Source organism: Rhodococcus sp. 15-2388-1-1a, assembly GCF_002259145.1.
Lineage (GTDB): Bacteria > Actinomycetota > Actinomycetes > Mycobacteriales > Mycobacteriaceae > Rhodococcoides.
Window position 1 is genome coordinate 1 of the sequence record NZ_NPFP01000001.1, and the last position, 212200, is coordinate 212200.

General features: G+C 64.9%; 211 protein-coding genes, 3 tRNA genes, 1 other RNA gene and 2 pseudogenes. 137 read left to right on the top strand and 80 right to left on the bottom strand.

The window, feature by feature from the left end:
- Positions 1-411: 411 nt before the first annotated feature.
- The 3 genes from CH302_RS29850 to CH302_RS00020 are packed head-to-tail and all read right to left on the bottom strand — an operon-like array spanning position 412 to position 2836.
- Complete coding sequence (locus CH302_RS29850; protein WP_155292876.1) at positions 412-879, bottom strand: hypothetical protein; 468 nt, start codon at positions 877-879, stop codon at positions 412-414.
- Between the two features lie 35 nt (positions 880-914).
- Positions 915-1829: an alpha/beta hydrolase family protein gene (locus CH302_RS00015; RefSeq protein ID WP_037188839.1), complete on the bottom strand. Its 915-nt coding sequence runs from the start codon at positions 1827-1829 to the stop codon at positions 915-917.
- Entirely contained in the window at positions 1826-2836 is a 1011-nt protein-coding gene (locus CH302_RS00020; protein WP_037188842.1) for a PHP domain-containing protein, read from the bottom strand. The genes CH302_RS00015 and CH302_RS00020 overlap by 4 nt, the downstream gene beginning before the upstream one ends.
- 120 nt (positions 2837-2956) lie before the next feature.
- Here CH302_RS00020 and CH302_RS00025 point away from each other — a divergent pair, with 120 nt between their 5' ends.
- Positions 2957-3646 carry a YceI family protein gene (locus CH302_RS00025; RefSeq protein WP_037187657.1) on the top strand — a complete coding sequence of 230 codons (690 nt, stop codon included), beginning with the start codon at positions 2957-2959 and terminating at the stop codon, positions 3644-3646.
- On the opposite strand, the gene CH302_RS00030 is transcribed toward CH302_RS00025, so the two are convergent.
- Positions 3627-4532, bottom strand: coding sequence for a sterol desaturase family protein (locus CH302_RS00030; protein ID WP_037187658.1), 906 nt, complete (start codon positions 4530-4532; stop codon positions 3627-3629). The genes CH302_RS00025 and CH302_RS00030 overlap by 20 nt on opposite strands.
- Positions 4533-4640: 108 nt before the next feature.
- Here CH302_RS00030 and CH302_RS00035 point away from each other — a divergent pair, with 108 nt between their 5' ends.
- From CH302_RS00035 to tgt, 7 genes are all read left to right on the top strand, one after another.
- Positions 4641-5276, top strand: coding sequence for an SOUL family heme-binding protein (locus tag CH302_RS00035; protein ID WP_037187660.1), 636 nt, complete (start codon positions 4641-4643; stop codon positions 5274-5276).
- A gap of 60 nt (positions 5277-5336) precedes the next feature.
- A complete protein-coding gene (locus tag CH302_RS00040) occupies positions 5337-5795 on the top strand; it encodes an RrF2 family transcriptional regulator (RefSeq protein WP_037187662.1) in 459 nt (152 codons plus the stop codon).
- 86 nt (positions 5796-5881) lie between these two features.
- Entirely contained in the window at positions 5882-6559 is a 678-nt protein-coding gene (locus CH302_RS00045; RefSeq protein ID WP_037187664.1) for an acyl-CoA-like ligand-binding transcription factor, read from the top strand.
- A 2-nt stretch (positions 6560-6561) separates the two neighbouring features.
- Positions 6562-8850 carry an MMPL family transporter gene (locus CH302_RS00050; protein WP_037187666.1) on the top strand — a complete coding sequence of 763 codons (2289 nt, stop codon included), beginning with the start codon at positions 6562-6564 and terminating at the stop codon, positions 8848-8850.
- A 92-nt stretch (positions 8851-8942) separates the two neighbouring features.
- Complete coding sequence (locus CH302_RS00055) at positions 8943-10673, top strand: ABC transporter ATP-binding protein (RefSeq protein WP_037187667.1); 1731 nt, start codon at positions 8943-8945, stop codon at positions 10671-10673.
- Between the two features lie 8 nt (positions 10674-10681).
- Positions 10682-12616: an ABC transporter ATP-binding protein gene (locus tag CH302_RS00060; RefSeq protein WP_052047421.1), complete on the top strand. Its 1935-nt coding sequence runs from the start codon at positions 10682-10684 to the stop codon at positions 12614-12616.
- Positions 12617-12703: 87 nt separating this feature from the next.
- Positions 12704-13942: a tRNA guanosine(34) transglycosylase Tgt gene (gene tgt, locus CH302_RS00065; RefSeq protein WP_037187671.1), complete on the top strand. Its 1239-nt coding sequence runs from the start codon at positions 12704-12706 to the stop codon at positions 13940-13942.
- Here the strand turns inward: tgt and CH302_RS00070 are convergent.
- A complete protein-coding gene (locus CH302_RS00070) occupies positions 13896-14552 on the bottom strand; it encodes a pyridoxamine 5'-phosphate oxidase family protein (protein WP_371828420.1) in 657 nt (218 codons plus the stop codon). The two genes, tgt and CH302_RS00070, sit on opposite strands and share 47 nt — an antisense overlap.
- A gap of 189 nt (positions 14553-14741) precedes the next feature.
- Here CH302_RS00070 and CH302_RS00075 point away from each other — a divergent pair, with 189 nt between their 5' ends.
- The 3 genes from CH302_RS00075 to CH302_RS00085 are packed head-to-tail and all read left to right on the top strand — an operon-like array spanning position 14742 to position 20351.
- Positions 14742-19112, top strand: coding sequence for a non-ribosomal peptide synthetase (locus CH302_RS00075; protein WP_230596148.1), 4371 nt, complete (start codon positions 14742-14744; stop codon positions 19110-19112).
- A gap of 50 nt (positions 19113-19162) precedes the next feature.
- Positions 19163-19639 carry a DUF2231 domain-containing protein gene (locus tag CH302_RS00080; protein ID WP_037187676.1) on the top strand — a complete coding sequence of 159 codons (477 nt, stop codon included), beginning with the start codon at positions 19163-19165 and terminating at the stop codon, positions 19637-19639.
- The gene (locus CH302_RS00085) at positions 19632-20351 is read left to right on the top strand and encodes a VIT1/CCC1 transporter family protein (RefSeq protein WP_037187678.1); all 720 of its coding nucleotides are present in this window, start codon (positions 19632-19634) and stop codon (positions 20349-20351) included. The genes CH302_RS00080 and CH302_RS00085 overlap by 8 nt, the downstream gene beginning before the upstream one ends.
- Before the next feature lie 6 nt (positions 20352-20357).
- Here the strand turns inward: CH302_RS00085 and CH302_RS00090 are convergent, their stop codons facing one another.
- The gene (locus CH302_RS00090) at positions 20358-21239 is read right to left on the bottom strand and encodes a M56 family metallopeptidase (RefSeq protein ID WP_037187680.1); all 882 of its coding nucleotides are present in this window, start codon (positions 21237-21239) and stop codon (positions 20358-20360) included.
- A complete protein-coding gene (locus tag CH302_RS00095) occupies positions 21236-21613 on the bottom strand; it encodes a BlaI/MecI/CopY family transcriptional regulator (protein WP_037187682.1) in 378 nt (125 codons plus the stop codon). Before CH302_RS00095 ends, CH302_RS00090 begins: the two co-directional genes overlap by 4 nt.
- Positions 21614-21753: 140 nt before the next feature.
- On the opposite strand from CH302_RS00095, the gene CH302_RS00100 reads away from it, so the two are divergent.
- The 3 genes from CH302_RS00100 to CH302_RS00110 are packed head-to-tail and all read left to right on the top strand — an operon-like array spanning position 21754 to position 24633.
- Entirely contained in the window at positions 21754-22608 is an 855-nt protein-coding gene (locus CH302_RS00100; RefSeq protein ID WP_037187684.1) for a tryptophan 2,3-dioxygenase, read from the top strand.
- A complete protein-coding gene (kynU, locus tag CH302_RS00105) occupies positions 22608-23816 on the top strand; it encodes a kynureninase (protein ID WP_037187686.1) in 1209 nt (402 codons plus the stop codon). Before CH302_RS00100 ends, kynU begins: the two co-directional genes overlap by 1 nt.
- Positions 23797-24633 carry a PaaX family transcriptional regulator gene (locus CH302_RS00110; protein ID WP_037187688.1) on the top strand — a complete coding sequence of 279 codons (837 nt, stop codon included), beginning with the start codon at positions 23797-23799 and terminating at the stop codon, positions 24631-24633. Before kynU ends, CH302_RS00110 begins: the two co-directional genes overlap by 20 nt.
- On the opposite strand, the gene CH302_RS00115 is transcribed toward CH302_RS00110, so the two are convergent.
- From CH302_RS00115 to CH302_RS00130, 4 genes are all read right to left on the bottom strand, one after another.
- Positions 24630-25373 carry a queuosine precursor transporter gene (locus CH302_RS00115; protein ID WP_037187689.1) on the bottom strand — a complete coding sequence of 248 codons (744 nt, stop codon included), beginning with the start codon at positions 25371-25373 and terminating at the stop codon, positions 24630-24632. The two genes, CH302_RS00110 and CH302_RS00115, sit on opposite strands and share 4 nt — an antisense overlap.
- A 78-nt stretch (positions 25374-25451) precedes the next feature.
- Positions 25452-26318, bottom strand: coding sequence for a hypothetical protein (locus tag CH302_RS00120; protein ID WP_082323474.1), 867 nt, complete (start codon positions 26316-26318; stop codon positions 25452-25454).
- A gap of 103 nt (positions 26319-26421) precedes the next feature.
- Positions 26422-27282, bottom strand: a complete 861-nt coding sequence (gluQRS, locus tag CH302_RS00125; protein ID WP_037187693.1) for a tRNA glutamyl-Q(34) synthetase GluQRS — start codon at positions 27280-27282, stop codon at positions 26422-26424.
- A gap of 61 nt (positions 27283-27343) precedes the next feature.
- Positions 27344-28324 carry an NAD(P)H-quinone oxidoreductase gene (locus tag CH302_RS00130; protein WP_176460615.1) on the bottom strand — a complete coding sequence of 327 codons (981 nt, stop codon included), beginning with the start codon at positions 28322-28324 and terminating at the stop codon, positions 27344-27346.
- 10 nt (positions 28325-28334) lie between these two features.
- Here CH302_RS00130 and CH302_RS29515 point away from each other — a divergent pair, with 10 nt between their 5' ends.
- The 5 genes from CH302_RS29515 (at position 28335) to CH302_RS00150 (ending at position 32890) form a co-directional block, all read left to right on the top strand.
- The gene (locus CH302_RS29515; RefSeq protein ID WP_141216556.1) at positions 28335-28601 is read left to right on the top strand and encodes a hypothetical protein; all 267 of its coding nucleotides are present in this window, start codon (positions 28335-28337) and stop codon (positions 28599-28601) included.
- A 79-nt stretch (positions 28602-28680) separates the two neighbouring features.
- Positions 28681-29709, top strand: a complete 1029-nt coding sequence (locus CH302_RS00135) for a hypothetical protein (RefSeq protein ID WP_037187697.1) — start codon at positions 28681-28683, stop codon at positions 29707-29709.
- Between the two features lie 79 nt (positions 29710-29788).
- The gene (locus CH302_RS00140) at positions 29789-30919 is read left to right on the top strand and encodes a hypothetical protein (RefSeq protein ID WP_141216557.1); all 1131 of its coding nucleotides are present in this window, start codon (positions 29789-29791) and stop codon (positions 30917-30919) included.
- Between the two features lie 292 nt (positions 30920-31211).
- On the top strand, positions 31212-31430 hold the full coding sequence (locus CH302_RS00145; RefSeq protein ID WP_141216558.1) for an iron-containing alcohol dehydrogenase: 219 nt from the start codon (positions 31212-31214) through the stop codon (positions 31428-31430).
- A gap of 95 nt (positions 31431-31525) precedes the next feature.
- Positions 31526-32890: a hypothetical protein gene (locus CH302_RS00150; protein ID WP_052047326.1), complete on the top strand. Its 1365-nt coding sequence runs from the start codon at positions 31526-31528 to the stop codon at positions 32888-32890.
- Between the two features lie 31 nt (positions 32891-32921).
- On the opposite strand, the gene CH302_RS00155 is transcribed toward CH302_RS00150, so the two are convergent.
- Together CH302_RS00155 and CH302_RS00160 are read right to left on the bottom strand one after the other, a co-directional pair.
- Positions 32922-33821, bottom strand: a complete 900-nt coding sequence (locus CH302_RS00155) for a hypothetical protein (protein ID WP_037187703.1) — start codon at positions 33819-33821, stop codon at positions 32922-32924.
- A complete protein-coding gene (locus CH302_RS00160; RefSeq protein ID WP_082323475.1) occupies positions 33818-34573 on the bottom strand; it encodes a DUF2510 domain-containing protein in 756 nt (251 codons plus the stop codon). The genes CH302_RS00155 and CH302_RS00160 overlap by 4 nt, the downstream gene beginning before the upstream one ends.
- A 455-nt stretch (positions 34574-35028) precedes the next feature.
- Here CH302_RS00160 and CH302_RS00165 point away from each other — a divergent pair, with 455 nt between their 5' ends.
- The 3 genes from CH302_RS00165 (at position 35029) to CH302_RS29855 (ending at position 36845) form a co-directional block, all read left to right on the top strand.
- Positions 35029-35799, top strand: a complete 771-nt coding sequence (locus CH302_RS00165; protein WP_141216559.1) for a hypothetical protein — start codon at positions 35029-35031, stop codon at positions 35797-35799.
- A gap of 209 nt (positions 35800-36008) precedes the next feature.
- On the top strand, positions 36009-36620 hold the full coding sequence (locus CH302_RS00170; RefSeq protein ID WP_141216560.1) for a hypothetical protein: 612 nt from the start codon (positions 36009-36011) through the stop codon (positions 36618-36620).
- Positions 36621-36683: 63 nt separating this feature from the next.
- Complete coding sequence (locus CH302_RS29855) at positions 36684-36845, top strand: hypothetical protein (protein WP_155292877.1); 162 nt, start codon at positions 36684-36686, stop codon at positions 36843-36845.
- A 772-nt stretch (positions 36846-37617) separates the two neighbouring features.
- Here CH302_RS29855 and CH302_RS00180 read toward each other — a convergent pair.
- The 4 genes from CH302_RS00180 to CH302_RS00195 are packed head-to-tail and all read right to left on the bottom strand — an operon-like array spanning position 37618 to position 41463.
- On the bottom strand, positions 37618-38649 hold the full coding sequence (locus CH302_RS00180) for an ABC transporter ATP-binding protein (protein WP_052047328.1): 1032 nt from the start codon (positions 38647-38649) through the stop codon (positions 37618-37620).
- On the bottom strand, positions 38646-39419 hold the full coding sequence (locus tag CH302_RS00185) for an ABC transporter permease (protein ID WP_037187711.1): 774 nt from the start codon (positions 39417-39419) through the stop codon (positions 38646-38648). The genes CH302_RS00180 and CH302_RS00185 overlap by 4 nt, the downstream gene beginning before the upstream one ends.
- On the bottom strand, positions 39416-40255 hold the full coding sequence (locus CH302_RS00190) for an ABC transporter permease (protein ID WP_082323476.1): 840 nt from the start codon (positions 40253-40255) through the stop codon (positions 39416-39418). The genes CH302_RS00185 and CH302_RS00190 overlap by 4 nt, the downstream gene beginning before the upstream one ends.
- Positions 40252-41463 carry an ABC transporter substrate-binding protein gene (locus tag CH302_RS00195; protein WP_037187713.1) on the bottom strand — a complete coding sequence of 404 codons (1212 nt, stop codon included), beginning with the start codon at positions 41461-41463 and terminating at the stop codon, positions 40252-40254. The genes CH302_RS00190 and CH302_RS00195 overlap by 4 nt, the downstream gene beginning before the upstream one ends.
- 168 nt (positions 41464-41631) lie before the next feature.
- Between CH302_RS00195 and CH302_RS00200 the strand changes: the two genes are divergently transcribed.
- Together CH302_RS00200 and CH302_RS00205 are read left to right on the top strand one after the other, a co-directional pair.
- A complete protein-coding gene (locus tag CH302_RS00200; RefSeq protein WP_230596149.1) occupies positions 41632-42300 on the top strand; it encodes a TVP38/TMEM64 family protein in 669 nt (222 codons plus the stop codon).
- A complete protein-coding gene (locus CH302_RS00205) occupies positions 42297-42908 on the top strand; it encodes a CDP-alcohol phosphatidyltransferase family protein (RefSeq protein WP_037187717.1) in 612 nt (203 codons plus the stop codon). Before CH302_RS00200 ends, CH302_RS00205 begins: the two co-directional genes overlap by 4 nt.
- On the opposite strand, the gene CH302_RS00210 is transcribed toward CH302_RS00205, so the two are convergent.
- Positions 42880-44316, bottom strand: coding sequence for a dihydrolipoyl dehydrogenase family protein (locus CH302_RS00210; RefSeq protein WP_037187718.1), 1437 nt, complete (start codon positions 44314-44316; stop codon positions 42880-42882). The two genes, CH302_RS00205 and CH302_RS00210, sit on opposite strands and share 29 nt — an antisense overlap.
- Before the next feature lie 63 nt (positions 44317-44379).
- On the opposite strand from CH302_RS00210, the gene CH302_RS00215 reads away from it, so the two are divergent.
- From CH302_RS00215 to CH302_RS00225, 3 genes and pseudogenes are all read left to right on the top strand, one after another.
- On the top strand, positions 44380-45030 hold the full coding sequence (locus CH302_RS00215; RefSeq protein ID WP_037188857.1) for a class I SAM-dependent methyltransferase: 651 nt from the start codon (positions 44380-44382) through the stop codon (positions 45028-45030).
- A 73-nt stretch (positions 45031-45103) separates the two neighbouring features.
- The gene (locus tag CH302_RS00220) at positions 45104-45970 is read left to right on the top strand and encodes an alpha/beta fold hydrolase (RefSeq protein WP_037187719.1); all 867 of its coding nucleotides are present in this window, start codon (positions 45104-45106) and stop codon (positions 45968-45970) included.
- 17 nt (positions 45971-45987) lie between these two features.
- Positions 45988-46371: pseudogene (locus CH302_RS00225) on the top strand (dihydrofolate reductase family protein); the annotation flags it as partial.
- A 14-nt stretch (positions 46372-46385) separates the two neighbouring features.
- Here the strand turns inward: CH302_RS00225 and CH302_RS00230 are convergent.
- Positions 46386-47108 carry a mycothiol-dependent nitroreductase Rv2466c family protein gene (locus tag CH302_RS00230; protein ID WP_037187721.1) on the bottom strand — a complete coding sequence of 241 codons (723 nt, stop codon included), beginning with the start codon at positions 47106-47108 and terminating at the stop codon, positions 46386-46388.
- 64 nt (positions 47109-47172) lie between these two features.
- Complete coding sequence (locus tag CH302_RS00235; RefSeq protein ID WP_037187723.1) at positions 47173-47853, bottom strand: hypothetical protein; 681 nt, start codon at positions 47851-47853, stop codon at positions 47173-47175.
- Between the two features lie 234 nt (positions 47854-48087).
- On the opposite strand from CH302_RS00235, the gene CH302_RS00240 reads away from it, so the two are divergent.
- On the top strand, positions 48088-49308 hold the full coding sequence (locus CH302_RS00240; protein WP_141216561.1) for a diaminopimelate decarboxylase: 1221 nt from the start codon (positions 48088-48090) through the stop codon (positions 49306-49308).
- Here the strand turns inward: CH302_RS00240 and CH302_RS00245 are convergent.
- From CH302_RS00245 to CH302_RS00275, 7 genes are all read right to left on the bottom strand, one after another.
- Positions 49271-49969 carry a response regulator gene (locus CH302_RS00245; protein ID WP_037187725.1) on the bottom strand — a complete coding sequence of 233 codons (699 nt, stop codon included), beginning with the start codon at positions 49967-49969 and terminating at the stop codon, positions 49271-49273. The genes CH302_RS00240 and CH302_RS00245 overlap by 38 nt on opposite strands.
- Complete coding sequence (locus CH302_RS00250) at positions 49962-52508, bottom strand: sensor histidine kinase (protein ID WP_094649859.1); 2547 nt, start codon at positions 52506-52508, stop codon at positions 49962-49964. Before CH302_RS00250 ends, CH302_RS00245 begins: the two co-directional genes overlap by 8 nt.
- A gap of 32 nt (positions 52509-52540) precedes the next feature.
- Entirely contained in the window at positions 52541-53179 is a 639-nt protein-coding gene (locus tag CH302_RS00255; protein WP_037187727.1) for a potassium-transporting ATPase subunit C, read from the bottom strand.
- 1 nt (position 53180) lies between these two features.
- Positions 53181-55277 carry a potassium-transporting ATPase subunit KdpB gene (gene kdpB, locus CH302_RS00260; RefSeq protein WP_037187729.1) on the bottom strand — a complete coding sequence of 699 codons (2097 nt, stop codon included), beginning with the start codon at positions 55275-55277 and terminating at the stop codon, positions 53181-53183.
- Positions 55274-57046 carry a potassium-transporting ATPase subunit KdpA gene (gene kdpA / locus CH302_RS00265; RefSeq protein ID WP_037187731.1) on the bottom strand — a complete coding sequence of 591 codons (1773 nt, stop codon included), beginning with the start codon at positions 57044-57046 and terminating at the stop codon, positions 55274-55276. The genes kdpB and kdpA overlap by 4 nt, the downstream gene beginning before the upstream one ends.
- A 4-nt stretch (positions 57047-57050) precedes the next feature.
- Positions 57051-57149, bottom strand: a complete 99-nt coding sequence (gene kdpF / locus CH302_RS00270; RefSeq protein WP_080734555.1) for a K(+)-transporting ATPase subunit F — start codon at positions 57147-57149, stop codon at positions 57051-57053.
- A gap of 307 nt (positions 57150-57456) precedes the next feature.
- The gene (locus CH302_RS00275) at positions 57457-58365 is read right to left on the bottom strand and encodes a LysR family transcriptional regulator (RefSeq protein WP_176460616.1); all 909 of its coding nucleotides are present in this window, start codon (positions 58363-58365) and stop codon (positions 57457-57459) included.
- A gap of 137 nt (positions 58366-58502) precedes the next feature.
- Here CH302_RS00275 and CH302_RS00280 point away from each other — a divergent pair, with 137 nt between their 5' ends.
- Entirely contained in the window at positions 58503-59900 is a 1398-nt protein-coding gene (locus tag CH302_RS00280) for an MFS transporter (protein ID WP_037187735.1), read from the top strand.
- Complete coding sequence (locus CH302_RS00285) at positions 59897-60643, top strand: 3-hydroxybutyrate dehydrogenase (RefSeq protein WP_037187737.1); 747 nt, start codon at positions 59897-59899, stop codon at positions 60641-60643. Before CH302_RS00280 ends, CH302_RS00285 begins: the two co-directional genes overlap by 4 nt.
- A gap of 246 nt (positions 60644-60889) precedes the next feature.
- Here CH302_RS00285 and CH302_RS00290 read toward each other — a convergent pair.
- Positions 60890-60977 (bottom strand) — tRNA-Ser (locus tag CH302_RS00290).
- A gap of 95 nt (positions 60978-61072) precedes the next feature.
- On the opposite strand from CH302_RS00290, the gene ffs reads away from it, so the two are divergent.
- Both ffs and CH302_RS00300 read left to right on the top strand, forming a co-directional pair.
- Positions 61073-61167: signal recognition particle sRNA small type (gene ffs / locus CH302_RS00295), an RNA gene on the top strand.
- Between the two features lie 53 nt (positions 61168-61220).
- Positions 61221-62507 carry an aminotransferase class I/II-fold pyridoxal phosphate-dependent enzyme gene (locus CH302_RS00300; RefSeq protein ID WP_037187739.1) on the top strand — a complete coding sequence of 429 codons (1287 nt, stop codon included), beginning with the start codon at positions 61221-61223 and terminating at the stop codon, positions 62505-62507.
- Between the two features lie 60 nt (positions 62508-62567).
- On the opposite strand, the gene CH302_RS00305 is transcribed toward CH302_RS00300, so the two are convergent.
- Positions 62568-64085, bottom strand: a complete 1518-nt coding sequence (locus CH302_RS00305) for an MFS transporter (RefSeq protein ID WP_037187742.1) — start codon at positions 64083-64085, stop codon at positions 62568-62570.
- A 105-nt stretch (positions 64086-64190) separates the two neighbouring features.
- On the opposite strand from CH302_RS00305, the gene CH302_RS00310 reads away from it, so the two are divergent.
- Positions 64191-64862 carry a TetR/AcrR family transcriptional regulator gene (locus CH302_RS00310; protein ID WP_037187745.1) on the top strand — a complete coding sequence of 224 codons (672 nt, stop codon included), beginning with the start codon at positions 64191-64193 and terminating at the stop codon, positions 64860-64862.
- Positions 64863-64985: 123 nt separating this feature from the next.
- Positions 64986-66281, top strand: coding sequence for a lipase family protein (locus tag CH302_RS00315; RefSeq protein ID WP_037187747.1), 1296 nt, complete (start codon positions 64986-64988; stop codon positions 66279-66281).
- A gap of 25 nt (positions 66282-66306) precedes the next feature.
- Here the strand turns inward: CH302_RS00315 and CH302_RS00320 are convergent, their stop codons facing one another.
- Positions 66307-66636 (bottom strand): YnfA family protein, encoded by a 330-nt coding sequence (locus tag CH302_RS00320; protein ID WP_037187749.1) that lies wholly within the window; start codon positions 66634-66636, stop codon positions 66307-66309.
- A gap of 105 nt (positions 66637-66741) precedes the next feature.
- Here CH302_RS00320 and phoU point away from each other — a divergent pair, with 105 nt between their 5' ends.
- The 5 genes from phoU to CH302_RS00345 are packed head-to-tail and all read left to right on the top strand — an operon-like array spanning position 66742 to position 73669.
- The gene (gene phoU, locus CH302_RS00325; RefSeq protein WP_037187751.1) at positions 66742-67395 is read left to right on the top strand and encodes a phosphate signaling complex protein PhoU; all 654 of its coding nucleotides are present in this window, start codon (positions 66742-66744) and stop codon (positions 67393-67395) included.
- Between the two features lie 37 nt (positions 67396-67432).
- Positions 67433-68236, top strand: coding sequence for a transglutaminase-like domain-containing protein (locus tag CH302_RS00330; protein WP_052047332.1), 804 nt, complete (start codon positions 67433-67435; stop codon positions 68234-68236).
- Between the two features lie 55 nt (positions 68237-68291).
- Positions 68292-68867 (top strand): HhH-GPD-type base excision DNA repair protein, encoded by a 576-nt coding sequence (locus CH302_RS00335; RefSeq protein ID WP_037187755.1) that lies wholly within the window; start codon positions 68292-68294, stop codon positions 68865-68867.
- A 51-nt stretch (positions 68868-68918) separates the two neighbouring features.
- Entirely contained in the window at positions 68919-71312 is a 2394-nt protein-coding gene (locus tag CH302_RS00340) for a helicase-associated domain-containing protein (protein ID WP_037187757.1), read from the top strand.
- Positions 71313-71356: 44 nt separating this feature from the next.
- The gene (locus CH302_RS00345; protein ID WP_037188864.1) at positions 71357-73669 is read left to right on the top strand and encodes a DNA polymerase III subunit gamma and tau; all 2313 of its coding nucleotides are present in this window, start codon (positions 71357-71359) and stop codon (positions 73667-73669) included.
- A 12-nt stretch (positions 73670-73681) separates the two neighbouring features.
- On the opposite strand, the gene CH302_RS00350 is transcribed toward CH302_RS00345, so the two are convergent.
- Positions 73682-73918, bottom strand: a complete 237-nt coding sequence (locus CH302_RS00350) for a hypothetical protein (RefSeq protein WP_037187758.1) — start codon at positions 73916-73918, stop codon at positions 73682-73684.
- 232 nt (positions 73919-74150) lie between these two features.
- On the opposite strand from CH302_RS00350, the gene CH302_RS00355 reads away from it, so the two are divergent.
- Positions 74151-75362 (top strand): acetyl-CoA C-acetyltransferase, encoded by a 1212-nt coding sequence (locus CH302_RS00355; protein ID WP_037187760.1) that lies wholly within the window; start codon positions 74151-74153, stop codon positions 75360-75362.
- Positions 75363-75371: 9 nt separating this feature from the next.
- A complete protein-coding gene (locus tag CH302_RS00360; RefSeq protein ID WP_037187762.1) occupies positions 75372-77507 on the top strand; it encodes a 3-hydroxyacyl-CoA dehydrogenase NAD-binding domain-containing protein in 2136 nt (711 codons plus the stop codon).
- A gap of 18 nt (positions 77508-77525) precedes the next feature.
- On the opposite strand, the gene CH302_RS00365 is transcribed toward CH302_RS00360, so the two are convergent.
- The 15 genes from CH302_RS00365 to CH302_RS00435 all read right to left on the bottom strand — a co-directional run bounded on the left by CH302_RS00365 (position 77526) and on the right by CH302_RS00435 (position 91542).
- Positions 77526-78188, bottom strand: coding sequence for a GntR family transcriptional regulator (locus tag CH302_RS00365; protein ID WP_052047333.1), 663 nt, complete (start codon positions 78186-78188; stop codon positions 77526-77528).
- 12 nt (positions 78189-78200) lie between these two features.
- A complete protein-coding gene (locus CH302_RS00370; RefSeq protein WP_037187764.1) occupies positions 78201-79373 on the bottom strand; it encodes a cation:proton antiporter in 1173 nt (390 codons plus the stop codon).
- Positions 79374-79392: 19 nt separating this feature from the next.
- A complete protein-coding gene (locus tag CH302_RS00375; RefSeq protein ID WP_037187765.1) occupies positions 79393-79875 on the bottom strand; it encodes a cation:proton antiporter regulatory subunit in 483 nt (160 codons plus the stop codon).
- Positions 79876-79943: 68 nt separating this feature from the next.
- Complete coding sequence (gene mihF / locus CH302_RS00380; RefSeq protein WP_008712632.1) at positions 79944-80258, bottom strand: integration host factor, actinobacterial type; 315 nt, start codon at positions 80256-80258, stop codon at positions 79944-79946.
- Between the two features lie 221 nt (positions 80259-80479).
- Positions 80480-80950 carry a hypothetical protein gene (locus CH302_RS00385; protein WP_037187767.1) on the bottom strand — a complete coding sequence of 157 codons (471 nt, stop codon included), beginning with the start codon at positions 80948-80950 and terminating at the stop codon, positions 80480-80482.
- On the bottom strand, positions 80947-82158 hold the full coding sequence (locus CH302_RS00390) for an MlaD family protein (protein ID WP_037187769.1): 1212 nt from the start codon (positions 82156-82158) through the stop codon (positions 80947-80949). The genes CH302_RS00385 and CH302_RS00390 overlap by 4 nt, the downstream gene beginning before the upstream one ends.
- Positions 82155-83189, bottom strand: coding sequence for an MCE family protein (locus CH302_RS00395; RefSeq protein WP_037187771.1), 1035 nt, complete (start codon positions 83187-83189; stop codon positions 82155-82157). The genes CH302_RS00390 and CH302_RS00395 overlap by 4 nt, the downstream gene beginning before the upstream one ends.
- Positions 83186-84250, bottom strand: a complete 1065-nt coding sequence (locus CH302_RS00400) for an MCE family protein (RefSeq protein ID WP_230596150.1) — start codon at positions 84248-84250, stop codon at positions 83186-83188. The genes CH302_RS00395 and CH302_RS00400 overlap by 4 nt, the downstream gene beginning before the upstream one ends.
- Positions 84247-85221, bottom strand: coding sequence for an MCE family protein (locus tag CH302_RS00405; RefSeq protein ID WP_037187775.1), 975 nt, complete (start codon positions 85219-85221; stop codon positions 84247-84249). The genes CH302_RS00400 and CH302_RS00405 overlap by 4 nt, the downstream gene beginning before the upstream one ends.
- On the bottom strand, positions 85218-86228 hold the full coding sequence (locus CH302_RS00410; RefSeq protein WP_037187777.1) for an MCE family protein: 1011 nt from the start codon (positions 86226-86228) through the stop codon (positions 85218-85220). The genes CH302_RS00405 and CH302_RS00410 overlap by 4 nt, the downstream gene beginning before the upstream one ends.
- Positions 86225-87385, bottom strand: coding sequence for an MCE family protein (locus tag CH302_RS00415; RefSeq protein WP_230596151.1), 1161 nt, complete (start codon positions 87383-87385; stop codon positions 86225-86227). Before CH302_RS00415 ends, CH302_RS00410 begins: the two co-directional genes overlap by 4 nt.
- A complete protein-coding gene (locus CH302_RS00420; RefSeq protein WP_037187779.1) occupies positions 87382-88230 on the bottom strand; it encodes an MlaE family ABC transporter permease in 849 nt (282 codons plus the stop codon). Before CH302_RS00420 ends, CH302_RS00415 begins: the two co-directional genes overlap by 4 nt.
- On the bottom strand, positions 88230-89039 hold the full coding sequence (locus CH302_RS00425) for an MlaE family ABC transporter permease (RefSeq protein ID WP_037187781.1): 810 nt from the start codon (positions 89037-89039) through the stop codon (positions 88230-88232). Before CH302_RS00425 ends, CH302_RS00420 begins: the two co-directional genes overlap by 1 nt.
- Before the next feature lie 3 nt (positions 89040-89042).
- Entirely contained in the window at positions 89043-90626 is a 1584-nt protein-coding gene (fadD5, locus tag CH302_RS00430) for a fatty-acid--CoA ligase FadD5 (protein ID WP_052047334.1), read from the bottom strand.
- A gap of 118 nt (positions 90627-90744) precedes the next feature.
- Positions 90745-91542: an enoyl-CoA hydratase-related protein gene (locus CH302_RS00435; RefSeq protein ID WP_255137063.1), complete on the bottom strand. Its 798-nt coding sequence runs from the start codon at positions 91540-91542 to the stop codon at positions 90745-90747.
- A 178-nt stretch (positions 91543-91720) separates the two neighbouring features.
- Between CH302_RS00435 and CH302_RS00440 the strand changes: the two genes are divergently transcribed.
- The 3 genes from CH302_RS00440 to CH302_RS00450 are packed head-to-tail and all read left to right on the top strand — an operon-like array spanning position 91721 to position 94505.
- Positions 91721-92908, top strand: coding sequence for a TetR/AcrR family transcriptional regulator (locus CH302_RS00440; RefSeq protein WP_037187783.1), 1188 nt, complete (start codon positions 91721-91723; stop codon positions 92906-92908).
- A 29-nt stretch (positions 92909-92937) separates the two neighbouring features.
- Positions 92938-93414, top strand: coding sequence for a DUF4334 domain-containing protein (locus CH302_RS00445; RefSeq protein WP_037187785.1), 477 nt, complete (start codon positions 92938-92940; stop codon positions 93412-93414).
- Positions 93414-94505: an NAD(P)-dependent alcohol dehydrogenase gene (locus tag CH302_RS00450; RefSeq protein ID WP_094649865.1), complete on the top strand. Its 1092-nt coding sequence runs from the start codon at positions 93414-93416 to the stop codon at positions 94503-94505. Before CH302_RS00445 ends, CH302_RS00450 begins: the two co-directional genes overlap by 1 nt.
- On the opposite strand, the gene CH302_RS00455 is transcribed toward CH302_RS00450, so the two are convergent.
- Positions 94480-95400 (bottom strand): oxygenase MpaB family protein, encoded by a 921-nt coding sequence (locus tag CH302_RS00455; protein ID WP_037187789.1) that lies wholly within the window; start codon positions 95398-95400, stop codon positions 94480-94482. The two genes, CH302_RS00450 and CH302_RS00455, sit on opposite strands and share 26 nt — an antisense overlap.
- Before the next feature lie 2 nt (positions 95401-95402).
- Complete coding sequence (locus CH302_RS00460; protein ID WP_037187791.1) at positions 95403-96899, bottom strand: aldehyde dehydrogenase family protein; 1497 nt, start codon at positions 96897-96899, stop codon at positions 95403-95405.
- Positions 96900-97023: 124 nt separating this feature from the next.
- Between CH302_RS00460 and CH302_RS00465 the strand changes: the two genes are divergently transcribed.
- Positions 97024-98166 (top strand): acyl-CoA dehydrogenase family protein, encoded by a 1143-nt coding sequence (locus tag CH302_RS00465; RefSeq protein ID WP_037187793.1) that lies wholly within the window; start codon positions 97024-97026, stop codon positions 98164-98166.
- Positions 98167-98172: 6 nt separating this feature from the next.
- Complete coding sequence (locus CH302_RS00470) at positions 98173-98811, top strand: GntR family transcriptional regulator (RefSeq protein WP_037187795.1); 639 nt, start codon at positions 98173-98175, stop codon at positions 98809-98811.
- On the opposite strand, the gene CH302_RS00475 is transcribed toward CH302_RS00470, so the two are convergent.
- Positions 98802-99425 carry a TetR/AcrR family transcriptional regulator gene (locus CH302_RS00475; RefSeq protein WP_037187797.1) on the bottom strand — a complete coding sequence of 208 codons (624 nt, stop codon included), beginning with the start codon at positions 99423-99425 and terminating at the stop codon, positions 98802-98804. The two genes, CH302_RS00470 and CH302_RS00475, sit on opposite strands and share 10 nt — an antisense overlap.
- A 92-nt stretch (positions 99426-99517) precedes the next feature.
- On the opposite strand from CH302_RS00475, the gene CH302_RS00480 reads away from it, so the two are divergent.
- On the top strand, positions 99518-100336 hold the full coding sequence (locus tag CH302_RS00480) for an oxygenase MpaB family protein (protein WP_037187799.1): 819 nt from the start codon (positions 99518-99520) through the stop codon (positions 100334-100336).
- Between the two features lie 8 nt (positions 100337-100344).
- On the opposite strand, the gene CH302_RS00485 is transcribed toward CH302_RS00480, so the two are convergent.
- The 3 genes from CH302_RS00485 to CH302_RS00495 are packed head-to-tail and all read right to left on the bottom strand — an operon-like array spanning position 100345 to position 103620.
- The gene (locus CH302_RS00485; RefSeq protein ID WP_037187805.1) at positions 100345-102711 is read right to left on the bottom strand and encodes an FdhF/YdeP family oxidoreductase; all 2367 of its coding nucleotides are present in this window, start codon (positions 102709-102711) and stop codon (positions 100345-100347) included.
- Positions 102712-102759: 48 nt separating this feature from the next.
- On the bottom strand, positions 102760-103020 hold the full coding sequence (locus CH302_RS00490) for an acyl-CoA-binding protein (RefSeq protein ID WP_032379982.1): 261 nt from the start codon (positions 103018-103020) through the stop codon (positions 102760-102762).
- Between the two features lie 27 nt (positions 103021-103047).
- Positions 103048-103620, bottom strand: coding sequence for a TetR/AcrR family transcriptional regulator (locus CH302_RS00495; protein ID WP_037187806.1), 573 nt, complete (start codon positions 103618-103620; stop codon positions 103048-103050).
- A gap of 23 nt (positions 103621-103643) precedes the next feature.
- Here CH302_RS00495 and CH302_RS00500 point away from each other — a divergent pair, with 23 nt between their 5' ends.
- Both CH302_RS00500 and CH302_RS00505 read left to right on the top strand, forming a co-directional pair.
- Positions 103644-104576, top strand: coding sequence for an oxygenase MpaB family protein (locus tag CH302_RS00500; protein WP_037187807.1), 933 nt, complete (start codon positions 103644-103646; stop codon positions 104574-104576).
- Between the two features lie 28 nt (positions 104577-104604).
- Positions 104605-105387 carry an alpha/beta fold hydrolase gene (locus CH302_RS00505; protein ID WP_037187808.1) on the top strand — a complete coding sequence of 261 codons (783 nt, stop codon included), beginning with the start codon at positions 104605-104607 and terminating at the stop codon, positions 105385-105387.
- 12 nt (positions 105388-105399) lie between these two features.
- On the opposite strand, the gene CH302_RS00510 is transcribed toward CH302_RS00505, so the two are convergent.
- Both CH302_RS00510 and CH302_RS00515 read right to left on the bottom strand, forming a co-directional pair.
- Positions 105400-106716 carry a class I SAM-dependent methyltransferase gene (locus CH302_RS00510; RefSeq protein WP_037187809.1) on the bottom strand — a complete coding sequence of 439 codons (1317 nt, stop codon included), beginning with the start codon at positions 106714-106716 and terminating at the stop codon, positions 105400-105402.
- Positions 106713-108158 (bottom strand): FAD-binding oxidoreductase, encoded by a 1446-nt coding sequence (locus tag CH302_RS00515; protein ID WP_052047336.1) that lies wholly within the window; start codon positions 108156-108158, stop codon positions 106713-106715. The genes CH302_RS00510 and CH302_RS00515 overlap by 4 nt, the downstream gene beginning before the upstream one ends.
- Before the next feature lie 257 nt (positions 108159-108415).
- On the opposite strand from CH302_RS00515, the gene CH302_RS00520 reads away from it, so the two are divergent.
- Positions 108416-108850 (top strand): SRPBCC family protein, encoded by a 435-nt coding sequence (locus CH302_RS00520; RefSeq protein ID WP_037188877.1) that lies wholly within the window; start codon positions 108416-108418, stop codon positions 108848-108850.
- Between the two features lie 29 nt (positions 108851-108879).
- Here the strand turns inward: CH302_RS00520 and CH302_RS00525 are convergent, their stop codons facing one another.
- Positions 108880-109539, bottom strand: coding sequence for a hypothetical protein (locus tag CH302_RS00525; protein WP_141216562.1), 660 nt, complete (start codon positions 109537-109539; stop codon positions 108880-108882).
- Between the two features lie 470 nt (positions 109540-110009).
- On the opposite strand from CH302_RS00525, the gene CH302_RS00535 reads away from it, so the two are divergent.
- Positions 110010-110345, top strand: coding sequence for a YbaB/EbfC family nucleoid-associated protein (locus CH302_RS00535; RefSeq protein ID WP_032404980.1), 336 nt, complete (start codon positions 110010-110012; stop codon positions 110343-110345).
- Between the two features lie 3 nt (positions 110346-110348).
- The gene (recR, locus tag CH302_RS00540; RefSeq protein ID WP_032379989.1) at positions 110349-110957 is read left to right on the top strand and encodes a recombination mediator RecR; all 609 of its coding nucleotides are present in this window, start codon (positions 110349-110351) and stop codon (positions 110955-110957) included.
- Positions 110958-111022: 65 nt separating this feature from the next.
- Here recR and CH302_RS00545 read toward each other — a convergent pair whose 3' ends face one another.
- The 3 genes from CH302_RS00545 to CH302_RS00555 form a co-directional block, all read right to left on the bottom strand.
- A complete protein-coding gene (locus CH302_RS00545) occupies positions 111023-111727 on the bottom strand; it encodes a type 1 glutamine amidotransferase (RefSeq protein ID WP_037187811.1) in 705 nt (234 codons plus the stop codon).
- Positions 111720-112982, bottom strand: coding sequence for a Mur ligase family protein (locus CH302_RS00550; RefSeq protein WP_037187813.1), 1263 nt, complete (start codon positions 112980-112982; stop codon positions 111720-111722). The genes CH302_RS00545 and CH302_RS00550 overlap by 8 nt, the downstream gene beginning before the upstream one ends.
- 119 nt (positions 112983-113101) lie before the next feature.
- Positions 113102-113998, bottom strand: a complete 897-nt coding sequence (locus CH302_RS00555; RefSeq protein ID WP_037187815.1) for an EamA family transporter — start codon at positions 113996-113998, stop codon at positions 113102-113104.
- Between the two features lie 72 nt (positions 113999-114070).
- Between CH302_RS00555 and CH302_RS00560 the strand changes: the two genes are divergently transcribed.
- Entirely contained in the window at positions 114071-114982 is a 912-nt protein-coding gene (locus CH302_RS00560; RefSeq protein WP_094649860.1) for a LysR family transcriptional regulator, read from the top strand.
- On the opposite strand, the gene CH302_RS00565 is transcribed toward CH302_RS00560, so the two are convergent.
- The 3 genes from CH302_RS00565 to CH302_RS00575 all read right to left on the bottom strand — a co-directional run bounded on the left by CH302_RS00565 (position 114951) and on the right by CH302_RS00575 (position 119101).
- Positions 114951-115328: an SHOCT domain-containing protein gene (locus CH302_RS00565; protein ID WP_037188881.1), complete on the bottom strand. Its 378-nt coding sequence runs from the start codon at positions 115326-115328 to the stop codon at positions 114951-114953. The two genes, CH302_RS00560 and CH302_RS00565, sit on opposite strands and share 32 nt — an antisense overlap.
- A gap of 133 nt (positions 115329-115461) precedes the next feature.
- On the bottom strand, positions 115462-117273 hold the full coding sequence (gene leuA, locus CH302_RS00570) for a 2-isopropylmalate synthase (protein WP_037187819.1): 1812 nt from the start codon (positions 117271-117273) through the stop codon (positions 115462-115464).
- Between the two features lie 151 nt (positions 117274-117424).
- Positions 117425-119101 (bottom strand): FUSC family protein, encoded by a 1677-nt coding sequence (locus CH302_RS00575; protein ID WP_037187821.1) that lies wholly within the window; start codon positions 119099-119101, stop codon positions 117425-117427.
- A 149-nt stretch (positions 119102-119250) separates the two neighbouring features.
- On the opposite strand from CH302_RS00575, the gene CH302_RS00580 reads away from it, so the two are divergent.
- Both CH302_RS00580 and CH302_RS00585 read left to right on the top strand, forming a co-directional pair.
- Positions 119251-120516 (top strand): aspartate kinase, encoded by a 1266-nt coding sequence (locus CH302_RS00580; protein ID WP_037187823.1) that lies wholly within the window; start codon positions 119251-119253, stop codon positions 120514-120516.
- 3 nt (positions 120517-120519) lie between these two features.
- Complete coding sequence (locus CH302_RS00585; RefSeq protein ID WP_037187825.1) at positions 120520-121542, top strand: aspartate-semialdehyde dehydrogenase; 1023 nt, start codon at positions 120520-120522, stop codon at positions 121540-121542.
- A gap of 50 nt (positions 121543-121592) precedes the next feature.
- Here CH302_RS00585 and CH302_RS00590 read toward each other — a convergent pair whose 3' ends face one another.
- Positions 121593-122663 (bottom strand): ABC transporter ATP-binding protein, encoded by a 1071-nt coding sequence (locus tag CH302_RS00590; RefSeq protein WP_037187826.1) that lies wholly within the window; start codon positions 122661-122663, stop codon positions 121593-121595.
- 117 nt (positions 122664-122780) lie between these two features.
- Between CH302_RS00590 and CH302_RS00595 the strand changes: the two genes are divergently transcribed.
- From CH302_RS00595 to CH302_RS30480, 4 genes are all read left to right on the top strand, one after another.
- Complete coding sequence (locus tag CH302_RS00595; protein ID WP_037187828.1) at positions 122781-124589, top strand: multicopper oxidase family protein; 1809 nt, start codon at positions 122781-122783, stop codon at positions 124587-124589.
- Between the two features lie 148 nt (positions 124590-124737).
- Entirely contained in the window at positions 124738-125139 is a 402-nt protein-coding gene (locus CH302_RS00600; RefSeq protein WP_037187830.1) for a DUF6855 family protein, read from the top strand.
- 47 nt (positions 125140-125186) lie between these two features.
- Positions 125187-126788, top strand: coding sequence for a DUF222 domain-containing protein (locus tag CH302_RS30475; RefSeq protein ID WP_255137096.1), 1602 nt, complete (start codon positions 125187-125189; stop codon positions 126786-126788).
- Complete coding sequence (locus CH302_RS30480; protein ID WP_255137098.1) at positions 126700-126903, top strand: HNH endonuclease; 204 nt, start codon at positions 126700-126702, stop codon at positions 126901-126903. The genes CH302_RS30475 and CH302_RS30480 overlap by 89 nt, the downstream gene beginning before the upstream one ends.
- Before the next feature lie 244 nt (positions 126904-127147).
- Here the strand turns inward: CH302_RS30480 and CH302_RS00615 are convergent, their stop codons facing one another.
- Positions 127148-128062 carry a polysaccharide deacetylase family protein gene (locus CH302_RS00615; protein ID WP_037187840.1) on the bottom strand — a complete coding sequence of 305 codons (915 nt, stop codon included), beginning with the start codon at positions 128060-128062 and terminating at the stop codon, positions 127148-127150.
- A gap of 188 nt (positions 128063-128250) precedes the next feature.
- Between CH302_RS00615 and CH302_RS00620 the strand changes: the two genes are divergently transcribed.
- From CH302_RS00620 to CH302_RS00670, 11 genes are all read left to right on the top strand, one after another.
- On the top strand, positions 128251-128856 hold the full coding sequence (locus CH302_RS00620; RefSeq protein ID WP_371828412.1) for a TetR/AcrR family transcriptional regulator: 606 nt from the start codon (positions 128251-128253) through the stop codon (positions 128854-128856).
- Complete coding sequence (locus tag CH302_RS00625) at positions 128853-130382, top strand: flavin-containing monooxygenase (RefSeq protein ID WP_230596152.1); 1530 nt, start codon at positions 128853-128855, stop codon at positions 130380-130382. The genes CH302_RS00620 and CH302_RS00625 overlap by 4 nt, the downstream gene beginning before the upstream one ends.
- On the top strand, positions 130379-132070 hold the full coding sequence (locus CH302_RS00630; RefSeq protein WP_037187842.1) for a GMC oxidoreductase: 1692 nt from the start codon (positions 130379-130381) through the stop codon (positions 132068-132070). The genes CH302_RS00625 and CH302_RS00630 overlap by 4 nt, the downstream gene beginning before the upstream one ends.
- Complete coding sequence (locus CH302_RS00635) at positions 132070-132705, top strand: acetoacetate decarboxylase family protein (protein WP_094632300.1); 636 nt, start codon at positions 132070-132072, stop codon at positions 132703-132705. The genes CH302_RS00630 and CH302_RS00635 overlap by 1 nt, the downstream gene beginning before the upstream one ends.
- Positions 132706-132756: 51 nt before the next feature.
- Positions 132757-133191 (top strand): Fur family transcriptional regulator, encoded by a 435-nt coding sequence (locus tag CH302_RS00640; RefSeq protein WP_037187844.1) that lies wholly within the window; start codon positions 132757-132759, stop codon positions 133189-133191.
- A 91-nt stretch (positions 133192-133282) separates the two neighbouring features.
- Positions 133283-134815 carry a catalase gene (locus CH302_RS00645; RefSeq protein ID WP_371828413.1) on the top strand — a complete coding sequence of 511 codons (1533 nt, stop codon included), beginning with the start codon at positions 133283-133285 and terminating at the stop codon, positions 134813-134815.
- Between the two features lie 144 nt (positions 134816-134959).
- A complete protein-coding gene (locus CH302_RS00650) occupies positions 134960-135433 on the top strand; it encodes a Dps family protein (protein ID WP_037188889.1) in 474 nt (157 codons plus the stop codon).
- 75 nt (positions 135434-135508) lie between these two features.
- Positions 135509-136204, top strand: a complete 696-nt coding sequence (locus CH302_RS00655) for an HAD family hydrolase (RefSeq protein WP_371828414.1) — start codon at positions 135509-135511, stop codon at positions 136202-136204.
- The gene (locus CH302_RS00660) at positions 136201-138000 is read left to right on the top strand and encodes a glycoside hydrolase family 15 protein (RefSeq protein ID WP_037187846.1); all 1800 of its coding nucleotides are present in this window, start codon (positions 136201-136203) and stop codon (positions 137998-138000) included. The genes CH302_RS00655 and CH302_RS00660 overlap by 4 nt, the downstream gene beginning before the upstream one ends.
- Before the next feature lie 29 nt (positions 138001-138029).
- Positions 138030-138830 (top strand): SDR family NAD(P)-dependent oxidoreductase, encoded by an 801-nt coding sequence (locus CH302_RS00665; RefSeq protein ID WP_037187847.1) that lies wholly within the window; start codon positions 138030-138032, stop codon positions 138828-138830.
- 9 nt (positions 138831-138839) lie between these two features.
- Positions 138840-139811, top strand: a complete 972-nt coding sequence (locus CH302_RS00670) for an LLM class F420-dependent oxidoreductase (protein WP_027494506.1) — start codon at positions 138840-138842, stop codon at positions 139809-139811.
- Between the two features lie 63 nt (positions 139812-139874).
- Here CH302_RS00670 and CH302_RS00675 read toward each other — a convergent pair whose 3' ends face one another.
- From CH302_RS00675 to CH302_RS00685, 3 genes are all read right to left on the bottom strand, one after another.
- Positions 139875-140300, bottom strand: coding sequence for an SRPBCC family protein (locus CH302_RS00675; protein WP_037188891.1), 426 nt, complete (start codon positions 140298-140300; stop codon positions 139875-139877).
- A gap of 116 nt (positions 140301-140416) precedes the next feature.
- Positions 140417-140490, bottom strand: a tRNA-Pro gene (locus CH302_RS00680).
- Between the two features lie 17 nt (positions 140491-140507).
- On the bottom strand, positions 140508-141446 hold the full coding sequence (locus tag CH302_RS00685) for a metallophosphoesterase (RefSeq protein WP_037188893.1): 939 nt from the start codon (positions 141444-141446) through the stop codon (positions 140508-140510).
- 206 nt (positions 141447-141652) lie between these two features.
- Here CH302_RS00685 and CH302_RS00690 point away from each other — a divergent pair, with 206 nt between their 5' ends.
- A complete protein-coding gene (locus CH302_RS00690) occupies positions 141653-142117 on the top strand; it encodes a GatB/YqeY domain-containing protein (RefSeq protein WP_037187848.1) in 465 nt (154 codons plus the stop codon).
- A gap of 66 nt (positions 142118-142183) precedes the next feature.
- On the opposite strand, the gene CH302_RS00695 is transcribed toward CH302_RS00690, so the two are convergent.
- Positions 142184-144532, bottom strand: a complete 2349-nt coding sequence (locus tag CH302_RS00695; RefSeq protein WP_037187849.1) for a penicillin-binding protein — start codon at positions 144530-144532, stop codon at positions 142184-142186.
- Positions 144533-144825: 293 nt separating this feature from the next.
- Between CH302_RS00695 and CH302_RS00700 the strand changes: the two genes are divergently transcribed.
- Positions 144826-145149, top strand: coding sequence for a WhiB family transcriptional regulator (locus CH302_RS00700; RefSeq protein ID WP_008712729.1), 324 nt, complete (start codon positions 144826-144828; stop codon positions 145147-145149).
- Positions 145150-145171: 22 nt separating this feature from the next.
- Here the strand turns inward: CH302_RS00700 and CH302_RS00705 are convergent, their stop codons facing one another.
- Genes CH302_RS00705 through CH302_RS00715 form a run of 3 tightly spaced genes read right to left on the bottom strand, consistent with a single transcriptional unit; the run spans position 145172 to position 148716 of the window.
- Positions 145172-146302: an ArsA family ATPase gene (locus tag CH302_RS00705; RefSeq protein ID WP_037187851.1), complete on the bottom strand. Its 1131-nt coding sequence runs from the start codon at positions 146300-146302 to the stop codon at positions 145172-145174.
- Positions 146299-147306, bottom strand: coding sequence for an ArsA family ATPase (locus tag CH302_RS00710; protein ID WP_037187853.1), 1008 nt, complete (start codon positions 147304-147306; stop codon positions 146299-146301). Before CH302_RS00710 ends, CH302_RS00705 begins: the two co-directional genes overlap by 4 nt.
- A 45-nt stretch (positions 147307-147351) precedes the next feature.
- Positions 147352-148716: a wax ester/triacylglycerol synthase domain-containing protein gene (locus CH302_RS00715; protein WP_052047338.1), complete on the bottom strand. Its 1365-nt coding sequence runs from the start codon at positions 148714-148716 to the stop codon at positions 147352-147354.
- A 57-nt stretch (positions 148717-148773) separates the two neighbouring features.
- Here CH302_RS00715 and CH302_RS00720 point away from each other — a divergent pair, with 57 nt between their 5' ends.
- Together CH302_RS00720 and CH302_RS00725 are read left to right on the top strand one after the other, a co-directional pair.
- On the top strand, positions 148774-148941 hold the full coding sequence (locus tag CH302_RS00720) for a DUF4177 domain-containing protein (RefSeq protein ID WP_094609297.1): 168 nt from the start codon (positions 148774-148776) through the stop codon (positions 148939-148941).
- A 6-nt stretch (positions 148942-148947) separates the two neighbouring features.
- On the top strand, positions 148948-149406 hold the full coding sequence (locus CH302_RS00725) for a RidA family protein (protein WP_037187854.1): 459 nt from the start codon (positions 148948-148950) through the stop codon (positions 149404-149406).
- A gap of 39 nt (positions 149407-149445) precedes the next feature.
- Here CH302_RS00725 and CH302_RS00730 read toward each other — a convergent pair whose 3' ends face one another.
- The gene (locus CH302_RS00730; RefSeq protein WP_037187858.1) at positions 149446-150300 is read right to left on the bottom strand and encodes a Gfo/Idh/MocA family protein; all 855 of its coding nucleotides are present in this window, start codon (positions 150298-150300) and stop codon (positions 149446-149448) included.
- A gap of 58 nt (positions 150301-150358) precedes the next feature.
- Here CH302_RS00730 and CH302_RS00735 point away from each other — a divergent pair, with 58 nt between their 5' ends.
- On the top strand, positions 150359-151150 hold the full coding sequence (locus CH302_RS00735) for an MBL fold metallo-hydrolase (protein WP_037188897.1): 792 nt from the start codon (positions 150359-150361) through the stop codon (positions 151148-151150).
- Here the strand turns inward: CH302_RS00735 and CH302_RS00740 are convergent.
- Both CH302_RS00740 and CH302_RS00745 read right to left on the bottom strand, forming a co-directional pair.
- Positions 151147-151821 (bottom strand): Crp/Fnr family transcriptional regulator, encoded by a 675-nt coding sequence (locus CH302_RS00740; protein WP_027494494.1) that lies wholly within the window; start codon positions 151819-151821, stop codon positions 151147-151149. The genes CH302_RS00735 and CH302_RS00740 overlap by 4 nt on opposite strands.
- 267 nt (positions 151822-152088) lie before the next feature.
- Positions 152089-152358 carry a hypothetical protein gene (locus tag CH302_RS00745; protein ID WP_032395258.1) on the bottom strand — a complete coding sequence of 90 codons (270 nt, stop codon included), beginning with the start codon at positions 152356-152358 and terminating at the stop codon, positions 152089-152091.
- A gap of 173 nt (positions 152359-152531) precedes the next feature.
- Here CH302_RS00745 and nth point away from each other — a divergent pair, with 173 nt between their 5' ends.
- The 4 genes from nth to marP are packed head-to-tail and all read left to right on the top strand — an operon-like array spanning position 152532 to position 155774.
- Positions 152532-153218: an endonuclease III gene (gene nth / locus CH302_RS00750; RefSeq protein ID WP_230596184.1), complete on the top strand. Its 687-nt coding sequence runs from the start codon at positions 152532-152534 to the stop codon at positions 153216-153218.
- A gap of 50 nt (positions 153219-153268) precedes the next feature.
- Complete coding sequence (locus CH302_RS00755; protein ID WP_052047423.1) at positions 153269-153877, top strand: TlpA family protein disulfide reductase; 609 nt, start codon at positions 153269-153271, stop codon at positions 153875-153877.
- Positions 153878-153900: 23 nt separating this feature from the next.
- Positions 153901-154587, top strand: a complete 687-nt coding sequence (locus CH302_RS00760; protein ID WP_037188898.1) for an NUDIX hydrolase — start codon at positions 153901-153903, stop codon at positions 154585-154587.
- The gene (gene marP / locus CH302_RS00765; protein WP_037187864.1) at positions 154584-155774 is read left to right on the top strand and encodes an acid resistance serine protease MarP; all 1191 of its coding nucleotides are present in this window, start codon (positions 154584-154586) and stop codon (positions 155772-155774) included. Before CH302_RS00760 ends, marP begins: the two co-directional genes overlap by 4 nt.
- Here marP and CH302_RS00770 read toward each other — a convergent pair.
- Both CH302_RS00770 and CH302_RS00775 read right to left on the bottom strand, forming a co-directional pair.
- Positions 155771-156703, bottom strand: coding sequence for an alpha/beta fold hydrolase (locus CH302_RS00770; protein ID WP_037187866.1), 933 nt, complete (start codon positions 156701-156703; stop codon positions 155771-155773). The two genes, marP and CH302_RS00770, sit on opposite strands and share 4 nt — an antisense overlap.
- A gap of 21 nt (positions 156704-156724) precedes the next feature.
- Positions 156725-157219: a phage holin family protein gene (locus CH302_RS00775; protein WP_032395253.1), complete on the bottom strand. Its 495-nt coding sequence runs from the start codon at positions 157217-157219 to the stop codon at positions 156725-156727.
- A gap of 248 nt (positions 157220-157467) precedes the next feature.
- Here CH302_RS00775 and CH302_RS00780 point away from each other — a divergent pair, with 248 nt between their 5' ends.
- On the top strand, positions 157468-158838 hold the full coding sequence (locus CH302_RS00780; RefSeq protein ID WP_052047339.1) for an MFS transporter: 1371 nt from the start codon (positions 157468-157470) through the stop codon (positions 158836-158838).
- Positions 158839-159054: 216 nt separating this feature from the next.
- Complete coding sequence (locus CH302_RS00785) at positions 159055-160869, top strand: glycosyltransferase family 39 protein (protein ID WP_037187867.1); 1815 nt, start codon at positions 159055-159057, stop codon at positions 160867-160869.
- Between the two features lie 52 nt (positions 160870-160921).
- Here the strand turns inward: CH302_RS00785 and acs are convergent, their stop codons facing one another.
- Positions 160922-162865 (bottom strand): acetate--CoA ligase, encoded by a 1944-nt coding sequence (gene acs / locus CH302_RS00790; RefSeq protein ID WP_037188902.1) that lies wholly within the window; start codon positions 162863-162865, stop codon positions 160922-160924.
- A gap of 445 nt (positions 162866-163310) precedes the next feature.
- On the opposite strand from acs, the gene CH302_RS00795 reads away from it, so the two are divergent.
- From CH302_RS00795 to CH302_RS00815, 5 genes are all read left to right on the top strand, one after another.
- Positions 163311-164933, top strand: a complete 1623-nt coding sequence (locus CH302_RS00795; protein ID WP_037188904.1) for a peptide ABC transporter substrate-binding protein — start codon at positions 163311-163313, stop codon at positions 164931-164933.
- Positions 164934-165073: 140 nt separating this feature from the next.
- The gene (locus CH302_RS00800; protein ID WP_037187869.1) at positions 165074-165997 is read left to right on the top strand and encodes an ABC transporter permease; all 924 of its coding nucleotides are present in this window, start codon (positions 165074-165076) and stop codon (positions 165995-165997) included.
- The gene (locus tag CH302_RS00805; protein WP_094632320.1) at positions 165990-166928 is read left to right on the top strand and encodes an ABC transporter permease; all 939 of its coding nucleotides are present in this window, start codon (positions 165990-165992) and stop codon (positions 166926-166928) included. Before CH302_RS00800 ends, CH302_RS00805 begins: the two co-directional genes overlap by 8 nt.
- A gap of 1 nt (position 166929) precedes the next feature.
- Positions 166930-168603 (top strand): ABC transporter ATP-binding protein, encoded by a 1674-nt coding sequence (locus CH302_RS00810; RefSeq protein ID WP_037187870.1) that lies wholly within the window; start codon positions 166930-166932, stop codon positions 168601-168603.
- Between the two features lie 31 nt (positions 168604-168634).
- Complete coding sequence (locus CH302_RS00815) at positions 168635-169381, top strand: hypothetical protein (protein WP_037187871.1); 747 nt, start codon at positions 168635-168637, stop codon at positions 169379-169381.
- 361 nt (positions 169382-169742) lie between these two features.
- Here the strand turns inward: CH302_RS00815 and CH302_RS00820 are convergent, their stop codons facing one another.
- Complete coding sequence (locus CH302_RS00820; protein ID WP_230596153.1) at positions 169743-170588, bottom strand: HAD-IB family hydrolase; 846 nt, start codon at positions 170586-170588, stop codon at positions 169743-169745.
- Positions 170589-170922: 334 nt separating this feature from the next.
- On the opposite strand from CH302_RS00820, the gene ssd reads away from it, so the two are divergent.
- The 7 genes from ssd (at position 170923) to CH302_RS00855 (ending at position 175528) form a co-directional block, all read left to right on the top strand.
- A complete protein-coding gene (ssd, locus tag CH302_RS00825) occupies positions 170923-172038 on the top strand; it encodes a septum site-determining protein Ssd (protein WP_082323481.1) in 1116 nt (371 codons plus the stop codon).
- Positions 172035-173219: a TadA family conjugal transfer-associated ATPase gene (locus tag CH302_RS00830; protein WP_094649867.1), complete on the top strand. Its 1185-nt coding sequence runs from the start codon at positions 172035-172037 to the stop codon at positions 173217-173219. Before ssd ends, CH302_RS00830 begins: the two co-directional genes overlap by 4 nt.
- Entirely contained in the window at positions 173216-173995 is a 780-nt protein-coding gene (locus CH302_RS00835; protein WP_037187873.1) for a type II secretion system F family protein, read from the top strand. Before CH302_RS00830 ends, CH302_RS00835 begins: the two co-directional genes overlap by 4 nt.
- Positions 173992-174564: a type II secretion system F family protein gene (locus CH302_RS00840; RefSeq protein ID WP_082323482.1), complete on the top strand. Its 573-nt coding sequence runs from the start codon at positions 173992-173994 to the stop codon at positions 174562-174564. The genes CH302_RS00835 and CH302_RS00840 overlap by 4 nt, the downstream gene beginning before the upstream one ends.
- Before the next feature lie 63 nt (positions 174565-174627).
- Positions 174628-174831 (top strand): DUF4244 domain-containing protein, encoded by a 204-nt coding sequence (locus CH302_RS00845; protein ID WP_037187877.1) that lies wholly within the window; start codon positions 174628-174630, stop codon positions 174829-174831.
- A gap of 2 nt (positions 174832-174833) precedes the next feature.
- On the top strand, positions 174834-175166 hold the full coding sequence (locus CH302_RS00850; protein ID WP_230596154.1) for a TadE family type IV pilus minor pilin: 333 nt from the start codon (positions 174834-174836) through the stop codon (positions 175164-175166).
- Positions 175163-175528 (top strand): Rv3654c family TadE-like protein, encoded by a 366-nt coding sequence (locus CH302_RS00855; protein ID WP_037187878.1) that lies wholly within the window; start codon positions 175163-175165, stop codon positions 175526-175528. Before CH302_RS00850 ends, CH302_RS00855 begins: the two co-directional genes overlap by 4 nt.
- A gap of 222 nt (positions 175529-175750) precedes the next feature.
- Here the strand turns inward: CH302_RS00855 and CH302_RS00865 are convergent, their stop codons facing one another.
- Positions 175751-177013 (bottom strand): alpha-hydroxy acid oxidase, encoded by a 1263-nt coding sequence (locus tag CH302_RS00865; RefSeq protein ID WP_037187882.1) that lies wholly within the window; start codon positions 177011-177013, stop codon positions 175751-175753.
- Positions 177014-177236: 223 nt separating this feature from the next.
- On the opposite strand from CH302_RS00865, the gene CH302_RS00870 reads away from it, so the two are divergent.
- Positions 177237-178031: a CPBP family intramembrane glutamic endopeptidase gene (locus CH302_RS00870; RefSeq protein ID WP_037187883.1), complete on the top strand. Its 795-nt coding sequence runs from the start codon at positions 177237-177239 to the stop codon at positions 178029-178031.
- An 8-nt stretch (positions 178032-178039) separates the two neighbouring features.
- Here the strand turns inward: CH302_RS00870 and CH302_RS00875 are convergent, their stop codons facing one another.
- A complete protein-coding gene (locus tag CH302_RS00875; protein WP_052047340.1) occupies positions 178040-180409 on the bottom strand; it encodes a DEAD/DEAH box helicase in 2370 nt (789 codons plus the stop codon).
- A 399-nt stretch (positions 180410-180808) separates the two neighbouring features.
- On the opposite strand from CH302_RS00875, the gene CH302_RS00880 reads away from it, so the two are divergent.
- From CH302_RS00880 to CH302_RS00895, 5 genes and pseudogenes are all read left to right on the top strand, one after another.
- Entirely contained in the window at positions 180809-181012 is a 204-nt protein-coding gene (locus CH302_RS00880; RefSeq protein ID WP_005248460.1) for a cold-shock protein, read from the top strand.
- A 148-nt stretch (positions 181013-181160) separates the two neighbouring features.
- Positions 181161-181748 carry a hypothetical protein gene (locus CH302_RS00885; RefSeq protein WP_037187885.1) on the top strand — a complete coding sequence of 196 codons (588 nt, stop codon included), beginning with the start codon at positions 181161-181163 and terminating at the stop codon, positions 181746-181748.
- Between the two features lie 109 nt (positions 181749-181857).
- Positions 181858-184845: a type I DNA topoisomerase gene (gene topA / locus CH302_RS00890; protein WP_037187887.1), complete on the top strand. Its 2988-nt coding sequence runs from the start codon at positions 181858-181860 to the stop codon at positions 184843-184845.
- Between the two features lie 147 nt (positions 184846-184992).
- Positions 184993-185031, top strand: a pseudogene (locus tag CH302_RS30950) (hypothetical protein).
- Positions 185028-186164 carry a DNA polymerase III subunit delta' gene (locus tag CH302_RS00895; protein WP_371828421.1) on the top strand — a complete coding sequence of 379 codons (1137 nt, stop codon included), beginning with the start codon at positions 185028-185030 and terminating at the stop codon, positions 186162-186164. Before CH302_RS30950 ends, CH302_RS00895 begins: the two are co-directional and overlap by 4 nt.
- On the opposite strand, the gene CH302_RS00900 is transcribed toward CH302_RS00895, so the two are convergent.
- Positions 186161-186679, bottom strand: a complete 519-nt coding sequence (locus tag CH302_RS00900) for a CGNR zinc finger domain-containing protein (protein ID WP_037187889.1) — start codon at positions 186677-186679, stop codon at positions 186161-186163. The genes CH302_RS00895 and CH302_RS00900 overlap by 4 nt on opposite strands.
- An 88-nt stretch (positions 186680-186767) precedes the next feature.
- On the opposite strand from CH302_RS00900, the gene CH302_RS00905 reads away from it, so the two are divergent.
- The 38 genes from CH302_RS00905 to CH302_RS01095 all read left to right on the top strand — a co-directional run.
- Complete coding sequence (locus tag CH302_RS00905) at positions 186768-187463, top strand: SDR family oxidoreductase (protein WP_037187890.1); 696 nt, start codon at positions 186768-186770, stop codon at positions 187461-187463.
- Positions 187464-187529: 66 nt separating this feature from the next.
- Positions 187530-187602, top strand: a tRNA-Thr gene (locus CH302_RS00910).
- 430 nt (positions 187603-188032) lie between these two features.
- Positions 188033-188272: a helix-turn-helix domain-containing protein gene (locus tag CH302_RS00920; protein WP_037187892.1), complete on the top strand. Its 240-nt coding sequence runs from the start codon at positions 188033-188035 to the stop codon at positions 188270-188272.
- Between the two features lie 304 nt (positions 188273-188576).
- Positions 188577-189011 (top strand): hypothetical protein, encoded by a 435-nt coding sequence (locus tag CH302_RS00925; protein ID WP_141216563.1) that lies wholly within the window; start codon positions 188577-188579, stop codon positions 189009-189011.
- 91 nt (positions 189012-189102) lie between these two features.
- Positions 189103-189399 carry a hypothetical protein gene (locus tag CH302_RS00930; protein WP_037187896.1) on the top strand — a complete coding sequence of 99 codons (297 nt, stop codon included), beginning with the start codon at positions 189103-189105 and terminating at the stop codon, positions 189397-189399.
- On the top strand, positions 189396-189851 hold the full coding sequence (locus CH302_RS00935) for a hypothetical protein (RefSeq protein WP_037187899.1): 456 nt from the start codon (positions 189396-189398) through the stop codon (positions 189849-189851). Before CH302_RS00930 ends, CH302_RS00935 begins: the two co-directional genes overlap by 4 nt.
- Positions 189833-190258 (top strand): hypothetical protein, encoded by a 426-nt coding sequence (locus CH302_RS00940; RefSeq protein WP_141216564.1) that lies wholly within the window; start codon positions 189833-189835, stop codon positions 190256-190258. The genes CH302_RS00935 and CH302_RS00940 overlap by 19 nt, the downstream gene beginning before the upstream one ends.
- Positions 190255-191112: a PD-(D/E)XK nuclease-like domain-containing protein gene (locus tag CH302_RS00945; RefSeq protein ID WP_037187902.1), complete on the top strand. Its 858-nt coding sequence runs from the start codon at positions 190255-190257 to the stop codon at positions 191110-191112. Before CH302_RS00940 ends, CH302_RS00945 begins: the two co-directional genes overlap by 4 nt.
- Positions 191109-192233, top strand: a complete 1125-nt coding sequence (locus CH302_RS29860; RefSeq protein WP_052047341.1) for a hypothetical protein — start codon at positions 191109-191111, stop codon at positions 192231-192233. The genes CH302_RS00945 and CH302_RS29860 overlap by 4 nt, the downstream gene beginning before the upstream one ends.
- A 6-nt stretch (positions 192234-192239) precedes the next feature.
- Entirely contained in the window at positions 192240-192416 is a 177-nt protein-coding gene (locus tag CH302_RS29865) for a hypothetical protein (RefSeq protein ID WP_155292878.1), read from the top strand.
- Positions 192417-192452: 36 nt separating this feature from the next.
- Positions 192453-192824: a hypothetical protein gene (locus CH302_RS00955; protein ID WP_141216565.1), complete on the top strand. Its 372-nt coding sequence runs from the start codon at positions 192453-192455 to the stop codon at positions 192822-192824.
- 80 nt (positions 192825-192904) lie between these two features.
- Positions 192905-193459, top strand: a complete 555-nt coding sequence (locus CH302_RS00960; RefSeq protein WP_052047342.1) for an exonuclease domain-containing protein — start codon at positions 192905-192907, stop codon at positions 193457-193459.
- Entirely contained in the window at positions 193459-194223 is a 765-nt protein-coding gene (locus CH302_RS00965) for a hypothetical protein (protein WP_037187904.1), read from the top strand. The genes CH302_RS00960 and CH302_RS00965 overlap by 1 nt, the downstream gene beginning before the upstream one ends.
- The gene (locus CH302_RS00970) at positions 194220-195188 is read left to right on the top strand and encodes a DNA cytosine methyltransferase (protein WP_037187905.1); all 969 of its coding nucleotides are present in this window, start codon (positions 194220-194222) and stop codon (positions 195186-195188) included. The genes CH302_RS00965 and CH302_RS00970 overlap by 4 nt, the downstream gene beginning before the upstream one ends.
- The gene (locus CH302_RS00975) at positions 195178-196230 is read left to right on the top strand and encodes a hypothetical protein (RefSeq protein ID WP_052047343.1); all 1053 of its coding nucleotides are present in this window, start codon (positions 195178-195180) and stop codon (positions 196228-196230) included. The genes CH302_RS00970 and CH302_RS00975 overlap by 11 nt, the downstream gene beginning before the upstream one ends.
- A complete protein-coding gene (locus CH302_RS29870) occupies positions 196223-196681 on the top strand; it encodes a zinc finger domain-containing protein (RefSeq protein ID WP_037187906.1) in 459 nt (152 codons plus the stop codon). Before CH302_RS00975 ends, CH302_RS29870 begins: the two co-directional genes overlap by 8 nt.
- Positions 196678-197247 (top strand): crossover junction endodeoxyribonuclease RuvC, encoded by a 570-nt coding sequence (locus CH302_RS00985; RefSeq protein ID WP_052047344.1) that lies wholly within the window; start codon positions 196678-196680, stop codon positions 197245-197247. The genes CH302_RS29870 and CH302_RS00985 overlap by 4 nt, the downstream gene beginning before the upstream one ends.
- A gap of 259 nt (positions 197248-197506) precedes the next feature.
- A complete protein-coding gene (locus CH302_RS00995) occupies positions 197507-198631 on the top strand; it encodes a hypothetical protein (RefSeq protein WP_037187910.1) in 1125 nt (374 codons plus the stop codon).
- A complete protein-coding gene (locus tag CH302_RS01000; protein ID WP_037187913.1) occupies positions 198628-199557 on the top strand; it encodes a hypothetical protein in 930 nt (309 codons plus the stop codon). Before CH302_RS00995 ends, CH302_RS01000 begins: the two co-directional genes overlap by 4 nt.
- 316 nt (positions 199558-199873) lie before the next feature.
- A complete protein-coding gene (locus tag CH302_RS01005; RefSeq protein WP_037187916.1) occupies positions 199874-200083 on the top strand; it encodes a hypothetical protein in 210 nt (69 codons plus the stop codon).
- Positions 200080-200331: a hypothetical protein gene (locus tag CH302_RS01010; RefSeq protein ID WP_037187918.1), complete on the top strand. Its 252-nt coding sequence runs from the start codon at positions 200080-200082 to the stop codon at positions 200329-200331. Before CH302_RS01005 ends, CH302_RS01010 begins: the two co-directional genes overlap by 4 nt.
- 3 nt (positions 200332-200334) lie before the next feature.
- Positions 200335-200688, top strand: a complete 354-nt coding sequence (locus tag CH302_RS01015; RefSeq protein WP_037187920.1) for an HNH endonuclease — start codon at positions 200335-200337, stop codon at positions 200686-200688.
- A 338-nt stretch (positions 200689-201026) separates the two neighbouring features.
- Positions 201027-201296, top strand: coding sequence for a hypothetical protein (locus tag CH302_RS01020; RefSeq protein WP_141216567.1), 270 nt, complete (start codon positions 201027-201029; stop codon positions 201294-201296).
- 66 nt (positions 201297-201362) lie between these two features.
- Positions 201363-201815 (top strand): phage terminase small subunit, encoded by a 453-nt coding sequence (locus CH302_RS01025; RefSeq protein WP_141216568.1) that lies wholly within the window; start codon positions 201363-201365, stop codon positions 201813-201815.
- On the top strand, positions 201802-203580 hold the full coding sequence (locus CH302_RS01030; RefSeq protein WP_230596155.1) for a terminase: 1779 nt from the start codon (positions 201802-201804) through the stop codon (positions 203578-203580). Before CH302_RS01025 ends, CH302_RS01030 begins: the two co-directional genes overlap by 14 nt.
- Positions 203577-205022: a phage portal protein gene (locus tag CH302_RS01035; protein WP_052047345.1), complete on the top strand. Its 1446-nt coding sequence runs from the start codon at positions 203577-203579 to the stop codon at positions 205020-205022. The genes CH302_RS01030 and CH302_RS01035 overlap by 4 nt, the downstream gene beginning before the upstream one ends.
- The gene (locus CH302_RS01040; protein WP_052047346.1) at positions 205006-206949 is read left to right on the top strand and encodes a VG15 protein; all 1944 of its coding nucleotides are present in this window, start codon (positions 205006-205008) and stop codon (positions 206947-206949) included. The genes CH302_RS01035 and CH302_RS01040 overlap by 17 nt, the downstream gene beginning before the upstream one ends.
- Positions 206946-207221 carry a hypothetical protein gene (locus CH302_RS01045; protein ID WP_037187926.1) on the top strand — a complete coding sequence of 92 codons (276 nt, stop codon included), beginning with the start codon at positions 206946-206948 and terminating at the stop codon, positions 207219-207221. The genes CH302_RS01040 and CH302_RS01045 overlap by 4 nt, the downstream gene beginning before the upstream one ends.
- Before the next feature lie 131 nt (positions 207222-207352).
- Entirely contained in the window at positions 207353-208135 is a 783-nt protein-coding gene (locus CH302_RS01050) for a hypothetical protein (protein WP_037187928.1), read from the top strand.
- Positions 208136-208183: 48 nt separating this feature from the next.
- Positions 208184-209170 (top strand): SU10 major capsid protein, encoded by a 987-nt coding sequence (locus CH302_RS01055; protein WP_037187930.1) that lies wholly within the window; start codon positions 208184-208186, stop codon positions 209168-209170.
- Entirely contained in the window at positions 209170-209574 is a 405-nt protein-coding gene (locus CH302_RS01060; protein WP_037187932.1) for a hypothetical protein, read from the top strand. Before CH302_RS01055 ends, CH302_RS01060 begins: the two co-directional genes overlap by 1 nt.
- Positions 209575-209590: 16 nt before the next feature.
- The gene (locus CH302_RS01065) at positions 209591-209986 is read left to right on the top strand and encodes a hypothetical protein (protein ID WP_037187934.1); all 396 of its coding nucleotides are present in this window, start codon (positions 209591-209593) and stop codon (positions 209984-209986) included.
- Positions 209983-210333, top strand: a complete 351-nt coding sequence (locus tag CH302_RS01070) for a hypothetical protein (RefSeq protein WP_037187936.1) — start codon at positions 209983-209985, stop codon at positions 210331-210333. The genes CH302_RS01065 and CH302_RS01070 overlap by 4 nt, the downstream gene beginning before the upstream one ends.
- Entirely contained in the window at positions 210330-210593 is a 264-nt protein-coding gene (locus CH302_RS01075) for a hypothetical protein (protein ID WP_037187938.1), read from the top strand. The genes CH302_RS01070 and CH302_RS01075 overlap by 4 nt, the downstream gene beginning before the upstream one ends.
- Before the next feature lie 10 nt (positions 210594-210603).
- Positions 210604-210798, top strand: a complete 195-nt coding sequence (locus CH302_RS01080) for a hypothetical protein (RefSeq protein ID WP_037187940.1) — start codon at positions 210604-210606, stop codon at positions 210796-210798.
- Positions 210795-211196: a hypothetical protein gene (locus tag CH302_RS01085; protein ID WP_037187943.1), complete on the top strand. Its 402-nt coding sequence runs from the start codon at positions 210795-210797 to the stop codon at positions 211194-211196. Before CH302_RS01080 ends, CH302_RS01085 begins: the two co-directional genes overlap by 4 nt.
- Before the next feature lie 54 nt (positions 211197-211250).
- Positions 211251-211850 (top strand): hypothetical protein, encoded by a 600-nt coding sequence (locus CH302_RS01090; RefSeq protein WP_037187944.1) that lies wholly within the window; start codon positions 211251-211253, stop codon positions 211848-211850.
- 116 nt (positions 211851-211966) lie between these two features.
- Positions 211967-212200: hypothetical protein (locus tag CH302_RS01095; protein WP_141216569.1), on the top strand; the 234-nt coding region annotated here is incomplete at its 3' end.

Sequence of the window (212200 nt, forward strand, 5' to 3'; positions counted from 1 at the left end):
GAGGGGTGAAGGGGGTGAGCGAGGGCGATGGTGCGGCTCTGTCGGCTGGTTTTGTCGCAAATGCGCGCGCATTCGTCGTACGCGCGCATTTGCCAGGAGCGCGCAAAATAGACCCCGAATCGCTAGCGAATCCGCGCGCGTACGACGAATGCGCGCGCGTTTGCGGGATTACGGGGCGGACGTGGGCGCACTCAGGAGTGCACGGGTGCTGGTTCGCGGGTGCTGGGGGTCGGCCCTCTGCGGCTGAGTCTGTCGCAAACGCGCGCGCATTCGTCGTACGCGTTCGGATTCGCTAGCGATTCGGGGTCGATTTTGCGCGCACCTGGCAAATGCGCGCGCGTTTGCGGGGAGTGAGCCGGGGGTGGGGTGCGGGGATGGTGGCAGGGCGAGACCACGCAGCGACTCAGAGGCTCAGCACTGTCCCGCACCCGCGGCGTCGAGTCCCCGCAGAATTTCGTTCTGATCGCTGGGTGGGACGTCGTTCCAGCTGGGTGCGGTGGTCATTTCGTTGCGCAGACCCTCGACCGACGTGGCGCGATCGGAGATTCCGGTCTGCTCCAGTGCATCGATCGACGTCATGAACTGCGTGCAGGTCTGCTGGTAGAGCGCTTCACCGGTGACGCCGGAGGTCGCGTCGCTCGGAGCCGCGGGCTCGGCGGCGGGCGGTGCCTCCGGTGCTTCGGCAGCAGGAGCAGGGGCAGGAGCCGGAGCCGGCGAATCGACCGTGGTGCTGGCGGGCACAGTCGTGGAAGCCGCAGACGTCGTCGTGGCTGCGGCGGAAGTGGTCGACGCTTCCTCGGTCGACGGGTCGCTGCTACATCCGGCAATCGAGACGGCCACGATCAGCCCGAGCAATCCGGTCGCGATTTTTCCGTTCATCGCCACTGTGTACCACCCCGGCGAAATCACCGACGTCAGAGCAGTGTCTGCGCACGTCCGGTGATGGTGCTCAGAGCCGTCGACCAGGCGCGGTTCTTCGGGTCGAGGAACGCGCCGTGACCGGCTCCCGGCAGTACGACCAGTTCGGTGTCGGTGCTGCCTGCCTTGGTCGCGGCATCGACGTAGACGCGGCTCTGGTTCACCGAGACGGTTTGGTCGGCATCACCGTGCAGCGCGGTCAGTGGGACGTCGAGCGGGAGGTATTCGATGGGGGAGGCGATCTTGTAGCGTCCGGGCACTTCGTTGGGCATGCCGCCGAGGAAGGCAGGCACGAACTTGTCGCCGCCGATGTCGGCCGCTCGTTTCATGTCGAAGACGCCCGCCATGATGGTGGCGCTGCGGGGCTTGATCTTCGGTTCCGCTCCGGGCGCATCGACCGGCATCAGGTGTCGAGCGGCAACCCATGCGGCCAGCTGTCCACCGGCGGAATGTCCGGCGACGTGGACGCGATCGAGGTCGAGTCGCCCGTCCGCCGCACCCTGCACGACGGTTGCCAGTGCCTCGGTGGCGTCGTCGACGTCGGAGAGGGTGTTGGCCCAGTTGTTCGGCCCACGCCGGTACTCGACGTTCCACACGGCGATGCCTTGATCTGCGATGGCCTTCGACATCTGTTGGAAGTACGACAGGTCGAGGTCTTCCTGCCACCCACCGCCGTGAATCATCACCACCACCGGGAGCGAACTGGCGGTGTTCTCGGGTAGGTACAGATCGCCGATGTTGTCCGAGTCGTATCCGTACTTCAGTCTGATGGGATCCCCGGCTGGGGCCGATACCGGTTGCAGCGCAGCCGAATACGTCTCGGCGGTACTCGGTGAGGAGTCGGTGTCGGCGGAGCTGCAGCCGACCAGCGTCACAGCGAGCAGGCCGGAGAGGAAATGACGACGATTCACGCGCGCTGCGCCGTCCACTCGAGCAGTTCGGCGAGCGGCCAGGTGTTGATCACACGCTCGGTGGGGACGCCACGCGCTTCGGCGCGGATGCAGCCATAGCCCTGCCAGTCGAGCTGCCCGGGTGCATGCGCGTCGGTGTCGATGGAGAACAGGCAGTCGCGTTCGAGGGCGATGTCGATCAGTCGCTCGGGGGGATCCTGGCGCTCGGGCCTGGCGTTGATCTCCACTGCGGTGTCGAATTGGCGGCAGCCCTCGAACACCACGGGAGCGTCGAACGTCGATTCGGGCCTGGTGCCGCGGCCGCCTTCGACGAGCCGTCCGGTGCAGTGACCGAGGACGTCGACGTGCGGGTTGGCGATGGCGGTGACCATGCGCTTGGTCATGGTCTTGGAGTCGGCGCGCAGATTGGAGTGCACGCTCGCCACCACCACGTCCAGCTCGGCGAGCAGACCTTCGTCCTGGTCGAGTGATCCGTCGTCGAGAATGTCGACTTCGATTCCGGTGAGGATGCGGAACGGTGCGAGCCGCTCGTTGAGCTCGGCGATGACGTCGAGCTGTGCTCGCAGGCGCTCGGCAGTGAGGCCGTTGGCGACCTTGAGGCGAGGGGAATGATCGGTGAGAGCGCAGTATTCGTGGCCGAGCCGCGCGGCGGTGCGCATCATCTCCTCGATGGGGCTGCCGCCGTCGGACCAGTTGGAATGGGTGTGCAGATCGCCCTTCAGTGCGCCGCGAAGTTCGTTGTCGCCGATGGGTTCTGCCGCGTCACGTTGCTCGAGGAGATAGTCCGGGACGTCCTGGGTCAGAGCCTGGCGAATGATCAGCGAGGTCTTGGCTCCGATGCCGGCCAGCGAGGACCAGCTGTCTGCCTTCTCGTGCTCGGATCGTTGTGCGGGAGTGAGGGATTCGACGACATCGGCGGCCCGACGATAGGCCTTGACTCGATGGGTGTCCGAGCGTGAGCGTTCGAGCCAATACCCGATCTCTCGAAGTGCGTCCACCGGATCCATGGGTTCCATTGTGCCTGGCGATACCGACACGTGTTCACGGGGTAAACGGACAAAACTCTCAGGGAGTTACCAGGTCGCTCACTACCCATAGGCTTGAAGCTGCAACTATCATCGGCAGTCATGACCAAGAAATGGTGGATCGTAGGAGTAGTTGTCGTCGTCGTGGCGGCGCTCGGGCTGTACTTCGGCCCCAAGATCTATGCATCGCTGCAAGGAGACGACGCACCGGCAGCATCGGTGTCCACCTCGGGCGCGCAGGCCGCCAGTACCGAGAGCATCGACGGGCGGTGGATCGTCACCGCAGGTGACGCTGCCAACGCGACCGCTGCGGGCTACACCGTCGACGAGGTGCTCAACGGATCCGATGTCACGGTCGTCGGTTCGACGACCGAGGTCGCGGGCAACGTCGTCATCGCCGACGACACCCTCACCGAGGGCCAGGTGGTCGTCATGACCAACTCGATCAGCACCGACAGTGATCGTCGTGACAGCCAGTTCCGCGGCAACATCTTCGACACCGCCACGTACCCGACGGCGACGTTCAACATCGACTCGCCGATCGACCTGTCCTCGCTGCCCAAGGACGGCACCACCGAAACCGTCACCGCCGAGGGCACATTGACGCTCAAGGATCAGACGCGTCCGGTCTCGGTGCAGATGGAGGTACTGCAGTCCGGTGACACGCTCATCGCGTCGGGCGCAATTCCGACCACGTGGGCCGATTACGGAATCGAACCGCCGTCGCTCGGCTTCGTCACCGTCGAGGGCTCGGGAACCGTCGACTTCCTGATCAATCTGAGTCAGCAGTAGCGCGTTCTCTCGCGGCCCCGGGCGTCCATCCCGGCGGTCCGACGAGATATCCGACGCGTTCCTTCCATGACCGCGATGCCGCAACATCCCGCGCGATGTTGCGGTATTCGTGTGTTTGGAGGGTCCAGATGTTGAACGTGTCGACGGGCTTGGTGAGGCCGTAGTTCGGGCGCTCGACCTCCTCGGCGTAGGTGCCGAACAAGCGGTCCCAGATGATGAGGATGCCGCCGTAGTTCTTGTCGAGATACTGCGGATCGCGACCGTGATGGACGCGATGATGCGAGGGCGTGTTGAAAACGAACTCGAACGGACGCGGCAACCGGTCGATGCGCTCGGTGTGCACCCAGAATTGGTAGACGAGGTTGATCGAGAAGCCGACGAACACCATCCACGGCGGCATGCCCAGCAGGGGAAGCGGTAGCCACATGATGACCTCGCCGCTGTTGTTCCACTTCTGTCGTAGCGCCGCCGCGAAGTTGAAGTACTCGCTCGAATGATGGGCCTGATGCGTCGCCCAGATCAGTCGGGTTCGATGCGCGATGCGGTGATAGCCGTAGAACAGCAGGTCGACGCCCAGGATCAGGATCACCCACGTGTACCAGGCGTCGGCCGGGAGATGCCACGGCGCGACGTAGACATAGATGGCTGTGTAGCCGACGAGGGCCAGCGCCTTCCACGCCGTGGTGGTCGCGATGGACACCAGGCCCATGCTCAGGCTGGAGCGCGCATCTCTGGCGGAGTAACCACCGCGTTCACCGTCTTCGAGCTTCGCGGCCGCAATCCACTCGATTGCCAGCAGCAGCGCGAACGCGGGGATGGCCAACGCCACGGGATCGCGCAGCGGTTCGGGTAGAGCGTTCCACGCCGAACCGATCCAGTCGCTCATCGAACCTCCCGCGTGACAGTGAGAGACCAAGTGTAACGCTGCCTGGCCGGCTTTCCTACGGCTCGTACCGTGGAGGACGCACTATCGACCAAGTGATCGGAGTCGGACTTGTTGCAGAAGATCGCGTCCACGGCTGGAGAGGTGGGCTCGTCAGTGTTGGGTGTCGTCGGGATTCGTGTCGGTACCGAGGAACCGCAGCACACGAGCCGGCGACTGACCGATGCGGTGGAGATCCGTCGGTACGAACCGCGTATCGCGGCGCAGACCACGGTCGACGCCGACGAGGAAGAGGCGCGCCAGGAGGGTTTCCGTCGCCTGGCCGGATACATCTTCGGTGGGAACGGGGGCAAGCAGAAGGTCGCGATGACCGCTCCCGTCAGTCAGTCGTCCGCAGGCTCGCAGAAGATTGCGATGACTGCCCCGGTGTCGAGCACCCCCGGCAGCGACGGCTGGGTCGTCCGGTTCTTCATGCCGGCCGAGTGGACGATGGACACGCTGCCCACGCCCGACGACGACCGTGTGACGTTGACGGAGGTTCCCGCGGAGACGGTGGCCGTGCTGCGTTTCAGCGGTGGCCGCGGCCGGGGCGACGTCGAACCGCAGATGGCAGCGCTGACCGAAGCGCTGCGCGCACACGGCATCGAGATGCTGGGTGAGCCGATGACCTGGTTCTACGATCCTCCGTGGACCTTGGCGCCGTTCCGACGCAACGAGGTGGTCGTGGCGGTACCGGAAGGGTCCTGACGCGTCGGGGTATTCCGGCAACTGCTCGCTAATTTCCTACCGAAATGATAGGAATTTAGCGTGCACATCACGGCCAAGGCGGACTATGCGGTTCGGACGCTCGTCGAACTCGCTGCGGTCGGTGGGCAGCAGCCCGCGAAAGCCGAGGCGCTGGCCACCGCGCAGGGCATACCGCACAAGTTCCTCGAATCGGTGCTCTCGGATCTGCGTCGTGCAGATCTGGTGTGCAGTAGAAGGGGGCCCGACGGCGGCTACTGGCTGGCGCGGGAGGCGTCGGACATTTCTGTTGCCGACGTGATGAGGGCCGTGGAGGGCCCGCTGGCGTCGGTGCGCGGTCAGCGGCCCGAGGATGCGGAGTATTCCGGTCCGGCCGAGCCGCTCACCAGAGTGTGGCTCGCGGTACGCGCCAATCTGCGTGCGGTACTCGAATCGGTGTCGCTTGCGGACATTGTCGAGGACGACTTGCCGGACTTCGTCGGGGAGCTGATCAGCGAGCCGACCGCATGGGCGCGTCGATGACGTGAGTCACATCTGCTGGTCGGTGTGGCGCGATCGTCAAAATTGCACATCACTGCAAACTTGCAGGATCGTGCAAGTTCCGTAGGTTGGTATGCGTGACCTCTCCGACGGGCCTTCGCGATCTGAAGAAGGCCGCCACCCGCGACGCCCTCGGCATGGCCGCCGTGCGTCTGGGTAAGGAACACGGCTTCGACGCGGTCACCGCCGACGCCATCGCGCACGAAGCGGGAGTCTCCACCCGCACGTTCCACAACTACTTCTCCAACAAGGAAGAAGCAGTTCTTCATCACATCGAAGTGTCTGCCCTCGAATGGTTCGAGCTCCTGCGCGCCAGGCCGTCTACCGAGCCCATCTGGGACTCGTTGCGGCACATCGCAATCAACCTCGTCGCGGACCCCGGTCGGGATCTGGACGACACCTTCGCGGCGGCGCGGCTGATCGAAGCCAACCCCGCCCTGATGGCCCGCAAGCTCGAAATGCACCAATCGCTGACCCGCAAACTCGGCGAAGCCATCGCCGAGCGAACCGGCACCGATATCGACACCGACCTCTACCCCAACCTGCTCCAGATGGCCGTCGGTGGTGCCGTCACGGCAGCACTGAACATCTGGGTCACCGACTCCGCAGGCGCATCGACACCGAGAGCCCTCATCGAGGACGCCTTCGATCAACTCCGAGCCGGGTTGCCCGAGCCCAAGGGTCGTTCCGCAGGCTCCACTCCCGAACCCAACACCCCCACGTCCGAACCCAACCGAGGAGCTTGACAGTGGCCACCTATCTCTACCGAATCGGAAGATTCGCGTACCGACGCAAGGGCATCGTCCTCGGACTGTGGCTGGCGATTCTGGTTCTCGCCGGGGTGGGCGCTGCGACGCTGTCCGGCCCGACGGTCAACTCGTTCTCCATCCCGGGCACGCCCGCGCAGGCCGCACTGGACCTGCAGTCCGAGCGCTTCGGCTCCGCAGAGGATCCGCTGACCGCAGTCAGCGCGGAATACGTGTTCCAGGCACCCGACGGGCAGACGCTGGACACCCCGCAGTACACCTCGGCCATCGATGCCAGCATTGCCGAGATCCAGAAGATCGACGCAGCCAAGCCTGCGGAAGGCGCTCCGGCACTGGCCAACCCGGTCGCGGCCAACCAGTCGATCGTCGAGCGGTACACCGAAGCGGCAACGGAGGCGGGCACTCCGGCCGACCAGGTAGCCGCCGACGCCGCTGCCACGTCACCGCTGAGCCCCAACGGCAACGTCGGCACGGTCACCGTGCCGATCAACGTCGAACTCGCCGACGTCACCGACCAGATCCGCACCGAGCTCGACGAGGCCGCGCAGCCCGCCCGTGACGCAGGCCTGACCGTCCTGCTCGGCGGTACCGTCGCGCAGGAGAACGTCTCGCCCGGCGGAACCTCGGAGCTCGTCGGTCTGGCCGTCGCCGCCGTCGTGCTGCTCATCATGTTCGGCTCCGCAGCAGCCGCGAGCCTGCCGCTCATCACCGCCATCGTCGGCATCGGTATCTCGAGTCTGGCGATCACCACGGCAACCGGCTTCGCCGACCTGTCGTCGTTCACGCCGGTTCTCGCCATCATGATCGGCCTGGCCGTCGCCATCGACTACTCGCTGTTCATCCTCGCCCGCTATCGACACGAGTTGACGCTCACCGACGACCGCGAGGAGGCCGTCGGGCGGTCCGTGGGAACCGCAGGCTCGGCCGTCGTGTTCGCCGGCGCGACCGTGCTCATCGCCCTCGTCGCACTGCGCGTCGTCGGCATCCCGTTCCTGTCCCAGATGGGTGCGGCAGCCGGATTCGCGGTGTTCATCGCGGTCCTCATCGCACTGACGTTCCTGCCCGCCATGCTCGGCCTCTACAAGGGCAAGGCCTTCGCAGGCAAGATCAAGGGCGTCAACACCACCGACCCGGAAGACCCGAACGCCAAGCCCACCAACGGACTCCGGTGGGCCCGCTTCCTGGTCAAGAAGCCCGCTCTCGGACTCATCGGCGGCATCGTTCTCCTCGGCGTCATCGCAGGCCCGACCACAGGACTGTCGTTGGCACTGCCGTCCACCGCCACCGCCGACCCGTCGACGCCCGCGCGTCAGGCTTACGACATCGTCGACGACGGCTTCGGACCGGGACGCAACGGACCGCTGCTGGTCATCGCCGACGCGTCGAACGTGGCCGAGGCCGATCGGACTGCCTCTTTCGGCAAGGTCGTCGAGGCCATCACCGGGCAGTCGGACGTCACGAACGCGCAGATCATCGCCGTCAACCCGGCCGGTGACACCGCACAGATCCTCGTCACCCCGTCGTCCTCGCCGAACAGTGAGCAGACCAAGAACCTGGTGGCGAACCTGCGTGACGCCGAACCGGGCGTGGTGGCCAGCGACGGCGTCTCCTATGGCGTCACCGGCCAGACGGCGCTCGAGCTGGACGTCTCCGAGCGACTGCAGGATGCGTTGATTCCGTACCTGGCAGTGGTCGTCGGCCTGGCATTCGTGCTGCTGATGCTGGTGTTCCGTTCCATCCTGGTGCCGCTGACCGCAACACTCGGCTTCCTGCTCAGCGTGCTGGCCACGTTCGGTGCCACGGTGTTCATCTTCCAAGAGGGTGGACTCGGCCTGATCTCCAACCCGCAGCCGATCGTCAGCTTCATGCCGATCTTCCTGATCGGTGTCGTGTTCGGCCTGGCGATGGACTACCAGGTGTTCCTCGTCTCGCGAATGCGTGAGGAGTTCGTCCACGGAGCCGCCGCCAAGGATGCCGTCGTCAACGGCTTCAAGTACGGCGCACGCGTGGTCACCTCGGCAGCGATCATCATGATCTCGGTGTTCGCCGCATTCATCGCCGAGCCGGACTCGTTCATCAAGTCCATCGGATTCGCGCTCGCCGCCGCCGTGTTCTTCGACGCGTTCGTCGTGCGCATGGTGCTGATTCCGTCCGTGATGGCGCTGCTCGGCGACAAGGCCTGGTGGCTGCCGAAGTGGCTGGACAAGGTTCTGCCGGACGTCGACATCGAAGGTGCCAAACTGAAGACTGCACCGGAGAAGTCCGCGTAGTTCTCGACTGCAGCCGGTCGGCCGAAGATTGCCCGCAACACTCGAAAAACGGAGAGACTGTTATCCATGTGTACGAGTAATCTTCGGCCATCATGCTGATCCCCCTGCTGCGCACGTATCTGGCTCCGTACAAGATGCCGATCGTCGCGCTGATTCTGCTCCAACTGGTCGCCACGCTGGCGGCACTGTTCCTGCCCAGTCTCAACGCCGACATCATCGACAAGGGCGTCACCACCGGCGACACGGGCTACATCCTCTCCGCAGGCGGAGTGATGTTGCTGGTGTCTGCAGTGCAGATCATCAGCTCGGTGTCGGCGGTGTTCATCGGTGCGCGCGCGGCCATGGGTGTCGGACGCGACCTGCGTGGGGCCATCCTGCATCGCGTCGGCACGTTCTCCGCCCGTGAGGTCGGCCAGTTCGGCGCGCCGTCGCTGATCACCCGGAACACCAACGACGTTCAGCAGGTGCAGTTGGTGATCGTCATGGGGTTCACCATCGTGGTGATGGCCCCGATCATGTGCGTCGGCGGCATCGTGATGTCGCTGCGCGAGGATCTCGGGTTGTCCTGGATCCTGATGATCGCGGTGCCGGGGCTCGCGATCTCCATGGGCCTGATCATCATCAAGATGGTGCCGGCGTTCCGCTCGATGCAGAAGCGGATCGACGCCGTCAATCGTGTTCTGCGTGAGCAGATCACCGGAATTCGCGTGGTGCGAGCGTTCGTTCGCGAGGATTTCGAGATCGACCGTTTCGGATCGGCCAACGCCGCGCTCACCGGTACCGCCCTGCGCGTCGGACGGCTCATGGCCCTGATGTTCCCGACGGTCATGCTCATCAGCAACGTCACCAGCGTCGCCGTCATCTGGTTCGGTGGCCATGCGATCGACGAGGGCACGATGCAGATCGGCTCGCTCACAGCACTTCTGAGCTACATCATGCTCATCCTCATGTCGGTGATGATGGCCTCGTTCATCGCGATGATGGTTCCCCGCGCGTCGGTGTGCGCCGATCGCATCAGCGAGGTACTCGCCACCGAATCCTCGGTCGTGTTGCCCCGCGAGCCCAAGACGTTCGCGTCGTCGCCGGGAACCGTCGAGCTCGTGAACGCCGAATTCTCTTTCCCCGGAGCCGAATATCCGGTGCTGTGCGGGGTGAACCTCACAGCCGAGGCAGGCAAGATCACCGCCATCATCGGCGGCACCGGCTCGGGAAAGTCCACTCTCGTCAACCTGATTCCGCGACTCATCGACGTCACCGGCGGTGAGGTACGCGTCGGCGGAGTCGATATCCGCGAACTGGATCTGGACCTGCTGCGTTCCGAGATCGGCCTGATCCCGCAGAAGCCGTACCTGTTCTCGGGCACCATCGCGAGCAACCTGCGCTACGGCAAATCCGATGCCACCGACGACGAACTGTGGGAGGCACTCGAGATCGCCCAGGGAGCCGACTTCGTTCGCGCCATGCCCGAGGGATTGGAGACGCCCGTCGCGCAGGGTGGTACGACGGTCTCCGGCGGTCAGCGGCAACGCCTCGCCATCGCTCGCGCGCTGGTGCGCAAACCCAGCATCTATCTGTTCGACGACTCGTTCTCCGCACTCGACCTCACCACCGACGCCAATCTGCGCGCGGCTCTGAAGGCAGTGACGCGAGATGCGTGCATGATCGTTGTCGCCCAGCGCGTTTCGACGATCATCGACGCCGATCAGATACTCGTACTCGACGACGGAAAGCCGGTAGGTGTGGGTACCCACGACCAATTGATGGCCGATTGCCCCACCTACGCGGAGATCGTCGACTCGCAGCACGCAGTGGGTGCACTGTGACCGCGCAGGTGGAGAAGGCGGAAGAGGAGGACATCGCCCCCGTCTCCAAGACTGTGAAGCCGGGAACCAAGGCCCGCAACTTCAAGGGTTCGTTCAAGCGTCTGGTGGGCCTGCTCGCTCCCGAGCGAATGCTCCTGTCGGTGATGCTGGCATTCGGTATCGCCAGCACCGTGCTGACCGTCGCAGCACCCAGCGTCCTCGGACACGCGACGGACCTCATCTTCAACGGCGTCGTCGGCCGCGAGCTCGATCCGGGTCAGACCAGAGATCAGGCCATCGACCAACTCCGGGCGGAGGGGAACGACTCCATCGCAGATCTGGTGTCCGGGACGAACCTGACCCCCGGAGCCGGAATCGACTTCGGTGCAGTGGGAACCGTGCTGTTGTGGGTGCTGGTTCTGTATGTGCTCTCTGCGGTGCTGGCCTGGGCGCAGGGATACATCCTCAACATCGCGCTGCAGCGTCGAATCCTGTTGCTGCGCGGCAGCGTCGAAGCGAAGGTGCATCGCCTGCCGCTCAAGTACTTCGACAATCATGCTCGCGGCGAGACACTGAGCCGCGTCACCAACGACATCGACAACGTCTCCACGAGCCTGCAGCAGACGCTCAGCCAGTTGATCACCGGCATTCTCACCGTGCTGGGCATCCTCGGCGTCATGATCTGGATCTCGCCGTTGCTGGCTCTCGTTGCGGTGCTGACCATTCCGGCGTCGTTCGCGGTGACCGCCGTCATCGCCAAGCGTTCACAGCCGCACTTCGTTGCGCAGTGGAAGCACACCGGCAAGCTCAACGCGCAGATCGAAGAGACGTACACGGGCCACGAGATCGTCAAGGCCTTCGGCCGTCAGGCAGAGGTGGAACGCGAATTCGGCGAGCGCAACGAGAAGCTGTTCCAGTCGAGCTTCCGGGCGCAGTTCATCTCGGGCATGATCATGCCCGTCATCATGTTCCTCGGGAACATCAACTACGTGGTCATCGCCGTGGTCGGCGGGCTGCGGGTCGCGTCGGGCACACTCACGCTGGGTGAAGTGCAGGCGTTCATCCAGTACTCGCGTCAGTTCACGCAGCCGCTCACCCAGGTGGGTTCGATGGTGAACCTGGTGCAGTCGGGTGTCGCGTCGGCCGAGCGCATCTTCGAGGTCCTCGACGCCGAGGAAGAGGACGCCGACCCGGCCGATGCGGTGCGGCCCACCGAGCGCCGAGGACGCGTCGAATTCGAGGACGTCTCGTTCGGCTACTCTCCCGACCGCCCGCTGATCGAGAACCTCTCGTTGGTTGCCGATCCCGGGCATCTGGTCGCGATCGTCGGACCCACCGGCGCGGGCAAGACCACCCTGGTGAACCTCATCATGCGGTTCTACGAGATCGATTCCGGCCGAATCACCCTCGACGGCGTCGACACCAGGAAGATGACCCGCGAGGAACTACGCGCTCGCACCGGAATGGTGCTGCAGGACACCTGGCTGTTCGGCGGAACCATTCGCGACAACATCGCCTACGGCGACCCGAGTGCCAGCGAGGAAGAAATCCTCGAGGCCGCGCGCGTCAGTTACGTCGACCGCTTCGTGCACTCGTTGCCCGACGGCTACGACACGATCATCGACGAGGAGGGCAACAACGTCAGCGCCGGTGAGAAGCAGCTCATCACCATCGCCCGTGCCTTCCTGGCCAAGCCGCTGATCCTCATCCTCGACGAGGCCACGAGCTCGGTCGACACCCGAACCGAGCTACTGGTGCAGAAGGCCACCGCGAAGCTGCGCACCGATCGCACCAGCTTCGTTATCGCGCACAGGCTTTCGACCATCCGCGACGCGGACACCATCGTGGTGATGGAGAACGGCAGCATCGTCGAGCAGGGCAATCACGAGGAACTGCTCGCGGCCAGGGGTGCGTACTTCCGCTTGAATGCGGCTGGAGCGGCTCCGCCGCAGGTGCACGGCTGAGTCACCGGTCGTTCCGCAGGCTCCACTCCTGCCTCGTAGTGGGCTACGAATTTCCACTCACAAGCAGCGAAGCCGCATACTGACGCGGTGAGTTCCTCCAGTTTCGGCTTCGATATCGGCACCCGGCTCGACGGTGAGCTGGGCCGCACCGGCACCATCCACACCCCACACGGTGACATCGCCACCCCCGCGTTCATCGCGGTGGGAACCAAGGCGACCGTCAAAGCGGTGCTGCCCGAGGCGATGAAGGAGCTCGGCGCGCAGGCTGTGCTCGCCAACGCGTACCACCTGTATCTGCAGCCGGGCTCGGACATCGTCGACGAGGCAGGTGGGCTGGGCAAGTTCATGAACTGGGACGGGCCGACGTTCACCGACAGCGGCGGATTCCAGGTGATGTCGCTCGGTGTGGGGTTCAAGAAGGTCATCTCGATGGACGCCACGCGCGTGCAGTCCGACGACGTCATCGCCGAGGGCAAGGAACGGCTGGCTCACGTCGACGACGACGGGGTGACGTTCAAGTCCCATCTCGACGGCTCCAAGCATCGGTTCACTCCCGAGGTGTCGATGCAGATTCAGCATCGCCTCGGAGCAGACATCATGTTCGCATTCGACGAGCTGACCACGCTGATGAATACCCGCGGCTACCAGGAGAAGTCGGTCGATCGGACGCAGGCGTGGGCGAAGCGGTGCGTCCTCGAGCACGAACGACTCACGATCGAACGCGCCGACAAGCCGTATCAAGCGCTGTTCGGGGTGGTACAGGGCGCGCAGTACGAGGATCTCCGACGCAAGGCCGCACACGATCTCGAGACCATCACCGGAGAGACGGGTCGAGGGTTCGACGGCTACGGCATCGGCGGCGCACTCGAGAAGCAGAACCTGGGCACCATCACCCGGTGGGTGAACGAGGAACTGCCCGAACACAAGCCGCGGCACATGCTCGGCATCAGCGAACCGGACGACTTCTTCACCGCCATCGAGAACGGTGCCGACACGTTCGACTGCGTCAATCCCTCACGCGTGGCACGCAATGCGGCGATCTACGTGCCGACTGGACGCTTCAACATCAACACCGCCAAGCATCGACGCGACTTCACCCCGATCGACGAGAACTGCGACTGCTACACCTGCGCGCACTACACCCGCGCGTACATCCATCACCTGTTCAAGGCCAAGGAAATGCTCGCCTCGACATTGTGCACCATCCACAACGAGCGCTTCACCGTCAAACTCGTCGACGACATTCGCGCCGCCATCGATCAGGGACGCTTCGCGGAATTCAAGACGGAGTTCCTGGGTCGTTTCTATGCGTCGAAGACTGCGTGAGCTGTTCTTCGAGCTCCGAAATGCGCTGTAGCAGTTCCTGTTCGCGCTCGGCGGCCTTGCGCTGGTAGACCTCGGACAGCTCCGCGAGGTAGGCCGCGTCGTAGCGGGGGATGATGCTGCGAGTGCAGTTCCAGTCGAATGCCTCGACGTCGATGACGACGCTGCGTTCGCACGTGGCCGCGACGGTCATGTCGCCAATCTTCCTCAGTCGGTCCAGCAGTTCGGGGTCGTCGGCCTTCTCGACGGTGCGTGCCCGCCCGTAGAGCTTGAGTCTTTGGCGCAGAGGGTAATTCACCAGAAGCAGCGCGACGCGATCGTTCTGATCAAGATTGGCTGCCGTCACGTACTGGTGGTTTCCGGCGAAGTCGGCGAAGCCCACCGTGCGATCGTCGAGAACCTGCAGGAAGCCTTTCGGTCCACTTCGATACTGGATGTAGGGCCAACCGGTCTCGGCGACAGTGGCGATCTGGAACTGGTCCAGCGCGCGAATCATGGCCTTCTCGCGAGTGTCGAGAGGCGTCGGACCGTCGTCGGGTCGTTCGGTCTGTGAGCCGTAGGCGGTGTAACTGCCGTCGACCTTCTGCCGCGCAATCGCAGCAGGACCGAACATCAAATGGTGATAGTGGTTGCTCTGCGGCACGGGTGTCACCATAGGTCAATCCGCGCGTTTCCCGGCCCCACGGCGGTGGATCACGTTCGCGACGGCGCCTCACCGAACCGGCGAGGTAGCCTGTTACTACCGGTTGTGTAGTAATAGAATCGCCCTGGGGGGACCAGTATGTTCGACGACGCCTTACCTGTGAGTTCGTCCCAGGCCGACATCTGGATTGCCCAACAGTTCATGCCCGACGTGCCCTTCACCATTGCCTACTACGTCGACATCGTCGGTGCCGTCGACGTCTACGCGTTGGCCCGCTGTGGCGGCAGGGCACATCGAGAGTTCTCGTCGTCGACGATGCGCATCATCGAGGTCGACGGCAGTCCGATGCAGCGGTTCGAGCCTCGGGAGACCGAGCGGGTCGAGATCCTCGATTTCCGCGGACACGACCGTCCGGCCGATGCCGCCAGGAGGTGGATGGACGACGATTGCCGCACGCCCTTCTCGATGGACGGACAGCTGGTGCGCTTGCGCGTCCTCCGCGTCGGGGACGATCGCGTTTTCTGGTACACCCGAGCCCACCACATCGCGCTCGACGGCTATGCCTCGATGAAGGTGCTCGAACGGGCGGCGGCTCTGTATGCGGCCGAGTCTTGTGGCGTCGAGCCCGAGCCGATGACGCCCACTTCACCGGCTGCCCTCCTTGCCGAGGACGAGCGCTACCGCGCATCCGCCCGCGCGCGACGCGATCGCGAACATTGGGAATCCGCGGATCTGGGCCATGCCGCGCCCTGGGGCCGAAGTGCTCAGCCTGCGTCGGTGCCGATCGTCGTTGGGGAGGATCGATCGATCTCCCTCGCCGGTCCCGGTCATGCGACCTCGACAGTGGTGATCGCAGCGTTCGCCGCGTACCTGGCGCGCATGAACGACACCGACGACGTGGATCTGTCGTTGCCGGTCTCTGCGCGGCCCACAGCACTGCTGCGCCGGGCCGGATCGTCGTTGTCGCATGTGGTGCCGTTGCGGTTGCCGGGCGTCGGATCGGCGACGGTGAACAGCGTGGTCAAGTCGGCCGAGGTGGCGATCGGGGCCGTGCTGCGGCATCAGCGCAGCAGACCGCAGGCGGCCGAGAGTGGACATGCCCTGCGCGATGGGCGTTTCGGGCCGACAATCAACGTGATGATGTTCGCGAACACCGTGGCCATCGGCGACTTCGACGGTGAGATCGACATTCTGACCACGGGCCCGGTGTCGGACCTCGCCGTCAACATCTACCCCGGTCGAGGTGGAGAGCGGCCGCGCATCGACTTCGAGGCCAACCCCGCCGCGTACACGCCGAGCGACCTCGCTCGCCACCACCGACGGTTCCTGCACTTTCTCGACCGTTTTGCCGAGTCCGGCTGCGGGGACACCGCGGTAGCAGACCTCGACCTGTTCTTGCCGCAGGAACCGCGTACGAACCCCGCGTCGGTGGGCGTGGCCGTGACGGAGCAGGGATCACTGAACGATGTGTTCTCGACGGCAATCACGCAGCACGGCAATCGAATTGCAATCCAGGACGCCGAAGTCTCCATCACCTACGGAGAATTGGGCTCGAGAGTCGCAGCACTCGCATCCATCTTGATCGCCCGAGGAATCGGTGCAGAGGACCGGGTCGCCGTTCGCGTCGGCCGATCCGTCGAGGGGGTCGTCGCGTTCTGGGCGATAGCACGAGTGGGCGCGGTGTACGTTCCGGTCGACCCGAATCACCCCCGCGAGCGGGCGCAGTTCGTACTGCGCGACAGCGGGGCGGTGTTGGGCCTGTGCACGGGCGGCGGCGAGTTCGGTGAGGTCGAAGGGTTGGACCTCGATACCGTTATCGCAGAGGGAGACTCGGGCAACGTTGCCGCGACGACAGCACCGCACCAGGCGGCGTACGTCATCTACACCTCCGGTTCCACCGGCACACCCAAGGGTGTCGTCGTGACCCACGATGGCATCGCCGCTCTGGTGCAACAGATTCGGAGCAGCTACGACCTGAACGTCGAGTCCCGAGTCTGTTACCTCGCCTCACCCGGATTCGACACGGCCATCGTCGAAGTGTTGGCCGCAGCGACAGCAGGTGCGGCAGTGGTCATCGCGCCGCCGGACAGCTACGGCGGCGCAGAACTGTCGGAACTGATTGCTCAGCAGACGATTACACATCTGCTGATCACACCCTCGGCTCTGGCCACGTTGGATCCCGCAGCGCTGGCGGGCGTCGGGACGATCATCATCGGCGGCGAAGCGGCCCCTCAGGATACGGTCGACCGCTGGTCGATGGGTCGACGACTGCTCAACGCCTACGGCCCCACCGAGACGACCTGCAGTGTCACGATGACCGCGCCACTGCACCCGGGCAGCGCGTTCGGAATCGGGCGAGCCATGGTCGGGGCAGTGATTCACCTCCTCGATCACACGCTGCGGCCTGTTCCGTCGGGTGCGGTCGGCGAGATCTACATCGAGACGCCCGGCGTTGCGCGCGGATATCTCGGCCGCACCCAGGACACAGCGGGGCGCTTCGTCGCGAACCCGTTCGGCAGCGTCGGGAGTCGGATGTTCCGCAGCGGAGACCGGGCGCGTCTGCGCGGCGACGCCACGCTGGAGTTCCTCGGCCGCACCGACGATCAGATCAAGATCCGGGGAAATCGCGTCGAACTGGGTGAGATCGACGCAGCGTTGCGGGCGCTCCCGGAGGTTGCCGCGGCGTCATCGGCATTGCGTCGCAGCCACACTGGCGACATGCGTATCGACGGCTACGTCGTGGCCGCGCACACCGAACACGTGCTCGACACCGAGCGCATGCGCAGGGATCTCACCGGGCAATTGCCTGCCCACATGGTGCCGGCGACCATCTCGATTCTCGACGAGATTCCGCTGACGATCAATCGGAAGGTCGATCGCGGCACACTTCCTGCGCCGGACCGCACCACGTCGACGACCGGTGCTCCAACCGAGCCGTCCGGTGCCACCGAGGAGATGGTGGCGGCAGCGTTCGTACGCGTCCTCGGCAGGGACGGTATCGATTGCGCTGCGTCGTTCTTCGATCTCGGAGGTGACTCGCTGGCGGCGACCAGAGTCGTGTCGGCGGTGCGGGCCGGGGCATCGGTGGACATCGGCGTGCGAGACCTCGTCGAGGCCCCGTCCGTGCAGGCCTTGGCGGCGCGGATCGATACACGTCGATGTGATGGGCTGCAGCAGAATTCGCGGCCCGAACGAGGTATGTCGCAGGGTGTGGCGGCGATCCCGCTGGCTCCGCAGCAACGTCACATCGATCGGAGTGCTCGGCTACCGCTGTACAACCTGCCGTTCACGGTCACGATGTCCGGGGAGTTCCACGCAGCGGCAGCCTCGCAGGCCTTGACCGATCTGATCGATCGGCACAGCACGCTGCGTACGCGCTATCCGGATGTCGATGGGGCTCCGGCTCAGGTCGTCGAGCCGGATTCTGCTGCGGTGGCACCGAATCTCGACGTTGTCGACTTCGATGACGCCGCAGTGACGTACACCCTCGAGAGAGCCTTCGATGTGCGGACCGAGTTCCCCATCCGGGCTCGCCTGTTCGCGGTAGCGCCCGATCGCCATGTGCTCGCGTGCGCTGTTCACCACAGTGCAGCGGACGGTTGGTCGCTGGGGCTGTTGGCGTCGGACTTCGTAGTGGCGTATCACGCCAGGATCGCCGGTACCGCACCGTCGTGGCCCGAACTACCCCTGCAGTACGCCGATTACAGCGTCTGGGCCGCTGACCGCGACGTGTCGGCCGACATCGAGTTCTGGCGCGCGGAACTGGCGGGTGTCCCCAGCCGCGCCGAGTTGCCTTTGGACCGCCCGCGGGCACGGAAGTGGGACTTCTCCGGCGCACGTACGTCGGTTCGTTTCGATGCACACGCGACGGAGAGGATGTCCGATTTGGCGCAGCGTTGTGGGACAGGACGATTCACCGTGCTTCGTGCGGCGCTGTTGATTCTGCTCGTAGAGGCCACGGAATGCACCGACCTCGTTATCGGAACCCCGGTTGCCGGACGCGCCGATCCGAGGCTCGAGCAGGTGGTCGGTACCTTCACCAACACCGTCGCGATCCGGACGGACATCGCAGCCGCAACGACCGTCGACGACGTCGTGCAGGCCTCTCGGTTCAGCGAATTACGGGCCTTCGACCATGCGTCGGTGCCGTTCGAGGACGTCGTCGCCGATCTCGCTGCCGAGTCGGCAGAGGCGCGGCACCCGATCTTTCAGGTCGCACTGTCGTGGGACGTCTTCAGCGCCGCGACCGTGGACGTCGGGAATGTTCGCTTCGAGATCACGCCGCGGCCGATCGACATCGCCAAGTGCGACCTTCATTTTCACGTCACCGAACGTCGGGACAGCGAAGGTAAGCCGATCGAGACTGCGGTCGATATCGTCTATCCCACAGCATTGTTCGACGCGAATGCCGTTGTCGCACTGGGGGAGCGTCTCGAGCAGATCGTGCATGAGATGGTCGCACAACCCGACTCGACGTGGCGATCCCTGGCAGCACTCGAACCGTCGGCGCAACTACTACATGGTGTGTAGCATGTGCGGTGCGTGAGGTGCACGCGACTTCGAAGCCAGCGGGAGAACGCATGTCCACCTTCAACGGCCTACCGGCCCACATTCTGCTCGTTCACTTCATCGTGGTGCTGGCACCGTTGACCGCGCTGCTCGCCATCGCGGCGAGTATCTGGTCCGGGGTGCGCAGCAGGCTCGTGTGGCTCATTGCAGCCCTGGCGGTGTTCACGTTGGTGTTGACGCCGTTGACGACCGAGGCAGGCGAGTGGCTCGAGAAGCGCGTCCCCGAGACCGCTGCGGTCGAACAGCACGCCGAAATCGGCGACTGGATGATTTTCTTTTCCGTCGGTCTTGTCGTCGTCGCCGCGGCGCTCGTGTTCCTGCATCTGCGTGAGCGTCGGGGCAGCGCGCCCGTGCGGTGGCAGTCGATCGCGGTGGTGGTCTTGGCAGTGGTGATCGGAGCGACCACAATCGTCCAGGTGTACAGAATCGGAGAGTCCGGCGCGCGCGCCGCGTGGGACGACGTATCGGTGACGGCCGGCGATGAGTGAGCCCGAGCCGAGCCTGCACGAGCACGAACCGCACGGAGATCTGTCCGGTCGGCTGAACTGGTTGCGGGCCGGGGTGCTCGGTGCGAACGACGGCATCGTGTCCACCGCCGGTCTGGTCGTCGGTGTTGCTGCCGCCACCACCGACCGTGGGTCGCTTCTGACCGCAGGCGTTGCGGGGCTTGTCGCGGGAGCGGTATCCATGGCACTCGGTGAGTACGTCTCGGTGAGCACACAACGTGACGCCGAGCGTTCGCTGTTGATCAAGGAACGTCGAGAACTCGACGAGCAGCCCGAGCAGGAATTGGCCGAGCTCGCGGCACTCTACGAAGCCAAGGGGCTGTCGGCCGACACCGCGCAGACCGTTGCTCGCGAACTCACCGAACACGATCCGTTTGCCGCACACGTGGACATCGAGTTGGGGATCGACCCCGATGCGCTGACCAATCCGTGGCAAGCAGCCGCGTCGTCGGCGGTGTCGTTCATCAGTGGTGCGCTCTTGCCGTTGCTCTCGATCCTGCTTCTGCCTGCGTCGCAACGTATTCCGGTCACCTTTGTCGTCGTGTTGCTCGCTCTGGCGTTGACCGGAACCATCAGCGCGCGCCTCGGTGGAGCGCCGAGTCGCCCGGCGGTGACTCGAATCGTGATCGGTGGCGCGATCGCGATGGCGGTCACCTACGCGATCGGCCAACTGGCGGGCGTCGCGGGCATCTGACCGAGATCAGCGAAAGATCGAGGTGGCGACTTCTCCGGTTTCGGGGGCCACCACATCTTGGACGACATCGAACAACGCCACCGAGATCACGGTGAACGCGAGGACGAGGACCAGTCCGGCCGCAAGGATTCCGCGATCCTGACGGTGCCGTGGTGGTTCGCTGAGGGCCTGCACGCGGCGAACGACGTCGCCGCCGGTACTGGCGAGAGTGCGGGTTCCATGGTCGAGGTGTTTGCGCAGCAAGGCGGTTCTGGCGATGGCGGACAACGTATCTCGACGGCCGAGTGTCGCTGCGCTCTCGTCGGCCTGGCGCTCCGCGGCGTGCCGGACCTTCGAGGGCACCGGCCGAAGAATCGGATCCAGCCGAGCCGCGATTTCACACATCTGAATCCACACGCTGTGGCGATGCCGTAGGTGCGCGCGCTCGTGTTCGACGACGGCGCGTAATTCGTTGTCCGACAGAGCCTCCGCGAGGCCGGTGGTGATCACGACGGCACCTCCGCCGGAGGGGACGGCGAAAGCGTCGGGAACGTCGGAGTCGACCACCACGATGCCGCCGGTTGCTCGCGCCTCGTCGCCGAATTCGGATGCGATGGACGTACTCACCACAACGCGTCGAACATGGCGGGCGACCTCGACCGAGCGCCAGAACATCAACGCGCAGATGACGATCCCCAGCGATACCCACACAACCTGAGCCGACGACAGAAAGACCGCGGCAACCGCGGCCAGGGATGCGGCCACCGCAAACGCGGTGACCATCGAGAGGATGGGCAACAGGACGACGGCAGTCGACGGGTTGAGTCGACGGTCGAGTTGTTCGGCTCCGAATCCCAGCAGCAGCGACAGCACCCACGGCAGCACTGCGACGACCAGGAGCAGGGTCATGGGTGTTGCTCGGCTGCGTCCGACTTGGCCAGCAGCTCTCGCAGCGTTGCCTCGTCCTCGGGGTCGAGTGCGGCCACGAAGCTGGCCAGCACATCGGCGCGTTCGGCTCGGGCGCCGAGTTCGGTCCGCATCCGCATCGCGGCCCGAAGTGCGGGGATCTCGTCGACCGGGGCGTTGAGGGTGTAGACGAAGGATCGCCCGCGCCGTTCGCGATCGACCAGGCCTTTGCCGTGCAGGCGCACCAGAGCGGTCATGACCGTCGTGTGTGCGAGATCCGAGCCGAGATGCTCGCGGGCCTGGGCCACCGAGAGTTCCGTGTGCTCGCCGAGCAACTCGAGGATCGACTCCTCCAACTGTCCGGACGCTCTACGCACTGCGATTCCTCACTCGGGTCGGTTACTTCGAGGATAGGCGACGGGTGGCTTTCACGATACCGATGTATGTCGTATTACTGGCGGACGGCACAATGCTGTAATACGCTGTCGGTATCAGCCCATCACCTCGAGGACCAGCCATGAGCGTCGAAGCGAATACTCGCGCGATAGAGAAGACCGTCGTCACCGACTTCAGTGACCGGATGAGCTACGGCGCATACCTGGACCTCGACACGTTGCTCAGCGCCCAGAAGCCGGTGAGCACCCCCGAGCATCACGACGAGCTGCTGTTCATCATTCAGCACCAGACCACCGAACTGTGGCTCAAGCTGGTACTGCACGAGACCCTGGCCGCGCGCGCAGCTCTCGATGCCGACGACATCGGTACCGCGCTGAAATGTGTTGCCCGGGTCAAGCACATTCAGAAGACGCTGACCGAGCAGTGGTCCGTCCTGGCCACGCTCACCCCGACGGAGTACTCACAGTTCCGTGGGTTTCTCGGCAACTCCTCGGGTTTCCAGTCGCATCAGTACCGGGCCGTGGAGTTCGTGCTCGGCAACAAGAATGCGGGCATGTTGACGGTCTTCGAGTCCGATCCGGCTGCGCACCAGTTACTTTCGACGTTGCTGCACGAGCCGAGCCTGTACGACGCCTTCTGGCAGTCGCTGGCGCGTCAGGGGTACGACGTACCGGCATCGGCGCTCGATCGCGATGTCACCGCGGCATACACGTTCAACGAGGATCTGATGCCGCTGATCAAGTTCGTCTACGAGAATCACACCGAACATTGGGCGGTGTACGAAGCCTTCGAGGAGTTCGTCGATCTCGAGGAGAACTTCCAGCTGTGGCGCTTCCGGCACATGCGGACGGTGCTCCGTACCATCGGAATGAAGAGCGGGACCGGAGGCTCGAGTGGTGTCGGATTTCTGCAGAAGGCACTCGAACTCACCTTCTTTCCCGAATTGCTCGCTGTGAGAACGGAAATCGGCCGATGATGGAACGTGCACTCGAACTCGACAACAAGGACCCGCTCCATAGCTATCGCGACAAATTCCTCGGCAGTGACGACCCGTCGATCACCGCGTATCTGGACGGCAACTCGCTGGGTCGGCCCACCAAGGCAAGCGTCGAACGGGTCAACACCTTCATGACGCAGGCCTGGGGTGGACGTTTGATCCGCGGTTGGGACGAGCAGTGGTTCGATCTCCCCGTCACCATCGGCGACGCCCTGGCCGACGCCACCCTCGGGGCAGCGTCCGGTCAGACCACCATCGGCGATTCGACGACGGTACTGCTGTACAAACTGGCACGGGCGGCGATCGCCATGCGGCCGGGTCGCACCGAGATCGTCATCGACCGCGACAACTTCCCGACCGACCGATACTTGCTCGAAGGCATTGCAGCAGAGCTGAATATGACCCTGCGATGGATCGAGACGGACCGCCGCGGTGGTATCGAGGCCGAACAACTCGCCGAGGTGGTGGGGGAGAACACTGCCTTGGTGGTGATCACCCACGTCGCCTACCGGTCGGGCTTCCTCGTCGACGTGGCCGAGACGACGCGCATCACGCACGCAGCCGGAGCGCTGATGCTGCTGGATGTGTGCCACTCCGTCGGGTCGGTACCGCTCGAACTCGATTCCTGGGGAGTGGATCTGGCCGTCGGATGCACGTACAAGTACCTCAACGGAGGACCCGGATCACCGGCCTTCGCGTACGTGCGCAGTGATCTGCAGGGCGATTTCGTCCAACCTATCTGGGGCTGGATGGGTCGCGCCGATCCATTCGAGATGGCGCAGGGTTACGTTCCGGCGCAGGGCATTCGACGCGTCATCAGCGGCACGCCGTCGGTGTTCGGGATGATCGCGATGCAGGACACCATCGAGATGATCGCCGAGGTGGGAATGGACGCGATACGCGCGAAGTCCGTTGCGTTGACCGAATACGCGCTCGAGCTCGTTCGCGAGATGCTGGTTCCGCTCGGGGTGGAGATCGCCTCACCCGAGGACTCGAATCGACGCGGCGGTCATATCACCATCGACCATCCCGAGTTCAAGGCGATCACCGCTCGCCTGTGGGATAAGGGCGTCATCCCGGATTACCGCGCGCCGCAGGGTATTCGCCTGGGATTGAGCCCACTGAGTACCTCGTACCGAGAGGTGTATCTGGGAATCGTGGCGATCCGTGACGAACTCCGCGCCTAGCACTGCCGGGGCCATCCTCGACGACTTCGACTCTCGCCCGGGAAGCGCCACCTCCTTGGTGCGTACCGTGCTCGGGGCTTACGTTCGCCCTCTGGGAGGGTGGTTCGCCATCGCCGATTTCGTCGTCTGGATGGACGCACTCGGGGTGCCACCGGAGAGCACGCGCATCGCGGTGGCCAGGTTGAAGAAGAAGGGCGTCGTCGAATCGAGTAATCGAGACGGCCGCACCGGCTATCGCATCACCGAGCAGGCCGACGCGATGTTCGCGCGCGGCGACGGTCGGATCTTCGGGTTCCGGCGGATGTCCGATGGCGATCCGTTTCGGCTCATCTCGTTCACCATCCCCGAGACCCAACGCGCCGCGCGCCACCAACTGAGGCGTCGACTCACCGGAATAGGATGCGGCACAGTCTCACCCGGTCTGTGGATCGCACCCGAATATCTCGCGGACGAGGCCGGTGCCATCGTCGACGCGTTGGAGCTCTCGCCCTACGTGACGACGTTCGTCGCGTCCGAGGTCGCGCCGCCGACCACGCTGCGTGAGAGCGCCGCGCAGTGGTGGGATCTGGCCGGCATCGCCGACCGGCATCGGGCATTCTTGGCCACCTACGACTCCGAAGTTCCGGCCGGGGATCCCCGCGACGCGTTCGTCACGTTCGTGCCGTTGCTCGACGAATGGCGCGTCATTCCCTACGTCGACCCGGGCCTTCCGCCGTCCATGACGCCGAAGGACTGGCCGGGAACCCGGGCCGTCGCGACCTTCGAGGCAGCGCGAGAGCGCTACCTCGAGGTCAGTCGAGAATGGGTCGCGACCTAACTGCTCTGATACGACGGTTCGCGCTTCTTGATGTACGAGATGACGCGGTACGTGATCGGCATGACGATGACCTCGGCCAGTGTCTTCCACAGGAATCCGACGATGACGTAGTTGATGAAGTCGGTCCAGGTGGTGATGCCGATGACTCCGGCGGCGATGGAGCAGAAGATCAGGGTGTCGAAGAATTCGCCGACGATGGTCGAGCCGATCAGTCGCGCCCACAGGTGCTTTTCCTTGGTGCGTTCCTTGATCTTGACCAGGACGACGGAGTTGAGCAGCTGCCCGACGGTATAGCCGGCGAGACCGGCGAGGACGAGTCGGGGGACGACACCGACGACGGTTTCGAGGGCCTCTTGGTTCTCGTAGAACGAGGCGGCGGGAAGTTCGATGGCGATCCAGAAGCACACCGAGGTGAGCAGCAACGATCCGAAGCCGAGGTAGATCGCGCGGCGTGCGGCCTTGAAGCCGTAGACCTCGCTGAGGACGTCGCCGAGGATGTAGGCGAGGGGGAACAGGAAGAATGCCCCGTCGGTATTGATCGGCAGGATTTGGAAGGGTCCGAGCATGACGTCGGACGAGGCGAAGAAGGCGACACCTTTGCTGGCGGCCACGTTCGAGATCAGCAGCGTCGCGACGAAAAGCGCGACGATGGTGGGGTAGTAGCCCCGGCTGATGTGAGCGAACGTGGCCTGCCCAGACTCGGTGCCGCCGTTGGCGGCGGTGTGTTCGGTAGTGGTCACTGCTCGATCCAAGCACCGAGACGACGATGGGCGCGAATCCCGGGTGAGGGATACGCGCCCATCGGGGCAGATCTCAGGTCAGGCGACGCGTCCGCGCACCGTGACGCGGTAGGCGTAGGTTCCGGCGATGATCGTGATCGGGATGGAGACCAGCAGACCGATGCCGATGAGGACGGCACCGACGATGTTGATGCCGACCAGGGCGAGGGCCAGCACAAAGAGGGTCCCACCGTTGGACGCGATCGCCTGGGCGCTGGCCTTGATGGCGGGAATCGGCTCGTCACCGCGGTCGATGACGAACTGGAAGGTCCACCACGTGAAGAACGTGATGACGATGCCGGGGATGACCAGCAGGACGAAGCCGATGCTGGTGGCTATGCCGACGAGGATGCCGGCGATGATGACGGCGGCAACATTGCCGAACTGGAAGAAGGACCCGAACCCGGGCTTGATCCCGTCCACCTCGTGCAGAGCTCCGCGGACGAGTGCCGCCTGAATGAGGAGCGCGACGACTCCGACGACGACACTGAAGATCAAGCTGAGGACGACGTTGTCGGAGCTCAACACGAAGTTCAGGACGCCCTGGATGATCGCGGCGACGAGGACGATGCCGACCCAGACGAGGGCGTTCTCCTTGAACTTGTCGAAGCCATATCCGATTGCCGTTCCCACGGACAGCTGCGTCGGCATCGGCGACTCACCGAAGGCCGGAGGCGGCGGGTAGTTGCCCTGCGGGGGCGGTGGGTAGCCACCGGGTGGTGGGTAGCCGCCTTGCTGGGGGTAATCGCCGGGAGGAGGCGGGTAGTTCCCGGGTGGCGGGTAGCTGCCCTGCGGAGGTGGTGGGTAGTTGCCCTGGGGAGGTGGCGGGTAACCGCCCTGCGGGGGCGGGGGATAGCCGCCGGGGTTCTGTGGATCCTTGTCGGGGTCGTAACCGCCTGAGGTCATCGTGTCCTTCTCCCTCGGGAAGAGTTGTCGCGGTCACTGTACGTCCGATTCGTGCGCAGTTGGGTCCTGTCGCGTTGCAACGTGATCTCGATCGGTCGGTAGGTCAGGTATTCGAGGGGGCGAACACCCACGGCTCGCGCGGTACCCGCGTCGGCTTCCACTGTGCGAGCAGTTCCTCGGCGTTCTTCGCATGCGGCATGCCGAGGGAAGCGGTGATGAGCGACCACGCGTCGGGCCGCTCACGCAGTGTCACCGCGCCGTCCCGCTTGGCCAGGCGCTTGCCCTCGACATTGAGTGCGAGGGGCACATGGACGTAGGTGGCGGGGGTGAGGCCGAGAAGTTGCGCCAGATACCCCTGCCGCGGGGCAGAGGTGAGCAGGTCGTCGCCGCGCACGATCTGGTCGACGCCCTGCGCGCCATCGTCGACGACGACGGCGAGGTTGTAGGCGGGGACGCCGTCGGATCGGCGAAGGACGAAGTCGTCCACCTGGCCTCGGAACAGACCGTGCAGCTGGTCGACGACGGTGAATTCGGTTGTCTGCGAACGCAATCGGATGGCGGGTGGGCGGTCCTTGGCTGCTTTCTGATCAGCGGTCAGGTTTCTGCAGGTTCCTGGGTATGCGCCGTCGGGTGCGTGCGGGGCCGACGCGGCCTGCAGGATTTCCCGACGCGTGCAGAAACATTCGTACGTCAGCCCGGCGGCGGTGAGCGTGCGAATCGTGGCGTCGTAGATTTCCCGACGCTCGGATTGCCGCATGATGGGCCCGTCCCAGTCGAGTCCGATGGCGGCGAGGTCGTCGAGTTGACGTTGTTCGGAGCCGGGCTTCACACGATCGAGGTCCTCGACGCGCATCACGAAACGTCGTTCAGTGGAGCGGGCGAAGAGCCATGCCAGCAATGCGGTTCGTAGATTGCCGAGATGCAAGTCGCCGGAGGGACTGGGAGCGAAACGTCCGACGGGCATGGTGACAACTCTAGGTCGTGTGCCTGGCTCTCTGCACCGACGCAGACCCGAACATCGATGGTCAGCGTCGGCAATCGAGAAGGATTTTCCCGATGTGTTCGTGGCTGTCGAAATAGCGGTGTGCGGCAGCGACCTGGGAGAGGGGGAAGACGCGGTCGATGGTGGGACGGATCGATCCTGAAGCGAGCAAAGGCCATACCAGGCGTTGTGTTTCGGACATGATGGCTGTCTTCTGTGCCGAGGAACGGTCTCGCAGCAGCGTTCCGATGATGGTGGCTTTCTTTTTCATCAGCATCGCGAAGTCGAGGTCGCCTGTGCTGCCGCCTTGCATCCCAACGGTGACGATGCGTCCGAATGGGTTCAAGGCGTGGAGGTTACGGCCGAGGTATGGCCCGGCGACCGTGTCGAGGACGATATCGGCACCGCCGGCGGCGCTCATTTTCTCGGCGAAGTCGTCGGTGGTGTAGTTGATGAGGATGTCGGCTCCGAGCTCTCTCGCATGGGCAAGCTTCACGTCCGTGGAGGCGGTCACGGCGACGCGCCCTCCGAGGGCTTTGACGAGCTGGATTCCGAAGGACCCGATCCCGCCGCTGGCACCGTGGATGAGCACCGTCTCGCCGGATTCGAACCTGCCGGTCATACAGATGTTCGAGACGAGGGTTGCCGCGACTTCGGGGACGCCTGCCGCCTCGAGCACTGTCATGCTCTGTGGTGCGGCCAGGACATGCCCTTCGTCGACGGCGACCTTCTCGGCGTATCCCCCGGACGCCAACAGCGCGACGACAGGCTCACCGACATTGAACCGGGTACTGGCGGAGCCGAGCGCACCGACCGTCCCGGAGACCTCGAGGCCGAAGATGTCGGAGGCACTGGCCGGCAGGTTGTACCGCCCGCGACGCTGGAGGGCGTCAGCTCGGTTGAGTCCGGCTCCGGCGAACTTGGGGGGATTTACCAACTCTATACCCCGATCCCCGCCATGGTGATCTCCCGCAGCGATTGCCGCCGCAGAGAACCGGTATTCCTCCGCGCTTGCAGTGCTCAAGGACCCGAGTTTGATCAACACGGAGCCTTCGACGAAGCAGCGTCACCGAAGCGAAGGGCCCGAACAATCGATCACCCTCAAGATCAGCACCTACGACAGCGAGATGCTCAGCGCGTTCTGTCTGCTCGACGAGACTCCGCTTGCCGACCAACTGCGTAAGGCGGTCAGCGTGTACGTCGAGAATCGCAAGACCGACAAGACGCTGTCGGCGAAGATCGAGGAGGCCAATGCCGAGCGGGAACGCACACTGTCTGCTCTGGCGCAGACGGGTACCTAACTATCTGACGGCGACCGCCCCACCCCTCAGGTGAGCGTTTTCTTACGAGATCGAACGAACTGCGCGGTAGTTTGTCGAGATGTCGGACGGAGAAGCGGCCGCATGGCTATCGGCGGGGTTGGAGCCGGTAGCCATGCGCTTGGCGAGGGTGGATGGGGCCGCGTACGAGATAGGTCTGTTGTCACTGGCTTGGTCGCGCGAGGCGTTCGAGATCAGCGAGATCGCGCAACAGGCAGGGGGGCTCGATCTGGTGGTCACCGGCATCAGGCCGATACCTCCGGTGCTGGTGATGCTGTTCAGTGAAGCTATTCATCACCTGCGGGCCGCGTTCGAGAACACTCTGTTCCACCTTGTGGAAGCCGAACGCGGACAGCCTCTTTCGGCCAAGCATGCCAAGCACGTGAAGATGCCGGTGCATGAAACGCGAACCGCTTTCGATAACTGGCAGAGCCGGGCCGTCAATGATGGGGTAGTCGAACTCGGCCCACAGACAAAGCTGGGCAGGCGAATAGAATCCCTGCAACCGTTCGCGGACACGACATCATCGGTGCCGGCGCTGCCGCCGAGGCTGGCGGCACTGATGGGTGGATCTGTCTCGACGGCTCACCCGATGGTGCTGTTGCAGAAGTACTCGAACATCGACAAACACCGATCGATCCGAATGGCTGGCGCTCACACGACCGTCATCCGCGAAGACGAGGGTTTCGCAGATGCCGACCGCTCTATGCGCCCGGTATCGGTCGGCGACGTTCTGGCCACGACCCGACGCGACAGCGGAGGTGTAGTCGTGGAACTCCAGCCCGCTATCACCGTCGAACGGCCCCAAACAGGAGTATGGGTATCTCCCGGTGCAGAGCTGTCACGGTTGTGGCTACACGTCTCGCAGATCGTCGTCCCCACACTCGTGAACGGGGTCGCGCTGACACGAGCGGTACCGCCCCAGATCGATCTCGGCGACACCGGAACAGCATGGACTCAGCGGATCGCGCACGGCGGGTGGTCGACCGCCAAGGATCGGATGGATGCAGTGGCAGCGGCTGCCCTCGACGAAGCCAACGCTGCCCCGGTGAGACATCCTCGAACCGGGATGCCGTCCGCAGATACCTAGTCGCTCGTCACGTTCGACGTGTACGAGGTTCGAGCTGAACACAGCGAACAACCGGACGTTGCCGCATAGAATCTCAAACATGTCCGAATCGACGTCGAATCAGAACCACCCTCACGGATTCGATTTCGACTACGACTTCTGGTTCGAATGCGACTGCTCCGCAAGAACACAGGTGTCGGCTTCTATTTATGAACAGCAGTGCAACGGCGAGCGGCCGCATCCACACTGCGCTTCGTGTGACACGACAATCGACATCGCAAGAGCCAATCCCGCCGTTCGCGACCCGTCGGATATCGACCACCAGGACGAGGCCGTTGATCGCCACTACTGGTATCACTCCACCTATCTCGAAGACTGGCCATCCGAGGATTCGTACCGCCAGGACGTCACCGAGATGATCGAAAAGTCGATGCTCCCGCACTGGCAACATCAAGGAATGATCGACGGAAAACTCTCCATTGCATTGCATTTGGGAACTTACGGCGCAGCCGTAGAGAATATCCTCCGCCGAAGATGCAACCAGGACTTCGACGGTCGCTCTTACTGGCTTCATCAGGTCGAGATCCGGCTCGAAGCGGCTGACCTCTACCCGGCGGTACGCCGCGAGCTCGACGGGGTAATCGGCGATGTGCCGCTGAGTGAGCTAGTCAAGCATGAGAACTCTCAGGCAGTGCGCTACGTAAACACCCACGAGTCAGCTGGGTCCATCTCTCTGGCTGTCGCCCGAACCGTCATTGCCCGAGTACGAACGATCGCGCTCCCGCCACCGTCGACAGTCCTGTCAGCGTCTGCTCGAGCCCAGAAAGCTGTAGAAGCTGCCTCCGCTCAACTTGCCGATGCGCAGAGGCTTCGGCCCGACACAACCGGGATTCCCGACAACAAAATTCCACGGTCTGTGCATGCAGTAAAGCTCGCGGAGCGGCGCGGCATTATCGATCCGCGTCTGATGGAAGTTGCAAAGAAGACGGAGAACTACGAAAACCGGCATCAAGAAATATGGACGGAGTTGAAGAATGGCCTGCTCGACGAGTACCTAGTTGGGGTGAACGCGCAGGTGCGTTCGTTGTTCGATGGCGCATGCCAAACGGTCGGCAACCCGCACGAATTTCACGAGCAAGTCAAGGGATTGGCAGTGCTCGTCTGCGAGCCTGACTCTGTTGTACGTGCGTTCGAGGACGCAAAGTGGCGAAAGATCGGGCACGTGCCTTAACCGAAACCGTGTGTTGAAGCCCTGAGCGCGCGGCGGTAGTGCCGGATGAGTTGTCCACACGCCGCACCGCGCGAGCCGGACGAGTGCCTGACTCGCTGAATGGCCCCGCCGTGTTGAGTGGAAGATGTCTTGGATAACGATGGGCGAGCAGCACTACTGTCGGTGCAGCGCATCGAGATTCCGTTGCTGTCTACTGGATGATTCCTGCTGGGTCGAGTCCGCGGTGCGGGAGCTCGAGAGAGTCGCGGCGAAGCCGTCGACGCCCACTAGCTCCGGCAGGTTCAGGCCGGATGTGATGTCCCCCGGGTACGAGAAGGCCAGGGCGTTGGTGTCCCTGCTCGCGGAGCGGCTTCCGGTGAATCTGCGCGGTCAGTTTGCGACGGCTACTGCGTACGCGGACGGCTCGAACCTCGAGGACTGGGCACGTTACTCGGTAGGGCTGGCGAGCATGATCCTTCTGTCTGGGCAGGTTCTCGCTGCACTCGACGGGGCGTCCGTTCGCCACTTGTGAGGGAAGTGACCGCTGGTTCAGGTGGGCAAGCCGGGTCCGGATTCGTCTGGGGCCGAGTTCACTTCGATCGGGTTCGCGTACGAGAGAATCCAGAGATGAACGATTTGGACGTCGAGACCTTGCGGCCGCTGCTGTTCGATCTTCTCGTCGCTGGCACCCACAAGGACATCACCGCCCGGTTCGAGAAGATGGAGCTGGTGGGGCCCAGTGAGGAGGTTGCGACGAAAGCCGAGCGTGTGCGGAGCCTGGTGGAGACGTTGACCCCTAGCGCGTTGGAGGACGCCGCTGCATGGATCCTGGCCCGTATGCAGCCGTCCGCGGCGCAACGAAACGGGCTACAGGACGTTCTCTGGAGGAACACCGGTCCCGCGATCGAAGAACGCGCTCGACGAGAGGTCGCAGCGGCGGTGCCCATCGAAGACCTTCTAAACGACCAGGATCGTTTCGAAGCGCTGCTCGACCGATGGTGGGTGCTCGGAGGTGACGACGTGTTCGGAGACTTCTTCGGTGGTCCGCCCCCACTGCGCAAACAGATCCAGCAGCACGTCTTCCAGAATCCGGGGGACTGGTCGTGGGAGATGCTGCTCGACCGGTTGGGCGCGTTCGAGGCCGTCGACAAGCGGTTCGTCGGCTTCTTGGAAGGGGTTGTCTCCCACGCCGTTCTTCCGACACAGGAGAGTCAGGAACACGTGGTATCGCTGGTCAACCCTGTGCTCAGGAAGGTGAGCCTGGAGCTGCGCGAAGTCGACAGATCCGGCGGTTATCCCGTCTATCGCCTGGCATCCACCCTGACGCCGTCGTCGCGGCCGAAGACCGTCATCTTCGCGTCCTCGAGCAAACCCGATCTGCGTGTCAGTGATGCGGTGGCTGGTGAGATCGAGATCGTGGATGCGCACGATGCACTGGTGTACGACGCACCGATCGGGACAGACGGGCTGCGCTTCGACGCGCTGCGTACATGGTGGAGCTCGCAGACCCCGGGAATCGACGACGAGGCGGACCCGCGGTCCCTATATGAGCGGCTCGCTGCGTCCATTCCGAAATCTTCGCCTCCGCAAAGCTATCTGTTCTGGATCTACCACAAGCTCTATTGGGACCGGATCGGCTCTGCGCCCGCACTTTTGCCCGAAGTGTGGATGCACTGGGACCCTAAAACCATTCGAGAGCGGGGCGCTCAAGCCTTGCTCGGACAGCGAATGGATTTCCTGATCCTCGGCCCGAACAATCAGCGCATCATCCTCGAGGTCGATGGCAACAGCCACTACACCGACGAGGCAGGTCAGCCATCGCCCGCTCGCTACGCCCGAAACACCCAGTACGACCGCGACATGCAACTACGTAACTACACCGTGTATCGCTTCGGGGGTTACGAGCTGCCGGACCGAGAACGAGCGACACCTATGCTCGCCGACTTCTTCGATCGAATGTTCACAAGACACCACATCACAATCGACCCGTGATAGTTCTCGACGTCCGGCTGGTTCAATCGCCCTAAGAGCCCTGATCGTCGGATGTCTTCGGCATCTTGTCGAAGATTTCCGGTCCCACTGCACCGATCATCTTTTCATCATGGCCACAGAGTTTCAGCCATCGCATTGTTCCCCGCAGCAAAGCACGAACCGCAGCGTCGACGGTATCTGTGATGTAGATGGGGTCCGGAATCGAGGTTGTCCGAAAATGACCTGGCTCGTACTCCGCGGTGGGGACCAGATCGAAACCTTCGAGACCGAACCAGTTTTGACCGTGTCCGGCCCCACTGGCTGCGTTCCACAGGTACGCCCACTCGTTCGGGTCGCTGCCTGTGGACTCCGCAGCACCACGCACCAGATCTTCATAGCCGGGTGGTTTGCGCGCTGGTGTGGTCTCGAACGTGAGATCCGCTGCGCGGGATATGAGATCGGTGATCCGTTGCTCGATTCGGCTCGGATCACTCTTCCTGGCTACCAGTGCTTTCTTGTGCATTTTGAAGTCGTGATGCATGAGCCGGACATGTCGTTGTACGCACTCCTCGAAAGATGTGAGATCGAGGATCCAGAGGGCGTGAGCGGCCGCTTCGAGTCCTGACCGCGCGAGCAGCAGATACGGCCGCGTTCGCACTCTGTTCACGGCACCGGGGACGAATTCATAGGGTGCCACCAGATCGGCCCACAGTGACAGGTTCTCGGCCGCGGAGAGCAGGTAACTGCGCGTCCAGCCCGAAACCTTCTCCCAGTGATAGATGGCGTCGACCCGATCAAGGGCGCTGTTCGGTACGGGGTCAACCGTGCGGGTCAGGACGAGCTCGCAGGCTCGAACAAGGTAGGCGTTCCGCGTCCACACCTGGCTCTGGTCCGGAGGCAGTTGCAGAATGCTCTCGTCCGGCCCTGGAGCGTGTCCTGAGGGTGGCGTCACCGGGTGAGGTCCACGACGCAGGCGTCGACGGCCTGGACGTCGGGGTCGCCGGGGGAGATGTCCAACTCGGAGCTGGCTCGTTGCCAGCTCGTGGTGTTCCGCGCTCCTCCGGTCGAGGAGTAGACGGTGCCGTTGGCGATGACCCAGACATCGGATCGGTTCTCGACCCCGCCGGTGGCGTCGAGGGTGGTTCCGCCGATGTAGGTGTAGTCGCCGGAGTCGATGACGGTGCCGTTGGTCAGGGTCAGCCCGGATTCAGAGAAGCCGGAGGAGACCAGATCCACGAGTGACTGATTCGCTGGGGCGCATCGGGGATCGGATGTGTACGTCGCGGGAGCTGGGGGAGCGACGGCCACAGCTGACGTGGTGGTCGTGGTTGGCGGCACGGTGGTGGCCGGCGGTGTGGTTGTTGACGGGGCGGGCGTCGACGTTTCTTGTGCCGCTGCGCTCGACGTCGTGGACTGGGTAGCGGCCTGAGAGTCGTCGGCTGACTCGTCGTCGCCGAACACGGCACCGAGCACGCCGATCACGACGAACGCGACGACGATGCCGCCGATGATCTTGACCGCGTGGGGCACGCCTGCCTGGGTGGGCTGGCTAGGTTCATCGGCACCCGTGGGAGCTGGTTGCTCTGCTGTCGGTCCGGTGACGGGTTGTGTGTGCTCGGTCCATTGGGTTCCGTCCCAGTACCTGATCAGTCCTGGTTCGCTCGGGTCTGGGTGCCATCCGGGCGCGGGTGTGGGGCCGGTCATCGGGGTGTCCGTTCGTCGTTTTCGGTGGTGCTGTCGTGGGGTGGATTCGTCGGAATCGCTTCGCCTTTGTACAGGAGAAACCTGCGCTCCTGGGGTTCATAGGCTTCAGAGTGGTCCCTGTACTCCGCTAATATCACACCTGCGGGAAGTGTAAATATCTACTGCACCAGAGTGTTGTGACTACCGCACCAAGGAATATGTCTCAACCGTGCAAGCGTGTTCTTACTCCTTCGCAAAGGTGGTAGTTGGAGGCTTGCCTTTCACGCTTGTTCGCGACAGAGTGGGCAGTAACACCGGCTTGACCAGTTGAAACAGTGGTTGGGTCCCGATCGGGCACAAGAAAAACACTTGTGAATGAAAAGGGCCCCTGACGCATAAGCGCCAGGGGCTACCTTCAATGTTTTGCGAGGTCTCAAGCCCTCGCTTCTACAACAAGATTAGCAAGGAGTTGCCCCGTGGTTCAACCGCCCGCTCTCGCCTGCGTCACCTCTCACCTCTCTCCCGCGCGTTTGAGTACGTACCTTCACCACGCCAAAAACCATCACGGGCACGCGTTGCAGCTGTATCTGTGGAACACCGAGATGAGCGGTGCTCTCCAAGAAGCCTTGAGCGTTGCGGAGGTCTTTCTTCGTAACACCATTGATGCCCAACTACGAGTCTGGAACGCCGCACAACCGCCTCGAGGTGCGCAGACGTACGACGGGCAATGGGTGAAGACCCCGGCGAAACCGTTATACGGAATCCTCAACTTCCGCGACAGAAACAAGGTGATGCACTCGACCTACGAGAGCGCCCGAGGACGAGCCGCGAGCGATATGAACCTGCGCCAACCCGGTCATCTCCGGCACGGTATGCCGGTTGATCACGACGACCTCGTTGCGCACATGACCTTCGGGGACTGGAAGAAGCTCATTCCCAGGAAGGACGTGCGGCATGCGTCCGGAATCGGCCCGGGCCAGCAACGGGACATGTGGAACCTGTCGATAGCCAAAGCATTCCCGAATCACCCGAACCCGCAGGTTATCTGGTTCTGGGTTGATCGACTGCACGCGATTCGGAACAGAGTCGCGCATCTCGAACCTCTCTGCGACCTCACCGACGTCGAAATCATGGGCTACCACCGCACGGTTGCACGTCTACTGCGCGCAATCGATCCCCCTCTCGCTGAGTGGTATGGCGGCCACAGTCGAGTGCCCGAGGTCTGCAAACGGCGACCTGTCTTCTGAACCGGCCACCACGGTCGACGAATCCGACGCAGGAGCATGCGATGAGTACCACCCGGCCTGAACCCACCACCGAGTCGCGCATCAACATGGAACAGCTGACATCGGCGTCCAAACGGAAAACGGGACTGCAACTCCCGCACTCGTTCTTGCGGAGCGAGGACGGAATTCCTCCGCTCCTGAGTTTGCTCCGCGGCGGTAGGAGTGGCGAAGTGCGTCTGAAGCTATACCTCACCGCCAGCCTCATTGCCGCAGCCCGGCCTCACGAATACCGCCGCAACACTCCCGCCCGCGCATGGGCGGAGCTGCTGAATCTGCCGGAACCGGCAACAGCCGGCGCACGCCGCGTCTCGGATGCTTTCGAATGGCTCAACGATCACGACTACCTGCGCGTGGACAGACGCCGCGGGGTCCCGCCGAAGTTCACGCTCCTGAGCATGGATCTCGACGGCAAGGAATATGCGAAGCCGACCACCGAGTACGTGGCGATTCCGCTTGGGCTGTGGACCCGGCATTGGATTAACGCGTTGAGTGGAACCGAGTTGGCCATTTTCCTGGCCATCCTCGATCTACCAGGGAACGACGATCCCCACAGCAGGCAGCCACGGTTTGCCACGGGTGAGCAGAAGGACAGGTACGGATTCTCGGATGACTCGTGGACGCAGGCAACGAAACAGCTGGTTCACCTCGGTGTGCTCGAAGTGACTAGGAAGGTCGCCAACGGTGGAATGAGTCAACGCCGCAATCGGAACATCTATCGGCTGATTGACCCACATCTGGATGCTGAGCCGGGCTGGCCCGTCACCTGCTGGGACGGCGTTTGAAGAGTGACCCCGGGGCGGTTCAAAGAGTGCGATTAGCATCACCTGGATTTGATGAGTGCGCGCATGCGCGTCGTCGAAGTCATCGCGCGCAGTCAGCGGCTCGTACTCGTCCGGAACTCCCAACGCCACCATCCGAAGTTGTTCGATGGCCATCAGAACTCGACTGCCGTGCTCGAATATTTCCACGAATCCGAAGTCTTCTTGGAACAGCGGCTCGGCCTCTAACAGCTCAGGCCCCCTGCCCGCTATCGGCGGACGGCTAGGGGTGACGTGTAGGGCTTCTACTGTGCGCTCTATGATCAACCGGTTCAAAGTCGTCGTTTGCGTAGGGCTTAATACCGCTTTCCTGCAACCCTTTTCGTACTTTCACTGGCATGTACGTGCGCCGCCTCAGAGAATCGTCGGCGGTCAGCCACTCATCCGCAAGCCTTTCAGTCGACGCGAAATCCAGCAACAAGCATTCGATCTCCATTACATCCCGCATGGCGTCCGCTGCGACCCCTTGGTGACCCGAGAGTGTGGCTTCGAGCGCAGTTCAATAGTCCGCTTTTAACCGTTCGACCAGGAATGCGATGCCGGCCAGGGCAGGCAACTCTGCGTAGGCCTTGTTGGCGGCATGAAGGTAAGTGAATAACTGCTCCAACCCACGCAGCCGCGCCCCCGAGACGAGACTCGTGAGCCGGGTAGTTCGTCGTTGCTCCGCTAGAACTAATGCCTCTGCAAGCAACGGTCTCGAATCCCGCAGAGTCAGTAGTTGGTCCGAATACCTAAGGGTCATGAGTCGACTTAGCTTGCTTTCGACGCCATACGCGTGAGCTCGGCAGCGTCCAGGGTTGCACGAAACATCGGTGTAAGCGCGCGTAGACGTCAACTTTTCTTGACGGTGCGGAAACTGTAGTTTGCGTACCGTTTTGGGATTCACCATGCGTTTACGTCGCGTGATCTCATCCAACCTGAATGATTGCTGGATTGTGTCCCACACGGAGATGGCAACACTTCAACTTGGGACGACGAATCTCGCCTCAACAGAAACGTCCAACGCAACAACGTCTCCGACCGTCACATCGGACCCGGCCGCCAACTCCACCTTCACAACCGTCGAACCCACGGCCACGTCTGCGATGCTTCGAAATCCGGTAGGCCTCGAGTCTGAAACAACCCCACGAATCCCGTTGTCATTCAGCGTGATCAGCTCATGGCGCAACAACAACACAGCAGGGCCGGATGGCAGATTTACACCGTCCACGTCCAACTCACCGAGCTCGGAGCGGTGCACCCCAACCCCATCCCACTGACCCTCGATTTCGTTCATCCCACCCATCAGGCGAGACACCGCCAACGTGCTCGGACGCGTGTAGGCGGTCGCGATATCGGAGTGATGCTCCAGCCTTCCGTCGATGAGCACCGCCACGGACTCGGCCAGCACCGCCGCTTCCTGCTGATCGTGGGTGACGAGCAACAGAGTCTGATCCAACGACGAACGCAATTCGCGAACCAGATCGTGCATCTCGGTGCGCAACACCGGGTCCAGCGCACTGAAGGGCTCGTCCAACAACAACACTCGCGGCGAACCGGCGAGCGAACGCGCCAACGCCACCCGTTGCGCTTGCCCACCCGATACCTCGGACACCGCACGATCTCCGATGTCGCCGAGATGCACCAGGTCGAGGTACTTCCGGGCCTGCTCGCGCGACCGCTTGCGGCTCTCCCCGGCAGCGCGGTAGGCGAAGCCGATGTTGTCGAGTACCGACATGTGCGGGAACAACATCGGACGCTGGAATACCATCCCCACCCCGCGGTTCTCGGCCGCAACGCCGTTCACCTCGCGGCCGTCGATGCGCACCGTGCCGGCGGTGGGTGAATCGAGGCCGGCAATCAGCCGCAGTGCAGTGCTCTTGCCCGAGCCCGACGGCCCGAGAATCGCCGTGCACGACCCTGGCGGCACGGTGAGATCCAACGAATCCAGAGCCGCAACCGATTGACCGGCATGGACTTTCGTGAGTCCGTGGACGGACAATTCGACGCTCATCGTGCACTCCTACGGCGCAACCGGGCCAGCATGAGCACCAGCAACAACGGCGGCACGACGGCAGCGACCGACAGCGCAGCCACCACCGAATCGTTGCCGGTGCCGGCAGCAAACGAGGCAACGAGTATGGGCACGGTGACCAGTCTGCCTCCACCGATCAGCAGGGTGATCACGTAGTCGCTCCACGCCACGAGGAAGGCGAGCAACGCCGCCCCCGCCAGTGCCGGAGCCAGCAGCGGAATGCGAATACGCCGCAGCACCATGGCACTCGACGCACCGAGAGTGCGAGCCTCCTCCTCATAGCCGATGTCGTACGCGCCGAATGCCACTCGCATCAGATACGTCGTATATGGAATGGCCGCAACGGTCAGCAGCGCGATCACCGCCACCGTGCTCGGAATGCGCGAGCGCAGCACCAGAACATCGAGTCCCAATGCCACGGCAAACGGGGGCAGGGCCAGCGGCGCGAAGAGGATCCCGGCCACGAGAGCGGGAAAGCGCACCGTTCCGTTCACCAGTGCGCGAGCGGCCAACGTGCCCAATGGTGTTGCGATGGCGGCGACGGCGAGAGCGAGCAGGGTCGAGCGCACGAACGCATCGACGCCCCCGGCGTCGAGAGCGCTGCGAACGCCGTCGAATCCCCATTCCTGCGGAACCGATCCGGGAAACGACCATCGATTGCTGATGGCCCACAAGACAACCGGAATCAGCGGCAGCAGGAACCACAGGACCAGAACGGACCTGCCGACAGCGGGAAGAATCCTGTTCATTTCCACACCGCCGATCTGCGCAGATAGTGCAGTGCCACCGCGGCCACGATCACCGTCAGCGCGGTGGCGATCGTTGCGGCAGCGGCTGCCTGCGGACGCGTCTGAAGATCGATCGAGGTGAACAGGCGAATTGCCATCACCGACAGCGGCTCCGGATACGGGCGACCCAGAATACGGGCCACCTCGTACGATCCGACCGTGTACGCGAACGCGATGGCCGCCGATGCGAGCAGTGCGGGCCGAGCCAACGGCAGCGTGACCAGTCGCAGCCGAGCCCACCGGCCTGCGCCCAAGGTTGCGGCCGTCTCGTCGAATGCAGCTACTCGGGTAGCAAGAGTCCCGGCCACGACGACGGCCACGAAAGCCGATTCCTTCCAGGCGTATTCGGCGACAACGGCAATCCACCACCGCCCGCCGACCAACTCCGGCCAGCCGCCGTCGGTCATGCCGAGAATGCGGGGCAGCATGCCCGAATCCGCCAGCAACAACGCCATCGCCGCCGCGCCGATCAGGTGCGGCACCGTGACCGTCAATCCGGCGGCGACCAACGCGGCGCGTCCACCCGACAACGCCGTCAGCGCAGCCGCGAGCCCGATCACCGTGGCCAAGGCGGTCGACACGACGGCGATCGACAGCGTCAGCGCGACCGAGCGCCACAGGTCACCGCCCAGCGCGGAGTACGCGTCGACCGATAGTTCGGGGGTTCCGACCAACGGCATCAGACCCAGGCTCTGCAGCACGACGGTTCCGAGACCGCCGCCGACGACGAGAACGACCAGCACGACGGCAGGCAGCACCGCCGCCGTGCCGCGAAAGCTCTTCGTGGACGTGCTCACTGACCGGCGAGCACGCTTCGACGCCATCCCTCGTCGAGCGGGGTGACCCAGTCCGCGGACAGCTCCGGGTGCGCGTTCTCCGAGAGCTCCTCGTAGGAGGGCAGAACCGTCGAACTCGGCAACGCCTCGAACCGGGCGCGGGCGTCATCGGGCAATCGGTCGATATCGAGCACAGTGAACTGCCCCCACACGTCCGGCGTCGCCTTTGCAAGCTGTTGCTCGGGCGACAGCGCGAGATTGGCAACCACCTGCGCCGCGGCCGACTTCCCCGACGTCGACGGAATGGCAAGGAAACTCGCATTCCCGACGGTTCCCTCGTCGAGCGTCAGGACGCGGGTCTCCGGTGGGAAGGTGCCGTCGGCGACGAGTTTCGGAAGGGTCGCGGGGCCGTACGTCATCGTCATGTCGACCTGGCCACCGGCGTAGAGGGCGTCGAGCTCGGAGGAGGACTGCGGATACGTCGTTCCTTCGCGCCACAGTGACGGGGCGAGTTCGTTCAACTGATCGAACAATGCCGGTGCCAGGCGGTCGTAGGAGTCCTGATCGAACTGCGCGGGAACCTCGTCGACACCGCCGGAGGCATTGATCAACGCCTCACGCACGAACACCGAGCCGGTGAAGTCCGGGGGAGCGGGATAGGTGAAGCGGCCCGGGTTCGCGCGGGCCCAGTCGAGCACGCCGTCGAATGTCGTCGGCGGATCGGGGATAGCTGCTGCGTTGTAGACCAATGTGAATTGAGCTTTGTGCCAGGGTGATTCGCAGTTCTCGACCGGAGTGCCGAAGTCGTCGAGCAGCAGCGGATCCTCGGGATCGGTCAGTTCCATGTTCGGCAGATTCTGCGTCCAGCCGCACAGCCACGCCCCGGCCTGCTTACCGGTGCCGAAGTTCGCGCCATTGACCCACACCAGATCGACTTCGCCGTCGGTGACCCCGGCCTGCCGCTCGGACAGGATGCGGTTGACGGCATCGGTCGTCGATTCCACCGGCACGCGCCGCAGTGTGACGCCCTCTTCGGCGGCCGCGGGCGTGAGCACGTCGTCGACGTAGGCATTGCCCTGCTCGTCGCCGCCGTACATCCATAGCGAGACGGTCTGCCCCTGCGCCTGCTCTTCGATCTCGCTCCACGACTGCGCCTCGGCAATCGGCGCTTCCGAATCCGGCGCAGCACAGGAGGTCAGCAGCAGCCCTGCGCTCGCCGCAATCGTCACTGCGCACCGTACTGAACGAATCACCGTGGGCCCTCCAGATCAACCGAAGCAGCCGTCGTCGACGCTGCCCTCACCACCGTAATCGGTCGAATGAGACAACCGCTGAACACGCGGGCACACCGGTCGTGTGCACAATGGATCCTGACCGCCGGACGAGAGGCACACACCGTGACGCAGGACCGCCCGACGCGTAGTCGCCGCGGCACGACCCTGAAATTGCTCGCGGCTGCCGTGGTCGTCGTCGCTCTGGTGATCGTGCTCGGCACCGTCGACCTGCCCGATCCGTCGTTCATCCGTGACCGAGTGGCGTCGGCCGGGCCCTGGGGCATCGCGCTGTTCGTCGTGCTCTATGCCGTCCTGTCGGCCACTCCGTTCCCCGCCAGCACGTTGACCATCGCGTCGGGACTGCTGTTCGGATTGGCAGTGGGCGCAACCGTCGTGGTGTTCGCCGCCACGATGGGGGCGTATCTCGGGTACTGGGGAGCGCGGGCGCTGGGACGCGGCCAGGTGGCCCGCACCGAATGGGACAGGCTCCGCCGGCTCGACGCCATGCTCGGACGCCGCGGATTGCTGTCGGTACTGCTCGTGCGACTGGTGCCGCTGCCGTTCTCCTTGGTGAACTACGCGGCCGGAGTCAGTGCCGTGGGGCAACGTGACTACGTGGTGGGCACCATGATCGGCATCGTGCCCGCGACCGTCGCCTACACCGCACTCGGTGCGTACGGGACCTCGCCGCTGTCGTGGCCGTTCGCCATCGCATTGCTCGCGGTACTGGCGATCGCGGCCGGTTCGGCCCTGTTGGCACGCCGCCTGGGACTCACCGGTGCAGCCGAATGATCGACAGCTTTCTGCGCCGCCACCTCGAAGGTCCGCTCGATCGCTGTGCCCGCGCCCTCGACCGCCCCGCGATCACACCCGACCGCATCACCGCCGCGGGACTGGTGCTGGGCCTCGGTAGTGCACTGGCAGCGGGCCTGCAGTTCTGGGTGCTCGCTTTGTTCTTGTGGATCGTCTCCCGGATCGCCGACGGCCTGGATGGGCCGTTGGCGCGCAGGCGGGCGACAACAGCTGGTGCCGGCGGATTCTTCGACATCACCGCCGATTTTGTGGTCTACGGCACGACGGTGGTGGGCGTCGCGGTGGGTGCCTCGGCCGCATACGACGCCCCCTGGTGGCCGTTCCTGCTGGTGCTGTTGGCGTACTACATCAACGGCACCGCGTTTCTTGCGTTCTCCTCGATTGCCGAGCGCACCGGTCGCACCATCGACGACGGCCGCTCGCTGTCGTTCCTCGGAGGGTTGGCCGAGGGAGCCGAAACCATTGCAGTACACAGTCTGTGGCTACTGTTACCGGGTATCTCGTGGCAGATCGCGGTGGTCTGGGCGGCGGTGGTCGCGGTGAGCTCCGGTCAGCGAATCATCGCCGGGTATCGCGCGCTCTCCTGATCCACGCACTGCGCACCTTCGCCAGCGCGGCCGTTGATCGGGAAATCACCGGAGAACCCAACTGCGCCTTCACGTCCGCTATCGCCGCGTTCCACGGCCCGTCGTTGTACGTCGGATACGGATGCGTTGCCCCGGCGAGATCGCGGGTACGCAGCCCCTGCTCGATGGCGATGATCAGCTCCCCGATCGTCTCGCCCGCTCGCGGTCCCACCACACAGGCCCCGACGATGCGACGCTTGGCGTCGAGCACGAGCGTCGTCGATCCGTTCGTTGCATTCTCGGTGACGGCACGGTCGACGTGATGGTGGTCGAGAGTCTGCAGCCGCAATCCACGCTGCCGCGCGGTCCGCACATCGATTCCCGCCGAGGCGATCTCAGGATCGGTGAACGTCACCCGCGGAGTTCCCGTCGTGCTCACTGTTCGGTTCAGGCCGAGTGCCGCGTTGCTCGCGGCCAGACTGCCGTGCACCCCTGCGGTGTGCGTGAACTGAGGATGACCGGTGAGATCTCCCGCTGCCCAGATACGGGGATTGGTGGTCCGCAGATTCGCGTCGACGCGCACGAATCCGTTGTTGTCCAACGACACACCGGCCGCATCCAAGCCGAGTGATGCGGTACGCGGAGTCCGTCCGGTGGCGACGAGCACTCGATCGAAGTCGATGTCGACGCCCGTGTCGGTGGTGGCCGAGCCGTCGTCGATGCGTACGACGGTGGTGGAGGTCAGGACGCGCACACCCTCGCCGGTCAACGCCTGCGTCAGGATCGACGAGGCCTCAGGGTGCTCCCGAGGCAGGATCGTCGCCGACCGTCCGACCAGAGTCACGTCCGATCCGAGACGCGAGAATGCTTGCGCCATTTCGCAACCCACCGAACCGGCGCCGACGATCAGCAGTCGCTGCGGTAAGTCCATCAGTTCCCACAGGGTGTCGCTGGTCAGGTAGTCCACGTGCTCGATGCCGTCGATCGCCGGCACGGTGGGTTGCGCGCCGGTGGTCACGATCGCCTGACCGAAATGCAGTATCCGCGTACCGACGGAAACGGTGTTCGGACCGGTGAAGACTGCGTCGCCGTGGATCACATGTACTCCGGCCTCAGTAAGGGCCTCCGGTGAATCGATCGGCGCGATCTCGGCGATCGACCCGTGCACGTGCTGCATCACGCGCCCGAAATCGACGCTCGGCGGCTGGGTGACGATGCCGAAGCGGGACGCGGATCGTACCGTCTGTGCCACCGAGGCCGCCGCGAGCAATGCTTTGGACGGCACGCATCCGGTCCACAGGCAGTCGCCTCCGGTGCGTTCGCGCTCGATCAATACGACGCGAACGCCGAAGCCGGCTGCGGTCTTCGCCGCCACGATGCCGGCGGTGCCGCCGCCCACCACGACCACGTCGGCGCGGCTGTCGGGCACACTCGAAGACGAACGACGGATTCCCATACCTCCCACTATGCCCGCGCCTTGGAGAGACCCGAGATGAGACGACCGACCAAGTACACGACGTCGGCGCGCCTGTACGACGTGATCTCCTTCGAATGGCCGGTGTATCGCGCCGGACGGGAGGCGGCGTTCGGGCTGCTGAATCTGCCTGCCGGAAGCCATGTTCTGGATCTCGGCTGCGGGACGGGCCTGAACTTCGCCGGGTTGCAGCGGATGATCGGACCGACCGGCTCGATTACCGGAGTCGACGCCAGTCCGCAGATGCTCGAACAGGCCCGACTGCGAGCCGACCGGGCCGGTTGGGACAACGTCACGCTCGTCGCTGCCGACGCCACCGCCCTCACTCACGCGGATCTGGGCAAGCGCGCCCCGTTCGACGCGTCGATCAGCACCTACGCACTCTCGCTGATGACGCCGTGGCAGGCGGCTCTCGACTCGATGATCGCGCACACTCGCGAGGGCGGAGTGGTGGCCGTCGTCGACATGCAGCGGCCCGTCGGACGGTCGGCGGTGTGGACCCCGCTGGCGAAACTTGCGTGCAGACTCGGAGGGGCGGACATCGAGGCTCATCCGTGGACGGCGATGACGCCACTGCTGCACGATCTGTCGACTCGCGCTGTCCGCGGCGGCCACATCCAGGTCCGCGTCGGGACTGTCGTCTCTCGCCCAGCAGCGCCGAGTTCGTAACCGACGCGCGCCTCCGTGACGACCGGACGAGTCCTACCGGTGAGTTTTCGCTCGGGCCGAGGTCCAACCGATCATGACGACACAGACAGTTTCCGTTCCCGGTGCGACCCTGACCTACGACGTGATCGGCGAGCTCGAGCCCGGGTTCACCCCCTTGGTGCTCATCGGCTCACCGATGGATGCCACTGGGTTCGGTACGTTGGCGTCGCACTTCCGCGACCGGGTGGTCGTCACGTACGACCCGAGAAATGTCGGACGTAGTCGACGAGACGACGCGACTGCCGCAGTCACCTTTGGCGAACATGCCGACGACCTGCATGCAGTGCTCACCGCCGTCGGTCATGGACCGGTGGATGTGTTCGCCTCGAGCGGGGGTGCGGTCAATGCGCTGGTGCTCGTCAGCAAGTACCCGTCCGACGTCCGGATGTTGGTGGCCCACGAACCACCCGCCGGAGGCACGCTTCCTGACCGCGAGAACATCGCGACGGTGTGCGCACACATGGTGGCCACATACGACGCTCACGGACGCGGCCCTGCCATGGCCGAATTCATGTCGCTGCTGATGCATGCAGGCCCCATCGACGACGCGTTCTTCGCTCGCCCGGCACCGGACCCCGCGCAGTTCGGCCTTCCGACCGAGGACGACGGAACCCGCGACGATGCCCTGATGTCCAACATGCGCGGGGGAGGCGTCGATTTCGCGCCGGATGTCGATGCATTGCGTGCTGCTCCCACCACAGTGGTGATCGGAGTAGGGGAAGAATCCGGCGGCCCCGAGGACGGTCACATCGCGGCTCGCGCAGCGTATTCGACTGCGGCGCTCCTCGGATCGGAGCCGATCGTCTTTCCCGGCGGCCACTCGGGATTCCTCGGCGGCGAATTCGGTCAGACCGGAAAGCCGACCGAATTTGCCGAGAGTCTGCGAAAAGTCCTGGGCTGAAAGAGGTTTGTCCCGAAGCAACGCTGTTCAACGCCATACCGAAATACGTGGCCTCGCGCGGCACACCCGATCTTCGGTGGGACGGTTCGACCCAACTCGGACCGGACCTGGTCGGCGCGGTGCGTGAGATCCGAGATCGACACGACCATATCAAAGTGGTCGGAAGCCTCGACCTGGTGCAGACTCTATTGCGCGAGAAGCTCTTCGATCGACTCGATCTGTGGGTGCATCCCATCCTTCTCGGAGTGGGAAAGAGAGTGTTCGCCGACGGCACGGTACCCAGCAACCTGACGTTGCTCGAGCCACCGGCCGTCGGTGACAGAGGCGCCGTCTACCTGCGTTACGGCCTCGATGCCGGAACCCCGGGAACCGGCAGCATGGACGACGTGCAGGGCGGCTGATTCGGCCGAGACGATCACTTCTTCTGGCGTCGACTCCCGGCATGCCAGTCCTGTTGCACGCCCGCCTCGTCCTCCTGAACGCCCAGCGCCTTCAGCTGGGGGAGCTCACGCAGACTGCGCTTCATCTCGGCGAAGCCGGGGAAGCGAGCGAGGCCGATCACGTTGTCCCACAGCGCTACTGCCTCCTCGTCGCTGGGGAGTCGGCTGATAACGGGGCCGAAGAACGCGACACCGTCCGGTGGCTCGAAGGCGATGATGGGCGTGCCGACGTCTTTTCCGGTGAGCGAGAGAGCGTGATCGGTTTCGGCCCGTATCTCGTCGTCGAGAGACGAATCATCCAGTGCTGCAGTGTGATGGGTGGGCAACCCGAGTCCTTCCAGGATCGGCCCCAGGAATTCTGCGGTGCCGCGATGTCCGTGGCTCGCTGCGTCGTCGGGCACCACCTCGGTGTCGAAGATGTGCGTTCCGAGAGCCTCGTACAGTGGCCCGACCGCGGCCGACCCATGCTCACGACGAACAGAGGCAGCAGCCCGCAACAGTCGTAGGCCCGCGGTGTGGCCGGCCTCGTACTCGGGTGGAAAGTGCGTGTCGTAGTCGATGTGGGAATTGAGCAGGCGCAGCGAGATGAATCGCCAGTCGACGGTGTAGTCGCGCTGGGCCTGGACCTTGCGGACCCACTTGCTGGTCATCCAGGCGAACGGGCACACCGGATCGAAATAGAAATCGATATCGGCCATCGAGTGGACGCTCCTTCTCTGGACGGAAGTTCTGTCCACTCGACGGTATACGCTTCCGCCAGAGTCAGCGGGCCACCTGCGCCGGTATCACCGAGACGGCAGGCCGCGGCAGGTTCCATCGGTTGCACCCGTCACGCAGTGCAGCGTCCACAGAGCGCACGACGGACGTCAGGTACGGGACGGAGTAGTTCATCCACTCCTCGGTCGATCCGCCGCTCAGAATGATGCGGTGTACCGGCGACCCGCACGTCGTGGACACGGATGTGCGGCGCAGCGCTTCCTCGGCGGCCGAAGCCCATTCGGCCGGGTCGCCGGAGTTGCTGACGTCGCTGTGGAGGCCGACCACCTGCACTCGGTGACCGCAGAGTGCTGCCGGCGCATCGCTGTCGAGGTAGACGTATTTGGTTCGTTGCGCGCACTGTGTCAATCGAGCGATCTGCGAATCCGAACCGACGACAAAACGGAACACCCCGCGGTGCACGGCACTGCGGATGCCGTCGGTGCCGGCTCCGCATCGAAACACTATGTGGTTCGGCCGAATCCCACTGAGCTGTACACGATCGAGCTCGTCGTCATCGTTCGCGAGGACGGTGACACCGGAGTTCCGTACCCAGGTGGCGAGACCGTGATCGCCGAGCGCGTTCGCGCGGACACCGAAACCGACCCCTGGAATGACCCGACGCATGAGGTGAATCGAATTGTGCAGTTGTGTCGAGTGATCGGGCGCTTCGAGCGAGAGTGTCATGCACTCAGATATACGCTCGCGCGAACCGCTCGGGCAGTTCGTTGACGGAGTTTTGACGCGACGTACCGAGATTCTTACGGGGTGCAGATGGTCGAGGCGCTTCTGTTACCGCGGTGTCAAGGTCATCGTCCCCCGCGTCAATTTCCCGTCAAGGCAGGGCTGTTCGCCTCCGATCGGGACGATGATCGACTGGAGGACCGCACTCGGTCCGGTATCGACGAGGAGATGTGTTCGATGACTCTGTTGGATTATCTGCCGTCGCTCAGAGGTGCACTGTCGTCGCGGTTGGATCATGCCGTGTGGCCGAGTACGACGCACTATCGACACGGTCGAGTGACGGTGGCAGGAATGTTTCTCGACGACATTGCCGATCGTTACTCGACGCCGGTGTGCGTGATCGACGAAACCAGCCTGCGCGGTAGGTGCAATCGCATCGCGCTCGGGTCGTTCACAGCCGAAATGCTCTACAGGCCAGGCAGTGTGCTGGCACCGGTTGTCGCGCGCTGGATAGGGGAGCAGCACTTGACGCTTGTCGTCGAGTCGATGGCAGCGTTGTCGTCGGCCCGGCAGCTCGGTGTCGATCCCTCGCACATCGTCGGCCGAGCGCACAGCGCACAGGCTGCAGATCTGCTTCTGTCACTTCCGGTGGGTGAGCGAGTGGGCCGAATCGTCGTCGCCGCAGGTCTTCACCGGATTTCGGATGCGGACCGTGCCGTAGCCGTCGCACAGTCGACTCTGGTCAGCACCGACGGCAATCGTGACTACGCGGAGAACGTCATCGCTCAGGTTGTCGATTGCCCTGCAACGGTATTCGACGGTGTCGAATGCAGCGCATCCACCCTCGACGGCGTGTTCGCACGGATCGTCGAGTCTCTCGGGGTGATGGCTCAGGCCTACCGAGATCACGGCGTGCTCGGCAATCGCCTGCATCTACGGATCGATTCTCCGACGGGACTCGATGCTGCGCTCCTGTCCGACGTCGTCGAAGACGCCATCGACGAAGGCTGCATTCGGCATCGCTTTCCGCGTCCGCAGCTTGCCGTCGAGACCGGGGAGTCGATCACCGACGCGTCCGTGGTGACGGTGTGCCGCGTCCGGTCGATCGACCGGACAGATTCACACAGAGTCGTCGTGGTGGTGGACGGTGGAACCGGTTGCGCCCCTGCCGGTCCGGCCGCGGCGGTCATCGCCAACCGTCACAGCCTGGGCGGCGAGGAAGTGTTCGTACTCGCCGATGGCAGTGATCCTCTGCGTCGGTGCGTCATCGACTCGGCAGTGTCGCTCCCGGCAGATGTTCGGGTCGGTGACGTCCTCGCGATCGCCGACGGTCCCGGCGACTGCCCGAGCGTCCTGACACTGTCCGACGGGCAGGCCCACCATCTGGATCTGCTCCCCGAGATGCCAGCTCCGGTCCGGTTCATTCCACGAGTCGATACCCCATTCCCGTCTCGGTGATGAGATGTCGGGGCTTGCCCGGATCGATTTCGAGCTTGCGTCGAAGTTGAGACATGTAGATCCTCAGATAGTTGGAGCCGTGATCGTGCCCGGGACCCCAGACAGTTCGGAGTAGTTCTTTCTGCCCCACCAGCTTGCCTGCATTGCGGGCCAGCATCTCGAGGACTCCCCATTCTGTACGCGTGAGATGCACGATCTCGCCGTCCCTGGTCACCCTCTTGGAGGCCAGATCGACGGTGAAGGACGAGGTGGTCACCAGCGGGTCCGTAGGGGACGTCGTGATGGCTCGTCTGCGGACAGCGACGCGTAGCCGGGCCAGGAATTCGTCCATCCCGAACGGTTTGGTGATGTAGTCGTCGGCACCGGCGTCGAGAGCGTCGATCTTGTCACCGCTGTCGGTGCGCGCGGACAGCACGATCACCGGAATCTCGCTCCATCCTCGCACACCGGCGAGCACGTCCAGGCCGCCGATGTCGGGCAGTCCGAGGTCGAGAATGACGACATCGGGGTGCTCGGACGCAATGGCGCGTAGCGCGCCGGTCCCGGTGGCCGCGGTGACGACGTTGTAACCGCGGGCGGCGAGGTTGATGCGCAGTGCGCGCACGATCTGCGGCTCGTCGTCGACAACCAGAACCTTGATCGCGGAACGGGATTCACCCATGGGTCTGCTCGGAGAGGTCGCTTCTGGCAGTCGATTCCGCTCGGGCCAATTCGACGGTCATGGTCGCCCCGCCACCGGCGGTATCGGACACCGTCACCGAGCCTCCCATGGCCTCGACGAAGCCGCGCACCACGGAGAGTCCGAGTCCGACGCCCGTGGTGTTGTCGCGGTCGCCCGATCGTTGGAAGGACTCGAACACAGCCTCTTCGCTTCCGGGAGCGATCCCAGGGCCGCTGTCGGCAACGGTGATCACCGCTCGGTCGCCGATGTAGGCGGCCCCGACCCGCACCGGCGATCCGGGTGCGTGTCGCAGCGCATTGTCGATCAGATTCGCCAGCACGCGCTCGAGCAGACCTGCGTCTGCGGAGACTGCGACGTCGTCGACATCGACGACGACGAGCTCGCGACCCGTGTGCGTTCCGACGAGCGCTGCGTCCACGGCGTCCTCGACGTACACGATGGACCGGCTCGGCTTGATGACCCCCGCGGCCAATCGCGATGAATCGAGCAGGTTGCCCACCAGACCCGTCAGCTGGTCGGTCGATTCCTCGATGGTCGCCAAGAGTTCAGCGGTGTCTTCGACCGAGAATTCCACATCGGTCGCGCGCAGACTCGACACCGCAGCCTTGACCGCGGCGAGCGGTGTTCGTAGGTCGTGGCTGACCGCGGACAGCAGCGCCCGCCGAAGACGGTCGACTTCCTTCAGGCCTGCGGCGGTGCTGGCCTCCTGAGCGAGTTCGGTCTGCCTGATCAGACCCATTGCCTGGTTGGCCACTGCGCTGAGCACACGTCGATCGTGAGCACCGGTTTTGGTACCGGCCAGGAGCAACGTGAAGGAACCGTCGGGGGTGTCGATCGCGGTGTCGGCGTCGTCGGGCACGGAGGGTGGAGAGTCACCGACGGATTCGACGATGACACCAGCACCTCTGATGATCGAGACCGCGCGCTGAGAGTACGTCTCGCGGACTCGTTCCAACAGCGTTCGAATGTCGCCGCCGCGCAACACAGTTCCGGCGAACAGTGTCAGGAGCTCGGCTTCCTGTGACGCTCGCCGTGCTTCGCGGGTGCGTCGGGCGGCCGCGTCGACGAGAAATGCCACCGCCACTGCCATGATGAGCAGCACAACGGTGGTGACGAAATTGTCGGGTTCGGCGATGGTGAAGCTGTACCGCGGATCGGCGAAGAAGTAGTTGAGCAACAATCCTGCGATCAACGCCGACAGTGCCGCGGGCGCAACGCCGCCCAGGAGCGCAACGGCGAGTACGACCATGAAGAACAGGGCACTCTCGCCGCCGAGATCGAGATATGGATCCACCAACAGCATCGCCAGGGCCGAGACGACGGGTACGACCACTGCGGCAACCCAGGACAGAATTCGTCGGTGCTTCGGGTTGGGCGGGATCAGCCGCCCGAGCCGAAAACCTCGACTGATCTGGTTGTGGGTGACCATGTGCACGTCGATCTTGCCCGAGTTCTGAATGACCGCATCGCCGATGCCCTCGTCCAGTATCCGGGCCCAGCGAGACCGCCGCGAGGTTCCGATGACGAGCTGGGTTGCGTTGGCCCCCCGTGCGAAGTCGAGCAGCGTGGTCGGCACGTCGTCACCGACGACACTGTGCATACTCGCGCCGAGGCTCGCTGCGAGTACGCGGACTTTCCCCATCTGCGGTGCCGAGACACCGGTAAGGCCATCGCCGCGGATGACGTGCAGCACCATCAGTTCTGCGCTGGACCGCGAGGCAATCCGGCTCGCACGACGCAGCAGGGTCTCGGACTCCGGTCCACCGGTCACCGAGACGACAACACGCTCGCGTGCCTCCCACGTGTCGGTGATGTCATGTGTACTACGGTATTTCGCCAACGCAGCGTCGACCTGATCGGCGATCCACAGCAACGACAGTTCGCGCAGGGCAGTCAGATTGCCCTGCCGGAAATAGTTGCTCAGCGCTGCGTCGACCTTCTCGGCTGCGTAGATATTGCCGTGGGAGAGTCTGCGGCGCAGCGCTTCTGGAGCCACGTCGACCAATTCGATCTGTTCCGCTGCCCGTACCACCGAATCCGGGACTGTTTCTCGTTGCGGCACACCGGTGATCTGCTCGACGACATCGTTGAGACTCTCCAGATGCTGCACATTCAGGGTCGAGACCACATCGATTCCCGCTGCCAGCAATTCCTCGACGTCCTGCCAGCGCTTCTCATGGGCGCTACCCGGGGTGTTGGTGTGGGCGAGTTCGTCGACGAGCACGAGGGAAGGCTCGCGTTCGATGATCGCTGCGACATCGAGTTCCTGAGCGATCGATCCGCGGTAGTGGACTATCCGCGGAGGAACCAGTTCGATGCCGTCCAGTAGTGCGGCGGTGCGGGCGCGGCCGTGGGTTTCCACCACGCCCGCGACCACGTCGCACCCACGTTCTTGCCTGCGGTGCGCTTCACCGAGCATCGCGAAGGTCTTACCGACCCCCGGCGCGGCCCCGAGATAGATGCGCAGCTCACCGCGATCGAGTCCGCCGGACCCCCGCTTGCCTGTCTTTTTTCCCATGTCGTCTACCCGCTGCCCTGGACCGTCGAGGCTCAGCTCGTTCCGCACCCCGGTGCCGTCAGTCCCAGAGCGACATTGAGCTCCGGCACGTTCACCGTCTCGTTGCCGAGAAACCCGAGCTGCCTGCCGTTGGTGTGTTCGGCCACCAGAGCCGTCACCGCGTCGACGCTCATATCGTTGACCTGCGCGACGCGTGGGATCTGGATCGCGGCGTAGGCGGGGCTGATATCGGGATCGATACCCGAGCCGGATCCGGTGACCGCGTCCACCGGCACAGCGGCCGGGTCGACGCCTTCACGCTCGGCGATGACGGCACGACGTTCCTCGATGAATGCCGCCAGTGCTTCGCTACTGGGGCCCTGGTTGGTCGGCAACGACGCGGCCGGGTCGCTCACGGCAAAGGCATCCTCGTCGGAGATGGATCCGGTCACTCGGTTGTGGAAGAACGGATCCGGCGCTCCCTCTTCGACCTGCGGGTCGACCCCGATCAGGCTGCTACCGACGATGCACCCGTTCGCGTCACGCAGCGGCGACCCCTCGGCAGAGCTGGATCCGATGCGGCTCACCGCCCATACCGCCGCTGGATACCCGATACCGACGATGACCGTCAGTGCCAGCAGCACCGACAGTCCTGCCACGATCTGACCGAGAAATCTCTGTACGAAACGCATGTCAGCCTATCCCTGGGATGAAACGAACGACGAGGTCGATGAGCCAGATCCCGATGAACGGGGTGATGACGCCGCCCACTCCGTAGAGCAGCAGATTGCGGCGCAGCAGTGTCGAAGCGCTCGACGGGACGTAACGAACACCCTTGAGCGCCAGCGGAATCAGCCCGATGATCACCAGAGCGTTGAAGATGACCGCGGACAGGATCGCCGATTCGGGGGTGGCGAGCCGCATGATGTTGAGGCCGTCGAGTTGTGGGTAGACGACGCTGAACATCGCCGGCAGAATCGCGAAGTACTTCGCGAGGTCGTTGGCGAGGGAGAACGTCGTCAATGCTCCGCGGGTGATCAGCAACTGCTTACCGATCTCGACGACCTCGATCAACTTGGTCGGATCGGAATCGAGATCCACCATGTTGCCGGCCTCTTTTGCGGCCGACGTTCCGGTGTTCATCGCGACGCCGACATCGGCCTGTGCCAGAGCGGGGGCGTCGTTGGTGCCGTCGCCCGTCATCGCGACCAGCCGGCCGCCTTCCTGCTCCTTGCGGATCAACGCAAGCTTGTCCTCGGGTGTGGCCTCGGCGAGGAAGTCGTCGACACCTGCCTCGGCTGCAATGGCTTTCGCAGTCCTCGGATTGTCACCGGTGACCATGACGGTCCTGATGCCCATGGCCCGCAACTGAGCGAATCGTTCCGCGATGTGGGGTTTGACGACATCGGAGAGTTCGATGACACCCAGTGCGCGGGCAGGACCGCCCTGGGGTGCAGTGGCGACCACCAGGGGTGTCCCGCCCATCTCGGCGATGCTGTTCGAGATGTCGTCTATCTCGACGGCGATCGAGGGACCGCCGTTGCTGCGCACCCATGCCAGCACCGAATCGGATGCACCCTTGCGGACCTGGGTGCCGTCGAGATCGATTCCGCTCATGCGGGTTTGGGCGGTGAAGGCGACGAACTCGCCGGTCTTCTCGGTGTCCGTGGCGTGCAGCGGCAACGAGTATTCCAGTCCGCACAGATCGACGATGCTGCGACCTTCGGGTGTGCCGTCGGCGAGTGAGGACAACCGTGCTGCTGCCGCGAGTTCGCCTGCCGTCGTGCCGGGTGCGGGATGAAGTCCGGTGGCGCGACGGTTGCCGAAGGTGATCGTGCCGGTCTTGTCCATCAAGAGCGTGTCGATGTCGCCCGCTGCCTCGACGGCGCGGCCGGACATCGCCAGGACGTTGCGCTGAACCAGTCGGTCCATACCGGCAATTCCGATGGCGGACAACAACGCTCCGATGGTGGTCGGAATCAGGCACACCAGTAGCGCGATCAGCTTGATCGGGTCTTGCTGCTCGCCGCCGTACGCGCCCATCGGTCCGATCGCGACGACGGCCAGCATGAAGATGATCGTCAGCGAAGCCAGCAGGATGTTCAGCGCGATCTCGTTCGGGGTCTTCTGGCGCGATGCACCCTCGACGAGGGCAATCATGCGGTCGACGAAAGTCTGGCCCTGGGCCGCGGTGATCCGTACGACGATCTCGTCGGAGAGCACTCCGGTGCCGCCGGTCACTGCGGAACGGTCACCGCCCGATTCGCGGACGACCGGCGCAGATTCGCCGGTGATGGCCGACTCGTCCACGCTCGCAATGCCTTCGATGACATCGCCGTCTCCCGGAATGATCTCGCCGGCCGAGACGACGACCTCGTCACCGACCTTCAATTCGGTGCCGGGAACCTCTTCGATGGTCCCGTTCGATGTCCGACGGCGCGCGACCGTGTCTCGCTTGACGGCACGCAGGCTCGCGGCCTGGGCCTTGCCTCGGCCCTCGGCCACGGACTCGGCAAGGTTGGCGAACAACAGCGTGAACCACAGCCACGCCGCTACGAGCCAGGAGAAAACGGAAGGATTGAGGACCGCCAGCACGGTGGTGACGACGGAGCCGATGAGTACGACGAACATGACCGGGTTGCGGGCAAGATGCCGAGGGTCGAGTTTGGCGAACGCGGACGGCAGTGACGTCCACATCTGCCGGGGGCTGAAGTAACCGGATCGAACCGGGGTGGGGGAGTCGTCGACGTCGGACTCGTCGTCGATGAGCCTGGATGAGGTGACGGTCATTGCAGTGCCTCTGCGATCGGGCCCAAAGCCAGGGCCGGGAAGAAGGTCAGTGCCGCAACAAGAACGGCGGTTCCGAGTACCAGTCCGGTGAACAGCGGTCCGGTCGTGGGAAGAGTTCCCGGGTTCGGAGCGGTGCGTTTGGACGTGGCGAGCGAACCGGCCAGTGCCAGCACGAAGATGATCGGCAGGAAGCGTCCGAGCAGCATCGCGATGCCCAGGGAGGTCTGGAACCAGTCGCTGGTGACGGTCAACCCGCCGAACGCGCTGCCGTTGTTGTTCGAGGCGGAGGCGTAGGCGTAGAGGACCTCGGTGAATCCGTGGATCGATCCCGGCGTGCCCGGGTCACCCGAATTGCCCTGGAAGCCGGTCGTCGAGGACAGGATCACGGTGATCGACGTGCCGATCAGAACCAATGCGGGCATCACGAGTACCGACAGTGCGGCGAGAGTGATCTGGCGCTGCCCGATCTTCTTGCCGAGATACTCGGGCGTACGGCCGACGAGGAGTCCACCCACGAACACCGCGATGATCGCCAGCACGAGCAGTCCGTACAGTCCGGTTCCGACACCACCCGGGGCGATTTCGCCGAAGAGCATGTTGAGCAGGACTGCTCCTCCGCCGAGCGGGGACATGCTGTCGTGTGCGGAATTGACTGCGCCGGTGGAGGTTCCCGTCGTTGCGACGGCGAAAAGTGTGGATCCGGGGATGCCGAACCGAACTTCCTTGCCCTCCATCATCGAACCTGCGGCCTGTGCTGCGACGCCGCGCGCACCGGACTCCGCGACGGCAGCGACGGTGAGGAGAGCTGCGAACAGCGTCGCCATGACTGCCAGCAGGGTCAGACCTTGACGACGGTCGCCGACCATCGTGCCGAAGGTGCGGGTCAGTGCCACCGGGATGAGCAGGATCGAGATGATCTCGACGACGTTGGACAACGGGGTCGGGTTCTCGAACGGGTGCGCGGAGTTCGCGCCGAGGATCCCGCCACCGTTGGTGCCCAGTTCCTTGATCGCTTCCTGTGACGCGACGGGAGCCAATGCATTGGAGACGGACGACCCGTCGAGCCCCGTCGAGGCGAAACCTGTGCTGAAGGACTGAATTACGCCTTGCGTCAGCAGAATCAGCGCGATGACGAACGACAGAGGTAGAAGGATACGTAGGATTCCTCGAACGAGATCGACCCAGAAGTTTCCGATCTCGCCGCCGGTCCGCACGCGCACGAAGCCTCGGATGACGGCGATGGCGACAGCGAGGCCGACTGCGGCAGAAACGAAGTTCTGCACTGCCAAGCCCAGGGGCTGTGTCAGGTTCGACATCGTCGTCTCGGGTGTGTACGACTGCCAGTTGGTGTTGGAGACGAAGGAGATCGCGGTGTTGAATGCGACCGACGGGCTCACTCCCGACAGTCCTCCGTTCAGTGGAAGTACACCCTGAATTCGTTGCAGCACATAGAGAAAGAGGACGCTCGCAGCAGAGAAGCCGAGTAGCGAGAGTGCGTATCCGACCCAGGTCTGCTGGGACCGTGGGTCGATCCGGCAGAGGCGGTAGATCAGCCTTTCGATACGAAGATCTGCCCACACGGTCGTGCCGCCGCGGGTGCGCTGCAGGGTGGCTGTACTCCCCGCGGCACCGAGGCTTCCTGCGTCTGTATCGACATCATGTTCGGTGGCAAAGACTTTCGCCATGTAGTCGCCGAGGGGCACGTACGCGATCGCCAGAACGACGACGACCACGAGGATCTGGAGCGATGCTGCCAGAGCTGCAGTCATGTTCTCAGAACCTCTCCGGGTCGAGCAGAGCGACGAACAGATAGATGACCACTGCGGCGGCGATCACCACGAGTACGACGTTGATGGTTCCGTCGAGCGTCATTTCGCCTTCGCCTTCGTAGTGGCAGTGGTCGCCAACGCCCGCAGGATCAGTGCACACACACCGAATCCCGCGGCCGTGACGAGGAGATAACCCAAATCAGCCATGAACGTTCGAGCCTCTTCGACATAGTGCGGTCCAACGCATCTTCAGCGCTGGCGGTCCAACGCATCATCAGCGCTGGCCGGAGGGCTTATGGCCCTCCGGTCACCGATATGTTTACGCCGTCGAAATTGGCCTGAAGACGATCCTTACGGATCCTTTACGCCTGGGAATTCAGTCATGACACAAATATGACGCGGCCTTTTAGTCAGCTCTCTCCCAGCAGAGCCGAGCGCTGCTCGGTGACGACCGCGCGGATCGCGTCGACCACTGCTGAGACCTCCGGTCGTCGCAAGGTTTCGGTGCGGGTGACGAGCCAGTAGGTCAGTTTCACCGCGATGGCGTCGGGCAGGATTCGTCGTAGGTCGGGGTGGCGGTCGGCCATGAAGCACGGCAGCAGTCCGATGCCCGCCGAGGCGCGAGTGGCCTCGACGTGGACGAAGACGTTGGTGGAGGTGACCGATTCGCGCATCGTCGGGGTGAAGTTGGGGGCCAGATCCAGATCGTCGACGTGCAACATGGAATCGATGAAATAGATGAACGGGTGTGCGGAGAGGTCGGCCGGCACCTGCGGCGTTCCGTGGTCCTCCAGATAGGCCTCGGATGCATAGAGGCCGAGTAGGTAGTCCCCGAGTCGGATGGCCTCGGCGCGATGCACCTGCGGTTGGCCGACGACGATCTCGATGTCCAGGCCAGATCGTTGCTGCGACGCCCGCCGGGTGACCGCGACGATCTCCACGGACACCCGCGGATGAGCACGTTGCACCCGCGCGGCGGCCGGAGCCGCGATGTAGGCGCTGAATCCATCGGTCGCAGAAATACGTACGACGCCCTCCAATGCACCTGCGTCGGTCGAGACGAGGGTCCGCAGTGCATCCTCGACGGCCTCGGCAGCGGCCAGCGCGCCGCGGCCCAGCTGTGTCAGTTCCCAGCCACCGGCACCTCGGGTCAGGACGCGGCCGCCGAGCGTGTCCTCGAGTGCGGCGATGCGTCGGGAAATGGTCGTGTGGTTGATCCCCAGGTCGTCGGCCGCGGAGCTGTAACGACCGGTTCGACTGACAGCGAGCAGCACCAGCAGGTCGTCTGCACTGGGGATCTTCGCGCCACCGAGCGTCATGTGTGCAGTTTTGCAGATCCGACCTGCGTTCATGGCTCTTGCGCCCACAAACATCTGCACCAATACTCAGAGCAACCCGCAGTTGTGTGGTCCATCACATGCATGAACGTGACGTGCTGAGTAACACAGGAGAAAACATGAGCGTCGATCAGCCGCTGACAGAACGACCCGAACCGGATCCCGATGCCACCCCCACAGGCCTCAAGAAGGTCGTCGGAGCATCGATGGCAGGCACCATCGTCGAGTGGTACGAGTTCTTCCTCTACGGCACCGCCGCAACACTGGTGTTCAGCAAGATCTTCTTCGCTGCCGGAACCAGTGAGCTCGACGCGATCCTCGCGGCCTTCGTCACCTACGCCGTCGGCTTCGTCGCCAGGCCGTTGGGCGGCATCGTCTTCGGCCACTACGGCGACAAGTACGGCCGAAAGAAGTTGCTGCAGTTCAGCCTCGTCCTCGTCGGCGGAGCCACATTCCTCATGGGCTGCCTACCGACCTTCGAGGCGATCGGCTACTGGGCCCCGGCCCTGCTGGTGACGCTGCGATTCATCCAGGGCTTCGCCGTCGGCGGCGAATGGGGCGGCGCGGTTCTCCTCGTCGCAGAACACAGCCCCAACAAGTCTCGCGGATTCTGGGCCAGCTGGCCGCAGGCAGGCGTCCCCGCAGGCAACCTGCTCGCCACCGTCGCGCTGCTCGTTCTGACCACCACCCTGTCCGACGAGGCCTTCCTCAGCTGGGGCTGGCGCGTCGCGTTCTGGCTCTCCGCCGTCATCGTCTTCGTCGGCTACTACATCCGCACCAAGGTCTCCGACGCCCCGATCTTCCTCGAGGCCCACAAGCAGGCCGAGGTCATCAAGGCCGCGTCGTACGGCGTCTTCGAGGTCGTCAAGCGTTACCCGCGTGGCGTCTTCACCGCGATGGGACTGCGCTTCGGTGAGAACGTCATGTACTACCTCGTCGTCACCTTCTCCATCACGTACCTCTCGGTCGAGGTGGGTACCGATACCTCCACGATCCTGTGGTGGATGCTGATCGCCCACGCGATCCACTTCTGCACGATTCCGTTGGTGGGCAAGCTCGCCGACCGCGTCGGTCGTCGCCCGGTCTACTTCGCCGGTGCCGTCACCGCGGCCACGTGGGGCTTCTTCGCCTTCCCGATGATGAACAGCGGCCACAACGTCGTCATCATGCTGGCCATCATCATCGGCCTGATGTTCCACGCCTTCATGTACGCCACACAGCCGGCCATCATGGCCGAGATGTTCCCGACGCGGATGCGGTACTCCGGTGTGTCCCTCGGCTACCAGGTCACCTCGATCGTCGCCGGTTCGCTGGCCCCGATCATCGCCGTGAAGTTGCTCGACGTCTACGGATCGTCCGTCCCGATCGCGGTGTACCTCGCCGTGGCCTGCGCCATCACCGTCGTGGCGGTCGTCGTCGCTCGGGAGACCAAGGGACTGGCGCTCGAGAGCATCGACATCGCCGACGCCAAGAACCTGGCCACCGAGGCCGAGCTGGCGAAGGCCGGTCTCAAGTGACCGACCTGAACGGACGCTCCGCCCTCGTCACCGGGGGAGCGTCCGGCATCGGGGCCGCCTGCGCTCGCGAGCTGGCCGGCCGGGGTGCACACGTCACCGTCGCCGATGTGAACGACGTTGCGGCAAAAGAATTGGCGTCGGAGATCGGCGGTGACGTCTGGTCGGTGGATCTGCTCGACACCACCGCGCTGGACGACCTCCGCTTGGACGTCGACATCCTGGTCAACAATGCGGGCATCCAGACCGTCGCACCGATCGTCGACTTCGACCCCGGCGCGTTCCGCAGAATTCAGACGCTGATGGTCGAGGCTCCGTTCCTGCTCGTTCGAGCTGCGTTGCCGCACATGTACTCTCGCGGCTTCGGTCGAGTGATCAACCTGTCGTCGGTGCACGGACTGCGGGCCTCGGAATTCAAGGTCGCCTACGTCACCGCCAAGCACGCACTGGAAGGACTGTCGAAAGTGACGGCCCTCGAAGGTGCCGCCCACGGAGTGACGAGCAACTGCGTCAACCCGGGATACGTCCGAACGCCGCTGGTGGAAAAACAGATCGCCGACCAGGCCAAGGCACACGACATCCCCGAGAACGAGGTACTCGAGAAAGTCCTGCTGACCGAGGCCGCCATCAAGCGACTCGTCGAACCGGACGAAGTCGCCTCACTGGTTGGCTGGTTGACCTCCGAGAACGCGGGCATGGTCACCGGCGCGTCGTACACCATGGACGGTGGTTGGTCGGCTCGCTAGATTCGGTGTCGCCCGCTCGGCGTCAATGGACCACTGCATACGTCTGGACGCAGCAATGTGCCATTGACGCAGAGCGCGCCGCCGCGTGAATGGACCACTGCATACGTCTGACCGGTGCAATGGTCCATTGACGCGAACGGGGTAGACGCGAACGGGGTGGGCGCGCGGCCCCGGTTGACGCGGGCAGGCGAATGGCAACACCCTAGAACAGCAAGAAGCCCCCGTGACGTGTCACGGGGGCTTCTCTGGCGGAGGATAGGGGATTTGAACCCCTGAGGGCGTTAACCCAACCCGCGTTCCAGGCGAGCGCCATAGGCCACTAGGCGAATCCTCCGTGGGGGAGCTTACCCGGTTACCCCCACCATCTCCCAAATCGGGAGGCGTGAAGGGTGGTGATGCGTTGCCCGACGGGAGGCGGCTACACTTTCTAACGGATCCCGCGCGGCGCGCATCCTGTGAACTCCCCCAGGGCCGGAAGGCAGCAAGGGTCAATGGGCTCTGCCGGGTGCGCGGGGTCCCCTTTATTTCAGTGACATCAACACTGTCCGGGGAACCAGTCACCGAGAGGCCGCTCCGCATGTCAGCGCAAACCCAGTTGGGTCTGATGAACCATGAGGAGCTCGCCTCCGAGCACGAGCGGCAGAGCGCGAAGTACACGCAGCTCAAGACCGAGAAACTCGCACTCGACCTCACCCGTGGCAAGCCGTCACCCGAGCAGCTCGATCTCGCAGCCGACCTGCTGACGCTCCCGGGCGCGGATTTCAAGGACGGCAACGGCACCGATTGCCGCAACTACGGCGGCCTTGCCGGCCTGCCGGAACTGCGGGCCATCTTCGGTGAACTCCTCGGCATCCCGGTGAAGAATCTGCTGGCCGGCAACAACGCCAGCCTCGAGATCATGCAGGACCTCGTCGTCTGGGCGCTGCTGCACGGTTTGCCCGACTCGCCGCGAGCCTGGTCGGCCGAGCCGAACGTGCGCTTCCTGTGCCCGTCCCCCGGCTACGACCGGCACTTCGCGATCACCGAGAGCTTCGGCATCGAGATGATCCCCGTTCCCGTGGGACCCGACGGCCCGGACGTGCACGAGATCGCCAACCTGGTGGCGTCGGATCCGCAGATCAAGGGCATGTGGGTGGTCCCGAACTACTCGAACCCCACCGGTGCCGTGTACTCGGAGGACGTGGTTCGCGCGCTGGCCACCATGCCCACTGCTGCACCCGACTTCCGTCTGTTCTGGGACAACGCCTACGCGGTGCATCCGCTGACCGAGGAATTCGCGCCGTCCTACGACGTCATCGGCATGGCCGCCGAGGCCGGTTTCCCCAATCGTGCGTTCGTGTTCGCCTCGACGTCGAAAGTCACGTTCGCCGGTGCGGGCGTCAGCTTCTTCGGCAGCTCCGAGGAGAACCTCGCCTGGTATCAGAAGCACCTCGGCAAGAAGAGCATCGGCCCGGACAAGCTGAACCAGCTGCGGCACCTGCGTTTCTTCGGTGATGCCGAAGGTGTGCGGGCCCACATGGCCAAGCATCGAGAGATCCTGGCTCCCAAGTTCGCACTGGTGCAGCAGATTCTCGAGGACCGGCTCGGTGCGTCGAAGATCGCATCGTGGACCGAACCCAAGGGCGGTTACTTCATCAGCCTCGACGTGCTCGAGGGCACGGCCGCGCGGTCGATCGCGCTGGCCAAGGACGCCGGAATCGCTCTGACCGCCGCCGGTTCGGCCTTCCCGTACGGAAAAGATCCGGAAGACAAGAACATTCGCCTCGCCCCGAGCTTCCCCTCACTCGGTGAGCTGGAGAAGTCGATGGACGGCGTCGCGACCTGCGTATTGCTGGCCGCGACCGAAAAGTTGCTCGAAGGCTGACGCACGTGAGCGGAACCTCGTAGCCTGCTACGAGGTTCCGCTCACATGCGGCGAAGCCGCTCAGTGCCCGACGACTACCGCACCTTCGGGAGCCGAAGGCAACGGTCCGTTCTTCAGAAGCGTGGCCGAGAGCACCGCGCCGAGCAGGAAGATTCCCGACGCCCACCAGAACGTGGTGGTGTAGCTGGCGATCTCCGCGTTGGCCTGCAGCAGTGCCGCATCGGTTGCCGTCGCCATGTTCGAGCTGACGTAGCTGGTCGCCGCATTGGCGGCCACGGTGCTCAGCAGCGCGGTGCCGATCGAACCACCGACCTGCTGCATCGTGTTCACCGTTGCCGATGCGACGCCGGAGTCGTCCGGATCGACGCCCGAGATCGCGCCCTGCATGGCCGGGGCCATGGTGGCACCGAGGCCGAGGCCCATGATGACCAGGCCGGGCAGGATGTGCGTGACGTAGCTGCTGTCGACGTCGATCTGCGTCAGCAGTGCCATGCCGATGGACGCCACGACCAGGCCGGTCGTCATCAGGATGCGGGGTCCGAAGCGGGGGAGAACCAGCGCGGTCGACAGTGTCGCGGTGAGGATCAGCGACGCGATCATCGGCATGAACGCGAACCCGGTGGTGATGGGTGTGTACTTCAGCGTGTTCTGCAGGTAGTAGGTCAGGAACAGGAACACTGCGAACATGCCCGCGCCGGTGACGAATACGGCGAGGAACGACCCTGCACGAGTCCGGTTCAGGACGATCCGCAACGGCAGCAACGGATGCTCGACGCGCATCTGGATGGTCACGAACACCGCGAGCAGCACCACACCTGCGGCCAGGAATCCGAGGGTGACCGCGTTGCCCCAGCCGTCGGACTCGGCGTGAGCGAAGCCGTAGACGATGGAGAACAGTGCGGCCGAGACGGCGAGGGTGCCGGGGATGTCGAGCTTGGGCCGGACATCGACCTTGTGCTTGGCCAGGAACAGGAACCCACCGACGAAGGCGAGCGCGGCGAAGATCAGGTTGACGTACAGGCTCCAGCGCCAGTTGGCCCATTCGGTGAGCATGCCGCCGAGCAGCAGGCCGAGAGCGCCGCCGCCGCCGGCGATGGCACCGAAGATGCCGAATGCCTTGGCGCGTTCCTTGGTGTCGGTGAAGGTGGTGGCCAACAGGGACAGGGCCGCGGGGGCGAGCAGAGCGCCGAAGAGACCCTGACCGGCGCGAGCCGCGACGAGCATGCCGAAGTTGACGGCCGCGCCGCCCACTGCCGACATCAGCGCGAAGCCGACGAGCCCGATGAGGAAGGTGTTGCGTCGTCCGAAGAGGTCGCTCAGTCGTCCACCGAGCAGCAGCAGGCTGCCGAACGCGAGTGCGTACGAGGTGACGACCCAGGAGCGGTCGGCGTTGTCGAAGCCCAGGTCGAGCTGGGCGGCAGGGAGTGCGATGTTCACGATGGTCGCGTCGAGCACGACCATGAGCTGAGCCAGTCCGAGCGTCGCGAGAATCAGCCAACGATTCCGATGCGAACGTTCGTCGACCGGCGAGGTGGTCGACGTGGCGTCGCCCACGTTCTCCGATGAAAGGGTGGTCATAGTGTCCTCGGTTCGACTATGCGGAGGTGTACCCTCCGGTTGTAGAGCTAAGGTAGCAGCTAAGCGGAGGAATGTCCTCCGCTTATCGGGTGAAACGGACATCGAATGAGTGTGAGAGCGGACACAGCGGCATCGAAGCCGCTACGGGCAGATGCCGAGCGAAATCGACGACGCATCGTCGACGCGGCCCGTGAGCTGTTCGCCTCGCACGGCATCGACATCACGCTCGACGACGTCGCAGCGCACGCCAAGGTGGGCGTCGGCACCGTCTATCGACGCTTTTCGTGTAAGGAAGAACTGATCGACGGCGTGTTCGAGCAGCGTCTCGAAGACATGCTCGCCACCGCACAGCGCGCGCTCGAGGCCCAGGATCCATGGGAGGGGCTGGTGCAGTTCCTGACCGATGTGTGTGAGGGAATGTCGGCGGACCGCGGTCTCGGTGACGTCGTCCTCGGGTCCGACGAGGGCTGCCGCGGTATTGCTCAGGTTCGCTCGCGCATCGATCCGTTCTTCGAGAAGATCGTCGATCGAGCACTGGCCTCCGGGCAGCTACGGCCGGACGTGGCGGTCAACGACTTCTATCCCGTGCTCGGCATGATCGGCTCGTGCGTCGAATTCTCCAGCGCCGTCGACGCCGCCAACTGGCGTCGCTACTTCACTGTGTTGCTCGACGGCTTGCGGGGTGACGGCATCCCCCGATCGGCTCTGCCGGGGCGTCCGTTCACCAGCGACGAGGTCGACACGGCCAAGACGGCAATGCATCGCCGACGTCGCTGATCGTGAGGAGCCCGAACCAGCCCCTATGCGTTGTGTGGTGCATCACGTAAGGTGCGTCACGATAAGTGCTACACGGGGTAGCGCTCACTTGAAGACAAGTGATCGACGTTGGGGGTTTCCAGGGTGCGGTACAAGCGCGTGTTCGGTTCGGCCGTCGCAGTGGCGGCAGTGTTCATCGGGGTGACGGCACCGGCCGTGTCGGCTGCTCCGTCCACGGGTTCGACCGTCGAATCCGACTTCTACGTTCCACCGAGTCCGCTGCCCGCAGGCTCGCCGGGTGACGTGATTCGGTCGGAGCCGTCGAATCTGGCTCTGTCGGTCCCCGGAATCGGCGGTCCGCTGCCCGGCGCGGCAACGCGAATCATGTACCGCAGCACCGATTCCAACGATGCAGCCAATGCCGTCACGGGAACCTACATCGATCCTGCCGCGGAGTGGACCGGGCCCGGCCCGCGTCCGCTCGTCGTCCTCGCCCCGGGAACCCAGGGTCAGGGTGATCAGTGTGCGCCGTCGAAGATGCTCAACAACGTCATCACCTACACCCCGCCGCTCGGCTTCATGGTCGAGTACGAGGTGCTCGCGGCGTACTCGCTGCTCTCGCAGGGATACGGCGTGGTCATCACCGATTACGAGGGTCTCGGTACACCGGGTGCGCACACCTACGTCAACCGCGCCTCGGAAGCTCACGCTGTGCTCGACGCGGCCCGCGCGGCGCAGAACCTGCAGGGCACGAAGATCTCCGCTGACGGCCCGGTGGCCGCGTACGGCTACTCCCAGGGTGGTGGCGCAGCCGCTGCCGCAGCGGAACTCGCCGATGAGTACGCACCCGAGATGAATCTCGTCGGCACCTACGCAGGCGCACCTCCCGCGGATCTGAAGGCGACCCTCGAGCAGGTCGACGGCACCATCTTGACCGGCGTCATCGGATACACCCTCAACGGTCTGCTCAACTCCGACCCCGGCCTGCGGCCCATCATCGACGAGAACATCAACGACGCAGGCAAGGCCATGCTGAATCTGGTCGCGAATCAGTGTGTCGGAGAAACGATTCTGAACGTCGGGCTGCACCGCACCAACGAGTACACCAAGACCGGTGAGCCGTTGTCGGTGGTGCTGGACAGGCTGCCCGTCGCTCAGGAGGTCCTGGCCAAGAACAAGATCGGCGAGCGGACGCCGAATGCTCCGGTGCTGATTCAGTCCGGTACGTCCGACGACATCGTTCCCCACGGACAGGCCGTCGGACTGGCCGGTGACTGGTGCGGCAAGGGTGCCACCGTGCAGCTGAGCGCCGCGCAGGTTCCGGCCATCGTGCCGGGTTCCGGTGCAGGACACCTCATTCCGGACCTCCTCGGCCTCGGCGAGGCGCAGAACTGGATCAAGGACCGGTTCTACGGAGTGCCCGCGCCGTCCAACTGCTGATCTGTCGAAGTACGGCCCGTGCGAATCAGCGCGGGCCGTACATGATCACCGCGACACCGATCAGTGCGATCGACGCACCGGTGATGTCCCAGCGGTCGGGTCGAAAGCCGTCGAGCACCATCGCCCACACCAGAGATCCAGCGACGAACACTCCGCCGTACGCGGCGAGGATGCGACCGAAGTTCGCGTCGGGCTGGAGGGTGGCGACGAAGCCGTAGGCGCCGAGGGCGATCACGCCCGCTCCCGCCCAGAGCCACCCGCGATGCTCGCGGATTCCCTGCCACACCAGCCATGCCCCACCGATCTCGAACACGGCTGCCACCGCGAACAGCATGACCGACCTCACAATGTTCATGCGACAAAGGCTCCCACAGCAGCGACTCGGTGTAGAAGGATGCGTTTGGGGGTACAGGCCTACAGGCCCCGCGTCGAGGGCCGATTCGGTAGGGGTGAGTGGTACATGCGGGACAGTTACACGGAGGCGCTGGACTCACTGGCGTCGAACCTGTCCGAAATGTCGAGAATTGCCGAAAAGGCGATGGTCGACGCCACCAGTGCGCTGCTGACCGCCGATATCGTGCTGGCCGAGCAGACCATCGAATACCGCGAGGAGATCGACGCACTCGCGGCCGACTGGGAACACGGAGCCTTCGGCTTCCTGGCCCTGCAGGCACCCGTTGCCCACGATCTACGACGCGTCGTCTCCGGAATCAACATCGTCGCCGATCTGCAGCGGATGGGCGGCCTCGCCGTCCACGTCGCAGAACTGGTCCGTCGTCGCCATCCCGCGCACGTACTGCCGCCCGAGGTCGAGGGTGTGTTCGAGCAGATGGGTCGAGTTGCCGTCGCGCAGGCGGAGGCAACGCAGCGCGTCCTGGAAACCCGAGACGCCGAACTCGCCGCCGACCTGCGAATCCAGGATCAGGAAATGGACGCGCTGCACCGCAGCCTGTTCATGCTGACCTCCGCACCCGACTGGCCGCACGGCGTCCCGGCCGCAGTGGACATCACGCTGCTCGGACGCTTCTACGAGCGATACTCCGACCACACCGTCGAGGTCGCCAAACGAGTCATCTTCCTGGTGACCGGCGATCGCCTCACCGACGAGTCATAGTCTGCGCGAACGGCCCGAAGATGGCAGGATCGGCACGATGAAACGTGACGTCTCTGCGTACCTCGATGTCGACGTGACCGAGGCCAGCACCCTCGAGTTCCAGATCGCAATCGCTCCGCATCCAGGAACCGATGTGTGGGAAGCACTCTCGTTCACACTCGACGGTCAGCCGATCGAAGCGCAGGAGATCAGCGGTGCACACGGCACCCGCATCCACAAGATCCACGCCGGAGTCGGCAAGCTCGAGGCGTCGTACTCGGCAACGATCTACGGCAACACCGAGCCTGCTCCGGTCTCCGATTACGACCTCTCGCTGTACCTGCGGCCCAGCCGATACTCCGAGGCAGACAAGTTCTTCGGCTTCGCGGCAACGGAATTCGGGTCCTACCCGCCGTCGGAGAAGCTGCTCGCCGAGGTCTCGTCCTGGGTCGGAGCGCGGCTGAGCTACGTACCGGGCAGCAGCGACCCCATCGACGGCGCGGTCGACACCCTCCTCGCCGGTGCCGGAGTGTGCCGCGACTACACCCACCTCGTGGTGGCACTGCTGCGCGCAGTCAACGTCCCCGCTCGCCTGGTCGCGGTGTACGCACCGGGCTGCGACCCGATGGACTTCCACGCTGTCGCCGAAGCATTCGTCGAAGGACAGTGGCGAGTGGTGGACGCGACGTGCCTCGCACCGCGATCGACCCTGGTGCGCATCGCCACCGGACGCGACGCAGCCGACACCGCCTTCCTCGACAACCACGGCGGATCGATCATCCTCAACAGCGCCGTCGTCGGTGCCGTCGTCGACGGCCCGCTGCCCTTCGACGACATCACCCAGTTGGTCTCGATCACCTGACCTGCACGCTCTGCTCCTGGCGCCCGCCATCGCAGGGCATGGCAGGATCGATCTCATGTCTCGCACACTGCACCTCGTCGGCGATCCTGAGGCCGATGCACTGCTCGCCGAGGATCCGTTCGCACTGCTGATCGGCATGCTGCTCGATCAGCAGGTACCGATGGAATCGGCGTTCGCAGGACCGAAGAAGCTCGTCGATCGTCTCGGTGACCTGAAAGTCGACACCGTCGCCGACGCCGATCCAGAGGAATTCGCGGCCCTGTGCGCGCAGACCCCGGCCGTACATCGGTTCCCGGGTTCGATGGCCAAGCGCATCCAGGGGCTCGCGGCGTTCCTGGTCGAGAACTACGACGGGAAGCCGCAGGAGATCTGGACCCGCGACGATCCCGACGGTGCCGAAGTGCTCAAGCGTCTCAAAGCGCTCCCCGGCTACGGCGATCAGAAGGCCCGCATCTTCCTCGCACTGCTCGGCAAGCAGATGGGTGTCACGCCCGACGGGTGGCGCAAGGCCGCCGGAGCGTACGGCGACGACGGTGCGCGTCGATCCATCGCCGACGTGGTGGACGAGAAATCGCTGCTCGAGGTACGCGAGTTCAAGAAGGCAGCGAAAGCCGCAGCCAAGAACAAGTAAGTCTGTCGGCGCCCGTCGATACAGTGACCAGAACTTTCACCGGGGGGCGAGATGACCGAGAGTATCGGGACCTACGAGGGCTGGCTGGCGTCTCTCGACGAGGACGCACTGACCGATCTGCTGCACCGTCGGCCGGACGTGGCCACCGACCCGCCACCGCGCTCGTTCGGCTTGCTCGCGCAGTTGCTCGGTGCACCGTCTCGGGTGTCGATGCTGCCGCGTCGACTCGACAGCGGCGCGCTCGCTCTCCTCGAATTGTTCGCGCTCATGGGCGATCTGAGCCGCGCCGAGATCGGGCACTGGGCCAGTGAGGGCCCGATCAACGAGACACCGCACATCGATGCCGCTCTCGCCACACTGACGGCCTACGGGTTGATCTGGCCGCACTCCTCACCCGGCGCAGGCACCGTCGAGTATTCGGCCATCGATCTGTCCGGGGTGTTCTCGCATCCGTTCGGACTTGCCCGCAGGCAGCGAAAGCTGTTCCTGCACTGCGCCGTCGAGCAGGACCGGCTGGCTGTGCTGTCGATCCTCGGTATCGACCCGACGCTCGAGCGAGGGGCGCGCGCCGACTCCGTTGCAACTGCGATGACGCCCGAGCGTATCCGCGCACTGTTCGACGGCGGGCCGGAGGAGATGCGAGAGATGTTGTCTCGCTTCGTCGATGGTAAGCCGGTGTCACTGATCTTCGATGTTCCTCCGACTGCGGGCGCAGCCGCGTTCGAGCGGGGATTGTTGTATCGACTCGACGGGCACCGTGTCGAGATGCCGCTGGAGGTGAGCATCGCCCTGCGAGGGGTCGGGTGGCGTCTGCCCATCGAACTCACGCCGCCGACCTTCGACACCCGAGTGCTCTCGCACGACGACGTGCGGCGCACTCGTTCCATTGCGCTGCTGCAGTTCTGCGAACACACGCAGGCATTGCTGACGACCGTCGACGCCGACGGCCTGACGACGATGAAGACCGGTGGCATCAGTGCCAAGGAGCTCCGGTCTCTGACGAGCAGGCTGGGATTCGCCGACGAACACGACACCGCGTTGATGCTGATGCTGGCACACGAAGCCGGGCTGCTGGCCGAACGCGGAAAGACCGGCGTCGCGTTGACTGCGGCCTACGAGACGTGGTCGACGAGCACCCGAGCCGAACAGGCGGCCACGCTGGTGACCGCGTGGTGGAGTTCGCCTTTCACTCCCACTCACCGAGTGCCCCGTGCGTCGCAGAAGACGGTTCCGGTGCTCAAGAAGATGCTCGACGACCCCGCGGCAGCGGACCTGCGCGCGACGGCGCTGACAGCTCTGCTCCGATACGAGGACGCCGACTCACCGGTGACGGTTCTGCGCGATTCCGAGGACTTCGACCGGTACCTGGACTGGCACATCCCGGTCGTCTCGACGAGCGCCGGGCCCGGTCACGTGCACGCGCTGTGGCTGGAGGCCGGTCGACTCGGGATACTGGCCGACGGTGCGCCGACCGATCTGTGCCGCACGCTCACCGAGTTTTCTGCGGGTCGAGACGGTGACCCTCGCGAAATTCGTGCGGCTCTGGCCGCACAGTTGCAGGACATGGCCGAGTGGGTTCCGTTCTCCGTACGGCTGCTGCCCGATTCCACGGCGGTGGTGACCGGGCCACCCAGTACCGAAGTGGCGTCGATACTCGGCGCGGCCGCGCAGCCCGAGTCGAGGGACGTCGCATCGGTCTGGCGGTTCACCCCGGCGACCATCCGGGGTTTCTTCGGCACCGGCGGCACCGGCGAGGCGTTGATCGATGCCTTGACCGCGATGGCCGACACCGACCTGCCTCAGGCTCTGAGCTACACGATCCGGGACTGCTGGCGCACCTACGGCGCACTGGCCGTACGCAGGATTCCCTGCGCCATCGTCTCCGAGGACGTCGTTCTACTGACGAACATCGAGACCGACGAGTCCCTGGCCGTGCTGCAGTTCCAGCGCCTCGCGCCCACCGTCCTCGTCAGTTCGGCCACGCCGATCGACACCATCGCCGTGCTCCGCAGGAACGGATACTCCCCGGTGCGGCACTCCGACACCGGGCAACTCCAACTCGACAGCGCACCTCGGGTCCGCGCGGGAGACAACCGGCCGACGCATCGTGCCGTCCATCCGGCGCAGCATCGACGCGAACCACGAGAACTCGCGCGGCTCCTGCTGGCCGGTGGCAGCGGCACCGTCGACGAGGCACGAGTGAGGTCTGCACTGGACTCCCACAGCCGGCTGCTGCCCCGTGAGCTCGATCTGTTGACCGACGCCGCAGCGCGCGGCACACCCGTCTCCATCGACTACCAGAACTCCAGGGGAGCCATCGTGCGGCACGCGATCTCGGATGCGCTGCAGGACGGCCACTGGCTGTACGCGCTCTCGGAATCGACCGGCGGCCGCGAGAGCTTCGCCATCATGAACATCAGAGCGGTATCCACCGGCCCACAATGACCGGCGATGCAACCGTGTCCGTGGTCGCCGGTACCCTTTCGGGCGTGGCCCTCTACCGGAAGTACCGTCCTGCGACGTTCGCCGAGGTCGTCGGTCAGGAGCACGTCACCGAGCCGATCAGCGTGGCGTTGGACAGCAACAGAATCAACCACGCCTACCTCTTCTCCGGGCCGCGCGGCTGCGGAAAGACCTCCTCGGCGCGCATCCTCGCCCGATCGCTGAACTGCGCCGAAGGTCCGACGTCGACGCCCTGCGGCGTGTGCAACTCCTGCGTCGCCCTCGCGCCGGGCGGACCGGGCAACTTCGACGTCGTCGAGATGGACGCGGCCAGCCACGGTGGCGTCGACGATGCCCGTGATCTGCGAGACAAGGCCGTGTACGCCCCGGCCGAATCGCGCTACGTCATCTTCATCATCGACGAGGCACACATGGTGACCCCGGCAGGCTTCAACGCGCTGCTCAAGGTCGTCGAAGAACCACCCGAGCACCTCGTCTTCATCTTCGCGACCACCGAGCCCGAGAAGGTGCTCCCCACCATCCGCTCGCGTACCCACCACTACCCGTTCCGGCTGCTCGCGCCGTCGACGATGCGCGTTCTGCTGGAGAAGATCTGTGGCCAGGAACAGGTCCCGGTCGAGGATGCGGTCTACCCGTTGGTCATCCGCGCAGGCGGCGGTTCGCCCCGTGACTCGCTCAGCGTCATGGATCAGCTCCTGGCCGGAGCCGGGCCCGAGGGCGTCACGTACCCGCGGGCACTGTCACTCCTTGGCGTCACCGACGTCGCACTGATCGACGAGGCCGTCGACGCATTGGCCGCCGGCGACGGCGGCGCACTGTTCGGCACCGTCGACAAGGTGATGGACGCGGGCCACGACCCGCGTCGCTTCGCCATCGACCTCCTCGATCGCATGCGAGACCTGATCCTGATGAAGGCCGTGCCCGACGCCGGAGAACGCGGTCTGGTCGACGTGCCGGGCGACGTACTCGAGCGACTGCGTGACGAGGCCGATCTGTTGGGTTCGGCGACGCTGACTCGCTACGCCGAGATCGTGCACTCCGGACTCGGCGAGATGCGCGGTGCCACGGCCCCGCGTCTGCTGCTCGAAGTGATGTGCGCCCGCATGCTGCTGCCCTCGGCCTCCGATGCGGAGTCCGCGGTGCTGCAACGACTCGAACGCGTCGAACGTCGCTTGGACGTCACCCTTCCGGCGGGGGAGCAAGCAGCCGTCGCGCAGGCAGCCGCGGATCCGACGCGACCGCAGTTGCAACCCACCGAGGAACCCGCACCCTCGGGTCCGGCACCGGTGAGCAAGTTCCAGCGACCGTCGCAGCGCCCGCCGGCAGCGCCCGCTCCCGTGGTGCCCGCACCGGCGCCAGCTCCCGTAGCGCCCGCACCCGCTGCCTCTATTCCGGCACCGGCACCGGCGCCCGCTCCGGAACCCGAGCCGGCCCCGACACCCGAACCGGCCCCGGAACCCGAGCCGACTCCGACCCCGGAACCTGAGCCGACTCCGACCCCGGAACCCGAGCCCGTCCCGACACCCGAGCCGACCCCAGAACCTGAACCGGCACCCGAGCCGACTCCGGAATCTGTTTCTGCACAACAGGACTCGGTTCCCGCCGCCTCGGTGCCGCACGAGGATTTTCCGCCGGAGCCCGAGGACGATTACGGCCCCGAACCGGATCCCGTGTTCGAGCCGGAACCGGAACCCGTGGCGGCCCCTGCAGCCGCGTCGAGCGAGCCCGATGCAGCTGCGGTTCGCGCGGTGTGGTCCGAGGTGCGCACGAAGGTACGAGACCGCAGCCGGACCGTCGAGGTGATGCTCTCCGGTGCCTCGGTGCGCACCGTCGAGAACGGCACCATCACGCTCGGCCACGACTCGGCACCGTTGGCCAAGCGGCTGGAGGAACCCCGCAACGCCGACGTCATTCGCGACGCTCTGCGTGACGTCTTCGGCGTCGAATGGTCGGTGGTGTGTCTGGTCGGTGCCGCGGCACCACCGGAACAGTCATCAGCAAAAAAAGATGAACCGGCAGCGAAACCCGCGTCGCTGCCGAAGTTCTCGAGGCCGAGCCAGGCAGGGGCTCCCCGTCCCACGTCGGACGGGTTCGGATCAGCGGGCGACGGATCCTCGGCGGGCATCGGGGCGGACGATATTCCGATGCCGGAAGCGCCGGACTACCCCGACGAGCCCGAGCCGATAGGCCCACCGCCACCGGAGACCCCGGAGGACGAGGAAGAGCTGCTCAAGGCCGCGGCCGAGCCTGCCGATCCGACGGTGCGCCGAGACCCGGAAACCGTCGCGATGGAGCTGCTGGTCAGCGAGCTGGGAGCGGTTCCGCTCAAAGAGATCTGATCGACGGGCGCGTCAGCCGACGGTGAGATCCTCGTTGTCGGCGAACACCAAGCGGCCACTGTCGAGTGCCACGGCCCAACGCCGTGCCACCGCCCAGTCCCGTGAGGTGGTGTCGGGTGTCTGAACACCGAAGTCCTCGACGATGGCTCCGGTTTCGTAGGCGTCCTGACCGGCCTCGTCGTCGGTGCCGGTGGAGTGAATGCGTACTTTGACGCGAGCGCCCACGGTCAGTTCGTCGTCGGTTTCCATGGAGGTCTTCTTCCGCGCTCGGTAGATCTGATCTATCGGGGTGTCCCGAGCCGACTTCGTTCAAACCTCAACAGTCGGATCGGTCATGGAGGACGCTCGTTTCGGTCCTTATATCGGATCCACCCGCGGCCCTACTGTGGCATGAGCTGAGGTCTGTCATGGCCTCGCACCGATGCGGCCGGCCGCGACGGCGACCGCGAGAAGATCGAGTATCTGGAAGGAACTGCGCGCTGTGACTACAGAGGCATTCATTTATGAAGCCATCAGGACTCCCCGAGGCAAGGGAAAGAACGGCTCCCTGCACTCGGTGAAGCCGATTTCCCTGGTGACCGGCCTGATCGACGAGCTTCGTCGACGTTTCCCCGACATGGACGAGAACCGAATCTCCGATCTCATCCTCGGAGTCGTCTCACCCGTCGGAGATCAGGGTGCCGATATCGCGCGCACGGCAGTGCTCGCAGCGAAGATGCCCGACACCGTCGGCGGATTCCAGCTCAACCGCTTCTGCGCGTCCGGTCTCGAAGCCGTCAACCTGGCTGCGCAGAAGGTGCGCTCGGGTTGGGACGAGCTCGTCGTCGCCGGTGGCGTCGAGTCGATGTCGCGCGTGCCGATGGGCAGTGACGGCGGCGCCTGGGCCATGGACCCCGTCACCAACTACGACACCTACTTCGCCCCGCAGGGCATCGGTGCCGATCTCATCGCGACGATCGAGGGGTTCAGCCGCGAAGACGTCGACGCCTACGCCGTGCAGTCCCAGGAGCGCGCCGCAGCGGCGTGGTCCGGTGGCTACTTCGCCAAGTCCGTCGTTCCGGTGACGGATCAGAACGGCCTCCTCATCCTCGATCAGGACGAGCACATGCGTCCGGGCAGCACCGTCGAATCGCTCGGCAAGCTGAACCCGGCTTTCACCGGCATCGCCGCCATGGGCGGGTTCGACGACGTCGCGCTGCAGAAGTACCACTGGGTCGAGAAGATCGAACACGTGCACACCGGCGGCAACAGCTCCGGCATCGTCGACGGCGCAGCACTCGTCCTCGTCGGCAGCGAGCAGGCCGGCAAGGACCTGAACATGGTGCCGAGGGCGCGCATCGTCGCGACGGCCACCAGTGGTGCCGATACGACCATCATGCTGACCGGGCCCACCCCGGCGTCGAAGAAGGTTCTCGCGACCGCGGGCCTGACCGTCGACGACATCGATCTCTTCGAGCTCAACGAGGCATTCGCCTCCGTCGTGCTGCGTTTCCAGAAGGATCTGAACATCCCGAACGAGAAGCTCAACGTCAACGGTGGTGCCATCGCCATGGGCCACCCGTTGGGAGCAACCGGAGCGATGATCACCGGCACCGTGCTCGACGAGCTCGAGCGCCGCGGCGGTCGATACGCGTTGATCACCCTGTGCATCGGCGGCGGCATGGGCGTCGCCACCATCATCGAGCGAGTCTGAGGTATTACGATGTCTGACAACATGATTCAGTGGGACCAGGACGCCGACGGTATCGTCGTTCTGACGATGGACGACCCCAACCAGGGCGCCAACACGATGAACCAGCTGTACAAGGATTCGATGGGAGCGACCGTCGACCGCCTCGAGGCGGAGGTCGACTCCATCACCGGCGTCGTGCTCACCTCCGCCAAGAAGACGTTCTTCGCAGGCGGCGATCTGCACACCCTCATTGCAGCTCAGCCCGAGGACGCCCAGCGGGTGTTCGACGAGGTCCAGGAAGTCAAGAGCCAGCTGCGTCGCATCGAGAAGCTCGGCAAGCCCGTCGTGTCCGCCATCAACGGCGCTGCACTCGGCGGCGGACTCGAGATCGCCCTCGCGACGCATCACCGCATCGCGGCCGACGTTCCCGGTGTCCAGATCGGTCTGCCCGAGGTCTCGCTGGGACTGCTGCCCGGTGGCGGTGGCGTTGCCCGCATCACGCGACTTCTCGGCATCCAGACCGGCTTCATGACCGTCCTCGCCCAGGGCACCCGGTTCCGTCCGGCGAAGGCTCTCGAGATCGGTCTCATTCACGAATTGGTCGGCAGCATCGACGAATTGGTGCCCACCGCCAAGGCCTGGATCAAGGCCAACCCCGAGGGTGGCGTCGCACCGTGGGACGTCAAGGGCTACAAGATCCCCGGCGGCACGCCGTCGAATCCGAAGCTCGCACAGATCCTGCCTGCATTCCCGTCCAACCTGCGCAAGCAGATCAAGGGCGCACCGATGCCGGCTCCGCGTGCGATTCTCGCCGCCGCCGTCGAAGGTGCGCAGGTCGATTTCGACAACGCGTGCACCATCGAGTCGCGTTACTTCACCGAGTTGGTCACCGGTCTGGTGTCCAAGAACATGATTCAGGCGTTCTTCTTCGACCTGCAGGCGATCAACGCCGGCAAGTCCCGTCCCGACGGCATCGAGAAGACCACCTTCACCAAGGTCGCGGTTCTCGGCGCAGGCATGATGGGCGCAGGCATCGCGTACGTGTGCGCCAAGGCCGGAATCGACGTGGTGCTCAAGGACGTTGCCCTCGAGTCGGCGCAGAAGGGCAAGGCCTACTCCGAGGCCATCGAGGCCAAGGCACTCTCGCGTGGCAAGACCACCCAGGAGAAGTCCGACGCTCTGCTCGCGCGTATCCACCCGACGGCCGATGCCAAGGACGTCGAGGGCGCCGACCTCGTCATCGAGGCCGTGTTCGAGTCGGAAGAGTTGAAGCAGAAGGTGTTCCAGGAGATCGAGGACCTCGTCGATCCGACGGCGCTGCTCGGTTCCAACACCTCGACGCTGCCCATCACGAGCCTCGCTCAGGGCATCAAGCGTCAGGAAGACTTCATCGGAATCCACTTCTTCTCCCCCGTGGACAAGATGCCGCTGGTGGAGATCATTCGTGGCGAGAAGACGTCGGATGCAGCCTTGGCCAAGGCATTCGACCTGGTGCAGCTCATCAAGAAGACCCCGATCGTCGTCAACGACAGTCGCGGCTTCTTCACCTCGCGTGTCATCGGCACGTTCATCAACGAGGCCATCGCGATGCTGGGCGAGGGCGTCGAGCCGTCGACCATCGAGCAGGCAGGTCTGCAGGCCGGCTACCCGGCTGCGCCGCTGCAGCTCTCGGACGAGCTCACGCTCAACCTGATGCAGAAGATCCGCAAGGAGACCTACGACGCGCTCATCGCCGCGGGTCAGACTCCTCCCGAGGATCCGGCCGGTGCAGTCATCGACAAGATGGTCGACGAGTTCGAGCGTCCGTCGAAGGCCAAGGGTGCGGGCTTCTACGAGTACGAGGACGGCAAGCGCACCGGACTGTGGCCCGGACTGCGTGATGCGTTCAAGTCGGGTTCGGCGGACATCCCGTTCGAGGACCTCAAGGAACGCATGCTGTTCATCGAGGCCATCGAGACGCAGAAGTGCTTCGACGAGGGTGTGCTGAACACCACCGCCGACGCCAACATCGGCTCGATCTTCGGCATCGGCTTCCCCGCCTGGACCGGAGGCGTGCACCAGTACGTCGTCGGCTACCCGGGAGGTCAGGCCGGATTCGTCACTCGTGCAGACGAATTGGCGAAGAAGTACGGGGATCGCTTCCAGGTTCCCGCCTCACTGCGCTAGCACCACTGCCGAAGGCATCTACCCGCGGTGCGCGATCAACCTCTCGGCGCCGTCTGTGAATTGTTGCTTCATCAATTCGCAGGCGGCGTCGATGTCGTTTCGAACGAGTGCCTCGATGAGTTCCTCGTGGTTTCGCACTGCCGCTCGGCCCCATTCCCGGTCGGTGGCATAGAGGCGGGTGGGTGTGTAGCGGGTGGCATTGTTGAGAAACCACGCCAGTTTCGCGGATTCGGCGAGTCGGTTGAGGACTCGGTGGAACTCGAATTCGCAGTTCTCGACGTCCTCCGGCCTACCGTTCTCGACCGCGATCGACAGTGCGGCGGTGAGTTCGGCGAGTCGGTCGAGCTCGGTCTCGGTGATCTTCGGCGCGGCGCGGCGAACCAGCTCGACGGCGATGCGCCCCTGCAGCCAGAAGATGTCGACGATGTCGTTCGGAGTCAGTGGCGAGACCTTGTATCCGCGATGCGGGACGAGTTCGACGATGCCCTCACCCCGCAGCGTCAGCAGTGCCTCGCGTACCGGAGTGACGCTCACCCCGAGTTCGGCGGCGGTCTCGTCGAGTCGGATGAAGTCGCCCGGGCTCACTTCGCCGGACATGACGAGGTGCCGGACATGGTTGGCCACCTCCTCCGACAGCTGCGGCCGTCGGCGCAGAACCGATGCTCGACGCTTGTCCACCATGGGGAAAGCCAATCACACCGTGGGCTTGGTTCGTAGCACGACCTTCGCGACGGGTTCGACGACGCGGGCGGCGATCGGTCCGAGGATGGCCATCAACAGCACGTATGCCGTCGCCAGAGCGGTCAGCTCGCCCTCGACGGCTCCGGCGGCCACGGCCAGCCCGGCGATGACGATGGAGAACTCACCGCGCGCCACCAGCGCGGCACCGGCACGCAGCCGTCCCGGACGACCGATTCCCTGACGGCCCGCCGCCCACCAGCCCGTCGCGATCTTCGTGGCCGCGGTGGTCACCGCGAGTACAACGGCCCAGCCCAGAACGGGTGGGATCGTCGCGGGATCGGTGGCGAGCCCGAACACCACGAAGAACATGGCTGCGAACAGGTCGCGCAGTGGTTCGAGGACGCGCGTGGCGTTGTCGGCCGTCGACCCGGAGATCGCGATGCCGAGCAGGAACGCGCCGACGGCGGCCGAGACCTGCAGTTCCGACGCGATGCCGGCCACCAGCAGGGCCGACCCGAGGACTTTGAGCAGCACGACCTCGCGGTCGGGGCTGTCGACGATCGCGGAGACCAATCGGCCGTACCGGAGCGCGACGACGAGCACGAACGTGATGACCAGCAGTGAGATTCCCAGGGCCTCGAGTCCGCCGAGGAAGCTCACTCCGCTCAGTACCGCGGTGAGGATGGGCAGATAGACGGCCATCGCGAGGTCCTCGAACACCAGGATGGACAGCACGACTGGCGTTTCACGGTTGCCGAGTCGGCCCAGATCGGTGAGGACCTTGGCGATGATCCCCGAGGACGAGATGTAGGTGACACCGCCCATCACCAGGGCTCCGATTCCACCCCAGCCGAGCAGCAGTGCGACGGCAGCGCCAGGAGCGAAGTTCAGGACGATGTCGACCAGTCCGGCCATCCACGATCGACGCAGTCCGGTGACGAGTTCGGTGGCGGTGTATTCGAGTCCGAGGAGAAGCAGCAGCAGGATGACGCCGATCTCGCTGGCTATTTCGCTGAACTCGTCGATGCCACCGAGGGTGACGATGCCGCCGTTGCCGAAGGCGAGGCCACCGAGCAGATAGAACGGGATGGGGGAGACGCCGATTCGACCGGCGAGCCGAGCGAGCAGACCGAGAACGAAGAACACTGCGCCCAGCTCGGTGAGGGCGAGCGCGCTCTCGGCCATCGCTCAGCCCCGACTGGTCTCAGGCATGGCCGAGCAACTTGGCCGCTGCGTCGAGTCCCTCTGCGGTGCCGACGGCGACCAGCAGGTCACCTGCGGCGAGCGTGAAATCGGGGGTGGGTGACGGTTGTACCTGACCGGCGCGCATGACAGCGACGATCGATACTCCGGTCTTGGTGCGCATCGCGGTGTCGCCGAGTGTGCGGCTGACGAACCGGGAATTGGCGCGAATGGGGAGTTGGCGGGTGTTGATTCCGGGGAGGTCGCGATGCTCTTCCCCGAGCTGAGCGATGAGTTGCGGCGACCCGAGCAGATTGCCCAGGGCCGCCGCTTCCTCATTGCTCAGCGTGATCGATGCCTGCGTGGCATCGGGGTCGTCCTTGCGCGAGACGATCAGCTCGTTCGCGCCGTCCTTGCGGGTGATGACGCCTATGCGGCGCCCGGAAGCGAGGGCGAAATCCTTCCGCACCCCGATCCCGGGCAGCAGGGTCACTTCGACGTTCATGGCCGAAATGCTAGCCCTGCAGGCAGCGCATTATCGCAGGATCGGGCGTGGAGCCCGACCCATCTCGATCAGGATGCGACGGCAGCCAGGAGGGCTTCGCGCTGGTTTGCACCGAGGCCACCGATACGGCGGGTATCGGCGATGGACAGCTGCTCGAGCAGCTGTGCGGCGCGCACGGAACCAACACCCGGCAGGGCCTTGATCAGGGCGGACACCTTGGTCTTCTTGACGATCTCGTCGTTCTCCGCCTTGGCGAGAACGTCAGCGACGCTGAGTTCGCCGGACTTGACGGATGCGAGCAGCTTCGACCGCGCAGTGCGTGCCTCGGCCGCCTTGGCCAGCGCCGCGGTGCGCTGTTCCGGTGTCAATACTGGTAAAGCCATGGCCTGTTCTCCTCGATTGTGGTGACCCGTCGCTCGTTGACAGGTCTCGACCCTCTTGCATCGTGCCTGGTGGCTCTTCCAATCTAACCGAACAACACGGGTGTCATTCACGGTCGAACCACCGAACCTTCCCAGCCAGGCTACGTCCTATCCGATTCGTGGTGTGCCCCGACCAGCACATCGGCCCTCCGAGGCCTGATGTATCGGGTCCGTTCGACGGCTCATGCCGGGTCCGCCGATGCCAGCAACCAACGGTCGCCCGAGCGTTCGAGTCCGATCAACATCCGGGAGGAATCGGTCCGCCCATCGGGCACCGCGAGATTGGACACCTCCTGATCGAGGAACACCGCAACGACGGCGTGTTCACCGTCGATCTCGACGATTCCGGCCGTGACTGCGTGACCGGTCGCTCGGCCCTGACCCTGGGTCAACAAGTCGGTCAGGCTCGTCGACACGTCCCGATAGTCGGTGGCGAAATCGTCGGTGGACGATGCGATCACACGGTCGAGATTCGTTGTCGGTGTGGCGTAGTCGTAGGTGGAGAGCTCCTCGGTGTACTGCCGTGCCGAGTCCAGCGCCTCGGTTCGGAGGCCGTCCATCGTCCGGCTGCCCTGATACAGGTAGCCGAGCACGGCGACGCCTGCGACGAGAGCGACGAACAGCAGTAGGGCGATACCTCGGCGGATGGTCATTGCTGTACTCCTTCGAGCAGTTTCTTCCAGTAGTCGAGCGCCTCGAGTCCGGTGGGAATCAGCACCGGATCGTCGGCGATCGGTGGTCCGGTCACGTTGCCGGGACGGGTCGAATCGGTCAGGCCCAGGTCGTTGGGACGGGGTGCGTTCTGTGACCCGCGTTGGGCCAGGTTCTCGCCGGGCGGGCAGTACAGCGTCAGATTCGGATCGCGCGGAGATTCGTCGCCGACGGCGCGGCGGGGGGTGTCGTACCAGCAGACCGGGCCCTGGGTTGCGACCAGCGTGAAGTCTCCGCGGTCTCCGTGTACGACGGAGGTGAGTTTGCCGAGCGTGTCGGGCAGTGCGGTGAGCAGCGCCGACAGTGCGGGGGTTCGGTCGCCCAGAACTCCGGTCACCGACACCAGATTGGTGAGAAGCGCCCCTGCTGTTCCTCGGGTGTCGTCGAGAAGGTGCTGGGTTCTGGTGAGCATCGCGGGGGACCGGTCGAGCAGGTAGACCAGTGACGGTTCGTTTCCCACGAGTTGTCCGGTCACATCACGTGTCACAGCCGCGGTGGCCGGGAGCGAGTTCGATGCAGGCGCGAGTGCGTCGAGCATCGGGAGCCCGGTATCGAGGATGTCGGCCAACGCCGGTGCCTGCGCGTCGAGCATTCGGGTGAGGGTGTCGACGTCGTCGATCACTCGGCCCAGCGCAGGCCCGGTCCCGTCGAGGGCCGTTCCCATGGTCTGCGTGAGGGAACTCACCGTGGCGGGATCGATCGAGTCGACCAGTGTCGAGATGCTGGTGATGACCTCGTCGAGTCGGCGAGGCCGATCGGCGTCGTCGACGGTCAAGGTGTCCCCGTCGACGAGATACGGGCCCTCGGCGGTGGTCGGCACGATGTCGAGTGTCTGAATGCCGAGTGCGTTGCTGTCGGTCACCCGAGCCGGTGAGCCGACGGGAACGGAGGCGTCGGGGTCCAACGAGACTGCGATGTCGGCGCCGAGCCCGTCGGCGGACAGCGCGACGTCGGTGACTCGACCGATCTCGATTCCGCGATAGGTGACGCCCGCGCCCACTCCCAGGTTCGCGGCATCGGTCGTCGTGGCGGTCACCGTGATCGAACCCTGCAGTGCCGAGGGGCCGAGCGCGTAGACGGTCCCTGCGACGAGTGCCACCACGGACGTGATGGCGAAGAGAATCAGCTGAACGGTGACGGGCCGCCTCATCTCGGGCCCCGCAACACCGGTGCCAACAGCTGCCCGAGTGCCGAGGGCACGTCGGCGATGCGCCCACCGGTGGTCAATTCGCCCACTGTCTCGGGCAGGTCGAGTGCGCCGTCGAAGGCGAGGTAGTCGCCCCGCACGGCTCCGCTGAAGCCTGCGATGAAGTTGTTCATCTCGTTCAGTGTCGGGGTGATCGAATCGTTCCATCCTTGAACCGAACTCAGTACGCGGGCGATGTCGTCGACACCGTTCTCGAGTTGCTTCCCGTTGTCCGACAGGATGTCTCGAGCCGTTGTGGCCAGCGAGGAGGTGTTGTCGAGCAGGGACGCCAGTCGGTCGCGTTGCTGGACGAGCAACTCGATCGTCGGCGCGGACACGGCAAGTCCGTCGTCGATGACGGTGCGATTGTCGGCCAGCGCGGCGGAAACGTCGCGTGCGGCCTGTAGTACGCGATCGAATTCGCCGCGCTGCGCGTCGGCTGCGGCGAGGATGGTGTCGGTGCTGCGCAGCAGCTCCCCGACCTGCGGCCCACGGCCGGAGAATGCCGTGTCGAGCTCGGTGACGATGGTGTCGAGCTGGCCGATTCCGCTGCCGTTCAGTACCAGACCGAGTGCGGCGAGCGATGATTCGAGTTCGGGCCCGATGTCGGTGTCGGTGATGACGGCACCGTCGGACAGCCGATCTCCCGACGGCGTCTGCGGTGGATCGAGTCGGATGTACGGATCCCCGAGCGCCGACGCCACCTCGATCGATGCGGTGACATCTGCCGGAACCGCTACGGCTCGGGACAGGCTCAGCCCGACCCGAGCCAGACCTCCGTCCGTCGACAGGTCGTGGACCCGGCCGACCAGTTGCTGCCCGCTCCGCACCTCGGCACCGAGCCTGATGCGGTCGGCTCGCGAGAACTCAGCGGTCACACGGTAATCGGACCCGTCCGCAGACCGGCCGAGTGGAAGTTCGCCCAGACCGAGACCACATCCGGTGAGTGTGCCGACGAGGACGGCCGACACCGCCAGGGCCGCGGGGCCTCTCATCGGCCCTGCGCCAACAGTTGGATGAGGCCCAGTGGATCGGATGCTCCGATGGGCACCGGTATCGGGTTGGTGAATCCGGCCCCGGTGCAGATGGGCAGAGCCAGGTCACGGCACAGCGGAACCGTCGAGGCGAACTGGTCGAGATCGGTGGAGACGTTCAAACGGATGCGTCCTCGCTGGTCGTCGCCGATGGTTCTGCCGATGTTCTGCATCGCCAACGGCAAGATGTCCATCAGTTCGGCGAATTGTGCTTCGTGCGTGGCCAATCGACCGGTCAGGTCGGCGGCGTTGTCGAGTGCGGCGCGTAGGTCGTCGCCCCGGCCGGCGAGCAGACGGTCGAGTTCGTCGAACATGGACGTCAGTTGGGCGATCGGAGTGCCCACATCGAGGTCCTGAGTGCGGAACTCCTGCCCGAGACGATCGAGCGAGTCCACCACCGATTCCACTGCACCGTCCCGTCGGTCGACGGCGGTGATCAGCTGGTTCACGGTCTCGACGAGTGCGCCGATGTTCTCGCTGTTTCCGCCGATCACGGCGGTTGCCTGCGCGATGTTGCGGATGGCCTCGTTGACCGCCGGTCCTGTCCCGTCGGTGGTCTCGGCGAGCTCGGCCGCTGCGGCCCCGACGTCGGCTCCCTCGGGACCGACTGCAGTGGCGATCACGTCCACACTGTCGAGGAGCTGGTCGAAGTTGATGGGCGAGTGGCTGCGCTCGACCGGAATGACGCTGTCACCGAGCTCTTCTCCGCCCTGATACACCGGTCCGATCTCGACGAATCGGTCGCTGATGACCGACGGATTCATGACGTACGCCTCGGCGTCGGCCGCAATGGCGTCGTCCGAGGTGATGGACATGACGACGCGCACCGCATTGCCCCGAGGCGTGATGTCGGTGACGGTGCCCACCGGAACTCCGAGAATCCGGACCGGGCTTCCGGGGTGGACGCCGTTGATGTAGGCGAAATCTGCTGTGACGGTGGTCGAGTGCTCGGAACCGTGGAGAACGAACCAGCCGCCGACCAGAGCAGCCACCGCGATCAGCGCTGTCGGTATTTTCTTCATCGGCATCCCGTCTGAATGCCAAGGGTGCACAGGAGATTGTCGGCGATGGGGCCGGCCGGGGCCGAGACGTCGACCCAATTTCCGTTGCCGGTGGCGTCGGTGACTGCGCGCAAGGCGGCGGGCAGGGTCGTCATGAGTGTGTCGATGTTCTGCCCGTTTCGGTCGAGGGTGTCGGTGACCCCGCGCAGGTTGCCGATCAGACGATCGAGCTCCTCGGAGTTGTCGTCGAGGAACGTCGACGCGGTGGCGGTGACGGTTCGGAGGTCGTTCACCAACTGGCTCAGTGCAGTTCGTCGATCGGCCAGGACCGACAGCACGAACTCGGCGTTGCTCACCAGAGACGACAGCGATGCACTCTCCGCGGCGAGCGACGTGGTCAGGGATCGGGATGCATCGAGCAATCCGGAGATCTGCTCGTCGTTCTCGGCCAACAGTGCCGATGCCGAACCGATGCCGGTGATGGCGTCACGGACCGTCGAACTGCTCTCCGGCAACGACTCTCTCAGGGTCCGAACCATCTCCTCGAGTCCGGGTACGTCCACCTCTGCGGCGGTGGTGTTCGCGGCGGCGGAGATCTGGTCGAGTGAATACGGAACCGACGTTCGCTCGAGGGGGATGGTGTTGTCCGTTCCGAGGGAACCGCTGCCGTCGGGGACGATCTCGAGGTAGCGCTTTCCGAGGATGGTCCGCAGCTGGATCGACGCATGCGTTCGGTCGCCGAGCGTGTGGTCGCGGTCGAGCCGGAACGAGACCTGGACGTGCGTACCGACGATGTCGACGCTGTCGACCCGGCCCTCGGGTACTCCGGCGACGTAGACGGGATCGGACTCGGTGAGCCCGCCGGCATTCTCGAATTGTGCTGTGTAGGAACGAGTGCGGACCAGGTACCAGGCCTGCGGTATCGCCAGGGCGCACACCAGTGCCACGACGATCATCACGATCCCGCCCACACCGAGTTTGGTGGTCGTCATCGGCAGATCTCCGAGTGAGTCGTGCCGAAGATGTTCGCTTCTGAGCTGCCTGCCAGCAGCGTGAAGTTGCACGTGTAGAGGTTGAGCCAACCGCCGTAGTCGCCGATGCGATTGATGGACCGGGCGAGCTCGGGAAGCAACGTCATGGTTCGGTCGAACGGTTCTGTGTTGGCCGTCCATGCATCGGTCGTCGCAGTGCTGTCGGCTACGACGGCATCGAGCGGAGCGGCCGCATGCGTCAACAGTTCGGCCAACGAGCGCATCGAGTCCGATCCGTCCTCGAGTGCTGATACGAGCTGATCTCCGTGTCGGACCGCCACATCGCCGAGCTCGGCAAGCCCGTCGATCAGGCGCGTGATGTCGGCAGAACGCGAGTCGAGATCGCTCGTCACCGATCCGAGGTTCGCGATCAGTTCGTCGAGAATCTGCTCGTTGTCGGTCAGCCCGCGGGTCATCGACGCCACTCGCACCAACAGCGATTCGATCGCGGAGGACCGACCCGAGAAGGCGTCGACGATCGAGCGCGCCAACGAGTTGATCTGGTTCGGGTCGATCGCGTCGAACAGCGGCTCGAAGCCGTTGACCAACGCGGTCAGGTCGACGGGAGGAGAGGTTCGCGACAGCGGTATCACCTCGTCCGTCGCCAGGGTGCCGGACGGGTCGGCGGGGGTTTCGAGCGCCAGATACCGTGCACCGAGCATGTCGCCGTAGCGAATTGCGGCGGTGATGTTCCCGGGCAGGTGTACGTCGGACCGGACGGAGAACGACACCGCGGCGATGCTGGTGGGTCCGTCGGTGGTCGACCGAACGTCGGCGACCTTGCCGACCCGGACTCCTGCGAGGGTCACGTCGTTGCCGTCCCGCAGGCCCTCGACGCCGACGAACTCGGCGCTGTATCGGGTCGTGGCACCGCCGACCGGGACATCGAGCGTCTGGATGACGACCACGGCCGACAGAGCACCTGCGGCGACGAAGGCGGCAAGCGAGATCAGGGGTCGGATACTCATCGGACGGTCACCTCGGTGCCACGGAGCAGCGGAGCCAGCAGCAACGAGCTGGCGGGATTCAACGGGAGCGATGTGCCGGTTGCGGTGTCCTGTAGCTCGGCCAGCGCGCAGTTGGGACCGGCGAGACCGGGATACTGCGGGCAGTCGGCGGCGGTGTATGGGAGCGGTTCGGAGAAGTCGGGTACCGCGGTGACGTCGAACTTGCCCGAGGCGAAGATCCGCGCACCGGCCTCCCCGAACGGCCCCAACCGATCGAGCGTCGCCGTGAGGCCGTCGGAATCCTGTGCGAGCGCACCGAGTGCGGCGCCGCCGCTGTGAACGACAGTGATTGCTGCACTGCGGTTCTCGGCCGCGACGGCCCGAGTGGACTCCACTGTCCCTGCCGCAGCGGTCAGTAGTGCCCGCACGCCGTCGGATCGATCGAGCAGCGTCTGCGACACCCTGGTCGCGGCAGCGACCGAGGCGAGTACGTCCGGTGTTGCGGCAGCGATGTTCTCGGTCAACTCGCGCAGCTGCGGCATACCGCTCAGGGCGGCCTCGATACCGGGTTCGAGTCGCTCGGTGACCGAGGCGAGTCGGTCGATACTCTCGCCGATGCTCTGACCTCTGCCACGTAGTGCGGTGCCGAGCGCGGTCAGAGCCAGCTGCGCCTGATCCGGTTCGAGGCCGTCGAGGAGGTCGGTCACCCTGCGGAACAGATCGCTCGCCTGGACTGCGTCGGCAGACGCGTCCGGTTGCAGCGCCATCCCGTCCGCCAGTGCCGAGGAGGACGATCGATCGACCGCAACGAGCTGAATGTAGATGTCTCCGAACAGAGTCCGCGGCACCACCCGAACACGCGCGGAGGCAGGCACCGTACCGATTCGGTCGGCATCGATACGCATCGTCACTCGAGATCGATCGACACCCGGCTCGATGTCTACGACCTCACCCACACGAACGCCGAGGTACTGCACGCCGATCTCCCCGGTCAGCAATCCCGCTGTCGCGGGAAGCACGACCGATACTTCCGGTGCGGAGTCGAAGGTGCCCGAGCTGTAGGCAACCGATGCCACCGCCGCGACCACCGCGGTGCAGGACGCGACGATTCCGCGGAACACGAGCATGCTTCGGCCGGGTCCGAGACGACGGGGAGCCGGTTGGTTCGGGCCGGTCACGAGGCACCGAGCCCGGGCACCGTCGGCACGATTCCCCACAGCGCGAACGTCAGGAACACGTCGGTGATCCCGATCGCCAGAATCGAGGTACGCAGCGCGCGGCCGGCGGCGCGGCCGACCCCTTCCGGTCCGCCCGATGCGTGAAAACCGTACGAGCAGTGGACGAGCGCGACGATGATCGCGAACACGACCGCTTTGACGACCGAATACAGCAGATCGCTCGGGGCCAAAGCGAGGTGGAAGTAGTAGTCGTACGTGCCGGCCGAGCTGCCGCCGAACGTGACGACGACCAACCGTGTGGCGACGTAGGCGGCGATGAGGCCGACCATGTAGATCGGCACGATGCACAGCACTGCCGCGATCAGCCTGGTGGTGGCCAGGAACGGAATCGGCCGCACCGCCATCGAATCGAGTGCGTCGATCTCCTCGGAGATCCGCATGGCACCGAGTTGGGCGGTGAATCCGGTCCCGACCTTGGCGGCCAGGGCGATACTGGCGATGACCGGTGCCAGCTCCCGGGTGTTCGCCAGTGCCGAGAGCAGCCCGGACAGGGAGGTCAAACCGATCAGGTCGAGACCGCGGTAGGTTTCGACGCCGACCATCATTGCCGCGACGGCCGACATCGCGAACACGATGCCGATGGTGCCGCCGCCGGCGAGCAGCGACGCGTATCCGAAGCTCACCTCGCCGATGTGGCGCAGAACGTGTTTCGAGTACCGGCGCATCGTGTACGGGATGGCCGCGATGGTCTCGAACCAGAAGGTGACGTGCCGGCCGACGTCCACCATGGCCGAGGTTGCAGCCCGGGTTCTGCGCTGGAGTCGAACGCGGGTGTCGAAGACCATCAGTACGTACCGACCGCGGGAACGACGACTGCATAGAGTTGCGACAGAACGGTATTGACGACGAAGACCATGACGAATGCCAGTACGACGGCCTCGTTCACCGCGTCGGCGACGCCACTCGGTCCGCCTTCGGCGTGCAGACCCCGGTACGACGCGATGAGCGTGGACGTCACCGCGAAACAGGCCGATTTGATCATGGCCATGACAAAATCGGAGACGCGGCCGTATTCGGTGAAGGTGGCCAGAAACGCGCCTGCGGACTGATCGGCAACGAGTACCTGGTAGAACAGGCACGCCGACACACCGACGAGGGTGACCATGGCGCAGATGACAACGGCGACGACAACCGAGGCGACGAGCCGGGGAACCACCAGTCGGGCGACGACGTCGACGCCCATCACTTCCATGGCGGCGATCTCCTCGCGGATCGTTCTCGATCCGAGATCGGCACAGATCGCAGATCCGGCAACGCCGGCAAGCATCAGTGCGCACACCAACGCCGCAGCCTGACCGACCACCACGAACGCCACGACTGCGCCGGAATATGCTCCGGCACCGAGCCTTCCCGCCAACGACCCGACCGACACCGCGATCAGTACGCCGATGGGGAGCATCAACAGCAGAGCGGGAACCGTGCACACACGCGCGACGAACAGAGCCTGGTTGACGGTCTCGGCGACCGGTAGCCGGCCTCGAACGATGTCGGTCACGGCGCGCGCGCAGGCGGTCGTCGAGAACGCCGACAGGCCACCGATCTGATCGACGAGATCGCGAACCGGACCTCGCGCGACCGGTGGCTCGAATCTCATCGGTCAGGCCGGCGTCGGCGAATAGGTTTTCCTGAGCGAGACTTTCAGAACCTTGCCGCTGGCGTTGCGGGGCAACGCATCGACGATCACCAGATCCTTGGGGTGCTTGAACCTGGCCAGGTGATCACCGAGCCACACCGTCAACTCGTCGAGCGTGAGATCGGGCGCGTTCTGGGAATCGTGAAGTGCGACAACGGCGACGGGTACCTCGCCCCACTTGTCGTCGAGGCGCCCGATCACGGCGGCCTCGAGAATTCTCGGGTGCGAGAACAGCACGTTCTCGACCTCCGCGCAGTAGATGTTCTCGCCGCCCGAGATGATCATGTCCTTCTTCCGGTCGACGACGAAGACGAAGCCTTCCTCGTCCTGCCTCACCAGATCGCCGGAGTGGAACCAGCCGCCATGGAAGGCATCGGCCGTGGCATCGGGGTTCTCCCAGTAGCCGCGCATCAATGTCGGCCCCCGGTAGACGATTTCGCCGATCTCACCCTGAGCTACATCGTTCATCTCGTCGTCCACCACTCGGGCCGCGATGGTCGGGATCACGCGTCCGACGGATCCGATCTTGCGCAGTGCATCCGAGCCGTCGAGGACACAGGTGATGGGCGACATCTCGGTCTGGCCGAACACGGCGACGTTCAGCGCATCGGGGAACGTTGCCGACATGGCCTTCAGCACGGTGTCCGACGCAGGTGCCGCGCCCCAGGAAATCACCCGCAGCGCAAGCTTTCTGGGGCTGCGGGACTGCTCGGCACACATAGCCTGCCATTGCACCGGTACGAGAAACAGGTTGGTGACGCGTTCTGCGGCCAGGACATCGAGCAGGGTGCCGGGGTCGAAAGCGCCCACCGGGTAGATCACGGTGGTGATGCCGAGCAGCAGGCTCGGGGCGAGGCTGCCCAGTGCCGCGATGTGGAACATCGGGGAGGCGCAGAATCCGACCTCGTCGGTCTCGCTCATCTGCAGTGCGCGAATGCAGGTGAACGCCTGGGCCTGCATGTTCGCGTGGGTGAGAACGGCACCCTTGGGTCGTCCGGTGGTGCCCGAGGTGTACATGATCAATGCGGACGCGTCGTCGGGCACGTCGACTGCCGCTGCGGGTTCGCTTTCGGCGAGCAGGCGCTCGTAGGATTCGCCGACGGTGATGACGATCGGTGGTGAATCGGTCTGTCCCACAACCGCGTCGACGAGTGGTGTGAGAGTCTCGTCGGTGATCACGATGGTGGATCCGCTGTTCAGGGCGAGAAACGCGACTTCGGGTGGAGTCATTCGGAAATTGACCGGGACGGCCAGAGCGCCCAGTGCGTTGATGGCCAGGACCGCTTCGAGGTACTCGGGTCGATTGAGCATCACGATCAGTACTCGGTCGCCGAAGCCGACCCCGCGTTCCTTCAGCGCCCCCGCGAACCTCGACACTCGATCGTCCAGTTCGCGCCAGGTGATCGATCGCCCCTGAAACCGCAGGGCCACGTTCGTCGGCTGCATCGTTGCGTGCCGTCGAACATGGTTGTTCCAGTTGCTTCGGTTGGAGAGCTGGGGTTCGTCGGTGTGAATCGTGCGTGCAGTCGAGTCCGTGTGAGCGGCCATCGCCGGTTCCTCTCTGAGCCGTGAGGCGGGGGTTCGAGTGTGGTGCAGCTTACCTGGGGAGCGGTGGTTTGTCTGTGGTTTGTGGAGTGCATTTCTGCAGGTCATTTGGTCAGTAAGTTCATGAAGATTCGCGTCGGGAACGAGGCTGTCGGTGGTTCAGCACGGCGTCGAGTCCCTGGACGAATTCCGGTGCCGTCAGCAGTTCGACCTGCCCGGCGGTCTCCCTCTCGAGTGCGTCGTCGAGCAGTGCCAGCGTCGATGCCGTCAGAGCCCGCTTGGTCAACTCCAGTGCGCGACGCGGACCGCGGGAGAGCGTGCGTGCGATCGTGCGAACATGCTCGTCGAGGTCCTGGGGAGCAACTGCCGCGGTGATGAGCCCGCAACGGGCGGCATCCGCCGCGCTCATCGGCTCACCGAGCAGAGCCATCGCGCCTGCGCGTGCGCGTCCGATCGCGGCCGGGACCAGCAGGGTGCTACCACCGTCGGGCATCAGGCCGAGCGACGTGAACGGCAGGAGGAATTGGGCGTCCTCGGCCGCGTAGACGAGATCCGCGGCCAGCGCGATCGACACCCCGATCCCCGCTGCGATGCCGTTGACCTGTGCTATCACAGGCGTCGGCACGTCGAGCACCGCACGTACCAGGGCCGCGGCTACCCGCATCGTCTCCTCGGCGTCGGCCTGTGCGTCGGAAGACGGCTCGACAGCAGCCATTTCGGCGATGTCGGCACCGGTGCTGAAGGCGGAACCGGTGCCCGTCACGATCACCACTCGCACCGCAGGGTCGGACGCGGCCGTGGTCAGTGCGTCGATCAGGGCCTCGGCGGTGGGGCCGTCGAGAGCGTTCATCCGGTGGGGCCGGTCGATGCGCAGCGAGAGGATTCCAGCGGCCGACGTGCAGTGCAGGCCGTTCGTCACGATGAACTCCTGTCGGCCGTCGGTGCTACCCAGTTGCGAATTGCGGCTAACTTAGCGCATCAAATCGACTGATTGTCAGTGTTTCAGAGAAATCCGTCGAACGGATCGTTCGTGTTCGAGCTACCGCTACGATGGGGAACGAACGTCGGGTTCGGTCCCGTCGGTACGAGGACAGGTCATGACTGACACAGGTGCAGCGACGCAACGCCGTCGACCACGAAATCGCAAAGCGCAGATTCTGACAGCGGCGGCAGAGGCGTTCAGTGAACGCGGCTACCACCCTGTCGGCATAGAGGAGATAGCGGCCACGGTCGGGATCTCGGGTCCCGCGCTGTACCGGCATTTTCCGACCAAGTACGCACTGTTCGCCAGTGCAGTCCTGCGATTGGCCGATTCGTTGCTCGCGGCAACCGATCCCGCGGTCATCACACGAGAGGATCCGGAGGACCGGCTCGACGCGGTCATCGGTGCCGTCATCCGAACCACCATCGACAACCGTCGAACCGGTGGACTGTATCGGTGGGAAGGCCGCTACTTGGTGGGGGACGATCGGCGCGCCCTGCGCCGGTCGATGGCAACACTGCACGAGCGCGTGACGAATCCGCTGCGACAGCTTCGCCCCGATCTGTCCGAGGCCGACGCAGCCATGCTGGCCACCGCGTCGATCAGTGCGGTCGCCAGCATCACCGCGCATCGATCGGCGTTGTCGGCCAAACAGATCGAGGAGTCGATGCTCGCTGCCGCACGGTCGATACTGCGGACCGATCTTCCGCAGCAGGGCAGTGAATCTCCCCACCACGAATCCGTGCTGGAGCATGCATCGAAACGCGAAGAGCTGCTGCACCATTCGATTCGGCTGTTCTATCTGCACGGCTACCACGAGGTGGGCCTGGACGACATCGGCGCAGCAGCGTCGATCACCGCCTCCAGTGTCTACCGCTACTTCCCCAGCAAGGCCGAGCTGCTCGAGGCTGCGTTGCACCGTGCCAACGTCCAGCTCACCGACACCCTCGCCGGTGCGCTCGAGCACTCGGATTCCCCGGTCGACGCGGTGCGGACCTTCGCCAGGCTGTACACCGAATTGACCTTCCGTCAGGGCGAACTGGTGGCCGTGTACTTCGCCGAGATCGGGAACATTCCGGCCGATCGGCGGACCGCACTGCGCCGGATCCAGCGCCACAACATCGACGGCTGGGCGCAGTTACTGCGTGAGGCACGGCCGAACACGAGCGTGGTGGTCTCAAAATTTCTGATCCACGCCGCTCTCGGGTTGGTCTTCGATGTCGGTCGCACGGTGCGGTTCGAGCGCTCCGACCGAACCATGGCCAGGGTGCAACAGACGATGACAGCGGTACTTCTGGGATGAATCCACTCGATGTGAAACGGAGAACAGCTATGACCGATCGTGAAACGATCACGCGTACAGACGAATTGCTGGCACGGACCTCAGGTGTCTCGGCAGCGGAACTCGACGAACTCTGGTCGCAGCTCGCCCCCGTACGCGCCGAGGACATCCTCGGAAGCTGGACCGGTGCGGCCTTCCAGACCGGCCACGGACTGTGCCGGGCACTGCCCGCCAGCAAGTGGCACGGAAAGAACTTCATCTCCGTCACCGAGGCGCAACCGTTGATCTGCCGCGCCGACGACGACTCGCTGTTCTCCAACGTCGAGATGGGGTCGGGGGAGGCATCGCTGTGGAACATCGAGTTCCGGGGCGAGGTCACCGCCACGATGGTGTACGACGGCAAAGCCGTCTTCGATCACTTCAAGCAGATCGACGACCGCAGGCTGATGGGCATCATGAACGGCAAACCGGAGCTCGTGCTCTCTCGCGGCGAGCACTTCTACTTCGTGTTGGAGCGCGACCGATGATCGCTGCGCGGGCGCTGCTCTCGCGTGATCCAGCCGAGTCCTTCACCGTCGAGAACATCGACATCGACGAACCCCACGACGACGAGATCCTGGTCCGGATGAAGGCGACTGGAATCTGTCACACCGATCTCGTTGCGCGACGGGCAGGTTCGGCCGAGAGGCCGGTACTGCTCGGGCACGAGGGTGCAGGCGTGGTCGAGTCGGTGGGCCGGTCGGTCCGCGGGATCGATCCGGGCGACCATGTGGTGCTGACGTTCCGGCACTGCGGTGTGTGCGGCAATTGTCGGCAGGGACGGCCGGCCTACTGCGTGGACGGCCACGCGCTGAACCAGTTCGGTGCACGAGCGGACGGCACGTCCCGCGTCGTCACGAGTACCGGCGCTCCGGTGCTGGACGGATTCTTCGGGCAGTCGAGCTTCTCCGAGTTCGCGCTGACCCGCCAGGACAACACCGTCGTCGTCGATCGGGATATCGACCTCGCTGTTGCCGCTCCGCTGGGGTGCAGCGTGCAGACCGGTGCCGGGGCGGTGCTGAACGTCCTGAAGCCTCGGTCGGGGGACACCGTGGTGGTGCACGGAGCAGGTGGGGTGGGGATGGCGGCCGTGCTCGCGGCGATCACCACCGGTGCCCGCGTGATCGCGGTGGAGAGATCCAGCGCCAGAAGAGAATTGGCGTCGAGTCTCGGTGCACACGTGGTGATCGATCCGGCGTCGGAGGATGCGCGCGCCGAGTTGTCGGACGCGACCGACGGAGGCGCAACGCACGCACTCGACACCACCGGCAACGCAGAGGTGATCGGTGACGCGATGGCCGCTCTCGGCAAGGGCGGCACGCTGGCGATCGTGGCTCTCGGCCGCGGTGTGTTGCAGCTGGATTTGCTGGATACGGTGTTGAGCGGCAGGGGTATTCGCGGATGCCTCGAGGGGGACGCCGTACCGCAGCAGTTCATCCCGGCACTTGCCGAGATGTACTCCGCGGGGGCGCTCCCCGTCGATCGGCTGATCACCCGCTATCCGTACGACCGGATCGACTCCGCTCTCGGCGACCACCGCCGCGGAGACACCGTCAAGCCGGTGCTGGAGTGGCCCTGACCGGTGCTGCCGAATCAGCGGTGTACGGGCAGGTGGTCGCTCCCAGATCCCGAGGGCGGTAGCCGACGGGGTAGCCGGGGTAGGTCTTGTTCGACGCGTCGGCGGTGGCCCGCGAGTGCGTCCGCTTCGGTAGGAACCGCTCCACGCGGGCCCTGGCGCGAAGACCCCGCACGGCGGCCCGCTCGACCGTCGCCGAGCCCGACGGGAAGCCGAAGGCACCGGCCATCCGGTCGTCCAGCAGCGCGAAGACTGCCTGCTTCACTGCAGGGGTCAGCGCAGCGGGGTACCAGGAGCAGTACAGATCGAGGGTGTACGTGCCGATCCGTCGATTGTCCTCGGTGAAGCGGAACGTGCGCTCCTCGTAGTCGAGCTTGAACTGCGCGAGCTCGGTGTACGACTCGGGGATGTTCTTGATGCCCATTCGTTTTCCCACTTCGCAGTAGAAGTGGAACGTGGCGAGTCGTTCCTTGGGGTGCAGGCGACGCCATCCGTAGGTGTCGATCCACTCGATCGGCTCGTAGATGAACGTCGTCAACACGTAGAGCATGTCGTCGTTCGAGATGTCGTACTTTCCGTGCATTCGGTTGACCATCCGAAGTGACTCGCGCCCCCGCTCGGAGTCGTATCCGTGCTCGAGCAGTTCGGCCATCAACAGCGAGGTGTCGTCGTAGCGCTTCTGCGGTCGTTTCTCGAATTCGCCGGTCTCGGCCAACAGCGCCGAGATGGTCGGCACGCAGTAGGTACGGAACAACGCGAATTCGAGTGCACGCTGGTAGTCCCAGGGGAACTCGTAGCCAGCGGTGATGCGGTGGATCGTGTGGCAGTCCCGCACCGGGTCGAGTTCCTCGATACGCCGGAGCCAGCCGAAGCGCCCCTTCTTCGGCGTGATGTCCATGGTCAGCTCCGTCCGTGCCGAAGCTTGAGCACCAGCGCCGAGATCTTCATGTCCCGTGCCTTCCGCTTCATCGTCAGCAGATTGAGCGGAGATGCGAAGCTCTGCACCGCAAGCGATTTGACGGTGCTGAACTCTCGCAGGCCGTCGGCGCCGTGGATGCGGCCGAACCCCGAGTCACCGGTGCCGCCGAAGGGCAGTGCCGGGATGCCGGCGAAGCCGAGGACCGAATTGACCGTCACCACACCGCAATCGAGCTTCTCGGCGGCGCGTCGACCCACCGCGGTGTCCTTGGTGAACACCGACGCACCGAGTCCGTAGGCGGAGGCGTTGGCCCGCTCGATGCCCTCCTCGAGATCGCGAACCTTGTTGACCACCACCGTCGGACCGAAGGTCTCCTCGGTGATCGCCGTGGAATCCTCCGGCACGTCGGTGAGGATGACGGGGTCGATGTAGGGGCCGTGGAGCGAGTCGAGTCCGCCGAGCACGGCCTTGCCGCCCTTGGCCAACGCGTCCTCGATCTGGCCGCGCACGATGTCGCTCTGTTTGGCCATCGTCATCGGGCCGTACGACGAGGTTCCCACGCCGCCGGGCTTCAATGCCCGTACCGCGGAGGTGAACTCGGTGACGAACCGGTCGTACGCAGGCTCGGCGACGTAGATGCGTTCCACACCGGCGCACGTCTGCCCGGCGTTGCCCATCGCGCCGAACGTCGCGAACTCCACTGCGGCAGCGATGTCGGCGTCGGCATCGACGAGCATGGCGTCCTTGCCGCCACACTCGGCGACCAGGGGAGTCAACGTCTTCGCGCACGCGGCCATGACCTTCTTGGCCGTGGCGGTCGAACCGGTGAAGGCAATCTTGTCGACGGTGGATTCGCACAGCGCCGAGCCGGTGGAGCCGTCGCCGGTCACCGTCTGGAACACCGGGTGCGGGGCGGCGAGCGACGCCCATTTCTCGGCCAACCACACACCGACCCCCGGCGTGAGTTCGCTGGGCTTGAAGACCACGGTGTTTCCGGCGGCCAGTGCGTAGGCGATGGAGCCCATCGGGGTGTACAGCGGGTAGTTCCAGGGACCGATCACCCCGACGACGCCGAACGGGCGGTAGCCGACGTACGCCTTCTGGTTCACCGAGATGAGCCCGGAGCCGACCTTGCGCTGCCGGAGGATCTTCTCGGCATTGCGGGCCGCCCAATCGATGTGTTCGACGCCCATCATCACTTCGAGTATCGAGTCCTCGTCGGGCTTGCCGGTTTCGGCGGCGATGACGGCAGCGAGACTCGCGGCGTCCCTGGCGATGGCGGACTTGAATTCGAGCAGCCACCGTTTGCGTCCGACGAAGCCCTGCACATCCCACCAACGCGCGGCCGACCGGGCGCGAGCGACGGCGGCGTCGACCTCTGCGGGGCCCGCGATCGGATACGCGGCGAGTGCGACACCTGTTCTGGGGTCGAGGCTTTCGAAGGTGCTCTCGTTCGTTCGTTCGATCTGGTCCGTCACGGGCTCTATCCTCCAGCAGATCGCATCACATATATTTGATGTGATTCAATGTTGTCCAGGACACACTATGCGTCGCTTCCGGTTGCTACAACCCCCCGTTGCCCCGATGTGCAGGAGCCGATCCATGAGTATCGATCTCACCCAGGAACAGACTGCGTTCGCGCAGGCCGTCGCGTCATTCTGTGCCAAAGAGGCGGGCACCAGGTCCCAACGGGATGCCCTCACCGAACACGGCAAGCACACCCACAACCAAGCGCTCTACGACAAGATGGCCGACCTGGGCTGGTTGGGAGCGATCATCTCGGAGGACCACGGTGGGGCAGGCGGCAGCACCGTCGACCTGTGCATCCTCCTCGAAGAATCAGCCAAGGCCATGGCACCCATCGGCGGTATCGGACCCACCTTGATCACCGGCGCGGCGTACGAGAAGTTCGGCACGCCCGCGCAGAAGGACACTGTTCTCGGCGGCATCGTCGCCGGGCGCAGCTACTCGATCTCGATGTCCGAGCCCGAGGCCGGCTCGGATGTGGGAAATCTGACCTGCCGTGCCGAGAAGACCGACTCCGGTTGGCTGATCAACGGCCAGAAGACCTGGTGCTCGAATGCGCATTTCGCCGATCGGATCCTGCTCGTCGCACGTACGGGCAGAGAAGGTGGCAAGCACGAGGGTCTGACGATGTTCGACGTCCCGGCCGATATCGAGGGCCTGAACATCGTCGGCATCGACACGATGGGCGGAAAGGAAGTCAACGACCTGTACTTCACCGACTGCGTGCTTCCCGAGGACGCGGTGGTCGGGGTGGAAGGGCAAGGATGGTCGCAGCTGATGACCGGTCTGAACATCGAGCGCCTGATTCTCGCGGCGATGATGCTCGGTACCGCGCAACGAGCGTTCGACGACACACTCGACTTCATCACCCAGCGAAAGCAATTCGGCAGGCCGGTCGGGACGTTCCAAGCACTGCGGCATCGAATTGCCGATCTGGCCACCGAGATCGAGTGCGGACGGCTGCTGGTCTACCACGTGGCTCGGTTGGTCGACGAGAACCCGACGAAGCTGTTCCCCCGCGAGGCCTCGATGGCCAAGCTCAAGCTCACCGAGACCGCGAAGAAGGTGGCACTCGAAGGCATGCAGATGATGGGCGGTTACGGTTACGCCACCGAGTTCGACATGGAAAAGCACGTTCGAACGACTCTGGTCTCTTCGATCTACGGCGGTACCAACGAGATTCAGCGTGACATCATCGGCAAGACGTACGGACTCTAGGTCATCGTGTTGCGTCGTCGCCCGCAGCTCTCGGAGGATGTCGCCGCAAGTATTCGCCAGCAGATCGTCACGGGTGCGCTCGAGCCGGGTGCATTCGTGCGAATCGACGAAACGGCCACCGAGCTGGGTGTGAGCGCGACACCGGTGCGTGAAGCGCTGGTGTCTCTCCGCGGTGAAGGACTGGTGGAGCTGGTACCTCGGCGCGGCTACCGCGTCAGCGAACTGACGCAGCAGGACATCGACGACATCTTCTGGTTGCAGGGCACGATTGCGGGCACACTTGCCCGCCGCGCGGCCCACGTCATCACCGACGAACAGATCGACGCGGTGCGCGCGCTGAACGACCGGCTACGTGATGCGGTGTTCCGACGCGACCTCGACGGCATCGAATCCTGTGAGTTCGAATTCCACAGGTACATCAACAAAGTCGCCGGTGGAGCCAAGCTGGCATGGTTTCTGTTGGGTGCCGTCAGATACACGCCGGCCCGAATGTACGCGTCGAACCGGCAGTGGTGCGAGCATGCGCTCAGCAGCCACGAGGAACTGATCGAGGCATTTCGTCGACGGGACGCCGACGGTGTCGCAGACCTGATGTGCACGCAGTTCCTCGTCGGTGCGACATTGGTTCACGGGCTTCACGGGTGAGGTGGTTTCACCGGTGAGGTGGCCAACAACAGTTCGGTGCACCGGTCGACAACGGCGTCCTCGCTCAGTTCCAGTTCTCCGCCGAGCCACGCGGTGAGGACCTGAGCGAATCCGCCGACGACGAAATGGGTTGTCAGGTCGAGATCGTGATCCCTTGTCGTGCCGTAGAACTCGGTGGCCTGAGTGGCCAGCAGATGGGCGAACATCTTCGTCGACTCGGCTCGTTTGGCCACCAGGATGTCGCCGACCGTCGTGGCGGAGAAGAGGAGGAACCCGCGGCGTGGGTCTTCGGCGACAGCGCGCACGATCGCACGGATCCCGGCGTGTACCCGTTCGCGGTCGTCCTTCGGTGCTGCGGCGACCGCGTCGAGCGCGATGGCCGCGACATCGTCGACGACATGGTCGTACACCGCCACCATCAGCGCGTCCCGGTCTGCGAAGCTCTCGTAGAAGTAGCGGCTGACGACGCCGGCCCGGCGGCATACCCCGCGAACGGTCAAGTCGGGCTTCGCTGTTCCGAGCAGATCGAGGCCGGTCTCGATGAGGATGCGCCGACGCTCGGCGACTCGCGCCGAACCGTCGACGCCGCCGTAGGTGCGGGGTGAATCGGGCATGGATACATCTTGACATCCCTCGGCATCCACGCCTAGCTTGATCTGAACACAGACGTACTCAGATTGCTGACAGTGAAGGAATCGATTGCATCATGACTGTCGACACCGACTTTCTGCGCAAGTCCATGACCGGGTTCGGCCTGCTCGCGGGGTCGGCGAACGTCATCATGCAACTCGGGCACCCCGCCGTCGGGTACGGAGTGTTCGAGAGCCGCGTGGAATCCGGACAGATCAACCGGCACCCGATCAAACGCACCCGAACCACGTTGTCCTACCTCGCCGTCGCGGGTATGGGCGACGACAAGACCAAGGCCGCATACCGCAAGGCGACCAACAGATCCCATGCGGCCGTGCGGTCGACGGCCGACAGTCCGGTGAAGTACAACGCCTTCGATCCCAACCTGCAGCTGTGGGTGGCGGCGTGCCTCTACCGCGGTTTCGAGGATGTGTACGTTGCGCTGTACGGGCCACCCGATCCGGCCGTTGCAGACGAGATGTATCAGGCGTGCCACGTACTCGGCTCGACCCTGCAGATGCCGCCCGAGATCTGGCCCGCAGACCGAGCGGCGTTCGAGAAGTACTGGGAAGCAGCGCTGGACGACATTCACATCGACCCGACGATCAGGCGTTACCTGTACGGTATCGCCTCGGCCACGTTCGCCAGACCCGCAGCATTGCATCCGCTGATCGGGCCGTTCTTTCGCTTCGTGACCACCGGATTCCTACCCCAGCGATTCCGGGACGAGATGGAATTGCCCTGGGACCCGGTCAAGCAGAGACGGTTTGCGCTACTGCTGCGCAGCGCGTCCCTGCTCAACCGGATGTTGCCGCCTGTCGTGCGAGCACTGCCGTTCAACATCCTGCTGCGCGATGTCGAGCGTCGGATGCGTTCGGGGCGGGCGCTGGTCTAGTTCGAGCCTCAGCTCAGGTGATGCGGCTGCGGGTGCGACTTGTGACCCTCGTCCGAGCCCTCGTTGTCCTGATGGCCGTTCGCTGTTCCCTGCACACCCGTCCCGGCCGGAACCATCGAAATGATCACTGACTTCGAGGTGGGGCAGTTGCTCTGCAGCGCAGTCGAATCCAGCGGAATCAACGGATTGGTCTCGGGGTAGTACGCAGCAGCCGACCCGCGCGGGGTGTCGTACTCGACGATGCGGAACGACGGCGCGCACCGTTCCACGTCGTCGTCGTCCCACTTGGTGACGAGATCGACCATGTCGCCGTCGCGGAAACCGAGCGTCGAGATGTCTTCTCGGTGCACGAAGATGACGCGTCGGCCGTTCTCGATGCCGCGGTACCGATCGCTGAGGCCGTAGATGGTCGTGTTGAACTGATCGTGGCTGCGCAGGGTCTGCAGAATCAGATGGCCCGGCGGAACCTGCAGCACGTCGATCGGTGACACCGCGAATTCACCACGGCCGCTCTTGGTTTCGAACGTCCGACTGTCGCGCGGGGGGTGTGGAAGAACGAAGCCACCGGGGCGTCGAACATTGACCTCGTAGCCCTCGCAACCGGCGACGACGCGGGAGATGTGCTTGCGGATGTTGCGGTAGTCGTCGCGGAAACCCTTCCAGTCGAGACCGTATCGGTCACCGAGGGTCGCCTCGGCGATACCGCTGACGATGGCGACCTCGGAACGAAGGAATTCGCTCGCGGGCTTCAGCGGTCCGCGTGAGGAGTGTACCGAGCAGGTGGAGTCCTCGACCGAGATCCACTGCTCGCCACTGGCTTGCACGTCCTTCTCGGTGCGGCCCAGGGTCGGCAGAATCAGTGCGGTCTCGCCGCAGACCAGGTGCGAGCGGTTGATCTTGGTGGAGATCTGCACCGTCATCCGCATCTTGCGCAGCGCCTCGAAGGTGACGTCACTGTCCGGAGTTGCCTGGACGAAGTTTCCGCCGAGTCCGAGGAAGAAGTGCGCCTTGCCGTCGCGCATGGCCCGGATGGAATCGACGGTGTCCAAGCCGTGCTCGCGCGGCGGCTCGAAGTCGAACTCCGCGGCCATCGCGTCGAGGAACTTCACCGGAGGGCGCTCCCAGATTCCCATCGTGCGGTCGCCCTGGACGTTCGAGTGACCACGAACCGGGAGCAGACCCGCACCTGCCTTACCGATGTTGCCTTGCGCGAACGCGAGATTGGTGACTTCCTTGATGGTGGCGACGGCGTTGCGGTGCTGCGTCAGGCCCATTGCCCAGCAGAACACGGTGGCCTTGGAGTCGCGCAGCATCTCGGCGGCCTCGGTGATCTGCGCTACCGACAATCCGGTCACTTCGGTGACGAGATCCCAGTCGACCTCGGCGACGTGCGCCTTCCATGCGTCGAAACCGACGGTGTAAGTGTCGAGGAACTCGTGATCGAGCGCGTCCCACTTCACCAGTAGTGAGCCGATGGCCTGGAAGAGTGCGAGGTCGCCGTTGAGCTTGATCGGCAGATGCAGATTCGACAGGTCCGTTCCCGGCCCCACCATTCCGCGCGGAGTCTGTGGATTCTTGAAGTTGAGCAGACCCGCTTCGCGAAGTGGGTTGATGGACAGAATCTTTGCGCCGTTCTGCTTCGCCAGCTCGAGGGCCGAGAGCATACGCGGGTGATTGGTGCCGGGGTTCTGGCCCGCCAGGATGATCAGCTCGGCGTTGTGGACGTCGTCGAGCGTCACACTGGCCTTGCCGATGCCGATCGACTCCTGCAGAGCGATGGACGTCGACTCGTGACACATGTTGGAGCAGTCGGGCATGTTGTTGGTGCCGAACGACCGAGCGAACAACTGATACGTGAACGCGGACTCGTTGGAGGCGCGACCCGAGGTGTAGAAGATGGCCTCGTCGGGACTGGCGAGGGACTTCAGCTCGTCGCCGATCAGGCGGAACGCGTCGTCCCACTCGATGGGCTCGTAGTGGCTGCCGCCGGGCAGCTTGATCATCGGGTGCGTGATCCGGCCCTGCTGGCCCAGCCAGTGCTCGGTATGTGCGTCGAGTTCGGCAATGCTGTGTTGCGCGAAGAACTCCGGCGTCGCTCGCGTCGTCGTCGCCTCCTCGGCAACGGCCTTCGCGCCGTTCTCGCAGAATTCCGCCGCGTGCCGGTGGCCCGGATCCGGATCGGGCCAGGCGCAGCTCATGCAGTCGAAACCCTCGGCCTGGTTGAGCTTGAGGAGCGTCTGCGCGGTGCGCTTCGGGCCCATGTGCCCGAGTGCCCGCTTCATCGACACGGCAACGGCGACGGGGCCTGCCGCGTGGGTCTTCGGCTTCTCGATGTCGAGCTCGGCCTCGTCGACGTCGCTGTCGGTGCGTCTCATGCGGGTCCCTTCGTTGCGTTACCCCCGCACTCGACCATAGCCGTAGGCTCAGCCGGCGAGGAGCTTGGTCACCAGATCCACGTACTGCTGCTTCGCCGAATCCTGGCTCGTACCTTCGAGCTTCGCCCAGGCATCGAACTTCGCGCGGTTCACCATGTCCAGTCGTCCGGGCCGCTTACCCGAGGCGTCACCGATCGAACCCTGCTTGTAGAGCGAGTACAGGCTCAGTAGGTCGTCGTTGCTCGGCTTGGACGTGAGCTTCTTGACGTCTACCTGCGCGTCGGCGAACGACTGGTCGAGATCGGACATGAAGAACTCCTTCGGTTAGAGGTGCAGTCATCCTCGCACGGAGGCTTCGGAAATCAGCCGAATGCAGTGCGCCACGAGGGCTTCGCGGGTGACGGTGACCGTGCCGTCGAGATAGCCGATGAACAGGGCGGTCAGTGCCCCGACGGTTCCGACGGCGATCAGCTGTCGATCGGTGGAGTCGGGGAGTTGGGCGTGCACCAGTTCGACGAAGCCCGGTAGCAAGTCGAGTCCGCGGCGGCTGAGTGCCGGTTCGGCCAACGGCGCGATGAGCAACACCCGCCCCGTTTTCGGTTCGTCGATGATGAGTTCGACGAATGCGCGCACCGGCGCCGCGATGGTGTCCTCGGCGGTGGTCGCCTGCATCACGGCGTCGAGCAAGGCCTTCTGCGCTCTCGTACCCACCCAGGCGTACACGGCCCGGACGAAGGTATCGCGGTCGGAGAAGCTCTCGTAGAAATACCGTTCGGTCAGTCCGGCGGTACGGCAGACGGCGCGCACGTTGACGGCAGGTCCGTCCGGGGAGCCGAGCAGCTCGACCCCGGCCGCGAGCAGCGCGTCGTACCGCTTGGATCTGCGTTCCTCCAACTGTTGACTACGCATGTTGTCAACTCTAGTCTGACAACATGCGTAGTCAGTCCGATCGACCCGTCCCGCTCGGTCCCGATTCACTCACCTGGAAGTACTTCGGCGACTGGCGGGGGATGCTGCAGGGCGTCTGGGCGGGGTCGATGCAGAACATGCACCCCGGGCTCGGAGCCGGGGTGGAGCAGCACTCCACGTTCTTCGACGAGCGCTGGCAGCGGCTGTACCGATCGCTGTACCCCATCGGCGGGGTCGTGTTCGACGGCGATCGCGCCGAGGAGACCGCACTGCAGGTCCGCGGATACCACACGAACATCAAGGGAATCGACGCCCGAGGCCGCAAGTACCACGCACTCGATCCCGACACGTTCTACTGGGCGCACGCCACCTTCTTCATGGGGACGGTGCTCACGGCAGACCACTTCATGGGCGGACTGACCGAGGCTCAGAAGGTACAGCTGTTCGACGAGCACGTGCAGTGGTACCGCCTCTACGGAATGAGCATGCGGTCGGTGCCCGCCACCTGGCCCGAGTTCCAGAAGTACTGGGAACACATGTGCAGCACCGTGTTGGAGGACAACATGGCCGCGCGCGGGGTGCTCGACCTGTCGAAGCTGGGACCACCGCCGTACGCATCCTGGCTGCCCGAGCCCATCTGGGCCTTGTGCCGGCGTCCGGTGGCGAGCCTGTTCGTCTGGATCACCGTCGGGCTCTACGACGAGCCGGTACGCACGCTCCTCGGCTACAGCTGGTCCGAGCGGGACGAGAAGCGCCTGGCGCTGTTCGGCAAGGCCGTGAACCTCGTATTCGGGTTGGTGCCACCACGACGGCGACTGCATCCGCGGGGCCGCGCCGGATGGGACCGCGTCAAGGGCCGCACCCCGAGAACGGCACCGTTGGTGCACACACCGGCCCGCAATCTGCCGCCCGTGGAGCGGCGATCGGACCCCTCGCACTACAGCCCGAAGGTGTAGATCGGTGCGCTCGGGGTACCACGCGGTTATGCACAGTGTCAGAACCGGAAGCGGAACCCCGATCGTCCTCGTCCACGGGCTCGGGTCCTCTCACGGAAACTGGGACCCGATCGTCCCCGCCCTCGCCAAGCATCGTGAGATCATCGCCCTCGACCTGCCCGGGTTCGGGAAGACTCCGCCGCTGCCCGAGGTCTCCATCGCGTCGTTGACCGACGCGTTGCGGGAATTCCTCGACAACGAAGGTCTCTCCGACGCCGACCTCGTCGGTAGTTCCATGGGTGCGCGCATGGTCGTCGAACTGGCCCGCCGCGGTCACCGAGGCTCGATGGTGGCACTCGATCCGGGCGGCTTCTGGAACGACCGCCAGGTCAAGATCTTCGGAGCCACGATCACCGCGTCGTTGGCACTGATGAAGAACGTGCAGCCGCTCGTGCCGTTCCTGGCCGGTAACCCGGTCACCAGAACGGCTGCGCTGGCTCAGTTCTCGGCTGCGCCGTGGAAACTTCCGAGAGGTCTGGTCGAACAGGAGCTGAAGGGCTTCTCCTCCAGGACGTCCCCGTCGCTCGACGCCGCACGCAAAGCCTTGATCCACGGGCCGAAGCAGATGGGTGCAGCGAAGGGGTCGTTGCAGGGCCCACTGCTCATCGGCTGGGGCCGTCAGGACAAGGTGACGACGCCCAGCCAGGCACAGGTGGCATTGGAGCGATTCCCCGACGCCACCCTGCACTGGTTCGACAAATGCGGACATTTTCCGCACTGGGATCAGCCGACCGAGACCGCGCGGGTCATCCTGCGGGCGACGGGTCGCTGACGCTCACAAACGTCAGCCGTTCCACCAGGGCCGCAGGGGGACGTCCGCCTGGCCCTTCGGCCCGAGTTTGACCGCCAGAACCTGGTGCAGCTGAACCACATTGCGCTCGAATCCCAGACGGGAGCCGGCCATGTAGAGGCCCCAGACGCGGGCCGTTCCCTCACCGGCCTCGGCCACGCAGGCATCCCAGTTCTCGACGAGGTTCCGGCACCATCCGGCGAGGGTCAGGGCGTAGTGCTCGCGGAGATTCTCCTCGTGACGAACCTCGAGTCCGACGTCCTGGATCTCGGTGATGATGCGGCCCGAGCCGGTGAGTTCGCCGTCCGGGAAGACGTACCGGTCGATGAAGCTGCCCGCCTTGGCGTGCGCGCGATTGTCCGGCCGGGTGATCGAGTGGTTGAGCAGCCGACCGCCGTCCCGCAGCTTGGACTGGATGAACGTGAAATACGACGGGTAGTTGTGCACGCCGATGTGCTCGGTCAGTCCGATGGAGGAGATGGCGTCGAAGTTGGTCTCGGGCACGTCGCGGTAGTCCGAGAAGCGCACCTCGGCGAGATCGGAGAGCCCCTCGTCGGCGATGGCCTTCTGCGCCCACGACGCCTGCTCCTGCGAGAGCGTCACGCCGATGACCCGGACGCCGCGGCGAGCGGCGTAGCGCACCATCGAGCCCCAGCCGCAGCCGATGTCCAGCAAGCGATCACCCGGCTGCAGGCCGAGCTTGTCGAACACCAGGCGGTACTTGTTCTCCTGAGCAGCCTCCAGAGACTGATCGGCGGCCTCGAACGCCGCGCAGGTGTACGTCATCGAGGGGCCGAGCACCTTCTCGTAGAAGGCGTTGGACACGTCGTAGTGGTGGTGGATCGCTTCTGCATCGCGAGTCTTGGAGTGACGCAGACCTTCTGCGATGCGACGCCACCGCGGAATCGCTTCCTGGGGCGGGGGAGCGATGGGCCGCAACACATCCCAGCCGAGCGAACGGGCGATCGAGGTCAATGTCATTGCCGAGGGGCGACGGAAGTGCAGTTCGTCGCCCATCAGTGCCAGCAACTCGTAGGGGTCACCCGGATGGACGCCCGTAGCTTCGAGATCGCCGGAGACGTACGCGCGCGCCATGCCCAGATCGCCGGGAGCGGTTGCGAGATAGGTGGTTCCGCGAGGGCTCTTGAGGTTGAGGCCGATTCTCGCGTCCTCGGGTCCTGCGGTGCTGCCGTCGTATGCGGTGAAGCGCAGTGGGATGTTGCCGTCGGAGATCAGCTCCAGAATCTCGGAGATCTTGAGCTTCTGGGCACCGTTCACCGTGCGATTGCCGGAGTCCTTGAACGTCGTCATCTGCGTTGCACCGCCTTCGAGTACAAATCCAACAATCGGGATTCGGGATCGTATTTCTTCTTCAGCTGGATGTATCTCTCGCCGCCGTACAGCACGGCGAATTCGTCCTCGGTGTAATAAGCATCCGAGTACAGCGATTTATGCCCGTCGAACTCGGTCACTTTCTTCTCGATGGCGCGGTTCGCGGCACCCTCGGGTTCGCCCGAAACGATCGGGACCGAAGACCAGAAGCCGATGTTGACGTACGTGCGTTTCGGTTCGAGTGGATACAGCGGCCACGGTCGGGCCGGATTCGCTCCCGGCGCTGCCGGCTCACGAAGTCGCAACGGGCACAACCACAACGGCTCGATCGGGATGTTGTCGAGGAACCACGCCACGAAGCCTGCGGTGTGTTCGATCGGAACCTCGACATCCTGCACGACGCGTTCGCGCGGCGGATTTCCCTTGCGCTTCTCGAGTCGGTCGGCAATGTCGTACTTGCGATCGAGGCCGATGAGCTTCCAGTAGAAACTGCTGCGCCGGTACTTGCGCGGCCAGAAGCGTCGGATTCTCGGGTTCTGTGTTCCGAATGCGCGGGAGCACCAGAACCAGTCGGTGTCCCAGCGCCACAGGTAGTCGTGAATGGTGAGGCGGTCGGTCTTCGGTGTGTCCGACGCATGCTGGATCGAGCGGTAGAAGATGTCGGCACCGGTGTAGTCGCTGACCGGCCCCGGTTCGGCGGTCTGGACGCCGAGGGTGAGGTAGCTTTCGTCGGCGCCGAAGACCACACCGTCGAGGTATTGGACCTCGATGCCGTCGTACTCGCGCTGCTCGACGATGGTGTCCATCGTGGACTGGAGAGTGTCGAGATCGTGAAATCGTAGGTGGCGCAACGCGACATACGGCAGCACGGGTTCGAGCTGAATCCGCAGCCGAGTGGAGTAGCCCAGGGTGCCGTACGAGTTGGGGAAGCCCCAGTAGAGATCTGCGTGTTCGCCCTCCGGTGTCGCGGTGACGATCTCGCCGCTGCCGGTGAGGACGTCGATCTCGAGCACCGATTCGTGCGGGAGTCCACTACGGAACGACGTCGACTCGATACCGAGGCCGGTGACGGCTCCACCGAGAGTGATCGTCTTGAGCTGCGGGACGACGAGGGGCGCGAGACCGTAGGGAAGCGTCGCGTCGACCAGGTCCTCGTAGGTGCACATGCCGGCGACATCGGCTGTGCGCGTGGCGGGATCGACGGTGATGACCTTGCTCAGGCCGGAGACGTCGAGCCCCGGCGTGGTGGTGGTCGTCCTGGCCCGGAACAGGTTGGACGTCTTCTTCGCCAGACGCACCGTCGCATCGGTCGGAATTGCGCGATAGCTGCGAAGCAACTGCTCGACACCCGACCGGTGCGCTGCGTAACCGCTCTCCCTCGGTTCTGGCCGTCGTCCGAGAAGAGCATTCACTGAAGCCACATACAGACGCTATATCTCGTACCGCACGGTATCCACCGGCATTGGCGTCCGACCGGTGAAACTTCACGCAACTGTTGCCGAATCCGAGCGAGGAATCGGAGTAAATCGGACAAATGGTTGCGTCATGCATGTGTTTTGCCGATACGAGAATCGTCGTGTGAAGCACATCACACATGCATCGGCGCGATGCCGAACGTGGCCTCGAGGAGAGGCAGGATGGACGCACATCCCGTCCGCTAGAGAAGGAGAACGTTTCCGTGGCTCAGGTCAGTGCATCCAGTTCCGCCACCATCGCTGCCACACCGGATCGGGTGCTCGCCGCGCTCGCCGACTACGAGACGGTGCGCCCGCGCATCCTCCCCGAGCAGTACCGCGACTACGAGGTGGTCCAGGGCGGGCAAGGGGACGGAACCGTGGCCACGTGGACCCTGCAGGCCACCGAGAAGCGAGTGCGCAACGTCGCCGCGACCGTCACCGTCGCCGGATCGACCATCACCGAACGCGATGCCAACTCCTCCATGGTCACCACCTGGTCGGTTGCCCCGGACGGCGCAGGCACCACGGTCACCACGACGACGGAATGGAAGGGCGCAGGCGGCATCGGCGGATTCTTCGAGAAGACCTTCGCACCACTCGGACTGAAGAAGATCCAGGCCGCGACGCTGGACAACCTGCGTCGCGAGTTGATCTAGTCGGATCGTTCCGCAGGCTCCACTCCTGCCTAGACCCGCTCGAAATCCGGGGCCGCGATCAGCGTCAGGGTTCCGACCACCACGGTGCGCATCGACCACAGGAACATCCCGTCGGGTCCGCGGTCGACCGTGTCGTAGGCCCCGGGCAGGGTGTCGAGGTCGGTGCGGGCAGCAATCGCGTCGTCGTATTCACGATCGCGTCGGGCATCGTTGTAGACGACCTCCGCCAACGCCAGCGCGTGCTCGACGACGGTGATGACGGCCCACGTCGCCTGCTTCGGAGTGAGGTCGTAGCGAATTCGGTAGCGCGTCTGGACGGCGTCGGCCATCCGAAGAGCGTCGATCGAACTGGGAGTCAGACCGATCAGATACTCCGCGATGCCCGGGTTGGAGTGAACCAGCTCGCGCATCGCGGAGGCGAGGGTCAGCAGAGCGTCGTGCATCGATTCGTCGTCACCGGGGAGCGGCGGCGACCACCTGCGCAGAATCTCCTCCGCCACGAGGGCCTTGAGGGAACCGAGATCGTCGATGTTGTTGTAGATGGCGACGATCGACACGCCCAGTCTCTCGGCCACCGACTTCACCGACACCTTCGGCAGCGTCAGCGCGATACCGGCCTCGGCCATGGTCTCGGGCGTCACCCGACGCTTACGAGGGGAGTGACCCTCGGGGTTCGTCGGTGCGTGCATTCGAGGATGGTACGCGTCTCAGTACTGACAGATGTTCAGGCGCGGGGCTCCAGAATCGCATCGTGTCCTTCTCTTCCGCACTACCCGCGACCGACGGGGATCGGACGCTGGTCGAAGACGGATGCGGGATCTGATGAGGACGGCATCCACACGATGGGTGCGGCGGTGAGAGTGGCGGACGGCCGAACCTTCGCCGGGGCGAATCTCTATCACTTCACCGGTGGCCCGTGCGCAGAGACCGTCGCGCGGAGCAACGCTGATCCTCGTTACCGAGGGCGAACCGTCGTGCGGCATCGCCGGAAGGCACTGCGCTGAGTGTCCACTATTCGTCACCGCAGGCGCGATCCCGTGTTTGCCGCGAAATTGTGGACACTCAGGTCGGTATGTCGATTCGACGCGCAGTGAATCACAGCGATTCAAGGTGCGACTACGCTGGTGTTCGCTTCGAACCCACGCGAGAGGACGGCACAGTGCAACCCGGTGAACAGCCCGACATGGCATCGATCCTGCAGCAGGCCCAGCAGATGCAGCAGCAGCTGATGGCGGCGCAGGCCGAGATCGCGGAAACCGAAGTGACCGGCCAGGCAGGCGGCGGACTCGTCGTCGCCACGGTCAAGGGAACCGGTGAGGTCGTCGGACTGACCATCGACCCCAAGGTCGTCGACCCCGAAGACATCGAGACTCTGCAGGACCTGGTGATCGGTGCGATCGCCGATGCGTCTCGCGCGGCTCAGGCCGTCGCGAGCGAGAAGATGGGCCCCCTCGCTGGTGGTCTCGGTGGCATGCCCGGCCTGCCCGGGTTCTAGGCGGTGTACGAAGGTCCGGTTCAGGATCTGATCGACGAACTCGGCAAGTTTCCCGGGGTCGGTCCGAAGAGCGCTCAGCGCATAGCTTTTCATCTCCTGGGCGTCGAGCCTCCCGAGGTGGATCGGCTCATGCGCGCGCTGCAGCGTATTCGCGACGGCGTTCAGTTCTGCATCGTCTGCGGCACGGTCTCGGACAAGGAACTGTGCCGGATCTGTGCCGATTCGCGTCGAGACAGATCGATGATTTGCGTCGTCGAAGAGCCCAAAGATGTTCAGGCCGTGGAACGTACGCGAGAGTTCAAGGGTCGCTACCACGTGCTCGGCGGAGCGCTCGATCCACTGAACGGAGTGGGGCCGGATCAGCTCCGCATCCGAGAGTTGTTGACCCGTGTGGGAACTCAGGACGACGGAGTGGACGTCACCGAGGTCATCATCGCCACCGACCCCAACACCGAGGGTGAAGCAACGGCCACGTATCTGGTCCGCATGATGCGCGACTTCCCCGGCCTGGCCATTACCCGCCTCGCCTCCGGCCTGCCCATGGGCGGAGACCTCGAATTTGCCGACGAACTGACGCTGGGCCGCGCTCTGACCGGACGCCGACGAATGTGAGTGCCCACGGATGTGGTGCGATCAAGTGCCGCCCAGGGCACTCGACCGCACCACTGCCGTAGGCGCTATCGCAGCCGCTCCTTGCGGAGTTGCGCAACCTCGGGCAACTCGAGCGGAGCGAGCGTGGTGCCCAAGGCGCGCTCCAACAAGTAGTCCGCCAACTCCGGGTTTCGGGCGAGTACCGGCCCGTGCATGTACGTGCCGATCACAGACCCCTGCACGACGCCTTCGCGTCCGTCGCCGACACCGTTGCCCACGCCGTGGGTGACCTTGGCCAATGGGGACGCATCCAGCCCGAGAGTTGTTCCGCCGCGGTGGTTCTCGAAGCCGGTGAGTTTCTGGCTCAGGCCCTCGAGCGCGGGCTCGGTGACGACCTCGCCGATGGACCTGGTGGCCTGCGGCGCGGTGGTGACGTCGAACAGCGAGATGCCGTCGACGCGTTCGCCCGCGGAGGTTTCGTACCAGTGGCCGAGTACCTGGATCGCGGCGCAGATCGCCAGCACCGGCGCACCGCGAGCCGCGGCGTTCTGCAATCCGGGATAGCGGGTGAGGTGACGAGTCGCCAGGCGTTGAGCCGAATCCTCTGCTCCACCAAGGGTGTACACGTCGAGGGAATCAGGAACCGGGTCGCTGAGAGTGATCTGGACGACCTCGGCGTCGATGTCTCGCATCCGGAGCCGCTGCCGCAGAATGAGCGCGTTTCCGTTGTCGCCGTAGGTGCCCATCACGTCGGGCAGGACGAGGCCGATGCGTACGGTGGACTCAGACATCTTTCACCTCACGTGCCAGCGCGCGACCGAGATCGCGGAACGCGGTGTAGTTTGCGAGCACTTCGACGCGTCCCGGCGGGCAGGAAGCAATGGCCTGCAACGGATCTGCGATGGTGGTGTGCTGCGAACCTGCATAGAGCAGCCGCACTCCGAGGTCGGTCGCGCGTTCACCGGCGGCCACGACGGCGACGTTCTCGAAGTGTTCGAAGCGGACGTCCCACAGCCACGACAGGTCCTCGCCGTCGGGAACCTGACCGTTGACGGCGATGACGAGCCCGTCGCAGGTGGGGTCGATCATCGACAGTGCTTCCTGCCAGCCGGCGGGGTTCTTCGCGAGAAGCATTCGGACGGAATGAGATCCGTACTGAACGGTGGAGTAGCGACCGGCCACCTCGTCGACGCTCGACGCGGCCGCGACGGCATCGGTCGGTGTCGCGCCGAGCGTCACTGCGGCGGCGACGGCCTGAGCTGCGTTGCCGCGGTTGGCCTTTCCTGGCAGCGACAACGTCATCGGCAGCACGAGCCCGTCGGGCCCGTAGAGATTCTGGTCGTCGAGCCACCAGTCCGGCGTCGGACGCTTCAAGTCGCTGCCGGTGCTGTACCAATGCTCGCCGTCCCACACGATGGGTTCGCCGGTACGCGGACAGCTGACGGAGTCTCCTGCCCACCCACCACCCGCCGCGACCCAGACCACGTTCGGTGCGTCGAACGCGGCGGACGTGACGAGAACGTCGTCGCAGTTGGCGATGACCACGGTCTCGGGATGCCGGGCCAGTCCGGCGCGCAGTTTGCGTTCGATCATGTTGATCTCGCCCACGCGGTCGAGCTGATCGCGACTGAGGTTGAGCAACACGATCGCCGCGGGGTCGACGGCGTCGGACACATGGGGGACGTGCAGTTCGTCGACTTCGAGGGCAGCCAGCTCGGCGTCGAAGTGGGCGTGCAGTGCGGCGACGATGCCGGCGTCCATGTTCGCGCCGTCGGCTTGGGTGGCGACGTCACCGAGGGTGGCCAGCGCCGCAGCAGTCATTCTGGTGGTGGTGGACTTGCCGTTGGTGCCGGTGACGATGACGGTGCGCCGACCGCGGCCGAGCCCGCCGAGAATGTTCGGGTCGATCTTGAGTGCGACGAGGCCGCCGATCATCGATCCCTTGCCGCGGCCTGCTTTGCGGGACGCCCAGGTCGCCAGCTCCGCCGCGCGCAGTGCCACGCGGCCACGTGCGCCGATACGTCTGCGCTCACCCACTTCAACCATCCGCCGAGTCTGGCACAGAAGAGGGTGCAGTTTCACGTCGGCGGTGTCGACCCCTCGGTCATTCCGCAGGCTCCACTCCCGCTACCCCTCGGTCATTCCGCAGGCTCCACTCCCGCCCCTCACACCGGCGCTTTCTCCAGCACTTCGGTGGGCCGCCGGACGGTCATGCCGCCCAGACACCCGCCGATGACGACGACGCCACCGATCAGTGCGAGCACCGAGGGGTTCTCGCCCAGGAAGATCCAGGCGCCGGCGATGCCGACGACGGGAACCAGCAGTGAGAACGGCGCGACGAGACCGGCGGGGTTGCGGCTCATCAGGATGCTCCACAGGCCGCTACCGACGATCGTGGCCGGAATCACGATGTAGGCCAACGCGACCAAGCCCGGCCAGCCCTGCGGACCGAACGAGGCCGTCAGTGCGTGCCAGCCGGTGCTCGGACCTTCGACGATCGCCGACAGTGCCAGCATCGGCACCGGCGGCACGACGGTCATCCACAGCATCAGCGTCATCGGCGATTCGGACTTCGCGAGTCGATTCCCCAGGTTGCCGAACGCCCAACCGAGTCCGGCGAGCAGGGTGAGGATCACCGGGAGCAAGGTCGCGTTCTGCGCGCGGTCCCACCCGATCAGCACCATGCCGAGCACGGCGATGCCGATGCCGATCGCTTGTCTGGGAGTGACGTGTTCGCGGAGCAGAAGCGCGCCGAGAACGACGGTGAACGGTGCCGACGACTGCAGTACGAGCGACGCCAGTCCGGTGGGCATGCCCGCCGCCATCGCTGCGAACAGGAACGCGAATTGCAGGAATCCGAACCCGAAGCCGTACAGCAGCAGCCACTTCAGCGGCACCTTGGGCCGCGGGACGAACAGCACGACGGGGACGGCGATGACCAGGAATCGCAGTGCGGCGAAGAAGAAGGGCGGGAAGTGATCGAGCCCCACACGGATGGCAAGGAAGTTCAGTCCCCACAGCACGACGACGGTCAGTCCGAGGAGGCGGTCGCGAGTGCTCATGGCCCCAATCGTGACGGCAGCGAATGATCAGCACAATCGAATATATTCGCAGGAACAGTTAAGATCGTCTACATGAACGTGGAGCGGCTGAGGATCCTTCGTGAACTCGCCGACCGTGGGACCGTCGCTGCCGTCGCCGACGCGCTGTCCATGACACCGTCGGCGGTATCTCAGCAGCTCAAGCTGCTCGCCAGGGAAGCGGGGGTGACGCTGCTCGAACCCGACGGCCGCCGACTTCGGCTCACCGACGCCGGGCGTGCGTTGGTGGTCAGGACGGACGATGTGTTCGCCGCCCTCGCCCGCGCCACGGCAGAGATGGATCGATACCGGGCGTCCCCGCGGGGACGCGTTCGAGTCGCGCTGTTCCCGTCCGGTGCTGCGCTCCTGCTGCCCGGGCTACTGACGCGGTTGGCGAACTCGGACGTCGACATCGAAGCCCGCGACGAGGATCTGCCCGCATCCTCGGTGCCGGAACTTCTGGCGGACTACGACGTCGTCCTCACGCACCGCGACGAGCGGGCACCGTCGACGGCCGGCCCGCGCATCGAGGTGACGACCCTGATGCGTGAGCCCATCGATCTGGTGTTACCGCCCGGACATGCTCTGGCGCAACATGAATCGATAGACCTCCGGGACCTGGTCGACGAACGATGGATCAGTGTCCGCGGCGGATTCCCGGTCGACGACGTGCTGCTCTCGGTGGCCGCGGCGTCCGGCGTCGAACCGCGAGTGATGCAGCGAGTGAACGACTTCCGCGTCACCGAGGTCTTGGTGGCCGCAGGTCACGGAGTGGCACTGATGCCGCGCTACGCCGTCGTTCATCCTGGCTTGGTGCGGCGAGAACTGTCCGGGGTGCGGGCAGGGCGAATCTACGAACTCGCGACGCGACCCGACGCGGGACGACTACCCGCGATCGCCGCAGTGCTCGACGCGTTCAGGGCGGAAGCGACGTTCAGGACAGGGCTTTGGCCTTCAACGTCCTGAACTCGTCCTGATCGATGGTGCCGTTGTCCAGCAACGCCTTTGCGTGTGCGATCTCCTCCGATGCCGACCGACCGGCCACTTCCTTGATGTAGTTCTCCTGCTGGTCCTTGGCGTGCTGCAGGGCGGCAACTTGACGCTTGGCCATGTTGCTGCCGTTCACGATGAGGTAGACCAGCGCGGTCAGGAACGGCGCGACGATCAGAAAGAACACCCACACGGCCTTGATGACTCCGGATGTCTTGTGGTCTCGGAAGAGGTCTCCGATGATCGAGAACATCACCATGAGATAGGCCACGAAGGCGAATCCGACGATGAGTAGCCAGAGAAAATCCCAGAAAGAATCCATGGCGAACTTCCATTCCCTAAGGTGCCCCGACGGCAGGTTCATTGTCGCACGCGGCGTACCAGCTGAGCGTCGATAAACAGCGAAAAGCCGCCCGTTCGTGATGAACGGGCGGCTTTTTCGTCGAACAGAGGATCTATTTCAGAGCGCGGTTCACGGCCGAGACCACAGCGCGCAGTGACGCAGTGGTGATCGACGTCGCGATGCCGACGCCCCAGACGGTGGTGGCGACACCGGCAGGAGAGGTCACCGAGGCTTCGACGTAGGCCGCGGCCTGTGCGTCGTCGCCTGCGGACATGGCGTGCTCGGAGTAGTCGAGGACGCTGACGTCGTAGCCGATGGTGGACAGTGCGTCGACGAACGAGGCGAGTGGGCCGTTGCCGGAGCCGGAGATCTCCTGCTCCACGCCGTCGACCTTGACCGTCGCGGTGATCGTGTCGGTGCCGCCGTCGTGCTCGGCCGCGATGACCGACTGCTTGATGCGCTCGAGCGGGCGGATCGGGGTCAGGTACTCCTCGGCGAAGACGTCCCACATCTCCTTGGGCGAGACCTCGCCGCCCTCACCGTCGGTAATGCGCTGGACGGCCTGGGAGAACTCGATCTGGAGTCGACGCGGCAGGTTCAGTCCGTGATCGGACTTCATGATGTACGCGACGCCGCCCTTGCCGGACTGCGAGTTGACGCGAATGACGGCCTCGTAGGTGCGACCGACGTCCTTCGGGTCGACGGGCAGATACGGAACCTGCCAGGTGACGTCCCCGATGTCCGAACCCTGCTCGTCCGCAGTGACTTTCATCGCGTCCAGGCCCTTGTTGATGGCGTCCTGGTGGCTACCGGAGAAGGCGGTGTAGACCAGATCTCCGCCGTAGGGGTGACGCTCGGCGACGGGAAGTTGATTGCAGTACTCCACCGTTCGACGGACCTCGTCGATGTTGGAGAAGTCGATCTGCGGATCGACACCGCGGGTGAACAGGTTCAACCCGAGCGTGACGAGGCAGACGTTGCCGGTGCGCTCGCCGTTGCCGAACAGGCAACCCTCGATGCGATCTGCACCCGCCTGATAGCCGAGTTCGGCTGCGGCAACACCGGTTCCGCGGTCGTTGTGCGGGTGCAGTGACAGCACGATGCTGTCGCGGCGGTCGAGGTTGCGGCTCATCCACTCGATCGAGTCGGCGTAGACGTTGGGCGTCGCCATCTCGACGGTGGCGGGCAGGTTCAGAATCAGCGGCTTGGCGGGAGTCGGATCGATGATCGCGGTGACCGCGTCGCACACCTCTTTGGCGTAGGCGAGTTCGGTGCCGGTGTAGGACTCGGGGGAGTACTCGTAGCGCCAGTCGGTATCGGGGAACTTGGCTGCTTCTTCGAGGACCTTGCGGGCACCGTCGGTGGCGATCTTCTTGATGACGTCACGCTCGGCCCGGAACACCACCCGGCGCTGCAGGATGGACGTCGAGTTGTAGAAGTGCACGATGACGCTGCGGGCACCCTCGCACGCGACGAAGGTGCGCTCGATCAGCTCGGGACGGCACTGCGTCAGCACCTGGATGGTGACGTCGTCGGGGATCGCGCCGTCCTCGATGATCTCGCGGACGAAATCGAAGTCGGTCTGACTGGCCGACGGGAAGCCGACCTCGATCTGCTTGTAGCCCATGCGGACCAGCAGGTCGAACATCCGGCGCTTGCGGGCCGGGCTCATCGGATCGATCAGCGCCTGGTTGCCGTCGCGCAGATCAACGGCACACCACTGCGGCGTCCGGTCGATGATCTTGTCCGGCCACGTGCGGTCGGGGAGGGTGATGGGCTCCACTTCCTCGGCGAACGGCCGATAACGGAACGTGGGCATCGAGGAGTTCTTCTGGGTGTTCCAGGCGGGCTGGTCGCTGGGAGCGGGCCGCGAGGGCGGGGTGATGGTGCGGGATCCCGAGGTGAATGCGTCGGCTGGTGACATGGTCTTCGTCTCTCCGTACAGATCAGAGCAATGTGTTCGACCGGCGCAACGAACCCCGCGACGGGAAGCCAGTCTGGTCTCAGACCCCGTCGCGGCTGTTAAGAAGGAGAGCTCGCAGCATGGGCCGAGTGTACTACCGCCGACCGACGGCCTACCCCAGGGTTGACGCGTCGAATTCTGTGACCACCGCGTCGAGCCGACGTTGCCACCGTTCGATGTCATCCATTCGTCCGACGTCGGTCATCGTCCAACAGTGCGCGAGGAGTTCGTACCCGAGGCGATCGACCTCGACATGCTGCGACCAGACCCGATGCGTCCACCCTCGATCGTTGTGCGCGGCCTCGGCACCTGCGAGAGCGGACCCGACGAGCTCGAACTGGACGTCGCGTCGCACGGCGAGAGCCGTCGGCGCGGCCACGTCCTCGGTCCGCAGCACCGTCAGCAGATGCGCGCCGAGCGTCAGGACTCGGCCGTCGGACCACAGCAACGTGCGACGAAATGCCCCGGGCAGCAGCAGCCACAGCGCTGCGAAAGCGAAAGCTACTCCCACCGTCGTCTCCACGATCCGGTCGACGACGATGTCCTCCAGCACGGACCCCGGATGGGTCAGGGTGCCCATCAGCAGGGCGAGCGGAGTGATGAACGTGACGGCCAACCCGTAGTTGCGTGCCACCGACACCTCGATCGCGAACTGCAGCACCATCAACACCACGATGACGGCCAGACCGGTCAACGGCGAGAGGAAGATGGCCGAGAACAGCGCGACGCCGGCGAGAGTTCCGCCGAGCCGCTGCAGGCCACGGTAGGTGCCGTGCACCCGATCGGGACCCTGTTGCAACACCAGGACGGCACCGAGGATCGCCCAGTCCGGTCGGCTCAGATCCAGCGCGACGCTGATCCCGCCTGCCGCCGCTGCCGCGCAGAACACCCGAACGGCGGTCGACATCGCATGGGAATCACGGTGCAGCGAGCGCCGCAACCGATACCCGACGCTCGGCCTGGCCAGCGGCAGCTGATCGGACACGGAGTCGACCGCCCGATCCGGATCGGCCCGCGCAGTGGTCGTCGCCGCAAAGGCCCGATGCGCGTCGAACAATTTCTGAACCAGCACCGGCCTCGATGACAGCCGCGCGGCACCCGCGTCGTACACCGCAGCCCACGCCGCGTGCAGACGCGCGGCCGCAGCATGACGATCGGCGGCAGACGCCGTCGGCGAGCTCGTGTATTTCTCGATGGCACCCACCGCGGCTCCGACGGCCTCGCGCTCGGGCCCTCGCGGATCCCACAGCACTCCGGACATCGACACCACCAGCGCCGACGCGACGCCGATTGCCGCACAGACCGCTCCGTGAGCGGCGCTGATGCCGGCTCCGGGGATGTACGACGACACCGCGCACACCAGCACGAAGAAGAACGCTCCCGGCGGTCCCAGTCGCAGCGCAGCGATGACGTAGACCGAGACGAGAGCGAGGAGCGAGAGCAGGGTCACCGGGATCATCCGCGCCACGCCGGTGCTCCCGAGATCGAGCGACATCTGCCCGGCCGTCGCCCCGAGCCACACCGAGGCCACCAGTGCGCCGCCCGCGGTCAGGACCACCCACCAACGCGAACGATAGGGACGGCCCTCGCCGTAGATGACGGCGAAACTGCCCGAAACAACCAGCAGTGCCTCGGTGTGGAACCCGAGCATCCACGCCGCGATCGCGGGGACACCGAACGCCAGAGCCGAGCGCAGTCCACCCGGCCAGCGACGGCCGACGGCGGGGAGCCCGAAGAGCACCCGCAGACCTCTCGGGGGTGGGGGTGGGCGGTGCTCGGGAAGGGTCACCCGACCATGTTAGGACAGGCGTATCCGCAGGCGAGCCACCCTAAAGTCCCAGCTCGGAGCTACCCGGGCCACTGCTCGGGGCATTCGCTCGGTAGGGTTACCCCGGAACAATCGCCCGATTGTCGGCTATCCAGCGGAGGTAAACAGGCGTGGCTCTCATCGTCCAGAAGTACGGTGGATCGTCGGTGGGAACCGCCGAACGTATCCGACGCGTCGCTGAACGAATCGTCGAGACCAAGAAGGCAGGCAACGACGTCGTCGTGGTCGTGTCGGCCATGGGCGACACCACCGACGAACTACTCGACCTGGCCCAGCAGGTGTGCCCGGCCCCGCCGGCCCGCGAGATGGACATGCTGCTCACCTCGGGTGAACGCATCTCCAACGCGCTGGTCGCGATGGCCATCCACTCGCTCGGTGCCGAGGCCCGGTCGTTCACCGGCTCCCAGGCAGGCGTCGTCACCACCAGCGTGCACGGCAACGCCAAGATCATCGACGTCACCCCCGGCCGCGTGCGCAGCGCCCTCGACGAGGGTTCGATCGTGCTCGTCGCGGGATTCCAGGGCGTCAGCCAGGACAGCAAGGACGTCACGACGCTCGGTCGCGGAGGTTCGGACACCACCGCCGTTGCGCTCGCCGCAGCACTGAACGCCGACGTCTGCGAGATCTACACCGACGTCGACGGCATCTTCACCGCCGACCCGCGCATCGTGCCCAACGCCCGGCACCTCGACACCGTCTCGTTCGAGGAGATGCTCGAGATGGCTGCCTGCGGCGCGAAGGTGCTCATGCTGCGCTGCGTCGAATACGCGCGTCGCTACAACGTTCCTGTTCACGTGCGCTCGTCGTACACCACGAAACCCGGAACGATCGTCTCCGGATCTATGGAGGACATTCCAGTGGAAGAAGCAATTCTCACCGGCGTCGCACACGATCGCAGCGAGGCAAAGGTCACCGTCGTCGGCATCCCCGATTCGCCGGGTTACGCGGGCAAGATCTTCCGCGCCGTCGCCGACGCGGAGATCAACATCGACATGGTGCTGCAGAACGTCTCCAAGATCGACACCGGAAAGACCGACATCACCTTCACTTGCCCCAAGTCGGACGGTCCGACGGCCGTGGAGAAGCTGACCAAGCTGCAGTCCGAGATCGGCTTCGCGCAGGTGCTCTACGACGACCACATCGGCAAGGTCTCGCTCGTCGGCGCAGGAATGAAGACCCACCCCGGCGTCACGGCGACATTCTGCGAGGCGCTGGCCGAGGCAGGCGTCAACATCGACCTCATCAGCACCTCCGAGATCCGTATCTCGGTGCTGGTCAACGACACCGAGCTGGACGAGGCCGTGCGCGTTCTGCACGCCGCCTTCGATCTCGGCGGCGACGAAGAAGCCGTCGTACACGCAGGGACAGGACGATAGAAGATGACCACAGTTGCAGTCGTAGGAGCAACCGGCCAGGTCGGTGCTGTCATGCGAACACTGTTGGAGGAGCGCAACTTTCCCGCCGACACCGTTCGATTCTTCGCCTCCGCCAGGTCGGCGGGCAAGAAGCTGCCGTTCCGCGGCGAGGAGATCGTCGTCGAGGATGCGTCCACCGCGGACCTGACCGGAATCGATATCGCGCTGTTCTCGGCAGGAGCCACGCTCTCCCGTGAGCAGGCACCGCGCTTCGCCGCTGCAGGTGCCACCGTCATCGACAACTCGTCGGCGTTCCGCAAGGACTCGGACGTGCCGTTGGTGGTCAGCGAGGTCAACCCCGAGGCAGCGAAGAACCCGCCGCGCGGCATCATCGCCAACCCCAACTGCACCACCATGGCCGCGATGCCGGTGCTCAAGGTGCTGCACGACGAAGCAGGCCTGCAGCGTCTGATCGTCTCGAGCTACCAGGCCGTCTCCGGTAGCGGACTCGCCGGTGTCGAGGAACTCGCCACCCAGGCGCGCGCCGTCATCGGCGACGTCGAAAAGCTGGTGCACGACGGTTCGTCGGTGGATTTCCCGGCCCCGAACAAGTACGTCGCGCCCATCGCCTTCAACGTCCTGCCGCTGGCCGGCGCGTTGGTGGACGACGGATCCGGCGAAACCGACGAGGACCAGAAGCTGCGCAACGAATCGCGCAAGATCCTCGGCCTGCCCGACCTGCTGGTCAGCGGTACCTGCGTCCGCGTGCCGGTGTTCACCGGCCACTCGCTGTCGATCAACGCCGAGTTCGATCGCCCGCTCTCGGTGGAGCGTGCCCGCGAACTGCTGGCCTCGGCACCCGGTGTCTCGCTGGTCGACGTGCCGACGCCTCTGCAGGCGGCAGGCGCGGACGATTCCTTGGTCGGCCGCATCCGCCAGGACCCGGGTGTTCCCGAGGGCCGCGGATTGGCCCTGTTCGTCTCGGGCGACAACCTGCGTAAGGGCGCGGCGCTCAACACGATTCAGATCGCCGAGCTGCTGGTCTGACGCCGTTGCGCGTTGTGCGTCCCCAGGGGTACGCACAACGCGCACGACGGTCAGTTCAGGCGGTGACCTTCGGCGGAGGCGTCGAAGATGTGCGCGTGCGCGTCGTCGATGCGCACATGGACGCGGTCGCCCTTCTCGGGCGGGCTGCGCCAATCGGCCCGGGCGACGATGGTTTCGGTGCGGCCGTTGATGTCTGCGCGGCCGAACACGAACGCCTCGGAACCGAGTTCCTCGACCACGTCGATCTCCAGAGCGATTCCGCTGCTTGCAATCTCGATGTGCTCGGGCCTGATGCCGAACATCACCTCCGTGGCGGACCCGAGAGTCTGCCGCGGTACGGGAATCACCTGATCGGCCAGGCGAACGCCGCCGTCGGTGACCGGGGCACGGAACAGATTCATCGACGGTGAGCCCATGAACCCGGCGACGAACGCGTTGACCGGAGTGCGGTACAGCTCGCGCGGAGTCGCGCACTGCTGCAGCACACCACCTTTGAGCACCGCGACGCGATCGCCCATCGTCATGGCCTCTACCTGATCGTGAGTGACGTACACCGTCGTCGTCCCGAGCCTGCGCTGCAGCTGCGCGATCTGCGTGCGCGTCTGGACCCGAAGTTTCGCGTCCAGGTTGGACAGTGGCTCGTCCATCAGAAACACCTGGGGCTGACGAACGATGGCGCGCCCCATGGCAACCCGCTGACGTTGGCCGCCCGAGAGGGCCTTCGGCTTGCGGTCGAGGTACGGCTCGAGGTCGAGCAGCTTCGCGGCCTCCTCGACGCGAGTGCGAATGTCCTCCTTGTTCGCCTTCGCCAGCTTCAGCGCGAACCCCATGTTCTCGGCGACGGTCATGTGCGGGTACAGCGCGTAGTTCTGGAACACCATCGCGATGTCGCGATCCTTGGGTTCGGAATGGGTGACGTCCTTGCCGCCGATCAGGATGCGGCCCGAGTTGACCTCTTCGAGGCCCGCGAGCATGCGGAGCGAGGTGGACTTTCCGCAACCGGATGGGCCGACCAGGACGAGAAATTCGCCGTCCTCGATGTGCAGGTCGAGCTCGTTCACCGCGGGAGTGTCGGAGCCCGGAAACAGCCTGGTGGTGCGCTCGAACGAGATTGTTGCCATGACGAAATAGATCCCTCCACCGGCAGGAACGTGCCGGACGATCCGAGTGTGGGGTGACGGCGGGAGCCGACGAGCACATAGTATGGCCCCCATCACAACCAGTAGAGAGGTGGCCGGGTGAGCGGAGCTGTGTCCCGACGAACCGCGCTGCGAGGGCTGGCCGTGGCCGCCGTCGCCGCCGGAGCCGCTGCTCTTCCGGTGGCGTCGACGACGCGTCGAGCACTGGCGGACGACTTCCTCCGCGGCCAGAGCCCCCTGCTGTTCCACTCACCGCCCCTGACGCCCTTCCGGGACGAGCTGCCGAGATTGCCGCTGATCAGCGGTACGGAAGTGACGTTGGACGCGCACAGTTCCATGCATTCCTTCCACGCCGACCTGCGCCCCGGGCCCACCTTCGGATACGGGCAGTGCGACTACCTCGGGCCCACCATCGAATCGCAGCAAGGCCAACCCTGGACGCTGAAGTACTCCAACACCACCGCAGGCAACCCGCTCGCCGCGGACATCGACACCTCGCTGCACGGCATGAGCGAGATGGACCGCACGATGACGCCGACGTCACTGCACCTGCACGGCAGCATCACCGAACCGGCGAGCGACGGGCACTCCGAGATGCTGGTGCGCCCGGGCGAGTCGATGACGCACAACTTCCCGGGACTCAACGACGCCGCGGGACTCTGGTACCACGACCACGCCATGTCGATTACGCGCATCAACGTCTACGCAGGTCTGCTCGGCATCAACCTGGTCCGAGATCGTTGGGACACCGGCACACCCGACAACGCACTGGGTCTGCCGTCGGGAGAGTTCGAGCTGCCGCTGGTGCTGCAGGAAAAGATCGTGAACCCAGACGGCAGCATGAGCATCCGCTCCAACATCACCGTGCCGCAGGGTAAATGGGAAGGCGGCGGCACCGGAGACGTGGGCGTCGTCAACGGCAAGATCTGGCCGACGATGGAAGTGGCCCGCGGGATGTATCGGCTGCGCGTGGTCAACGCCGGGTCGTACAGCGTGTGGAACTTGTTCTTCACCAACAGACTTCGCTTCTGGGTCATCGGGAACGACGGTGGATTGCTCGACGCCCCGGTGGAGACCACCAGCATTCGGCTCGCACCTGCCGAGCGCGCCGACATCCTCGTCGACTTCGGTGCCGTGGAGCCGGGCGCACTGATCGAGCTGCTCAACGACGAGCCACCACCCGCTCAGGCGGCATCGCTCGGTGCGGTGCCGATGCCACTGTTCTGTCAGTTCCGCGTCGCGTCCGCCGCAGGCTTCCGAGGCGGCATGCCGTCGTTGCTACGCGGTGGAAAGGGTCAGCCGGATGTGTTGCCGCCGTTGCCCACTGCGACTTTCACTCGGACGGTCACCGTGAACCAGCCGTCCGGTGGGCTGAACCTGGACATGACGCTGATGAACCTGAACAACCTGCGGTACTCGGACCCGGACATCGAGATGCCGAAGCAGGGGACCGTGGAGATGTGGAACATCGTCAACACGACGGTCGAGCCGCACCCGATTCACCTGCACCTGGCGCACTTTCGGACGTTGGGCCGTATTCCCATCGACCTCGCGGCGTACCAACGAGACTTCCCCCGGCCCACATTCGGTACCAGATGGGCTCCGCCGGTGGAGAAGTTCCTCACCGGTCCGTCGGTGCCGCCTGCTTCGTGGGAAGCCGGGTGGAAGGACACCGTCAACACCTACCCCGGCACCGTCACACAGATCCTCGTTCGATTCCCGACGGCCGACGAGCTCGGGTTCGACCCCGACGCCACCTTCGCCGGTCCGGCCGCGCACCACGGCGGCGAGCATCGTGGCCATGACATGGGTGGAGGTGGCGAGTTGCAGGGGTATATGTGGCACTGCCACATGCTCGACCACGAGGACCACGAAATGATGTTGCGGTACCGCACCGTCGCTCCGTGACGCACGTACCCGAACCTGTCCTGGGCCGGGAGTTGCTTGCGTTCACCGTCCGGTCGGCCCACACTGGCCCTGCCGCGTCAGGCAATCACCGCGCTCGGTCGACCTTTCTGCCCATCGGCTGACTGCGACAACGGAACGGACCTCGCACATGAGCAGCGGAACCACATCCGACCCTTGGGCTCTCACCACCGCCCCCGGCACCTCGGCGTACACCATGTACCGCGATCCCGACCACGAGCCACCTGCCCTCGTATGCCAGGTGGGGACGACGACCCTGCGCTACCGCATCGAGGCAGTCGAGGACTTGCATGCGTGGCTCACCGAGCAGGCCGAGTGGGTACTGCTCGGTGCCGCGGACGAGAAGAAGCCGGCCGCTCCTGGCACGGTCGAAGCGTGGGGGCGCTCGCCCGACAATCCAGTCGGCGGTTGGTACGGGCTGAGGAACGGATACCGCGGCCGGTTCGGGATGTACCTGCCGCCGCTACTCGAAGAGCTCGGTCTGGCCGAGCTCACCCACAATGCCCGGAACAACAGCGTGCGTGCGTTGTAGACGAGTCATCGAGAAACGTGTCGGTGGGTGGGTATAGCTTTCGTGGGGTGAAGACATGGGGGGATGTGTTCGGGCTCGGGGACCAGGAATTGGTCTCCGAGCTGGCCGACGTTGCCTCCCTCGAAAATGCGTTCGCTGCAACGAGATTGACACTGCTGGCCGAGATGGACCGACGCGGTTTGGCGATGAAGCTCGGTCACTCGTCGGTGACCCGCTGGTACGCGCGATCGGTGCGGATCACCGACGGGTCCGCTGCCCGTCAGATGGAGCTGGGTCAATGGCTCACCGAGTGGCCGAGCGTGTCGAACGCCCTCGGTGGTGGTGACATCCACGCCGCGCATACCTCGGCGATCGCCGACGGCTACGCCACCGTGGTGGTCGCCGACCCCACCCTCGACGAGCAGCGCCGTGACGCTGTCGTCGCGGAATTGCTCGAGACCGCGATGCGCAGCACCGCCGGGCAGGTCACCTCCCGTGCGCAGGCACTGGCGCATTCGGCGGCGGACGACGCCAGAGCCCGACACGAGAAGGACCGACGCGAGCAACAACAACGAGAGCAGGAAAAGCGGGAGCAGGAGCGTCAAGATCAGGCGGGTCGGAGCGATCATTCAGCGACTTCCACCGGCAGGCTGCCCGATCCGGAACCGCCTGCACCCGAGCCTGTTCCGCCGACTCCTGCACCGCGACCGGTGGCGGAGAACCCGGACCTGAACCGTTTCGATGTCCACCCGCTTGCCGGTGGCCGCTTCCAACTCGGCGGCAACGTCGACCGGTTGCTGGCAGAAAAGCTGCTCACGGTGTTGTCGCCGTTGACTGCCCCGCGCCCGGGTCCCGGTGGTGAACGCGACCCGCGTGGTCCGTCGAAGCGGCGGGCCGATGCGCTCGATCAGATCCTCGACCGGCACCTACACGGCGGCAGCCGGGGATCGTCGGGCGGGTCGCGAGCGTCGGTGCACCTGATCGTCCCGCTGCGGGAGTTGCTCGCCGACAGTGGTAGAGGCCGATCCTCATGCGCACCAACGGGTTCGAGGCCACCCGCGGCCGATGCCATCGCGCGAACCGGTGATACCGGCACAAGTCCCAGTGGTGTTGGCGGCGGTCACGGCGTCCCTGAAAGCAGTGCTGGCGCTGACGGCGGTCACCGCGTCAGGGAGGGGGCTGGTGCTGGTGCCGATGGCACTGCCCGAACCGGTAATGCCGACACGAGTCCTAAAGGTGCGGGCGGCGGTCACTGTGTCAGCGGGAGCAGTGCTGGTGCCGGCGACAATTCACGAACCGACGATTCCAGCAGCGATGCCGGGCAGAGGTCTGCGCCCGAGCCGGGCGATGCCGAGTGGCCGTTCCACTTCGACTGGACCGGGCCGATCAGTCGCTCCCTCGCCGAACTTCTCACCTGCGACGCCGACCTGACCCCCGTCATCGTCGACCACCACGGCGTCCCCGCTCGCCCTCGGCCGCACCACCCGACTCGCCAGCGACGACCAACGGATCGCTCTGACCATCCGCGACACCTGCTGCGTGATGTGCGGCCGCCCCGCACAGTGGTGCCAAGCCCACCACGTGAAATTCTGGGAACACGGCGGCCACACCGACCTGAACAACCTCGCTCTGGTCTGCGGAGAATGCCACCGCCTCGTCCACCACGGTGACTGGCAGCTGTTCATGGGCGACGACGGACACCCCTACGCCATCCCACCCGAATCCGTCGACCCCACACGCCAACCCATCCCCAGCTACCACCGCCGAAAACGTCGCGCAGCCTGACCGCGCATCAGTCGCGCCGCCCTAGCCATTTGCCCCTCGGAGCCCTGCGCCCATCGGACATGCATCGGCTCGCGGCCTCCCCGTGTGCACGGTGCTGTCGATCAGAACTGACGCACGCCGGCTCGCATGCACCAGCGGCTCTCTCGCTCGATCCCTCGCCACCGCCGGGCCGGCTTTCATCAGTCGGTAGCCGCCCAAATGAACTAGGTCGCTGGCGGCACACCAGCGGTGGACCATCCGTCGCCTATCCGTCGCTCTCTGGTCGATGGCCGGTGTCTGTGGGGCCTACGAGACTGCGATAGTGCGCCGCGATCTCGCCCGGGGTGGTGAACCAAACGCCGTCACTGTTGTCGGTCAGATGCTGCAGCGCCGCGCGGAACCGTCGGAGACGATAGGGCTGTCCGGTGAGGAAGGTGTGCAGCGAGATCGCGAGCACTACGGGTTGGCGGGTCGAGTTCTCCTTCAGCTCGTCGAAGCTGTCGATGATGTTGCGCTCGAACGTTTCTGCGGTCTGGTGGTGGTGAACGAACACAGGGAGATCGTTGACCTCGTGCGGGTACGGGATGCTCAGCAATGGGCCGCCCCGGGTCTCGAGCCACACCGGCTGATCGTCGATGGGCCAGTCCAAGGTGTACTCGTAGCCGCGTTCGGCGAGCAGGTCCTCGGTCATGCGGCTGGGGTTGGCGCCGGGGCTCATCCAACCCCGAGGTGGGGCTCCTTCGTGACGCTCGATGGCGGTCGTCACCTCGTCGATGGAGCGTCGCTCGGCATCCTCGTCCAGAGCGTTCGGTTGGATGGCGTTCGTTCGTCCGTGCGCGACCACTTCGGCATCGAGGGCGCGGAAGGCGTCGATCAGCTGCGGGGCATGCTCGTACACCTCGGTGTTGACCAGCAAGGTCGGTCGAACTCCGCTCTGCTGCAACGTCTCTGCGATCCGGAACCCGCCCACTCGGTTGCCGTATTCGCGCCAGCCCCAGTTGTAGGTATTGGGTTGATCCATCGCGGGCGTGTAGCCCAGGCCGGGTTTGCCGTCGTCGTAAGGAAAGTGCTCGCAGTTGACCGCGACGTACACCGCGAGGCGCGCGCCACCCGGCCAGTCGAACTGTGGCCGATCGACGATGGGGGAGTAGTCGAAGCGTCCGTGGGAGGCGAGGGGCATTGCAGCGGTATTGCCCGCGGCGAGCCGAGACAAACGGTGGTCACTGGGACTGCGTCACGGCGGCGACGAGGTCCGCGATCTGCGGGTCCCGTGGGGCCTTCGGCCGTCCTGGCGGCAGATCGCCAGCGCAAACGAAGAGGTGAACGAACTTAAAGTCAGGCTGGACTGTTTGTTGTTTTCGCGCTACTGTGCAAAGTGTGACTACCGACACAGGGCTCGACGATGCAGCTCCAACCGAGCGCCGGACGCAGGCCGAACGCACCGCGGGCACTCGGGCGAAGCTGCTCGACGCCGCGATCGATTGCCTGGTCGAACTCGGCTTCGCCAAGACCAGCACCCAGGAGATCGCCCGGCGCGCCGGTGTCTCGCGGGGCGCGCAGCTGCACCACTTCCCGACCAAGGAATCCCTGCTGATCGCGGCCGTCGAGCACCTCGTCGATCGGCGTCTCTCGGAGATCCTCGAAGCCGAACCGGACCCCGAGCGAGGGCCCGAGATCCTCGCCGACGCGTTCTCCGGCCCCCTGTTCCACGCCGCGCTCGAGCTCTGGGTGGCGGCCCGTACCGACCCGGCGCTGCACGAGGCGATGATCCCGCTGGAGCGACGCGTCGCCGAGGCCATTCAGGGCGGCGCCCAGATCGTCATGGGTAGCCGGATGTCCCCCGAGTCCATCGAGCTCAGTGTCGAACTCGCCCGCGGACTGGCTGTCTCGGCGCTGTTCCGTACTCCCGAAGCCGACGCGCAACTGCGCGGGCGGCTCCTTCCCGTCTGGTCCGAAAAGGTGATGGATTCGTGAACGCAACGCTGCCCGCACACAACGCAACACTGCCCGAACAGCTCGATGTACTGGTGGTCGGAGCCGGTTTCGCGGGCCTGGCCGCGGTGTCGAAGATCCTCGCCGACGATCCGAGCGCCGACGTGACGGTGATCGAACGCGCCTCCGACGTCGGTGGCACGTGGCGTGACAACACCTACCCGGGGTGCGCGTGCGACGTGCCGACCTCGCTGTACTCGTTCTCGTTCGCACCGAGCCCCAAGTGGAGTCATACCTTCGCGCGCCAGCCGGAGCTGTTCGACTACCTGCGTTCGGTGGTGGATCGCCTGAATCTGAACGATCGCATCGTCACGAACTGTGAACTGCAGTCCGCGACCTGGGACGAGGGGAGCAAGCGGTGGTCGGTGCAGACATCACAGGGGTCCGCGAGCGCCAGGGTGTTGGTCGCCGCCACCGGGGCGCTGTCCACTCCGAAGATCCCGGACGTCCCCGGCATCGACACGTTCACCGGCACCGTGTTCCATTCGGCCACCTGGAATCACGAGCACGACCTGACCGGTGAGCGGGTTGCCGTCATCGGCACCGGGGCGTCGGCGGTGCAGTTCGTCCCCGAGATCGTCGACCGCGCCGAGCGGCTCACCGTCTTCCAGCGCACCCCCGCATGGGTGATTCCGCGCCTCGACCGCACCATCGGCCGGCTCGAGCGCACACTCTACGAGCGAATCCCGTTGGCGCACCGAGCGGTTCGTGGTGTCATCTACGGCTACCGCGAGGCCTACGTGACCGTGTTGGCGGACAACCCGTGGCTGCTGCCCGCCGTGAAGGTGTTCGCGAAGTCGAATCTGAAGCGTCAGGTCAAGAACCCCGTGACACGTGCGGCCCTGACTCCCGACTACGCACCCGGCTGCAAGAGGCTTCTGCTGTCCAACGATTGGCTGCCCACGCTCGACCGGCCGGACGTCGATCTCGTGACGTCGGGGCTGACGTCGGTGACCGAGAACGGCGTCGTCGACGCCTCGGGCCGCAACCACGAGGTGGACACCATCATCTTCGCGACGGGGTTCACCCCCACCGAGCCGCCGGTGTCGCATCTGTTGCGCGGCAACGACGGTCGGACGCTGGCGGAACACTGGGGCGGTAGTCCGCAGGCGCATCTCGGGACCACCGTCGCCGGCTTCCCGAACCTGTTCCTGATGTACGGCCCCAACACCAACCTCGGGCACAGCTCGATCGTGTACATGCTCGAGTCGCAGGCCAACTACGTGGTCTCCGCGCTGAACGAAATGAAGGATCGCCGGATTGCGGCCGTCGAGGTCAACGAATCCGCTCAGCGGCGGCACAATTCGTGGGTCGATTCCGCGCTCGACGGCACCGTCTGGAATGCCGGCGGCTGCTCGAGCTGGTACCTCGACTCCAACGGTCGCAACTCCACGATGTGGCCCACCTACACATTCCGGTTCCGCAACAAGACGCGCGAGTTCGACGTGTCGAACTATCGGCTCGTCTCCGACGCTCTCGACTCAGACAACGAGGTGGTATCCGCATGAGCGACTACGACGTATTGATCATCGGCTCCGGTTTCGGCGGCAGTGTCGCCGCGTTGCGGGCAGTCGAGAAGGGCTACCGGGTGGCGGTTCTCGAGTCCGGCCGCCGATTCGAGGACGACGAGCTGCCGAAGACCAGCTGGCGTCTGCGCAAGTACCTGTGGGCTCCGGCGCTGGGTTGCTATGGGGTGCAGCGTATTCACCTGCTGCCCGATGTGCTGGTGATGGCGGGAGCCGGCGTTGGCGGAGGTTCGCTGAACTACGCGAACACGCTGTACCAACCCCCGGCCAAGTTCTTCGAGGACCCGCAGTGGGGTTCGATCACCGATTGGCAGCGCGAGCTGAATCCGTACTACGACCAGGCCCGCCGGATGCTCGGCGTCGAGACCAACCCGACCATCACCGCCTCGGACAAGGTGATGAAAGAAGTGGCCGAGGACATGGGTGTGGGGGACACGTTCACCTCGACCCCGGTGGGCGTCTACTTCGGCGATCGCGGCAAGACTGCACCCGACCCGTTCTTCGGCGGTGCCGGGCCCGAGCGCACCGGCTGCACCGAATGCGGAGCGTGCATGACCGGCTGCCGCGTCGGTGCGAAGAACACACTCGTCAAGAACTACCTGTACCTCGCCGAACACGCAGGCGCACATGTTCTTCCGTTGACCACAGTCGTGGACGTGCGCCCGAACGGCGGTGGCTACGACGTGGTGACGCGTCGGACCGGTGGAAAGCTGCGTCGCAAGGAGAAGACGATCACCGCGGATCAGGTGATCTTCTCGGCCGGCACCTACGGCACCCAGAAGCTGATGCTGGCGGCCAAGGAGAAGGGCTCGCTGCCGCGCCTCTCGGAGCGGATCGGTTCGCTCGTGCGCACCAACTCCGAGGCCGTGCTCGCGGCGACCGCCCGCGGCCGTGAGGTCGACTACCACGAGGGCGTGGCGATCACGTCGTCGTTCCATCCGGACGATCACACGCACATCGAGCCGGTGCGATACGGCAAGGGCAGCAACGCCATCGGCCTGCTGCAGACCGTGCTCAGCGACGGCGGCGGCAAGATGCCGCGCGTACTCAAGACTCTCGGTGTCGCGCTGCGTCACCCCGGCGCTGCGGTACGGAGCCTGTCGGTGCATCGTTGGTCGGAGCGAACCGTCATCGCGCTGGTGATGCAGACCGACGACAACTCGCTCGAGCTCGGATCGAAGAAGGGACCGTTCGGGCGCCGCCTCACCAGCAGGCCCGGCGCAGGTGATCCACCACCGCAGTGGATTCCGCAGGGGCACGAGGCCATTCGCCTGCTCGCGGACAAGATCGGCGGTGACCCGGGCGGATCGATCGCCGAGATCGTCAACATTCCGATGACCGCGCACTTCCTCGGTGGCTGCGCCATCGGCGACTCGCCGCAGACCGGCGTGATCGACGGGTACCAGCGGGTCTACGGCTACGAGGGACTGCACGTGCTCGACGGTTCTGCCGTCAGCGCCAACCTCGGCGTCAATCCGTCCCTGACGATCACGGCCCAGGCCGAGCGCGCAATGGCGTTGTGGCCCAACAAAGGTGAGCCCGATCGACGACCTACGGTGGGCACGGAGTATCAGGAGATCACACCCACTCAGCCCGTGCATCCGGTTGTGCCGGTGTCGGCCCCGGGTGCCCTGCGGCTCCCCCTGACCGTCGTGGGGAGGGATTCCTGATGTGGAGTGTCACCGAATCCGAAACCGAGCGCACCGACTGGCCGGTCAGTCCGGCAGCGCCGTGGCCGGCGAACGTACGCGCCACGATCTGGTGGCATCGGGCCCGGTCGTCGGATTTCGCACCGAGCGGTGCCAAGACGCTGCCGATCACGATGTGCATGGTCGTCGACTACACCACGTCGCCGGTCGGTCCGTACCGCGAGATCCTGGCGAGCCCGGCGCTGCGCCGGGACGTCGGACGCGTTCCTCGGATGGCGGTACCGTTCATCGCCGTCGATTCCGCGACGTCGGTGCACGGCGGCCGGACCAACTGGCACCTGCCCAAGGTGCTGGCCGAATTCGAGGGCGACGTGCTGGGCGAGGCCGGGGCGAGTGGCGACGAATGGTCGGTGCGGACGACGTCCCGCGCCGTGGGACCGCAGTTCCCGATGCTCGGCTCCCTCGGTTTCGCGCAGCCGGTGTCCGGCGGCTCGGCCATCGCCACCGCAAGTCTGAAGGGCAGAGCCAGGGTGGCCCGCGTCGAGGTGGACGCGAAAGGCCCGACGCTCAGTCGCTGGATGCCGTCGGGCACGTATTTCGGGTTGCAGATCGTGTCGGGGTCGATGCGGACGGGTGAAGCGCGCCTGGTCGGGTAGCCGCAGGCCGCTTTTCTTGACTTAGTCCAGATTAGGGGCATACTGGAGTGCATGCAGCTCACCGAACGCGTCGACCCCGCAGCGCAGTTGCGCTCGGCCGGTCTGCGCGTCACCGGACCCCGAGTTGCAGTCCTGAATGCGGTCACAGCCCGACCGCATTCGGACGCCGACGACATCGCTGCCGCCGTCCGTGCGGACGGTGGTTCGGTGTCGACTCAAGCCGTCTACGACGTGCTCAGGGCCTGCGTCGACGCAGGTCTGCTACGTCGCATCGAACCTGCCGGTTCGGCCGCGCTGTACGAGAGCAGGACGGCGGACAACCACCATCACCTCGTGTGCCGAGAGTGCCACGGCGTAGTCGACGTCGACTGTGTCGTCGGGGCTCCGCCGTGTCTCGTCCCCGAGAACACCCATGGATTTGTCGTCGACGAAGCCGAGATCGTCTTCTGGGGTTTGTGCGGCGACTGCACGAGGCATTCCGTCTGACACTGCGGTCCAGCGTACGGCCGCTCGGTTTCACAGATCTTTCGAAGAGCAGCCCTCTTCGGATTCGATTCAGCCCTTCAGGAGGCTTCGTATGACCAAGCCGATCACCAACAAACCGACCACCAGCAACTCGGGAATCCCCGTCCCCAGTGACGATCAGTCGCTGACCGCCGGAACGCAGGGACCGATTCTTCTGCACGACCACTACCTCATCGAGAAGATGGCGCAGTTCAACCGTGAGCGGGTCCCGGAGCGCGTCGTGCACGCCAAGGGCGCAGGCGCGTTCGGTGAACTCGAGATCACCGGGGACATCAGCAAGTACACCAAGGCGAAGGCGTTGCAGCCCGGCGCCAAGACCGAGATGCTGGCGCGCTTCTCCACCGTCGCGGGCGAGCAGGGCAGCCCCGACACCTGGCGTGACCCGCGTGGCTTCTCGCTGAAGTTCTACACCGAGGAAGGCAACTGGGACCTCGTCGGCAACAACACGCCGATCTTCTTCGTCAAGGACCCGATCAAGTTCCAGGACTTCATCCGCAGCCAGAAGCGCATGCCCGACTCCGGTCTGCGCGACAACAACATGCAGTGGGACTTCTGGACCCTCTCGCCCGAGTCGGCACACCAGGTGACGTGGCTCATGGGTGACCGCGGTATCCCCAAGTCGTTCCGCCACATGGACGGCTTCGGTTCGCACACCTACCAGCTCATCGCCGAGGACGGCACGAAGACCTGGGTCAAGTTCCACTTCAAGACCGACCAGGGTATCGACTTCCTGACGCAGGACAAGGCGGACGAGGTCGCCGGTACGTCTCCCGACCACCACCGTCAGGACCTCTTCGGATCCATCAAGAACGGTGACTTCCCCAGCTGGACGCTGAAGGTCCAGCTCATGCCGTACGACGAGGCCGAGAATTACAAGTACAACCCGTTCGACCTCACCAAGGTCTGGTCGCAGAAGGACTACCCGTTGATCGAGGTCGGCAAGATGACCTTGAACCGCAACCCGGAGAACTTCTTCGCGCAGATCGAGCAGAGCTCGTTCGAGCCGTCCAACACCGTGCCCGGCATCGGCTTCAGCCCCGACAAGATGCTGCTCGGACGCGTCTTCTCCTACGCCGACGCGCACCGGTACCGCATCGGAGCGAACTACGCGCAGCTGCCGGTCAACGCCCCGAAGTCCGAGGTCAACTCGTACTCCAAGGACGGCAACATGCGGTACTCGTTCAACTCCCCGGAGACGCCCGTCTACGCGCCGAACTCGTTCGGCGGCCCGTCGGCGGACACGAACAAGTACGGCGACGACGGCGCGTGGGACTTCGAGCCCCGTTTCGTGCGCACCGGATACATCGAGCACCCCGAGGACGGTGACTTCGTACAAGCAGGAGCCCTGGTCCGCGAGGTCATGGACGACGCGCAGCGCGAGCGTCTCGTCGGGAACATCGTCGGACACGTGCTCAACGGCGTCAGCGAGCCCGTCCTGAGCCGGGTGTTCGAGTACTGGACCAACGTCGATGCAGAGCTCGGCAAGAAGGTCGAGGAAGGTGTTCGGTCACAGCAGGACGAGACCGCACCGACCACGGGTGCAGGCGCGATCGACGATCCTTCCGACGAGGCCGCGAAGGTCTGATCCGATCGATCCTGGGATCGGCGTCACAGCGATGATGGCGTCGATCCGGAACAACGCGTGGCCACATGCCGTTGTGTAGTACAGACGAAAGAACAATAATGGTGTGCGATGCATACCGTCGTCCAACGGCAGGGAGGCCACATCATGACGAACCCCATCACCAGCACCCTCGACGCAGGTCAGCAGAAGATCGCCGGCGATGCGCTTCAGGGAACCGTGGTCGATCTCATCGACCTCTCGCTCATCGCCAAGCAGGCGCACTGGAACGTGATCGGCAAGAACTTCCGGTCGGTGCACCTCGAGCTCGACGAGTTGGTCACGGCCGCACGTGAATTCACCGATCAGGCAGCCGAGCGCGCCACCGCTATCGGGGTCAGCCCCGACGGCCGCGCAGCCACCGTCTCCTCGACGGCAGGCACCAAGGGCTTCGGTGCCGGATGGACTCAGGACAGCGAGGTCGTGCCTGCCGTCGTCGACAACCTCGCTGCGGTCGTCGAGCGTCTTCGCGGACGCATCGCCGACACCGGCGAAGCCGATCCGGTGACGCAGGACCTGCTCATCGGCATCACAGCTCGGCTCGAGCAGTTGCACTGGATGTGGCAGGCCCAGGCCAGCTGACCTTTCTTCGCTCCGACAGGCCCCTCGCACGCAGCGGGGGGCCTGTTGTTTGCCTGCACCACCCCCGGGTATCCGATGTTCATGCCTGTTACCGAGCCGAAAGTCGACGCAGTTCTGCTCGACATCGACGGCACCCTCGTCGATTCCAATTACGTGCACGTCGACGCCTGGTCGCGGGCCTTCCGTGATGCCGGCCGCGAAGTGCCTTCCTGGCGCATTCACCGCTGCATCGGGATGGACGGCTCCAAGTTGCTAGAGACGCTCGTAGGATCGTCGGACAGCGCGCTGGCCGGCGAGGCGAAGAAGCTGCACGGCGAGTACTACGCGGCCGCTTCGGCGGATCTCGAAGTGCTCCCGGGTGCCCGTGAATTGTTGGCGGAGTTGAACTCTCGTGGAGTCACCGTGGTGCTGGCCACCTCGGCTCCCGAAAGCGAGCTGTCGACGTTGCGCGACCTGCTCGACGTCGAGGATTCCGTCGCGGTGGTGACGAGCGGCGAGGATGCCGAGGTCGCCAAGCCGGAGCCCGACATCATCGCGGTTGCGCTCGAACGGTCCGGCGTCGGTGCCGACGACGCCGTCATGGTCGGCGACAGTGTCTGGGATATCGAGTCCGCCGGTCGCGCGGGCGTACGCGCCATCGGTGTACGCAGTGGCGGTATCTCGCGTGGTGAGTTGCTCGACGCCGGCGCGGCAGCGGTGTTCGACGACCCGGCGGATCTGCTGGAACACGTCGAGACCAGCCCGATCTTTGATGGAAAGGCAAGTGCTTGAACGAGTTCCGTAAGCCGTGCCCCAGGGTCGACGGTTACGTCCCCATCGAGAGTTACGGAGCCATCGGCGACGGCCGAACTGTGGCGATGATCGCCGACGACGGCCGGATCGACTGGTTTCCGGTGCCCAACCTGGACTCGCCGCCGCCGTTCGCGGCGTTGCTGGACGCCGGGAACGGTGGATACATCGAACTGATGCCGCTGGCAGAGTTCACCGTCCGGCGTGAATTCGTCCCCGGGACAAACGTTCTGAGTACTACGTTCCGCACCGACACCGGATCCGTTCGGATCACCGACTCGTTGAACACCGGGGTCGCCGGGCGTCTTCCGTGGGTGGAGTTGGCCCGCCGCGTCGAGGGGCTCGACGGCACCGTCGAGTTGTCATGGTCCGTGGCACCGGGCACGATGCTCGGCATCGCGTCGCCGTGGGCGTACGACACCGAGCACGGCACCGTTCTGCGGGTCGACGGATTGACCTTGGCGGTGCGGACTCTGGGCATCGAGAACGTGCGCGTGGCGGACCGCGACATCGGTGGGGTGGTCTCCACGCAACCGGGCTCGCGGCACGTGCTGGGCGTCGTGGGGACGGAGAACGAGCCGCTGCCGTTGCCCGATCCGCAACACCTCGACGAGGGTATCGACCGGACCATCGACAACTGGCGCGTCTGGTCCGACGAGTTCTCGTACGAGGGTCCGTGGGCGGAGCATGTGGCTCGCAGCGCGCTGGCGCTGAAACTGTTGCTGCACAGCCCGTCCGGTGCCATTGCCGCCGCCGCGACGACCTCGCTGCCCGAGAACCGGACCGGTGGCAAGAACTGGGACTACCGCTACGCGTGGGTGCGCGACGCCGCGTACACCATCCGTGCGTTGCAACGGTTCGGCCTTCGTGAGGAAATCCATGCTGCGGTGGCGTGGTTGCTGAAGGTGATCCGTGCCAACGACCCGTTGGTCAACGTCTTCTACACCCTCGGCGGTGAATTGCCCGGTGGCACCGAGCAACCCGACGTTCCCGGCTGGCGAGGCATCGGGCCGGTGGTCAACGGCAACGCTGCGGCGGATCAGCTGCAGTTGATGATCTTCGGCGACCTGTTCTCGATCATCCGGCAGTACGTCGACGCCGGGAACATCCTGGACGCGCAGACCGGTCGACTGTTGGCCACCATCGCCGACGAGGCCTGTGATTCGTGGCAGCGCAAGGACGCCGGCATCTGGGAGCTCGAGGACGAACAGCACTACACCAGCTCCAAACTGGGCTGTTGGCAGGCGCTCGACTGCGCGGTGCACCTCGCCGAGGCGGGGGAGATCCCGGGCATACCGGATCGATGGAAGGCCGAGAAGGAACGCATCCGGCACTACATCGAAACCGAGTGTTGGTCGGACGAGCGGCAGGCCTACCTCGCGTACCCGGGTGCCGACGGGCTCGACGCATCCGTGCTGTTGGCCGCCGAGATGGATTTCGATCGTGGAGAACGTCTTTCGTCCACGATCGATGCGCTCGGCGAAGAACTCGGTGCCGGACCGCTGATGTACCGCTACAGCGGGGTATCGAAGGAAGAGGTGACCTTCGTGGCCTGCGCGTTCTGGCGGGTGTCGGCGCTGTCCTGCGTAGGCCGAGACGACGAAGCCACGGCCTTGATGGACCAGTTGGTGGAGCTGTCCAACGACGTCGGGCTGTACAGCGAAATGATCGATGCTTCGGATGGATCGTTTCTGGGTAACTTCCCGCAGGGCTTGAGCCACCTGGCCCTGGTGAATGCGGCGCTGACCATCGCGCGCTCGCACGACGCCACAGCCTGACATGAACCTCTAGCGCAAAGTGGGATCGTATGGATCTGGGAATCGACGGTAGAACCGCGCTGGTGACCGGGGCAGACTCCGGCATCGGCTGGCACACCGCGAAAATGCTGTTGGCCGAGGGGGTTCGGGTCGTCATCAGCGACAAGGATCAGAGCTCCCTCGACGAGGCTGCAGCGCAACTCGCAGCACCGGAGGGGCAATTGTTCGCATTCGCTGCGGACGTGACCGACACCGAGGCCGTCGAGAATCTGGCCGCACGCACGCAGCAGGCCGTGGGCGACATCGACATTCTCGTCCAGTCCTCGGGGGTGACGGGTGCCCAGGGCCTGTTCCACGAAATCGACGAGGAAGGGTGGCGTTCCACCCTCGACATCGACCTGATGGGACCGGTTCGGCTGCTGCGGGCATTTCTGCCTGCACTCCGACGCGGCGGCTGGGGACGCATCGTGTTGCTGACCTCCGAGGACGCGGTGCAGCCGTACGACGACGAATTGCCTTACTGCTCGGCCAAAGCGGGCGTTCTGGCTCTCGCCAAGGGGCTTTCGCGCAGTTATGCGTCGGAGGGATTGCTGGTCAATGCGGTCTCTCCCGCGTTCATCCATACCCCGATGACCGACGCGATGATGGACAAGCGCGCCGAGGAGAAGGGCACCGACCGCGACGGTGCCATCGAGAGCTTCCTCGACGAGGAGCGTCCGTACATGGAGCTCGGACGCCGAGGCGAACCCGAGGAAGTGGCCTCGGTGATCACGTTCCTGTGTTCGGATCGCGCGTCCTTCGTCAACGGATCCAACTACCGAGTCGACGCCGGTTCCGTCGCAACAATTTAGGAGAACAGCATGACCAATTTCGGATACACGTTGATGACCGAGCAGAGCGGCCCGAAGGAGCTGGTGAAGTACGCCGTCGGAGCCGAGAAGGTCGGCTTCGACTTCGAGGTCAGCAGTGACCACTACTCGCCGTGGCTCTCGTCGATGGGTCACTCGCCCTACGCATGGACGACGCTGGGTGCGGTAGCTCAGGCCACCGAACGCGTCGAGTTGATGACGTACGTGACGTGCCCGATCATCCGGTACCACCCGGCCGTCGTCGCGCAGAAGGCCGCCACGCTGCAGATTCTGGCCGACGGACGCTTCACCCTCGGCCTCGGCAGCGGGGAGAACCTCAATGAGCACGTCGTGGGCGAAGGCTGGCCGTCCATCGACAAGCGGCAGGACATGTTCGTCGAGGCGCTCGAGATCATCAGGGCACTGCACGCCGGTGGCTTGGTCACTTACGAGGGCAAGCACTTTCGCGTCGACTCCGCGCGGATCTGGGATCTGCCCGAGGGCGGTGTGCCGATCGGTATCGCCGCCGGCGGCGAGAAGGCCGTCGCTCGGTTCGCGGAGTACGGCGATCACCTCATCGCCACCGAGCCGGACGCCGATCTCGTCAAGGCATGGTCGGACAACCACGAGGGCCCGGCGCGGTCCATCGGCCAGATCCCCATCTCCTGGGATCCGGACAAGGACGCGGCCATCGATCGCGCGCACGATCGCTTCCGTTGGTTCGCCGGCGGCTGGGCCGTCAACGCCGATCTGCCGACGACGGCCGGCTTCGCCGGAGCGACCAAGTTCGTGCGGAAAGAGGATGTGGCCGACACGATCCCGTGCGGACCGGACCTCGACGCGATCGTCGAGGCCGTGAAGCCGTACTGGGAGGCCGGTTACACCGACATCGCCCTCGTACAGGTGGGCGACGAAACCCAGGAGCGGTTCCTCGCCGAGGCTGCAGGCCCGCTGTTGGAGAAACTGCGCGCTGCGTCCAGCTGACCCCCGACTGCTACGAGACCCCGATCGATGACATCGATCGGGTTTCGTCGTCGTGCGGTGGTCCTACGGTGCGAGAGACGACAGATTCTTCGAGATGCTCGACGTCAGTGCCTTGCCGACGATCGCTGCGAATCCGGGGACGGGTGCGTCGAATCCGATCGTGTAGTCGAGTTCGGTGCCGCCCTCGGGGGTGGGGGTGAACTTCTGCACGCCCCAGTGGCCGCGTAGCGGGCCGCCCTTGGTGATGCGGTACTCGATCAGCGAATTGGGCTCGGACGTGATCGTGGTTTCCTCGAACGCGGGCAGCGGCCCGAGTTTGAGGCTGCGGGTGGAGCCGACGCCGTTGCGCGATGTGTCGCCGTCGCGCACGCGGCCGATCTTCGCCAGGAACAGCGGGCCGAGGTTCTCGTGCTCGGACAGTGCCGCGAACACGACCTCGGGGGGAGAGACGAACCGGTGGGTGACGTGGACGCGGGTCGGTGTCGGCATGGGTCGTGAGATCCGTTCGCTGGGGGTCGACAGAGTCGACTCACAGTAGCCGTCCACCGCGCAAAAAAGGGACCCACTCGATCGAATCGAGTGGGTCCCTCTTCGTGGTCCAACTGTCGGGGTGGCGGGATTCGAACCCACGACCTCTTCGTCCCGAACGAAGCGCGCTACCAAGCTGCGCCACACCCCGTGTACCGCTGGAGAAGTCTAACTCACGACTGCCTCGGAACGCGAAACGCCCTCGTCGGAGACGTTTTTCGGACCCATTCTCGGGGCTGGAGTCAGCGTGATCAGAGTTGCCTCGGGCCGGCAGCAGAACCGTGCAGGCGCGTACGGCGACGTTCCGATGCCCGCGGAGACGTGCAGCTGGGTGTGTGCGCCCCACTTGGACGGACCCTTGACCCGTGAACGGTCGATCTCGCAGTTCGTCACCAGAGCGCCGTAGAACGGCAGGCACAGCTGCCCACCGTGCGTGTGACCGGCGAGGACGAGGTCGTAACCGTCCTGGGCGAACTTGTCCAGGACGCGCGGCTCCGGCGAATGCGTGATGCCCAGGCGCAGGTCGGCCAACGGATTCGGCTGGCCGGCGATGGTGTCGTATCGATCGCGCTTCAGGTGGGGATCGTCGACGCCTGCCGACGCGATCCGCACCCCGGCCACCTCGAGTTCGCGACGCACGTGCGTCACGTCGAGCCAGCCCCGTTCGGAGAACGCGGCCCGCAGATCGCGCCACGGCAGCGACTCGCCCGTCGTGCGCTTGTGGTTCTTGTCGAAGTACTTGAACGGGTTCTTCGGCTTGGGCGCGAAGTAGTCGTTGCTACCGAACACGAACAGGCCAGGGCGGGCCAGCAGTGGTCCCAGCGCCTGCACGACGCTCGGAACGGCGCGCTGATGCGAGAGATTGTCCCCGGTGTTGACGACCAGATCGGGGTCGAGGCGGTCCAGTTCACGCAGCCAGTTCTGTTTCATCCGCTGGCCGGGCATCATGTGCAGGTCGCTGATGTGGAGCACGCGCAGCGTCGCCGAACCCGGCTCGAGCACCGCCATCGACGTCTCGCGGAGCGTGAACGCGTTCCGTTCGATGAGGGTGGCGTATCCGATGCCCAGCGCTGCGGCTCCGGCCGTCCCGATCACGGAACTTCTCAGCGGTGACGCTCTGACGACATCTCGCGCCTGCTCTGCGGCGGAGCGAAGTTGCGTGGAGGCACTGCGAAGTTGTGTGGAGGCACTGCGCAGCTGCGTCGAGGTGCTGAGAAACGAGGGACTGAATTGTGCGGACACCTCATCCACGATACGGCAGCAACCGGATATGGACGTGCGAGCCGACGACTGCGCCGCGTAGCGTTTCCGCCATGTCCGAACTCAAGGCTCGCCTCCGTACCGACCTCACCGCAGCGATGAAGGCGAAGGACAAACTCCGCCTGGCAACGCTGCGCATGATTCTCGCCGCCATCCAGACCGAGGAGGTCTCCGGCAAGGAGGCCCACGATCTGACCGACGACGACGTTCTCAAAGTGCTTGCCAAGGAAGCGAAGAAGCGCGGCGAATCGGCCGAGATCTACACCCAGAACGGCCGCGGCGAACTTGCGGCGAACGAGCATGCCGAAGCGCAGATCATCAATGAATACCTGCCCACCCCGCTCACCGACGAGGAACTGGCCACCATCGTCGACACCGCGATCGCGCAGGTCGCCGAGGACCTCGGTGAGCGACCGGCGATGAAGCAGATGGGTCAGGTCATGAAGATCGCGTCGGGACTCGCAGCGGGCAAGGCCGACGGATCGCGACTGTCGAAGGCAGTCAAGGACCGCCTGTAGTGCGCTCCGCGCAGTGGTGCGGTCATGTCCCCTCCAGGGCACTCAACCGCACCACTGCCGCAGGCACTAGCGAGGTGCCGTCAACCCGGGGATCGCTGGAATCTGGATGCCCGGCGGTAGGTCCGGAATCTGGATGTTCGGCAGCGCGGGTGCCGGAGCCGGAGCAGGTCGAACCGAACCGTCACTGACGTAGATCGTGATGTTCGATCCGGGGACCGCCGAGCCCGACGGCGACGTCGACACCACGGTGCCGCGCGCAGCCTGGTCGGCCGTGGTGGCCACCGTCACCTGGAAGCCCGCACCCTGCAGGGTCGAGGTTGCCGACGACTGGCTCTGGCCGGTGACGTCGGGAACCTGGCCGTTGGCCGAGCCGCGGACGTACTTCTGGTCGACGGGTGGCAACGCGACGGGGCCGAAGTTGTTGGCAATCGGGGTCATGGCGTCGAACCACGTCCGCGCCGGCTCGTTACCGCCGTACAGGTTGCCCGAGCTGCAGGGCCGCAGCGGGAACGAGCAGATCTCGCTCGGCGTCGGGGAGTCGCCGTAGGTGTAGACGGCGGCGGCGTAGTTGTTGGTGAACCCGAGGAAGCCCGAGGATCGGTTCGACTCGGTGGTGCCGGTCTTACCGGACATCGGCAAGGTCCAGCCGGCGGAACCGGCGGCGGACGCGGACGTGCCGCCTGCCTGGTCGTCCTTGCTCATCGCGTTCGCAAGGGTGTTCGCCAAGCCGGGCTCGACGACCTGCTCGCAGGCCTGGTGCGCGACCGGAACGGGCTTGCCGTCGCGGTCGAAGATCGAGTCGATCGGGGTGGGCGGGCACCATTTGCCACCGGAGGCGAGCGTGGCAGCCACGTTGGACAGTTCCAGTGGGTTGACCCAGGTGGGCCCGAGGGTGAACGAGCCGAGGTTCTGGTCCTTCTGGAAGTCGGCCATGGACTGTTCGGTCCCCGACGAACCCGGGTCGTTGTAGGAGCGCAGACCGAGGCGCACGGCCATGTCGACGGTCGGCGTGACGCCGACCGATTCGATCAGCTTGACGAACGCGGTGTTGGGAGACTGCGCCAGCGCGTCGGTGATGGACAGCGCAGGTGGGTAGTTGCCCGCGTTCTCGACGCAGTAGGTCGCTGCCGGGCAGTTCCTGGCTCCGCCGTCGCCGACGCCCTTGACCTCGACGCGACGAGGAACCTGCAGCGTCGCGCTGGTACCCAGTCCGCGCTCCATGGCCGCGGCCGTGGTGAAGATCTTGAAGATCGATCCCGCTCCGTTGCCCACGAGGGAGTGCGGTTGCGGTTGCACGGTCTCGTCGTCGTCGGCGTTGAGGCCGTAGGTGCGGCTGCTGCCCATCGCGAGAACTCGGTGCTGGTCCTGCCCGGGTGCGACGACGTTCATGACAGTGGCGACGCCGTCGAGGGTCGGGCTGGTGTTCTCGACCAACGCGGCCTTCGTGGAGTTCTGCACCGCGGGGTCGAGCGTCGTACGGATGAGGTACCCGCCCTTGTCGATCTGCTCCTGGCTGATGCCGGCGTCGGCGAGGTACTGCAGCGCGTAGTCGCAGAAGAATCCGCGGTCACCTGCCGCGATGCAGCCGCGGGGCAGGGTCTGGGGCACGGGCAGCACACCCAGCGGCTCGGACTTGAGTGCCTCGAGCTCCGACGCGCGTTCGGGGAGGTTCTGGATCATCGTGTCGAGCACGGTGTTCCGGCGCTCGAGCACGCCCTCCTCGTTGGTGTACGGGTTGAGCGCCGAGCTGGACTGCACCATGCCCGCGAGCATCGCGGCCTGGACGGCGCTGAGCTGGCTGGCGTCGATGCCGAAGTAGGTCTGGGCCGCGTCCTGGATGCCGAAGGACGCGTTACCGAACGGCACCAGGTTGAGGTACCGGGTGAGGATCTCGTCCTTGGTCAGTTCCTTGTCGAGCGTCAACGCCATCCGGATCTCGCGGATCTTGCGAGCGGGCGTCGTCTCGATGGCCGCGCGGCGCTCGGCGTCGGTCTTGGCCACCACGAGCAGCTGATAGTTCTTCACGTACTGCTGATCGATGGTGGATGCGCCCTGCTCCACCTGCCCGCTGGTGGTGTTGGTCAGGAACGCTCGGAGCGTGCCCTGCCAGTCCACACCCTGGTGCTCGGCGAAGCGGCGGTCCTCGATCGAGACGATGGCGAGCTTCATCTCGTTGGAGATCTGGTCGCTCGGCACTTCGAATCGACGCTGCTCGTACAGCCAGGCGATGGGATTGCCGTTGACGTCCGTCATCGTCGAGACGGCAGGCACTGCGCCTTCGACCAACTCGGCCGAGACGTTGTCGACGGTATCGGCGGCGCGGTTGGAGGCGTACCCGAACCCACCGGCCAAGGGGAACATCACGCCGGCGAGCAATGCACCGGCGAGTGCTGAACATCCGGCGAGCTTCGCCACGGTTTTTCCAACTGACACAGAGCACAGCGTACGTGGGCGCCGCTCGGACCGGCAGAGGCCTGCACGCACTGTGTGCTGCGCCCCTGCTCGGGACGGCCGTACCAGAAATGTGACCCCGCCGTCTTGCATTCGGGGCTCGCTTTACCTAAATTATGAGCACGGTGTGATTCGCATAACACTTGATAATGAATGTGGGGCAGCTCCTAGAATTTGTGCTTCGACACAGAGGTACAAACCGCTTCGAGCCTCCGGGACGTCCAGCGAGGACGTCCGCAACGCAAAGGGGTATCCGCATGCACACGACAACCGCGCCGACGCGACTCGATGTAGAAGAAGCAGAAGCACGCATCGCCTGGGTGTCGCACGCCCGTTGCAAGGGCACTGACCCGGACCAGCTCTTCGTCCGGGGTGCAGCACAGCGCAAGGCTGCAACCATCTGCAGGCACTGCCCGGTGCTGATGCAGTGCGGTGCGGATGCGCTCGACAACCGTGTCGAGTTCGGTGTCTGGGGCGGCATGACGGAACGCCAGCGCAGGGCACTGCTCAAGCAGCACCCCGAGGTCGACTCCTGGTCCGAGTTCTTCGAGACCCAGCGCCAGCAGCAAGCAGCTATCTAGCCGCCTGCCGGGCACGGCCGATTCAGGCTTTGCGGGTCAGCTGATCGGCCACTGCCCGCAGCGCGGCGAGGTCGGAGACCTCGAACGGCAGAGACGGAACACCGACGATGGGCACGCGGGGGTGCGCACCGGTGAAGCGCTTGAGCAACCGCACCTCACGCGCTGCCGTGACGGCACGCTGGGCATGGATCCGGAGGACGGCGGCGGTCAGATCCGCGCCGGGGTCATCGATTCGATCGAGCAGATCGGCTGCCGTCGCGGCGTGATCCGCCTGCACCGTCGACAACGTCGGGTGCGTTCGGTTCACCACCAAACCGGCCAGCGGCATCTTCTCCGCGGACAATCTCTCCACGAAGAACGCCGCCTCGCGCAGTGCGTCGGGTTCTGCGGCAGCGACTACCAGGAAGCTGGTGCCGTCCTCGCGCAACAACTGGTAGGTACGCGTCGCCCGCTCGCGGAAGCCGCCGAACATCGAATCCAGCGATTGAACGAAAGCTGAAGCGTCGGAGAGCATTTGGCTGCCGATGACCGTGGAGACGCCGCGCATGGCCAGACTCATCGCGCTGGTGACCACGCGAGTGATGCCGCGACCGGGAGCGGTGAGCAGCCGGATGAAACGGCCGTCGAGGAACGAGCCGAGTCGCTGCGGTGCATCGAGGAAGTCCAGTGCGTTGCGCGACGGCGGAGTGTCCACCACGATCAGATCCCACGACGAGTCCAGGGACAACTGCCCCAACTTCTCCATCGCCATGTACTCCTGCGTGCCCGAAAACGACGACGCCACAGTCTGATAGAACGGATTGGCCAGTACCTGCTCGGCCTTCTCCGGCGTCGAGTGCTCGATGACCATCTCGTCGAACGTCCGTCGCATGTTCAGCATCATCGCGTGCAGTTCGCCCTTGGCACCGGCACCCAACTTCACCGGCTGCGGGCTGTTGTCGAGATCGCCGAGACCGAGAGCCTGAGCCAGTCGTCGGGCCGGATCGATCGTCAGCACCACCACGCGCCTGCCCTGCTCGGCAGCGCGCAGTGCCATCGCAGCCGCGGTGGTCGTCTTACCGACGCCGCCGGCCCCGCAGACGACGACGATCCGCGAGGTGGGATCGGTGAGAATGCGGTCGACATCGAGTTCGGTTGCTACTGGTCGAGTCATCGGACACCCTGTTCTGCCAGCTTGGCGGCGAGCTCGTACAAGCCGCCGAGATCGACACCGTCCGCCAACATCGGCAACGACATCCGCGCGACGTCGAGTTCGTCGAGCGTGGTTGCGCTCTCCACCTGAGCCGAGAGCGTCGCCGCGTGCTCGATCGATTCGGTGAGCAGCCCCGCGAAGTCCGCCTCGGACAGCGTGATTCCGGTCTTGGCGAGACCGTCCTGGATGGCGACGGCATCGATCTCGCCCTCGGCGATGGCCTCGAGGGACCCGGCAGGAAGGTACGTCGGTTCGGTGCGATTGACGATGACCGTGCCGAGTCTCAGATCTGCCGCCTCGAGCTCACGCACCGCGTCGGCCGTCTCCTGGACCGGCAGAGCCTCGAGCAGAGTCACCAGGTGCACGACGGTGTCGGCCGAGTGCAGCAACCGCACCACGCCCTCGCTCTGCGAACGAACCGGTCCGCCCTTGGCCAGGTCGGCCATGGCCTTGGTGACGTCCAGGAAGTTTCCGATGCGGCCGGTCGGCGGCGAGTCGACGACGATCTCGTCGTAGATGCGGTTGCCCTTCTTGTCGGTCCGCACCACACATTCCTTGACCTTGCCGGTCAGCAGCACATCGCGCAGACCGGGTGCGATGGTCGTCGCGAACTCGATGGCACCGATCTTGCGCATGGCGCGGCCTGCGAAGCCGAGGTTGTAGAACATCTCGAGGTATTCGAGGAAGGCGGTCTCGATGTCGATGGCCAGTGCATAGACCTCGCCGCCGCCGTCCGCCGAGGCGACGCGGGTCTCCTGCGGCGGAAGCTGCGGAACATCGAAGAGCTGGGCGATGCCCTGTCGGCCTTCGACCTCGACCAGCAACACCCGTCGACCGCCTGCCGCGAGCGCAAGCGCCAATGCGGCGGCGACCGTCGTCTTGCCGGTCCCGCCCTTACCGGACACGAAATGCAGCCGCGCGGCATCTGCCTTCGCCGGCCATCCCTCTTCGTTCGCTATACCCACACCCCGACCATATAGACGTCGTCTGCGGGCGTCCGACCGAACTCTCTAACTCTGCCCCGCGTGTCGGCGGAGGTGGTCGACCAACGCCTGTGTGTATGCGTCGAGATCCGGAACTGCGTCGGGACAGGCGACCATCGCGATCGTCACCATGTCGGCGAATCCGAAGAAGCCATGATTGAGACACCGGCCGTCCTCGAGAAATCCGAATCCCGCCGAGAAACGCGCCACGGCACCGCACAGCTCGAGTTCAGCGCGGCCACGGTCGACACTGACAACGGTTGTCTGAGCGCCGACGCGCGACGGAGAGCGGTCATGTTTTCGGAATCGACGGCCTTGCACGAATCGGACGATCGGCGCGGGCACCCGCTCGTCCGCACGCGCGATTCGAAGCAGTGGCGCGGCCGTCACTCGGGCTCGTTCGACTGCGAGCGACCGAGTGATCAGCTCGGCCCGCTTCTCGACATCGGGTTCGCCGACGTGGAGATCGACCGTTCCGACCACAGCTCGATTCGCTGCCGGCCATTCCACGTCACCAGGGAGGACCATCGGCACGAACGCCGTGACGGTGCCTCCGGTCTCGGACAGTGTCCTGTGACCGTCGCCGAGATACCGATCGAGGCACGAGCCGACGGCGCAGAGAGCGGACACCGTCACCGACGCGGCACCCGCGCGGACCTCTCTCGCCTGCATCGGCACGATGCGGACGACTCGGTACGGCCCCACGGCCCGGTTCAGCGACGTGGCCGGCACCGACGGCGGGCCTGGCGGCGTCCCCTGGTAGGCGCGAATCGCTCGACGGGCCTCCCACCGTGATCGAACGAGATCCACCGGTGCCTTGGCCACCGCGCCGAGAACGTCGAGAACGTCGAGAACCGGGTTCGCCCGATCGGGCGTGGTCTCCGGCGACGGTGCCGCACCTGGCGCGGACTGTGGATCGAACAGTGCGCGAACCATCCTCGATACGCCGAGCCCATCGGTCAGGGCGTGCCCGACCTGCAGTATCACCACCGTGACGGCACCCTGCATCAGCGGAGCACTGCCGATTCCACGCACCACGTGCAGGTGCCAGGAGTGTTCTCGGAGGTCGAGCCGAGTGCGGAGCAGGTCGCCCATCAAGGTCTCGAAATCGGCCCAGGGCGCACCGCCGAGATCGTGGTCGGACATCCGTTCGGACAGCGGGGACGTGTCCGGTACCCATCGTGGGTAGTCCAGATTCAGCGGTGCCTCTTTCAGCCGCAGTCCCAGTCCGGGAACGAGAGGTGCACGGGCCTCGATGTGCGCGACGATCTCCTCGAACGAGGGCGCAGCGCGATCGACCGAGTCGAACGCCGTCAGGGAGAACTGGTCTCGAGAATCACCGCGGTCGCGCGCGAAGTGGTAGATGGCGTCCTTGATATCGAGCCGATCCATGCGACGACTGTAGTTCCGGCTCCGCGCCGGCGGACCCGAACGATAGGCTCACCAGTCATGAGCGAAAAGATCATCTGGGAGTACTTCACCGCGCCGGTTCTGATTCACGCCACCAAGCAGATTCTGGACAACTACGGCTCCGAGGGCTGGGAGCTCGTCACGATCATGGCGGGACCCAACGGCGGCGACACGTTGGTCGCGTACTTCAAGCGCCCGAAGGCCTGAGCGCACGTGACGAAGTGGAGCGAACGACTGTCCGAGCTGGGCATCGAGCTACCCGATGTCGTTCCGCCGCTGGCGGCCTACGTCCCGGCGGTGCAGGTGGGCTCTCTCGTCCACACCTCCGGCCAGCTGCCGATCGTGGACGGAAACCTGACGTCCGTGGGCAAGGTCGGTGCCGACGTCACCGCTGAGGACGCGACCGCCGCGGCACGCATCTGCGCCCTGAACGCGCTCGCCGCCGTGCACGCGCTCGTCGGCATCGATTCGGTGGCCCGGGTGATCAAGGCGGTCGGCTTCGTTGCCTCCGCACCGGGATTCACCGGTCAGCCCGGGGTGATCAACGGGGCGTCGAACGTCATCGGTGAGATCTTCGGCGATGCGGGCAAGCATGCGCGCTCGGCCGTGGGTGTCGCCGAACTGCCCCTCGGTGCTTCGGTGGAAGTGGAGCTCATCGTCGAACTGCGCTGACGCGCAGGCGCACATGTCACTGGGGCGCAGCCGCACTGATCACTGGGGCGCAGCCGCACTGATCACTTTCTGTAGGTGCAGGCCTCGGTGTACCGAGCATTCGTGATCGACACCCTTGTCGACCGACTCGAGGAATTCGTCCAGCAGGACGGCGAAGCAGTCGGTCGACGAGGTCGATCGGTCGGTGAGAGTGGCGATGCCGTCGGTGCCGCTCAGCTCGATGCGCATCAGGGACGGCATGATCGGCGTCCGCAGCGAGAGTTGAACGGTGCTCGTTGCGCCGCCCTCGTGCTCGAGAACCACGGTCCAACTGTCCGACGCCACCTCGCGGTGCGAATAGGCAACGCGTGCAATGGTTCCCAGTGCGGCGTCGAGCAGATCGAACACGTGTGGGCCGATGTCGAGGATCGCCCCGTCGTCGTGTCGCCACCGCGAGTTCGCGTACGCCCCACCGAGGACGGCACCGGAGAACCAGGTTCCCGAGCCCGCCGCCCACGGTCGTCCGGCGGCCGCGTCGAGGAATTGCCTTGTCTCCGGGGCGAACCGGAGAGTCAGCGTCACCATCGAGCGCACGCCTGCGGCCGTCACCGCCGAGGCCAGTTCCTCCGCCTCGGCCACTGTTGCGGCAATCGGCTTGTCCAACAACACATGTTTGCCTGCCTGCACCGCGCGCAGTGAGTATCCGGCTTGCACGGCCGGTGGTACCGCGAACGCCACCGTGTCGACGGCGTCGAGCAGGGCTTCGAACGACTCGAATACCGGTGCACCCAGCTCGGCCGCCGCTTCGGGTCTGCGTGCCCATACTCCGGTGAAGTCGACGCCCGGATGAGCGAGCAGCGAGGGGGCTTGAGTCTTGCGAGCCCAGGGGCCCGCTCCGACGAGTCCGATCTTCATGAGTGTCGACGGTAGTCCTCGTGGACATCTCCCGGAGCAGGCGACCTACAGTACTTTCATGGCCGTCTCGAACCCCCAGCATCCCGCGTACGGACTACTCCGGCAGGTGACGCCAACCGCGTCGGTTCTGCTCGCCGACAACCCGGGCAAGATGACGCTCGACGGGACGAACACCTGGATTCTGCAGGGACCGGGGTCGGACGAGTGCATCGTGGTCGATCCGGGGCCGAAGGACCGGGCCCATCTCGACGCCGTCGCCGCGTCGGGCACGGTGGTTCTGACCCTGGTGACCCATCGCCACGCCGATCACACCGGTGGGCTGAAGCGTTTTCATCGAAAGACGGCGGCTCCGGTGCGCGCGGTCGGGGAGAAGTTCCTGCACGGGGACGGCGTGAGCCTGGTCGACGGCGAGATCATCGAGGCGGCGGGGCTTCGGATCGAGGTTCTGCACACGCCCGGTCACACTGCGGATTCGGTGAGTTTCGTGCTGGACGACGCGATCCTGACGGGAGATACCGTCCTGGGCCGCGGCACCACGGTGCTGGACCCGAAGGACGGCTCGCTCGCGGATTATCTGCAGTCGTTGGATCGGCTCGAAGCGGCCGGTGCGGGGAAGAGCGTGCTTCCCGGTCACGGGCCGGAGCTACCGGACACCGCCGAGGTGGCGCGAGCGTATCGCGCCCACCGTCGGCAGCGGCTGGATCAGGTTCGTTCGGCGCTCGCGGAGCTCGGCGAGGACGCGAAACCGATGCAGGTGGTTCGCCACGTCTATTCGGACGTGGACAAGAAGCTGTGGCCGGCTGCGCGGATGTCGGTCAAAACGCAGCTGGCCTACCTCCGGGAGAGCTAGCGAGCTCGGCGTGCCAGACGCTCGGAGTCCGAGATCAGTACGGACTTGCCTTCGAGGCGCAGCCATCCGCGGTGTGCGAAGTCGGCCAGAGCCTTGTTGACGGTTTCGCGAGAGGCACCGACGAGCTGAGCGATCTCTTCCTGCGTCAGGTCGTGGGTGACGCGCAGCGAGCCCGCTTCCTGGGTGCCGAATCGCTGGGCCAGCTGGAGCAGCGCCTTCGCGACACGTCCGGGAACGTCGGTGAAGATGAGGTCGGCCAGGTTGTTGTTGGTGCGACGCAACCGGCGGGCCAGTACGCGCAGCAGCTGCTCGGCGATCTCCGGGCGCTGGTCGATCCAGTCCTTGAGTGCAGCTCGGTCCATGCTGACCGCGCGCACCTCGGTGACCGTGGTGGCCGAGGACGTACGGGGACCGGGATCGAAGATCGACAGCTCACCGAACATGTCCGACGGTCCCATGATCGTCAGCAGGTTCTCGCGGCCGTCGGGGGAGCGTCGCCCGAGCTTGATCTTGCCGGAAACGATGATGTAGAGCCGGTCTCCGGGCTCACCCTCGTTGAACACCACGTGTCCCCGGGGGAAATCGACAGGCTGCAGCTGCTTCGTCAGTGCCGCAACCGCTGAGGGCTCGACTCCTTGGAAGATGCCGGCCCGTGCCAGGACGTCGTCCACTTGCGCTCCTTTTGGGATGTCGGTGACGCGGCAACCCGCACCACCGAAAGCGTTTGTACACAGTTCGTGCCATGCACCGAACTGCGGTGCAGTTCAGGCGTCGACGCCGATCCGATGATCAAACACAACAATTACCTCAGGGGAGTCTACTTCGAGTCGGTGGAAACCGAGTGATCGACGCCACCACAGGTTGCCAGAGGACTCGGGCGTGTGTTCCCGTTCACCCGAAATTCATCGAAATTACGACCAATGGGACAAAACGTGCGCTCAGCTGGCCCGTTGGTCGACCATGCCGTCGCGCGTGTCGACCGTCCGCGGCGGGGTCTGGCGGCGCTTGCGGGTGTTGAATCGGGCCAATGCGTGTGGGAAGCCCTCGTTCGCCAGAGTGGCGACCTCGGACGTGCTCGCCTGATCGAGGAACTCCTGGACTTCCTGCTCCCGGACGCCGAGCTTGCTGAGCCGGAACTCGACGCGTTCCATCGCGAGTGCGAAGAGCATGAGTAGTACCGGAAAGAGCACCACGGCGAGTCCTTGCATACCGGCCAGTTAACACCGAAAAGGTCTCGATACAAACACAGCCCACTCCTGCCGCGAGGAACGTTACGCATTCTTGTCCGTACAGTTGTGGAGTGGATTCGACAGCCCCGAAACGCCCCGACGTGCGCAAACGCGAGGAGACTCACCTCGGGCTCGTCCGCCGAGCTCGGCGGATGAACCGGACGTTGAACACTGCCTTTCCGCATGTGTACTGCGAACTGGACTTCACCACGCCCCTCGAACTCGCCGTTGCGACAATCCTGTCCGCGCAGTGCACCGACAAGCGCGTCAACATGGTCACTCCCGCACTGTTCGTGAAATACCGCACAGCCCGCGACTACGCCGAGGCCGACCGTGTCGAGCTCGAGGAGTACATCCGCACCACGGGCTTCTATCGCAACAAGGCGAACTCGCTGATCGGACTCGGGCAGAAATTGCTGGAGAACTTCGACGGCGAGGTGCCCGAGACGTTGAAGGATCTCGTCACGCTTCCCGGGATCGGCCGCAAGACGGCCAATGTGGTTCTCGGCAATGCCTTCGATGTTCCGGGGATCACCGTCGACACCCACTTCGGACGGCTCGTACGACGCTGGCAGTGGACCGAGGAGGAGGACCCGGTCAAGGTCGAGCACGCCGTCGGCGCACTCATCGAACGCAAGGAGTGGACGCTGCTCTCGCATCGAGTCATCTTTCACGGCCGACGCGTCTGCCACGCTCGTACCCCCGCATGTGGGGTGTGCGTCCTCGCCAAGGACTGCCCCTCCTTCGGGACCGGTCCGACCGATCCCGCCGCCGCGGCTGCGTTGGTGAAGGGCCCGGAAACCGATCACCTCCTCGCCCTCGCCGGAATCGTGTCGTGAACAAAGCTGCTCTGCGCTGGTCTCTCGTCGCTCTGATCCTGGTGGTCGGGATGGTCTACGCGCTGTGGCCTCGCGACGACGTGCAGACCGCGCAGCCCACGAACTCACCCGGCCTCGGGCAGCGATCACCTGCCACCGACGAGCGTCGCGCGGCAGACACCCCCGAGGCCCTCGCGCCACTGCGTCGGGATGCCGGTCTCGCCGCATGTCCGACGCCGTCGGGCAACGCCGTCGGTCCGCTGACCGGCATCACCCTCGAATGCATCGGCGACGGCTCGTACGTCGACCTCGGCCAGGTACTCGCGGGGCGTCCTGCCCTGCTCAACATCTGGGCGTACTGGTGCGGGCCATGCGCCGAAGAGCTGCCATACCTGCAGCAGTACGCCGAACGGGCCGGCGATGCGGTCACCGTCCTGACGGTCCACAACGACGCCAACGAGGCCAACGGCCTGACCCGGCTCGCCGATTACGGCATCACGCTGCCCGGAGTTCAGGACGGCGGCGGCCGCGTCGCCGCCGCCGTGGAAGCACCCAACGTGCTTCCCGTTTCCGTTTTGATATCTGCGGATGGCACTGTCGCCGAGGTGCTGACTCAACCCTTCCGGAGCGTCGACGACATCGCCGACGCCGTCCGCGTGAACCTCGGAGTCGACTCGTGAGCGCACCCGACTGGCTCGGGCGGATGCTCGACGTCGCAGGCAGAGCGGGCGGTCTGACCGACACCACCGGCACCAACCCCGTACTGCAGCGTCAGGCACCGCCGACCGACCGACCACGGTCCGCCGCCGTACTGGTGCTGTTCGGCGGCCCGGCCGCCGCGGACCCCGGTGCGCCCGGCGGACTGCCTGCCGACGCCGACGTCCTGCTGACCCAGCGCGCGTCGACGCTGCGCGATCACAGCGGGCAGATCGCCTTCCCCGGCGGTGCCACCGATCCGGGCGACGACGGCCCGATCGGTACGGCGCTGCGGGAGGCGCAGGAGGAAACCGGACTCGATCCGGCAGGTGTCGTGCCACTGGCCACGATGCCCGGCATCTACGTTCCGCCGTCGCGCTTCGACGTGGTTCCGGTGCTCTCGTACTGGGAGCGACCGACGCCGGTGCGCGTCGTCGATCCCGGCGAGACCGAGCGAGTGGTGCGAGTTCCGTTGCGCGAGTTGCTCGATCCGAACAACCGATTCCAGGTGCGCCACCCTGCGGGTTACCAGGGCCCCGCGTTCGCTGTGCAGGGAATGCTGGTGTGGGGCTTCACGGGCGGTATCCTGGCGGGTCTGCTGGCTGTATCGGGCTGGGAGCCCGAGTGGGACACGGGGGACATACGCGATCTGGAGGCCAGCTTGACTGCGGTAGGAGCGAGGCTCGATCGGTGACAGGTTCAGGGTGGGTCGATATCGCGGTGGTTGCCATCGCACTGCTGGCGGCGACGTCGGGATGGCGGCAGGGGGCGGTGGCGTCGGCGCTGGCGTTTCTCGGCGTCGTGCTCGGGGCCGTCGCCGGCATTCTGGTGGCACCGCACGTGCTCGAACACGTCGACGGTTCGCGGATGCGGGTGTTCGTCGGCATCGCGTTGATCGTGGTGCTGGTGATCGTCGGTGAAGTTGCCGGCATGGTCCTCGGGCGGGCGCTGCGCAGCGGAATCCATTCCCGCGCAGCACGTTCGGTCGACAGCACCATCGGTGCCGGGCTGCAGGCCGTCGCGGTGCTCGCTGCCGCGTGGCTGCTCGCCATCCCGCTGACGTCGTCCTCGCAGCCCGAGGTCGCCAGTGCGGTCCGTGGATCGACGGTCCTCGGCAAGGTCGACGAAGTGGCACCGGACTGGCTGCGTCAGGTACCCAAGGAATTCTCGGCGTTGCTCGACACCTCCGGACTACCGGATGTCATCGGCCCGTTCGGTCGCACCCCGGTCGCCGAGGTCGCCGCTCCCGATTCCGGTATCGCAGCGGGACCGATTCCGGTGCAACTGCAATCGAGCGTCATCAAGATCAACGGCATCGCACCGAGCTGCCAGAAGGCGCTCGAGGGTTCGGGATTCGTCGTCGGATCGGATCTGGTGATGACCAACGCACACGTCGTCGCAGGCACGTCCGAGGTGACGGTCGATTCGCCGAACGGACCGCTCGACGCCGACGTCGTACTGTTCGATCCGGAAGAAGACGTTGCGGTGCTTCGTGTTCCGCAGCTGCAAGCACCGGTGCTGACGTTTGCGCCGACGCCGGCCGAATCCGGAACCGACGCGATCGTGCTCGGCTACCCCGGCGGTGGACCGTACACGGCGAGCCCGGCGCGCATCCGCGAGATCATCAACCTCAGCGGCCCGGACATCTACCGCACCGGAACCGTCCAACGTGAGGTGTACACCGTCCGCGGATCGGTTCGGCAGGGCAACTCCGGTGGACCACTGGTCAACTCGTCCGGTGAGGTACTCGGCGTCGTGTTCGGTGCCGCCGTCGACGATCCCGACACCGGATTCGTACTGACCGCGTCGGAGATCGCGGACGAGCTCACGCAGAGCTTCGATGCCCCGGTGCCGGTGGGCACGGGCGACTGCATCGTCTAGCTCTCGCGTACGACCCGCAGGATCTCCTCGGACACCACGTCGGGCGCTTCCTGGTGCACGTAGTGGCCCACGTCCCGCACTGTTCGACGCGTCAGCCCGGGGGCCCAGTGCCGGTCTCTGTCGAGGGTGGTGGGCAGCACGTACGGGTCGAGGTCGCCGCTGATCTGCGCGACGGGAATCGAGGTCCGTACGTCGACGGCGTCCATGAAGCGGCGGCCCTCGGCGCGGAACTGGCTGCGGAACGCCCAGCGCTGATATTCGAGTGCGCAGTGTGCAGCACCGGGAATTCTGATGGCCGAGCTCATCTTGGCCGTAGTGTCCGAGTAGTCCTCGGTGGTCTTCCACTCGGGCCCGGCGCGGTTGCTCATCAACTCGGTCACCGCGGCACCGCCTCGGCGCGTCAGCAGTCTCTCGGGGCGCAGCGGAACCTGGTAGCGAACGAAGTGCGGGAGCAGCGCGGCGCGCTGTGCCGAGTCCTTCAACACGGCCCGCCGCAGAGAGATGGGGTGCGGGGCGTTGATCAGCACCATCGAACGCACCGAGCGGGGGTGGAGCGCAACGCTGGCCCAGCAGACGAGACCGCCGTCGGCGTGGCCGACGAACGTGGCGTTCGGATAGCCCAGAGCGCGAACGAGTCCGACGATGTCGCCGGCCAGAGTCCACCCGTCGTATCCGCGTGGAGGCTTGTCGGAATCACCGTAGCCGCGCAGGTCGACGGCGATGGCACGAACACCCGATCGCGCGAGCGCCTCGAGTTGGTGTCGCCACGAGTACCAGAAGTCGGCGAAGCCGTGCAGCAGAACCACCAGCGGTGCGTCCGGTGCGTGTTCGCCGACCTCCACGATATGGAACCGAATTCCGTTGGCGTGGATGTCGCGATGGATCCACTGTCCCGGATACCGGACCGTGGACGGATCGGGCTGATTCATACTGCTCGATTCGCCGGGCTACTACTTCTTGTAGCCGGGAACTCCGGGGATGGAATCGTGCTGGTTCGGCAGCACCGTCGACGCCTGCTTGAGCGAGTCGATGGTCTTCTCGGGCTTGCGCAGCTTCTTGACCCGGCGGTAACCGAGGAAACCGAACAGCGCCGCGGCCAACACCATGACGGCGAACACGATGAGGAATGCGGCCCAGCGGTAGAGCCACACATCGAGCAGCTCAGCGGCGAAGAAGAAGAAGAAGAACGAGCTGAACAGCAACACCGTCAACGCGATGATGAAGAAGACGCTGCCCTGCAGACCCTTCTTGACCTCGCCGGTGACCTCGGCCTTGGCGAGGGCGACTTCGGCGCGCACGAGCGTCGAGACCTGAGTGGTGGCGTCCTTGACGAGATTTCCGATGCTGGCGCTACCAGGGGTGCGGGCATCGACATCGGTCAGAGGTATCGACGAAATCGTGTTCGGGACGCCGTTGCCGTATCCCTTGTCATTGCTGACGCTCAACTCTCGACCCCTTGTAATTGCTCTGCTCGGTGTTGTGCGGAAGATCGTATCGACAGTAGTGCCTCGGTAGCAGGTTAACTGTTCCGCGGAGGGCGGGCGACGCTCGCCCTTGTTTGGACGCGTACCTCGGTACCACCTGCCGCAAACTCGAGGAACTTACGCGATCGGGCAACGGACACGCCCGGGTCGTGAAATTCTCAGGTGTTCATCAGGTAATTTGCAGGGAACTTCCCCCTTCAGGAGCATTCGTGAGTTCAGCACACACCGTCGACGCCGACGGTGCAATTCCCGCACCTCAGGTGCCGCGATCGCGCATCGTGATCGCCTCGATGGTCGGCACGTCCATCGAGTTCTTCGACTTCTACATCTATGCCACCGCCGCAGTGCTCGTCTTCCCGCGTCTGTTCTTCCCCGCGGGCAACGACACCACCGCACTGCTGGCGTCCTTCGCTACCTTCGGCCTCGCCTTCGTCGCGCGACCCATCGGGTCGATTCTGTTCGGCCACTTCGGCGACCGCATCGGACGCAAGGCGACCCTCGTCGGGTCCCTGCTCACGATGGGTGTCGCGACGTTCGCGATCGGACTGTTGCCCACGTACGCCGCGGTGGGGCTGTGGGCTCCGGCTCTGCTGGCGATCATGCGCTTCACCCAGGGCGTCGGTCTCGGCGGCGAGTGGAGCGGTGCAGCGTTGCTGGCCACCGAAACCGCCAAGCCGGGCAAGCGAGCCTGGGCGGCGATGTACCCGCAGCTGGGCGCACCCATCGGGTTCTTCTTCGCCAACGGCATCTTCCTGCTCATCGTCATCGCGACGGGCTACGACTCGGTCAACTCGGGCACCGACCACGCGTTCCTGACGTGGGGCTGGCGAATCCCGTTCCTGCTCAGCGCCGTCATGGTCATCATCGGCCTCTACGTCCGGCTCAAGCTCGAGGAAACGCCGGTGTTCAAGCTCGCCGTCGAGCGCGGTCAGAAGGTCAAGACTCCGCTCGCTCAGGTGTTCAAGACCAGTTGGCGTCAGCTGATCATCGGAACGTTCGTCATGCTCGCCACCTACACGCTGTTCTACATCATGACCACGTGGGTGGTCAGCTACGGAACGGGCAAGGTGTCCGACGTCAACGGTCCGAAGCTGGCGATCTCCTACACCGACTTCCTGGAGCTGCAGCTCATCGCCGTGCTGTTCTTCGCGGCGCTGATTCCGGTGGCCGGGCTGCTGGCCGACAAGTACGGCCGTCGTCCCACGCTGATCGTCATCACGTCGGCGATCGTGCTGTTCGGGCTCTCGTTCCACTGGTTCGCGAACCCCGAGACCGCGTCCGCCTCGCGGATGCTGGTGTTCATGTGCGTCGGCCTCGGCCTCATGGGCCTGACCTTCGGACCGATGAGTGCCGTTCTGCCGGAACTGTTTCCGACCAACGTGCGCTACACCGGATCGGGAATCTCGTACAACACCGCGTCGATCCTCGGTGCCGCAGTGGCACCGTTCATCGCGACCTGGCTGGTGAGCAGCTACGGCGTCGGCTGGGTGGGCGTGTACCTCGCCATCGCTGCAACGTTGACGCTGATCGCTCTGCTGATCATGAAGGAAACACGAGACCAGTCGCTCGACAGCGTCTGAGCGGCTGCGCCGCACGTGAGCTTGGAGCCTGCGGTCGTTCCGCAGGCTCCACCCCGAGCTTCGTAGCAGGGGTCGAGCTTCCGCTCACCTTGGTGGTCTCGAAGTCGTTGCAGTGCAGACAATTCGGGCATTCTTCGGATGACTGTGCCGATTTGACGGTCGATTGTCAGGAAGTTGATCGCACATCCTCAGGATCGAGGGCAACAGTGATCGACTGTGACCGTCCTCGAACACGACATTGCCCGCCCACGCTGGGCAATGCCCACTCTCGCCGCCCTTCTCGCCGGAACAGCCGGGGCCTACGCCCTGGACCTGAATCGGGAGCAGTGGGGTAACTCCTTCTACGCAGCAGCCGTTCAGGCCGGCTCGATCAGTTGGAAGGCCTTCCTGTTCGGCTCGTCCGACGCCGCGAACTCGATCACGGTGGACAAGCCGCCTGCGTCGCTGTGGGTCATGGAACTGTCTGTGCGCACCTTCGGCCTCAACTCCTGGTCGCTGCTCCTGCCGCAGGTGCTGATGGCCGTGCTGAGCGTGGGAATCATGTACGCGATCGTGGCCCGTCGATTCGGCTACGGGGCAGCGTTGATCGCGGGTGCGGTCCTGGCGACGACGCCGACCTTCGCGCTGATGTTCCGCTACGACAATCCCGACGCCTTGCTCACCCTCACCCTGTTGGGAGCAGCGTGGGCGATGCTTCGCGCGCTCGAGGACGGGCGAACTCGGTGGCTGGTGGTCACCGGAGCTGTTGTCGGCCTCGGGTTTCTGACGAAGCAACTGCAGGCGTTCCTCGTCGTTCCAGCTCTCGCCGTGGCGTACGCGGCGTTCGGTCCACCGAGGTTCGGAACCCGAATGCTGCAGTTGCCAGCGGCCGGTGCCGCGGTGCTCGTGACGGCCGGGTGGTGGGTGGCGATCGTGCAGTTGGTTCCGGCTGCCGACCGGCCGTGGGTCGGCGGGTCGAAGACCGACAGCATTCTGGACCTGACATTCGGCTACAACGGTCTGGGTCGATTGACGGGCAACGAACACGGAAGCAGTGCGGCATCCCATGCCGGAGATGCGGTGCAGACGGGCATCACCCGCATGTTCGCTGCCGCGCAGGGTGGTCAGATCTCGTGGCTGATACCGGCTGCGCTCGTGTTCGTGGTGGCGGGAATCGTGTTGCGCGGCCGAGCGCCTCGACAGGACTTTCGGCGCGCCTGGTACGTGATGTGGGGATTGTGGCTCGTCGGGTGCTCGCTGGTGTTCAGCTTCATGTCGGGCACCTTCCACTCCTACTACACGATCGTGATCGCACCGGCGATCGCCGCCATCATCGGAGCTGCCCTGCGCGAACTGTGGGTGCGACGCGAGAAAGTCTGGTGCCGTTCGATTCTCGCGCTTGCTTCGGCAGTCACCACGGCCACGTCGTTCGTCTTTCTCGCTCGTACACCCGAGTTCGTGCCGTGGCTCCGATGGATGGTGCTGGGAGTCGGGATCGTTGTGGCTCTCGCCCTCGTGGTCCGGATGTCTCGAACGGTCTCGATTGCACTGGGAGCGGCGGCAATTGCGGCCGCTCTGGCCGGCCCCGTCGCCTACGTCGCCGATACCGTGGTCACCCCGCACAGTGGAGGAGGTCCGTCGGCCGGGCCCGCTGTTGCGTCCGAGACCGCAGCCTATGGAACCGGATCACATGAGGAAAGTGTCGGCCGCTCAGCACAATTCGGCTCCGCCGCCGCACCGGACGCAGAGCTGACCGGCCTACTCGAATCCGACGCCCAGAACTACACATGGGTGGCGGCGACCGTCGGATCCAACGCCGCCGCGGGCATACAGCTCGCGACCGACGACCCGGTGATGCCGGTGGGCGGATTCTCCGGAACCGACCCGTCGCCCACGCTCGACCGATTCGAGGCCGACGTGGCCGCGGGAAAGATCCATTACTTCATCGCGGGAACGGGCAAGACCAGGCCGTCGGCGATCGGTGACTGGGTGGCTGCGACCTTCACACCCAGGACCGTCGGCGACTACACGGTGTTCGATCTGAGTGCCTGAGGCAGTGGTGCGGTTGAGTGCCCCCTGAGGCACTCAACCGCACCACTGGCCGCTAGCGGCCCTTCTTGATCGCCTCGAACACCTTCGGGTCGACGAGGGTGGAGACGTCGCCGAGTTCGCGGCCCTCGGCCACGTCGCGTAGCAGTCGACGCATGATCTTGCCGGATCGCGTCTTCGGCAGCTCCGGCACGATGGAGATCTCCCGAGGCCTGGCGATCGGCGAAATCTCCTTGGATACCTGCGCCTTCAGTTCGGCGATCAGCGCGTCGCCGGTGTTCTCCTCGCCTGCCCGCAGGATGACGAACGCGACGATGCCCTGACCGGTGGTGTCGTCGGCGGCACCGACCACCGCGGCCTCGGCGACACTGTGATGGGTGACCAGTGCCGACTCCACCTCGGACGTCGAGATGCGGTGGCCCGAGACGTTCATGACGTCGTCGACGCGGCCGAGGACCCACAGTGCGCCGTCGTCGTCGTACTTGGCTCCGTCACCGGCGAAGTACCAGCCCTCCTCGGCGTACCGCGACCAGTACGTTTCCTTGTAGCGGTCCATGTCGCCCCAGATGCCGCGCAGCATCGACGGCCACGGCTCGTCGAGGACGAGGTAGCCGTTGCCGCCGTTGCCCAGTGGCTTGGCGTCGTCGTCGACGATCTTGGCGGAGATGCCGGGCAACGGGGCCATCGCGGAGCCGGGCTTGGTGGCGGTGACGCCGGGGAGCGGGGAGATCATGATCGCGCCGGTCTCGGTCTGCCACCAGGTGTCGACGATCGGTGCGGTGCCGCCGCCGACGACGTCGCGGAACCAGCGCCACGCCTCGGGGTTGATCGGTTCGCCGACGGAGCCGAGCAGACGGATCGAGCTCAGATCGTGTGCCCCGGGGATTTCCTTGCCCCACTTCATGAACGTACGAACGAGGGTGGGGGAGGTGTAGTAGATCGAGACCTTGTACTTCTCGATGACGTTCCAATGCCGGTGCTCGTCGGGCGAATTGGGCGTGCCCTCGTAGACGACCTGCGTCGCGCGGTTCGAGAGCGGCCCGTAGACGATGTAGGAGTGCCCGGTGACCCAGCCGATGTCGGCGGTGCACCAGTAGACGTCGGTTCCGGCCTTGTGGTCGAAGACGTTGTGGTGGGTGTACGAGGTCTGCGTCAGGTAGCCGCCGGAGGTGTGGATGATGCCCTTGGGCTTACCCGTCGTGCCCGAGGTGTAGAGGATGAAGAGCGGGTGCTCGGCCGGGAACGGCTGCGCCTCATGCTCTTTCGACGCCTTGGCGACGGTCTCGTGCCACCACAGGTCGCGTCCCTCGGTCCAGGAGACCTCGGAGTCGGTGCGTTTGACGACCAGCACGTGTTCGATCGATGCCGCCCCGTCGACGGCCTCGTCGACGGTGTCCTTGATGGGAGCGGGCTTGCCGCGTCGCCACTGACCGTCGGTGGTGATGACGAGCTTGGCCTCGGCGTCGTCGACGCGCGAGCGGAGTGCGGTGGCGGAGAAGCCGGCGAAGACGACCGAGTGGGTCAGGCCGAGGCGAGCGCACGCGAGGATCGAGACGATGGCCTCGGGGATCATGGGCATGTAGATCGCGACTCGGTCGCCGGACACGAGGCCGAGTTCGGTCAGGGTGTTGGCGGCCTGGCTGACGTCGGCGAGCAGATCGGAGTAGGTGACGTCGCGGCTGTCGCCGGGCTCGCCTTCCCAGTGGATCGCCACCTGGTCGCCGTGTCCGTCGATCACGTGGCGGTCGACGCAGTTGTAGGCGACGTTGAGCTCGCCGTCGGCGAACCACTTGGCGACGGGGGCGTCGGACCAGTCGAGAACTTCGGTGAACGGGGTGTGCCAGTGGAGTCGGCGAGCCTGTTCGGCCCAGAAGCCGAGTCGATCCTCCTCGGCGGCGGCGTAGAGCTCGGTTCCGGCGTTCGCCTGAGCCGAGAACTCGGCCGAGGGTGCGTAGGAGGCAACCGCGGTCTCGTCGGTTCCGGAGGTACTGGTCGTCATCTCGAATAGCTCACTTTCGTCCGGTGCATTTCGCTCATGAAACTGCACTTCCGTGCCGGTCTCGAGCCCCTTGTGAGGGTAGTCACATGTGATGGCAATCGCACCGTTGCAATCGCCTGCAACCCCCTGATCTGCGGTGATCGGTAGTTTCTGCACGGTGGGCGGTAATCGAGGTTCTCGCCGAGCCGCCTCGGCGACGCGGAAGTCCGAAGTGTGAGAAATCGACTTGCCGAAACGTTTCGATCATGTTTCCGGCTTACTCACGGGTCAGCAAAATCTGGGGGAGTTCACATGTTCGTTTCAGGATGTGTCTAAAGTCCATCCCATCAGATCGTTGGAACGGCTCACATGCCGTGCCATGCGGTCGCCCACGAATCCCCGGGCGTCGCGCCCGAGGAACTGAGCACGGATGACCCCGTGTTCACATCTGGATGGAGGATTTTCCTTGCGTATCAAACGTGCCGCGGTCGTCACCACGGCTGTGCTGATGAGTGCGAGCCTGCTCGCCGCCTGTGGCGGCGGTGGCTCGAGCTCCGGTGGCAGCGCCGACGGGATCTACAGCATCTACATCGGCGAGCCGGAGAACCCGTTGGTTCCCGGAAACACCACCGAGAGCGAAGGCAGCCAGGTCCTCAAGGCGCTCTTCACTCCACTGGTCACGTTCAACGACGAAGACAACAGCGTCGAGTACAACGGCGTTGCCGAGTCCGTCGAGTCCGAGGACAACATCACCTGGACCGTCAAGCTCAAGGACGGCTGGACGTTCCACGACGGCACCCCGGTCACCTCGGAGTCCTTCACCAAGGCGTGGAGCTACAATGCGTTGAGCACCAACGCATTCGGTGCCTCGTACTTCTTCGAGAACATCGAAGGCTACGCAGACCTGCAGGGCAGCGACACCGCCGAGCCCACTGCGACCGAACTGAGCGGATTGAGCGTCGTCGACGACACGACCTTCACCGTCAAGCTCAACGGACCGTTCGCAATCTTCCCGCTGACGCTCGGCTACACCGCGTTCGATCCGCTGCCGGAGGCGTTCTACGCCGACCCGACGGCATTCGGTGCCCGCCCGATCGGTAACGGCCCGTTCAAGGCCGACTCGGACTTCGTTCCGGGACAGGGCTTCACCGTCACCAAGTACGACGACTACGCAGGCGACAACGCCGCCAAGTCCGCGGGCGTCAACTTCAAGGTCTACACCGAGCTGAACACCGGCTACAACGATATCCAGGGCGGTGGACTCGACATCATGCTCGATCTGCCCGAGGACGCCTGGGCCACTGCGCGTGACCAGTTCGGTGATCGTTACGCCGATCGCGCCCGTCCCGACATCACCTCGCTCGGCTTCCCGACGTACGACCCGCGGTTCCAGGACCCGAACGTACGCAAGGCGTTCTCGATGGCCATCGATCGCCAGGCCATCGCAACGGCGATCTTCACCGACACCCGTACCCCCGCCGATTCCTTCGCCTCTCCCGTGGTCGAGGGCTACCGCGAGGATGCGTGTGGCGCCACCTGCGAGCTCAACGCCGACGAGGCCAACCGTCTGCTCGACGAGGCCGGCTTCGATCGCAGCCAGCCGGTGGACCTGTGGTTCAACGCCGGTGCCGGACACGACTCGTGGATGACGGCGGTGGGCAACCAGATTCGCGAGAACCTGGGTGTCGACTACGCACTGCGCGGCGATCTGCAGTTCGCTCAGTACCTGCCGCTGCAGGACGCCAAGGGTATGACCGGCCCGTTCCGCTCGAGCTGGATCATGGACTACCCGTCGATCTACAACTTCCTGTCCCCGCTGTACTCGTCCGCGGCACTGCCGCCGGCCGGTAGCAACGCCACGTTCTTCAGCGACCCGGCCTTCGACGCCGCTCTCGCAGAGGGCAACAACGCCGAGGACATCGACGCTGCAACGGCCGACTACCAGAAGGCCGAGGACATCCTGTTCCAGCAGATGCCCGCAACGCCGCTGTTCTACGGCCTGAACCAGGCAGTGTGGTCCGATCGCGTCTCCGACGTGAAGATCGACAACACCGGCGACATCGTCCTCGAGGACGTCGTAGTCAGCTAACAACGGACACCGGTGGGTGGCAACGGATGTGACTCCGTTGCCACCCATCGGTTCGTTTCGGCGGTGGGCTCGACGCCCACCGAAGACCTGCGTCAGCGAGACCCGATTCGCAGGATCGCCGCATCCAAGGAGAAACCACAGTGGGTCGCTACATATCCCGCCGATTACTGCTGACGATTCCCGTCCTGATCGGCTCCTCTTTTCTCATTTTCGCCATGGTCTACGCATTGCCCGGTGATCCCATCCGCGCCCTGGCCGGAGATCGCCCGCTCGCCCCTGCCGTTGTCGCGCAGTTGCGCGACGACTTCAACCTCGACGACAACCTGGTCGTCCAGTACCTCAAGTACATCGGTGGATTCTTCCAGGGCAATTTCGGCACCGACTTCTCCGGCCGCCCCGTGCTCGACACCATCGAGCGGGCCCTGCCCGTCACCATCAAGCTGACGATCGTCGCCGTGGTCTTCGAGACCGTCATGGGTATCGCAGCGGGTGTGCTCTCGGCCCTGAAGAAGGGGTCGTTCTTCGACAACCTCGTGCTCATTTCGACGACGTTGCTGGTGTCGGTTCCGGTCTTCGTCCTCGGCTTCATCGCGCAGTTCACGCTGGGCGTGAAACTGGGTGTCTTCCCGATCTCCGGTATCAACAACGGGTGGTCGAGCTACCTGCTCCCGGGCCTGGTGCTCGCGTCGCTGTCGATGGCCTACGTCGCCCGATTGACTCGTACGTCCGTGGCGGAGTCGATGGCAGCTGATTACATCCGCACCGCGAAGTCGAAGGGAATCAGCAACCGGCGCATCATCGTTCGCCATGCTCTGCGAAATTCCCTGATTCCCGTCGTCACCTTCATCGGTGCCGACGTCGGCGGTCTGCTGGGCGGTGCGATCGTAACCGAAACGGTGTTCAACCTGCCTGGTCTCGGACGCGCGATCTACGACGCACTGGCGCGTCAGGAAGGTGCCGTCGTCGTCGGCATCGTGACGCTCTTCGTGTTCTTCTACATCTTCTTCAACCTCGTGGTGGATGTTCTCTACGCGGTTCTCGATCCAAGGATTCGCTATGAATAAGGACGACACGAACGCAGCTCAGCATGCGGCGGACGAGGGTCAGCCGGGCAACGTCATCACCGGCGAGGCCGTCGATCTGGTCGGCCAGGCCAGCCTGTGGGGCAACGCGTGGAAGTTCTTGCGCAAGAGCCCCTTCTTCATCATCGGGTCGTTCCTGCTCGCCGTGCTCCTGGTGATGGCAGTGTTCCCGCAACTGTTTGCCCGCGGGATCGATCCGCGGGTGTGCTCGCTGTCGAACTCGCGCCAGACCCCGAGTGCCGAGCACTGGTTCGGCACCGACATCCAGGGGTGCGACTACTACGCCAACGTCATCTACGGTGCACGGATCTCGCTGTCGATCGGTGTGCTGTCGGTCATCGGTGTGCTCATCATCGGTGTGCTGATCGGTGCTCTCGCAGGCTATTTCGGCGGTTTCATCGACAGCATCCTGGCTCGCTTCACCGATGTGTTCTTCGGAATTCCGCTGCTGCTCGGTGCCCTCATCCTGTTGACGGTGACCGCACAGCGCACGATCTTCACCGTCTCGCTCGCGCTGATCGTGTTCGGCTGGATGACGGCGATGCGACTGGTCCGATCGAGTGTCATCGCAATCAAGAACAGCGAGTACGTCCAGGCCGCTCAGGCGCTGGGTGCGTCCACGTACCGAATTCTGGTGCGGCACATTCTGCCCAATGCCCTTGCGCCGGTGATCATCTACGCCACCATCTCGGTGGGTACGTTCATCGCGGCCGAGGCGACGTTGACGTTCCTCGGAATCGGACTGCAAGCTCCCGAGATCTCGTGGGGCCTGCAGATCAACCTCGGTCAGAACGTGTTCCTGACGGCACCGTATCTGGTGCTGTTCCCGGCCGCGTTCCTCTCCGTCACGGTGCTCGCGTTCATCATGCTCGGCGACGCGCTCCGTGACGCACTCGATCCGAAACGGAACTGACATGAGTATTCAGAAGGACACGGTTCTGACCGTCACCGATCTGACGGTCGAGTTCGAGGTCGAGAAGGTATGGCGCAAGGCCGCCGATTCCGTCTCGTTCACGGTCGCCGCCGGCGAAGTACTCGCCATCGTCGGTGAGTCCGGATCCGGTAAGTCGACCACCGCGATGGCCATTCCCGGTCTGCTGGCCGACAATTCACGGGTGTCGGGCAGCATCAAGCTGGGCGAGAAGGAACTGGTCGGACTGCCCGAGAAGCAGCTCGCACCCATCCGCGGCAAGAACGTGGCGGTGATCTTCCAGGAGCCCATGACGGCGCTCAATCCGGTGTACTCGATCGGCTGGCAGATCACCGAGGCCATCCGGGCACACACCTCGCTGTCGAAGAAGGAAGCGAAGGCGCGGGCCGTCGAGCTGCTGAAGCTCGTCGAGATGCCGGATCCGGAGACCCGGGTGAACTACTACCCGCATCAGCTATCCGGTGGTCAGCGTCAGCGCGCCATGATCGCCCAGGCGCTGTCCTCGGATCCGGCGCTGCTGATCGCGGACGAGCCGACCACGGCTCTGGACGTGACGGTGCAGGCCGAGATCCTCGACCTGATGCGCGACCTGCGCAACCGCATCGACGCGTCGATCGTGCTGATCACCCACGACATGGGTGTGGTGGCAGACATGGCCGATCGCATCGCGGTGATGAAGGACGGCGTGATCGTCGAAACCGATGCTGCGCAGAAGATTTTCAAGGATGCGTCGCATCCGTACACGCAGCAGTTGCTCGCCTCGGTTCCGCACCTGGGCAGCAGCATGGAGTCCGTGGCGGCGGGAACCATCGCTCAGCCGAGCGCCGTGGAGGACACCCGGGCACTGAGCATCGTCGACGGCGTCATCGACTACCCGGGCCGCACCGTGTTCCGGGCCGTCGACGGGGTCAGCCTCGACATCGAGATGGGTGAGGTCGTCGGTCTCGTCGGTGAATCCGGCTCGGGCAAGTCCACGATCGGCAAGGCCGTGGTGGGGCTGAACAAGCTCACCGGCGGTTCCTTGTCGATCGCGGGGGTCGATATCACCAACCTGTCGAATCGCGATCTGCGGTCGGTGCGAAGCAAGGTCGGCATCGTGTTCCAGGATCCGGGTTCGTCACTGAACCCGCGCTGGCCGATCGGTCAGTCCATCGCCGAGCCGATGCTGCTGCACACCGAACTCGGTGCTTCCGAGCGGAACAAGAAGGTCGAGGAACTACTCGATCAGGTGCACCTGTCGCGGACAATGCGTAACCGCTACCCCCACCAGCTGTCCGGTGGGCAGCGTCAGCGTGTCGGTATCGCTCGGGCACTGGCCCTGGAGCCGACGTTGCTGGTGGCCGACGAACCGACGTCTGCACTCGACGTGTCGGTGCAGGCCAAGGTGCTCGAGCTGTTCAAGGAACTGCAGCGTGAGTACGGTTTCGCGTGCTTGTTCATCAGTCATGACCTCGCTGTGGTGGAGGTGCTGGCCAAGCGCATCGCGGTGCTGAACAAGGGCAAGTTGGCCGAGTTCGGTACGACGGATCAGATTCTGCGTCGTCCGACCAACGAGTACACCAAGCGGTTGCTCGCAGCCGTCCCGGTGCCCGACCCGGCCGAACAGGCCAAGCGTCGTCAGGCGCGCGCCGAGCTGTTGGCGGCCGGAGCGAAGTAGGCGGTGAGGGGAGGGGGTACCGTCGTCTGTCGTGACGGACCCCCTCGCCCCGCTACTGGAACTGCCCGGAGTTCTCGACTCTGCCGAACGTGCGCGCGACGCTCTGGGCGCGGTGCATCGGCACAAGGCCAACCGTCGTGGCTGGCCGGCCACCGCCGCCGAGGCCGCGGTGCGTGCGGCCCGCTCGTCGTCGACTCTCGAGGGTGGTTCGATGGACTTCCCCCGCGAGGGCGAAGACGGCGATCCCATTCTGGCTGGTGCGCTGCGAGTGGCAGCCGCCCTCGACGGTGATGCGCTGCAGAACACGGTCTCGACGTGGAAACGCGCACCGCTGCAGACCCTCGCGCGACTGCACCTGTTGGCCGCAGCAGACCTCGTCGACGACGCCTCCGAGCTCGGCCGGCCCCGCAGCGACGCCGGTGTCGGCGATCGACTCGACCTGCTCGCTCAGTTGGTGACCGGTGGAACGTCCGCACCTGCTCCGGTGATCGCGGCAGTGGTGCACGGTGAACTGTTGACACTCAAAGCTTTCGGATCGGCCGACGGCATCGTTGCGCGGGCTGCATCGCGACTGGTCGCAGCGTCGTCGGGATTCGACCCCCACAACCTCGGAGTGCCGGAGGTGAGCTGGATGCGTCGGGCAAATGCCTACCGAGACGGCGCAACGGGATTCGCCGAGGGCACCGCGACCGGCGTCGGGAGTTGGGTGATCCTGTGCTGCGGAGCATTCGAAGCCGGTGCGGCAGAAGCGACTTCGATTGCCGAAGCTGCGGTATAGCCCACGCATATAAAAGGGCGGCGATGTCGACTTGCGTCGACGTCGCCGCCCGTTAGCACGGAGCGCCTGGTTACCAAGCGTGCTCAGGTGGGCTGTGATGGAAAACCACGTGGCCTCGGCGAGGGTTCGACGGTGATGAGGTCATCCCTGCAACCGGTGCAGGGTTCTTGCTGATCATCGACGAATCTCGCAGGCCCACAGCGCTTCTGCCATTAGGTGGCTGCTCCGCGTGGGTGCCTGGTGTCCGTGCTGGGAATCCCGGTCGGGAGAGCGAATCTTCTCTTCCGATTCGTTCTTGGCCTTCCGTTCTTCCGTACGTCATTTGTACCCCGTGACGCTCCTCACATCAAGGGTTTGGGCGTCATCTTTTTCTTCGGAGCAGTCCGTAGGTGATCGCGCCTGCCGCAAGAGCACTGAAACCTGCTGCGGCACTTGCTACTACGGTCTTGCCGGACGGGGTCTGGATCCGTGATCGCAGCGAGACCGGGTTGGAGAAGGTGAGAATCGGCCAGCCGCGGGAGGCGGCTTCCTTGCGCAGTGCGCGATCGGGGTTGACGGCTGTGGGATGCCCGACGGCGCGCAGCATCGGTACGTCGGTGATCGAGTCCGAGTACGCGTAGCTCGACGTCAGGTCGTAATCGTGTTGCGCGGCCAGGGAGTTCATGGCGTCGACCTTGCCCTCTCCGTAGCAGTAGAAGTCGACCTCGCCGATGTACTTGCCCTCCACGGTCACCATCGTGGTGGCCATGCTGTGATCGGCACCCAGTAGTTGTGCGATGGGGTGCACGATCTCGTCGCCGGAGGCCGACACGATCACGACGTCGTGTCCGCGGAGCTTGTGGTCGGCGATGAGATCGGCGGCTTCGGCGAACACGAGGGGGTCGACGATGTCGTGCAGAGTCTCGGCGACGACCGCTCGCACCTGTTCGACGTCCCAGCCTGCGGTCATGCTCGCGATATGCGCGCGCATGCGCTCCATCTGGTCGTGATCGGCTCCGGAGAGCAGGAACAGGAATTGTGCATAGCTGCTCTTGAGAACGGCGCGCCGGTTGATGAGTCCTTGGTCGAAGAACGGCTTGCTGAATGCCAACGTGCTGGACTTGGCAATGATCGTCTTGTCGAGGTCGAAGAATGCCGCGACGCGCGCTGCGCGTCGGCCGGCCGGGACGTCGTCGTTGCTCGCGCTCTGGGTCACGTTTGTCACCATAGTGGCCGGTGGTGACCGGTGGATGTCGTGCGGTGCCACTGGTGGACTCGGTCCGATGCGGTCGAGAAAAACGGACTGTTGAACTTGCAAACAAGGACGTCCACGGGTGTAGTATTTTCTACGAGCCCGGTTCATCCCGGGCGGTGTTCAGCCCGACCCCCCGGGGCTGAACCAGACGACCCTCGCCTCCTCCCCCCCTGGCGAGGGTCGTCCTCTTTTCTGGGGTAGGTCGAAAACTGGTACAGAAGTACCGGTATTCATCCACAGGCCCGGATCTATCCACATTTCCCCAAGTCGCGCGCATCTCGAGCAGATTCTCACGCAGGCTTGCCGCATGGAAACGGACGTGCGACGGCGAATCACGCACCCGGCAGTGACGATGTCGATCGAACTTCGCGGTCTCCGCGAGGACGTCTATCGAATCGCCGCAGCCGCGGATTGTGTTGTGGAGGAGCAGAACTTACTGGTCGGTATCGGTTCCACACGTTCGATGTGGGACCGCGCCGGAATTTTTTTGATCGATTTCGTGTCCGCCGAGGCCGCACTGGCGACCGGATTTCCGCGGCGCTCGGGCGTCATTCTGGTCACGGACGCGCCGCCGACACTCGACGACTGGCGAATCGCCACATCGCTCGGTGCCGAGCACGTGGTCTCGTTGCCGTGGGACGAGGACGCACTCGTCCGCATACTCGGCGAACCCGCGTCGGCAGCGTCGGGAGACGGTGGAGTGATCGCGGTGGTCGGCGCTCGCGGTGGCGCGGGTGCATCCACGTTCGCCGCCGCACTCGGACTCTGCAGCGGCCGCTCGGGCCGACGTGCACTCCTCGTCGAGGGTGACCGCTACGGCAGTGGCCTCGACCTGCTACTCGGCTGGGAGAATGCCCCGGGTCTGCGGTGGTCCGGTTTGGTCGTCGAAGGTGGCCGAGTCTCCGGCGACGCGCTGCACGGCGCGCTGCCGTCGCGGGACGGGTTGTCGGTGTTGGCGCTGGGCAGATCCGACGAGCGGAGTGTCGGACTCTCCGCCGTCGCAGTGGCGGCTGTACTCGATGCAGGACGCGCAGCGGGAGATCTGGTGGTGTGCGACGCTCCGCGTCATCCCAGTGACGTCTCCGACGCTCTGTACGCCGCGGCGGACCTCGTCGCGCTGGTACTTCCGGCCGAACTGCGTGCCGTGACGTCGGCCGAGGTGGTGGCAGCGCATGTGGTGGATCGAAATGCCAATGTCGGCCTGGTCGTTCGTGGGCCTGCGCCGGGTGGGCTGAGGGCCGACGATATCGCCGTCGCCCTCGAACTTCCACTGTTGACGTCGATGCGTGCCGAGCCCGCGTTGGCCGAGCGCCTCGAACGAGGAGGTCTGTTGCTGGGCCGACGTTCGCCGCTGGCCGCAGCGGCCAACGCAGTGCTCGATACGTTTGCGCACAAGCCCGGTGGTCAGCGGTGGGCGGCGTGAGCGCCGTCGTCACCGCGGATCTGCTCGACCGCGTCCGTGATCGCTTGGCGGCATCGGCCGATGCTCCTGTTCCCGCCACCGTCGCCGCAGCCATTCGAGCGGAAGCCGGGGGAGTGATCGGCGACACCGATATGCTTGCGGCCCTTCGTGTTCTGCAGACCGAGCTGACCGGCGCGGGGCCGTTGGAGCCGCTGCTGTCCGAGCCCGGAGTGACCGATGTACTGGTCACCGCACCGGATCAGGTGTGGATCGATCGTGGTCGCGGACTCGAGCGCACCGGGGTTCGCTTCGTCGACGAGGCTGCCGTTCGGCGGCTGGCGCAACGGCTCGCCCTCTCTGCCGGCCGTCGACTCGACGACGCGCAGCCCTGGGTCGACGGGCGACTGCCGGGCGTCGGGCAGGGGGCGTTCGGCGTCCGCCTGCACGCTGTGCTGGCACCGGTGGCGAGCGGGGGAACGTGTGTCTCGCTTCGGGTTCTGCGACCCGCGACGCAGGGACTCGCCGCGCTCCGTGCATCGGGAGCCGTGACCGAAGACGGGTACGAGCTGCTGCGTCGAATCGTGTTCGGCCGCTTGGCGTTCTTGGTCGTCGGAGGTACCGGCGCCGGGAAAACTACACTCTTGGCCGCACTGCTGGGTGAGGTGGATCCGGCCGAACGCATCGTGTGCGTCGAGGACGCGGCAGAGTTGGCACCGGCCCATCCTCACGTGGTCCGTCTGGTGGCCCGAGCACCCAATGTCGAAGGAGTGGGGGAAGTATCGGTGCGCCAACTGGTGCGTCAAGCTCTGCGAATGCGACCCGACCGACTCGTCGTCGGTGAGGTGCGCGGGGCCGAGGTCATCGACCTGATGACGGCCCTCAACACCGGCCACGACGGCGGGGCCGGAACCATTCACGCGAACTCCCCGGCCGAGGTACCCGCCCGACTCGAAGCCCTTGCGGCACTGGGCGGAATGGGGCGAGACGCGCTGCACAGCCAACTCGCCGCTGCGGTCCAAGTGGTCTTGCACGTCCACCGCAGCGCCGACGGTACTCGACGTCTACGCGAGATCGGAGTGGTCGACGTCGATCCCACCGGGCGCGTGCACATCGCCGCGGCCTGGTCGGTGGATGGCGAACCGACGCCGGGCGAAGGTCGGCTCCTCGAACTGCTCGACCGCCGCAGCGGTGACGCCGGATGACGGCCGCCCTCATGGCCCTCGCTGTGGCAGTTTCTCTGTGGCCGAGCAGTTTCCGTCGGTTGCCTCGTGAAGCACGGACGGCGTCGTCCGCGCCCCGATGGATGGTGCCGGCATGCTGCGCTCTGCTTGCGGCAGGGGCGGTGTGGTGGTTCGGCGGAATCTGGGCAGTGAGCGCAGCGGCGGTGGCGGGCAGTACCGGATGGCGGCGTTACCGTCGGCGACTCGAACGCGACCGGCGCGCCGAGGAATTGAACTGGCTCGCAACCGGAGTCGAGGTGGTGATCGGAGAGCTCCGCGTCGGGTCCCATCCGGCCACGGCCGGCGCGGTTGCGGCGGACGAGTGCGGCGGGATCGCGTCGACGGCACTGCGGGGTGCGGCATCGCGGTCCCGATTGGGAGGGAGGGCTGCCGACGGCATTGCTGCATCCGATTCGCTGTTGGACGCCGAGCTCGGCCGGCTGGCCGCCGCGTGGCGAGTGGCCGACGACCATGGACTCGCACTTGCCGAGTTGCTGGACGCCGTCCGCGAGGACATGCTGGGGCGCAGACGGTTTCGCGAACGAACCGACGCGTCCCTCGCCGGTGCCCGTGCCACCGCGCTGGTTCTGGCCGGTCTGCCGATCCTCGGAGTCGCGCTGGGCCAGCTGATGGGCGCGGATCCATTGCAGATTCTGCTCGGCGGTGGGCTCGGCGGAATGCTGCTGCTCATCGGCACGGCGCTGGGGTGCGCGGGGCTGCTGTGGACCGATGCGATCACCGGCAAGGTGACGACGTGATGTGGGTGGCGGTGCTCTGTGTCGCAACGGCGTTGATCACGCTGCCCTCGGTCGCGGGCGGGTTGCACAGGCTCGCACCCGAGGGCGGGGCGGTCGCCGACGCCGTCGATGCGCCGCCGCCCGACCCGCTCGCGGTGGCCACGACATTCGATCTGCTCGCCGCATGTCTGCGGTCGGGCTTGCCGATATCGACTGCCGCTGCGGCAGCGGCACAGTCCGCTCCGACCTCGTTCGGTGTTGCGCTCCGCAAGGCGGCCGATCTGCTGGAACTCGGTGCCGACGCCGCGACCGCGTGGGAGGCCGTCGCGCAGGATCCGGAGACCGAGGCTCTGGCCAGGATGGCCCGCCGATCAGCCCGGGCCGGGTCGTCCATGGCGTCGGCGATGACGGAACTTGCTGCGACACAACGAACGCGGGCCGAGGATGCGTCGGCTGCCGCGGCCGAGCGTGCGGGTGTGCTGATCAGCGGGCCGTTGGGGCTGTGCTTTCTGCCCGCCTTCATCTGTCTCGGCATCATCCCCGTGGTGATCGGACTGGCGGGCAATGTATTGGGCGGTGGTCTGCTGTGACCGCTGCGCACTCGAGTGTCCGGTGCGGAGATGCCGCATCGGAGAACAGGGAGGGGAATCGAGATGATCGAGAACGCACTGCAGGAGTTGAAGACCCGAATCGTTCTGTTCGGCGTGGAGGACGAGGGCATGTCGACCGCGGAGTACGCGATCGGCACCATCGCGGCCGCGGCGTTCGGGGCGGTGCTGTACACGGTGGTGACCGGCGACAGCATTGTGTCGGCTCTGACGGGGATCATCGATCGAGCGTTGAACACTGCCGTCTGAGCTTGGGCGATGACGACGGGGCCGTGACGGTGGAGGCGGCGTTCGCGATCGCGTCCATCGTCGCGGTGATCGTGGTGTGTATCGGGGCGATCGTGTCGGTGACGATGCACATCGGCTGCGTCGATGCGGCCAGGGAGGCAGCTCGGTTGGCGGCCAGAGGGGATGCGGACCGGGCTGTGTCTGTGGGGGAGAGGGTTGCGCCGGAGGGGGCTCTGGTCACGGTGACCGAGGATGGGGAGTTCTTCGTCGCGCGGGTGGAGGTGGCGAGCCCGCTGCCGGGATTGACGTTGTCTGCGGAGGCGGTTGCTGCTGCGGAACCGGTTGCAGTGGAATGAGGCTCGCATTCCGGAGTGCGCTGCGTGACGACGAGGGCGGCGCGACGGTGTTGGCGGCGCTGGCGATGTCGGCGTTGATCGCTGTCGTGGTGATGGTGATGCACGTCGGCTCGGCGGTGGGTGCTCGTCATCAGGCGCAGTCGGCGGCCGATCTCGCTGCGTTGGCCGGGGCAGGGGCGCTGGACCGTGGGGTGGCCGATGCGTGCGAGTCGGCGCGTTCAGTAGCGAGCAGAATGGGGACTCAGTTGCGGGAGTGCACGATCGACGAGTGGGACGTGATCGTGACGGTGGGGCAGCCGGTGTTCCTCGGTCGCTTCGGAATGTCCGACGCCATCGCCTCGGCAAGGGCGGGGCCGGGGTGAGGGTGAGGGCCCACCCGTCCGCCCGAATCCGCAAACGCGCGCGCGTTTGCCAGGTGCGCACGAAATCGCCTCGTTTGGCCGGCGATTTCGCGAGCGTTCAGCGAATGCGCGCGCGTTTGCGTCGAAACCCGGCCTCGAACCCGGCCTCGAACCCGCACCCCGCACCCGTGGCCGAAATTCGCGCCACGGGTTCGGCGGTCCGAGACGGCCCGGCTGCAGCGGTCAGTGTGTCGTGACTGTGCGTGCCTCGGACTGCAGAGGGGCGAGCCGGGTGAGCTGGGTGACGTGCTCCGGTGTGAGCTCTGCAATCGAATTGACCTGCAGCAGTTGCATGGTGCGCACTATCTCTTCGCGCAGTATCTCGATCATGCGGTCGACGCCCTCGCGACCCCCGGCCATCAGGCCGTACAGGTACGCCCGGCCGACGAGGGTGAACGATGCTCCCATCGCGATCGAGGCGACGATGTCGGCACCGTGCATGATTCCCGTGTCGACTGCCACTTCGAAGTCGGAGCCGACCTCGCGCACGACCTGAGGCAGCAGATGGAAGGGAACGGGAGCCCGATCGAGTTGTCGGCCTCCATGATTGGACAGGATGATCCCGTCGACTCCCAGTTCGGCCAAACGGACCGAATCGGCTACCGATTGAACACCTTTGACAACCAGCTTGCCGGGCCAGATCTCCCGGATGACGTCGAGATCCTCGAATGAGATCGACGGATCCATCGCCGAGTTGAGCAGTTCTCCGACCGTGCCGCCGGTCGAAGACAGCGATGCGAACTCGAGCTTGGCCGTCGTGAGGAAATCCCACCACCACCAGGGCCGCGGAATGGCGTTGGCGATCGTCGACGCGGTCAGTTGCGGCGGGATGGAGAACCCGTTGCGCTTGTCCCGCAGGCGTGACCCGGCGACCGGTGTGTCGACCGTGAACAGGAGGGTGTCGAAGCCTGCCTTCGCGGCGCGTTCGACCAGCCCGAACGAGATGTCGCGGTTGCGCATGACGTAGAGCTGGAACCAGTTTCGCCCATTCGGGTTGGTGGCCTTGACGTCCTCGATCGACGTGGTGCCCAGGGTCGAGAGGCAGAACGGGATTCCGGCAGCTCCGGCTGCGGCAGAACCGGCGTATTCGCCCTCGGTCTGCATCAGTCGAGTGAATCCCGTCGGGGCGATGCCGAACGGGAGCGCGGACGGCCCGCCGAAGACCGAAGTCGAGGTGTCGACGTGGGAGACGTCCCGCAGGATCGAAGGGTGGAATTCCACGTCGCGGAAGGCCTGACGAGCCCGCGAGAGCGAGATCTCGGCGTCGGCGGCACCGTCGGTGTAGTCGAATGCCGCGCGCGGGGTGCGTCGACGGGCGATGGTGCGGAGATCGTCGATGGTGAGTGCGGCATTCAGGCGTCGTCGACGCAGATTCAGATCCGGTTTCTTGAACGAGAGGACCTCGCGCAGGTCGGTAGCTTTGGGTATCTGCCGGGTGATGGGCATGTCACGTTCTCGATTCTGTGGGCTGATCCTCTTCCCACCACACCACCCGAGGTGTCGGCAGCGACGGGCAGGGTCCACCGACGACACCCGAAAACACGAAACCCGAAATGAGGACCAAAGTAACTAGTGGCAGCGGCCAGGCCGGCGTCATCGTGGACAGAAGAGACGTCCGCGTCTTCGTGGCCGCCTGACCCGACACTTTCTCGAAAGGTGTGAGAGCGCCATGAACGCTGTGCATGCGAAGTCGACGCAGGGGGCCCGTGGTCACCGCATCGCGCCGACTCCATTCGTCGGAATCGCCGTCGTGATCGCCTACATCGTCGTTGTTGCGGGCATGCAGTTCGCCTCGGGGATCGATTACGGCGATTGGTTCGCCACCACCGACAATGTGTACCGAACCGCGGTCATTCCACTGTTGGTGGGATCCATTCTTCTCGTGGCGTTTCTCTACTGGGCGCGATGGGACTCGATATGGCGGGACTCGGTGCGGCTACCCATGTCGATCGTTCTCTGGGTGCCGCCGATTCTGTTCGGTCTTGCCATCGTCCCGCGGTTGATCGCTGTCGACTGGGCGGTGATCGGCGCAGACCTGATCGTGGCCGTGGCTCTGACGGCGGTGCTCGTCGGATTCGCCGAGGAGGTGCTGTTTCGGGGAATCTTCCTGCGCAGCATGCGAAGCGGCGACCGGCCGGAGGCCTGGTGTGCGGTGTGGACAGCGGTTGCGTTCGGTCTGTTCCACATTCCGAACATCTTCATGGGACAGGGACCGTCCGGCATCTTCCAGGTTGTGCTGGCGACGTTCAGTGGCTTCGTCCTCTACCTGTTCCGGCGTGGGTTCGGGCTGATCGTCGTCGCGATGTTCTTCCACGGACTGTGGGACTTCTCGGTGTTCCTCGACGGAGACTTCGGCGAGGGCGTACTACACGACCTGAGCCTGCCTGCGCTTCTGCTCGTCGTCATCGCGACAGCTGTCGCTGCTGTGGTCATCGTCAAACGTGAACGCGCGGTTGTGCGGTGAACCCTGGCTCATGGTTCGCGAGTGATGGCCGCCAAGACAGCGGTCAACACTCGAACAGCACCGTCCTTGTCCAAGGGATCGTTGCCGTTTCCGCATTTGGGTGATTGCACGCAGGACGGGCAACCGGTTTGGCATTCGCACGAGACGATGGCGTCTTTCGTGGCCGCGAGCCAATCGGCGATGGCCACGTGACCGCGGTCTGCGAAGCCTGCTCCGCCGTCGTATCCGTCGTAGACGAAGACGGTCGGTAGGCCCGTATCGGGGTGCAGTGCCGTCGACACTCCGCCGATGTCCCAGCGATCGCACGTCGCCACCAGGGGCAGCAGTCCGATGGCGGCGTGTTCTGCGGCGTGCAGCGATCCGGGGAATCGTTCGTACGGAACTCCGCTGTGCTCGAGCAACTCCGGGGTGATGGTGTACATGACGGCTCGGGTGTCGAGTGTCTGTGCGGGCATGTCGAGTTCGATGGAATCGAGAACCTCGCCCGAGAGGAGGCGTCGGAGATAGCCGACAACCTGATGAGTGACGTTCACCTGCACCAGTGCGACGCGTACCTCGCCGTAGTCGACGGATTCGTGTACCGCGGTGATCGAGATGTCGGTGATCTCGCGCGCGGAGGTGTTCCACTCGGGCTGCTCCGCGTGGACCAGTGCGAGACCGGCATCGAGATCGAGTTCGTCGACCACGAACGACTCACCCTGGTGAATGTGGACGGCACCCGGGTGGGCGGTGGCGGGAGCGCGGCCGCCGTCGACGGTGCCCAGCATGCGGCCGGACTCGCCGTCGACGATGGCCACCTGCACCCCGGTGCCGCCGCGAATGTTCACCGCACCGTGCGGCGAGAGCTGCTGGCCCTCGGGCGTGATGAACCACCCGTGCGGACGCTTGCGCACGTAGCCTTTCAGCTCGAGCTCTTCGAGAACCGATTCCGCGTTCAGCTCCTCGGCTTCGACGAGGGTGATCGGCAGTTCGACTGCAGCGCACAGTAACTGCGGAGCCAGGATGTACGGGTTCGTGGGGTCGGTGACGGTGGCCTCGACGGGCTTGTCCAACAGTGCCGCCGGGTGATGCACCAGATAGGTGTCGAGCGGGTCGTCGCGCGCCACGAGCACCAGCAGGGAGCCCTCCCCGCGTCGTCCGGCCCGGCCGCCCTGCTGCCAGAACGACGCGACGGTACCGGGGAAGCCGGCGACGATCACCGCGTCCAAACCGGCGATGTCGACGCCCAATTCGAGCGCATTGGTCGTGGCGACGCCCAACAGGGTGCCGTCGGACAGATCGGATTCGAGTTTGCGCCGATCCTCGGCCAAATACCCTGCGCGATAGGCGGCGACGCGTCGTACCAATTGCGGATCGACGTCGGCGAGAATTCTCTGAGTACCCAGCGCGGTCACCTCGGCTCCGCGTCTGGACCGCACGAATGCCAGAGTGCGCGCGCCCTCCACCAGTAGGTCGGCCATGATGCGCGACGCTTCCGCGCCGGCGGATTTCCTTACCGGAGCTCCGTTTTCGCCGGTGATCTCCTTGAGCAGCGGTGGTTCCCACAGGGCGACGGTGCGGGCTCCGTGCGGGGATCCGTCTTCGGTGACCTCCGCGCACGGTGCTCCGATGAGGCGGCTTGCGGCCCGCCCCGGTTCGGAGGTCGTCGCACTGGCGAGAACGAATACCGGCGATGCTCCGTACCGTGCGCACAGGCGTCGCAACCGGCGTAGTACCAACGCGACATTGGATCCGAAAACGCCACGGTAGTAGTGGCATTCGTCGACCACCACGTAGCGGAGGTTGCGGAGAAATCTCGACCACCGCTCGTGCGAGCCGAGGATGCCGAGATGCAGCATGTCGGGATTGGTGAAGATCCATCGTGCGTTGGCTCGGGCCCACTGGCGAATCTCGATCGGCGTGTCGCCGTCGTACGCGCTGGGGAATACCTCGGCGAGTTCGTCTGATGCCGAACGCAACTCGTCGGTGATCGAGATCGTGGTGCGCAGCTGATCGGCACCGAGGGCCTTGGTGGGAGCCAGGTACAGCGCGGTTGCCCGGGCATCGGCGGACAGGGTCGTGAGAATGGGGAGTTGGTACGCCAGCGATTTGCCCGACGCGGTGCTGGTCGAAAGCACAACATGATTGCCCTCGGCGGCGAGTGTTGCCGCACGTGCCTGATGCGTCCACGGTTGTGCGATCCCACGAGAGGTGATCACCTGCACCACTTCCGGGCCCACCCACGACGGCCAGGAGGCGAACTGCGAGGCCCGTGCCGGCAGTTCGGCGACGTGGGTCAACGGGCTCTCGCTCGCGGGCGATCCCGCCAACACTCGATCCAGCAACCGCTGCCCGTAGCTCCCGACATCCGCACCGCCGTGCGGATGGTTCTCGCTCACTGCCGGTCTCCATGCATTCGTTCGATCTACAAGTGCCGTCGGGCTCTTCGCGACCTGGGATCCTCATGCTAGCGCGGACCCTGCTGGGCTCCTTCGTGCCCTGGTGGAAGCGGCTATTCACCTGTCGGAGGTTGTCCGTTTCGACAACACGGACAAAATGTTCGAAAACGGTCGACTTTCGACTGTTGCGAACGCGGATCTCATGGTTCACTTGACCCGGTCGCAGCTTCTGTGTTCGTTCTACGCTCGCAGGATCTATCGTTGCGGGCGCGGTACTGGAAGAGCTCGTCCGTCAGGGGGAATCCTGAGGGGGATTCAGGAAAGTGCAGCGGTCGGAACCGGCCCGATGGACCGAAAGTGCGCTCCATCGAATCCGGTGTTAGAAAGAGAAGGAAAAGCATGGCTCAGGGAACTGTGAAGTGGTTCAACGCCGAAAAGGGCTTTGGATTCATCGCACCAGAAGACGGCTCGGCTGACGTCTTCGTCCATTACTCCGAGATTCAGGGCAGCGGCTTCCGCACCCTCGAGGAGAACCAGCGCGTCGAGTTCGAGGTCGGCCAGGGCACCAAGGGTCCTCAGGCAACGGGCGTTCGCGCAGTCTGATTCTCTTCTTTTCGGAGTCGAGAACCGTCATCCCCCTTTTCCAACGGTCGTACAAGGCCGATGGAAAAGGGGGATGTTTCGTTTCCGCGAACCACCGGGGAGCGCCGAAAGCCGTGAGCGCGGGCGTCGATGTCCTAATGTCCATGCTGTGAACCAGCTGTCCTTCTTCTCCGCCGAGTCGTTGCCGCCCGCGGTGACCGATCTCAGTGGGCTGCTGGCTGCCACCGGCCATGTCGTCACCTCCGCGGGTGCGGCCCGAATTTCCGTCGTCGTCGACGCTCAATGGCGCGCGGATGCCATCGCCGAACTCATCGAGCAATGTGGTCTGACGCCGGAGCTCGGTCGATCGGAAGAGGACAGGCCACTGGTGCGCACCGCGTCGGTGCCCGAACTGTCCGCGTTGGCGTCTCTGTGGACCAAGGGCGCTGTCAAGGCCGTCCCGCCCGGTTGGGTGCCCGGCTCCCGCGAACTGCGCGCCTGGGTGCTCGCGTCGGGTCGTCCCGAGGCAGAGGGAGAGCGGTACGTGCTGGGTCTCGATCCGCATGCGCCGGAGACTCACGCAGTCCTCGCTCAGTCCCTGATGCGCGCGGGCATCGCGCCGACGCTCATCGGCACTCGTGGGTCCAATCCGGGCCTGCGAATCACCGGTCGACGCCGGCTGCTGCGGCTCACCGAGAACGTCGGCGAGGCTCCACAGAACGTGGACGCACGTACCAATTGGCCCCACGCCGAGTAGGCCGATCTGTGACTGATCTGCGAGTATTTGGCCGACGTATGTCAGTCTGTTAGTAGTGGGACAGGCAAATCTGCCTGTGAAAACGCACTAGGGAAGGTTCGGCAGCAAGGTGGCAGCACGTAACAACGGCACGGGGGACAGCTCCGCCGAGCCACGTCGTCTGGTCATCGTCGAGTCTCCGACCAAGGCAAAGAAGATCGCCCCGTACCTCGGGAGCAACTACGTCGTCGAGGCCTCCGTCGGCCACATTCGCGACCTTCCCCGCGGTGCCGCGGACGTTCCCGCCAAGTACAAGGGCGAGCCCTGGGCGCGTCTCGGCGTGGACGTCGACCACGACTTCGAGGCCCTGTACGTCGTCTCGCCCGAGAAGAAGGGCAAGGTCGCAGAGCTGAAAAGCCTGCTCAAGGACGCCGACGAGCTCTATCTCGCCACTGACCCCGACCGCGAGGGTGAGGCCATCGCCTGGCATCTCCTCGAGACCCTGAACCCCAAGATCCCTGTTCGACGCATGGTCTTCCACGAGATCACCAAGCCGGCCATCCTCGCCGCTGCGGCCGATACCCGCGACCTGGACCAAGACCTCGTCGATGCCCAGGAGACCCGTCGTATCCTCGACCGTCTCTACGGCTACGAGGTCAGCCCGGTGCTGTGGAAGAAGGTCATGCCGAAGCTCTCGGCAGGCCGAGTGCAGTCCGTCGCCACCCGCATCGTCGTCCAGCGTGAGCGCGAGCGGATGGCCTTCCGCAGTGCCGAGTACTGGGACATCTCCGCCACGCTCGACGCCGGAGCCGACGCCACGCCGCGCAGTTTCGGTGCCCGTCTGGTCAATGTCGACGGCAATCGCGTCGCCGCCGGTCGCGACTTCGGGGCCGACGGCAAGCTCAAGTCCGATGCGGTGACCGTCCTCGACGAACCGCGTGCCCGACGCCTCGCCGAGGCTCTCGAAGGTGTCGACCTGACGGTCGCGTCCGCCGAGGACAAGCCCTACACCCGCAAGCCGTACCCGCCGTTCATGACGTCGACGCTGCAGCAGGAAGCCGCCCGCAAGTTGCGCTTCAGCTCCGAGCGCACCATGCGTGTTGCGCAGCGACTGTACGAGAACGGCTACATCACCTACATGCGTACCGACTCGACGACGCTGTCCGCGTCGGCGATCTCGGCGGCGCGCACCCAGGCGACCGAGCTCTACGGACCGGAGTACGTCCACCCGTCGCCGCGTCAGTACACCCGCAAGGTCAAGAACGCGCAGGAGGCCCACGAGGCCATCCGCCCGTCCGGTGACGTCTTCCAGACGCCCGGTCAGTTGCACTCGGCCCTGCAGACCGACGAATTCCGCCTCTACGAGCTGATCTGGCAGCGCACGGTCGCGTCGCAGATGGCCGACGTTCGCGGCACCACGCTGACACTGCGCATCACCGGAACCGCCGGAACCGGCGAGGAGTGCACGTTCTCCGCATCGGGTCGCACCATCACGTTCGCCGGCTTCCTCAAGGCCTACGTGGAGAGCGTCGACGATCAGGCCGGCGGACAGTCCGACGACGCCGAATCTCGTTTGCCCGCACTGGTCCAGGGCCAGGCCGTCACCGCGACCCAGCTCGATCCCGACGGTCACACCACCAACCCGCCTGCACGATTCACCGAGGCGTCGCTCATCAAGACGCTCGAGGAATTGGGCATCGGTCGACCATCGACGTACTCGTCGATCATCAAGACCATTCTCGACCGCGGTTACGTCTACAAGCGCGGCAGTGCGCTGGTGCCGTCGTGGGTGGCGTTCTCGGTGGTTGCGTTGCTGGAGGCGCACTTCGGGCGTCTGGTGGACTTCGACTTCACCGCAGGTATGGAGGACGACCTCGACGCCATCGCGGGAGGCCGTGAGCGACGAGGCAATTGGCTGCAGAGCTTCTACTTCGGCGGTGAGACCGGTGCCGAGGGTTCGGTGGCTCGCTCGGGTGGCCTGAAGAAGATGGTCGGCCAGAACCTCGAAGAGATCGATGCCCGCACCATCAACTCCATTCGGCTGTTCGACGACTCCGAGGGTCGCGAAATCCATGTGCGCGTAGGCCGTTACGGTCCGTATCTCGAGCGCATGGTGAAGAACGACGACGATCCCGACGGCGATCCGATCAGCCAGCGCGCCAACCTGCCCGACGATCTTCCGCCGGACGAGTTGACGATCGACTTCGCCGAAAAGCTGTTCGCCACACCGCAAGAGGGACGCAAGCTCGGTGTGGATCCGCTGACCGGTCACGACATCGTCGCCAAGGAAGGCCGTTTCGGCCCGTACGTCACCGAGATCCTGCCCGAGCTGGAACCCGAGCCGACGCCGCCTCAGCCCGACATCGTGCCGATCCCGTCCGGCAACGACGGTGACGGTGGCGGAGGCGTCAAGACCGCGGTGAAGAAGGCGGCGGCCAAGAAAGCTCCGGCCAAGAAGGCGGCTGCCAAGAAGGCGACCGGCCCCAAGCCGCGCACCGGTTCTCTGCTCAAGTCCATGGATCTGGCGACCATCACGCTCGAGGATGCGCTCAAGCTGCTCTCGCTGCCCCGCGTCGTCGGAGTCGATCCGGAGTCGAAGGAAGAGATCCTCGCGCAGAACGGTCGCTACGGCCCGTACCTGAAGAAGGGCACCGATTCTCGGTCGCTGGCCGACGAGGATCAGATGTTCACCGTCACGCTGGAAGAGGCGCTGAAGATCTACGCCGAGCCCAAGCGTCGGGGTCGTCAGGGTGAAGCCAAGCCGCCGTTGCGTGAGATGGGCGTCGACCCGATCAGTGAGAAGCCGATGGTGATCAAGGACGGTCGCTTCGGGCCGTACGTCACCGACGGCGAGACCAACGCCAGCCTGCGCAAGGACGACGACGTCGAGTCCATCACCGACGATCGTGCGTCGGAGTTGTTGGCGGACAGGCGTGCTCGCGGACCGGTGAAGAAGAAGGCACCGGCCAAGAAGGCGGCTGCCAAGAAGGCTCCGGCGAAGAAGGCCGCAGCGAAGAAGGCTCCGGCGAAGAAGGCCGCTGCCAAGAAGACGGCCACCAAGACGACGACGAAGGCGGCTGCGAAGAAGGCGCCGGCGAAGAAGACCGAGAGCGAATAGCCCGCGAGCTCGAAGTTATGGACGGGATTTCGGTCGAATGCGTCCATAACTTCGAGTTCGGCGATTCTCGGACGCGCGAGCCGTACCTGCCCGCGCCGGGGTAGTCGGTCCCAACCGTTAGGGTTGCGTGCATGGCGGGTGTGTTCGATCGATTGGTCGGTCAGGAAGATGTCGAGGCCGATCTGACGGCCGCGGCGGTGGCTGCTCGCACCGGCGTCGACTCGTCGGCGATGACGCATTCCTGGCTGTTCACCGGCCCTCCCGGATCCGGACGTTCCATCGCCGCCCTGTGCTTCGCCGCGGCATTGCAGTGCACCACCGAGGGCGTTCCGGGGTGCGGGCACTGTCAGGCGTGCTCGACGACCATGGCCGGTACCCACGGGGATGTGCGACGCGTCGTGCCCGAGGGATTGAGCATCAGCACCAAGGAGATGCGCGACATCGTCTCCATCGCCTCGCGTCGACCCAGCACCGGGTTGTGGCAGGTGGTGGTGGTCGAGGACGCCGATCGGCTCACCGAGGGTGCCGGAAACGTGTTGCTGAAGGTCGTCGAGGAGCCGCCTGCCAAGACGGTGTTCCTGCTGTGTGCGCCGTCGGTCGATCCGCAGGACATCTCGGTGACTCTGCGCTCGCGGTGCCGTCACGTCTCGCTGGTCACGCCCACGGTGCCGGCGATCGCGCAGGTGCTGCAGACCCGCGACAAGCTAGACGCCGAGACTGCGGAGTGGGCCGCGTCGATCAGCGGCGGCCACGTGGGCAGAGCACGTCGTCTCGCCACCGACGAGGATGCGCGAGCGCGTCGCAAACGTGCACTGGCTCTGGCGTCGGCTGCAGCTCGGCCCAACCAGGCGTACCTCGCGGCCGAGGAGTTGGTGAAGGCCGCCGAGGACGAGGCCAAGGAGATGAGTGCCTCCCGCGACGAGGCTGAGACCGAGGAATTGCGGACGGCTCTGGGTGCGGGCGGTACCGGCAAGGGTGCCGCGGGTGCGCTGCGCGGCTCGGCCGGGGTGCTCAAGGATCTCGAGAAGCGGCAGAAGTCGCGTGCCACCAGGACCGGTCGTGATTCACTCGATCGCGCGCTGATGGATCTGGTCGGCCTGTATCGAGATGCGCTCGCGCGCTCGTACGGATCGACCGCGACCGCCACTCACCCCGACATGGCCGAGCAGGCCGAGCGCATGGCAAGAGCCGTCTCGCCCGAGGCGCTGCTGAAGAGTATCGAGGCGATCCTCGAATGCCGAGAGTCGTTGGCGGTCAACGCAAAACCGAAGTTCGCCATCTATGCGTTGGTCGGGACGCTGGGCGACGTGCTGCGTTAGTCCTGCGCTTTCTTCCGCGCCCGCGAAGCCCGAAGATTGGCAACGTTGCCGCAGGTCTTCACGTCGTGCCAGACGCCACTGTTGTTGCGGGAGCGGTCGTAGAAGGCGGATCCGCACGCCTCGTTCTTGCATCGCTTGAGTCGACGCCACGTGTCCGCCTGTTGTGCGAGAAGCACTTCGGACCAGATCTGCGACACGATGTAGTCGGCGCCGATGCCGGTGGGCGAGAGTCGGACGGTGCCGTCGGTGCCCGGAACGAGCTCGACCGGAACAGCCGGCCGTGCAGCCATGTCGCCTGCAATGGCAGCTTCCACATCGGATCGCAACATCCGTAGCGCGGCTGCGTCCTCGTCCGACAGCGGCATCTCCCAGGTCGTGGACGCTGACTTGCCGTCTGCGATGAGGTCGGGCAGGTCGTACGCGTCGATGGCGCGCGTGTTGAGCAGATTCTGAACCACCTGCAAGCCGTCGGGTGCCGGCGCGAGGCGGAAGCGCTCCGTCGGAGACTGTGACATATGTGAACCCTATTTGACTATGTCGCACTGGTCAACTAGGAATGACAGAATCAAAAGCATTTGACCTCTGTCTCGAAAGGTGACGGCCATGGTGTCGATTCAAGGAGCAACAGTGTTGGTGACCGGCGGTCAGCGCGGTCTGGGCAAAGCGACGGTCGACGCGTTGCTCGAACGTGGGGCCGGGAAGGTCTACGCGACGGCGAGGAGCCCGCGCGGAGTCTCCGATCCTCGGGTGGTGCCGGTTGCCCTCGATGTCGCCGACGCCGATTCCATTGCAGCGCTTGGTGATATCGCGTCCGACGTGTCGATCGTCTTCAACAACGCAGGCGCTCCCGGGACGACACCTCTGCTGACGACCTCGATCGACGACATCCGCGCGGTGTTCGAGACCAACGTGTTCGGCGCGCTGCGAATCGCTCAGGAATTCGCGCCGATCCTGAAGTCCAACGGGGGCGGCGCGCTCGTCGACATCCACTCGGTGCTGTCCTGGCTCGGCGGCGCAGGCGCGTACGGGGCGTCCAAGGCGGCGATCTGGTCGGTCACCAACTCGCTGCGGCTCGAGCTCGCACCGCAGGGAACCCTCGTCGTCGGGGTGCATCTGGGATACACCGACACCGACATGATCGCCGAGCTGAACGTGCCGAAGAACGACCCACGCGATGTGGTGCGCCAGGTGCTCGACGCCGTCGAGGCCGGCGAGACCGAAGTGCTGGCCGACGACCTGACCAGGCACGTCAAGTCGATCCTGAGCGGGCCGGCAGAGGGACTCGGGCTCGCAGGCTGATCGCAAGAGGAGGCGATTTTCGTTTCGACGTGATGCTCCGTTAGACTCACCAACGCCGAAAGGCACGCCGCCTTAGCTCAGTCGGTAGAGCATTTCACTCGTAATGAAAAGGTCGAGAGTTCGATTCTCTCAGGCGGCTCACGTTTCCACCGTCCCCGTCCGGTCCATCCGGGCGGGGACTTTTGCGTCCGGTGAGGATGTAGACCAGATCGAGCTCGAGGTATTCGCAGATCGCCGTGTACTCGGTGAGGGTGAAGGGGACCGCTCCCGAGAGTCGACGGTTGAGCTTCTGCTGGATCATGCCGACCGCGGTTGCGATCTGCGTCTGTGATGGCCGGAACTTCATGCCGGCGATCGACTGACGAATGCGACGGGCGGCTGCCTCGTCGGGGGTTTCGTCGCCCGCGATATCGATGATCTCGATCGATGTGGTCATGAATTTAAGATACCTGGTGTGCGTGTAAAGAGCTAGTCAGCGCGTCAAGATCGCTACTGGCAAGGTCGATTATCGGTAAACGACACGAATCCCACGCTTGTCAGTAACACGCATCACGTGTAGAAACACTCATATGCAACCGAACCAACACGCTCAGGCGGTAGCAAGACGGGTACGCGAAATCTCCCGCGCCAACCGCACACCACAAGCCGCCCTCGCCGAAGCCCTCGGCATCACCCAACAGAACATCTCACAACGACTCCTCGGCCGCGTCGAGTTCACCATCTCCGAACTCCACACCATCTCCGCCACCCTCGGATGCACCCTCGCCGAGCTGCTCGAAGACCAACCCGAATCGCAGATCCCCGCATGATGCGCCGCATCCCCGCCGAGTTCCGATTCCACGTCGTCTTCGCCGCCGCAATGCTCGGCGCACTCATCGGCTCGCCGGCCCTCGGCTACTTTCTCGGCCCCCACTAGACCCGCCCCGACGCTGCCGCCAGGCGGGAAGGCCTAGGCAAGGCGCGGACCGGGGCGCAACGGCGGCGGGAGCGCACCACCGCCAGAGCCACATCGGCTCGATGGTTCGCGGCTCCCGCCGCCCACAAACCCCCACCAAAAAAGACAGGCCCGCGAGTACCAGTCGCGAGCCCGTCACCCACCCGAAGGAGATAACAGTGACCAGCATAAACCCACTACGCGACTCAGCCGAGTTGCTTGAGGCCATCGCGATCGGATCAGTGAAACTCGCCTCCCGAGTCTCAACCGAATCCCCCTCCGCCGCACCCGACTCACGGCAGGCGCTCACGCGGACCAACCGGCTCATGGAACGCCGCAACTGGATCGACGACGCCACCCAGACCGCGCAGCTCGCCGCGGCCCTCCACTCACTCGCAGACCGCGCCGACAAGGCGGTGGACGCGGAGCCTGTCGAGATCGACCGCGGCGAAATCCTCGCGTCCGCCGTCTCCGACGCAGCCGCCGAATACTCCGAGCGACTCACTCGCATACAGGATTTCGTATTCGGGTTCAAAAACGTCCCCCACGCCGAACAGTGGTGGCAGTCCATCGGCGTCCCGATCGTGAAGATGGCGGCAGGGGAGAAGCTGTGACCCGGCTGCAGCGTGCACACGAATGGTTTTGGGCGATCGTGTGTGGCGCATTCCTCGGAGCCATCGTCTACTACGCGTCCGTGGTGCCGGTGTGAGCGCCGTAGCGGAGATCGTCCGCAAACTCGCCGACGCCCTCGGTGCGATCGAGTCACCACCGAACTACGGGCCGTGGCGCGTCGTCTCCGCGGACCGGTGGGAACAATCCGCCGGCCAAGGATGGGCAACCGGCTACATCGAGATCATCGCGCCCGACGACGGAGAGTTCTCGCCCGCCGAGCAGCTGTATTTCGCGGCCGAGCCCGACAAGATTCCGGCACCGGAATTCGATACCGGCATGGCCGCCGATCACGCCCGGGACCTCGCTATTGATCGCGAGGTGCTGTCGTGACCGCGAGCCCCAACCCGAAGTGGAACAGCCCCGAGATGGCGGACCTCCGTCGCGCAGGTCTGGCACGCGAGAAGGCCGCACGGATTGAGGCGTATCGCGAGATGCGTTCCGCTGGAATGAGTCACAAGCGGATTGCCGAGATTCAAGGCGTCCGGTTCGACTCCCTCATGCGTTGGCTGAACCGGAACGGCGTCTACATTCCCGAGCCGCTCGAGCGGGCCACGTATCGGCGGCTCGACGAACTCATCGCATCCGGCCAGGAGTTCACTGCCCGGGATCTTCCCGACGATGCGCCGAGGTCGTCGCATACGGCGGCCGTACTCCGTGCATGGCACAACGGCCGCATCGAACGGGTCGGCACCGTCATGTGCCGCTACGGCGGCGGCGGGAAGCGCATCTACGTCTATCGAGCTACAGCACAGGAGGATTCGCAGTGTCTACGTACAGCGTGAAGGTCCGCTACGACACCGGGACCGTCGTCGACACGATCACCGGTGAAGTCGAATCCGGACCCGGGTCCAGCCAGTTGGGTGCGCAGTTCCTCGCAGTACGCCTGCCCTCGGGTGCCACCGAGCACATCGCGATCCACCGGATCTATTCGATCGAGGAACTCAAGCCGGCACCAACTGTTCTCCGAAAGCCCGCTCCACCCACCGGCAAGGCCGACCTCGACAGCTACCAGTGGGTGGCAGGAGATCCACGCCCGGTCGGAGCACCCGAAGTGTGGGACCGCAACGGTGACCGCTGGGACCTCGACGAAGGCAACGGCCTCTACCACTCGGAGGGTCACCAGTTCCCCGAACCGTGGGATGCACTCCTCGAGCACTACGGCCCCGTCACCAACAGGTTCCGCGCATGAGCGGGTTCACGTCCGACGTCGTCACAGCACCCGGCGTCTACAAGGGCATCTCCGATATCGAGTACCACTCCGACCGATCCACCCTGTCATCGTCAGGCGCTCGCCGGCTCCTGGCTCCGTCGACGCCGGCGGAATTCAAGTGGGGGCAAGACCACCCGCAGGCACCTAAGACGGAGTACGACGTCGGACACGCCGCGCACACCCTGATTCTGGGGGAGGGTGCGGACATCGTTCGGATCGACGCCGACAAGTGGACGACGAACGCCGTGAAGGAACAGGTCGCCGCAGTCCGGGCCGACGGCAAGCTACCGCTCAAGCCGTCCGATTACGACGACGTCCACGCCATGGCCGAGGCCATCAAGTCGCATCCGATCGCGGCGGCCCTGTTCGCGGACGGTGAGCCGGAACTGTCGATGTACCACCAGGACCCCGAGACCGGTGTGTCGATGCGGACGCGTCCCGACTGGCTCACAGAGACCAACGGCCGCGCCTGCATCGTCGACTACAAGACCTCGACATCAGCCGCACCGGAACACTTCTCGAAGTCCGTCGACGACTACGGCTACCACGTCCAAGACGCCTGGTACTCCGACGCCGCCCGCGCGCTGGGGATCTCCGACAACCCGGACTTTCTGTTCGTCGTCCAATCGAAGACCGCGCCGTACCTCGTCAACGTGTTCGAGCTCGACGAGGAAGCGAAACAGATCGGCCGCGATCTTGTCAGAAGCGGTGTCCGCGCCTACGCCGACTGCACCCGCACCGGGCGGTGGCCGGCGCACCCGATCGACATTCACCGAATCAGCTTGCCGCGCTGGGCGGCAAGCAAGCACCAGATGGAAGGCAGCACCCTGTGACCAGCAACGAAGTCGAAGCATACGAGGCACCCGGCGGAGTACAGATCCTCGGATCGGCCGTCGACACGTCCATCGCGCAGCTCGAGGCGCACGCCCGCGCCATGTCGACCGCCCACAAGTTGGCGTCGGCGATGTGCAACACCGACCTGGTGCCGAAGATGTACAAGGGCAACGCCAGCAACGGCACCGCCGCGATCCTGTACGGAATGGAATTGGGGCTCAACCCGATCCAGTCGCTGCAGAACATTTTCGTCGTGCACGGGACGCCGGCGATTTACGCCCGGACGATGGTCGCGCTCGTGAAGTCGAAGGGCTACAAGGTGTGGACCGTCGAGTCTTCGGACGAGTCGGTGACTGTGTCCGGTCGCGCCCCGGGTGATGAGCATGTGACGACGTCGACGTGGACGATCGAGCGCGCCGTGAAGGCCGGCTACGTCCCGCAGGTCGATCCGAAGACCGGCGAGTTCAAGAAGAACCAGTACGGGAAGCTGATCGGTAACGAGAAGTACCTGACCGATCCGCAGGCCATGCTCTACGCGAAAGCCGCGTCGGAGGTGTCCCGCAAGATCGCACCCGAGGTCCTGCTCGGTCTGTCGCACTCGGCGGAGGACCTGCAGTCCGAGGCCGAGCCGGTGCGCGCCGAATCATCGCGCGTCGTCGACACCGGTGAGAGCTGGAAGGACCGCCTCGGCATCAAGGCGTCGGAGCCCGTCGACATCACCGACCACGCGACCGAGGCAGAACCGGAACCAAAATCGGCGCCGGAATCGGTGAAGGAAGAGCCGGTCAAGGCGGAGCCGAAGAAACGGGCCCCCGCATCGAAGACACAGGCCAAGCCTGCCGAGAAGCCGGAGCCGGCCACCGAGCCTGCCTCGGAAGAGGGCGCGAAACCGGAACCCGAGCAGGTCAAGCCGTCGTACACGATCCCGAAGGACGCGGCCACACCCGAGCAGCTCACCGAGCTCGGCCGGCTCCTCGACGCCGAGGGCGCGACCTCACCCGAGGCGAAGCTCGAGTGGATCAACCAGTCGTTCACCACGGCGTACATCAATGCCCTGCAGGTGACGACGAAGCAGGCCGCGGACGCCATCAAGTACCTGTCCGCACCGGCCGAGGACTGACCCGCCGTGATCTACACCTTCAAAGCGGTCGGCTGCGATGACCACACCGTCGTCGAGCTGGACCTCACGGCCTCCGAGCTCGCGACAGCGTTGCGGATCTCCGACGCACTCAACGCCGAATCGGAGTACGGCTGCCAGCCAAAGCTACGCGTACTCAAAGGCACCATCGCCGACAACGAATGACCCGCGCCAAACCCCAACCACAGGAAAGAGATTCACATGTCAGACCAGCCCATGATCGAGTCCGCCCGCTACCGACTCAGCGGATTGTCCGCGCAGTCGTTCGACGATCCCGCCGGCGTTGGCGAGACGCGCACGTTCACGATCACCGCGACGTGTACATCCAGGAAGGAGGAAGAGCTCAAGTCGGAGGGTAAGCGGTGGGTCCACACGATGCGTCTCGACTCCATCGTTTCCGGTGTCCAGCAGCCGAGTTCCGCGTCCGAGCCGTCACTCTTCGACGGCAACGAAGGCGACGAGATCGCCGACGAGCCAACCGATTCCGACGAGGACCCGGACGACGTACCCGAGCCCACGACATCCGATGTGAGCACCAAGTTCGAGAACCCCTCGTTCTCGTCACAGGACTAGCACCCTCTCCACCCATCCAGCGCGGGCCGCCGCCACTGCCCACACACGTGGCGGCGGCCCGACACCAGAACGGACACACCATGACGAACCCACTCGTATTCCTCGACTGCGAAACCACCGCGCTCCGCAACGGCCTCCCCTGGGAGATCGCAATGATCCGCATCGACGATCTCTCCGATGGAAACCCGGTCAGCAAAATCCGCATGTTCATCCTCGACCCCGACCTGTCCGAGGCAGACCCATTCGCGCTCAACGTCGGCCAGTTTTACCAGCGTCACCCGCAGGCTGCGCACAGTGATGGTGCACTGACCGACGTTTACGACGAGATCGATGCGATGCAGCTCGTCGAGCAGTGGACCCGCTGCGCAACGATCGTCGGAGCAAACCCCGCATTCGACACCGAGGTGCTCGAGCGGCGCATCCGACACCACGGTGGCTGCCCGTCCTGGCATCACCGCCTCGTCGACGTCGAGAACCTCGTCGCCGGCCGCATCCAGCTCCTCGACGAAAACCGCCTCGCAGGACTCAAAGTGTCCGCCGACGTCATGGAAATCCCGTACGCCGACCTCGACCTACACACAGCCATGGGTGACGCCGAGCTCGCGCGCCGCATCTTCGACGAGGTGTTCGCCTGATGCCCGAACTCATCACCATCGTGCAAGCCCGCGGCATCGGCGAAACCCTCAACGGCACAACGATGTGCAGTGTCGTCACCGACCCACTCCCGCGCGACCGATTCCGCGTCGTCAACGTGCGGCACCGCTCCGAGTACGGGCCCGTCCCGGTGATCAATGGGCAGGCGTACAACAGGACCCGCGCCGAAGCCATCCGCCTCGCACTCATCGCAATCGAGCAGGCACCCGGCCCCGTCGTCCTCGTCGGCTACTCCGGTGGCGCAGACGCGATGGGAGACCTCGCCGCCCAGATCGGCCGCGGCGTCCACGGCAACCTTGCCCGCACGAAACTCATTGCCGTCGTGTTGATCGCGGACCCGAAAAACCCGCGAATACTATTCGCCCCGCAGTGGGGCATCGCCGGATCGAGACTCATCCACACCGCCGCCCAGGTCTGGCGCGCCAACGACCCCAACGACGTCATCCCTCTCTGTGACGCCAACAGTCCACTCCGCACCGTCGCTGATCAGACCGACGCCATGTCCCTCGTCGACCTCGCAGGCTGGGGCATCAGCTACCTCGCGAAACTCCGGGCCCGCCAACTCCAAGCCGTCGTCATCAACTGGCGCGACCCCGCATCCGTCCGCTATCTCTACGACCGCGCGATCGAGCAGTTCAACGGCTACCGCAACGGCGAACACGTCAACTACCACCGCCGCATCATGCCCGGCACCGGACGCACCTACACCGCCGAACTCACGCGCAGAATCGCAGGCCTCGCATGACGCTCACCGCCACCGACCTGTTCGCCGGCGCGGGCGGATCATCCGAAGGCCTCGCACAAGCCGGATACAGCATCGAGCTCGTCGCCAACCACTGGCAGACCGCCGTCGACACCCACCAGCTCAACCACCCGAACACCGAACACCGCATCGCGAACCTGTCCGAGACCGACTTCCGCACCTTCCCCCGAACGGACATCGCGTGGATCTCACCGTCGTGTGTCTGGCACGCACGATCCGGCGGCCGCAAGACACCACCGGCCGAAATCGAACGACTCCGCTCCGACGCCGGAGCCATCGACCGCGCAACAGCATTCGCAGTCATCGCCGCCTCCGAGGTGCACCAATACGACGCCGTGCTCGTCGAGAACGTCCCCGAATTCGCCAAATGGTCACTGTTCAACTGGTGGCTCGAGGGAATGCGCGCACTCGGATACCGCCCGCAGATCGTCACCCTGAACGCGAAGGACTTCGGCCTACCGCAACATCGGGAGCGCCTGTTCATCGTGTTCACCCAACGCGGTGACGTCGACCTGACACTCCCGAAAACGGCGCCGGTTTACGCGTCCTCGATCATCGGCCCGGACCTCGGTAAGCCCGTCACGCGGCCGCTGTACGTCTCACCGCAGATCGACCAGATCCAGCACCGGAACGTCACACACCTCGTCACCTACCGCCGCAACGCGAAGGCCCGACGAGCCGACCAGTTCCCGCTCGCCACCGTCACCGCAGGCGGCAACCATCACGGCATCGCGACCCTCACCGACGACGGCCCGTACTTCCGGATGCTCACCAACCGCGAATGCGCCCGCGCGCAGGGATTCCCCGACACCTACCAGTTCGCAGGCAAGGCATCCGACGTCAAGAAACAGATCGGCAACGCAGTCCCGGTCCACGTCGCCAAATGGCTCGGCGAACGAGTCGCACAGCACCTCGACCGAAAGGAGGCTTACCGCAATGCCTCGTGAATTCGCTCGGATCCGCATCAACATCGCGGACGACGAAGACCTCGAATCGCAGCTCCCCGCCGACGCCCAATGGCTGTTCTTCCGCGTCCTCGTCCCCGAACCATCACTCAACTACGCCGGCGTCGGCGACTGGCGACCCAAAAAGCTCCTACGCAAAGCCAACGACATGACAATGGAACGCCTCATGCGGGCCGCCGCCCACCTCGAGCGGCACGACTACGCCCTCTTCGACGACGACATGGAGGAGTTCATGGTGCGGACCCTCATCCGCTCCGACGAACTGTTGAAGAACCCGAAAATGGCTGCGACCGTCGTCCGTGGCTACTCCGAGACAGCCTCGAAGTCGTTGAAGGCCGTCATCGTTTCGGAGATCCAGCAGGCGAAGGAAGAGCACCCGGATTACTCGTCGTGGACGTACAAAGACACGGCTGATGGGCTGTCGAGATTGCTGTCGAAACCGAACCGGAACACCGTCGGTTATGTGGTCAAGTATGCGGACTGGATTACCGATACCGATGTGGTCCCGATTGGTAATCCCGATGCGGTCCCGATAGGTAATCGGATCGCGGTCCAGGACGGCTACCCCTACGCGGTCGAGAACGCCGATCAGGCAAGTAGCGAGATCGGTAATCGAAATCGGTCCCGAACCCCTGTACCTGCACCTGCATACTTACACCAGGCACCCTTAAGTGGTTACTTAAGTACGGAAGGTCACCAGAGCGACGGCTCGGAAACGCCACCCTCCCCGCATTGCTTTCAACATCCCAACGGCACCGAACGAGCCTGCCGAGCGTGCGGTGTCGCGAGAGTGGCCCGCGAGGACTGGTACCGGGCCGTCGCGGACGGAGCCGCGAGAGCTCGATCCACCGAAGCCCGCGATCGCGCCGAGCTCCGCGCCGAAGCGATCGTCGAATGCGAACTCTGCGATGACGACGGATACGCCGGGGGCCGGGTCTGCGATCACGACCCGGACGCCGACGACCGAGCTCGCCGAGGAATCGAACTTGCCCGTGCTGCGCTCGCGAAGACCGACGATGCGTAACCCCGACTTCGATCAGCTCACCGAGAAGCAGCTCGCCGAAACGATCCCGTGCCGCGGATGCGGAGCCCCGAAAGGTGAACCCTGCTTCACGGTCGGCCGCGACGGACAACGCCACCCGCTCACCAACTTCCCCGCCCACCTGACCCGCACCAAACGCGCGCAACGGCTGCAGCGCATGGCCGAAGAGGAGAACCTCACCATGACCGACGACGGACTGTTCCAGCTCGCCGAACCCGAATGGGCCGACGTCCCGGTCAACGACCTCGTCACCCCCGTTCACCGCGGCCGCACGATGGCACTCGAAGGCATCGAAGTGCGGTTCACCGGAACCCACCACGGCGCAGACGACGACGGCCGGTACGTCGTCGTCCACGGCACCGACGCGACCGGGCACTCACGCTCGAAGCAGTTCCGCATCGGCGCGACCGTCGCAGTCAAGGCGAAGCAGTGAGCGTCGTCGTCGGCCTCGATCCGTCCCTCAGAGCCGCAGGAATCGCCCTGATCCGCGATCCCGCGACCGCATCCACCCCCAACGTCCCAAAATTGCTCCACGTCGGCGAGGAAGGCTCAGACGACGTATCGCTGATCGGGCGCGCCACCCGAGTCCGACGGCAACGAGACCGGATCCTCCGGCAACTCCCCGCCGGCGTCACCCTCGTCATGATCGAAGCAATTCCGAAAGTGAACCCCACACCGAAGGCCGCGAGCTACTTCGTCGAACGGGGCGCACTCTGCCTCGAGCTCGCCCACTACCTCGCCGGCAAAGGCATTCCCGTCGTCGACGTCACCGTGGGAACCATCAAACTGTTCGCCACCGGAAACGGCCGAGCCGAGAAACCAGCCGTCATGGCCGCCATGAAAGAACTCTGGCCCGGAGCACCCATCGCCAGCAACGACAACCGCTCGGACGCACTCGCCATCGCCACCATCGGTGCACAACACCTCGGCTGGTACCAACCCGAACTCCCATTCCACTACGCACCGAACATCAACTGGCCGAAAGGACTCCGACGATGATTCCCGAGCTCATCACCGGGGACGACATGAACGCGGAACTGTGCGCATCGGACGGTGTCGGCCACGACTACCGCCCGCATCTCGTGCCTCACCCGACGAATCCTGCACTTGACCGGACGTACCTCCGTTGCGTCTTTTGCCACGCCGTCTCCTGCGGCAACTACGGCGAAACCGACCCCTGCATCGAGCACTACCACCACGAACCCAAGCCACACCGCGCCGCATCTGGCGTCACGTGGCCGATCGGAGGCGACCGACCATGACCAACCCCGAGCAGTCCGTCATCGACTCGATCGACGCACTCATCGACGAACAACTCGACGCCGGCGAACCCGAAATCGGCTACGACTTCGACGACCCCGAATACCCGGAATGTTGGCGCTGCGAATACGACTGGCACGGTCTCCCGCTTCTCGGATGCCCTGGCTCGGCCGTCGAAGGACCAGCAGTTCCGAAATGCGAATGCGGTGCCGACTGGCACATCCAACCCTCGGATGGATACCGACACTGCCCCGGCTCGACCGCACTCGGACCGCACATCACCCCGCAGCAACGCGTCGACCTCCGCGACGAACGCAGAATCAACGAATACCTCTCTGGGCGTCCCGACTACTCCCAACTCCGCGACATGGCGAAACACCGCACGTACGCAGGGCCGCAGGGCGTCCTCGGAGCGTTCTACGCAGGGGAACGCATCCCCGAGCTCGACGAAGACTCCGACTACGCCCACCAGATCTACGAAACACCCTGGACCATCGTCCCCTTCGGCCCAAGCCTGTGGACACTCCCCGAATACCCCTTCGACGACCCATTCGACCCGAGCGTCTGGATGAACCTCAACCCATTCGCGCGCCGAGCTCGACTCGCACAACACTTCCACTCGGTGCCGCAAAGATTCGCAATTGGTGGCGTCGTACCTGCCCGAAGCGAGCAAGACCCCTGGCCCCTCGCACAGCCGCACATCCGATACTGGAACGCGGACATGACCGAATGGAGCTCGAGACCAGACACATTCAGGGACCGCAGCAATCGGATCAACGACGAACTGACTGATTACGCTGCCGAACTCGCCGCAGCGACTCGAACCCGCCCAATCGAAATCCTTGACGGCCCGGTCATCAACCACGACGAACTCCACAGCCCATGGATCGACGCCAGGGTCTTCGACGAGATCAACCCATTACCGGAAACGCTCGCAGCAGTTCGGCGGATCTTCAACGAATGGGCCGAAACCGAGCCAGCCGCATGGTCAATCGAGGTCGGTGACGATGACACCCGCACCCCGCAACAGCGAGCACTCCCCAGGCCGTCCACCACGCCACCCATGTGGAGCGTCAACCCCGCACGAGCCCGTCGAGTCAACACCCGCAGGAGGCACCGATGACCGCCGTCGAATGCGGCCGATGCGGCCGCCCCTCCACAGACCAACTCGACATGTGCACCACCTGCGCACACACCCTCGCCACCGAACTCCGCACCATCCCCGCACTCATCGCAGAACTCACCCTCACCAGCGCCCGACTCGACAAAATGGGCCGAGACCGAGTCGGAGGCAAAGGCACCGAAACACCACTCCCAATCCGCCTCGACCGCAACGGAATGCCCCACGACTCCTCCCTCCTCAACGCCCTCGACCGCTACTTCCGAATCACCGCAACCGCCCTCGCCGACCGCCACAACCTCCGACCCAACCGCCGATACGTCATCGAACTCGTCGACGAACTCCGCGCCGGCCGACGAACCGACAACGCCGCCATCAGCCTCATCCCCGCCACACAAGCCGAAATCGCCGCCGTCTGGCTCTCACACCACCCACACTGGCTCCGCACCCTCACCCGCCCCATCGACACCTACGACCACATCACCGCACTACTCGACAAAGCCCGACGCGCCATCGACCGAATGCCAACCCTCGCCTACCGAGGACCCTGCGCAGAATGCGGCGCGAACATGGCCGCCGAGGAAGAAGCATCACTCGTCGAATGCGGCCGCTGCCACTCCCGATACGACTCCCGCGAAGTCCGAGACGGCCTATTCGATCAAGTCCACGACTGGAACCTCAACCGATACGGCGTCCTCCACCACATCGAACTACTCCTCGACATCAAAGTTCCCGACGGCACATTCCGATCCTGGGCATCCACCAAACGCATCACCCCCAGACAGTGGCTATGGCACGGCGACCGCTACGACTTCTGGATCCACCGCAACGCCGAACCCCTCTACCGAGTCGGAGACGCCATCGACCTCGCCAAACAATGGCGCAAACGCCCAACCAGGCAAATACCCGCACAGCGCGTAAACCATTGACACACAACAAAACACACCCCCACAAAACAAACCCCCCGAACTTGATAAAGCCCTGACCAGCAGTCAACATGGAGCCACCGCTGACGACCCGACCCCAAAAACAAAACCCGGTCCCTCGCCAGCCCCCAAACACCCCGGCTCGGTCAAAGTCACCGACGCATCGGTTCCTCACAGGACACGTCTACCGAAGCGAACGCACGACGGAAACCAAGCAACGAGCACCGCATCGCAGCCACGCCACGCTGCCGAGCCGGGGACCAATCGGTATAACTTTCACCGTCGATGTAACCCCGCACCCCCACCCCGAGGAGCCGGCATGGTCGAACGCGGACAACCACGCAAATGCCAAACCAACGGCTGCCCCAACGGGACACACGACGAAACACAGCTATGCGCCACATGCCGCCGCCTCAACCGCATCCTCAACGAGATCGCAGGCCAGGCCGACGACCAACTCAACCGCGGCACCTTCCAACCCGGCGGCCTCATCACCGCCCCGCCCATCACCCCGAGGAGCGCCACGTGACCGCCACCCCAGACCAACCCATCCACATCACCAACGACGGCATCACCATCGCGGGCCAACCCCTCGAAGCCTGCATCTCCGCAGACGCAGGCATCACCATCGGACCAGCAACAGCAGACGGATTACGCACAGTCGCAATCACATTGCTCGTCGACGAAGACAAGGTCACCTTCGATGACACCTTGATCACAGCAGGAACCCTGGCTACAGGGCAGGTCAAGGTGTGGCCCGAACACCTAGTCGGGTGACCAATGGCGTGGACTAGCGGAGGCCGAAGCCGAACCGGAACCGCACAACACAAACGCTGGGCAAAAGCAGTCCACCGCCACTACGGCTACCAATGCGTCGACTGCGGATACCAAGGCACACCAGGAGCCGGCGACGTCCAAGCCGACCACGACATCCCCGAAGCCGAAGGCGGACCAACCACCCTCGACAACGGACGAACCCGCTGCATCCCCTGCCACAAAGCCAAAACAGCCAGGGAAGCCGCAAAAGGCCGGCAACGACGCCGCAAAAGGCCAGGTCAACCACACCCCGGCGACCCACGAGCGTTCCCCGCCCCACCGCAAGCCCCTGACCAGGCAAAACACCCCCGGGGGTGACCCCCTCCCCCCGGGTACCAGGTCGCACGGAGGGCATAGGGCCTCCCACAGTTGGTGAATAGCACAGCTCTGACCAGGGCGTTAGTTTCACCAGGTTCATTACATCGAGAAGGAGTCAGCGTGGCTGCCGAGACCCGTTCCCCGGATGTTCTTGAGATCACCGAGTTTGAGGACAGCGTTAGGTGGGCGTTCACTTTTCAAGTCACGCGGACCGAGCCGTGCCTCGTGTGTCCGAAGTGTGGGAACCGTTCGGTGTTGCGTCAGTTCGGGACGAGTCCGGCGCTTCCGGGTCGGCAGTTGTGCATCGATCGGTGTTTGCACGCGGATTGCGCCGCGTCGTGAAGGAGTCCGAGCCGTTGCGGGACCTGCTGGTTGCCGGCACGCATCGGGCCGCCCACGAGTTCGCGCACAAGCACCGTCTCGAAAATCCGTTGATCGTCACGACCGGGAGGCAACTCCAAGGTCTCCGATTGTCGAGGTTCCGAGTGCATCTGATCGACATATTCCAGATCGCGGATGGCGACTGGAACTACATCAATCAGGGGTTGAACCACCTCGCCAAGGTCGAGGGCCGGTCCCTGGATTCGTTCTACGGGAATCTCGAATGACATTCGCCTGAAACCGTTTCGGCGGCGTGTCACTCACAACTGAACAGCAGATCGGAGGTGATCGGCATGGCTGTACGTGGACGCAAGCCGAAGCCTGACGGTCAACGCATCAACCATCACGCGCTGAAACACGATTGGACCGACGTCCGCGCCGTCCCGTTTGAGGACGCACCGAAGTTGCCGGCGAAACGGCTCCTCGGGAAGCCGTGGCCGCCGATGACCCGGAAGTGGTGGAAGGCGATCTCGTCGATGCCGCACTGCGTGTTGTGGACGGAGGGGGATTGGCAGTTCGCGATCGATACCGCGTTGATCGTCGCCGAGTTCCATGACGGTGACGTGAAGGCGGCCGGTGAGATGCGGGCTCGCGACAAGCTGCTCGGGACGACGATGGAGAACCGCCGCGATTTGCGGATCCGGTACATCGACCCGGACGCGGCCGAGCCCGCCGCTGTCGATGACGAGGACACCGACGAAGACGGCAACGTGACGCAGATGGCGTCGTACCGTGAAGTCCTCTGACACGATCACCGACACCGATTCCGAACTGCTCCCCGGGTATTGGATAGACCCGTCGGGTGCGTGGCGCACCATTCCGTGGCCGGGTGATCGCTGCAAAGAGTGGAACCATCCGGATCGGCTCGCTGAGCTCCCGGATGTGTCGCTCGGTGTCGAGCTCATCAAGTTCGCCGAGAAGTGGTTCGTCAATCCGACGACTGGTCGGCCGTGGCGGTACACGCCGGGGCAGAAGATGTTCATCATCCTGGCGTACGCGGTCAATGCGGAGACGGGTCGTTGGCTGTATCGGTCGGCGGTCAAACGTGGGTCGAAGGGGACGGGGAAGGACCCGTTCGGCGGCTCGATTTGTCTCCTCGAGCTGATCGGTCCGTCGCAGCCCGGGCGCGACAAAAAGGGTCGCATCGTTGGGATCCGGCACCGGTTGCCGTTGGTGCAGATCGCGGCGAACTCCGAGGCGCAGGCGAAAGACGTTCTGCGGGTTGCGAATGCGATGCTCCCGCAGGCTACGCGTGATCAGTTTCAGCTCGATTGTGGTGAGCAGCGGACGACGGCGGCCGGTGGCGGCAGAATCGAGCTCCTCACGTCGTCGCAGAAGACGGCCGAGGGTGACCCGGCGACGCACATCATGCTCAACGAGTCCCACCACATGACCGAATCGAACGGTGGCTGGGATGTTGCGGCCGTCGCTCGACGAAACGTCGGTAAGTCGCCGGCGGAGCTGCAGGCGCGGGTGTTCGAGTTCACGAACGCGCACCGCATGGGCATGGATTCGGTTGCGGAGCAGTCGTATTTGGCATGGCAGGACCAGCAGCACCCGGACGCGAAACGGCACGACATCTTGTACGACTCGATTGAGGCTCCGCCGTCGACTGATCTGACGGATGACGAGTCGCGGCGAGCGGGGATTGCGGCGGCGTACATGGATGCGCCGTGGTCGGATCTGGATCGTCTCGAGGACGAGATCCTGGACCGGCGTACGACGAACGCTGATGCGATTCGCTTCTACCTGAACGGGTTGGCGGCGGCCGCGGATGCGTGGGTCGATCCTCGGAAGTTCGATGCCCTGGCGCGCGGTGATCTGAAACTCGAACCGAACGATCAGATCTCGATGTTCCTGGACTGCTCGAAGTCCGAAGATGCCACCGGCCTCGTTGCTGTCCGCCTGTCGGATGGTCTGGTGGTCACGCTCGGGAAGTGGGAGAAGCCGCAGGGCTGGAACCCGAAAAAGCAGGGTGTGTATCGGGTTCCGCGCCCGGACGTCGACGGCCGAGTTCGTCAGGCGTTCGACAAGTACCGCGTCGTGTGGTTCGGCGTCGACCCGTCGCCGGCAAAGGACGACGAGGACGATCACCTGTACTGGGCGAACCTGATCGACGAATGGCACCGCGATTTCGCGAAGAAGCTCAAGGTGTGGGCAACGCCTGGCGCACAGGGGCATTCGGTGAAGTACGACATGCGGCTCTCGCAGCGCGGCGGCGTCATCCGGAACCAGCAGTTCACCGATATGGCCGAGCAGGTCGTCGAAATGATCGACCAGGACGGCACTCTCATCCACGACGGCGATTCTCGGCTCCGGACGCACGTCCACAACGCAGTGATGCGCCCGAACAAGTGGGGCGACTCGCTCGGTAAGAAATCTCGCGACTCCGGTGAGCTCGTCGACCTCGCCGTGTGCATGGTCGGTGCACTGCTCGGCCGGAAGCTCGCGCTCAACAGCGGCAAGGTCCGGACCGGTACCGGCAAAGGAAAGGTGGTGGTGCTGGCGTGAAGATCGACGGTCTGGTCCATTCCGAGCAGAACACTCTCGACGAACTGTGGAAGACGTGGCAGCAGAAGCTCGTCCGAAATCAGCTCCGGTCGATGTACTACGACGCGAAGAACCTGATTCGGGATCTCGGGATTGCGATCCCCCCGGATCTGGTGAACCTCGACATGGTGCTCGGGTGGCCGGCGAAGTCCGTCGACGGCCTGTCTCGTCGCTGCAAGCTCGACGGGTTCGTGGTGCCCGGGTTGTCGACGGCCGATCTCGGTATCGACGACATGTGGACGTCGAATCGGATGGCGACGGAGGTGCCGCAGGCGCACACGTCGGCGTTCCTGCATTCGTGCGCGTTCGTGTCGACGACGCTCGGTGATGTGCAGTCCGGTGAGCCGGATGTGATCATTTCGACGCGGTCTGCGATGTACGGGTCGGCGATCTGGGACAAGCGTCGTCGGCAGGTGTCGTCGCATCTGGCGATTATCGAGGCCGACGAGCTGTCCGGTGCACCGTCGGTGATGATCATGTACTTGCCCGATTCGGTTGTGACGATGACGAAGACGTCGACGGGCTGGCGGGTGGATCGCCGGAACCACGCTCTCAAGCGGGTCCCCGTCGAGGTCCTCGCTTACCACCCTCGGCTGGATCGGCCGTTCGGTTCGTCGCGGATCTCGCGTCCGGTGATGACCCTCGCCGACTCGGCGTTGAGAACTGCTGTCCGCATGGAGGTTTCAGCCGAGTTCTACTCCGCTCCGCAGCGCTGGATTATGGGTGCCGACGAGTCCGCGTTCATGGACGCCGACGGCAACCTGAAAACGCAGTGGCAGGCGATCATGGGCCGGATCTGGGCGGTCGGCGCTACCGACGACGGTGACCTGCCGACAGTCGGCGAGTTCTCGCCGGCCTCGCAGCTCCCACACGCCGATCACCTGCGGACGTTGGCGACTCAGTTCTCCGGCGAGACCTCGATCCCCGTCGGTTCTCTCGGTGTTATCCAAGACAATCCGAGCTCGGCCGAGGCGATCCACGCCGCGAAAGAGGACCTGCTGATCGAGGCGGAGTTCGCCGACGACCAGTTCGGTCACGCGTGGACGCGGTCGCTGCTGACTGGTGTGCAGATCCGAGACAACCTGTCGGAGATCCCGACGGCGCTGCGTGCGATGCGCGCGAAGTGGCGGGACCCGGCGACACCGTCCCGTTCCTCGGCTGCCGATGCGGTGTTGAAGACCGTGCAGGCGTTCCCGTGGCTCGCCGAGTCCGAGGTCGCCCTCGAGCAGCTCGGCTGGGACGAGACGACGATCGCCCGCGCGATGGCAGACAAGCGTCGTATGGACGCCCGGTCGATGGTGCGGGAACGGATCACGTCGCGGGCCGCCGAGGCGCAGCAGGACCCGGAGGTCGCGGACCTCGCGAACAGGACGGAGACCGAAACAGATGCCGACGTCGCCTGATGACCGTGTCGTGATCCTCAACGAGGTGAACACACTTGCGGTGGAGGACTTCACCGACATGTGGCGGCGCGCGTCATCGGCGGATCTGTCGTCGGCGGAGTTTCGGTCGACGATCATCGATGCGACTCCGCAGATCATCGACCCGTATGCGGCTGCAGCTGCTGATTACGGTGTCGATTGGTATCAGGAATCGGCGCCGGATTTGGCGTATCAGCCGGTCGCGGGTCCGATGCCAGATCCGGAGAAGATCGCGGGCTCGTCGGAATGGGCGCTCAATGCGCTCGGCGGCGAGGCGCTCGGCCGGTTCGCGGGCGTGGTGCAGAAGGCGATCTTCGACACCGAGCGGGACACGATCGTCGCGAACGTCGAGCAGGAGACGGGCGCTCGGTGGGTTCGGCACGCACGCACCAATGCGTGCGAGTTCTGCCGGATGCTCGCCACCCGCAGTGCTGTGTACACGTCGGAGGCGGCCGCGACGTCGGTCGTCGGCCGTGGCGTCGAAATGTCGGCGTCGGATCGGCGTGCTCGAGCTCGCGGTGAGTCGCGTGGTGATCGTGGCAGGTTCCTCGCCGGTGGCCGCACCACTCGCGGCACCCGACCGCTCGGCGAGACGTACCACGACTACTGCCGGTGCACCTCGCTCGAGGTGCGACCCGGAATGACCTACCTGCCACCGTCATACACCGAGAAGTGGGAGCAGCAGTACATCGACGCCGTGAAGGCGACCGCCGACGGGGGAGCGATCAACCTCAAAGCGGTCCTCGCGCACATGCGGCAATCCGAAAAGGCCGGCAAGGCGGCAGCCGCGACCCGGACAGCTGCGACGGCGGCCGCGAAACAGGCGGAGGAGCTCACGTCCTGGCTCGCAGCGGAACAGGCGTGGGAAGCGACCCGGCTGGTCTCGAAAGCCACTCGCAGCACCCTCGACGCAGCGGCGGCCAGCCTCCCGAAAGGCGCGTCGGGTTGGCGCTCGTTCGAGACCCTGCAACAGTCCGTCAACGGTGAGTACATCGCGTCGACGGAGCTCGCCGGCCATCTCACCACCGTCACCGGTGCGGGCCGAGCGATCCGCTCCGACGTCGCCCGCCGCTTGGACGCGGATACCGAGCTCGTCGAGCTGCGATCACTCGTCGCGAACGCCACGGCCGAACGCGAGCGGCTACTGAGCGCAGGGAACTTCGGGGACCTGTTCGCACACAACACTCGGGTCGATGCGGCGAAAGTGTCCATCGCTCAGCGTGAGAGCGCCGCGATCGTCGAAGCACTCTCGGATGTGCGTCAGTTCGGCGGACATCAGCAGGCGGTGCACACGATGACCGCCGCAGAACGGAGCAGGTTGACGCAGCTCGGCGGCAGGCCAGTCTCCGAGGCCGACGCAGACGCCGTGGCTCTTCTCCGGGACGCCGAGAAGTTCTTCCCGACCGAATGGCTGGAAGCGGCGGACGCGCGCGGCCCCCTCGCGCTCGGGTACGTCGACCGTGGGTTCTTCCTGCAGAAAGCTCCGAGCACCCTGCCAACCGACTCGGTCGTCGTCTCCCCGAGGGGAACTTTCTCCTACCGGACGGGCGCACATTCCGACGAGGCAACCGAGACGATGATCCACGAGCTCGGCCACCGCATGGAACAGGCCATCCCCGGGCTCACGCAGCTCGAGTTCGCGCTCGCGCGATCACGCGCTACCCGAGGCGGGGTCCTCGAGGACCTGGTTCCGGTCAGCAACTCTCAGCTCACCGAGCTCACCTACAAGGATGACTGGCTCGAACCATACGCAGGCCGAAGCTATGTCCCGGCCGGGTACTCGCGCCCGGATCTCGTCGCGCACGAGGTCTTCCAAGTCGGAACGCAGGACCTGTACGGTAGGTCATCGACCAAGTACGGTGACGACGAGCTGCAAGATTTCATGTTGGGGGTGTTGGCGCTGCTATGACCTGGCAGATGAAGTCCAGCACCGATCCTGACCGTTGGCTCGACAGCCCGAGCGGTATCGAGTTCACCGCGGACCCGCAGACCACCACCGAGCTCGGCGACCTCGCCGAGCATGAAGTGCCCGCCCATCCGGGTGGGCCGATGAAAGTCGGAGTGACGACTGATGTCGATCTGTTGGTCGCGGCCGAGCGGATTATCCCGAATCCAGTTGTGACGGGCGATGTACCGCAGGCCGAAACCTGGCCGACTCTCGACGGACTGCTCGTCTACTAGCCCGGCACTCTTCCCTCAATCGAAGCGCTACCCACTCGGGTGGCGCTTCTTTCGTGCACCCACAACGAGGTGCACGCCTCATTCCCCCGGCGTCGCACGACGTCGACCTATCCCGCACGGGAGGACACACAATGCACCACCTGAATGCACGTCGCACCTTCGGAACCATCATCGCGCCGGCCGCGATCGACTCGTTCGCTCGCACCTCGAGGATGCCCGCACGGCTGCATCCTCGACGCGACCCGGAAGGACACCCCAACGGCGGTGGCGGAGAAGCAGCCGGCGACGGTGGAGGTGCAGACGGCGAAAACGATGGCGCAGGAGCCGACGACACCACGAACCAGTGGAAAGAGCTGTTCGGCGACCAGAAGCCGGAGGACGTGAAGAAAGCCGTCGACGAATCCCGCAAATGGGAGAACCGATCGAAGGACAACTTCTCGGCCAAGCAGCAGCTCGACGCCCTGATGAAAATCGTCAACGGCGACAACCCCGACGGCGAAAACGACCCGAGCAAACTCCCCGGACAGCTCACTGCTGCACAGCAGGAAGCCCGCGAGAGCAAGCTCGAGCTCGCAGTGTTCCGCCGAGCCGCGAAGCTCGACGGCAACGCAGACCGGCTCGTCGACTCCCGCTCGTTCAACCGGGCGATCGCAGAACTCGACCCGGCCGCCAGCGACTTCGACGAGAAGCTCGACGCAGCCATCAAAGATGCTGTCGCGGCCGACCCATCCCTCGGAATCCCCAAAGCCGAGGAACCGGGCGTCGGAGTCCACGTCGAAGGCGAGGGCGGAGCACCCGTCACACCGGCGAACCTGGCATCCCAGATCGCCGCCGCCGAGAAGGCCGGCGACAAGCAGAAGGCGATGCGCCTGAAAACTCTGCAGCTCGCACAGCTCGGCACCAACAAAAAGTAATCCCTCACCACCCGAACACGTTTCGGGTTCATAGCGAAAGGAACCGCCATGCCCGGAATAACCGGACTCGGCACCACCTACAACCTGCCGAACTACGTCGGCGAGTTGTTCTCCATCTCCCCGGAAGACACTCCGCTGCTCTCCGCGATCGGTGGACTCACCGGCGGCGAAGAGAAGTCGTCGACGATCTTCTCCTGGCAGTCCTACGACCTCCGCGAGGCCGACAAGAACCGTCAGCGACTCGAAGGCGCGGACGCTCCGCAGGCCGAGGGCCGCAAGCGAGCAGCCGGAACGAACGTCCTCGAGATCCACCAGGAACAGGTCGCCGTCTCGTACACCAAGCAGGCTGCCGTCCGTCAGGTCGCGACCGACGGTGCCACGAACATCCGCATCGACAACCAGCCCGTCGGCGACGAGCTCACCTGGCAGATCCAGGCCGAGCTCAAGCAGATCGCCCGCGACGTCGAGGCCTCGTTCGTCGGCGGCATCTACAACCTGCCGACCGACAACACCACCGTCCGCCGCACCCGCGGACTGCTCCCGGCGATCACCACGAACGTCGTCGAGGCAGGCGGCGAGCCCCTCACCGACGACCTGATCCTCGATCTGATGCAGGAGGTGTGGACGAACGGCGGAATCCAGGAATCGGAGACCCGAACCCTGATCACCAACGCCACACAGAAGCGCCGCCTGACGAAGATCTTCATCAAGGATGCAGGCTCGGCGTACCGGGAAACGTCCCGCAACGTCGGCGGCGTGAACCTGCAGACGTTCGAGACCGACTTCGGTCGCGTGAACATCATGCTCTCGCGGTTCCACCCGGCCGACGAGATCGCCGTCGTGTCCCTCGAGGAGCTCGCGCCGGCGTTCCTGAACATCCCCGGCAAGGGCCATTTCTTCGCCGAGCCGCTCGCGAAGACCGGCGCATCCGACAAGGTGCAGCTGTACGGCGAGATCGGGCTGCAGTACGGCAACGAGCGCAAGCACGGCAAGCTCACCGGCCTCCCGACCATCAACGCCGGGGACGGTGCCTGATGCCGAAGTTCAAGTCGAGCATCTACCCGGGTCTGATCGTCGGTCGCGGTGAGACCCGCACTCGTTTCGTCGACGGCGAAGCCGAAGCAACCGGCAAGGCGGCGTCGTTCCTCCGCAAGCTCGGCGACCACGCCGGTGTGACCGAGGTGTCCGACGACGAAGACACCGCTCCGGCGAAGGACGCCACACCGCCCGGGCCCGATCCGGTGTCGCCGACGGCCGCGGGTGAGCCCGATCCGACGTCGCAGAATCCGCCGGCGAGCCCCACAGCCGAAGGCCTGCACGGAGATCCGGCCTCGCAGAAGCCGCCCGCGTCACCGACCGCCGAAGGCGAATCGGCCCCGAAGCTGCCCGCGAAAAAGGCGGCACCACGGACCACGACGCCGAAGGCCACCGACAAGTAGCGAGAGGGGGCGACCAATGCCCGCAGTCGAATTGGACCTCGACGACATTCGGCCGTTCGTGCAGAATCTCGACGAGGCGAAAGCCGAACTGATGATCGCGGACGTCATCGCCGCCGCATCCGCACCGAAGGTCGCCCCCTGCATCGTCGACGAGGAGTTCCTCTACCCGGCGCAGGCAAAGGCGATCCTCCGGTCAGCGGTCCTGCGCTGGAACGACTCCGGGACCGGGGCGGTCACGCAGATGTCGGCGGGCCCATTCCAGGGCACCATCGACAACCGCACCGAACGCAAACGGCTCTTGTGGCCGTCGGAGATCGCGGACCTTCGCGAGCTCTGCGGACTCACGAAAACGGGGCGAGCGTTCACCATCGACACGACGCCGCCGCGGCCTCCGCTCTTGGAGGCACCGTGAGCGTCCAGTTCGCCTGCCAGTTCCCAGTGAAGCTGAAACGGTACGTCGAGGGCGCAGTCCGCGACGACCGTGGACGCGAAACCGGCGACCACGCAGCACCAGTGGAGATCAAGGTCTTCGCCTGGTACATCGGCGGCACCGAGACACTCACCGACGGCCACACGAACCGCACGGTTCACGCGGCCACCTGCTACCCGCAGTCGAAAGACAACGTGAGCGAGCTCGACCAGATCGAGCTCCCCGGCTTCGGATGGTTCGAGGTCGACGGGCAACCGACGAACTACGACCACAATCCGTTCTGGTCACCGGGACTCGTCGACGCGAAACTCAAGGCGGTTGGCGGATGAGCCTGACCGGCAAAGAACTTCGCGTCCGCCACGCGGGCGGTGAGGATCGCTTCGGAACTCAGTCGTTCAGCGTTGACGACAAATCCGGGGTCCTGCTCGTCTACGCCGACTCGAGCCGGAAGCAGGCTCTCGCCGCGTACAACTCCGAGTTCTGGATCGCCGCTGACTTCGTCGACCCGGAGGAGACAGGGGAGGAGGTGGACGACGATGGCAGGAGCGAGATTCGTTCCGAGATCGACCGCGTTCTACGAGATTCGTAGCCTCCCCACCGTGCGGGCCGCCGTCGACGACCTCGCGCGCCGAGGAGCCATCGCCGCCGGCGACGGATTTGAGTGGTCCTCGCAGCAAGGCCAGAAGCGACCGCAGGGCCGTTGGCGCGCAATCATCTACCCGGCTACGTACTCCGCTCGCCGCCGCAACGCGAACCACAACACCCTCGTCAACGTCCTCGGGCGGATCCGATGACCGAGCTCGCGATACCGAAGTCTGCACAGACAGTCGCAGTTCGCGCCGTCACCGACCACATGCCCGCCGGATTCGAGGACGTGTGGATCTCCGACAAGGTCCCGAAACGCCGGCGCTCGAGGATGATCCGCATTACCCGCACTCCTGGCGGCGGTATGGCATCGCACGGTGCCACCGACCACGCGCGACTGATCATCGAGTGCTGGGCCGACAACGACGACGACGCCGAGCTCCTCGCCAACACCACCCGAGCTGTACTCCGCAACCTGATCGGCCGCACGGCCGCAGGCGGATTCATCCGATGGTGGCGAGAAGACGGCGGCCCGTACGAGTGGCCCGACGAATCCGGCCAAGCCCGCTGGCAACTGACCGGCGAAATGCTCATCAAGATCTCCTAGCTCGACACCCCTTCGTGGCCCGGTGCAACGAAGCCTTGAAAGGGGCGAACACTCATGGTCAACGTTGGCAATTCCTTTGTCGCGACCCCACCCATCGACGGCGGAGTGCTGCACTCCGCAGACCTCGGCACCCTCCTGCCGACGAAGGCGAACACCGCACTCGCACCCGCGTTCCTCGCGAACGATCACGGCGCGGTCGGAGAGAACGGACTCGGGATCAACAAGTCCCGAACCACCCAGAAGATCCGCATGTTCGGTGGTGAGACCTTCCGCGAGGTCCAGACCGAATACGACGAGTCGATCACCGTCACCCTGCTCGAGGACGACCTCGAAGCAGTCCTCGTGTCGGTGTTCGGTGAGGCGAACGTCGAGGTCGACGAGGTAGAGGATGACGGCCTGCACAAGCGGATCTACCACACGTCGGAGACGCTGCCGATCAAGTCGTGGATCCTCGACGCGATCGACGGCGAGAAGACGAAGCGGTACGTCGTGGAGAAGGGGCAGGTCACTCAGACCGCCGAGGTCACGGACGTTCACTCGAACGTCACGAACCACCAGATCACGATCACCACGTACAAGTCGGCGCTCGGCGCGAAGGGGGAGAACGTCCTCGAGCTGCGTCACGATGCGTCGGTGACGTCGGGAAACCCCTGAGCCCGGTGATCGGTGCGGACGAGCAATTCGCGCCGATCATCGGGCCTCAGGGCTTCATCCTCTACTGAGCTCGAATTCTGTTCTCTCCCAACAAATGAAAGGCAGGTGGCCCCGCTATGGTTTGGTCACGTCCCGAAATCACCAGCGGGGTCACCCGCGTCACCAAGGCACTGTTCGAGAAGTACGGCGACGGCATCGACGAGGCCCACGAGATCGCCGAAGGCAAACTGTCCCAAACGACAGCCGACAATCGTTATGCCCCCGGTGGCAACGCCCTCTCGGTGGCCGCGTTCGGGGTCGATCCAGCCCAGACCGCAGGCACCAACACGCCGCTATTTCAGGCTGCGATC

Excerpts from the sequence above, each read along its gene's own strand:
- CH302_RS29850 (WP_155292876.1), bottom strand. The coding sequence starts at position 879 with ATGAACGGAAAAATCGCGACCGGATTGCTCGGGCTGATCGTGGCCGTC.
- CH302_RS00020 (WP_037188842.1), bottom strand. The coding sequence starts at position 2,836 with ATGGATCCGGTGGACGCACTTCGAGAGATCGGGTATTGGCTCGAACGC.
- CH302_RS00025 (WP_037187657.1), top strand. The coding sequence starts at position 2,957 with ATGACCAAGAAATGGTGGATCGTAGGAGTAGTTGTCGTCGTCGTGGCG.
- CH302_RS00030 (WP_037187658.1), bottom strand. The coding sequence starts at position 4,532 with ATGAGCGACTGGATCGGTTCGGCGTGGAACGCTCTACCCGAACCGCTG.
- CH302_RS00055 (WP_037187667.1), top strand. The coding sequence starts at position 8,943 with ATGCTGATCCCCCTGCTGCGCACGTATCTGGCTCCGTACAAGATGCCG.
- CH302_RS00070 (WP_371828420.1), bottom strand. The coding sequence starts at position 14,552 with ATGTTCGGTCCTGCTGCGATTGCGCGGCAGAAGGTCGACGGCAGTTAC.
- CH302_RS00080 (WP_037187676.1), top strand. The coding sequence starts at position 19,163 with ATGTCCACCTTCAACGGCCTACCGGCCCACATTCTGCTCGTTCACTTC.
- CH302_RS00085 (WP_037187678.1), top strand. The coding sequence starts at position 19,632 with ATGAGTGAGCCCGAGCCGAGCCTGCACGAGCACGAACCGCACGGAGAT.
- CH302_RS00090 (WP_037187680.1), bottom strand. The coding sequence starts at position 21,239 with ATGACCCTGCTCCTGGTCGTCGCAGTGCTGCCGTGGGTGCTGTCGCTG.
- CH302_RS00100 (WP_037187684.1), top strand. The coding sequence starts at position 21,754 with ATGAGCGTCGAAGCGAATACTCGCGCGATAGAGAAGACCGTCGTCACC.
- kynU (WP_037187686.1), top strand. The coding sequence starts at position 22,608 with ATGGAACGTGCACTCGAACTCGACAACAAGGACCCGCTCCATAGCTAT.
- CH302_RS00120 (WP_082323474.1), bottom strand. The coding sequence starts at position 26,318 with ATGACCTCAGGCGGTTACGACCCCGACAAGGATCCACAGAACCCCGGC.
- gluQRS (WP_037187693.1), bottom strand. The coding sequence starts at position 27,282 with ATGCCCGTCGGACGTTTCGCTCCCAGTCCCTCCGGCGACTTGCATCTC.
- CH302_RS00135 (WP_037187697.1), top strand. The coding sequence starts at position 28,681 with ATGTCGGACGGAGAAGCGGCCGCATGGCTATCGGCGGGGTTGGAGCCG.
- CH302_RS00140 (WP_141216557.1), top strand. The coding sequence starts at position 29,789 with ATGTCCGAATCGACGTCGAATCAGAACCACCCTCACGGATTCGATTTC.
- CH302_RS00150 (WP_052047326.1), top strand. The coding sequence starts at position 31,526 with ATGAACGATTTGGACGTCGAGACCTTGCGGCCGCTGCTGTTCGATCTT.
- CH302_RS00160 (WP_082323475.1), bottom strand. The coding sequence starts at position 34,573 with ATGACCGGCCCCACACCCGCGCCCGGATGGCACCCAGACCCGAGCGAA.
- CH302_RS29855 (WP_155292877.1), top strand. The coding sequence starts at position 36,684 with ATGCGCGTCGTCGAAGTCATCGCGCGCAGTCAGCGGCTCGTACTCGTC.
- CH302_RS00180 (WP_052047328.1), bottom strand. The coding sequence starts at position 38,649 with ATGAGCGTCGAATTGTCCGTCCACGGACTCACGAAAGTCCATGCCGGT.
- CH302_RS00185 (WP_037187711.1), bottom strand. The coding sequence starts at position 39,419 with ATGAACAGGATTCTTCCCGCTGTCGGCAGGTCCGTTCTGGTCCTGTGG.
- CH302_RS00205 (WP_037187717.1), top strand. The coding sequence starts at position 42,297 with ATGATCGACAGCTTTCTGCGCCGCCACCTCGAAGGTCCGCTCGATCGC.
- CH302_RS00215 (WP_037188857.1), top strand. The coding sequence starts at position 44,380 with ATGAGACGACCGACCAAGTACACGACGTCGGCGCGCCTGTACGACGTG.
- CH302_RS00220 (WP_037187719.1), top strand. The coding sequence starts at position 45,104 with ATGACGACACAGACAGTTTCCGTTCCCGGTGCGACCCTGACCTACGAC.
- CH302_RS00230 (WP_037187721.1), bottom strand. The coding sequence starts at position 47,108 with ATGGCCGATATCGATTTCTATTTCGATCCGGTGTGCCCGTTCGCCTGG.
- CH302_RS00235 (WP_037187723.1), bottom strand. The coding sequence starts at position 47,853 with ATGACACTCTCGCTCGAAGCGCCCGATCACTCGACACAACTGCACAAT.
- CH302_RS00240 (WP_141216561.1), top strand. The coding sequence starts at position 48,088 with ATGACTCTGTTGGATTATCTGCCGTCGCTCAGAGGTGCACTGTCGTCG.
- CH302_RS00245 (WP_037187725.1), bottom strand. The coding sequence starts at position 49,969 with ATGGGTGAATCCCGTTCCGCGATCAAGGTTCTGGTTGTCGACGACGAG.
- CH302_RS00250 (WP_094649859.1), bottom strand. The coding sequence starts at position 52,508 with ATGGGAAAAAAGACAGGCAAGCGGGGGTCCGGCGGACTCGATCGCGGT.
- CH302_RS00255 (WP_037187727.1), bottom strand. The coding sequence starts at position 53,179 with ATGCGTTTCGTACAGAGATTTCTCGGTCAGATCGTGGCAGGACTGTCG.
- kdpB (WP_037187729.1), bottom strand. The coding sequence starts at position 55,277 with ATGACCGTCACCTCATCCAGGCTCATCGACGACGAGTCCGACGTCGAC.
- kdpA (WP_037187731.1), bottom strand. The coding sequence starts at position 57,046 with ATGACTGCAGCTCTGGCAGCATCGCTCCAGATCCTCGTGGTCGTCGTC.
- kdpF (WP_080734555.1), bottom strand. The coding sequence starts at position 57,149 with ATGACGCTCGACGGAACCATCAACGTCGTACTCGTGGTGATCGCCGCC.
- CH302_RS00275 (WP_176460616.1), bottom strand. The coding sequence starts at position 58,365 with ATGACGCTCGGTGGCGCGAAGATCCCCAGTGCAGACGACCTGCTGGTG.
- CH302_RS00280 (WP_037187735.1), top strand. The coding sequence starts at position 58,503 with ATGAGCGTCGATCAGCCGCTGACAGAACGACCCGAACCGGATCCCGAT.
- CH302_RS00300 (WP_037187739.1), top strand. The coding sequence starts at position 61,221 with ATGTCAGCGCAAACCCAGTTGGGTCTGATGAACCATGAGGAGCTCGCC.
- CH302_RS00305 (WP_037187742.1), bottom strand. The coding sequence starts at position 64,085 with ATGACCACCCTTTCATCGGAGAACGTGGGCGACGCCACGTCGACCACC.
- CH302_RS00310 (WP_037187745.1), top strand. The coding sequence starts at position 64,191 with ATGAGTGTGAGAGCGGACACAGCGGCATCGAAGCCGCTACGGGCAGAT.
- CH302_RS00320 (WP_037187749.1), bottom strand. The coding sequence starts at position 66,636 with ATGAACATTGTGAGGTCGGTCATGCTGTTCGCGGTGGCAGCCGTGTTC.
- phoU (WP_037187751.1), top strand. The coding sequence starts at position 66,742 with ATGCGGGACAGTTACACGGAGGCGCTGGACTCACTGGCGTCGAACCTG.
- CH302_RS00330 (WP_052047332.1), top strand. The coding sequence starts at position 67,433 with ATGAAACGTGACGTCTCTGCGTACCTCGATGTCGACGTGACCGAGGCC.
- CH302_RS00335 (WP_037187755.1), top strand. The coding sequence starts at position 68,292 with ATGTCTCGCACACTGCACCTCGTCGGCGATCCTGAGGCCGATGCACTG.
- CH302_RS00340 (WP_037187757.1), top strand. The coding sequence starts at position 68,919 with ATGACCGAGAGTATCGGGACCTACGAGGGCTGGCTGGCGTCTCTCGAC.
- CH302_RS00350 (WP_037187758.1), bottom strand. The coding sequence starts at position 73,918 with ATGGAAACCGACGACGAACTGACCGTGGGCGCTCGCGTCAAAGTACGC.
- CH302_RS00360 (WP_037187762.1), top strand. The coding sequence starts at position 75,372 with ATGTCTGACAACATGATTCAGTGGGACCAGGACGCCGACGGTATCGTC.
- CH302_RS00365 (WP_052047333.1), bottom strand. The coding sequence starts at position 78,188 with ATGGTGGACAAGCGTCGAGCATCGGTTCTGCGCCGACGGCCGCAGCTG.
- CH302_RS00370 (WP_037187764.1), bottom strand. The coding sequence starts at position 79,373 with ATGGCCGAGAGCGCGCTCGCCCTCACCGAGCTGGGCGCAGTGTTCTTC.
- CH302_RS00375 (WP_037187765.1), bottom strand. The coding sequence starts at position 79,875 with ATGAACGTCGAAGTGACCCTGCTGCCCGGGATCGGGGTGCGGAAGGAT.
- mihF (WP_008712632.1), bottom strand. The coding sequence starts at position 80,258 with ATGGCTTTACCAGTATTGACACCGGAACAGCGCACCGCGGCGCTGGCC.
- CH302_RS00385 (WP_037187767.1), bottom strand. The coding sequence starts at position 80,950 with ATGACCATCCGCCGAGGTATCGCCCTACTGCTGTTCGTCGCTCTCGTC.
- CH302_RS00390 (WP_037187769.1), bottom strand. The coding sequence starts at position 82,158 with ATGAGGCGGCCCGTCACCGTTCAGCTGATTCTCTTCGCCATCACGTCC.
- CH302_RS00395 (WP_037187771.1), bottom strand. The coding sequence starts at position 83,189 with ATGAGAGGCCCCGCGGCCCTGGCGGTGTCGGCCGTCCTCGTCGGCACA.
- CH302_RS00400 (WP_230596150.1), bottom strand. The coding sequence starts at position 84,250 with ATGAAGAAAATACCGACAGCGCTGATCGCGGTGGCTGCTCTGGTCGGC.
- CH302_RS00405 (WP_037187775.1), bottom strand. The coding sequence starts at position 85,221 with ATGACGACCACCAAACTCGGTGTGGGCGGGATCGTGATGATCGTCGTG.
- CH302_RS00410 (WP_037187777.1), bottom strand. The coding sequence starts at position 86,228 with ATGAGTATCCGACCCCTGATCTCGCTTGCCGCCTTCGTCGCCGCAGGT.
- CH302_RS00420 (WP_037187779.1), bottom strand. The coding sequence starts at position 88,230 with ATGGTCTTCGACACCCGCGTTCGACTCCAGCGCAGAACCCGGGCTGCA.
- CH302_RS00425 (WP_037187781.1), bottom strand. The coding sequence starts at position 89,039 with ATGAGATTCGAGCCACCGGTCGCGCGAGGTCCGGTTCGCGATCTCGTC.
- fadD5 (WP_052047334.1), bottom strand. The coding sequence starts at position 90,626 with ATGGCCGCTCACACGGACTCGACTGCACGCACGATTCACACCGACGAA.
- CH302_RS00440 (WP_037187783.1), top strand. The coding sequence starts at position 91,721 with ATGACTGACACAGGTGCAGCGACGCAACGCCGTCGACCACGAAATCGC.
- CH302_RS00445 (WP_037187785.1), top strand. The coding sequence starts at position 92,938 with ATGACCGATCGTGAAACGATCACGCGTACAGACGAATTGCTGGCACGG.
- CH302_RS00455 (WP_037187789.1), bottom strand. The coding sequence starts at position 95,400 with ATGGACATCACGCCGAAGAAGGGGCGCTTCGGCTGGCTCCGGCGTATC.
- CH302_RS00465 (WP_037187793.1), top strand. The coding sequence starts at position 97,024 with ATGAGTATCGATCTCACCCAGGAACAGACTGCGTTCGCGCAGGCCGTC.
- CH302_RS00475 (WP_037187797.1), bottom strand. The coding sequence starts at position 99,425 with ATGCCCGATTCACCCCGCACCTACGGCGGCGTCGACGGTTCGGCGCGA.
- CH302_RS00480 (WP_037187799.1), top strand. The coding sequence starts at position 99,518 with ATGACTGTCGACACCGACTTTCTGCGCAAGTCCATGACCGGGTTCGGC.
- CH302_RS00485 (WP_037187805.1), bottom strand. The coding sequence starts at position 102,711 with ATGAGACGCACCGACAGCGACGTCGACGAGGCCGAGCTCGACATCGAG.
- CH302_RS00490 (WP_032379982.1), bottom strand. The coding sequence starts at position 103,020 with ATGTCCGATCTCGACCAGTCGTTCGCCGACGCGCAGGTAGACGTCAAG.
- CH302_RS00495 (WP_037187806.1), bottom strand. The coding sequence starts at position 103,620 with ATGCGTAGTCAACAGTTGGAGGAACGCAGATCCAAGCGGTACGACGCG.
- CH302_RS00500 (WP_037187807.1), top strand. The coding sequence starts at position 103,644 with ATGCGTAGTCAGTCCGATCGACCCGTCCCGCTCGGTCCCGATTCACTC.
- CH302_RS00505 (WP_037187808.1), top strand. The coding sequence starts at position 104,605 with ATGCACAGTGTCAGAACCGGAAGCGGAACCCCGATCGTCCTCGTCCAC.
- CH302_RS00510 (WP_037187809.1), bottom strand. The coding sequence starts at position 106,716 with ATGACGACGTTCAAGGACTCCGGCAATCGCACGGTGAACGGTGCCCAG.
- CH302_RS00525 (WP_141216562.1), bottom strand. The coding sequence starts at position 109,539 with ATGCACGCACCGACGAACCCCGAGGGTCACTCCCCTCGTAAGCGTCGG.
- CH302_RS00545 (WP_037187811.1), bottom strand. The coding sequence starts at position 111,727 with ATGTCTGAGTCCACCGTACGCATCGGCCTCGTCCTGCCCGACGTGATG.
- CH302_RS00550 (WP_037187813.1), bottom strand. The coding sequence starts at position 112,982 with ATGGTTGAAGTGGGTGAGCGCAGACGTATCGGCGCACGTGGCCGCGTG.
- CH302_RS00555 (WP_037187815.1), bottom strand. The coding sequence starts at position 113,998 with ATGAGCACTCGCGACCGCCTCCTCGGACTGACCGTCGTCGTGCTGTGG.
- CH302_RS00560 (WP_094649860.1), top strand. The coding sequence starts at position 114,071 with ATGAACGTGGAGCGGCTGAGGATCCTTCGTGAACTCGCCGACCGTGGG.
- CH302_RS00565 (WP_037188881.1), bottom strand. The coding sequence starts at position 115,328 with ATGGATTCTTTCTGGGATTTTCTCTGGCTACTCATCGTCGGATTCGCC.
- leuA (WP_037187819.1), bottom strand. The coding sequence starts at position 117,273 with ATGTCACCAGCCGACGCATTCACCTCGGGATCCCGCACCATCACCCCG.
- CH302_RS00585 (WP_037187825.1), top strand. The coding sequence starts at position 120,520 with ATGACCACAGTTGCAGTCGTAGGAGCAACCGGCCAGGTCGGTGCTGTC.
- CH302_RS00590 (WP_037187826.1), bottom strand. The coding sequence starts at position 122,663 with ATGGCAACAATCTCGTTCGAGCGCACCACCAGGCTGTTTCCGGGCTCC.
- CH302_RS00600 (WP_037187830.1), top strand. The coding sequence starts at position 124,738 with ATGAGCAGCGGAACCACATCCGACCCTTGGGCTCTCACCACCGCCCCC.
- CH302_RS00615 (WP_037187840.1), bottom strand. The coding sequence starts at position 128,062 with ATGCCCCTCGCCTCCCACGGACGCTTCGACTACTCCCCCATCGTCGAT.
- CH302_RS00630 (WP_037187842.1), top strand. The coding sequence starts at position 130,379 with ATGAGCGACTACGACGTATTGATCATCGGCTCCGGTTTCGGCGGCAGT.
- CH302_RS00635 (WP_094632300.1), top strand. The coding sequence starts at position 132,070 with ATGTGGAGTGTCACCGAATCCGAAACCGAGCGCACCGACTGGCCGGTC.
- CH302_RS00640 (WP_037187844.1), top strand. The coding sequence starts at position 132,757 with ATGCAGCTCACCGAACGCGTCGACCCCGCAGCGCAGTTGCGCTCGGCC.
- CH302_RS00645 (WP_371828413.1), top strand. The coding sequence starts at position 133,283 with ATGACCAAGCCGATCACCAACAAACCGACCACCAGCAACTCGGGAATC.
- CH302_RS00650 (WP_037188889.1), top strand. The coding sequence starts at position 134,960 with ATGACGAACCCCATCACCAGCACCCTCGACGCAGGTCAGCAGAAGATC.
- CH302_RS00655 (WP_371828414.1), top strand. The coding sequence starts at position 135,509 with ATGTTCATGCCTGTTACCGAGCCGAAAGTCGACGCAGTTCTGCTCGAC.
- CH302_RS00665 (WP_037187847.1), top strand. The coding sequence starts at position 138,030 with ATGGATCTGGGAATCGACGGTAGAACCGCGCTGGTGACCGGGGCAGAC.
- CH302_RS00670 (WP_027494506.1), top strand. The coding sequence starts at position 138,840 with ATGACCAATTTCGGATACACGTTGATGACCGAGCAGAGCGGCCCGAAG.
- CH302_RS00675 (WP_037188891.1), bottom strand. The coding sequence starts at position 140,300 with ATGCCGACACCGACCCGCGTCCACGTCACCCACCGGTTCGTCTCTCCC.
- CH302_RS00690 (WP_037187848.1), top strand. The coding sequence starts at position 141,653 with ATGTCCGAACTCAAGGCTCGCCTCCGTACCGACCTCACCGCAGCGATG.
- CH302_RS00700 (WP_008712729.1), top strand. The coding sequence starts at position 144,826 with ATGCACACGACAACCGCGCCGACGCGACTCGATGTAGAAGAAGCAGAA.
- CH302_RS00705 (WP_037187851.1), bottom strand. The coding sequence starts at position 146,302 with ATGACTCGACCAGTAGCAACCGAACTCGATGTCGACCGCATTCTCACC.
- CH302_RS00715 (WP_052047338.1), bottom strand. The coding sequence starts at position 148,716 with ATGGATCGGCTCGATATCAAGGACGCCATCTACCACTTCGCGCGCGAC.
- CH302_RS00720 (WP_094609297.1), top strand. The coding sequence starts at position 148,774 with ATGAGCGAAAAGATCATCTGGGAGTACTTCACCGCGCCGGTTCTGATT.
- CH302_RS00730 (WP_037187858.1), bottom strand. The coding sequence starts at position 150,300 with ATGAAGATCGGACTCGTCGGAGCGGGCCCCTGGGCTCGCAAGACTCAA.
- CH302_RS00735 (WP_037188897.1), top strand. The coding sequence starts at position 150,359 with ATGGCCGTCTCGAACCCCCAGCATCCCGCGTACGGACTACTCCGGCAG.
- CH302_RS00745 (WP_032395258.1), bottom strand. The coding sequence starts at position 152,358 with ATGCAAGGACTCGCCGTGGTGCTCTTTCCGGTACTACTCATGCTCTTC.
- nth (WP_230596184.1), top strand. The coding sequence starts at position 152,532 with ATGAACCGGACGTTGAACACTGCCTTTCCGCATGTGTACTGCGAACTG.
- CH302_RS00755 (WP_052047423.1), top strand. The coding sequence starts at position 153,269 with ATGGTCTACGCGCTGTGGCCTCGCGACGACGTGCAGACCGCGCAGCCC.
- CH302_RS00760 (WP_037188898.1), top strand. The coding sequence starts at position 153,901 with ATGCTCGACGTCGCAGGCAGAGCGGGCGGTCTGACCGACACCACCGGC.
- CH302_RS00770 (WP_037187866.1), bottom strand. The coding sequence starts at position 156,703 with ATGAATCAGCCCGATCCGTCCACGGTCCGGTATCCGGGACAGTGGATC.
- acs (WP_037188902.1), bottom strand. The coding sequence starts at position 162,865 with ATGACGACCAGTACCTCCGGAACCGACGAGACCGCGGTTGCCTCCTAC.
- CH302_RS00805 (WP_094632320.1), top strand. The coding sequence starts at position 165,990 with ATGAATAAGGACGACACGAACGCAGCTCAGCATGCGGCGGACGAGGGT.
- CH302_RS00810 (WP_037187870.1), top strand. The coding sequence starts at position 166,930 with ATGAGTATTCAGAAGGACACGGTTCTGACCGTCACCGATCTGACGGTC.
- CH302_RS00820 (WP_230596153.1), bottom strand. The coding sequence starts at position 170,588 with ATGGTGACAAACGTGACCCAGAGCGCGAGCAACGACGACGTCCCGGCC.
- ssd (WP_082323481.1), top strand. The coding sequence starts at position 170,923 with ATGGAAACGGACGTGCGACGGCGAATCACGCACCCGGCAGTGACGATG.
- CH302_RS00835 (WP_037187873.1), top strand. The coding sequence starts at position 173,216 with ATGACGGCCGCCCTCATGGCCCTCGCTGTGGCAGTTTCTCTGTGGCCG.
- CH302_RS00845 (WP_037187877.1), top strand. The coding sequence starts at position 174,628 with ATGATCGAGAACGCACTGCAGGAGTTGAAGACCCGAATCGTTCTGTTC.
- CH302_RS00855 (WP_037187878.1), top strand. The coding sequence starts at position 175,163 with ATGAGGCTCGCATTCCGGAGTGCGCTGCGTGACGACGAGGGCGGCGCG.
- CH302_RS00865 (WP_037187882.1), bottom strand. The coding sequence starts at position 177,013 with ATGCCCATCACCCGGCAGATACCCAAAGCTACCGACCTGCGCGAGGTC.
- CH302_RS00870 (WP_037187883.1), top strand. The coding sequence starts at position 177,237 with ATGAACGCTGTGCATGCGAAGTCGACGCAGGGGGCCCGTGGTCACCGC.
- CH302_RS00880 (WP_005248460.1), top strand. The coding sequence starts at position 180,809 with ATGGCTCAGGGAACTGTGAAGTGGTTCAACGCCGAAAAGGGCTTTGGA.
- CH302_RS00900 (WP_037187889.1), bottom strand. The coding sequence starts at position 186,679 with ATGTCACAGTCTCCGACGGAGCGCTTCCGCCTCGCGCCGGCACCCGAC.
- CH302_RS00905 (WP_037187890.1), top strand. The coding sequence starts at position 186,768 with ATGGTGTCGATTCAAGGAGCAACAGTGTTGGTGACCGGCGGTCAGCGC.
- CH302_RS00920 (WP_037187892.1), top strand. The coding sequence starts at position 188,033 with ATGCAACCGAACCAACACGCTCAGGCGGTAGCAAGACGGGTACGCGAA.
- CH302_RS00945 (WP_037187902.1), top strand. The coding sequence starts at position 190,255 with ATGAGCGGGTTCACGTCCGACGTCGTCACAGCACCCGGCGTCTACAAG.
- CH302_RS00955 (WP_141216565.1), top strand. The coding sequence starts at position 192,453 with ATGTCAGACCAGCCCATGATCGAGTCCGCCCGCTACCGACTCAGCGGA.
- CH302_RS00960 (WP_052047342.1), top strand. The coding sequence starts at position 192,905 with ATGACGAACCCACTCGTATTCCTCGACTGCGAAACCACCGCGCTCCGC.
- CH302_RS00965 (WP_037187904.1), top strand. The coding sequence starts at position 193,459 with ATGCCCGAACTCATCACCATCGTGCAAGCCCGCGGCATCGGCGAAACC.
- CH302_RS00970 (WP_037187905.1), top strand. The coding sequence starts at position 194,220 with ATGACGCTCACCGCCACCGACCTGTTCGCCGGCGCGGGCGGATCATCC.
- CH302_RS00975 (WP_052047343.1), top strand. The coding sequence starts at position 195,178 with ATGCCTCGTGAATTCGCTCGGATCCGCATCAACATCGCGGACGACGAA.
- CH302_RS29870 (WP_037187906.1), top strand. The coding sequence starts at position 196,223 with ATGCGTAACCCCGACTTCGATCAGCTCACCGAGAAGCAGCTCGCCGAA.
- CH302_RS00995 (WP_037187910.1), top strand. The coding sequence starts at position 197,507 with ATGACCAACCCCGAGCAGTCCGTCATCGACTCGATCGACGCACTCATC.
- CH302_RS01000 (WP_037187913.1), top strand. The coding sequence starts at position 198,628 with ATGACCGCCGTCGAATGCGGCCGATGCGGCCGCCCCTCCACAGACCAA.
- CH302_RS01005 (WP_037187916.1), top strand. The coding sequence starts at position 199,874 with ATGGTCGAACGCGGACAACCACGCAAATGCCAAACCAACGGCTGCCCC.
- CH302_RS01015 (WP_037187920.1), top strand. The coding sequence starts at position 200,335 with ATGGCGTGGACTAGCGGAGGCCGAAGCCGAACCGGAACCGCACAACAC.
- CH302_RS01025 (WP_141216568.1), top strand. The coding sequence starts at position 201,363 with ATGGCTGTACGTGGACGCAAGCCGAAGCCTGACGGTCAACGCATCAAC.
- CH302_RS01040 (WP_052047346.1), top strand. The coding sequence starts at position 205,006 with ATGCCGACGTCGCCTGATGACCGTGTCGTGATCCTCAACGAGGTGAAC.
- CH302_RS01045 (WP_037187926.1), top strand. The coding sequence starts at position 206,946 with ATGACCTGGCAGATGAAGTCCAGCACCGATCCTGACCGTTGGCTCGAC.
- CH302_RS01050 (WP_037187928.1), top strand. The coding sequence starts at position 207,353 with ATGCACCACCTGAATGCACGTCGCACCTTCGGAACCATCATCGCGCCG.
- CH302_RS01055 (WP_037187930.1), top strand. The coding sequence starts at position 208,184 with ATGCCCGGAATAACCGGACTCGGCACCACCTACAACCTGCCGAACTAC.
- CH302_RS01060 (WP_037187932.1), top strand. The coding sequence starts at position 209,170 with ATGCCGAAGTTCAAGTCGAGCATCTACCCGGGTCTGATCGTCGGTCGC.
- CH302_RS01065 (WP_037187934.1), top strand. The coding sequence starts at position 209,591 with ATGCCCGCAGTCGAATTGGACCTCGACGACATTCGGCCGTTCGTGCAG.
- CH302_RS01075 (WP_037187938.1), top strand. The coding sequence starts at position 210,330 with ATGAGCCTGACCGGCAAAGAACTTCGCGTCCGCCACGCGGGCGGTGAG.
- CH302_RS01085 (WP_037187943.1), top strand. The coding sequence starts at position 210,795 with ATGACCGAGCTCGCGATACCGAAGTCTGCACAGACAGTCGCAGTTCGC.
- CH302_RS01090 (WP_037187944.1), top strand. The coding sequence starts at position 211,251 with ATGGTCAACGTTGGCAATTCCTTTGTCGCGACCCCACCCATCGACGGC.